This window comes from Pseudomonas frigoris (genome assembly GCF_047758635.1).
GTDB lineage: Bacteria > Pseudomonadota > Gammaproteobacteria > Pseudomonadales > Pseudomonadaceae > Aquipseudomonas > Aquipseudomonas frigoris.
This window is the reverse complement of record NZ_CP180479.1, coordinates 4,628,812-4,857,622: the sequence shown is the minus strand read 5'-3', so window position 1 is coordinate 4,857,622 and position 228,811 is coordinate 4,628,812. Positions and strand designations below refer to the sequence as shown.

Genomic DNA, 228,811 nt, shown 5'->3' with positions numbered 1-228,811 from the left:
TACGCGATACTTGCCAGCGACCCACTGTGCCGTATTACAGTCACGGTCAATTCGCCGCAGTTCTTCCGACTCGAGTGCCCATGAACGAACAGTTGCAACCCCTAAAGAAACAACCGCGAGCAGGCAAAGCCGGCCGCAGCGGTACCCAGGACGATATTGTCTATGCGCATATCTTCGAGGCCATCCTCGAACAGCGTCTGGCGCCCGGTACCAAGTTGAGCGAAGAAGCGCTGGGGGAAATTTTCGGGGTCAGTCGCACCATCATTCGCCGCGCGCTGTCGCGCCTGGCCCATGAAGGCGTCGTGCTGCTGCGGCCGAACCGTGGCGCTGTCGTCGCCAGCCCGAGTGTCGAAGAGGCTCGCCAGGTGTTCATGGCCCGGCGTCTGGTGGAGCGAGCGATCACTGAATTGGCGGTGCAGCACGCCACTGCCGAGCAGATTGCCGAGTTGCGCCAGATGGTCAACGACGAGCGCGACAGCTTCTCCCGTGGCGATCGCGGCGCCGGTATTCGTCTGTCGGGCGAGTTCCACTTGAAGTTGGCCGAAGCGGCGAAAAATGCGCCGCTGATCAGCTTCCAGCGCAGCCTGGTGTCCCAGACTTCGTTGATCATTGCCCAGTATGAAAGCGGCAATCGCTCCCACTGTTCCTACGACGAGCACACCCAGCTGATCGACGCCATCGAAGCGCGTAACGCTGAACTGGCGGTGGACCTGATGATGCATCACATGGATCACATCGACAGCAAACTCAACCTCGACGAGGAAAGCGCGTCGGATGATTTGCATGCGGTGTTCTCGCATTTGTTGCAGACCAAGAAGCCAGGGCGGCCAGCGGTCAAGCTCTGATTGTTGGTTGTTGGTTGTTGGTTGTTGAAAAGTTCGCAGCCTCGTTTCACTCGACAGCTCCTACAGGGGTGCGTTTTCCAATGTAGGAGCTGTCGAGTGAAACGAGGCTGCGATCTTTTGATCTTCTGACAGGCAACAAAAATCCCCCGGGGCTGTAGAGCTGCGGGGGATTTTTTTGTGCCCGGAAGAACCTAGCGCTGATGCACCTGATTCCCCGCCGCATACGTCTGCAACACCGTCCGGTCATCCCCCAGCGTCATCAATACAAACAACGTCTCGGCAATGTTATTGGCCTGCTTCAAGCGATAGCTGAGCAGCGGTGTGGCGTTGTAGTCCAGCACCAGGAAGTCCGCATCTGTGCCCGGTTGCAGGGTGCCGATCTTGTCTTCCAGACGCAGCGCGCGAGCGCCACCGAGGGTGGCCAGGTACAGCGATTTGAACGGGCTCAACCGTGCGCCTTGCATCTGCATGACCTTGTACGCTTCGTTCAAGGTTTGCAGCAGTGAGAAACTGGTGCCGCCACCAACGTCCGTACCGAGGCCGACATTCAACTTGTGCTTCTCGGCCATCGGCAGGTTGAACAAACCGCTGCCGAGGAAGAAGTTCGACGTCGGGCAGAAGGCGATCGCCGAGCCGGTTTCTGCCAGTCGCGCGCATTCGTCATCGCACAGGTGCACGCCGTGGGCGAATACCGAGCGCTCGCCGAGCAGCTTGTAATGGTCGTAGACGTCCAGGTAACCCTTGCGCTCCGGGAACAGCGCCTTGACCCACTCGACTTCCTTGAGGTTTTCGCTGATGTGGGTCTGCATGTACACGTCAGGAAATTCGCTGAGCAACTGACCCGCGAGAGTCAGCTGTTCCGGGGTGCTGGTCGGGGCAAAGCGCGGGGTGACCGCGTAGTGCAGGCGACCCTTGCCGTGCCAGCGCTCGATCAGCGCCTTGCTTTCGACGTAGCTGGATTCGGCGGTGTCGGTCAGGTAGTCCGGCGCGTTGCGGTCCATCATCACCTTGCCGGCGATCATCCGCAGGTCCAGCTGCTCGGCGGCTTCGAAGAACGAGTTCACCGATTGCGGATGCACGCTACCGAACACCAGCGCGGTGGTGGTGCCGTTGCGCAGCAGTTCCTTGATGAAAATGCCCGCGACTTCGTCCGCGTGAGCCTTGTCGGCAAACTGGCTTTCGCACGGAAAAGTGTAAGTGTTGAGCCAGTCCAGCAGCTGCTCGCCGTAGGCGCCGACCATGCCGGTTTGCGGCAAGTGAATGTGGGTGTCGATGAAGCCCGGAGTGATCAGCGCGTCCTGGTAATGGGTGATCTCGATGTCGGCCGGCAGTGTCGGCAGCAAGTCGCTGGCGTGACCAAGGGCGCTGATCTGGCCGTTATCGACCACCAGCAGGCCATCTTCGAAATACTCGTAAGAGGCTTCGATACCGACTTCGGCAGGGTCGGCGATGCTGTGCAGAATGGCGGCGCGGTAGGCTTTGCGAGTCAGAGGCATAAAATTTCTCAATTCGTGGCTTGGCTGCGGCGTGAGGCAGGCAGCAGTTTGGCGATCGATGATCCGGCGCTGGCGGTGTGCTGGCCGAAATTGGCGTTATAGGTGGCGATGATTTCGCCGGCGATGGAGATGGCGATTTCCACAGGCAACTTGCCTTTGACTTCGCCGATGCCCATCGGGCAGCGCATGCGTTGCAGCACGGCGCTGTCGAAACCACGGTCGCGCAAGCGGTGTTCGAACTTCACTCGTTTGGTCTTCGAACCGATCAGGCCGAAGTAGGCGAAGTCGTTGCGCTTGAGGATCGCGGCGGTGAGTTCGAGGTCGAGCTGGTGATTGTGGGTCATGACGATGCAGTAGCTGCCGGCGGGCAGGTCATCGATTTCGTCCACCGGTTCTTCGGCGACGATTTTGCGTACGCCATGGGGGATTTGTTCGGGGAATTCTGCTTCCCGCGAATCGATCCAGCGCACCCGGCAGGGCAGGCTGGCGAGCAGCGGCACCAGCGCCCGACCGACATGGCCGGCACCGAACACGGCAATCTGCGCCTGGACCTGGCCCATCGGTTCGAACAGCAACACCGTCACGCCGCCGCAGCACTGGCCCAGGCTGGCGCCGAGGCTGAAGCGCTCCAGGTGCGTGTCCTGCTTGCCGCTGGCAAGCATCTCGCGGCCGATTTGCATGGCCTTGTATTCCAGATGCCCGCCACCGATGGTGTCGAAGGTCTGGCTGGCGCTGATGACCATCTTCGAGCCGGCGTTACGCGGCGTCGAGCCGAGCTCTTCGATGATGGTGACCAACACGCAGGGTTCACCCTGGGATTGCAGGTCGGCGAGGGCGTCGATCCAGTTGTACATGTTTCACCTCGACATCTGTGTTGTCTGTTCGGCCGCCTTCGCGAGCAAGCCCGCTCCCACATTTTGAATGCATTTCAATGTGGGAGCGGGCTTGCTCGCGAAGGCCGCGCCTCGGTCTAAAGCGAAGCCAGCTCGGTTTCAGCTTCCACGGCTTTCGCCACCTTCAACTGGCGCATCTGCTCACAGCCCCACAACACCCGCTCCGGGGTCGCCGGTGCGTCGATTTTCGGTTGATGCTTGTAGTCGCCAAGGCTCGCCACGGCGTCCTTGATCGCACACCACGACGCGATGCCGAGCATGAACGGCGGCTCGCCCACGGCCTTGGAGTGGAACACCGTGTCTTCCGGATTTTTACGGTTTTCCACCAGCTTCACCCGCAGGTCCAGCGGCATGTCCGCCACCGCCGGGATCTTGTAGCTGGCCGGGCCGTTGGTCATCAGTTTGCCCTTGTTGTTCCACACCAGTTCTTCCATGGTCAGCCACCCCATGCCCTGGATGAAACCGCCCTCGACCTGGCCGATGTCGATCGCCGGGTTCAGTGAGTCGCCGACGTCGTGGAGGATGTCGGTGCGCAGCATTTTGTACTCGCCGGTGAGGGTGTCGATGATCACCTCGCAGCACGCTGCGCCGAAGGCGTAGTAATAGAACGGCCGGCCCCGTGCCTGGCTACGGTCGTAGAAGATTTTCGGGGTCTTGTAGAACCCGGTGCTCGACAGCGAAACCTGAGCGAAATACGCCTGCTGGATCAGCGATTCGAAGGTCAGGATATGATCGCGAACCCGCACGTGCCCGTTGTGGAATTCCACGTCTTCTTCGCTGACTTTGTACTGCCGCGCGGCAAATTCAACCAAGCGTTTCTTGATGATTTCCGCTGCGTTCTGTGCGGCTTTACCGTTCAGGTCGGCACCGCTGGAAGCGGCGGTCGGCGAGGTGTTCGGCACCTTGTCAGTGTTGGTCGCGGTGATCTGCACGCGGTCCATTTCCACCTGGAACACTTCGGCCACGACCTGCGCGACTTTGGTGTTCAGGCCCTGGCCCATTTCGGTGCCGCCATGGTTCAGGTGGATGCTGCCATCGGTGTAGATATGGATCAGCGCACCGGCCTGGTTGAGGAAGCTGGCAGTGAAGGAAATCCCGAATTTCACCGGGGTCAGCGCCAGGCCTTTTTTCAGGATCGGGCTGTTGGCGTTGTAGCGACGAATCGCTTCGCGGCGCTCGGCGTACTGGCTGCTTTCTTCGAGTTCGGCGGTCATTTCCTCGAGCATGTTGTGCTCGACGGTCTGGTAGTAATGGGTGACGTTGCGCTCGGTCTTGCCGTAGTAGTTGGCCTTGCGCACCGCCAGCGGATCGAGGGCCAGATGGCGGGCGATCGCGTCCATCACTTCTTCGATAGCGACCATGCCTTGCGGGCCACCGAAACCACGGTAAGCAGTGTTCGATGCGGTGTTGGTTTTGCAGCGGTGACCATTGATGGTCGCATCGCCGAGGTAGTACGAGTTGTCGGCGTGGAACATCGCACGGTCGACAATCGACGCCGAGAGGTCCGGCGAGCAGCCGCAGTTACCGGCCAGTTCCAGGGCGATGCCGTGCAGCCGACCGGTGCTGTCGAAGCCCACGTCGTATTCGACGTAGAACGGGTGACGCTTGCCGGTCATCAGCATGTCTTCGACGCGCGGCAGGCGCATTTTGGTCGGCTGGCCGGTGAGGTGCGCGATCACTGCGCACAGGCACGCCGGGCTCGCGGCCTGGGTTTCCTTGCCGCCGAAACCACCGCCCATGCGGCGCATGTCGACCACGATTTTGTTCATCGACACATCGAGCACTTCGGCGACGAGCTTCTGCACTTCGGTGGGGTTCTGCGTCGAGCAGTAGACGATCATCCCGCCATCTTCAGTCGGCATCACCGAAGAGATTTGGGTTTCTAGATAGAAGTGTTCCTGGCCGCCGATGTGCAACGTGCCCTGGATACGATGCTCGGCGGTTGCCAAGGCGCCGGCCGAATCGCCGCGTTGGTGAGTGTGGCTGTCGAGCACAAAGTGGCGTTTGCGAAGGGCTTCGACCACGTCCAGCACCGGCTCCAGATCTTCGTATTCGATGATCGCGGCCATGGCGGCTTTGCGTGCGGTTTCCAGATCTTTCGCAGCGACGGCGAGCACCGGTTGGCCGACGAATTGCACGTCGTCGATGGCCAGCAGCGGGTCACCCGGCAGCAATGGGCCGATGTCTTTCAGACCCGGCACGTCTTCGTGCGTAATGGCGATGCGTACGCCTTCGAAGGCGTAACAAGGTTTGGTGTCGATGCTGATGATTTTCGCGTGGGCGCGGTCCGACAGCCGGGCGTAAACGTGCAACTGGTTCGGAAATTCCAGCCGGTCATCGATGTACTGCGCTTCACCGGACACGTGCTTGGTGGCGCTGTCGTGCTTGACGCTGCGGCCGACACCGGTGGTCAGGTCCTTGGCGAACAGTTCAGCCAATTCGGCCTGGGTCTTCTCTACGGCGTGATGATTAGACATAAGCGGTCACCCGAGTCTCGATGTGCGGTGTTTGCAGTTCGATGAAGTATTTACGCAGCAGGTTTTGCGCGCTGAGCAGGCGGTATTCCTTGCTGGCGCGGAAGTCCGAGAGCGGCGTGAAATCTTCGGCCAGCGCAGCGCAGGCGCGTTCGACGGTGTCGTTGTTCCAGGTGGCGCCGAGCAATACGGCTTCGCAGCTTTTGGCGCGTTTTGGTGTAGCAGCCATGCCGCCGAAGGCAACGCGGGCGTCGGCGATCACGCCGTTGTCGATGCGCAGGTTGAACGCGGCGCAGACGGCGGAAATGTCATCGTCCAGACGTTTGGAAACCTTGTACGCGCGGAACAGTTGTTCGGCGCTGGCACGCGGCACGATGATCTTTTCGATGAACTCGCTTTCCTGACGCGCGGTAACCCGGTAATCGATGAAGTAGTCTTCCAGGGCCATGGTGCGGCGGGTTTCGCCTTTGCACAAAACGATCTGCGCACCCAACGCAATCAGCAGGGGAGGTGAGTCACCGATCGGCGAAGCGTTGCCGATGTTGCCGCCGAGGGTGCCCTGGTTGCGGATCTGCAGCGAAGCAAAGCGTTGCAGCAATTCGCCGAAGTCCGGGTACTCGGCTTTCAAGGCCTCGTAGCAATCGGAGAGGGCGGTTGCGGCGCCGATTTCCAGGCGATCGTCGAAGCGCTCGATGCGCTTCATCTCGGCGACGTTGCCGACGTAGATCATCACCGGCAGGGTGCGGTGGAACTGCGTGACTTCCAGCGCCAGATCCGTGCCGCCGGCCAACAGGCGAGCCTGTGGATAAGCGTCATAGAGGTCAGCCAGATCGGCGACGGTCAGCGGCACCAGGCAGCGCTTGTCGCCACTGTTGAGTTCGCCGATGTCGGTAGGGGCGATGGACTTCAGGCGAGCGATGGTGTCGGCTTCACGGGCGTCGAACTGGTCCGTTTGCTTGCCGCAGCAGGATTGTTCGGCGGCAGCCAGAATCGGCCGATAGCCGGTGCAGCGGCAGAGATTGCCGGCCAGCGCTTCGTGAGCTTTGTGAGCATCCGGTTGATCGCTGTTCTTTTGCAGCGCAAACAGCGACATCACGAAGCCCGGTGTGCAAAAACCGCATTGCGACCCGTGGCACTCAACCATGGCTTTCTGCACGCTGTGCAGCTCGCCTTGGTGCTTGAGGTCTTCGACACTGATCAGTTGTTTGCCATGCAGTGACGAAACGAACGTCAGGCACGAGTTGAGGCTGCGATAGCGAATGTGTTCGCGGCCATCGTCATCCGTTTGCAGCTCGCCGACCACCACGGTGCAGGCGCCGCAGTCACCGCTGGCGCAGCCTTCTTTGGTGCCGGGTTTGCCCACATGGTCGCGCAGATAATTGAGCACGGTCAGGTTTGGGTCCAGGGCGTGCTCGCTACGGAGTTCCTGGTTAAGTAAAAACTGGATCACGGAAGGCCTCGCAGACTCATTATTGTTGTTAACCGACTTGAACCGAATTTATCAGGTCTGACTTTGCGGTCAATGATTTTCTGACTTAAAGGTCAGGAAATGGCATTTTGTCGATCAACGACCCGTTCCTTCATTATTGACCCTCACGGGATAGCCTGCTTTTTGCTTGAATCGTGCCAAAAACCGCCGAGTGGGCACTCCGCCATGACCCTTCATGTGCGCTACACTGCGCCGCTTGTGCAAATCGAAGAGTTTGAAGGACAACCATGACGTTCAAGGCGCCGGACAGCCTCGCCGAGCAAATTGCTCACCACCTCGCCGAGCGCATCATTCGTGGCGAAATGAAGCCCGGGGAGCGCATCCAGGAACAGAAGGTCACGCTGGCCCTCAATGTCAGCCGCGGTTCGGTCCGTGAAGCCTTGCTGATCCTCGAGCGCCGCCACTTGATCGCGATCCTGCCGCGACGCGGCGCCCACGTGACCGAGCTCACGGTTCACAAGGTCCAGAGCCTGTGCACGCTGATGAGCGAGCTTTACATCCTGCTGGGCAATGCAGTGGCCAGCGGCTGGCAAGTCCAGGCCGACATGGCGCCGTTCGTGCAAATCCAGCAGCGTCTGACCGCCAGCTACGAGCGTCAGGACATTCGCACCTTTGTCGACGACAGCTTCAGTGTGATGCGCGCCGCGTATCCGTTCGCCCACAACCCGTACTTGCAGGAAACCGTCGAGAATCTGCAGCCGGCCATGAGCCGCGCGTATTTCCTCGCCCTGGAACAGCGCAAGGCCTCGATGAGCGAGTTCCTCGAACTGTTCGAACGCTTGCTCGCCGCCGTGCTGGCCCGTGATTTACCGCAGATCCGCATTGTGCTGACGGCGTATGCCCAGCGCAGCTGCGATCTGGTGGTTTCTGCCCTGACGGACGCTTAAGCGTGCGGCTAAAGTGCATCAAGCTGGCGGGGTTCAAATCCTTCGTCGACCCGACCACGGTGAACTTCCCCAGTAACATGGCGGCGGTGGTCGGGCCCAATGGTTGCGGCAAGTCGAACATCATCGACGCCGTGCGCTGGGTGATGGGCGAAAGTTCGGCCAAGAACCTGCGCGGCGAGTCGATGACCGACGTCATCTTCAACGGTTCTACCAGCCGTAAACCGGTGAGCCAGGCCAGCATCGAGCTGGTGTTCGATAACTCCGACGGCACCCTGCTCGGCGAATACGCGGCCTACGCGGAAATTTCCATTCGCCGCAAAGTGACCCGCGACAGCCAGACCACCTACTACCTCAACGGCACCAAATGCCGCCGCCGCGATATCACCGACATCTTTCTGGGTACAGGCCTGGGCCCGCGCAGCTATTCGATTATCGAGCAGGGGATGATCTCCAAGCTGATCGAGTCAAAGCCCGAAGACCTGCGCAACTTTATTGAAGAAGCGGCGGGCATCTCCAAGTACAAGGAGCGCCGGCGCGAGACCGAAAACCGCATCCGCCGCACCCACGAAAACCTTGCCCGCCTGACCGACCTGCGCGAAGAGCTCGAGCGTCAGCTTGAACGCTTGTACCGCCAGGCCGAGGCCGCCAAGAAGTATCAGGAATACAAGGGCGAGGAGCGTCAACTCAAGGCTCAGCTGTCGGCTCTGCGCTGGCAGGCGTTGAACGAACAGGTCGGTCAGCGCGAAGCGATCATCGGCAATCAGGAAGTCACCTTCGCAGCGTTGGTGGCCGAGCAGCGCAATGCCGATGCGGCTATCGAACGCTTGCGTGACGGGCACCACGACCTGTCCGAACGCTTCAATCTGGTGCAGGGGCGCTTCTATTCGGTCGGCGGCGACATCGCCCGGGTCGAGCAGAGTATCCAGCACGGTCAGCAGCGTTTGCGCCAATTGCAGGACGACCTGAAAGAAGCCGAGCGCGCGCGACTGGAAACCGAGTCTCACCTGGGCCACGACCGCACCTTGCTGCTGACCCTGGGCGAAGAGCTGGACATGCTCACCCCCGAGCAGGAAGTCACCAGCGCCGCCGCCGAAGAAGCTGCCGCCGCGCTGGAAGAATCCGAAACCACCATGCACGCCTGGCAAGAGCAATGGGACACCTTCAACCTGACGGCCGCCGAGCCGCGTCGCCAATCCGAAGTTCAGCAGTCACGGATCCAGCAGCTGGAAACCAGCATGGAGCGCCTGGCCGATCGCCAGAAGCGTCTCGGTGAAGAGCGCGCCTTGCTCTCGGCGGACCCGGAAGACGCGGCGATCATGGAACTCAGTGAGCAATTGGCTGCGAGTGAAGCGACGCTGGAAGATTTGCAGGCCAGCGAAGAAGCCCAGGTCGAACGCCTCGAGCAACTGCGTCAGGAACTGCAATTGGCGCTGCAAAATCAGCAGCAGGCTCAGGGCGATTTGCAGCGTCTGAACGGTCGCCTCGCCTCCCTTGAAGCCTTGCAGCAAGCCGCACTCGATCCGGGCACCGGCACCGCTGAATGGCTGCGCGAACAGCATTTGGCGGACCGTCCGCGTCTGGCTGAAGGCTTGAAAGTTGAAGCCGGTTGGGAGCTGGCGGTAGAAACCGTGCTTGGTGCCGACCTGCAAGCGGTGCTGGTGGATGACTTCGGCGATTTCGATCTGGCCGGTTTTGCCCAAGGCGATTTGCGTTTGCTCAGCCCGGCCACTGATGGCGTGCGCGTGCCCGGAAGCTTGCTCGATAAAGTTGAAGCGCAGATCGATCTGGCGCCATGGTTGGGGCAGGTTAAACCGGTCGACAGCCTCGAACAGGCGTTGGCCCTGCGCAACCAATTGACCGCCGGCCAGAGCCTGATCAGCCGCGATGGTTACTGGGTCGGTCGACACTTTCTGCGTGTGCGCCGGGCCAGCGAAGCGGAGAGCGGTGTGCTCGCCCGTGGTCAGGAAATCCAGCGTCTGGGCCTTGAGCGCGAAGAGCGCGAAGCCACGGTCGAAACCCTGGAAACCCAGCTTCAGAATCTCAGGGCGCAACAGCGTCAGCAGGAAAACGGTCGCGAACATCTGCGCCGTCTGCTGCAAGACGAAGCCCGTCAGCAAGGTGAGTTGAAAGCCCAGTTGTCTGCCGGCAAAGCCAAGGCCGAACAACTGACCTTGCGCCGTACACGCCTGGACGAAGAACTCACCGAGTTGGCTGAGCAGCGCGCTCTGGAACACGAAAACATCGGCGAAGCGCGCCTGCAATTGCAGGAAGCCCTCGACAGCATGGCGCTGGACACCGAGCAGCGCGAGTTGCTGCTGGCTCAGCGCGACAGCTTGCGCGAGCGACTTGATCGGGTGCGGCAGGAAGCCCGGCAGCACAAGGATCACGCGCATCAACTGGCGGTGCGTCTGGGTTCGCTCAAGGCACAACACGACTCGACGCGTCAGGCGCTGGAACGTCTGGAAATGCAGTCCGAACGCCTGACCGAGAAGCGCGAACAGCTCAGCCTCAATCTGGAGGAGGGCGAGGCGCCACTTGAAGAGTTGCGCCTCAAACTCGAAGAGTTGCTCGACAAGCGCATGACCGTCGACGAAGAACTCAAGACTGCGCAGATCGCTCTGGAAGACGCTGACCGTGAATTGCGTGATGCGGAAAAACGTCGTAGTCAGGCCGAGCAGCAATCGCAATTGATTCGCGGCCAGATGGAAACCCAGCGCATGGAATGGCAAGCCCTGACCGTGCGCCGCAAGGCGCTCGAAGATCAGTTGCTGGAAGACGGCTACGATCTCCACGGCGTACTCGCCACGCTGGTGGCCGAGGCCAACGAGAAGGACGCCGAAGAAGAACTCGAACGCATTGCTGCGCGCATTCAGCGTCTCGGTGCGATCAACCTGGCGGCCATCGACGAATACCAGCAACAATCCGAGCGTAAACGTTATCTGGATGCGCAGAACGACGATCTGGTGGAAGCGCTGGATACGCTCGAAAACGTGATTCGCAAGATTGACAAGGAAACCCGAAACCGCTTCAAAGATACCTTTGATCAGATCAATGGTGGTTTACAGGCCCTTTTCCCAAAAGTTTTCGGTGGAGGACGGGCCTATTTGGAACTGACGGGCGAAGATCTACTCGATACAGGGGTAACGATCATGGCGCAGCCGCCAGGAAAGAAGAACAGCACCATCCATTTGCTCTCCGGTGGCGAAAAAGCCCTGACCGCCTTGGCTCTGGTTTTTGCCATCTTCAAGTTGAATCCGGCGCCGTTCTGCATGCTCGATGAAGTTGACGCGCCATTGGATGACGCTAACGTTGGACGCTACGCACGGCTGGTCAAAGAGATGTCGCAGACGGTGCAGTTCATCTATATCACCCACAACAAGATCGCCATGGAAATGGCCGAGCAACTGATGGGGGTGACGATGCACGAGCCGGGTTGTTCGCGTCTGGTGGCAGTGGATGTCGAGGAGGCGATGGCGATGGTGGATGCCTGAGTCGGCGCTTGTAGGAGAGGTATTTTTGAGTTGTAGGACTTATTTACCTGTCCTGACTTGCTGGCCAATCGACATATTCGCGCAAGCCGTTGTGACAGACGGTGTAAAGTTGCCTTTGGTCGTGCTAGTTTAATGTCAATTTTTCGTATACGTGGGCAAAACGCCTGTCAGAACATAGAGTTGGCGCCACGTTTTAAAGCGGTTTACGAGTTGTAAACCTCTTATTTTTCAGCATTTTTTATAGAGGCACGGGATTACATGGAAATCGGTCTGCGCGAGTGGCTGATCGTCATCGGCATTATTGTCATTGCCGGTATTCTTTTCGATGGCTGGCGTCGCATGCGCGGCGGCAAGGGGAAACTGAAATTCCGTCTCGACCGAAGTTTGTCCAACTTGCCGGACGAGGACACCAGCGCCGAGCTGTTGGGCCCGCCCCGCGTGCTGGATACGCATAAAGAACCGCAACTGGACGAGCACGATCTGCCGTCGGTGAGCATGCCTGCCCGTGAACCGCGTGAGTCGGGTTCCAAGCGCGGCAAGCGTGGCCATGGCGAGCCTTCCCAGGGCGACATGAACCTCAGCCTGGACCTAGACGGTGGCCCGAGCTTCAGCAGCCGTGACGACGATTTCCCGGATGACACCAAGGCTTCGAGTTCGGCCAGCGACAAGGAACAACCGCAAGCCGAAGAAGTGCTGGTGATCAGCGTGATCTGCCGCGACGTCGCCGGCTTCAAAGGCCCGGCGCTGTTGCAGAACATTCTGGAAAGCGGTCTGCGTTTCGGCGAGATGGACATCTTCCACCGCCACGAAAGCATGGCCGGCAACGGCGAAGTCCTGTTCTCGATGGCCAATGCGGTCAAGCCAGGTGTCTTCGATCTGGACGACATCGACCACTTCAGCACACCGGCAGTGAGCTTCTTCCTCGGCCTGCCAGGCCCGCGTCATCCGAAGCAAGCCTTCGATGTGATGGTGGCCGCGGCGCGCAAACTGTCCCAGGAACTGAACGGCGAACTGAAAGACGACCAGCGCAGCGTGCTGACTGCCCAGACGATTGAGCATTACCGTCAGCGCATCGTTGAATTCGAACGTCGCGCCCTGACCCAGAAGCGCTAAGGTCAAAAGATCGCAGCCTCGTTTCACTCGACAGCTCCTACAGGGGTCGCGATTTTCTGTAGGAGCTGTCGAGTGAAACGAGGCTGCGATCTCTTGACCCTGATGATATGAGATTGAGCAGCCTCGGCTGCTCTTTTGCTTTATGAGAGAACACCCATGACCGCCGTCAAAAACCGCATTCTAGAGCTGCGCGCTGAGCTGGATCAGCACAACTATCGCTACCACGTGCTGGACGAGCCGAGCATTCCGGACGCCGAATACGATCGGTTGTTCCACGAACTCAAGGCCCTCGAAGCGGCCCATCCCGAACTGATCACCAGCGACTCGCCAACCCAGCGTGTCGGCAGCGCGGCGCTGTCGGCGTTCACTCAGGTGCGTCACGAAGTACCGATGCTCAGCCTCGGCAACGCCTTCGAAGAAACCGACATGCGCGAGTTCGATCGCCGGGTAACTGAAGGCCTCGACTTGCCGGCTGGCGACTTGTTTGGCGGCGGTGCGGCGGTGGAATACAGCTGCGAACCCAAACTCGATGGCCTGGCGGTCAGCTTGCTGTATCAGGACGGCGTGCTGGTGCGCGGCGCGACTCGCGGCGACGGCACCACCGGCGAAGACATCAGCGTCAACGTCCGTACCGTGCGCAACATTCCGCTCAAGCTGCACGGTACCGGCTGGCCGGCGACCCTGGAAGTGCGCGGCGAAGTGTTCATGTCCAAAGCCGGTTTCGAACGCCTCAACGCCACGCAGCTGGAAGTCGGCGGCAAGACCTTCGCTAACCCGCGCAACGCGGCGGCAGGCAGTTTGCGCCAGCTCGATTCGAAGATCACCGCCAACCGTCCGTTGGAATTTTGCTGCTACGGCATCGGCCAGATTTCGGCCGATATTGCTGATACGCACATTGGCAATCTCAAGCAGCTCAAGGCTTGGGGCATGCCGATCAGTCATGAGTTGAAACTGGCTCACGGCATCGTTGAATGCCTGGATTACTACCGCGACATCGGTGAGCGCCGCAATGCGCTGCCCTACGAAATCGACGGCGTGGTGTTCAAGGTCAACAGCATCGCCTCTCAGCGTGAGCTGGGCTTCCGCGCCCGCGAACCGCGCTGGGCGATCGCGCACAAATTCCCGGCGATGGAAGAACTCACTGAATTGCTTGATGTGGAATTCCAGGTCGGTCGTACCGGTGCGGTGACGCCGGTGGCGCGCTTGAAGCCGGTCAAGGTGGCCGGCGTGACCGTGGCCAACGCGACGTTGCACAACATGGACGAAGTGGCGCGTCTGGGCCTGATGATCGGCGACACGGTGATCATCCGTCGCGCCGGCGATGTCATTCCGCAGGTGGTGCAAGTGGTCATCGAGCGCCGTCCGGACAGCGCACGGCCAGTACAGATTCCTGAGAAGTGCCCGGTCTGTGGCTCTCATGTGGAGCGCACGCAACTGGTCAAACGCAGCAAAGGTCGCGAGACCGTCAGCGAAGGCGCGGTGTACCGCTGCGTCGGTCGACTGGCCTGCGGTGCGCAACTCAAGCAGGCGATCATTCACTTCGTCTCCCGTCGCGCCATGGACATCGAAGGCCTGGGCGAGAAGAGCGTCGAGCAATTGGTGGATGAAGGCCTGGTGAATTCGCCGGCCGATCTGTACGCCCTGACGTTTGAGCAAATCGTCGATCTGGAAGGCTTTGCCGAGCTGTCGAGCAAGAACCTGCTCGGCGCCATCGAAGACAGCAAGCAGCCGAGCCTGGCACGCTTCATCTACGCCCTCGGGATTCCCGATGTCGGCGAAGAGACGGCCAAAGTGCTGGCGCGTTCTCTCGGCTCGCTGGAGCGGGTTCAGCAGGCGTTGCCGCAAGTGCTCACGTACTTGCCGGATGTCGGCCTGGAAGTGGCTCACGAGATTCACAGCTTCTTTGAAGATGCGCATAACCAGCAGGTGATCAAGGATCTGCTCAAGCACGGTATGCAGATTCAGGATCAGGGCGAGCTGGGTGCCGAGTTTGCTGCCAGCACCACGTTGGGTGGTTTCCTCGACAAGTTGCACATCCCTTCGGTGGGGCCGGGAGGGGCGCAGAAACTGGCGGACAAGTTTGGTTCGCTTGAAGGGGTTTTCAGCGCCGACTGGCTGGATATGCGCCAGGCGCTGCCGGAGAAACAGGCCACTTCAGTTCGCGAGTTCTTTGCGGTTGCGCAGCATCGTCAAATTGCTGAAGCCGCCGAGAAACAGCTGCGTGAATTCGGCATGCACTGGCAGAGCGAAAAGAAAGTCGTTGAAGGCCTGCCGCTGGCTGGGCAGACCTGGGTGCTGACCGGTTCTCTGGAGTTGATGAGCCGCGACATCGCCAAGGACAAACTTGAAAGCCTCGGTGCCAAGGTGGCGGGCTCGGTATCGGCCAAGACCCATTGTGTGGTCGCTGGACCGGGTGCAGGTTCCAAGTTGGCGAAGGCCAATGAGCTGGGGTTGAAGGTTCTGGATGAAGAGGCTTTTGTCGACTTCCTGAGTAAGCACGATATTTCGGTGTGATGCCATTCGCGAGCAAGCCCGCTCCCACATTCGACCGCATTCCCTTGGGAGAACCGGGTTAAATGTGGGAGCGGGCTTGCTCGCGAAGGCGATAGTTGCCGTTGCGCTAAAAGCAGGAACGATCTTCGCGCAGGGATGATCTAGTCTTGGCAAGCCCAGGGAGAGATCGCCATGTACCGCTTCTTCGAACAGCTCAGTTCACGCATCGCCGCGCCCTTCATTGGCGAAAGCTCGCGCAACAGCAAGGTCTGGCAGTGCCGCTGCGGGCAGTCGCTGTTTTTTCGCAACAGCCAGTGCCTGGCGTGTTCGGCGGCGTTGGGGTATCAGCCGGAGCAGAGTCGCCTATCGTCGCTGCAGCCCGGCATGCAGGCTGATACCTGGTTGCTCGACGCTGATCCCGAAGCCGGTGTCTTGCGCCGCTGCGCCAACCTCGATTCCCCGGCCGCGTGCAATTGGCTGCTGCCCGCCAATGACCATGATGCGTTATGCATCGCCTGTAGCCTGAACCACACCATCCCCGACCTGTCGATTGCCGAAAACCACGAACGCTGGCGCAAGGTCGAAATGGCCAAGCGGCGTCTGGCCGCACAGTTGGTCAGCCTGGGTTTGCAGGTGATTCCCAAAACCGTGGACGAAGAGACGGGGCTGGCTTTCGATTTCATTGGTGTCGACCTCGAAGGCAAACCGCCAACCACCGGTCACTCTAACGGTCTGATCACCCTCGATATCAAAGAAGCCGACGACGCCCATCGCGAGCAGATTCGGGTGCAAATGCACGAACCTTATCGCACGCTGCTCGGGCATTTTCGGCATGAAGTCGGGCATTACTACTGGGATCGGTTAATCGCCAACGGCCATTGGCTGGAACCGTTCCGCGGCCTGTTCGGCGACGAACGCGCCAACTACACCGACGCTCTCGAACGGCATTACCAGCAAGGCGCACCGCTTGACTGGCAGCGACATTACGTCAGCGCCTACGCGACCATGCATCCGTGGGAGGATTGGGCCGAAACCTGGGCTCACTACCTGCACATGATGGACGCGGTGGATACGGCGTTGGGGTTCGGAATGAGTGCCAGGGAGATGGACTTCGACTATCAGCCGTTTCCCCCAAGCAGCCTCTACGATCCACAGCATCCCGGTGGCGCGGCCTTCCTGTCGTTCGTCAATGCGTGGATCGAACTGGCCGGCATGCTGAATGAACTGTCACGCAGCATGGGGCAGCCGGATTTCTATCCGTTCGTCCTGCCGCCGGCAGTGATCGCCAAGCTGCACTTCATCCACCTGGTGATCCAGCAGGAGGGTGGCCGGGCGGATGAGGTGCTGCAGGGGTAGGAGCTGCCGCAGGCTGCGATCTTTTCAGGGGCTGTGCATGTCCTTGAAGCAGCACATATTTTTTAATCCCCCCGAACGGTTGTAACTTCGTCTCAGATAGGTACAATGGCGCGGCTCGCCGTCAGGCGGGCGTCGTTATGGTGACCCCATCGGTCCCCCCGCAACGATTACCCGTGAACCTGGTCAGATCCGGAAGGAAGCAGCCACAGCGGGAACATTGTGTGCCGGGGTGTGGCTGGTGGGGTTGCCTCCATAACGCCACGTCCTCAGAGTCGAGGACTTGAGCGCGCAACATCCTCCGATACCTCTCGTTTTTAAAAACCTTATTTTTGTTCGTCTGCTGCGCTGTCCTGTAGCGGGTTTGTCATGCCTGCAGATCCTGCGCTGCCAGCGTCACCCGGCAGCACGGAAGGGCCAGAACCTTAAGGTTTTCGGCTGAACAGCTTGCGGACAAAGCCTGCTATCACCACCAGCCCCACAATCAAGAACTTCTTCGCGGCCAGCAGGAAAATGCCGATCTTGGCAAATAACCCCGCCTTGGCAGCCAGACCGCCACCCACCAGTGCCGCCAGGCCATAAGACGCCAGTTTGTCGGTTCCAGGGTTGTAGTCGGTGTACAGGTTGCCCTCAGTGAAGTTGGTGAAGGCGATGACTTTGGGTAATTCCTGCTTGATCATCGGCATGTCTGCCATTGAAGCGACAGCGTTCAATTCCAGGACACCTTTGCGGCCCAGCACTCGAATGCTGTAGTTCAGCGTGCTGTCCTCGGCGTCGTCGGCTTTTAGTTCGCGGGCCCAGTACATTTTGTGGCTGGTTTCGTCGTAGTGCGGTTGCTCGGCCCAGCCCAGCAGGTGCAGGCCGGCATAGCCCTGCTTCTGCCGCTCCTTATTGTCTTCCTCATCCTCTTCCTGCATTTGTTTGAGCAGGTCGGCATAGTCGATTTTTGCCGCATCTTCGTCGGAGATATGCCCGTCATCCTTGTAGCTGACAATCACGCCCCAGCCGCTGGCAGTCAGTGGGTTCACGGCTTTTGGAATGATCATGCCCAGGGTCTTGTGGCCGGGTGGGTTGCCCCAACCGTCGGTCAGCAAGCGCTCAGTGTCATTCGGGTCCAGGTAATAAAACTCTTCATTGAGTTTCAGCGTTGCAATACCGGAGGGTAGGGTGATGGTGCCGTGCTGCTGCTTCAGGGTGGCGAGAAATTGTTCGGGCGTTTGCTGCGCCTGGGCAACTTCGGGGGATGTCGGTGGAGGGGTACTGGCCGCTTGCGCGGGCGCGTGAAGTGCGCACAGCAGCGCTGCCATGAGGATCGGGCGGAGGTGTTTCATCGTAGTCCCTTACATTTTGAATTAATTTCATACGAAGAGTATCGGATGGCCACTATCGATGCACGATCTTCAATACCGGATGGGGCGGTTTTCAGACACCTGAATGAGCAAAAGGCAGATGTGTCGATTCGACAAATCTGCCTTTTTTATTTCTGGCACTAAGGCTTGGACAAGGCCTGGTCAACCGCTGCAATCAGCTTTCCCAGATCCTTCGGGGTGGCTTTATGTATGACACCGAACAGATACGCCCGCTGTTCATCTTCATCGCCTAAATCTGCGAAAAAGGCTTTCAGCTTCACACCCAGCACATCGGCAAACAGGAACAAGGCTTCCACGCTGGGGGTGTAGGTGCCGGTTTCGAAGCGGCTGATGGTTTTGGGGTCAAAACCGGTTTTTTCACCGAGTTCAGCCTGAGTAAGCCCAGCGACCTTCCGGTAGCGCCGAATGGCCGCACCCAAACTTGAAATTTGCATCGCTTAATTCCCATTTAGAGTCAAGAACTTAACGATAGATTTTTGCATTAGACAACTGCATGATCCATCACCTTGCTTTGCAAAATGTGATGCGTTTCGTAGAATTGCCGCTCAAAATGGGTATTTTGGGCCTTTAAGGTTAGTTGATCTCTGCTGTCAGGAGGCCATCAAACACTGTTCATGGAGTGATATCGTGTTGCTGCGCATTACCTATAAAAACATCTCTTCCGGGCATCCTGCACGGGTCGAGCGGTACCACCGCTAGCCACAGCGAGCCTGACTCATGGATGAGAAATACCGCAGGGCCGTGGATGCTGCCGCGATTTTTTCCGAGACCGATCTGAGCGGCCGGATCACCCACGTCAACGATCAGTTCTGTGCTGTCTCCGGCTATAGCCGCGAAGAACTGCTCGGACAGAACCATCGTCTCCTCAACTCCGGTCTGCATTCCCCCGATTTCTTCGCGGCTATGTGGCGCACCATCGCCTTGGGCAAGGTCTGGAAAGGCGAAATTTGTAATCGCGCCAAGGATGGCAGCCTGTATTGGGTCGACAGCACCATGGTGCCGGTGCTCGATAACACCACCGGACGGGTTGACCGTTATCTTTCGATTCGTTTCGACATCAGCGAAAAACACCAATTGCTGCATTCATTGCAATGGCGGGTGGGGCATGACGTGCTGACCGGGCTGCCGAATCGCGCGTTCCTCTCGGATTTGCTGGATCAGGCGCTGGAGTTCTCCCGTCACGAAAACATCCCGCTGGCGGTGTGCATGCTCGACCTCGACGGCTTCAAAGCGGTCAACGATGGTTACGGACATGCCAGTGGCGATCTGCTGTTGATCGAGGTGGCCAAGCGTTTGCGCACTATTGTGCGCGGCGAAGATGTGGTGGCACGGTTGGCCGGCGACGAATTTGTGCTGGTGTTGCGATACGTGCGCGATCTGCCGGAACTGCGTGCAGCGTTGAACCGGGTGCTCGGCGCCATTTCGGCGCCGTACTCGCTGCATGGCAAGGGCGTCAATGTGTTTGCCAGTATCGGCGTCACACTGTTCCCCGACGACAATCAAGATGCCGAAACCTTGTTGCGTCATGCCGATCAGGCCATGTACGTGGCGAAACAACGCGGTCGCAATCGCTTTCATTTGTTCGACGTGTCCCGGGACCAGGAGGTCAAGGCCACTCACCAGACGGTCGAGCGCGTGCGCCAGGCGCTGGCTGCCGGTGAGTTGCGTGTGCATTTCCAGCCCAAGGTGAACATGCGTCGTGGCGAGGTTGTCGGCTTCGAGGCGTTGTTACGTTGGGAGCATCCGCAACACGGCATGATGCCGGCCCGGGAGTTTTTGCCGCTGGTGGAAGAAACGGACCTGATCATCGACATTGGTGAATGGGTGATGGATCAGGTCCTGTCGCAGTTGCACCATTGGCAGCAAGCGGGGCAGGGCTGGCCCGTCAGCATTAATATCGCGGCACGACATTTCCAGCGCGCGGATTTCGTCGACCGGCTCAAGCACGTGCTCGCCCGGCATGCCCAGGTGGCCCCGCAGATGCTCGATCTGGAAATCGTCGAGTCGGTGGCAATCGAGAACATTCAGCATGTCAGTGCCTGTTTACAGGCCTGTCAGGCGTTGGGGGTGCAGTTTTCACTGGGGGACTTTGGCACCGGCTATTCGTCCCTGAGCTACCTCAAGCGTTTACAAACCCAAACCATCAAGATCGACAAATCGTTCGTGCGCGACATCCTTAATGATCGGGATGATCTGGCCCTGACCATGGCCGTCATTGGCCTGGCCCGGGCCTTTGGCCGGCAGGTGATCGCCGAAGGGCTGGAAAGTATCGAGCACGGTGAATTGCTGCTGCGCCTGGGCTGCGAAGTTGCTCAAGGCTATTTCATTGCCCGGCCGATGCCGCCCGCAGAAGTGCCGGGCTGGGTCGCGGGGTTTGTCGCGCCGCCGCAATGGCAGGCGCTGGATAAGACGGCCTGACCTCGTTTGTCAGGCCAATGAAGATCAAATGTGGGAGCGGGCTTGCTCCGGGCTCGCCACCAATATAGAGCCGGATAATGTCGTCGATTTCCCCGGACATTTTCATCCGCACCAAGGTGCGCAAAATGCGCTGCACGGGCACCTTGGGATCGTTGCGCACATAACAACCGACACTCTGCTCCTGCAAAACCGCCACGCCTTGCAGTTGCCGGCCAGGCAGCAGGCGCTGATTGAACCAGTCCAGCGTCCATTGATTGCTCACGGCGTAGTGATAGCGTCCGGCCAGGAGTTTTTCCAGCACCTGTTCCTGGTTGCGCGCGTCTTCGCGATGCAGTCGGTCGGCGTCGAACAGCGGTTGCAGGGTCGGGTAGGTGTAGCCGAGTACCGTGCCGATGGATTGTCGCGACAAGTCCGCGGGCGTCACTGAGGTCAGCGGATCTGGCCGGCTGATCAGCATGTCGCGCTGAAACCAAAGTGGAATGCTCCAGATGTAGTCCCCGGACTGATTCGGCTGCCAGGACTGCGCCGCATATCAGCGGATATCGACTTCGCCGTGCTCCATGGCGTTTTGCACTCGCGTGCGAGGCAGCACGTGAAATTCGGCCGGCACGCCGACCTGGGTCGCGAGGCTGACCATCACGTCGTGCAGGATGCCTTGGGTGGGGTGGCCGCGGTCCAGTTGCACCATTGGCATCGCCCAACTGTCGGGCACCACGAAGCGCAGCGGCAGCTAGGCGCCAGCGACATTCAGGCTGATCAACAGCAGTGCCCCCAAGGCCAGCCGCATAAACGCTCCGGTGCTGATAAAACCCGAGCCAAAGCCCCCCAAAGACCATCTTAGCCAGATTAGACGAGCGCACCGGATGCAATTTTGGCCTTGCTCCGCTAGCATTAGCCGCTTCTGTTCCTTCGTTGCGACGGTTTTCGATGAGTTATCAGGTTCTTGCACGTAAATGGCGTCCGCGCTCGTTCCGCGAAATGGTCGGCCAGACCCATGTGCTCAAGGCTCTGATCAATGCCTTGGACAGCCAGCGGCTGCACCACGCCTATCTGTTTACCGGTACCCGCGGGGTCGGCAAGACCACCATCGCGCGGATCATCGCCAAATGTCTGAACTGTGAAACAGGTATCACTTCAACGCCTTGCGGCGAGTGCTCGGTGTGCCGCGAGATCGATGAAGGCCGCTTCGTCGACCTGATCGAGATCGACGCCGCGAGCCGGACCAAGGTCGAAGACACCCGCGAACTGCTCGACAACGTTCAGTACGCACCGAGCCGTGGGCGCTTCAAGGTCTACCTGATCGACGAAGTGCACATGCTCTCCAGCCATTCCTTCAATGCGCTGTTGAAAACCCTTGAAGAGCCGCCGCCCTACGTCAAGTTCATCCTGGCGACGACCGATCCGCAGAAACTTCCTGCAACCATTCTTTCGCGGTGCCTGCAGTTCTCTCTGAAGAACATGACGCCGGAGCGTGTGGTCGAGCATTTGACCCACGTGCTGGGTGTCGAGAACGTGCCGTTCGAAGACGACGCGCTGTGGCTGCTGGGGCGTGCTGCCGACGGTTCGATGCGCGACGCCATGAGCCTGACCGACCAGGCGATTGCCTTCGGTGAAGGCAAAGTCATGGCCGCCGACGTACGGGCGATGCTCGGCACGCTCGATCACGGTCAGGTCTACGACGTTCTGCATGCGCTGATCGAAGGCGACGCCAAGGCTTTGCTCGAAGCCGTTCGTCATCTGGCTGAACAAGGCCCGGACTGGAACGGCGTGCTCTCGGAAATTCTCAACGTGCTGCACCGTGTCGCCATCGCCCAGGCCTTGCCTGAAGGCGTCGACAACGGTCATGGCGACCGTGACCGAGTGCTGGCACTGGCTCAGGCTCTGCCAGCCGAAGACGTACAGTTTTATTACCAGATGGGCCTGATCGGCCGTCGCGACTTGCCGCTGGCGCCAGACCCGCGCGGTGGCTTCGAAATGGTCCTGCTGCGGATGCTCGCATTCCGACCGGCAGACACCACGGACGCTCCGAGGCAACCGCTAAAGCCAGTGGGGATCAGCCAAGCCACAGTTGATTCCGCAAATTCAGTGGCTGCCGCGCCCGTTGTTGCGCCGGTAGTCACTGCGGCAGTTGCCCCCGTCGCGCCTGCGCCGGTTGCGGCGGTGGTTGCTCCAGTGCAAGCGCCCGAGCCTGAGCCGGTTGCGCCCGTCGTTGCGCCAGAGCCTGTCGTTGAGGCAGTACCGGTCGAAGCCGTCGTCGATCTGCCCTGGAACGACCCGATCGAACCCGAAGTCGTTCAGCAACCCGCCGTCGAGCCGGTGCTGGAAACTGCCAGCGAACAACCCGAATTGGCGCCGATGCCGTTGCCGACCCCCGACAGCGTGGTGCCGGACGCACCCGAGTGGACCGCTACGCCGATGCCGGAGCCGTCGGTGGCCGAAGTCGATGCCGCGACGCCGGGCATGGACCTGGACGATGAGCCGCCGCTGGACGAGGACTACATCGAGCCGGACATGGAATCGGCCTACAGCTACCTCGATGAACTGGCCAGCGAACACACCGCCGAGCCAGCGCCGGAAGCCGAACCTGAGCCGGCCGCCATGCCGGCCACCGGTCTGGCGTTGCAATGGCTGGAGTTGTTCCCGAAACTGCCGATCTCCGGCATGACCGGCAGCATTGCCGCCAACTGCACGCTGATCGCCGTCGAGGGTGACCACTGGCTGATGCACCTGGACCCGGCCCACAGCGCGCTGTTCAACGCGACTCAACAGCGTCGCTTGAACGATGCGTTGAACCAGTTTCACGGGCGTACGCTGACCCTGAGCATGGAACTGATCAAGCCCGAGCAGGAAACCCCGGCCCAGGCCGCGTCCCGGCGCCGTGCGAACCGTCAGCGCGAGGCCGAAGAGTCGATCCACGGTGATCCGTTCATCCAGCAAATGATGCAGCAGTTCGGTGCGGTGGTCCGTAACGATACTATTGAACCTGTCGAGACCCTGGTCACTCAGGGCTAATAACTGAAGGCGTTCGGCCAAAAGGGCCGGGCGCTGTTTTTATCCAAGTACTTTTGAGGTGATTCCCATGATGAAAGGTGGCATGGCCGGCCTGATGAAGCAGGCACAGCAGATGCAGGAAAAAATGGCCAAGATGCAGGAAGAGTTGGCCAACGCCGAAGTCACCGGTAAAGCCGGCGGCGATATGGTCACCGTGGTGATGACCGGTCGTCACGACGTCAAGCGCGTGACCATCGATCCAAGCCTGGTCGAAGGCTTGAGCGAAGACGACAAAGAGATGCTGGAGGCTGTGTTCGCCGCCGCCGTCAACGATGCCGTGCGCAAGATCGAAGCCAACAGCCAGGACAAAATGTCCGGCATGACCGCTGGCATGCAACTGCCACCGGGTATGAAACTGCCATTCTGATTCGCCAAAGCGCGTCGGATGGGCTACAAAAAAATGCCAGGCATCGCGCCTGGCATTTTTGTTTCTGGCTGTTGAAGATTTAGCGCCTATCAGGCCGCTTTCGCGAGCAGGCTCGCTCCCACAGGTGACCGAGTTCTAATGTGGGAGCGGGCTTGCTCGCGAAGAAGTCGACTCGGTCCCACTGAATAAACATCGAACGCGAAACCTGCACAACGGTCTGCTCCCTATACCGCCGAATTCATCGATCAAAAGGAGAAGCTCACATGCCACAAGCATTGACCCTCAACCAACGTATCGTCCTGGCGTCCCGCCCGGTAGGCGCGCCGACGCCGGAGAATTTCCGCCTGGAGCGCGTTGCGCTGCCGGACCTGGCCGACGGTCAGGTGCTGCTCAAGACCCTTTACCTGTCACTCGATCCCTATATGCGCGGACGCATGAGCGACGCGCCGTCCTACGCCGCACCGGTTGAAATCGGCGAGGTGATGACCGGTGGCGCTGTCAGTCGGGTCGAGCGCTCGCTGAATCCGAAATTCCAAGAAGGTGATCTGGTGGTCGGTTCTACCGGTTGGCAGAGCCACAGCCTCAGCGACGGTCGCGACATCATTCCGGTGCCGTCCGGGCTGCCGAGCCCGTCAATGGCGCTGGGCGTGTTGGGTATGCCCGGCATGACCGCGTATATGGGCCTGATGGACATCGGCCAGCCCAAGGTCGGCGAAACCCTGGTGGTTGCGGCCGCATCCGGCGCCGTGGGTTCGGTGGTCGGTCAGGTCGCGAAGATCAAGGGCTTGCGCGTGGTCGGCGTGGCCGGTGGCGCGGACAAGTGCCGTTATGTGGTCGAGGAGCTGGGTTTTGATGCCTGCATCGATCACAAGAGCCCGAACTTCGCCGAAGAATTGGCCAAGGCGTGCTCCGAGGGCATCGACATCTATTACGAAAACGTCGGCGGCAAGGTGTTCGATGCCGTGCTGCCGCTGCTCAAGCCCAAGGCGCGAATTCCACTCTGCGGCCTGATCGCGTCCTACAACGCTCACGAAGCACCGACCGGCCCGGATCGTCTGCCGCAATTGCAGCGTACGCTGCTGACCAAACGCTTGCGAATCCAGGGCTTCATCGTGTTCGACGACTACGGCGATCGTCAGCCGGAATTCGTCAGCGCCATGGCGCCGTGGGTGCGCGACGGCAAGGTGAAGTTCCGCGAAGACGTGGTCGACGGCCTGGAGCAGGCACCTGAAGCGTTCATCGGTCTGCTGGAAGGACGCAACTTCGGCAAACTGGTTGTGCGGGTCGCCCAGGACTGAGTAATTGACGCTAAACAGAGGCGCGGGTATAAACCGCGTCTCGTTGTTTTGTCGGACTTTTCCCCATGAGCTTCAGCCCTTTGATTCGCCAACTGATCGACGCCCTGCGAATTTTGCCAGGTGTGGGTCAGAAAACCGCCCAGCGCATGGCGTTGCAGTTGCTCGAACGTGATCGCAGCGGCGGCTCGCGATTGGCCCTGGCACTGAGCCAGGCCATGGAAGGGGTGGGCCATTGCCGGTTGTGCCGCACGCTGACCGAAGATGACCTCTGCCCGCAATGCGCCGATACCCGTCGCGACGACACCTTGCTCTGCGTGGTGGAAGGGCCGATGGACGTCTACGCGGTGGAGCAGACCGGTTTCCGTGGTCGCTACTTCGTGCTCAAGGGTCATCTGTCGCCACTCGATGGGCTAGGGCCGGAAGCCATCGGCATTCCGCAACTGCTGGCGCGGATCGAAGAGGCGGGCACGTTCACTGAAGTTATTCTGGCGACCAACCCGACCGTGGAAGGTGAGGCGACAGCGCATTACATTGCTCAGTTGCTCAGCAACAAAGGCCTGATCGCCTCGCGCATCGCCCACGGCGTGCCATTGGGTGGCGAGCTGGAATTGGTGGATGGCGGGACGTTGGCGCATTCGTTTGCCGGGCGTAAGCCGATTACCTTGTAGTGTTTGGACTGACGTCATCGCGAGCAAGCTCGCTCCCACAGGGGTTTTGTAAACACCACAAATCCAATGTGGGAGCGAGCTTGCTCGCGATGGGCGCGCCTCGGTCTATCTGAATCACAAAACTCTATTGAAAACCAAGCAAGCGCTCGGTAAGTTCGCTGAACCTTCAGTGGAGTTCGCCGATGCCTGCCTTTCAGGAATACTTCGACCCCAGCCACCAATTGGTCCGCGACAGCGTCAAACGTTTCGTCGAGCGCGAGATCTTGCCGGACATCGACCAGTGGGAAGAAGCCGAAAGCTTTCCCCGCGAGCTCTACCTCAAGGCCGGCGCGGCGGGGATTCTGGGGATCGGTTATCCCGAAGCCTTGGGTGGCAGTCACGAAGGTGATCTGTTCGCCAAGGTCGCCGTCAGCGAAGAGTTGATGCGCTGTGGCTCCGGCGGTCTGGTGGCGGGGCTCGGCTCGTTGGACATCGGCCTGCCGCCGATCCTCAAGTGGGCCAGGCCTGAAGTCCGCGATCGCGTTGTGCCGCAGGTGCTCGCCGGCGAGAAGATCAGCGCCCTGGCCGTGACCGAGCCCAGTGGTGGATCCGACGTCGCCAACCTGCAAACCCGCGCCGTGCGCGACGGCGAGTGCTACCGGGTAAGCGGCAGCAAAACCTTTATCACCAGTGGCGTCCGCGCGGATTTCTACACCGTCGCGGTGCGCACCGGTGCGCCGGGTTTTGGTGGCATCAGCCTGCTATTGATCGAGAAGGGTACGCCCGGTTTTACCGTAGGCCGTCAGTTGAAGAAAATGGGTTGGTGGGCGTCGGACACTGCCGAACTGTTCTTCGACGATTGCCGGGTGCCGGTAGGAAATCTGATTGGCGCCGAAAACATGGGCTTCGCCTGCATCATGGGTAACTTCCAGAGCGAGCGCCTGGCGCTGGCGCTAATGGCCAACATGACCGCGCAACTGGCGCTGGAAGAGAGCCTTAAATGGGCTCGCCAGCGTGAAGCATTCGGTAAACCCATCGGCAAGTTTCAGGTGCTCAAGCATCGCCTTGCCGAAATGGCGACGGCGCTGGAGGTGTCACGGGAATTCACCTACCGCCAGGCAGCGAAAATGGCGGCGGGGCAGAGTGTGATCAAGGAGATTTCCATGGCCAAGAATTTTGCGACTGACACGGCTGACCGGATTACTACGGATGCGGTGCAGATTTTGGGTGGCCTCGGTTATATGCGCGAGAGCCTGGTGGAGCGGCTGTACCGCGATAACCGGATCTTGTCGATCGGCGGCGGTACGCGGGAAGTGATGAACGAGATCATCAGTAAGCAGATGGGGCTTTAATCGGCGGTGTAGCGGCTGACGCTATCGCGAGCAAGCTCGCTTGTATGTTTAGACTTGAAGGGGTGGGCGGGACTAAAAGCTCGATTCTGACTCTGACCAGTACAGACCGTGGGAGACTTCTCGTCCCGCCCTTTCTACCCAAAGCGCCGATAAGGAATTCATCGGTAAAACCGACGATAGAGGCAAGCCAGCGCAACGGTAGACCCCGACAAGCTCTTAAACCCTAGCTCCGAGGATTCGTCATGACAATCCTTACTTCGCAGACGGTTGTTGGCATCGATATCGCCAAGGCTGAAATAGTTATCTATCGCTCCGACCTGCAAACCACTGACGCCATCAAGAACGATCGAACAGCCCTTAAACGCTGGCTTAAAACATTGCCCGCCCAAAGCGCTATCGCCGTTGAAGCCACCAACATCTACCACCTGGACACTGTCGAGTTGGCCCATGCGATGGGTCACCAGGTCTATGTCGTGGATGCTTATCGGGTGAGCAACTATCGCCGCGGCATCGGCCAGCGAGCCAAGAACGATCCCTGCGATGCCCGTCTGCTGGCGCGTTATTTGACGAACGAACAAGACGGACTGCGGATCTGGAGCCCGCCACCCAAGGCCTACACCTCGCTGAAAAGCCTGCTCCACAGGCGTGCAACGCTAATCCAGAACCATGCCGGTCTGATGCTGAGCTGGGCCAATGAACCCTTGTTGAAGAAAGTGCAGACCGCCCAGCAAAAGGCCTTCAAGCAAGCGGATCAGGCCATTCAGAAACTGCTGCGCAAGGTCTGCAAAGAGGCGGGTATTGAAGAGAATATCGACCGCTGCAAAGCCATCGAAGGGGTTGGCGAACTGACTGCAACCGGGTTGGCGACGACCTTTATGCGCGGTGATTTTGCCAATAGTGATGCGTTCATCGCGTTTCTAGGGATGGACCTTACGGTCGATGACTCCGGGAAGAAGAACGGCCCCCGGCACTTGACCAAAAAAGGGGATCCGGAAGTACGCCGGTTGGCTTACAACGCCGCAATGGCAGCCTGTCGCTCAGCTAAATGGAAACCGTTTTACGAGTCATATTTGGCAAGAGGCTTCTCGAAAACCCAGGCATTGGTGGCCCTTGCCCGGAAACTCTGCCGGGTGGCATTTGCCCTGATGAAAAATCAGAGCAAATACCAGCCGGCCTGAAGTTGCGGGGTTGCCCTGCAACATAGAATCTCCCACAGTGGATTTTCGGCGATCACAAAACCCCTGTGGGAGCGGGCTTGCTCGCGATGGCGCCCGTACAGACGCCGCCTTACTGCTCGCTCAACGCAAATTGCGTCAGGCAAAACGTCGGAATCCCCATATCTTCCAGCCGCTGCGATCCGCCCAACTCCGGCAAATCAATGATCGCCGCCGCTTCATGAACCCGCGCGCCCATGCGTCGAACCAGGTTCGCCGCCGCAATCAGCGTCCCGCCCGTGGCGATCAGGTCATCGAACATCACCACCGAATCGCCCTCGCACAGGCTGTCGGCGTGGACTTCGAGGAAGGCTTCGCCGTATTCGGTCGCATAACCCTCGGCCAGCACGTCGGCCGGCAGTTTGCCTTGCTTGCGGAACAGCACCAGCGGCTTGTTCAGCTGATAGGCCAGGACCGAACCGATCAGAAAACCACGCGCGTCCATCGCACCGATGTGGGTGAAGTCGGCCTCGACATAACGGTGGGCGAAGCTGTCCATCACCAGGCGCAGGGCCGTGGGCGACTGGAACAATGGGGTAATGTCGCGAAAGATCACGCCCGGCTTGGGAAAGTCGATCACAGGGCGGATGAGGGATTTGATGTCGAAGGAGTCGAAGGCCATAGTCGAAGAATCCTGGCAGGCTGCAAACGACGCAGTATAACGGCGGCTGAACCGTTTCGCTCAGCCACAATCGCCGAAATCAGCCGTCTAGCGAGCCGCCGGCCAGGGCGCAGAGCTGGATCGGGTCGAGGATATGGATTTCCTTGCCTTCAGCCGCAATCAGTTCGTTTTGCTGGAAGCGCGTGAACACCCGGGACACGGTTTCCACCGCCAGGCCTAAGTAATTGCCGATTTCGTTGCGCGACATGCTCAGGCGGAACTGGTTGGCCGAGAAACCCCGGGCGCGGAAACGGGCCGACAGGTTGACCAGGAACGTGGCGATGCGCTCGTCGGCGGTTTTCTTCGACAGCAGCAACATCATTTGCTGATCGTCACGAATTTCGCGACTCATCACGCGCATCAACTGACGACGCAGTTGCGGCAGTTGCAGCGCCAGTTCGTCGAGGCGTTCGAAAGGGATTTCACACACCGATGTGGTTTCCATGGCTTGCGCCGAGACCGGGTGTTTTTCGGTGTCCATGCCTGACAGGCCGACCAGTTCACTCGGCAGGTGGAAACCGGTGAGTTGTTCTTCGCCGCCATCGCTCAGGCTGAAGGTCTTCAGGGCGCCCGAGCGTACTGCATAAACGGAATCGAAGGTGTCGCCCTGGCGGAACAGGAATTCGCCCTTTTTCAGCGGGCGGCCACGTTTAACTATTTCGTCCAGCGCATCCATGTCTTCCAGATTCAAAGAAAGTGGCAAGCAGAGGGGGGCCAGGCTGCAATCCTTGCAATGGGCCTGGCTATGAGCGCGCAGCTTTACTGGCTCGGACATTTCTTCAATCCTTGTGGGAAAACACACATAAGCCGTAAGGGTAACTCACGGGAGGACATTCAGGCACGCGGCGATTTTGTCGCAGGGTCGTAAAGTCAGCGTTTCGTAGAGCGGCCAGTGAGGTGATGGCTAGATAACCCGCGAGAACCGCTGGCGATTGTGCTGTTCCAGGTACGCGTCGAACACCATGCACACCGAGCGCACCAGCAATCGTCCGGCGGGCAATACGGTGATCCGTTCGTTATCCAGTTCGATCAGGCCGTCGTCGGCCATTCCCTGCAACTGTGGCCAGAGTTCGCCGAAGTAACCCTGAAAGTCGATGTTGAAGGCGTGTTCGATCGCGGCGAACTCCAGGCTGAAAGTGCAGATCAGTTGCTGGATGACCGCACGTCGCAGGCGGTCATCGGCGTTGCACAGCAGACCACGGCTGGTGGCCAGCTGCGCGCTGGCCAGCGTGTTCTGGTACTGATTCAGGTCGCTGCTGTTCTGGCAATACAAGTCGCCGATCTGGCTGATGGCCGACACGCCCAGGCCAATCAGGTCGCAGTGACCGTGGGTGGTGTAGCCCTGGAAGTTACGTTGCAGGGTCGATTCTTCCTGAGCAATCGCCAGTTCATCGTCGGGCAGGGCGAAGTGGTCCATGCCGATGTAGCGGTAACCGGCCTTGGTCAGCTGCTCGATGGTGCCCTGGAGTATTTCCAGTTTTTGCGCCGGTGTCGGCAGTTCGTCGCTGTTGATTCGCCGTTGCGGCATGAAGCGTTCTGGCAGGTGCGCGTAGTTGAACACTGAGAGGCGGTCCGGTTGCAGGTTGATCACTTCATCGACGGTGCGGGCGAAATTCTCGGGTGTCTGCCTCGGTAAGCCATAGATCAGGTCAATGTTGATCGAGCGAAACTGAAGCGTGCGGGCAGCGTCGATCACCGCACGGGTTTGTTCCAGGCTTTGCAGGCGATTGACTGCCCGTTGCACCGCCGGGTCGAGGTCTTGCAGGCCGATACTGACCCGATTGAAACCCAGTTCACGGAGCAGGCCCATGGTCGACCAGTCGGCTTCGCGAGGGTCGATTTCGATGCCGTAGTCGCCGGAATCGTCGTCCAGCAAGTTGAAGCTTTTACGCAACTGGGCCATCAACTGGCGCAGTTCATCGTGACTGAGAAAGGTCGGGGTGCCGCCGCCAAAGTGCAGTTGCTCGACTTTCTGCGCGGGGTCGAGGTGGCAGGCGATCAGCTGGATTTCCTGCTCAAGGCGTTGCAAATAGGGCTGGGCCCGGCCGCGGTCCTTGGTGATGACTTTGTTGCAGGCGCAGTAGTAACAAATGTTCGCGCAGAACGGCACGTGCACATACAGCGATAACGGGCGCAGGGCTTTACGGCTGTCGCGCAGGGCGTGGAACAGGTCGAACGTGCCGACCTGACCGTCGAATTGCACCGCGGTCGGGTAGGAGGTGTAGCGCGGTCCCGCCAGGTCGTAACGGCGGATCAGATCGGTGTCCCAACGAATGGCGTCGAGCATCATGCGGGCATTCCCCCGGATAGGCTGGCAGTGTCAGCGAGTCTAGGGGGAGGCGCGGAGGGGCATCTTGATTTGCATCAACGGGCTTCAAGATCAAAAGATCGCAGCCTTCGGCAGCTCCTACAGGTGGACGCGATCCCATGTAGGAGCTGCCGAAGGCTGCGATCTTTTGACTTTGTTTCTAGTGGCCCATGAGCCAATGCTGATGCGGCCCCGGCAAGGTCCAGATGCCGAACAGGATCACCAGTAATCCGCCCGTCATCCGCACGCTACGTTTGCGCAACAACGCCGTGACCCGCTCAGCCGCCAACCCCGTGGCGAGTAACACCGGCCAGGTGCCGAGCCCGAACGCGAGCATCAAAAGCGCACTGTCCAGCGCATTGCCCTGGCTCGCCGACCACAGCAACGTGCTGTAAACCAACCCGCACGGCAGCCAGCCCCAGAGCGCCCCCAGCAGTAACGCGCGCGGGACGCTCGACACCGGCAACAGTTTGTTGGCAACCGGCTGGATGTGCCGCCACAGGCCGCGACCGAGGCTTTCGATGCGGGTCAGGCCGCTCCACCAGCCAGCGAGGTACAGGCCCATGGCGACCAACAGCAATCCGGCAATGACGCGCATGAACATCGCCGCCGGGCTGTTGGCCACCGCCCAACCGGCCAGACCGATCAGCAGGCCGGCCGTTGCATAGCTAAGAATTCGCCCAAGGTTGTAGGCCAGCAGCAGTCGAAAACGACGGCTGCGTTGTTCCTTGGGAATCGCCAGGGTCAACGCGCCCATCAAGCCGCCGCACATGCCCAGGCAATGCCCGCCACCGAGCAGGCCGAGGATCACCGCAGACACCAGCAGCGGCGCCAACTCAAGCATGGGGTGGCGTCTTGTCGTCCGGTTTGGCCGGATGACCGCTGGCTTCATCGACCGCGGCCTTGTGGTTCGGGTCCTGATCGTCGAACAGGATGCTGTGGGCCGGGCCGTCGAGGTCGTCGTACTGACCGCTGTCGACTGCCCAGAAGAAGATGTAAATGGCGATGGCCACGATCAGCAGCGCGGCCGGGATCATCACGTAGAGAGCTGGCATCTGGACTCCATGCCCGCGCGGCTCAGGCCGGCAGCGGACGGGTTTCTGGCGTGGCGCTGACCGCAGGCGTGTTTGGCATGCGAGTCAGGCGCAGGGCGTTCAGCACCACGGTCAACGAACTGATGGACATGCCGACCGCGGCCCATACCGGAGTGATCCAGCCGAGGGCGGCGAACGGCAACATGAGGCCATTGTACAGCCCGGCCCACAGCAGGTTCTCGATGATTACCCGGCGGGTGCGTCGAGCCAGGCTGAAGGCTTGGACCAATGCATCGAGGCGGTTCGACAGCAGTACCGCGTCGGCACTGGTTTTTGCCAGATCGGTGGCCGACCCCATGGCCACGCTGATGTCGGCGGCGGCCAGCACGGGCACGTCGTTGACCCCGTCACCGAGCATCAACACCTTGCGGCCTTCCTTGTGCAGCTGTTGCAGGACTTGCAATTTGTCGTCCGGGCGCAAGCCGCCGCGGGCTTCATCGATGCCCAGTTCCGCGGCGACACTGGCGACCATCGGCGAACTGTCGCCGGACAGCAGCAGCGTGCGCCAACCGCGAGACTTGCAGGCGGCGAGGAGGGCAGGTGCATCGGCACGCAGGCGATCGTCGAGAACAAACCATGCCAACGGTCCCTGGCTGTCGCCGAGCAACAGCCATTGGCCGGCTTCGTCCGGCATTAACGGCACGACAGCGTCACTGAGTCCACAGACAAAACCCGGTTGGCCGATGCGCAAGCGTTGCTCACCGACCAAGCCTTCGAGGCCAAGCCCCGGCGTGCTGTGGACTTCTTCGGCGGCCAGCGGCGCCCGGCCAAACGCGCGGGCGATTGGGTGTTCAGAGCGGTTTTCCAGGGCGGCGGCCAGGCTCAGGCATTGATCGCTGTTGAGCGCGCCGAGCGGGCGAATCGATCGCAAGGCCAGGCGACCTTCCGTCAGCGTGCCGGTCTTGTCGAAAATAACCGTGTCGATCTGGTTCAGACCTTCCAGCACATGGCCGCGAGTCAGCAGCAAACCCAGTTTGTGCAATGTTCCGGTGGCGGCGGTGAGGGCGGTCGGCGTGGCCAGGGACAAGGCGCACGGGCATGTCGCAACGAGCATCGCCAAAACAATCCAGAAGGCTCGCGACGAATCCAGTTCCCACCAGATCAGGCCGATGACGGCAGCGGCAATCAGCGAAAGCAGCAGGAACCACTGCGCGGCGCGGTCGGCAATTTCCGCCAGTCGCGGCTTCTCGGCCTGAGCGCGGTCCAGCAGGCGGACGATGGCGGACAATCGGGTGTCTTGACCCAGCGCCAGGACTTCCACGGTCAGCGCACCTTCGACGTTCAGGGTGCCAGCGGTGACGGCATCGCCCGGCGTGCGCGGTTGCGGCAGGTATTCGCCGGTGAGCAGGGATTCGTCGATGCTCGACTGGCCTTCGAGGATCTTGCCGTCGGCCGGGAGGATCGCGCCGGGGTGCACCAGCACCTGATCGCCGACGCGCAGTTCGCTGAGCAGGATCCGCTCGCTCTGGCCGTCGGCACTCAGGCGCAGGCACGAGGCGGGTAACAGATTGACCAATTGCGCCGTGGCGGCGGCGGTGCGTTCGCGGGCGCGACGTTCCAGATAACGCCCGGCCAGCAGGAACAGCGCGAACATGCCGACTGCATCGAAATACAGTTCACCGACGCCGGTGATCGAGGTCCATATCCCGGCGATGTAGGCGCTGCCAATTGCCAGCGACACCGAAACATCCATGGTCAGGTGGCGGGTGCGCAAGTCGCGCATGGCGCCTTTGAAGAATGGCGCGCAGCTATAGAAGACGATCGGTGTGGTGAGGAACAGCGCGACCCAACGCAGGATGGTGTGCAGCTCGGGACTGAGGTCGATGTTGAATTCCGGCCAGGTGGCCATGGTCGCCATCATCGCCTGGAACCACAGCAGCCCGGCCACGCCGAGTTGGCGCAGGGCCAGGCGGTTTTCGCTGGCCAGTTGTTCGCTGGCGCGGTCGGCCTGATAGGGGTGCGCGGCGTAACCGATGTGGCGCAATTCGTTGAGTACCTGGCTCAGCGGCAGTTGTGCATCGGCCCAGCGTACGTGCAGGCGATGGTTGGACAGGTTCAGGCGCGCTTCGGCCACCGCCGGCAAGCCACGCAGGTGTTTCTCGATCAGCCAGCCGCAGGCGGCGCAACTGATGCCTTCCATCAACAGGGTGGTTTCGGCGAGTTCGCCGTCGTGACGAACGAAGGGGGCTTGCACGTCGGCGCGGTCGTACAGCGCCAGTTCGTCCACCAACTGCACCGGCAGCGCTTCGGGGTTGGCCGATGACTCGCTGCGATGCTGGTAATAGGTTTCCAGTCCACCGGCCACAATGGCTTCGGCCACGGCCTGACAACCCGGGCAGCAGAACTCGCGGGTTTCACCGAGGACGGCAGCGGTGAAGCGGCTGCCGGCCGGGACGGGCAGGGCGCAGTGGTAGCAGGGGAGTGGAGTGGTCATGAGGAGAAGTCTATATCGTCCGGGAAAGGCTCATGCCTGTAGGAGCTGACGAGTGAAACGAGGCTGCGATCTTTTGATGTTGTTTTGAAAGAGCAAGATCAAAAGATCGCAGCCTCGTTTCACTCGACAGCTCCTACAAGTGTTCGGCGCCTTGCAGCGGTTCATCACCCAGCAGCAAATCCTTGTCATGGCTGACCTGTTCTTCTTCGAACATGCGCCAGGTCTTGTCGTCCTGTACTCCCAGCAGTTCTACAAAGCGGCGACCGTCGACCTTGTCGTTCAACTGGCCAATGTAGCGGCCCTGTTCGGTTTCGCTGCGCGCCAGGGTGATTTTGCGATCTTTCTCTGGCTGGGTCGGCGAGATCAGGTTCAGCTCCAGGGTTTTCGGCTGGCTGTTGCCGCTCAGGCGCAGGTCGACTTCACCGGTCACGTCGTCCAGATGAACGCTGGCGCGCAGCAGCAGGGTCTGCGCCAGCAACTCACGGTCGAGGGAGCGGTTGATGCCTTTGCCGGCCTCGTAATAGTTGTCGTTGACCAGGTTGTCCGGGTTGTTCACCGCAATCGTCACCATGGACAAGGTCAGGGTCACGGAACACGCCAGGATGGCGATGATGATCCACGGCCAAAGGTGCTTGTACCAGGGACTTGCGGCAGTTGCTGTGGGCATGATCACTTCTCTCAACGAACTTGTGGGCCGATGAACCGGCTCTTGGCTTCAATGTGGACGCTGTTGTCATCGGCATCCGTGAGGATGAATTTCACCTCGTTGGTGCTCGATGGCAGTTTCTCCGGCGCGCTGGACAGTTCGACCGGCTGGCTGAAAATCTCCCCGGCGGCGACCTTGATCTCGCGCTTGCCTTGCAGCTTGAGGTCCGGCAAGCCAGCGGCTTCGAGCACGTAGGTGTGGTCGCGCTGATCCTTGTTCATGATCTTCAGGCTGTAGACGTTTTCGATCCGGCCTTCGGCGTTCTCGCGGTACAGCACGCGGTCTTTGCTGACGTCGAAACCGACCAGCGAACGCATGAAGAATGCGGTCATCAGCAAGGCGATCATCGCCAGCAGCACCGTGGCATAGCCGATCAGGCGCGGGCGCAGTTTATTGGTTTTTTGCCCGGACAGGTTGTGCTCGGTGGTGTAGCTGATCAGGCCGCGCGGGTAATCCATCTTGTCCATGATGCTGTCGCAGGCATCGATGCAGGCCGCACAGCCGATGCATTCGACTTGCAGGCCGTCGCGGATGTCGATACCGGTCGGGCAGACCTGGACGCACATGGTGCAGTCGATGCAGTCGCCCAGGCCCATGGCCTTGTAGTCGGCGCCTTTCTTGCGCGGGCCGCGGCCTTCACCACGACGCGGGTCGTAGGAAACGATCAGGGTGTCTTTGTCGAACATCACGCTCTGGAAGCGCGCGTACGGGCACATGTAAATGCACACCTGCTCGCGCAACCAGCCGGCATTGCCGTAGGTGGCGAGGGTGAAGAAGCCGACCCAGAAATACGACCAGCCGTCGGCTTCGCCGGTGAAGAAGTCGATGGTCAGTTCGCGGATCGGCGAGAAGTAACCCACGAAGGTCATGCCGGTCACGAAGCCTATCAACAGCCACATCGCGTGTTTGCTGAATTTGCGCAGGAATTTGTTGGCGCTCATGGGCGCTTTGTCGAGCTTGATGCGCTGGTTGCGGTCGCCTTCGGTGACCTTCTCGCACCACATGAAAATCCAGGTCCAGACACTCTGTGGGCAGGTATAGCCGCACCAGACCCGCCCGGCGTACACGGTAATGAAGAACAGGCCGAAGGCGCTGACGATCAGGATCCCCGAGAGCAGGATGAAGTCCTGAGGCCAGAAGGTTGCGCCAAAGATGAAGAATTTACGCTCCGGCAGATTCCACCAGACCGCCTGATGGCCACCCCAGCTCAGCCAGACCGTACCGAAATACAGCAGAAACAGCCCGGCACCACCCATCATCCGCAGGTTGCGGAACAGTCCGGTGAAAGCGCGGGTGTAGATCTTTTCTCGAGAGGCGTAGAGGTCGACGCTGTTGTTCGCGTTCTTGGCAGGTGTGACGTCGTGTACCGGAATCTGGTTGCTCATCATTGCATCCCACGGCAGTGGAAAAATGCCTCGGTCAGTACGTGCCGACCGCGGTCAAAAAGAGGTGTTGCAGTGGCGCAATGATACGCCTGTAGCTCTAACTCAAGGGTGCGACCTTTGGTCACGTTGGTGGAATTCAACTGACGGTGTAATGACTTGAATCAATTGACTTGTGAATTATGGACGAGTTTTCCAGCGCAGGCTCGGCAGCTGCTACGGGTTGAGCACAGATCGAACACAGGTCATAAACAAAACGGCCCCGCCAATTCACATTGGCGGGGCCGTTTTTTATTGCATCAAGCGTTTGCCTTACTGGGCATCCGCTACCGGCGCTTTCTCACCGTGAGAGAGGCTGTAGACGTAAGCGGCCAGCAGGTGAACCTTGTCGTTGCCTTGCAGCTGTTCTTGCGCAGGCATCTGGCCCTGACGGCCGTAACGGATGGTCTGCTGCAGTTGAGCGAAGCTCGAACCGTAGATGAACGCGGCCGGGTGGGTCAGGTTAGGTGCGCCCATTGCTGGCGTACCTTTGCCTTCCGGACCGTGGCACACCGCGCAGTTGGCAGCGAACAGCTTTTGGCCGGCAACCGGGTCAGCCTTGGTGCCTTCCGGTAGTTTGCGGCCATCGAGGTTGGTCAGTACGAACGCGGCAACGTTCGCAACGCCTTGCTCGCCGATCACTTCTGCCCAAGCCGGCATCACAGCGTGACGACCGCCCATGATGGTGGTCTTGATGGTTTCCGCTTCGCCGCCCCAGCGCCAGTCGGCGTCGGTCAGGTTAGGAAAGCCATAAGCGCCCTTGGCATCGGAACCGTGGCAGACCGAGCAGTTGGAGGCGAACAGACGGCCACCCATCTTCAGGGCTTGCGGGTCCTTGGCGACTTCTTCGATTGGCATGGAAGCGAACTTGGCGAAGATCGGGCCGAACTTGGCGTCCGACTTGGCCATTTCCTTTTCCCACTCGTGAACGCCGGTCCAGCCGGTCTGGCCGTTGGCGAACGCGGTCTGCTTCTCGTTATCGAGGTAGTTGTAACCCGGCAGCAGGCCTTTCCAGTTACCCAGGCCCGGGTACAGAACCAGGTAGCCCAGGGCGAAGATGATGGTGCCCACGAAGAGCATGAACCACCATTTCGGCAGTGGGTTGTCGTACTCCTCGATCCCGTCGAAGGAGTGGCCAACCGTTTCTTCGGTGGCTTCGCTGCGCTGGCCCTTACGGGTGGACAGCAGCAGCCAGGTCAGGGCGAAGATCGTGCCGAGACTGAGGACTGTGACGTACAGACTCCAGAACGTAGTCATTCTTTGTTACTCCTAGAAGCTTGCTCGACGTGCTTGATGGCTTCGGGATCATCCGCGAAAGGCAGCAAGGTCGCGTCTTCAAACTCCGACTTGCGCTTGGGGCTGAATACCCACAACGCCAGACCGATGAAGGCCACCATCACAACAACGGTGCCCAGGCCACGAATCATCCCGATATCCATCTAAATCACCGTTTGCTTTTGATGATGGTGCCCAGGCCTTGCAGATAGGCCACCAGCGCGTCCATTTCGGTTTTGCCCTTCACAGCATCCTTGGCGCCGGCGATGTCTTCGTCGGTGTAAGGGACGCCGAGCGTGCGCAAGACTTCCATTTTCTTGGCGGTGTCTTTGCCGTCGAGCTTGTTTTCCACGAGGAACGGGTAGGCCGGCATTTTCGACTCAGGCACCACGTTGCGCGGGTTGTACAAGTGCGCACGCTGCCAGTCATCGGAGTAACGACCGCCAACACGGGCCAAGTCCGGACCGGTACGCTTGGAACCCCACAGGAACGGGTGGTCCCAGACGCTTTCACCGGCGACCGAGTAGTGGCCATAACGTTCGGTTTCAGCACGGAACGGGCGGATCATCTGCGAGTGGCAGCCGACACAACCGTTGGCGATGAAAATGTCACGGCCTTCAAGTTCCAGCGCCGGGCGCGGCTTCATGCCTTCGACCGGTTTGTTGGTCACGTCCTGAAAAAACAAGGGGACGATCTGGGTCAGGCCGCCGATGCTGACGGCGATAACCATGAAGAAGGCCAGCAGGCCAATGTTCTTCTCGACTGCTTCATGCTTCATCAGTGAGCTCCAACTACAGCAATCTGTTCAGCGGCTTTGGCTTCAGCCGGGTTCGAGGCACGTACGGTACGCCATACGTTGTAGGCCATGAACAGCATGCCGCTGGCAAAGAACGCACCGCCCAGGGCGCGAACGATGAAACCAGGATGGCTGGCTTGCAGCGCTTCAACGAACGAGTAGGTGAGGGTGCCGTCGTCGTTGATTGCACGCCACATCAGACCCTGGGTGATGCCGTTGACCCACATCGAAGCGATGTACAGAACGGTACCGATGGTCGCGAGCCAGAAGTGCGTGTTGATCAGGCCGATGCTGTGCATCTGCACACGACCGAACAGTTTCGGGATCATGTGGTAGATGGCGCCGATCGAGATCATCGCCACCCAGCCCAAAGCACCGGCGTGTACGTGGCCGATGGTCCAGTCTGTGTAGTGAGACAGCGAGTTGACGGTCTTGATGGCCATCATCGGGCCTTCGAAGGTCGACATGCCGTAGAAGGCCAGCGACACAACGAGGAAGCGCAGGATCGGGTCGGTGCGCAGCTTATGCCAGGCGCCCGACAGGGTCATCATGCCATTGATCATGCCGCCCCAGCTTGGTGCCAGCAGGATGATCGACATCGCCATGCCCAGCGACTGAGCCCAGTCCGGCAGCGCGGTGTAGTGCAGGTGGTGCGGACCGGCCCAGATGTACAGGGTGATCAGCGCCCAGAAGTGCACGATCGACAGGCGATAGGAGTAGATCGGACGCTCGGCCTGCTTCGGCACGAAGTAGTACATCATCCCAAGGAAACCGGTGGTCAGGAAGAAACCCACGGCGTTGTGGCCGTACCACCACTGGATCATTGCGTCAGTCGCACCCGAATAGGCGGAGTAGGACTTGAACAGGCTGACTGGTAGCGACATGTGGTTGACGATGTGCAGCATCGCCGTCACGACGATGAAGGCACCGTAGAACCAGTTACCCACATAGATGTGCTTGGTCTTGCGCTTGACGATGGTTCCGAAGAACACCGCACCGTAGGTGACCCAGACGATAGCCAGCAGGATAGCCAGGGGCCATTCCAGTTCCGCGTATTCCTTGGTGGTGGTGTAACCCAGCGGCAAGGTAACGATCGCGCCGACGATTACAGCCTGCCATCCCCAGAAGTGGAAGGCCGCCATGCGGTCGGAAATCAGTCGCGTTTGGCAGGTTCGCTGCACGACGTAATAAGAAGTGGCAAACAGTGCACAACCACCGAAGGCGAAAATCACCAGGTTGGTGTGCAACGGGCGTAAGCGTCCAAAAGTCGTCCACGGCAGACCGAAGTTCAATTCCGGCCATACAAGCTGTGAGGCGATGAAGACACCAAGCCCCATGCCAAGGATCCCCCAGACCACCGTCATGATGGCGAACTGGCGGACTACCTTATAGTTATAAGCAGTCGGACTGATTGCTGTGCTCATTCTAAGGTTCCACGGTTTGGGTGTTTTATTAGGAGTAAAAATCGGCCGCAAGTATGGAGAAAGCGGGGGGTCATTGCAACGCGCCATGACCTGGGTCAATGCTTTCAAAAGCTGATTCTGCGGCCTTTCCATGCGCCGCGTAGGGACAAAATTGCCCAAGGGCAAAATGTCGCAGCAGACGAAAATGGTGAGGGGGTCAGGTCGGATGTAACGGGGTGTGTTCAAACACAACGATCGGGTGACAGATGGCAATTGGCACGACAGCCGGTATCTACCAGCCTTTGCGGCTTGTCATCGAGCAGATTCGTCGAACACATCGGGTTGGGTCGACCTGGAACCGGCTCATGCCAGTCCGCATCGGGGGAAGCTTAGACCCGAATCTGGTGAACCGAAAGGAGGACCAACGGAGGGGTGCGACACTTGGTCGCAAAGGGGCAGGGAACTGCCGCATCCGGGAGAATGCGGCAGCAGAGCGGTCGAGATTTATTCGTGTTTGCCTTCAGCCTGCAAACGCTCGGTGCTCAGACCGTGAGACAGGCTGTAAACGTAAGCGGCCAGCAATTGCACCTTGTCGTTGCCGAGCAGTTCGTTCTGCGCCGGCATATGGCCCTGGCGGCCATGACGAATGGTCTGTTGCAGTTGCGCCAGGCTTGTTCCGTAGATAAAACCGGCCGGTTGCGTCAGATTCGGCGCGCCCATGGCTTCAGTGCCCTGGCCGTTTGCCCCATGACAGGCTACGCACATGGTGCTGAACGCTTGCTGTCCGGCGTGCAGGTCAGCACCGCTTTCGGCAGGCAACGGCAGGCCGGCCAGGTCATGGCGCACATAAGCCGCGACGTTCTTCACGCCGGCATCACCAAGGATTTCACCCCAGGCCGGCATCGCGGCCATGCGACCGCCCATGATCGTCGTTTTGATCATCTCGGCGTCGCCACCCCAGCGCCAGCTGGTGTCCGCCAGGTTCGGAAAGCCAAAGGCGCCCTTGGCATCCGAGCCGTGGCAGACCGCGCAATTGGAGGCAAACAGGCGACCGCCCATTTTCAACGCTAGCGGGTCCGTGGCCACTTCTTCCACAGGCATCGCCGCGAATTTGGCGAAGATCGGCCCGAACTTCGCATCGGCCTTGTTCATCTCCTTTTCCCACTCGTGGACGCCGGTCCAACCGTCCTCATAACCCGGCAGGATGCCTTTCCAGTTGCCCAGGCCGGGGTAAAGCACCAGATAACCCACGGCGAACACCAGCGTGCCGGCGAACAGCATGAACCACCACTGCGGCAGCGGGTTGTCGTACTCCTCGATGCCGTCGAAGCTGTGGCCCATGGTCTGGTCGACGCTGCCCTTGGTTTCGCCCTTGCGGGTGCCGATCAGCAGCCAGGTCAGGCCGATCAGGCTGCCGATGGTCAGTACGCAGATCCACGTACTCCAGAAGGTGGTCATGGCCGGGTACTCCTTGTTTCAGGTTCTTGGGTGGCGTCATCGGGTAGCGGTTCATCGGCGAACGGCAGCAAACGCGCTTCGGCGAATTCCGGATTGCGCTTGCTGTTGAACACCCACAGCGTCAGGCCGACGAAGGCTACGAACACCACGACCGTGCCCAGGCCGCGGATCATTCCACTGCTCATTTCGCTTACGATTTCAAAGGGCATGGCCATGGCTCACCTCTTGCTCTTGATGGATGTGCCCAACACTTGCAGGTAAGCGACCAGCGCGTCCATTTCGGTCTTGCCCTGGAGCGAAGCGACTGAGCCTGCGATGTCATCGTCGGTGTATGGCACGCCGAGGGTGCGCATCGCCTTGATCTTGCCTTCGGTGTGGCTGCTGTCGAGTTGATTGGCCACCAGCCACGGATAGCCGGGCATTTTCGATTCCGGCACCACGTTGCGCGGGTTGTACAAATGCGCACGGTGCCAGTCTTCGGAGTAGCGACCACCGACCCGGGCCAGGTCCGGACCGGTACGTTTCGAGCCCCACAGGAACGGATGATCCCAGACGCTTTCACCGGCCACCGAGTAGTGGCCGTAGCGTTCGGTCTCGGCGCGAAACGGCCGGATCATCTGCGAGTGGCAACCGACGCAGCCTTCGCGGATGTAGATGTCGCGACCTTCCAGTTGCAGCGCGGTGTAGGGCTTCATGCCTTCCACCGGTTTATTGGTCACGTCCTGGAAGAACAGCGGGACGATCTGGGTCAGACCGCCAATGCTCACGGCCAACACCATCAGCAACATCAGCAGGCCGACGTTTTTCTCGATTGTTTCGTGTTTCATGGCGGCCTCCTCAGGCGATCTGCGCGGCAGCGGCGACTTCGGCAGGCTGCGAGGCCCGCACGGTGCACCAGGTGTTGTAGGCCATCAGCAACATGCCGCAGAAGAAGATCGCACCGCCCACCAGTCGCACGACGAAGCCTGGGTGGCTGGCCACCAGGGTTTCGACGAAGGAGTAGGTCAGCGTGCCGTCTTCATTGACGGCGCGCCACATGAGGCCTTGGGCGATGCCGTTGACCCACATCGAAGCGATGTACAGCACTGTGCCGATGGTGGCGAGCCAGAAGTGCGCGTTGATCAGGCCGATGCTGTGCATCTGCGTGCGGCCAAAGATTTTCGGGATCATGTGGTACAGCGCGCCGATCGAGATCATCGCTACCCAACCAAGGGCGCCGGCGTGAACGTGGCCGATGGTCCAGTCGGTGTAGTGGGAGAGGGCGTTGACCGTTTTGATGGCCATCATCGGCCCTTCGAAGGTCGACATGCCGTAGAACGCCAGCGAGACCACGAGGAAGCGCAGGATCGGGTCGCTACGCAACTTATGCCAGGCGCCCGAGAGCGTCATCATGCCGTTGATCATCCCGCCCCAGCTCGGCGCCAGCAGGATCAGCGACATCACCATGCCCAGCGACTGTGCCCAGTCCGGCAGCGCGGTGTAGTGCAAGTGGTGCGGACCGGCCCAGATGTACAGGGTGATCAGCGCCCAGAAGTGCACGATCGACAAGCGATAGGAATACACCGGACGCTCGGCTTGTTTCGGCACGAAGTAGTACATCATCCCGAGGAAACCGGCGGTGAGGAAAAAGCCTACGGCGTTGTGCCCGTACCACCACTGAACCATGGCATCGGTCGCACCCGCGTACACCGAGTAGGACTTGGTGAAACTCACCGGCAGCTCAAGGTTGTTGACGATGTGCAGAATCGCCACGGTGATGATGAACGCGCCGAAGAACCAGTTGCCGACGTAGATGTGCTTGGTCTTGCGCTTGGCCAGCGTGCCGAAGAACACCACGGCGTAGGCGACCCAGACGATGGTGATCAGGATGTCGATCGGCCATTCCAGCTCCGCGTATTCCTTGGAGCTGGTGTAACCCAACGGCAAGCTGATGGCCGCCAGCAGGATTACCACTTGCCAACCCCAGAAGCAGAACGCGGCGATTTTCGGCGCAAACAGTTGGGTCTGGCAGGTGCGTTGCACCGAATAGAACGAACTGGCGAACAGGGCGCAACCGCCGAAAGCGAAGATCACTGCGTTGGTGTGCAACGGGCGCAAACGCCCGAAGCTGGTCCACGGCAGATTGAAGTTGAGTTCAGGCCAAACCAATTGAGCCGCGAGAAAAACCCCGAGCCCCATGCCGACGATGCCCCACACCACCGTCATAATGGCGAATTGGCGGACCACCTTGTAGTTGTAGGCGGTACTGATAGAAGTGTTCATGGTTCCCCATCCACGGTTCAGCCGAAGTGAAGGCGTCTGCGCACGGCAGACGCTCCCTTCGCCTGGAGTTATAGGCAGACTAAAAGCGAGGCAAGCATGGACAAAGAGCACAAGGCCAGTATTGACGGGGATCAATGGGCGCAGTGTGTGCGGGATCATGGATGGTTGTGGAATGCCGCCTCAGCGCCGGCATCGGCGACGTTGATCCTCGCCCATGGCGCCGGTGCGCCAATGGACAGCGCCTGGATGAACGACATGGCTGCGCGCCTTGCTGCATCTGGGGTCAACGTGCTGCGCTTCGAGTTTCCGTACATGGCGCAACGGCGTGTTGATGGGGGTAAGCGTCCTCCGAACCCGGCACCGAAACTGCTCGAGTGTTGGCGTGAGGTCTATGCGGTGGTGCGACGCCATGTCGCTGGGCGTCTGGCCATTGGGGGCAAGTCCATGGGCGGGCGGATGGCCAGTTTGCTGGCGGATGAATTGAGGGCGGATGCGTTGGTTTGTCTCGGGTATCCGTTTTATGCGGTGGGGAAACCGGAGAAACCTCGGGTTGAGCATTTGGCCGGGTTAAAGACGCGCACGTTGATTGTTCAGGGCGAACGGGATGCGTTGGGCAATCGCGAGGCCGTTGAGGCTTACACGTTGGCACCGAGTATCGAGGTGTTCTGGCTGGTGGCGGGGGATCATGATTTGAAGCCGTTGAAGTCTTCCGGGTTTATCCATGAGCAACATCTGGCGGCTGCGGCGCAGAAGGTTGCCGAATTTCTTCAGTGAAATTTGCGGTGTCGATCAGGGCCCCATCGCGAGCAAGCTCGCTCCCACATTTTGATTTGTGATGTGAATCAGATCTTCATCCACCGCAAATCCCCTGTGGGAGCGAGCTTGCTCGCGATAGCTGTCTGCCAGGCGACATCACTTTCGGGTTGGCAATAAAAACCCGGAAGCTTTCACTGTCCGGGTTTTTATCTTTCCAGCGACTGTTAGCGGTTAAACCGCTCCACCAACGAATACTGGGTATTCGCAGTCTTTGTCAGCTCTTCACTCAACAACGCCGAGTGTTGCGCCTGTTCCGAGGTCTGATCCGCCAGGTGCGAGATGTTGCTGATGTTGCGGCTGATTTCTTCGGCCACTGCACTTTGCTCTTCGGTAGCCGCAGCGATCTGGGTGGTCATGTCGGTGATGTTGGCCACCGCTTCGCTGATCCCCACCAGTGCCTGATCCGCTTCCAATACCCGCGCCACACCTTCTTCGGCCTGGCGATGCCCGGCTTCCATGGTTTGCACCGCGGTGCTGGCGGTCTGTTGCAGCTTGGCGATCAGGGCGTGGATCTGCCCGGTGGATTCGCTGGTGCGTTGCGCCAGTTGACGGACTTCGTCAGCCACCACCGCAAAGCCACGACCCATCTCGCCGGCACGGGCCGCTTCGATGGCTGCGTTCAACGCCAGCAGGTTGGTCTGGTCGGCGATGCCTTTGATTACATCGACCACGCCGCCGATTTCGTCGCTGTCCTTGGCCAGTTGGGTCACGGTCAGGCCGGTTTCACCGACCACCACCGACAGGCGCTGGATGGCTTCGCGGGTTTCCCCGGCGATGTCGCGGCCGCGACCGGTCAGGCGATTGGCTTCCTGAGTCGCATCGGCCGTGCGCTGCACGTGGCTGGCGACTTCCTGAGTGGTGGCGGCCATCTGATTGACGGCGGTGGCCACTTGCTCGGTTTCGACGCGTTGGCGTTCCAGGCCGTTGGAGCTGTTATGCGCCAGGGTATCGGACTGTTTCGCTTGGTCGCTCAAGTGCTCGGCGGTGTCCTGCAGACGGGTCAGGCAGGTTTTCAGGCGGGCTTCCTGGCTGAGAATCGACATCTCCAGACGCGCCTGGGCACCGCGGCTGTCGGTGTACATCTGCGCGATCAGCGGGTCGGAGGTCGTCTGCCCGGCCAGGTGCAGCAGACGCTTGAGGCCGCGCTGTTGCCAGCTCAACCCCAACAGACCCAATGGCACTGACAGGCCGGCGGCCAACGCAAAACCCCATTGGGAATTGAGCGACGCACCGATCATGAAGCTCAGCTGGCTGACCAGAATGAACGGCAGCCAGTCCTGCAGCACCGGCAGCCATTTGTCTGTTGAAGGAATCGCCGACTTGCCCTGGTTGATGCGTTGGTAGAGCGCTTCGGCACGGCGGATCTGCTCGGCGGTGGGTTTGACCCGCACCGATTCGTAACCGACCACCTGATTGCCTTCGAAAACCGGCGTGACATAGGCGTTAACCCAGTAGTGATCACCGGCCTTGCAGCGATTCTTGACAATGCCCATCCATGGCAAGCCTTGTTTCAGTGTGCCCCACATGTGCGCGAATACCGCGGCCGGGACGTCAGGGTGACGGACCAGGTTATGCGGCGCACGGATCAGCTCTTCACGAGAATACCCACTGATCTCGACGAAGGCGTCGTTGCAATAGGTGATCACGCCCTTGGCATCGGTGGTAGAAATCAACCGTTGCTGAGCCGGGAAGGTCCGTTCGCGTTGTGTAATGGGCTGGTTGTTACGCATGGCTTTTTCAATCCGCAAGGCTTTGACGGGTTGTCGGCATCGTCAGCCATTTATTGAGATTATTTTTCAGTAATCAGTGGCGCGTCGCAAAACGACCCTTGCGTCAGCCGGCGAGCATCGGATAGGTGAACAGCCCGAAGTGCAGCAGGTTCAGGCCGAAATGGGTGGCGATGGCCGCACCCAAGCCACCAAAACGGTAGGCCAGACCATAGCCGACACCCGCCAGACTCGCCAGCAACACCCATTGCCAGCCGGCGCCCACATGCACCAGGCCGAACAGCAACGAGGCTAGGAGCAGGGCGAGGTTTTCACCGTAGGGCAGGTTTTTGAAGTGCCGGGTCAGACCGCCCTGGATGTAGCCGCGAAACAGCGCCTCCTCCACCAGCGTCACCAGCAGCAAATTGTTAAGCGCCCACAGCCAGGCTTGATCCGGCCACTTCGGTGCCCAGCTGATCACGCCCAGCAACAGCGCGCCACCCAAGGCCAGCGCGGCGCTCAACGTCAGCCCCAGCGCGGTGGCATAGATGGAAAGGCGCAGCGAACGTCGACCGACAATCCACGGGCAAGCCAGCAAAAGCCAGAACCCGATCAGGGGTTTGTCCTGATTCAGGTACATGAAAAACGGCACGGCATCGTCGGTGAATCGCTGAGAGGCGAAACCACGACCGTTGTAGAAACCGGGAAGCCAGTGCATCGCCAGTGCCAGGACCAGGACGAAGAACACCCCATGACCGAGGTAGCGGCCGGCTTGAACCTTTTGCTGGCGCACGGCGAAACCTGTGAACAGCAACAATGCGACGGAGATTAGGGCCAGCCAGCCGAGTTGGCCGTAGATCAGTGCCAGACCATAGCCGAGGGAGAGGAGGGCCAGGTAGTTCCATGGCAGGGCAATCATTGAAAATCCTTGTGTCCGAAGTGTTGCGGGTTGACTCGGTCCATGTGGGAGCGAGCTTGCTCGCGATGGGGCCTTCATATCAAACATCCATGTTGCATGACACTCCGCTATCGCGAGCAAGCTCGCTCCCACAGTGGTTTTGTGTGGGGCACATACTTGTGAACAATGCCAAATAGGGGCGCGATTATAAGGACGTTCGCGGCCCAAACAAAAACACCGCCCGAAGGCGGTGTTTATATCAGCAGCCGGTTACGACGCAATCAACTGCCGCAACACGTAATGCAAAATCCCTCCCGATTTGAAGTACTCCACCTCATTGAGGGTATCGATCCGGCACAACACCTCGACTTTCTCGTGGCTGCCGTCTTCACGGGTGATCACTAGCGTCAAGTTCATCCGCGGCGTCAGCTCGACGCCGGTCAAACCCAGAATATCCAGTGTCTCCTTACCGGTCAGGTTCAGGCTCTTGCGGTTCTGATCCAGCTTGAACTGCAATGGCAACACGCCCATGCCCACCAGATTGGAGCGGTGAATCCGTTCGAAACTTTCCGCAATGACCGCTTTGACCCCCAGCAGATTGGTGCCCTTGGCCGCCCAGTCACGACTCGATCCGGTGCCATATTCTTGCCCGGCAATCACCACCAGCGGCGTGCCCGAGGCTTGATAACGCATCGCCGCATCGTAAATCGGCATCCTCTCCCCGGTGGGAATGTAAATCGTATTGCCGCCTTCTTCGCCGCCGAGCATCTCGTTACGAATGCGGATGTTGGCAAAGGTGCCGCGCATCATCACTTGGTGGTTGCCGCGACGCGAGCCATAGGAGTTGAAGTCCCGTGGTTCCACGCCTTTCTCGCGCAAGTAATGGCCTGCGGGGCTGTCGGCCTTGATGTTGCCGGCCGGGGAGATGTGGTCGGTGGTTACCGAATCGCCGAGCAATGCGAGGACTCTGGCACCGGCGACGTCCTTGACCACCGGCGGTGGCCCACCGATGTCATCGAAGAACGGTGGATGCTGGATGTAAGTCGAATCGTCCTGCCAGACATAGGTCGCTGCTTGCGGCACTTCAATCGCCTGCCATTGCTCGTCGCCGGCAAACACTTCGGCGTATTCCTTGTGGAACATCGCGGTGTTGACCTGGTTCACCGCGTCGGCGATCTCTTTGGTGCTCGGCCAGATATCCCGCAGATACACCAGATTGCCCTCTTTGTCGGTACCCAAAGGCTCGCTGCTGATGTCGATGCGCACCGTCCCGGCCAGCGCATAGGCGACGACCAGCGGTGGGGAGGCCAGCCAGTTGGTTTTCACCAGCGGATGCACGCGACCTTCGAAGTTGCGGTTGCCCGACAGCACCGAGGCGACGGTCAGGTCGGCGGCCTGAATGGCTTTTTCGATCGGCTCCGCCAATGGCCCGGAGTTGCCGATGCACGTGGTGCAGCCGTAGCCGACCAGGGCAAAACCCAGTTCATCAAGGTATTGAGTCAGGCCGGCAGCCTTGTAGTAGTCGGTGACCACTTTCGAGCCTGGGGCCAGCGAACTCTTGACCCACGGTTTGCGCTTGAGGCCTTTCTCCACGGCTTTCTTCGCCACCAGGCCGGCGGCCATCATCACGCTCGGGTTGGAGGTGTTGGTGCAGGAGGTAATCGCCGCGATCACCACCGCGCCGTTTTTCAATCGATAAATCTGACCGTCGTATTCGTAGTCGGCTTCACCGGCCAGATCGGCATTGCCCACCGCGACGCCACCGCCGCCTTCACTTTCGAGACGACCGACTTCCTTGCTGGTGGGTTTGAATTGCAGGTCGACGAAGTCACTGAACGCTTGCGCGACATTCGGTAGCGATACCCGATCCTGTGGGCGTTTCGGCCCGGCAAGGCTGGCTTCGACGCTGCCCATGTCCAGAGCCAGGCTGTCGGTGAACGCCGGCTCTTGGCCCGGCAGGCGCCACAGGCCCTGGGCTTTGCTGTACGCCTCGACCAGTTTCACGGTAGCGCTGGGGCGACCGGATAAACGCAGGTATTCCAGGGTGATGTCATCCACCGGGAAGAAGCCGCAGGTGGCGCCGTATTCCGGGGCCATGTTGGCGATGGTCGCGCGGTCGGCCAGTGGCAGGTCGGCGAGGCCGTCACCGTAGAACTCGACGAACTTTCCGACCACACCTTTCTTGCGCAGCATCTGGGTGACAGTCAGCACCAGGTCGGTGGCGGTGATGCCTTCCTTGAGCTTGCCGGTGAGTTTGAAGCCGATCACTTCCGGGATCAGCATCGACACCGGTTGGCCAAGCATTGCCGCTTCCGCCTCGATCCCGCCGACGCCCCAGCCGAGCACGCCGAGGCCGTTGATCATGGTGGTGTGGGAGTCGGTGCCGACCAGGGTGTCGGGGAAGGCATAGGTGCGGCCGTCCTCGTCCTTGGTCCAGACCGTACGCCCCAGGTATTCCAGATTGACCTGGTGACAGATGCCGGTGCCCGGCGGCACCACGCTGAAGTTGTCGAAGGCGCTTTGGCCCCAGCGCAGGAACGCATAACGTTCACCGTTGCGCTGCATTTCGATGTCGACGTTCTGTTCGAAGGCGCTTGAACTGCCGAATTTGTCGACCATCACCGAATGGTCGATCACCAAATCCACGGGGGAGAGCGGATTGATTCGCTGCGGGTTGCCGCCGGCCTTGGCCATCGCGGCGCGCATGGCGGCCAGGTCGACCACGGCGGGAACACCGGTAAAGTCCTGCATTAATACCCGCGCGGGACGGTACTGAATTTCACGGTCGGAGCGACGTTCCTTGAGCCAGGCGGCAATCGCCCTGAGGTCGGCGCCGGTGACGGTTTTTTCATCTTCCCAGCGCAGCAGGTTTTCCAGCAGCACTTTCAACGACATCGGCAGTTTGTCGAGATCTCCCAGGCTTTTGGCAGCCTCCGGCAAGCTGAAATAGTGATAGGTCTTGTCGTCGATTTGTAAGGTTTTAAGCGTTTTCAGGCTATCGAGGGACGGCATTGAAATGACTCCTTTGGGTCCGCACGGCTACGGACTGACGGGACGGACAGAGGTTTAAACCTAGTCCTCTTTGGGGCTTAAGGCTAATAACTGGACTCTATGGTCGAGTCCAAGGTTCCGAACTCGGCTATCATGCGCCGGTTTTCGTGACAGGCTTTGCTTCAACGCAAGTCTGGGCATCGCGCAGTGGTTGAATTTCTCGCCATCTGCCCAGGAGTAAGAATGAACACCCTCTTTATGCATTGCCGGCCGGGCTTCGAAAGCGAAGTCTGTTCCGAGATTTCCGAACACGCCGCGCGGCTGAACGTGGCCGGTTATGCCAAGGCCAAGACTGCCAGCGCCTGTGCCGAATTTATCTGCACCGAGGAAGACGGTGCCGAGCGCCTGATGCGTGGCCAGCGTTTCGCCGATCTGATCTTCCCGCGCCAGTGGGCTCGCGGGATCTTCATCGATCTGCCGGAAACCGACCGCATCAGCGTGATCCTCGCGCACATGGCGGACTTCCCGCTGTGCGGCAGCCTGTGGCTGGAAATGGTCGACACCAACGATGGCAAGGAACTGTCGAACTTCTGCAAGAAGTTCGAAGGCCACCTGCGCAAGGCGCTGATGGCCGCTGGCAAACTGGTTGAAGATGCCCACAAGCCGCGTCTGCTGCTGACCTTCAAAAGTGGCCGCGAAGTGTTCATGGGCCTGGCCGAGTCGAACAACTCGGCGATGTGGCCGATGGGCATTCCGCGCCTGAAGTTTCCGCGTGAAGCGCCGAGCCGTTCGACCCTGAAGCTGGAAGAGGCCTGGCACCACTTCATCCCGCGCGATCAATGGGATGAGCGCCTGCACAGCGACATGACCGGCGTCGACCTCGGCGCCGCACCCGGCGGCTGGACCTGGCAACTGGTCAACCGCGGCATGCTGGTGACCGCGATCGACAACGGCCCGATGGCCGAAAGCCTGATGGACACCGGTCTGGTGCAACACTTGATGGCTGACGGTTTCACCTTCAAGCCCAAGCAACCGGTGGACTGGATGGTCTGCGACATCGTCGAGAAACCGGCGCGCAACGCCGCGATGCTGGAAGAATGGATTGGCGAGGGGCATTGCCGCGAAGCGGTGGTCAACCTCAAACTGCCGATGAAACAGCGTTACGCCGAAGTGAAACGTTTGCTGGAACGCATCGCCGACGGGTTCAAGGAACGCGGCATTCGGGTCGAGATCGGCTGCAAGCAGCTGTACCACGACCGTGAAGAAGTGACCTGCCATTTGCGTCGACTCGACGTAAAGAAACCCAAGTCCCGCTGATACACCCGGACCCTTGTGGGAGCGGGCTTGCTCGCGAATACGGACGGACATTCAATATTGATGTCGACTGACCCACCGCTTTCGCGAGCAAGTCGAATCGTCGCACCGCCGCTCCCACAGGGACGGCGTTATGACACAGATGACCGAACACCCGGCAATGCGCGACAATGCCGGCAAGTTTCAGGAGTGAATCATGAGTGAAATGATTGATACGCCGGTTGACGGCACCCTCGACGCCACTGGCCTCAACTGCCCGGAACCGGTGATGATGCTGCACCAGCATATCCGTGACCTGGTGCCCGGCGGCCTGCTGAAGGTGATCGCCACCGACCCGTCGACCCGTCGCGACATTCCCAAGTTCTGCGTGTTTCTCGACCACGAACTGGTGGCGCAGCACGAAGAGGCAGGCACCTACCTCTACTGGATCCGCAAGAAACTCGCTTAACCCGCCGAATGACTGATGCGAATCCGCTTGCGTGCACTGCGCGTCAGGCGGATCGACAGCATCAGCGCCGCGCAACTCAAGCCCACGATCAAACCCTGCCACAGCCCGCTCGGGCCGCTCGGCGTGCCGAACCAATCGGTCAGGCCCAGTGCGTAACCCACCGGCAAACCAATCCCCCAGTAAGCGAACAGCGTCAGGATCATCGTCACCCGAGTGTCCTGATAGCCGCGCAAGGCGCCGGCTGCGGTGACCTGGATCGCATCGGAAAACTGGAACAGCGCCGAATACACAATCAGCATCGTCGCGACCTGAATCACCGTCGGGTCGGCCGTGTAGATCGTTGCGATGTGTTCACGCAGCAACAGCATCATGCTCGCGGAAATGCACGCATAGGCCAGCGCCGTGCCCATGCCGACACCGGCGGCGAAGCGGGCTTCACGCGGTTCCTGCCGGCCGAGTGCCTGGCCGACGCGTACGGTGACGGCTATGCCCAGGGAGTAGGGGATCATGAACACCAGCGAGCTGAAGTTCAGCGCGATCTGGTGCCCGGCCACGACCGTCGCGCCGAGGCTGCCGATCAGCAGCGCAATGACAGCGAAGATGCTCGACTCGGCGAACACCGCGATGCCGATCGGCAGGCCGATGCCCAGCAGGCGTTTGATCACCGACCACTGCGGCCAGTCGAAACGGCTGAACAACTCACTCGACTGATACGCCGGTGCCCAGCGCTCCCACCCGGCCATGCCCAGGGCCATCACCCACATCACGATCGCCGTGGCCCAGCCGCAACCGACACCCCCCATGGCCGGCACACCGAAGTGGCCATAGATGAAGACGTAGTTCAGCGGAATGTTCAGCGCCAGCCCGCACAGACCCAACACCATGGCCGGACGCGTACGCCCCAGGCCGTCACTGAAGCAGCGCAGCACATGGTAGAACGCGACGGCGGGCAAACCGCTGGCGATGCCATGCAGGTACTGCATGCACGGGCCGATCAATTCGGGATCGACCTTCATGATGTGCAGAATCGGTTCGGCGCTGAACAACATGCCGGTCGCCATCAAGCCCACCACCAATGCCAGCCACAGTGCCTGGCGCACGATCGGGCCAATCTCGCTGTGGCTGCCGGCGCCGAAACGCTGCGCGACTTTCGGGGTAGTAGCCAGCAGCGTGCCGGTCATCAACAGAAACACCGGCACCCAGATCGAGTTACCCAGCGCCACGGCCGCCAGATCCCTTGGGCCGACCCGACCCGCCATCACCGCATCGACGAAGCCCATGGCGGTGGTCGCCAGTTGCGCGATCATGATCGGCAGGGCCAGGCCGAGCAGGTTTTTCAGCTCCAGGCGAACCCGGGCCGGGCGGGTGAGGGAAATGGCGGCGGGGCGGTCAGTCACGGAATTCAAGGGCGAGACGTCCAAAGATGTTGATGCGCAAGGCGGCGCATTCTACGCCCTGACGCAGTGGTCAGGAAAAGTCCTGTGTTGGGGATTTGTAATCCTTTTCCCCCCACGCACGGTCCCTTGTAGGCGCTGTCGAGTGAAACGAGGCTGCGATCTTTTGATTTTGTCTTTAAAAAACAAAGTCAAAAGATCGCAGCCTCGTTTCACTCGACAGCTCCTACAGGGGATGCGTGCTAGGCGTGACGTGTCATCTCCGCCTACACTGCCGATCCGCCAAAGGAGCCTGCCATGCTGATTGTTGCCGACGAAAATATCCCGCTGCTCGATGCCTTCTTCGAAGGTTTCGGTGAAATTCGCCGGGTGCCGGGACGTTCCATTGACCGCGCCACCGTCGAACAGGCCGATGTGCTGCTGGTGCGCTCGGTGACCAATGTTAACCGTGCGTTGCTCGAAGGCAGCAAGGTACGCTTTGTCGGCACCTGCACCATCGGCACCGATCACCTGGATCTGGATTACTTTCAGCGGGCTGGCATCACCTGGTCCAGCGCGCCCGGCTGCAACGCCCGGGGCGTGGTCGACTACGTGCTCGGCAGTCTGCTGACTCTGGCCGAAATCGAAGGCGTCGACCTGACTCAACGCACCTATGGCGTCGTCGGTGCCGGTGAAGTGGGCGGTCGCTTGGTCAAGGTTCTGCAAGGTCTGGGCTGGAACGTACTGGTCTGCGATCCGCCAAGACAGGCCGCTGAAGGTGGCGATTACGTCAGTCTCGAACAGATCATCGAGCAGTGCGATGTCATCAGCCTGCACACGCCGTTGAAGAAACACGGCGCCCAGTCGACCTGGCATCTGTTAGATAAAAACCGCTTGAACCAGCTCAAGTCCGGCACCTGGCTGATCAACGCCAGTCGTGGCCCGGTGGTGGACAACGCCGCGCTGCGACAGGTGCTGCTGCAACGCGAAGACCTGCAAGCAGTGCTGGATGTCTGGGAAGGTGAGCCCGAGGTCGATATGGCACTGGCCGAACTCTGCGTGCTGGCGACGCCGCACATTGCCGGTTACAGCCTCGACGGCAGACAGCGTGGCACCGCGCAGATTTATCAGGCGTATTGCGATTTTCTCGGGCAGGCGGCCCGGATCAGCTTGAGCGATTTGCTGCCCGCACCCTGGTTGTCGCAAGTGACCTTGAACGCTAACAGCGATCCGGCCTGGTCGCTGGCCATGTTGTGCCGTGGCGTGTACGACCCGCGCCGTGATGATGCGGATTTCCGTCGCAGCCTTGTAGGCGATGTGAACGAGCAGCGTGCGGCGTTCGATTCACTGCGCAAACATTATCCGTTGCGGCGTGAGATTGATGGGTTGCAGGTGCGGATCGAAGGGGATTCGCCTGAGCTGCAGAAGATTGTGGCGGCGTTGGGTGCTTCGGCTGTCTGAACCCCGAGTTGGCCCAATCGCGAGCAAGCTCGCTCCCACAATTGATCTGTGTCGTACATAAAGTTTGTATGCACTGAAAATCTACTGTGCGAGCGAGCTTGCTCGCGATTGGGTGCGCAGCACCCTCAAAAGGCAGCCATAAAAAACCCGGCCATCAGAGGCCGGGTCAAGAAGACGGTGGCTATATCACTTTTGTTCGGCAGGCTTGACCAATCGCTTTTCCAGTTCGCGGCAAGCGTCCTGGATCATGCCTTCAGTGATCGGTACTTCGCGCCCGTCCTTATCGATAATTGAGCAACCCAGAGACTGATCTGGCTGTGTGCGGATCACTTCAATCTTGTCATCGCTGCTGTTTTGCAAGGACATGGCCTGTCTCCTCATCAGGTTGTGTGCTTACTGTAGAACCGCCAGGTGACCGGACTGTGACAGCTCCCTGCGATCTTCCCAGGGCGGCGACATCAGTCCACCAGAAATACAGCGGTGTTGCCACCCGGACTTTAGACCAATACCGTCTAGGGGCTAGGCTTTGCGGTCATAATTAACCTGACTCATTATGATTTACAGCGTTCAAGCCCATCGACCGGTGTAGGCTTGATCGCGTCAAACCCTACTGGTTGCGCCATCGAATGATCTCCATCCTCTCTTCCCGTCAACGGCGCGCCATGCGCCTGGCCCTGCGTTTCATCGCGCCTTATCGCTGGCCGGCAGTCGGTGCCTTGCTCGCATTGATCGTCACGGCGGGCATCACCTTGTCCATGGGGCAGGGGATTCGCCTGCTGGTGGATCAGGGTTTCATGACCCAGTCGCCGCAGTTGCTCAACCAGTCCATCGGCTTGTTTATGTTGCTGGTGGTCGGGCTGGCGATTGGCACCTTCGCGCGTTTTTACCTGGTCTCATGGATCGGCGAACGCGTTGTCGCGGACATCCGTCGTCAGGTGTTCAATCATCTGATTTATCTGCACCCAGGATTCTACGAAGACAACCGCAGCTCTGAGATCCAGTCGCGGTTAACCGCTGACACTACGCTGCTGCAATCGGTGATCGGCTCTTCGCTGTCGCTGTTTTTGCGCAATCTGTTGATGGTGATCGGCGGGATCGTCCTGCTGTTCATCACCAACCCCAAGCTCACCAGCATCGTGGTGGTCGCGTTGCCGTTGGTGATCGCGCCGATCCTGATCTTCGGCCGTCGGGTGCGTAGCCTGTCACGCCTGAGCCAGGACCGGATTGCCGATATCGGCAGCTATGTTTCCGAAACCCTGGGCCAGATCAAAACCGTGCAGGCCTACAACCATCAGGTCCAGGATGAGCAGCGCTTTGCCGCCACGGTGGAGGAGGCCTTCAACACCGCTCGCAAGCGGATCTTCCAGCGAGCCTGGCTGATAACTCTGGTGATCGTACTGGTGCTTGGCGCCGTCGGGGTGATGCTCTGGGTTGGCGGAATGGATGTCATCGCCGGGCGGATTTCCGCGGGCGAGCTGGCGGCGTTTGTGTTTTACAGCCTGATCGTCGGCAGCGCATTCGGCACGTTGAGCGAAGTGATTGGCGAACTGCAGCGTGCCGCCGGCGCCGCCGAGCGGATTGCCGAGTTGCTGCGCTCAGAAAACATTATCCAGTCACCGACTACTGGCCTGGTGACCTTGCCTGAACGGGTGAAGGGTGACCTGGTGCTGCAAGACGTGCGCTTTTCCTACCCGTCGCGTCCCGAAAGCTATGCGGTCGATGGTTTGAATCTGACGATCAATGCCGGTGAAACCCTCGCGTTGGTCGGGCCCTCTGGTGCCGGTAAGTCGACCGTGTATGACTTGCTGCTGCGCTTTTACGACCCGGCCGAAGGACGCATCTTGCTCGATGGCGTGCCGCTGACTCAACTCGATCCGTTGGACCTGCGCCGCTGCTTCGCCCTGGTCTCGCAATCCCCGGCGCTGTTCTTTGGCAGCATCGAAGAGAACATCCGCTACGGCAACCCGACGGCCACCCTGGCCCAGGTTCAGGAAGCGGCGAAAATCGCTTACGCCCACGACTTCATCGAACAAATGCCCAACGGCTACCAGACCCACCTTGGCGACGGTGGCCTCGGTTTGTCCGGTGGCCAACGCCAACGCCTGGCCATCTCCCGAGCATTGCTGGTGGACGCGCCGATTCTGCTACTGGACGAAGCCACCAGCGCCCTTGACGCCCAGAGTGAACACCTGATCCAGCAAGCCTTGCCGAGCCTGATGAAAAACCGCACCACGCTGGTCATCGCCCACCGGCTGGCCACGGTGAAAAACGCTGACCGGATCGCGGTGATGGACCAAGGGAAACTGGTAGCGGTGGGGACGCATCAGGAATTGATCGCGAGCAACGCGCTGTATGCGCGGTTGGCGGCGTTGCAGTTCAGTGATGGCAAGACTGAGCTCGGTGTACACCCGTAGGAGCTGGCGGAGCCTGCGATCTTTTGATCTTGTTCTAATAAAAAATGCCCGCATCAATCGATGCGGGCATTTGTTTATGGCCTCAAAGCAAGATCAAAAGATCGCAGGCTCCACCAGCTCCTACATAACCGGGATTAGCGGGATTAGCGGTTATTGATCGTCAAAGTAGCGCTCATGCCAATCCACCAGCGGTTGCGGTGAGTTGAGCTTCTGGCCGTAGATCACCGAGTACGACAGCACGTTTTGCACGTACTGGCGGGTTTCGTCGAACGGGATGCTTTCCACCCACACGTCGAAGCTCAGGTGGTCCGCCCCGCGCAGCCACTGACGCACTCGGCCGGGGCCTGCGTTGTAGGCGGCGGAAGCGAGGACGCGGTTGCCGTTGAACTGGCTGTGGACCTGGCTCAGGTAAGCGGCACCGAGCTGGATGTTTTTGTCCGGATCCAGCACTTGCTGCGGCGAGGCCAGTGGAATGCTGAATTTGCGCGCAGTTTCCTTGGCGGTGCCGGGCATCAGTTGCATCAGGCCGCTGGCGCCGACGCCGGAACGGGCGTCGTCCATGAAAGCACTTTCCTGGCGGGTGATGGCGAACACCCAGCTCGAATGCAAGCCACGAACCTTGGCTTCGCGCACCAGGGTTTCGCGGTGGGCCATCGGGAAGCGGATGTCCAGGTCGTCCCAGTACTGCGCCTGACTGATGGTGCGGATCGCCGGGAAATACCATTTCAGGTCGTAGGCCAGTTTCGCCTGGGCGACCATTTCGTCGCGGCTGAAGTGGCGGCTGACGTGGTACCACTCGCGGCGACCATCGACGATCTGTCCGCGAGCGTGAAACTCAAGCGCCCGACGCACGCCAGGGGTATTGCGGACCTTGTTGATCAGCGCCTGGCTCAATACCAAGGGTTTGTTGACCAGCGAATAAGGTGATTGCGAACGATCAGCGGCGAGGAAGCCATAGAAATCTCGCTCACGAGCCAGGTTCTTGTAGAGCGCTTGCGCTTCCGGGTTCTGAGGCTGCGCCAGTTCCAGGCTGCGGGCCTGCCAGTAGCGCCAGCGGTTGGTGGTCGCCAGATCCTGCGGCAAGCGGCGAGTCAGCTGATAGGCATCGTCCCAGCGGGCCAGGCGCAGCAACAGACGCAAGCGCCATTCGGAAACCGTGTTGTCACGCAGTTCCGGGTCGTACTTGGTCATCACGTCCAGCGCGCGAGGGTCGAAGCGGCGGGCGAGGGTCAAGCCGATTTCACGGGCGATGGCCACTTTCTCATCACGGGAGAAGTGCATGCTGCTGGCGTAACCGTCGAGCAGCTCCATGGCCTTGTCCGGGTCTTGCTTGGCCAAGCGGCGCAGGCCGAGGCTGACGATGTCAGACATCGGTTCATCGGCCGGGGTGAAGCGCGAAGGCTGGTTGAGCAGCTCGGGTTTCTGCGCCACATCAATCAGCAAACGACCGCGAGGGGCGAGGGTAGTCAGGCCGTTGACCAGGCTGTTGGCCAGCGGATAGTTGCGCGCCTGAGCGGCAAGTTTGGTGCGCTCCCAGCGTTTCTGCTCGTTCAACTGGCCTTCGGCAGCCCATTGCCCGAACAGCGCATCGCACGCGGCGGGCTGGGATTTGCCAGTCAGCCAGAGTTTATTGGCGTTGGCGTAACCTTCGGCTTTCTGGTTATGCCCGATCTGATACTGCGCGTTCAGGCAATCCAGTTCGGTGAAATTGAGCTTGGGGTCGTAGTACTTGACGAAGGTCGCCCAGTCGCCGCGTTCCGCCAGCCAACGCAGCCAGCGCAACTTCATCCAGTTGGCCTGGGGCAGGTCTCCGTGCTCGGCGAGGAATTTCTCGATTTCGGCATTGCTCGCGGTTTTAAGGCGAGCGGTCAGTTCGTCATACGCCAGGTACGGCTCCAGCGGGTAATCGCTGAGGGCCTGGCTGTAACGGAAATAAGGACCGGTATCCCCCTTGGCGAGGGCACGCTTGGCTTCATCGTAATACTGGCGCTGGGTGGACAGGTCCACCGCCTGGGCGGTTTGAACGGCAGTGGCAGAAAGAAGAAAACAGGATAAAAGACTGAAAAGGCGACTGCGCATGAGACGTCCGGGCAGAGAAATCATGACAAGTGTGGGCATGGCCCGCACTGAATTGTCTGTAGCTTAGCCTTTTGCCAGCAGCGGGCGAAAGCTTTGCCGGCCTGTCAGCATCAGTTCGCAACATTTGTCATGCAGAGTGTCGCGAAGGTGAAATTGCCGGCCTTCTGAAGCCTCAAGTCAGGTAGAATGCGCGCCCGGTTTTTGGAGAAGCTCATGACCCTGCTCAAATTCAGCGATGTGTCCCTTGCTTTCGGCGCTATGCCGTTGTTGGACAAGGTGTCCTGGCAGATCGCCCGTGGTGAGCGGGTGTGCATCATCGGCCGCAATGGCACTGGCAAGTCCAGCATGATGAAGCTCGTCAAGGGCGACCAAAAGCCTGATGAGGGCTCCGTTTGGCGCGCACCTGGCCTCAAAATTGGCGAATTGCCGCAAGAATTGCCGGTAGCCGACGAGCGGACCGTGTTCGACGTGGTGGCCGAAGGCCTGGACGGTGTCGGCGAGCTGCTCGCGCAGTATCACCACCTCAGCCAGAACATCGTCACCGACGCCGACCTGGACAAACTGATGCACGTCCAGCACGACCTCGAAGCCCGTGACGGCTGGCGTTTGCAGCAATTGGTCGACAGCACGTTGAGCCGTCTGCAGTTGCCGGCCGACAAGACCCTCGCCGAATTGTCCGGCGGCTGGCGTCGTCGCGTCCTGCTGGCTCAGGCTCTGGTTTCCGAACCCGATCTGCTGCTGCTCGACGAACCGACCAACCACCTGGACATCGGTGCAATTGCCTGGCTCGAAGAAGCGCTGAAGGATTTCCAGGGCGCCGTGCTGTTCATCACGCACGACCGTTCATTCCTGCAGAACCTTGCGACCCGCATTCTCGAATTGGATCGCGGTGGCCTGATCGACTGGAACGGCGACTACGCCAGCTTCCTCGTGCACAAAGAGGCCTCGCTGGCCGCTGAAGACACCGCCAACGCGCTGTTCGACAAAAAACTGGCCCAGGAAGAAGTCTGGATCCGCCAGGGCATCAAGGCTCGTCGGACCCGTAACGAAGGCCGCGTCCGCGCCCTCAAAGCCCTGCGCAACGAGCGTAGCGAGCGTCGTGAACGCACCGGCAAGGCCAACATCCAGCTGGATACCGCTGACAAATCTGGCAAGCAGGTAATGGTCCTCGATAACGTGAGCTTCGCTCACCCGGGCGGCCCGTTCCTGATCAAGGATTTCTCGATGGTCCTGCAGCGCGGCGACCGTATCGGTCTGCTCGGCGCCAACGGTACCGGCAAGACGACCTTGCTGAAACTGATGCTCAGCGGTCTGCAACCAACCAGCGGCACAGTGGAAGAGGGGGCGCGCATCGACGTGGCCTACTTCGACCAGTTGCGCCATCAGCTGGACCTGGAAAAGACCGTGATCGACAACGTCGCAGAAGGTCGCGACTTCATCGATATCGATGGTCAGAGCCGCCACGTGCTGAGCTACCTCGGCGATTTCCTGTTCAGCCCGCAGCGTGCCCGCACGCCGGTGAAGGCGCTGTCAGGTGGTGAACGTGCGCGTCTGTTGCTGGCGAAACTGTTCAGCAAACCAGCGAACCTGCTGGTCCTCGACGAACCGACCAACGACCTCGACGTCGAAACCCTTGAGTTGCTGGAAGAGGTCTTGCTGACCTTCAACGGCACCGTGCTGATGGTCAGCCACGACCGGGCATTCCTCGACAACGTGGTCACCAGCACCCTGGTCTTCGAAGGTGAAGGCAAGGTTCGCGAATACGTCGGTGGTTATCAGGACTGGCTCCGTCAGGGCGGCTCGCCGCGCCTGCTGGGCGTGACCGAGAGCAAGTCCGGCAAAGCCGACCTGACCTCCGCGGTCGTGACGGCCGAAGCTGCGCCAGTCGCTGCTGTAGTCGAAGCGCCGGTGGCGAAGAAGAAACTCAGCTACAAGTTGCAGCGTGAGCTGGAAATGTTGCCGGGTCAGATCGAAGCCATGGAGCAGCAGATCGCTACCGTTGAGGCGCAAATGGCCGATGCCGGTTTCTATCAGCGTCCAGCTGCCGAGACCGCTGCAGTGATCGCTCAGTTGGAGCAGTTGCAGGCTGAGCACGACGTAATGGTCGAGCGCTGGGCCGAGCTGGATGCCTGATTGATCCTGCTATAAAAAAAGCCCGGCGTTCAGTGATGAGCGCCGGGCTTTTGGTATGGGATGCGATCTACAGAGCTGGCGTAGATCCAATGTGGGAGCGGGCTTGCTCGCGAAAGCTGCTTAACATTCAACAAATATGCTGACTGTTACACCGCTTTCGCGAGCAAGCCCGCTCCCACAGGGGATATGCGTTTCAGCTTTTGATCAGGCGCACAGCAAGCACATCACAGGGCGCACCGTGCAGCACGTCATTGGCGGTTGAACCCAGCAGCAATGCCAGGCCGTGTCGGCCATGGCTGCCCACCACGATCAGGTCGCAGGTTTGTTCCTTGGCCAGGTGGTGGATCTCCTGGCGTGGCTGGCCGTAGGTCAGGTGGCTGTATTCTTTGGAGAGTTCCGGATACTTCACGATCAGTCGGTCCAGGCGTTCCTTGGCCTGATCGAACTGCTGTTGTTGCAGTTGTGACAGGTCCATGGGGACGTCGCCGCCAAAGGCCATGGCCATTGGCTCGACAATGTGCACCAAGGACAGCTTAGCCCCGTTGCTCACCGACAGTTCGCGAGCGCGGTGGATTACAGGATCGCACTCTTCGGTTAGATCTACAGCGACCAGAATGTGGTTGTAGGGCATGAGGTGCTCCTCCTGAGGGTTGCAATATTGGTAAGTATGGCTGGTTTCAAGCGCATTGTTTTCAAAGTGACTCAATGCGCTCATCAAGAATCGGGAGTACAGATATGACGGTCTGGATAGTGGTGTCAATCATGTTGGTGGTACTGAGTCCGCTGGCATGGTTGCGGCCGTCGCGCCACCAGAGCGGCCGCATGGCCCTGCGCATGGAGGCGCGACGCATCGGATTGGCGATGCAACTGGCGCCTCAGGACTGGCCGCACTGGCTGAGCCAGGAGCCGCCGAGCCCTTGCGCCCAGTACCATCGACCGCGGCGTGGCAATCGGCCGGCGTGCTGGAGTTACTGGCAAAAAGCGCCGGGTGTATGGGTCAACCAGTGGCAGGAGGTCTGCGAGGAGCCTGCGTTGCTGATTCATTTCGAAAAGTTGCCAGACAACGTTTACAAGGTCGAAGCAGACAAGCAGATGATCACGTTGTATTGGGGCGAGAAGGGCGAAGCGACGGTTTTGCAGGATATTGATGCGGTGCTGAAAGCGCTGGCATAAATCGCGGAAATTTCGCGCCGCAATGGCGCGAAACGTCTGGCAGACAGGCAATAAAAAGCCCGACATCATCATCGGGCTGGGGTTGGCCAGGCAGGCCGGTAATTCGGTGTGGCGCTGATCTTACGCTGGGCATTCGCCAAAAGCGTTCATGTTTTTTCCTCAAGGTCCCGCCAGCGTAGCTTGTTAAACAAAGGCTGCAGCGAATTAGGGCGACTTTTCTAACTATTGATCCTATGAATGGCCTCACATGCAGCCGCGTGTTGCAGGTCTTCGTGTTACGGAAATGACCGGAAAGTCGCATTTCAACCCGTATTTTGGGCGATTGACAATTGTCGGAAATTCCGTGAAGGTGACGTACCCAAATCAAACGGGCGTATGAATTGAGCGTTTGTATTACAGACCGCTCCTACAGAATCCCGACTATCGCGTTGGCGGGTGTGCCGGGTGGATGGGCGTAGCATTGACGATAAGCGTCCCTGCCGAGCCATTCGCCTGCGTCCGACGTGTACTGTTCAGCTTCCATATCGTGGAGATCAGTTGATGATTTACGAAGGTAAAGCCATCACGGTTAAGGCTCTTGAAAGTGGCATCGTCGAATTGAAATTCGACCTCAAGGGTGAGTCCGTCAACAAGTTCAACCGTCTAACCCTGAACGAACTGCGTCAGGCTGTAGACACCATCAAGGCAGATGCTTCGATCAAGGGTGTGATCGTCAGCAGTGGCAAGGACGTGTTCATCGTCGGCGCCGACATCACCGAATTTGTCGAGAACTTCAAGCTGCCTGATGCAGAGCTTGTTGCTGGCAACCTGGAAGCCAACAAGATTTTCAGCGATTTCGAAGACCTCAACGTCCCGACTGTCGCCGCGATCAACGGCATCGCCTTGGGTGGCGGTCTGGAAATGTGCCTGGCGGCGGACTACCGCGTCATGTCCACCAAGGCCAAGATCGGTCTGCCGGAAGTCAAGCTGGGCATCTACCCGGGCTTCGGCGGTACCGTGCGTCTGCCGCGCATCATCGGTGCCGACAACGCCATCGAATGGATTGCCGCCGGCAAGGAAAACCGTCCTGACGACGCGCTGAAAGTTGGCGCAGTCGACGCAGTGGTTGCTCCCGAGAAGCTGCAGGAAGCGGCCCTGGAGCTGATCAAGCGCGCCATCTCCGGCGAATTCGACTACAAGGCCAAGCGTCAGCCGAAGCTCGAAAAGCTCAAGCTCAACGCCATCGAACAAATGATGTCGTTCGAAACCGCCAAGGGTTTCGTGGCCGGTCAAGCGGGCCCGAACTACCCGGCACCCGTCGAAGCGATCAAAACTATCCAGAAAGCCGCGAACTTCGGTCGCGACAAGGCGCTGGAAGTCGAAGCCAACGGTTTCGTCAAACTGGCCAAGACCTCTGCCGCGCAGAGCTTGATCGGTCTGTTCCTGAACGATCAGGAACTGAAGAAAAAGGCCAAGGCCTACGACGAAATCGCCAAAGACGTGAAGCAGGCTGCCGTATTGGGCGCTGGCATCATGGGTGGCGGTATCGCTTATCAGTCGGCCTCCAAAGGTACGCCGATCCTGATGAAGGACATCAACGAGCACGGCATCGAGCAAGGTCTGGCCGAAGCCGCCAAATTGCTGGTGGGCCGCGTTGATAAAGGTCGCATGACCCCGGCGAAAATGGCTGAAGTGCTTAACGGCATTCGCCCTACCTTGTCCTACGGTGATTTCGGTCACGTTGATCTGGTGGTTGAAGCGGTCGTCGAGAACCCTAAGGTCAAGCAAGCCGTTCTGGCTGAAGTGGAAGGCAAGGTCAAAGAGGACACCATCCTCGCGTCCAACACCTCGACCATTTCCATTACCTTGCTGGCCAAAGCCCTCAAGCGTCCGGAAAACTTCGTCGGCATGCACTTCTTCAACCCGGTGCACATGATGCCGTTGGTAGAAGTGATCCGTGGTGAGAAGTCCAGCGAGCTGGCGGTTGCCACCACCGTTGCCTACGCCAAGAAAATGGGCAAGAACCCGATCGTCGTCAACGACTGCCCGGGCTTCCTGGTCAACCGCGTGTTGTTCCCGTACTTCGGCGGTTTCGCCAAGCTGGTCAGCGCCGGTGTGGACTTCGTCCGTATCGACAAGGTCATGGAAAAATTCGGCTGGCCAATGGGCCCGGCATACCTGATGGACGTGGTCGGCATCGACACCGGTCACCACGGTCGTGACGTGATGGCTGAAGGCTTCCCGGACCGCATGAAAGACGACCGTCGTTCGGCCATCGACGTGCTGTACGAAGCCAAGCGCCTGGGCCAGAAGAACGGCAAGGGCTTCTATGCCTACGAGACCGACAAGCGCGGCAAGCAGAAGAAAGTTGCCGATCCGTCGGTACTGGAAGTGCTCAAGCCGATCGTCTTTGAACAGCGTGAAGTCACCGACGAAGACATCATCAACTGGATGATGATCCCGCTGTGCCTGGAAACCGTGCGTTGCCTGGAAGACGGCATTGTCGAAACCGCTGCCGAAGCCGACATGGGTCTGGTCTACGGTATTGGTTTCCCTCCATTCCGTGGCGGTGCGCTGCGCTACATCGATTCGATCGGTGTTGCAGAGTTCGTTGCCCTGGCTGACCAGTACGCTGATTTGGGCGCGCTGTACCACCCGACCGCAAAACTGCGTGAAATGGCCAAAACCGGCCAGCGGTTCTTCGGTTAAGCGCCCCCAACTAGAGTGAGAGTGAATATATGAGCTTGAATCCTAGAGACGTCGTGATTGTCGACTTCGGTCGTACTCCGATGGGTCGCTCCAAGGGCGGCATGCACCGCAATACCCGCGCTGAAGACATGTCGGCGCACCTGATCAGTAAACTGCTGGAACGCAACGTCAAGGTTGATCCGAGCGAAGTCGAAGACGTGATCTGGGGCTGTGTGAACCAGACCCTGGAGCAGGGCTGGAACATCGCCCGCATGGCGTCCCTGATGACTCAAATCCCGCACACCGCTGCCGGCCAGACCGTCAGCCGTCTGTGTGGTTCGTCGATGAGCGCTCTGCACACTGCTGCGCAAGCGATCATGACCGGCAACGGTGACGTGTTCGTTGTGGGCGGCGTCGAGCATATGGGTCACGTGAGCATGATGCATGGTGTCGATCCGAACCCGCACATGTCGCTGTACGCGGCGAAAGCCTCGGGCATGATGGGTTTGACCGCTGAAATGCTGGGTAAAATGCACGGCATTACTCGCGAACAACAGGACGCTTTCGGCGTGCGCTCCCACCAGCTCGCTCACAAGGCGACACTGGAAGGCAAGTTCAAAGACGAAATCATCCCGATGCAGGGCTACGACGAGAACGGTTTCCTGAAGCTGTTCGACTACGACGAAACCATTCGTCCGGAAACTACCCTGGAAAGCCTGGCGGCTCTGAAGCCAGCGTTCAACCCTAAGGGCGGCACCGTGACAGCCGGTACTTCGTCGCAAATCACCGATGGTGCTTCGTGCATGATCGTGATGTCGGCGCAGCGTGCACAGGACCTGGGCATTCAGCCTATGGCGGTGATACGTTCGATGGCGGTGGCAGGTGTAGACCCGGCAATCATGGGCTATGGTCCAGTACCGGCCACACAAAAAGCACTGAAGCGCGCGGGTCTTGGCATTAACGATATCGACTTCTTCGAGCTCAACGAAGCTTTCGCTGCACAGGCCCTGCCAGTGCTGAAAGATTTGAAAGTACTCGACAAGATGAACGAGAAGGTTAACCTGCACGGCGGCGCGATTGCCCTGGGTCACCCATTTGGTTGCTCCGGTGCGCGTATCTCCGGCACTCTGTTGAACGTGATGAAGCAAAATGGCGGCACCTTCGGGGTAGCCACCATGTGCATTGGTCTCGGCCAAGGCATCTCCACCGTCTTCGAACGCGTTTAAGCGTTCCGTTGACGGAAGCCGGGGCCAAGTGCCCCGGTTTTTGTTTTTCTGAATTTATTTTTTGTTTTTATTTTTAAAAGATTTGAGCGAGGGCCAAACCATGCCGATACAACCTGGGCTCTACCAACATTACAAAGGTCCGCAGTACCGCGTATTCAGTATTGCGCGGCATTCGGAAACCGAAGAAGAAGTGGTCTTCTACCAAGCCCTGTATGGCGATTACGGCTTTTGGGTACGTCCCTTGAGCATGTTCCTGGAGTCGGTCGAGGTTGACGGCGAACAGGTGCCACGCTTTGCTTTGGTGCAAGCTGAACCAAGCCTTTTTTCCAAGCCATAAGCTGAGTGCGCGCAAGACCCTGCGCTTGACCTCACCTTGTAGCCACTATATATAGCGGTGCCGCGTCAGGCGCCAACCGCCTTTCACTTCTAGAATTCAGGAATTTTCTGATCCATGGGCAAATCGCTGGTCATTGTGGAATCCCCGGCTAAGGCCAAGACCATCAACAAGTATCTGGGTAACCAATACGTGGTGAAGTCGAGTATCGGCCATATCCGAGACCTGCCCACCAGCGGTTCGGCTAGCGCCAGCAAAGAGCCAGCCGCCAAGCGCGGCAAGGCCGCCGCGGGTGAAGGTCCGGTGCTCACGCCGAAAGAGAAAGCGCGCAAGCAGCTCGTCTCGCGCATGGGTGTCGATCCCGATCATGGCTGGAAAGCCAAGTACGAGATCCTCCCGGGCAAGGAAAAGGTCATCGAAGAGCTGCGCCGGCTCGCCAAAGATGCTGACACCATCTATCTCGCAACCGACTTGGATCGCGAGGGGGAAGCCATTGCCTGGCACCTGCGCGAAGCCATCGGTGGTGATGACAGCCGCTACAAGCGCGTGGTGTTCAACGAAATCACCAAGAAGGCGATTCAGGAAGCCTTCTCCAAGCCGGGCGAGCTGGACATTGATCGTGTAAACGCACAACAAGCGCGTCGTTTCCTCGACCGCGTGGTGGGTTACATGGTTTCGCCGCTCCTGTGGGCCAAGGTCGCTCGTGGCCTGTCCGCCGGTCGCGTGCAATCGGTTGCCGTGAAGCTGGTCGTCGAGCGTGAGCGTGAAATCCGCGCGTTCAACCCGGAAGAGTACTGGGAAGTTCACGCCGATCTCGGCACCGCCAAGGGCGCAACCGTGCGCTTTGACGTCGCTCGCGAGAAAGGTGAAGCCTTCAAGCCGCTTAACGAAGCCCAGGCCATGGCCGCGCTGGAGAAGCTCAAGGCTTCCAGCTACAGCATCGTCAAGCGCGAAGACAAACCGACCAGCAGCAAGCCGTCGGCACCGTTCATCACGTCCACTCTGCAACAGGCCGCCAGTAACCGCCTGGGCTTCGGCGTGAAGAAAACCATGATGATGGCCCAGCGTTTGTACGAAGCCGGCTACATCACTTACATGCGTACCGACTCCACCAACCTCTCGGCCGATGCCGTGACGATGGCGCGCATTTATATTGAAGGCGAATTCGGCAAGAAGTACCTGCCGGAAACCCCGAATGTCTACAGCAGCAAGGAAGGCGCACAAGAGGCTCACGAAGCGATTCGTCCGTCCGACGCCAACACCGAGCCAAGCAAGCTGTCGGGCATGGAGCGCGATGCAGAGCGGCTTTACGAGCTGATCTGGCGCCAGTTCCTCGCTTGCCAGATGCTGCCGGCCCAATACCTGTCGACCACGGTCACCGTCGGTGCCGGTGACTTCGAGTTGCGCGCCAAAGGCCGCATCCTGAAATTCGACGGTTACACCCGCGTCATGCCGCAAATCGCCAAGCCTGGTGATGACGACGTGCTGCCGGACATGGCTCAGGGCGACGCGATGAAGCTGATCAAGCTTGATCCGACCCAGCACTTCACCAAGCCGCCGGCGCGTTACTCGGAAGCGAGTCTGGTTAAAGAAATGGAAAAGCGCGGCATCGGTCGTCCTTCGACCTACGCGGCGATCATTTCGACCATCCAGGATCGTGGCTACGTAGCGTTGCACAACCGTCGTTTCTACTCGGAAAAGATGGGCGACATCGTTACCGAACGTCTGGCCGAGAGCTTCTCCAATCTCATGGACTACGGCTTCACCGCCGGCATGGAAGAGAACCTCGATGACGTGGCTCAGGGCGAACGCGACTGGAAGAACGTGCTCGATGAGTTCTACGGCGATTTCAAGAAGAAACTCGAAGTAGCCGAAAGCGCCGAAGGCGGCATGCGCGCCAACCAACCGGTGATGACTGACATTCCGTGCGTGTTGTGCGGTCGTCCGATGCAGATTCGTACAGCATCGACTGGCGTGTTCCTCGGTTGCTCGGGCTACAGCCTGCCGCCGAAAGAGCGCTGCAAGGCCACGGTCAACCTGGTGCCGGGCGACGAAATTGCGGCGGACGACGAGGGTGAATCGGAATCGCTGGTGCTGCGTGGCAAGCACCGCTGCCCAATCTGCAGTACGGCGATGGACGCTTACCTGCTGGATGAGAAGCGCAAGCTGCACATCTGCGGTAACAACCCGGATTGCTCTGGCTACGAAATCGAAGAGGGCACTTATCGCATCAAAGGCTACGAAGGTCCGAGCCTGGAATGTGACAAGTGCGGCAGCGAGATGCAGCTCAAGACCGGCCGTTTCGGCAAGTTCTTCGGTTGTACCAATGCGACGTGCAAGAACACCCGCAAACTGCTGAAAAGCGGTGATGCAGCACCACCGAAGATGGATCCGGTGAAGATGCCTGAGCTGAAATGCGAAAAGGTCAACGACACCTACATCCTGCGCGACGGTGCTTCCGGTCTGTTCCTGGCGGCCAGTCAATTCCCGAAAAACCGCGAGACGCGTGCTCCGCTGGTCATGGAAATTGTGCCGCACAAGGATGAGATCGATCCGAAGTACCACTTCCTCTGCGAAGCGCCGAAGAAAGATCCGGACGGCCTGCCTGCTGTGATCCGTTACAGCCGTAAAACCAAAGAGCAGTACGTACAGACTGAAGTCGACGGTAAGCCGACTGGCTGGAAGGCGTACTACGACGGCGGCAAGTGGACGGTTGAAGACAAGCGCCCGGCGAAGACCGCCAAGGCTTAACAGGTGCTGTACTGAAAAGGCCGCATGACAACCCTCAGGTTTTCATGCGGCCTTTTTGTTTTGTGCTTGCGGTGAACTCGGCTGATCCACGACACTGTCTGACCTGCGTGAAGCAATTATTTCGTTGTGGAGGCTGCCGTCATGGCCCACGAACTCTATACCCGTACCAACCAGAAGATTTACTTCGCCGGCCTGTCGCTGGAAGCGCTCGCCAGAGCCGAAGAGGGGCGGGCGATGAACTCCCTGGCGCTGATCCAGGCCGGACGCGAGTCAGCCCTGTTTCACCTGTACGGTGCGTTGCTGGGACTGTGCCATGAAATCGCCGGTTTCTATCGCTTGCCTCAGGCCAATGCGCCTCGGGCCGAGTTATTGCTGACGCGCGAAGTGCTTGAAGCCATCGCGATTCCGGAAATGGCCGAGATGGTCGAGTTGGCCAATAATTCGGAAACCTGGCTGGCCAAACTGCTGGCAGCCCATGCTGCACTGTTTCAGCCGCCACGGGCGCCGCACAAGCCTAAGGGTGACGTGACGCAACCACTGATCCTGGCCGTTAACCTGGATGAAGAAGAGGCTCCACAAGAGCTGAGCCGGGAAGAGCTGGAGAGCTGGCGTCAGAACCTCAAGGGACTGGCGATTCGGTTTCGCGAAGGCCTGAACGAATGCTGAAGGATTGAGCGGAATAATGGATGGCCCGCTGGGTTGTCCGTTCAGGGATGAGAACTGTCGGACCTTTCTCTTTGTAGTGGCATCTGGTCAAGATCCCGAGCGAAGCCTGGCCGATGCCTATATAATCCCCGCCTTTCGTGGAGAACAGACCTTTATGCCAACGTCCTTTCTAGAAATTGTCGAGTTACCAGACGGCCGTATTGAGCTGCGCAGGGCTGAGGACGAGGGTTCTCTGGTTACTTTGGATTTCTCCGAGGATGCCAAAGCGTTCCTGCAGGGCCAGCACGTGGAAGTCGCCAAGGCGATGTTGAGCGTCGGCGTTCAGATGGCCGGACGCTTGGTTGAAGGCGATTTCAATACGGACGAGGGGTCTCGGGTTCTTCATTGATCCCGCCCGTCGGTTTTTTGCTGATATCGCTACAGGTCGGCTTCTCTATCCTTGGAGAAGCCCCGCGCTGTTCAACGCGCGCATTGTTTGTCAGTTAACCCAATCGAATATTCAGGCTTTGTGCGTCCCCGATCCGGGCGGCGCTGATCAACTGTTGCCGTGAAGTTGTGCTCAATGGGTTGAGCCAGCTGACCACCGTGTGGCTGCGGCCCAGGCGCAAGGCCTCGCAGGTCAACTGCTGAGCGCTCTGAGTGCCGCGCGGTTGCAGCAGCAGGATGCGTTCGCGGTTAAGGCCGGCGTCCCGCAACCAGGTCTGGGTCAGGCTGGCGGGCGGAGCGATCAGCGTCAGCCAGCGCGCGTCCTGGTCCTGACTCAGCTCCCTGAGAATCGGCGCAAGAAGGTTCAGGCAGTTCCCGGCTGCACCACGCAGCGACAGCTCACTGAAGACTTCGGGCTCGGCGCTCCAGGGTGACTCGACCACGTCTTTCAGGATCGGCGCCAATGGCTGCACCATGAAAGCCTCGAACAACGGCAGTTGGGCTTGCTGTGATGTGTGTGGGAACTGCATAAAGCCTCCTTTAGCGGCGAATGACGCCGACACTCAAGCCTTCGATCACCAGTTCCTGATCTTTCAGGTTCACTTCGATAGGGGCGAATTCAGGGTTTTCGGCAATCAACCAGACCTTGCTACCATCGCGCTTGAAACGCTTGACGGTCACTTCGTCGCCGATCCGCGCTACTACGATCTGGCCGTTGCGGGCTTCGCGGGTGGTGTGCACTGCCAGCAGGTCACCGTCGAAAATGCCCACATCCTTCATGCTCATGCCATGAACCCGAAGTAGATAGTCGGCGCGAGGATGGAAGAACGACGGGTTGATGTTGCAGGACTCTTCGATGTGCTGCTGGGCGAGGATCGGAGCACCGGCAGCCACTCGGCCTATGATCGGCAGGGTGGACTCGTCGGCCTTGGCTTCGAAGCCGGGGATGCGAATACCACGGGAAGCACCGGGCGTCATCTCGATCGCGCCCTTGCGGGCCAGCGCCTTGAGGTGTTCTTCCGCCGCATTGGGCGACTTGAAACCCAGTTCCTGAGCGATTTCCGCGCGGGTGGGCGGGTAGCCGTTGTCTTCGAGGCAGCGTTTGATGAAGGCCAGAATCTCTGCTTGGCGTGGCGTCAGCTTTAGCATATTGATCGCTCTGTCTTTTTATACAGTGACTGGGATTATATACAGTGGAACGGTCTTGGCAATGCTCCTTTTTTTGCTGACCGCCAGACGGTCGATAAGCCTGCTGACTCACGCTTGCGAGTTGTATGGTTAAATAGCTGACCGACCATTCTCAAAACGAACTGCCAGGCTTGACAAGGCACAGGCTGAAACGTATGTTTCAAACAAGTGTTTGTCAGGCGGAGTAGCCATGGCCCAGTCGGAAACCGTTGAACGCATTCTTGATGCTGCCGAGCAATTGTTCGCGGAAAAAGGTTTCGCTGAAACCTCATTGCGTCTGATCACCAGTAAGGCCGGTGTCAATCTGGCGGCAGTGAACTATCACTTCGGTTCGAAGAAGGCGCTGATCCAGGCAGTTTTCTCGCGCTTTCTCGGGCCGTTCTGCTTAAGCCTTGATAAAGAGCTGGAGCGGCGTCAGGCCAAGCCAGAGAACAGGCCGACGCTTGAAGAGCTGCTGGAAATCCTCGTCGAGCAAGCCCTGGTGGTGCAACCACGCAGCGGTAACGATCTGTCGATTTTCATGCGCTTGCTGGGTCTGGCTTTCAGTCAGAGCCAAGGGCACTTGCGGCGTTATCTGGAAGACATGTACGGCAAGGTATTCCGCCGCTACATGATGTTGGTCAACGAAGCTGCACCGCGGATTCCGCCGATTGAGCTGTTCTGGCGTGTGCACTTCATGCTCGGCGCCGCCGCGTTCAGCATGTCCGGTATCAAAGCCCTGCGCGCAATTGCCGAGACCGACTTCGGTGTGAACACCTCCATTGAGCAAGTCATGCGTCTGATGGTGCCGTTCCTGGCAGCGGGTATGCGCGCCGAAACCGGCGTGACCGATTCGGCCATGGCCACCGCACAGTTGCGTCCACGCAGCAAATCAACCCCGGTTGCCGCCAAGGTTTAACCGCGCACGGGTGGGCGCGGCAGCTGACATCCGCTAAGCTAGCCGCCCATGCCGACTCTCGTTCTGAACCCGCTCCCCATTTGTATCGCCGACCTGCCGGGCATAGCCCATGGCGGCGATTTTGTGCGAGCCGGGTTTATCGTTATCAAGGAATCTCTATGACTGCTGGCCTGCAAGGCTCGTTGATGGTGGACGTCGCCGGTACCTGGCTGACGGCTGAAGATCGCCAATTGTTGCGCCAACCCGAAGTGGGCGGCCTGATCATTTTCGCCCGCAACATCGAACACCCGCGCCAGGTGCGCGAGTTGAGCGCCGCAATCCGCGCTATTCGCCCCGATCTGCTGCTGGCAGTCGACCAGGAGGGAGGCCGGGTTCAGCGTTTGCGTCAGGGCTTCGTACGCCTGCCAGCCATGCGCGCCATCGCTGACAACCCGAATGCCGAGTACCTCGCCGAGCAGTGCGGCTGGCTCATGGCGACTGAAGTGCTGGCTGTCGGCCTCGATCTGAGTTTCGCTCCGGTGCTGGACCTCGACTTCCAGCGCAGCGCCGTAGTCGGCACTCGTTCATTTGAAGGTGATCCCGAGCGTGCAGCGTTGCTGGCGGGTGCCTTCATTCGCGGCATGAACAGCGCCGGCATGGCCGCCACCGGCAAGCACTTTCCCGGTCACGGCTGGGCCGAGGCCGATTCCCACGTTGCGATCCCTGTTGATGAGCGCAGCCTTGACGAAATCCGCGTCAATGACCTGGTGCCGTTCACCCGACTGAGCAAGCAACTGGCTGCGGTCATGCCGGCCCACGTTATCTATCCGCAAGTCGATTCCCAACCCGCCGGCTTCTCCCGCCGCTGGTTGCAGGACATCCTGCGTGGCGAGCTGCAATTCGACGGTGTGATCTTCAGCGATGACCTGTCCATGGCCGGCGCCCACGTGGTCGGCGATGCTGCCAGCCGTATCGAAGCGGCGCTGACGGCCGGTTGCGATATGGGCCTGGTGTGCAACGATCGCGCGGCCGCTGAATTGGCTCTGAGCGCCGCCCAGCGTCTGAAGGTCAAACCGTCCGAGCGCATCGCGCGGATGCGCGGCCAGTCGTACGCCAGCACTGAATACCGTCAAGACCCGCGCTGGCTGATAGCCGTCGGCGCGCTCAAAGAAGCTCAACTGATTGATTGAGGACTTTTCGTTATGACGGTTTACGCGATTATCGGCGGCACCGGCCTGACTCAACTCGAAGGCCTGAGCATTCGTCAGTCACTGGCGGTGGACACGCCGTACGGCGCGCCTTCGGCTGAAGTGCAGATTGGCGAGTACGCCGGCAAGGAAGTGCTGTTTCTTGCGCGCCACGGTCATCCTCACCGTTTTCCGCCGCATCAGGTGAACTACCGCGCCAACCTCTGGGCGCTGAAACAGGCTGGCGCCGAAGCGATTCTCGCGGTCAACGCCGTGGGTGGGATTCATTCCGCGATGGGGGCCGGACATTTCTGCGTGCCGCATCAGATGATCGACTACACCAGTGGTCGCGAACACACCTATTTCGCCGATGATCTGGAACAGGTCACACACATCGACTTCAGCTATCCCTACAGCGAGCCACTGCGTCAGCAATTGATCGCGGCGCTGGCGGCCGAAGGTGCCGGCTATAGCAGTTATGGCGTATACGCCTGCACTCAGGGGCCACGGCTGGAAACTGTCGCTGAAATCGCGAGACTGGAGCGCGACGGATGCGACATCGTCGGCATGACCGGGATGCCGGAGGCGGCACTGGCTCGTGAGCTGGAATTGGATTACGCCTGTCTGGCGCTGGTAGTAAACCCGGCGGCGGGCAAGTCGACGGCGGTGATCACCATGGCCGAGATCGAGCAAGCGCTGCATGACGGAATGGGCAAGGTGAAGTCGACGTTGGCCCGGGTGCTCAAAGGCTGAGTCTTGATACCTGCAAACTACAGTCACTTTCAGAAGCGTTGATTTTATGCCAGCAATTATTGAGCAACTTCATGAGCTGCCGTGGGCGGAGGAGTTCAGTCATCGCGCTCTGGATAAGGCTCGCAGATACGCTGTAGAAAGCCGGGTACAAATCCGCGAAATCGAGGACGCTCTCGTTCTCGCAATTTGCAAAGGTTCCCAAGGGAATATCTACGAACAATCCATTGAACTCATTGAGGACCCTAATGGTGAGTTTGAACTGGTTTGCTCCTGTTCGTGTCCAGTGGTGATCAATTGCAAACACTGCGCAACCGTGCTTTACAACCTGCAAGAACTCCCCGTGGACTCGTTCAAAAGCACTGCCTCCGTCCAACTGAATCGTGACTTGGAGCGTTGGCTCAATGATATTCCTCGCGACGCTCCGGATCGCAATGGGACTGCGCAGAGCACCGGCACGTGCTGGGTATACAAACTCAAAGCAACGTCCACTACAGGCAAGTGGTTGCTGGAGATTTGCAAGGCTCGTCAGCTCAAGGATGGCCGCTTGCAGGACATCAAATCTGTGTTCTCGCCGTCAGACGCACTGATGCGAGAGCCTGGCTATCTGTCGGAGCTTGATCTGCGAATCGCAAGATTGCTGGTCGCCGTCCACTCCCATCATTCGTTTTACAGCGGTTATCCCCTGCAAGGCAGCAGTGGTGCCGAAGTTCTTCAATTGGCATTGAAAACTTCACGCCTGTATCTCGACTTCGAACAATTGCAGCCGCTGGTACCTGGAAAGAGCAGGTCTGCGCAGTTTGCCTGGACCGAGCAAGCCAGCGGCAGCTTCCGTCCTCAATGGCGTAGTGACGAAGCGCCAGAAGAAACGATTCTGGCGCTGGAACCTTTGTACTACCTAGACCGCGAACGGATGGAGGTTGGGCCGCTGCTAAGCGAGCTAGACGAAAAGCTGGCCTGCCATTTGTCATTGGCCCCTGACATTCCCGCACGCCAGGCGATGCAGTTCAGCCATCGGATGGGCGCTGTGACTCGAGTTGTGCCTCCACCGCATGCATTGACCGAGCGGGTCGTCGATGACGTCGAACCCCAAGCCTTCCTGACACTTGCAAGCACCAACCGTTACAGGAACTGGAAGTACGAACCTGAGCACCGCGCTGCGTTGGCGTTTACGTACAACGGCCACATGGCGGCGGATAAAAAATCTTCAGAAGTACTGATACTGTCCGGCACCGAAACCCAGCGCATTCAACGTAAACCCGTGATTGAAAAAGCCTTGCGCCAGGCCTTACAAAAACAAGGCTTCAAAAAGGCTACTCGTAAAAGTGATGCATTACCTGATAGTGCAGGCGAAATGTTCGATTTGCCGGACGACTCGGCTTGGCTGGCTTTTGTGCAATCCGGGGTCCCAGCGCTCAGAGAGGCAAATTGGCAGATCCGTATCAACGAGGGCTTTCATTTCAATTTGCAGCCTATAGATGAATGGTATGCCGATGTCGAGGAATCTCCGGGACGCGAGTGGTTCGATTTGCAGTTGGGTATCGTGGTCAATGGCGAGCGCCACAGTTTGCTGCCCATCCTGCTGCAATTGTTGCGCAGGCAACCGCAACTGTTGAGGCCGGCAGAACTGGCCTTGCGTGATGATGACGATCACGTGCTGATCGATCTCGGCAGTGGGCAGTTGGGTGCCAAGCCAGGCATAAAAGTTGCGCTGTCTTTGGGGCGGATCAAGCCATTAATGGCAACGCTCGGCGAGTTGTATTTGGGTGTGAGCAGCAGTGCCTCGTTACGCTTGAGCGCCCCTGATGCAGCGCGATTGAGTGAGTTGGAGGGGCTGCCGCTGGTCTGGCAGGGCGGCGAGCGCTTGCGCAGTTTCGCGAAACGCTTGCGTGAATCGACTCATAAGAACGTTGCTGTTCCGCAAGGCCTCAACGCCACACTGCGGCCTTATCAGCATGAAGGTCTGAACTGGATGCAAACCCTTCGTGAGCTTGAGGTCGGCGGTATCCTTGGCGACGACATGGGCCTGGGCAAGACCTTGCAAGCCCTGGCTCATTTGCTAGTGGAAAAGCAGGCAGGTCGACTCGATCTTCCGGCACTCGCGGTGATGCCGACCAGCCTCATTCCCAATTGGCTCGACGAAGCGGCACGCTTCACCCCGCAGCTGAAAGTCTTGGCGCTTCATGGCGCCACTCGGCAAAAGGACTTCATCAACCTTGCCGAATACGATCTGGTGTTGACCACGTATGCGTTGTTGCCGCGTGATCTTGAGGTTTTGCAGCCACAGGTCTGGAGTGTGCTGATTCTCGATGAAGCACAGAACATCAAAAATCCGCTCAGCAAGGCCGCTCAGGCTGCCCGTGATTTGGAGGCCCGGCAGCGTTTGTGCCTGTCCGGTACGCCGTTGGAAAATCACCTCGGCGAGCTATGGTCACTGTTTCACTTCCTGTTGCCCGGCTGGCTTGGCGACAGTAAAACCTTCAATCGCGACTACCGCACCCCGATCGAGAAACACGGCAACAGCGAGCGGATGCAGCACCTGACCGCCCGGATAAAGCCCTTTCTGCTACGCCGCAAGAAAGAACAGGTCGCCACCGAGTTGCCGCCAAAAACCGAGATCGTGCATTGGATCGAACTCAGCGATGGGCAGCGAGATGTTTATGAAACCGTGCGCGTAGCGATGGACAAGAAGGTGCGTGACGAAATTGCCCGTAGCGGCGTTGCGCGTAGCCAGATCATCATCCTCGACGCCTTGCTCAAGTTGCGTCAGGTGTGCTGCGATCTGAGGCTGGTCAAAATGTCTCTGACGGCGAAAGCACTTCGTGCGGGCAGCGGCAAGTTGATTGGCTTGATGGAGATGCTGGAGGAGTTACTCGGTGAAGGGCGCAAGATTTTGCTGTTTTCGCAGTTCACTTCGATGCTTGCATTGATTGAGGAAGAATTGCTGCATCGTGGTGTTGGCTATGCGTTATTGACTGGCGATACAACTGATCGGCGCACGCCAGTCAAAGACTTCCAGAGCGGCAAGGTGCCGTTGTTCCTGATCAGTCTGAAGGCGGGTGGCACGGGGCTTAATCTGACAGCGGCCGACACGGTGATTCACTTCGATCCGTGGTGGAACCCTGCTGTTGAAAATCAGGCCACCGATCGTGCTTACAGGATCGGTCAGGACAAACCGGTATTCGTTTACAAGATGATTGCCCGGGGCGCGGTGGAGGAGAAAATACAGGCACTGCAACAGGAGAAGGCAGCGCTGGCCGGAGCGGTACTTGAAGGCGGAACAACCGGGGGATGGAAGCTTGATCAGAGTGACATTGAAGCGCTGTTTGCGCCGTTGCCTGATCCCAGGTCCTGATAAAGCGTGACTGCAGTGAGTCCGAGCTGACGCCATCGCGGGCAAGCCACGCTCCCACAGGATTGATGTTAACTCTGTGGGAGCGGCGGTGCGGCGGTCCGACTTGCCCGCGATAGCAATCTTTCTGGCGCCGCCGATCTCAGCGTTTTTCAAGTTTATCCGGCAACGGCGCAAACAACGCTTCAATATCGTCACTCTGCAACTTCCAGTCCCCGGTCTTGCGCCCATCCAGCACGCCAGCCGCCAAGTCGGATTTTTCCTTCTGCAGATGCTGAATCTTCTCTTCTACCGTGCCCCTGGCAATCATCTTGTAGACGAACACCGGTTTCTCCTGACCAATGCGATACGCCCGGTCCGTCGCCTGATTTTCCGTCGCCGGATTCCACCACGGATCATAGTGAATCACCGTGTCGGCTTCGGTCAGGTTCAAGCCGACGCCACCCGCCTTCAGGCTGATCAGAAAAATCTGACGCTTGCCGCTCTGGAAGTCTTTGACCGGGGCGCGCCGGTCGCGGGTCTGCCCGGTCAGCAGCGCATAATCGACTCCGCGTTTTTTCAGCTCGTCTTCAATCAACGACAGCATTGAAGTGAACTGCGAGAACAGCAGGATCCGCCGACCTTCATCGAACAATTCCTCAAGCATTTCCATCAGGCTGTCGAGCTTGCCCGACGTGCTGCCGCGAGTGGGCAGGGTGGCATCGTTGACCAGACGCAAATCGCAGCAGACCTGACGCAGCTTCAGCAGCGCCTCAAGAATGATGATCTGGCTGCGCGCCACGCCCTTGCGAGTGATCTCGTCGCGGACTTTCTTGTCCATCGCCAGACGCATGGCTTCGTACACGTCGCGCTGGGCTTCGTTCAGCTCGACCCAATGGATGATTTCCGTTTTCGGCGGCAACTCGGTCGCCACTTGTTCCTTGGTTCGACGCAGCAGGAACGGTTTTATCCGGCCGTTGAGGTGCTGAAGTCGCACTTCGCTGGCGCGCTTTTCGATCGGCACGCGGTAATCGCGGTTGAAGCTTTTTACATCACCCAGCCAGCCGGGCAGCAGGAAGTGAAACAGCGACCACAGTTCACCCAGATGGTTTTCCAGCGGCGTGCCGCTCAGGCACAGACGCTGACGGGCATTCAACTCGCGGGCGGCGTGGGCGGCCTTGCTGTTGGGGTTCTTGATGTACTGCGCCTCGTCCAGAACCAGCACGTGCAAAGGCTGCGCGGCGAGACGTTCGACGTCCTTGGGCAGCAGCGCATAGGTGGTCAGGATCAGGTCGTAATCGGCCAGCGTGTCGAAATGCTTTTTGCGACTGGCACCGTACAGCGCCAGCACGTTGAGTTGCGGCGTGAAGTGCGCTGCTTCATCCAGCCAGTTGGGGATCAGGCTGGTGGGCATCACCACCATGCACGGCCGATCGAGGCGTCCGGCGTTCTTCTCACTGAGAATGTGCGCCAGGGTCTGTAGGGTTTTGCCCAGACCCATGTCGTCCGCGAGAATCCCGCCGACTTCCAGTTGCCGCAGCGACTGCATCCAGCTCAAGCCTTCCAGCTGATAGGGGCGCAAGGTCGCGTTCAAGCCTTCCGGTGCGGTCGTGGTGAAGTCCTTGATGTCCCGCAGTCGCTGGGCAAAGGTGCGAATTTTCTCGCCGCCCTCCCAGAGCAACGGCAAGTCTTCCAGCGGATTCAGTCGCGTGGCATCGGCTTTGCTCAGGCGCAGCGTCGTTTCGCCGGGCCCTTGCAGGTAGAACTCGCCGAGGGTCGCCAGTACCGGTTTCAATCGGCCGAAGGGCAGGGCGACTTGCAACGGGCCGTATTCGGAGTTCGGGCGATTGGGAATGTTCACCAGGATCAACTCGTCGTCGCGACGTCGTGCAAGGCGTTCCGGGTTGAGGATCTCGGTGTGAGAGCGCATCAGGTTCAGCAGGATCGGCAGCAGACTCAGCCGTTCTCCGTTGACGATGATTCCCAGTTCCAGATCGAACCAGTCGCGCTCCGGTGCCTGTTCTACGGTGGCGTACCAATCGTCCACGACAGTCAGGTCGAAACCGAAGTCTTCGTCGATCTGCAACTCCCAACCCTGGGTGCGCAGCTTCGGCAGTTCATTGAGGGTGAAGGTCAGCCAGGCGCTGTCGTTGACCATCTCGAAAAGTTCGCCGGCACTTTCCGGCAAGGCTTTGCTTTGCCGGGTGGCGACCTTGAAACCGAGGATTCGTAGTTGCTCCCTGTAGGTCTGTTCGACTTCCGGGTGGCGTTTTATCCGTAACGTTTGCGTCTCCTGACGTATCAGGATGTCAGCATTCTTCTGCCCGGAAACGTATTCATCCAGATAGCTGAAAGACAACGCCGCGCGATGCTGAATATAACGCTGCATCTTGCCGTTGCGCGGTTCGAAGGCGCTGAACTCGATGCTCGCCAGCCACAAGCGCGGCACCGGTTGCACGTTATCCACCAGCACTTGCGGCGGCGCCTTCGGGCTACGGTTTTCCAGTACGGCTTGAAGTTTCTCGAGTAGCTCGGCGTCTTGCGCGGCGGCGGGGTAAGCCAGGGTTTCCTGCACTTTCAGCAGCACCGCCGCGCAATGCTTGCAGTTGCTGTGGACCGGGCAGGTGCAGGTGGCGTCAATCATCAGCAACGTGGCTTTGGCTGACTCGCGCAGGTGAATGGTCTGACGGTAAACGTTACCGCCAGAGCCCTCGCAGGCGGCAATGATCGTGGCGTCGCCGGCCTCGACGATCCTGACGCGGTTCTCCAAAGCGTAGCGACGGCCACGCTCCAGGCTCTGTTCCTTGAATCGGCTGACCCAGGAAGGTGCCAGGGGTTTGCTCAGGGTCGCTGACATAAGGACTCAATCAGTCCGGAATTTCATCGGGGACTGGCCGAGGCGCAGGGGCAGTCAGCGAGGTGATCTTGATCAACATGCCCAAGTGGCCGTTGTCGAGGAAGTTCAGCTGGCCGTTCTTGGTATGGCTTTCCTGCTTCATACGTTCGCTGGCGGTGACCATGCCGTTGGCGTCGATCTGGTTGACCCAGAAGTCTGCATCCACGTCGGTGAATCGTCCCAGTTTCATGCTCAGCGTGCCCTCGATCGGGAACTGGCCGAACTGTTCTTTGCCCTCGCTGATCGCAACTTTGCTGTCCTCTTCGCCAAGGTTCTGTTGCCACGCCTTGTGCAGCAACACCGTGTATTCATTGCTGGCGGTGAGTTTTTCCACTTCAGCATTGAGGCTCGGTGTGCGCAGGCTGTCGGGGTTGATTGGCTGAGCTCCAGCAGCCCAGTCTTCCGGCGCGGCGCGGCTGACGATAGCGGGCACGGCGTTTTGGCGGACCAGAATCATTTCAATCTGATACAAGTCATCGGCAAATGCCGTAGGGGTGACCAGTGCTGTTATTAACATTGTCAACAAGGTCAGTAAGCGAAACAGGCGCATGCGGCGTCCTTCAAGCAGTTTTCGGAATGAGGTGCTCAAACAGCGCCTCTACAGTATTAAAGCGCTCTTCCGAGCGCTCCATCGGCACCTGGAATTTAAACATCGTGGCGCCTTCGAATTTGTAACGTTTTGGCTGGCTCTGAATCAGCTTGATCAGCGTCAGCGGGTCAACCGGGGTTTGCGCCGCGAACTCGATTCGACCCCCTTGCGGGCCGCCGTCGACTTTCTTGATGCCCAGTAGCTCGGCCTGTAATTTCAGCGCGGTAATGCGCATCAGGTTCTTGGTTGGTTCCGGCAACAGACCGAAACGATCGATCATCTCCACCTGCAAGTCCTTGAGGCCTTCCTCGTCGGTGGCCGAGGCGATGCGTTTGTAGAGAATCAGTCGGGCGTGCACGTCCGGCAGATAGTCCTCGGGAATCAACGCCGGTACTCGCAGATTGACTTCCGGACCACCGCCGAGCGGTTGATCGAGGTTCGGTTGTTCGCCCTTGCGGATCGACTTCACCGCGCGCTCGAGCATTTCCATGTAAAGGGTGAAACCGACGGCCTGGATCTGCCCGCTCTGCCCGTCGCCGAGCAATTCGCCGGCGCCACGGATTTCCAGGTCGTTGGTGGCGAGCACGAAACCCGCGCCGAGGTCCTGGGTATTGGCGATCGCTTCCAGACGTTTTTCGGCGTCAGGCGTAATTTGCTGACGCGGCGGCGTCAGCAAATAAGCGTAAGCCTGGTGGTGGCTGCGACCGACCCGGCCGCGCAACTGGTGCAACTGAGCCAGGCCGAACTTGTCGGCACGCTCGATGATGATGGTGTTGGCGCTCGGCACGTCAATGCCGGTCTCGATGATGGTCGAGGCGATCAGCACGTTGAACCGCTTGTGGTAGAAGTCGCTCATCACTTGTTCGAGATCGCGTTCGCGCATCTGCCCGTGGCCGATGCCGATCCGTGCTTCCGGCACCAGTTCGGCGAGGTCGGCGGCGCATTTCTCGATGGTCTTCACGTCGTTGTGCAGGTAATAGACCTGACCGCCACGCAACAGCTCACGGAGCAAGGCCTCTTTGACCGTGCTCTTGTTCTGCTCCATGACGAAAGTCCGTACCGACAGGCGACGGGCCGGCGGCGTGGCGATGATCGACAGGTCACGCATGCCCGACACCGCCATGTTCAGCGTGCGCGGAATCGGCGTGGCGGTCAGGGTGAGGATGTCGACTTCACTGCGCAGGGCCTTGAGCTGTTCCTTCTGACGGACACCGAAACGGTGCTCTTCGTCGATGATCACCAGCCCCAGGTTTTTGATTTTCACGTCGTCCTGCAGCAGCTTGTGCGTGCCGATGACGATGTCGATCTTACCTTCGGCCAGATCCGCGACCGCGGCGTTTACTTCCTTGGTCGACTTGAAGCGGCTCATCACTTCCACGCTCACCGGCCAGTCGGCGAAGCGGTCGCGGAAGCTGTTGTAATGCTGCTGGGCGAGCAGGGTGGTCGGCACCAGAATCGCCACTTGACGACCGCCGTGTACCGCGATGAACGCTGCGCGCATCGCCACTTCGGTCTTGCCGAAACCGACGTCGCCGCAGACCAGGCGGTCCATCGGTTTTGGCGCGAGCATGTCGGTGCGCACGGCTTCGATGGTGGTTTGCTGGTCCGGGGTTTCTTCGAACGGGAAGCCGGCGCTGAAGGTCGCGTAATCGGCTTTCGGGTCGGCGAACGCATAACCTTCGCGAGCGGCGCGGCGGGCATAGATGTCGAGCAACTCGGCGGCTACATCGCGTACTTGTTCGGCAGCTTTGCGTTTGGCTTTCTGCCAGGTCTCGGAGCCGAGACGGTGCAGCGGGGCCAGGGCATCGTCGCTGCCGGTGTAACGGGCGATCAGATGCAGGTTGGCCACCGGCACGTAAAGCTTGGCGTTTTCGGCGTATTCGAGGGTCAGGAATTCGGCGGCCTGACTATCAATTTCCAGAATCGTCAGCCCGAGATAGCGACCGACGCCGTGATCGATGTGCACCACCGGCGCGCCTTCGCGCAGCTCGGTGAGGTTTTTGATCACGGCATCGTTGTTGGCATCGGCGCGTTTCTCGCGGCGACGGCGCTGCATCACGCGCTGACCGAACAACGGGCTCTCGGCGACCAGGGCCAAGGCCGGATCGTCGAGTACCAGGCCTTCGTCGAGCGGCGCGATGGTGATCGCCAGGCGCTCTTTGCTCGCGACGAAGTCCGGCCAGCTGTCGACGGTTTTCGGTCGCAGTTTCAGGCGTTCCAGCAATTCCAATAGCACTTCACGACGGCCCGCGGACTCGGCGGTAAACAGCACGCGACCGGGAAACTCGTCGAGGAAACCCGCCAGCGCCGCCAACGGTTGAGTCGCCTTGGCTTCGATGGCCAGGTTCGGCAGCTCCCGAGCGGGGAAGCGCTCGCGACCGACGCCGGTTTCCACGTCCTGTTGACTGGCGACCACGCGCGGCCAATTCTTCAGGCGTGCGAAGCAGTCTTCCACTGGCAGGAACAACTCGGCCGGTGGTAATAAAGGACGGGCCGGGTCGACGCGACGCTCTTCATAGCGATTGCGCACATCGTTCCAGAAGTTTTCCGCCGCTTGCTCGATGCCGGGCAGGGAAAACACTTGCGTGTCCTGCGGCAGGTAATCGAACAGCGTGGAAGTTTCGTCGAAGAACAGCGGCAGGTAGTACTCGATACCCGCCGGTGTAATCCCGCTGCTCAAGTCCTGGAAGATCGGGCAGCGACGGAAGTCGACATCGAAACGCTCACGGAAGCGCGCCTTGAAGCGGGTGACCGCATCCTTTTGCAGCGGAAACTCTCTCGCTGGCAGGAGGCGAACCGTTTCAACCTTGTCGATGGAGCGCTGGTTTTCCGGATCGAAGGTACGAAGAGTCTCGATTTCGTCGTCGAACAGGTCGATGCGGAAAGGCAGTTTGCTACCCATCGGGAACAGATCGATCAGCGAGCCGCGCACGGTGAACTCGCCATGCTCGTAGACGGTATCGACGTAGCGATAGCCGCTGGCTTCAAGCCGGGTGCGCATTTGCTCGACATCGAGCTTCTGGCCGATGTCCAGCACCAGGCTGCTGCCGAGCAGGAATTTGGTCGGCGCCAGGCGATGCAGGGCCGTGGTGATCGGCACGACCAAAACGCCATGACTCAGCTCCGGCAATCGATACAACGCGGAGATTCGCTGGGAAATAATGTCCTGGTGCGGCGAAAACAGATCGTAGGGCAGGGTTTCCCAGTCCGGGAAATGCAGCACCGGCAAATCCGGGGCGAAGAAACTCAGCTCCTGTTCCAGCCGTTCGGCACTTTGGCTGTCGGCGGTCAGCAGCAGGGTGAAGCGCTTGGCAGCGCTGGCGGCCTCGGCAATGGCCAGGCTCAGGGCGGCACCGGGCAGGTTGCCCCAGTGCTGTTTACCTGCCGCGGCAGGGAGAAGCGGTAGACGCAGAACGGGCACGGAAGGTTGAGCTCCAAGCGTTGCGACAAAGTCGGTAATTGTAACGGTCCCGGGTGCCGCCTGTCAGTTGCAGACTGTGTCTATTACGCAGGTTGGGCGAAATGTAGTGGTAAAGACAAAATCGGCCCGTTTTTTAGTAAAAAAGACTGAATATGTAGTGTCAAAACGACCGAGTGTTACGGAGGGTTACAGACAAGACAGCGGTGTCTCCCAAAAAATGACTGCGCTGCAGGCCACGTTTTCATTGGGCTTGAGCCGTGCGTCATTTTTTTTAAGAGGATTTTGTTACTGGCCGCGCGACAGGCGCGCATTGCTACGGGAGGCACTCGGCGGCATAATGTAGCCCCTTTTTTCTGCCCCTACATGTGGAAGGTTCCCGTGACTCAGAAGCCCGACCAGTGTCTTGGTGAATGGATCGACCGTGAAGCACTCGCAGAAGCGATGATTCCGCTTATCGGTCAGCTCTACCGCAATAACAACGTGGTGAGCTCGATCTATGGCCGCAGCCTGATCAATCGTTCAGTCATTGCGATTCTCAAAGCTCACCGCTTTGCTCGTCATCGTCAGTCCGATGACAGCGAATTGTCCGTCCACGAAACATTCCCGCTGCTCAAGGCAATGAGCGAGCTCAAGCTCGGCGCTGCTTCGGTAGACCTGGGCAAGCTTGCAGTCAAGTTCAAGGCTGAAGGCAATGGCCGCACTGCCGAGCAGTTCGTCCGTGAAGAACTGGCTGACGTCGTTGGTCAGCAAAATGTTTCCGCCCGCAAAGGCACCGACGTTGTTCTGTACGGCTTCGGTCGTATCGGCCGTCTGCTGGCGCGCATCCTGATCGAGAAAACCGGTGGCGGCGACGGCCTGCGTCTGCGCGCCATCGTTGTCCGCAAGGGCGCCGAGAACGATCTGGTCAAACGTGCCAGCCTGCTGCGTCGTGACTCGGTCCATGGTCCGTTCGATGGCACCATCACCATTGATGAAGCCAATAACACCATCACCGCTAACGGCAACCTGATCCAGGTTATCTACGCGAAAAACCCGACTGAAGTGGACTACACCCAGTACGGCATCAAAGACGCGCTGCTGGTGGACAACACCGGTGTATGGCGTGACGCCGACGGTCTGGGCCAGCACTTGGCTTGCCCGGGTATCGATCGCGTTGTTCTGACCGCGCCTGGCAAAGGCAAGCTGAAGAACATCGTTCACGGCATCAACCACGGTGAAATCACCGCTGATGACAAGATCGTTTCCGCAGCTTCCTGCACCACCAACGCCATCGTGCCGGTGCTCAAAGCAGTCAACGACAAGTTCGGCATCATCAACGGTCACGTTGAAACGGTTCACTCGTACACCAACGACCAGAACCTGATCGACAACTTCCACAAAGGCGATCGCCGTGGCCGTAGCGCCGCGTTGAACATGGTGATCACCGAGACCGGTGCTGCCACCGCTGCTGCCAAGGCTTTGCCTGAGCTGGCTGGCAAGCTCACCGGTAACGCGATCCGTGTTCCGACGCCTAACGTGTCGATGGCCATTCTCAACCTGAACCTTGAGAAAGCCGCCACCCGTGAAGAGATGAACGAGTACCTGCGCTACATGGCGCTGCACTCCGATCTGCATAAGCAAATCGACTACGTCAATTCGCAGGAAGTGGTTTCCACCGACTTCGTTGGCTCGCGCCACGCAGGCGTGGTGGACGCTGAAGCAACCATCAGCCAAGACAACCGTGTTGTTCTGTACGTTTGGTACGACAACGAATTCGGTTACAGCTGCCAGGTGGTTCGCGTGATGGAAGACATGGCCGGTGTAAACCCGCCAACATTCCCGCGCTAAGCGTTAGCTGCACATGAAAACGCCCCGACTTTGGTCAGGGCGTTTTTGTTTGTGTGCGATAGGCCGGTTGGAGTTGTGTTGTTTGGGCCGGCCTCTTCGCGAGCAAGCCCGCTCCCACATTGGATTTGTGTGCGCCGCAGATCAAATGTGGGGCTTGCTCGCGAAAGCGATCTCTCAGGCACCGCCAACCACTGCTGCCTGCGCAGTCCGCAGTTCATGCCGATTGCCTTTGAACAACACTAGCGTCGCAATCAACCCCAATACCGCCGCACCACTGAGCCATATCCCTGGAGCAGCCTTGTTGTCCAGCACATGAATCAGGTACGTACACGCCGCCGGCGTAAAACCCCCGAAGGTCGCGGTTGCCAGGCTGTAGGCCAAAGAGAATCCAGTCGTACGAACTTCCACCGGCATGATCTCGGTCAGCGCCACCACCATGGCGCCGTTATACGAGCCATACAGGAACGACAGCCACAATTCGACGATCAGCAAGTGGCTGAAGCTCGGATTTGCTACCAGCCATGACAGCGAAGGATAGGCGGTTAGAATCGCCAGAATCGTCGCCGCCAGCAGCAAGGGTTTGCGTCCGATCCTGTCGGAAAACGCCCCCATCACCGGCAGCCAGAAGAAGTTCGACAGACCAATGCACACCGTCACCAGCAGCGCGTCCAGGTCCGACAAATGCAGTTCGGCTTTGCCGAAGGTCGGGGTGTAAGCGGTGATCAGGTAGAACGACACCGTGGTCATTACCACCAACGCCATGCCGGCGATGACGATGCCAAAGTTCTGCCCAATCGAACGAACGATGTCCCGCAGGGTAGGGCGATGTTTGCGCGCCTGGAATTCCGGGGTTTCTACCAGCGAACGACGAATCACGAAGATCACCGGTACGATCATGCAGCCGATCAGAAACGGCATACGCCAGCCCCAATCACCCATTTGTTCCGGGCTCAGCCAGTGGTTCAAACCAACACCCAGCAGGCCGGCGAATACCACCGCGGCTTGCTGACTGGCGGACTGCCAACTGACGAAAAAACCTTTGCGACCCGGTGTGGAAATCTCGGCGAGGTACACCGACACACCGCCCAGTTCCACACCGGCCGAGAAGCCTTGTAGCAAACGGCCGAACAGCACGATCAGCGGCGCTGCAACGCCCAATGTGGCGTAACCCGGCACACAAGCAATCAATACCGTACCGGCAGCCATCATCGCGAGGGTGATGATCAGCCCTTTGCGTCGACCATGGCGGTCGATATAGGCACCGAGGAAAATCGCCCCCAATGGGCGCATCAGGAAGCCGGCCCCGAAGGTGGCCAGCGATAACATCAGGGAGGCGAACGCGCTATCGGCAGGGAAGAAGGTTTTGGCAATGGCCGTGGCGTAAAAGCCGTAGACCATAAAGTCGAACATCTCGAGAAAGTTGCCGCTGACAACGCGAAAAATCGCTTTGCCTTTGCTCGTGCTGGAGGACATTTGTAGATACTCACTCTGGTAAATCTTGTTTGAAAGCGCTGCACCTGTGCGAGCCTGTGTGGCGAAGTGAGGCTCCCACAGGTTTTGCGTCTGACAGACAGATGAGGCAGACCTGGCTCCCATGCGCTCTGAAGCCCATAATGGCGGGCACGGTTTTGAGGGGGGATGAAGATTTGTTAACTGGACGGTGGACTGGGGTTGTGATGCTGGTCGGCGTTTTGTCCGGTTGTGGCAACGGCGACAGTCTGGAACGCTTCGACGGCCCGACCATGGGCAGTCGTTATTCCATTCAATACGTAAGACATTCCTCCACGCCCGGGCCGAAAGCGGTGCAGGCCGAAGTAGAAAATATCCTCGCCGAAGTGGATCGACAATTCTCGACCTATCGCAGCGACTCGGACATCGAGCGCTTCAACGCACTGCCGGCCGGCCGCTGTCAGGTCATGCCTGGCCCGGTGCTCGAATTGATCCGTGTGGGCGAGCAACTGTCTTCGCAAAGCGAAGGCTCCTACGACCTGACCGTTGAACCTCTGCTCAATCTCTGGGGATTCGGCCCGCAGGCTCGTAATGAGAAAGTCCCCTCGGCCCAGGTGTTGGCCGAAGTCAGGCAGCGAGTCGGTTACCAGCACCTGCGTATCGACGGCGATCAGCTGTGCAAGGACGCTGCGGTCGAGGTCGACTTCAACAGCATCGCCGCCGGCTACGCAGTCGACACGATTGCCGCAAAACTCGAAGCAATGGGCATCCACAACTACCTCGCCGAAGCCACCGGCGAACTCAAGGCTGCCGGCAAAAAACTCGACGGTTCACCGTGGCGCGTCGCCCTGGAAGAGCCCCGCGACGACCAACAAGTGGCCGAGCGCATCATCGCCGTCGACGGCTATGGCGTTTCCACTTCCGGCGACTACCGCAACTATTTCGAGCAGGACGGTCGGCGTTATTCCCACACCTTCGATGCCCGCACCGGGGTGCCGGTCCTACACACCCTGGCGTCAGTCACGGTGATTCATCCTTCAGCGTTGATGGCCGATGGCTTATCGACGCTGTTGCTGATTCTGGGTCCCGAAAGGGGTTGGGACTATGCCCAAACGCATGACATCGGTGCATTCTTTGTGATTCGTGCCGATACAGGATTCGTCACACGAACCACGCAGGCTTTTGAACGCCTGAGTGGCGGAAAAACCGAGTGATCGCAGCGATTCAAGCAGCAAAGACTGGCGTTGTAGTGCAGGCAAAAGTAGCCTACGACGCGACCAAGGGTTAATGTGCGCGGCGTTGACGCTTATATAGACTGTGTCCGGGTTCTGCACTGGCCCCAAATTGTTCCTTCACGCCGCAGATCGGCGTGATTTAGCCGCAGGTGCCGAGGGCGCCGCGGCCTGTTCTGAGGAGTATGCATGGCTGTCTACAACTACGACGTGGTGGTGCTGGGTTCCGGCCCGGCGGGAGAAGGCGCGGCAATGAACGCCGCCAAAGCAGGGCGCAAGGTGGCGATGGTCGATAGCCGTCGCCAGGTCGGCGGCAACTGCACCCACCTGGGCACCATCCCGTCCAAGGCACTGCGTCACTCGGTCCGGCAGATCATGCAGTTCAACACCAACCCGATGTTCCGGGCCATTGGTGAGCCACGGTGGTTCTCGTTCCCGGACGTGTTGAAAAGCGCCGAAAAAGTCATCTCCAAACAAGTCGCTTCGCGCACCGGCTACTACGCCCGTAACCGCGTCGACGTGTTCTTCGGCACCGGCAGCTTCGCTGACGAGCAAACCATTGAAGTGGTCTGCGCCAACGGTGTTGTGGAGAAGCTTGTTGCCAAGCACATCATCATCGCCACCGGTTCGCGTCCTTATCGTCCGGCGGACATCGATTTCCACCACCCGCGTATCTACGATAGCGACACCATCCTCAGCCTCGGCCACACCCCGCGCAAACTCATCGTTTACGGCGCCGGCGTGATCGGTTGTGAGTACGCGTCGATCTTCAGCGGTCTGGGTGTACTGGTTGAACTGGTGGACAACCGCGGTCAGTTGCTGAGCTTCCTCGACTCGGAAATTTCCCAGGCCCTGAGCTATCACTTCAGCAACAACAACATCACGGTTCGCCATAACGAAGACTACGACCGCGTCGAAGGCGTGGACAACGGCGTGATCCTGCACCTCAAGTCCGGCAAGAAGATCAAGGCCGACGCTTTGCTCTGGTGCAACGGCCGTACCGGCAACACTGATCAGTTGGGTCTGGAAAACATCGGCGTGAAGGTCAACAGCCGTGGTCAGATCGAAGTGGACGAGGCCTACCGTACCTGCAAGCCGAACATCTACGGCGCCGGTGACGTGATTGGTTGGCCGAGCCTGGCCAGTGCTGCTCACGACCAGGGTCGTTCGGCCGCTGGCAGCATCGTTGACAACCATAGCTGGCGCTTCGTCAACGACGTGCCAACCGGCATCTACACCATTCCGGAGATCAGCTCGATCGGCAAGAACGAGCAGGAGCTGACTCAGGCCAAGGTGCCGTACGAAGTGGGCAAGGCGTTCTTCAAGGGCATGGCGCGTGCACAGATCGCCGGCGAGCCTCAGGGCATGCTGAAGATTCTGTTCCACCGCGAAACCCTGGAAGTGCTGGGTGTTCACTGCTTCGGTTATCAGGCGTCGGAGATCGTTCACATCGGTCAGGCGATCATGAACCAGCCGGGCGAACTGAACACGCTGAAGTACTTCGTCAACACGACGTTCAACTACCCGACCATGGCCGAAGCCTATCGGGTAGCGGCGTACGATGGCCTCAACCGGCTTTTTTGAGCGGCTCCGGCCGGTGGCCTGAGCCGGCCGGGGAGACCGATTTCAGCAATTCTCGAGCGTGGCGCTGGCCAAACCGGGAAAGTCTGTAATCAGGCTGTCAACGCCGAAGTCGGCGAGTCTGCGCATTAGCGCGGGCTCGTTGACTGTCCATACCGACACATGCAGCCCCTGGCGCTGCGCCTTCTGCAGGCGTTCCGGCGTACACAGGGTCCAGTTCAGCGCCAGAATCTCACAGCCATAGCTTTGCGCGACCTTTAGCGGGTCGAGCCAGGCGTACTCGGCCACCAGTCCGCGGGACACATCCGGCACGAAGTCCAGCGCAGCTTTCAATACTTCCCGCGAACTCGAGGTGATCGTGACCTTGTCGAGCAGGCCGAAACGCTGAGCCATTTCGCGAATCGCCAGCACGGTAGTCGCAGCGCGGGTGCGCGAAGCGCTTTTGACTTCCAGTTGCCAGTGCTCGAAATCGCATTTCTCGAATAGTTCTTCCAGTGTTGGAATCGGGCACGGTTTGATCCAGCCTGGTCCGCCAGTGCGCGCGTCGTAGGTCACCAGCTCGGCCGCCGTGTGCTCGACGACTTTGCCGCGACGGTCGGTGGTGCGCTTGAGCGTCGGGTCGTGGATGACCATCAACTCGCCGTCCATGGAGAGGTGCAGGTCCAGTTCGCAGCGGCGCACGCCGTGCTTGAGGCATTGCTGAAAACTGGTCAGCGTATTTTCCGGTGCTTCGCCCTTGGCGCCGCGATGGCCGTAGATGAGAGTCACGGTTCTTCCTTAAATTAAATGCCTGATTCGTTTTGTTCGCGGGCCAGGCGTCGTTCCTGGGCCTGCTTCTGCAAAATGTAGCGGGCCAGCAATTGGCGCTGGGCATCGGTCGGGTATTCGAACTCGGTGCCGACGTCGTAGCCGTCGCCTTTGCGATCGCAATGGGTGACCCGGGCTCGCAGCAAAAGGCCGAGGGCTTGCGGCATCAGCACCAGTTTGACCGACAGGTGCGCGTCCTCGGCAATGGGCGTCGGATGCTGAAATTCGATCCCGCCTTCGGAAATGATCACCGGCTGCGGCTCGCCGATCTGCCCGAGTACGGTGATTGCGATCACCTGGCTCAGCAAATCGATGCGTTTATTCTGGGATTTCAGGAATGCGGCGAGATTCCGGTCGCGCTCACTGATCTGGCGCAACAGGTGCTGTGACTCGAATTCGCTCAGGTGCAGCTCGCTGAGCAAGTTGAACAGTGGGGAAGCATCCTGCAACACATCCTGGCCTGCGGCTTCGGGTGCGGACAGGGGCCGAATTTCCAGTGCGATCGTGTCCTCGATACGGTAGTATTCGCGGCGATCTTCTTCATCTAATGTCGACATGGCGAACCCATGGTAGCGGCGGTGGTCTGAGTGTAAAGCTGGTTATCGACCCCCGCCACAAGGACGTTCCTTTTCCCTCCGAACAAGCCCCGACATGTTCAGACCTCTCTTCGTATTTATTGGCACGCGTTATACCCGTGCAAAGCGTCGCAATCATTTTGTGTCATTCATTTCCCTGACCTCGATGATCGGACTCGCCCTTGGCGTGGTCGTGATGATCGTGGTGCTGTCGGTCATGAACGGCTTCGATCATGAGATGCGCACCCGCGTGCTGGGCATGGTGCCCCACGCGACCATCGAGTCCGGTGAACCGATCAGCGACTGGCAAAGCCTGGCCGCCAAGGTCAAGCAGAACCCGCAGGTGACGGCCGTGGCGCCGTTTACGCAGATGCAGGGTTTGCTGACCAACAACGGCAAGGTGTCCAAAGTCCTGCTCAATGCCATCGACCCTGCGCTGGAACGGCAGGTCTCGATCATTGATAACTTCATGCAGCAGGGCAAACTCGACGACCTGGCGCCGGGCAGTTTCGGCATCGTCATCGGTGACAAGGCCGCGGCCAAGCTGGGTGCGGCGATCGGCGACAAACTGACGTTTGTGGCGCCGGAAGTCACCGTGACCCCGGCCGGGATGTTCCCGCGCATGAAACGCTTTACCGTGGTCGGCATCTTCCATGTCGGCGCCGGTGAGTTGGACGGCTATCTGGGCATCACCAATCTTCAGGATCTGGCCAAGCTGCATCGCTGGAAACCGGATCAGGTCCAGGGCATCCGCCTGAAGTTCGACGACTTGTTCCAGGCGCCACGCGTCGCCTGGACCATCGCCCAGCAACTCGGCGAAGACCATTTCTATGCCCGCGACTGGACACGCACCCACGGCAATCTGTATCAGGCGATCCGCATGGAAAAAGCCATGATCGGTTTGCTGTTGCTGCTGATCGTCGCCGTTGCTGCATTCAATATCATTTCCACGCTGGTGATGGTGGTGAACGACAAGAAGGGCGACATCGCGATTCTGCGTACCCTTGGCGCCACACCGGGTTCGATCATGGCGATCTTCATGGTGCAGGGCACCGTCATTGGTGTGGTCGGGACGCTGATCGGCGCCGTGGTCGGGATCTTCGCCGCGCTGAACGTCAGCGCCGCGATATCGGCCCTCGAAGGTCTGATCGGGCACAAATTCCTCAACGCCGACGTGTACTTCATCGATTACCTGCCGTCGCAAGTGCAGAGCCAGGATGTGTTGATGGTCTGCGCCGCCGCGTTGGTCCTGAGTTTCCTCGCCACCCTGTATCCAGCCTGGCGTGCCGCGCGCACCCAGCCTGCGGAGGCGCTACGTTATGAGTGAGTTGGGCATGAGTGATAAAGCAATCTTGAGCTGCCGCGACCTGGGCAAATCCTACGAGGAAGGCCCGGAATCGGTAGAGGTTCTGGCCGGTCTGCAGCTGGAGCTGCATCCGGGTGAGCGCGTGGCGATTGTCGGTACGTCGGGCTCGGGCAAAAGTACCTTGCTCAACCTGCTGGGCGGCCTCGATACGCCGACCAAGGGCAGCGTCTGGCTGGCCGGTGAAGAGCTGTCGGCGCTGAACGAAAAGGCTCGCGGTTTGCTGCGCAATCGGTCGCTGGGTTTCGTTTACCAGTTCCACCACTTGCTGCCTGAGTTCACCGCGCTGGAAAACGTCTGCATGCCGCTGTTGATCGGCAAGACGGCTATCCCGCAAGCGCGTCAGCGTGCGACGGCATTGCTGGAGCGGGTAGGGCTGGGGCATCGCCTGGAACACAAACCGGCCGAATTGTCCGGTGGTGAACGTCAGCGTGTGGCCATCGCCCGCGCCCTGGTGAACAACCCAGGCCTGGTGATGCTCGACGAGCCGACCGGTAACCTCGACTCCCACACCGCCCAGGGCATTCAGGATTTGATGCTGGAACTCAGCACTTCGATGCGCACGGCGTTCCTGGTGGTGACTCACGACATGAACCTGGCTCGCCAGATGGATCGCGTCCTGCATTTGCAGGAAGGTTACCTGACGCCCATCTGATTGGCCGAAACCCGGCGTACTGAACAGTACGTCGGGTCTTTTATTTTTATACGGTGCCCAGCGAATGTTCAGACCGTTATCGATCTTTATCGGCGCGCGCTATACCCGCGCCAAGCGCCGCAATCGCTTTGTTTCCTTCATCTCGATGACCTCGATGATCGGCCTCGCCCTGGGCGTGCTGGCGATGATCGTGGTGTTGTCGGTCATGAACGGTTTCCAGCGTGAAATGAGCTCGCGCATCCTCGGCATGGTGCCTCACGCGACAATCGTCGGCGTCAATCCGATCGACGATTGGCAGCCCGTCGCTGCGGCGGCCATGAAGAATCCTGAAGTGACGGCCGCCGTGCCGTTCACCGAGATGGAAGGCATGCTGTCCTACAAGGGGACGATGCAGCCGATCCAGGTCAGCGGCGTTGATCCGGCGCTGGAAGGCAAGGTGTCGATCGTCGCCCAGCACATTGTTCAGGGGCGTCTCGATGCCTTGAAGCCGGGTGAGTTCGGCGTGGTGATCGGCGAGATCACGGCACGTCGCTTCCGCTTGAACGTCGGCGACAAGATCACCCTGATCGTGCCGGAAGTCAGCACTGCACCGGGCGGCATCACCCCGCGCATGCAGCGGTTGAACGTGGTCGGCGTGTTCAAGGTCGGCGCCGAACTGGACGGCTCCATGGCGCTGATCCACGTGGCCGATGCCGCGCAGATGCAGCACTGGGCGCCGAATCAGGTGCAAAGCGTGCGCCTGGCGGTGAAGGATTTGTACGCTGCGCCGCAGGTTTCCAGTGATATTGCTGGCGGGCTGGGCACCGCTTACAAGGCTGATGACTGGACCCACACGCAGGGCAGTCTGTTCAGTGCGATGAAGATGGAAAAAACCATGATTGGCCTGCTGCTGTTGATGATCGTCGCCGTGGCGGCGTTCAACATCATCGCAACCCTGATCATGGTGGTGAACGACAAGGGCGCGGACATCGCGATCCTGCGCACCATCGGCGCCACGCCGCGGCAGATCATGGCGATCTTCATGGTGCAGGGCACCGTGATCGGGGTTGTCGGTACGTTGATTGGTGGTGTGCTCGGCGTGATTGCGGCGCTGAACGTCAGTGAACTGGTGGGCTGGATGGAGCGGGTCAGCGGGCAGCACATCTTCAGTTCCGACGTGTACTTCGTCAGTAACCTGCCGTCCGAACTGCAGGGTGCGGATGTGGTGTTGATCTGCTCCGCCGGGTTCATTCTGAGCTTCCTCGCCACCGTTTACCCGGCATGGCGTGCGGCGAAAGTCGAGCCGGCTACCGCGTTGCGGTATTCGTAGTCTGATAGGCCGCTTTCGCGAGCAAGCCCGCTCCCACATTTGACCGAGTTAAGCCACACATTCGTGAACGACTCAAATCCAATGTGGGAGCGGGCTTGCTCGCGAAGGGGCCAGTCCTGCTGGCCTCAATCTCCCTTGGGCAACTCAATCACAAACCGCGTCCACCCGTTATCCGATTCAGAGCGAATCTGCCCGCCATGGGCGCGGATGATCGATTGAGTGATCGCCAATCCCAGCCCCGCATGTTCACTACTGCCTTCCTGGCGTGCCGGATCAGCCCGGTAGAAGCGATCAAATAAACGCGGCAGCAACGCCCCATCAATTCCGTCGCCGCTGTTCTCGACCGTCAGACTCAATCCCTTAGGCTGATCAATAATCCGCACCCGAACCTCGCCTTCGACCGGCGTAAACCGCAACGCATTGTCCAGCAAATTGGAAAGCGCCCTACGCAACATGCTGCGATCGCCCTCCATGCGCGCACTGCCTTCACGACTCAACCTGACCTGAGCGTCCTCCGCCAACGGCGCAAAAAACTCCAGCAATAAATCCGCTTCTTCAGCCAGCTCCAGCGGTTCGCGCTTGGGCATCAACAACCCGTGGTCAGCCTTGGCCAGGTACAACATGTCGTTGACCAGTTGCGCCATCCATTGCAGTTCTTCGAGATTGCTGTGCAGTGCTTCGCGGTAATCCTCGATGGGACGTGGGCGGGTGAGGGTGACCTGGGTGTGGGTCAGCAAGTTCGACAACGGCGTGCGCAATTCATGGGCGATGTCGGCGGAGAAGGCCGAGAGTCGCTGAAAAGAGTCGTCGAGGCGTCCGAGCATGGCGTTGAAGTTGTGGGCCATTTCCGCGAGTTCTGGCGGCATATTTTCTTCGGGCAAACGGGCATTGAGCGACTGCGCTGAAACGCCACTGGCAACCGCACTCATGCGCCGCAACGGCCGCAACCCACTGCGCGCGGCCCAGGCACCGAGCAGGGCGGTGGCCAGTGCCGACAAGCCGACTGTCAGCCAGATAAGGTGCTGCATGCGTTGCAGAAAGTGCTGGTGATGGGTGATGTCCAGCAGCAAGGTCAACTGCGGCGAGTCAGGTTTGTCGAGGTACAACGGAGCGTTGAGGACGCGGTAGTCCGTACCTTCGCTGCTCACCGTGGACAAGCCAGGTTGGGTCGGCAATGCCTGAGGCAGGTGCGTTGAGCTGTCATACCAGCGCTTGCCGTCGCTACCGGTGATCCGCAGCGACAGATCGGCCTGTCGGCTCAATTCATCGGCCAGTTTGACTTCGCTTTCACTCGACTGAATGTCATGAAGTGCCCGACGCAAACCAATCAACTTGCCGTCCAGCAACTGCTGATCGAGTTCAACGAAATGCGCTTCACTGGCCCGGCTGAACAACACCCCGGCAAACAGCGACACCACGGCGGTGCACGCCGCAAACAACAGCGCCAAGCGACTGCTTAACGAAAGTCGACGCATCAGGCGGGGCGCTCTTCAAGGACGTAACCCATGCCACGCACGGTGTGAATCAACTTGTTGGGGAATTCATCGTCGATCTTCAGGCGCAAGCGACGGATCGCCACTTCGATGACGTTGGTGTCGCTGTCGAAATTCATGTCCCAGACCTGGGAAGCGATCAACGACTTGGGCAGGACTTCGCCTTGCCTGCGCAGGAGCATTTCCAGCAGGGCGAATTCCTTGGCCGTCAGGTCGATGCGCTGCCCGCTGCGTTCGACCCGGCGGCGGATCAGGTCCAGACGCAAGTCCGCCAGTTGCAGGCTGGTTTCCTGAGGTGTGGCGTTACCACGGCGCAACAGGCTCCGGACCCGGGCCAGCAGTTCGGAGAAGGCGAAAGGTTTGACCAGGTAATCGTCGGCGCCCAGTTCGAGGCCGTGGACCCTGTCCTCCACCGCGTCGCGTGCTGTCAGAAACAGTACCGGCGTGTCGAGACCGGCACCGCGCACCGCTTGCAGAATCTGCCAGCCATCGCGACCGGGCAACATCACATCGAGGATCAACAGGGCGTAATCGCCGGTCAGCGCCAGTTGCTGGCCGGTGCTGCCGTCCGCCACCAGTTCAGTATTGAAACCAGCTTCGGTCAGGCCCTGGCGCAGGTAGTGGCCAGTTTTCGGTTGGTCTTCGACGATCAGCAGTTTCATGGGCGACTCGAGGCAAATGGAACGAACGCTTTATACCGTGGGCAGCGTTAATACAGGTCAACCTGACAAAGTTGTAATCTGGCTGTCAGGTTGCGGGCAGTCGCAGCAGTTTAGAGTTTTCCACAGGCTGAACCTTATCTTGTTGGAGTACGACTATGTTTTTGCGCAATTCACTGGTGCGCGTCGCGTGTTTGCTGGCGCTGAGCTCGCCAGCGTGGGCTGCCCCGGCACATACCTACGACTTCGGCCAACCGGCCCCGGCGGCAAAGGCGACTCGCAGCGTTGAAGTCGTCATGGGCGACATGTCGTTCACGCCCAAGGCGATTGATATCAAGGCCGGTGAGACGGTTCGTTTTGTGTTGGTGAATAAAGGGCAGTTGTTGCACGAATTCAACCTCGGTGATGCGGCAATGCACGCCAAACATCAGCAGGAAATGATGAAGATGCAGCAGAACGGCATGCTGACGCCTACAGGTATGAAGGAAATGGACCACGGCGCAATGGCCGGTATGGATCACGGCATGAAGCACGACGACCCTAACAGCGTGCTCGTCGAACCGGGCAAAACCGCCGAGCTGACCTGGACCTTCACCAAGGCCAGCAACCTGGAATTTGCCTGCAACATCCCCGCTCATTACCAGGCCGGCATGGTCGGCAAGTTGACTGTCAGTCAGTAAGCACTCAAAGGCGGGAGCAAAGGCTGGTAGAATCCGCTGATTCTTCAGTCAGGTTTCCGCCATGCATCCCGCAGCCGAACATTCGCCGCTGGGCAAATCCAGCGAATACATCGCCACCTATACACCGTCCTTGCTGTTCCCGATCCCGCGCACCGCGAAATGGGCCGAGCTGGGCCTGACGGCTGAAACCCTGCCATACAAAGGCGTGGATTTCTGGAACTGCTTCGAGCTGTCGTGGCTGTTGCCGTCCGGCAAGCCAGTCGTGGCGATTGGCGAGTTCACTATCCCGGCGGATTCGCCGAATATCATCGAATCGAAGTCGTTCAAGCTGTATTTGAACTCCCTGAACCAGACACCGTTTGCCGACACCGCGAGCCTTGAGGCGACGTTGGCGAAAGACCTGTCGGCTGCTGCCGGTAAACCGGTCGGCGTGCGGATTCGCAGCCTGAAGGACGTCGAGGCCGAAGGCGTCGTGGCGTTGCCGGGCGTGTGCATTGATGATCTGGACATCAGCGTCAGCAACTATGAGCATCCGCGTCCGGAACTGCTGCGTTGCGATGAATCACGCATCGTGGAGGAGAGCGTGCACAGCCATTTGCTCAAATCCAACTGCCCGGTCACCAGTCAGCCGGACTGGGGCAGCGTGGCGGTGGAATACCGTGGCGCGGCACTGGATCACGCGAGTTTGCTGGAATACATCGTGAGCTTCCGTCAGCACTCGGACTTTCATGAACAGTGCGTGGAGCGGATTTTCCTCGACCTGCAACGGTTGTTGAAACCGGAGAAATTGACGGTGTATGCGCGGTATGTGCGGCGCGGTGGGTTGGACATCAACCCGTATCGCAGTACTGAAACCGTTCAACTGCCAAACCACCGTCTAGTCCGCCAATAAAGTTCTCATGTGGGAGCGGCGGTGCGGCGATCCGACTTGCTCGCGAAAGCGGTGTATCAGTCAGCATTAATGGTGCCTGACACTCCGCCTTCGCGAGCAAGTCGGATCGCCGCACCGCCGCTCCCACAGGGGATCGCATTTCAAATTGCAGATATGAAAAAGCCCCGCTATCACTAGCGGGGCTTTTTTGTATTCAGCGGGTTCAGATCCCCATGTTGGCCAGGGCTTGCACGATGTTGCGCAAGGTGCCAGCAAGGGTTGGATGTTCGATTTCGAAACGCTCGACGGCCAGGTTCACATTGTCGGAGAGGCTGGAGTCCTGGGTTTTGGTTTCCAGCTCAATTTCCAGTTCGATTTGTTGCATCAGCGCGTGCAGGTCTTCGCGCTCGGCTTCGGTCAGCGGTGGATTCTGTTCCAATTGCTCGCGCAGAGTATTGAGCTGTTGTTGCAGTTCGCGGGCAGGCATGGCGTTCTTCCTTTTATCGATAGGCACTGGCATAGACCGCAGCAGCACGCCAAAGGTCTATGGCTTGACCTTTAGATTAATCCACTCGCGCGTAACCTGCATGATCTCGATCAGGGCTTTTCGCCCTTGAGCCGGCGCAGGCTGATGTCGGCCAGGCAGGTGTCGAGTTCACCGAGGTGATCGATCACCGAATGCACACCCAGACCGAACAGTTGCATCGTTGCCTTGCCGCGTTTGAATTCCCGTTCCTGCTGAGTCAGCGCCTGCCATTCGTTGGGCGCCAGGCCGCAGAGTGAGCCGCAGGACGCCAGCCCAATCGTCCACAAACCGGCATTGAGCCCCGCTTGCAGCAATCGCGGTTCGCCGCTGACCAGAACGCAACCCTCCAGTCGTTCAACATTCAACGTCATCAAGGCTTGCCAGCAGGCGTGCGGTGCCGGCCATGGATTGTTTGTTTCGGGGTGTTGCGAGGGTTTGATCCATGAAGGCAAGGCAGCGGCCAGGGAATGGCTGAGGGCAGAGGGGAGTTCATCGAGCCAGGCACAGGGAATCTGCTGATGCTGCAAGCTGCGCAGGCTATCCAGCGCGCCGGGCGTGGCCTCGGCGTGCATGGCAGAGGGGATGCCGTGTGCACGTGTGCGGGCACCGAAATCCACCAGGCAACCACTGAGGCCGAACAGTACGGCGGTCAGGCTGGGCGCAATGTGGGGCAAGGTTTCGGCGTGCGGCATATCAACGTCCCTGAAATAGCCTCAAGGCTAGGGGGCGACGGTGACAGTTGAGTGACACTGATGTGAATCGCTCACAATCATCACGAATGATCCGCAAGCTGCCTAAAGCGGCTTTTCCGTCTTATACTAGCCCGCTTAACGCTTGGGCCAAGCGCCCGCGCCAGTACAATCCAAGGAGTTTTTCTATGCGCTGGAGCAATCATCTAGCTCAGTTTTGTGTGTTTACCAGCGTATTGCTGGTTCCGTTCGTTGCCCAGGCAGCCTCGGAAGACGACCCTTGGGAAAGCATCAACCGCCCGATCTACAAGTTCAACGATGTGCTCGACACGTATGCGCTGAAGCCTTTGGCCCAGGGCTATCAGTTCGTGACGCCGCAGTTCCTTGAAGACGGCATCCACAACATGTTCCGCAACGTCGGTGAAGTCACCAACCTTGCCAACGATATTTTGCAGGCCAAACCGGCCGCCGCTGGCGTCGACACCGCACGCTTGATTTTCAACACCACTTTCGGCCTGCTGGGCTTCTTTGATGTGGGCACCAAGATGGGCCTGCAACGCAATGACGAAGACTTCGGCCAGACCCTCGGCTACTGGGGCGTAGGCAGCGGCCCTTACGTGATGCTGCCGCTTCTGGGCCCAAGCACCTTGCGTGACGCGCCGTCCAAGTATGTCGACGGCTACACCGGCCCGTACCCTTACATCAACGACGTGCCCGTGCGTAACTCGATCTTCGGCCTGAACATCATCGACACCCGCGCCAACCTGCTGTCGAGCGAGAAGCTGATCACCGGCGACAAGTACACCTTCATCCGCAATGCGTACTTGCAGAACCGCGAATTCAAAGTCAAAGACGGCCAGGTCGAAGACGATTTTTGATCTCGACCGGTAAAACGAAGAAGGCGGCCAGTGGGCCGCCTTCTTTCGTTTGGCTTGCGGGGCCGGTTTGACTGATGGAATCGAACCTTCCATTACGTTACGGTTTTGCCGGTTCTTATAACTCCGGGTGATTTGAAATGGAAAGACGTCAAGCGACCATCGGCGTGAGCTTGAAACGCCCCGCGGATGGGAGTACCGTCTGCGCCTTAGAAGGGCACCTCTGGTGTACCTGTGTGTAGGGCAAATGCTCGAAAACAGTGCAGTAGAGAGGCTAGAAAGCGAATCCAGTAGTGTGAGCCGGGACAAAGCCCCTGCCTGCTACGCCAACCTAATTCTGGCGCCGTTTGCCCACATGCCAAAAACCAGTGCCACGCTGCTGATAATCGATGATGACGAAGTAGTGCGCGCGAGCCTCGCCGCCTATTTGGAAGACAGTGGTTTCAGCGTCTTGCAGGCCAGCAATGGCCAGCAGGGTCTTCAGGTATTCGAGCAAGACAAGCCCGACTTGGTCATCTGCGATCTGCGCATGCCACAGATGGGCGGACTCGAACTCATTCGCCAGGTCACCGAGCTGTCGCCACAAACCCCGGTGATCGTGGTTTCGGGCGCCGGCGTGATGAACGACGCGGTCGAGGCCCTGCGCCTGGGCGCAGCGGACTACCTGATCAAGCCTCTCGAAGATCTGGCTGTGCTCGAGCACTCTGTGCGCCGGGCCCTGGATCGTGCGCGCCTGCTGCTGGAAAACCAGCGCTACCGCGAGAAGCTGGAAAAGGCCAACCGCGAGCTCGCCGCCAGCCTGAACCTGCTCCAGGAAGACCAGAACGCCGGTCGCCAGGTGCAGATGAACATGCTGCCGGTCAGTCCCTGGACCATCAACGAGTTCCAGTTTGCTCACCAGATCATTCCGTCGCTGTACCTGTCGGGTGATTTCGTCGACTACTTTCGGGTCGACGAGCGTCGGGTAGCCTTCTACCTGGCGGACGTTTCCGGTCATGGCGCCTCTTCAGCCTTCGTTACCGTGTTGCTGAAGTTCATGACCACGCGCTTGCTGTTCGAGTCCAAGCGCAGCGGTACATTGCCGGAATTCAAGCCTTCAGAGGTCCTTGGTCATATCAACCGAGGCCTGATCAGTTGTAAGCTGGGTAAACACGTCACAATGGTCGGTGGAGTCATCGACGAGGAGACAGGTTTGTTGACCTATAGCATCGGCGGTCATTTGCCGTTGCCTGTGTTGTACACGCCAGACAGTGTTTGTTATCTGGAAGGGCGTGGTCTGCCGGTGGGCCTCTTCAATGAAGCCACCTACGAAGACCACGTACTGGAGCTGCCGCCGACGTTCAGCCTGACGCTGATGTCCGATGGCATTCTGGACCTTTTGCCAGAACCTACACTCAAAGAAAAAGAAGCGGCTTTGCCCCAACGGGTCAAGGCAGCGGGCGGCAGCCTGGATGGTCTGCGGCAGGTTTTTGGATTGGCCACGCTAGGGGAGATGCCGGATGATATCGCCCTGTTGGTGTTGAGCAGGAATCTTTAATGAGTACCGGTAGAATCCAGTTCGCCGAGCAGGATGGCACCTTCGTCCTGAAGTTCGTCGGTGAAGTTCGCCTGACCCTGTGCTCGGCGTTGGATGCGACTATTGAGCGGATCTTCACGGCGTTGAACTTCAACGCGATCGTGATCGACCTGACCGAAACCCGCAGCATCGACAGCACCACCCTTGGCCTTTTGGCCAAGCTGTCGATCCTGTCGCGGCAAAAGGTCGGCTTGCTGCCGACCGTCGTCACCACCCACGAAGACATCACCCGTCTGCTGCAGTCCATGGGCTTCGAGCAAGTGTTCAACATCGTTGACCGCCCGATCCCGTGCCCTGAGTGCCTGACCGACCTGCCAGACCAGGATCAGTCCGAAGAAGTGGTGCGGATCAAAGTGCTTGAAGCGCACAAGATCCTCATGGGTCTCAACGACTCCAATCGTGAGGCGTTCCATGATCTGGTGAATGCGCTCGAGCGTCACTGATCACCTGAAAGTGATGTGGGCCTTTACAGGCCCTATCGCAGGCAAGCCAGCTCCCACATAACCTCAGTCGTAAACACTATCGCGATCCATCACAAATCCCCTGTGGGAGCGGGCTTGCCCGCGATGGCGCCATAACAAGCACCACATCCTTCAGTGCGAAGCCCATCCAATACCCAAATTCAACGCATAAAAAAGGGCGAACCCATTAAGGTTCGCCCTTTTTGCATTGCCTTGAACTAGATCACAGCTTGGCTTGCAACAGCGCCTCAAGCTTTTCCTGGTCGCGAGCGAACTGACGAATACCTTCAGCCAGTTTCTCGGTCGCCATCGCATCCTCGTTGGACAACCAACGGAACTGCGCTTCATTCAAGTTCAAACGAGCTTCACCGGCATGACCCGGGGCTAATTTGCGCTCCAGCTTGCCAGTGTCCGCCGCCAGCTTATCAATCAGATCCGGGCTGATGGTCAGGCGATCGCAACCGGCCAGCTGCTCGATCTGATTCAGGTTACGAAAGCTCGCGCCCATGACCACAGTCTTGTAGTCATTGGCCTTGTAGTAGTTGTAGATGCGCGTCACCGACTGCACGCCCGGATCATCCGCGCCGGTGTAGTCGTTGCCGTTGGCCTTCTTGTACCAGTCGTAGATACGACCCACGAACGGCGAAATCAGGAACACCCCTGCATCAGCACACGCCGCAGCCTGGGCGAACGAGAACAGCAACGTCAGGTTGGTCTGAATGCCTTCTTTTTCCAGAATTTCGGCAGCGCGGATGCCTTCCCAGGTGGAAGCGATCTTGATCAGCACGCGGTCACGGCCAATGCCGGCCTTGTCGTACAACTCGATCAGACGGTGCGCACGCTTCAATACGGCGTCAGTGTCGAACGACAGGCGCGCATCCACTTCGGTGGAAATACGGCCAGGGATCACTTTCAGAATTTCTTGCCCTACCGCGACGCCAAAACGGTCGCTGGCCAGGCCAACATCGCCCTTGCAGTCGCTGACGCAAGCGTTCAGCAACTCGGCATAACCGGGAATGGCCGCCGCTTTGAGCAGCAGGGAAGGGTTGGTGGTAGCGTCCACGGGTTTAACGCGAGCGATAGCTTCGAAGTCGCCGGTATCGGCAACAACGGTGGTCATTTGTTTGAGTTGTTCCAGCTTGGAAGTCATGGGCGTGCTCTGTCCTATGGGTCTAATGACATTACCCGAGCGCTGACAGCCACTCAAGGGTGTGTGTACGTATCGAGGGCCCGAGCGGCAACATCCGGAAAACGGCTGTTTGAAAGGCGGGGCGCGGTATCGGTAAATACGATGCCAAATCCGGGCGCAGGTTCAACCCAAGCGACCGTTAACGCCCCTCAAGCAACTCCGCCGCCTGATCCAGCAACGCCAAAGGCTCTTTAGCCTTGTGAATATCCACCGACAACAACTGCCGAAACTTGCGCGCCCCGGGAAACCCGGTGCCCAGCCCCAGCACATGCCGAGTGATGTGGTGCATCGAGCCGCCCGCATCAATATGCGCCGCTATATAAGGCCGCAGCTGCGCCAGCGCCTCCGCCCGGCTGATCACCGGTGCCGTGCTGCCGAACAGTTGCTGATCCACCTCAGCCATCACATAAGGGTTGTGATAAGCCTCACGGCCCAACATCACGCCGTCGAACGTCTGCAAATGCTCGTGACAGGCTTCCAGCGTCTTGATCCCGCCGTTGAGAATAATCTCCAACTCCGGAAAATCCGTCTTCAACCGCGCCGCCACGTCATAGCGCAAGGGCGGAATGTCGCGGTTCTCCTTCGGCGACAACCCTTCCAGAATCGCAATCCGCGCATGCACCGTAAAACTCGTGCACCCGGCATCCCGAACCGTACCGACGAAATCACATAACTCCTCGTAACTGTCCCGCCCATTAATCCCGATCCGATGCTTCACCGTCACCGGAATCGACACCGCATCCCGCATCGCCTTCACACAATCCGCCACCAACTGCGGATGCCCCATCAGGCACGCGCCGATCATATTGTTCTGCACCCGATCACTCGGGCAGCCAACATTCAGATTCACCTCGTCGTAACCGTGCTCCTGCGCCATGCGTGCACACATCGCCAGGTCCAGCGGCACACTGCCGCCGAGTTGCAGGGCGAGCGGGTGCTCGGCTTCGTTGTGACGCAGGAAACGGTCGTGATCGCCGTTGAGGAGCGCGCCGGTGGTGACCATTTCGGTGTAGAGGAGCGCGTGCTTGGAGAGTAGGCGCAGGAAAAACCTGCAATGCCTATCAGTCCAATCCATCATAGGCGCAACGGAAAACCGCCGAGATAGCGCAAGGCTTGAGTTTACTGGGCTGGAGTGGGTGTTTGGTACCATTTGGCTCAACGTATTTATAGCGTGTTTTTAGGCGTTTTCAGGCGTTTTTTCGATGGCGCTGGTACAATGTACCAATCACTTTCGGAATTGTACCAGTCGACTATGGCAACGATCAGAGCACGAAAACGCACCGATGGCTCAGTCAGTTACACGGCACAGATACGCCTGTTTCGCGATGGAGCGCAAGTCTACCAAGAGAGCCAGACCTTCGCCCGGAAACAGGCGGCACAAGCGTGGGTGCGGCGACGTGAGGCAGAGCTAGATCAGCCTGGTGCGATTGAGCGGGCGAACCGCAAGGGCGTCACCGTACAGGACATGATCAAGCAGTACCTGGATGAAATGGAGAAAGTCCGGCCGTTGGGTAAAACCAAGGAAGCCACTCTAAATGCTATCGCGGCGACGGAGTTTGGCCAGACCGTTGATTCCGCCATCAACAGTCAGCGATTGGTGGATTTTGCACTATGGCGTATGAGCAAAGAGGGCGGCGGTGTCCAGCCGCAGACGGCAGGCAACGATCTGGCGCACCTCGGGGCTGTCCTATCGATTGCACGGCCAGCTTGGGGGTATGAGGTCGATATCCACGCGATGGCAGATGCTCGAAAGGTGTTGAGAAAGCTGGGTTACAACATGAAAAGCCGCGAGCGGGATCGGCGGCCGACCAAGGACGAGCTGGATAAGCTGCTGGAGCACTTTGTAGGTATTCAGCAGCGTCGCCCTAGTTCGATCAACATGCTCAAAGTCTCCGGCTTCGCGTTGTTCTCCACCCGTAGGCAAGACGAGATCGGCCGAATGCTTTGGGAGGACGTCGATGAAGAGCGTCAGCGGGTGATGGTGCGGGACATGAAGAACCCAGGCCAGAAGATTGGCAACGATGTTTGGTGTCACCTCCCTGATGAAGCTTGGCGCATTCTGAAGAGCATGCCAAAGGAGCGTGCAGAGATCTTCCCCTACAACTCGTCATCGATCGCCACTGCCTGGGCAAAGGCGTGCAAGTTTCTGATGATTGAAGATCTGCACTTCCACGATCTGCGGCACGATGGCGTGAGCCGGTTATTTGAGATGGACTGGGATATCCCTCGAGTGGCCAGTGTTTCCGGGCATCGGGATTGGAATTCATTGCGTAGATACACCCATCTGCGCGGGCGAGGCGACCACTATGCCGAATGGCCGTGGTTAGAGAGGATCATTCAGGCGCCTGTGAAGCTAGGCGCCTGGGGAAAGCAGTAAGTTAACTGGCTCGGCGGAACCCGTTGAGCTGATTGCATTCTTTCACTGCCGCCTCCCGTTGCAGGTCAAGGTAGGCTGCTAAGTCAGTGATGTGGATACCCTTGGCGCTTTTTTGGCTTGGCTCTATCCGGGTAATCGGAATCTTGATCTGACCAGCCATGACCTTCCGCTGGAACATCTCGGTGGTCAGGTGCGTGAAGTAGTCCTTGCATACCTGCTCCAGCGGGATAATGGCCCGGCTGTTGTACTGAGCCATCAAGATGAAGGCTGTGTTCATGCTGCCTCCAGAACTGCGGATTGATCTTGATTCGAGTTGCAGAGCCCGTAAGTGCAGGAGCAGACGGAGCGGTATAGATAAACGGTGGTCATGTTGCTGCTACCCCATGGATCTTATAAGGAAGATGGGGCAATCTCGCGCCGCCATTGAAGGCAAGGAGATGAGCATGCTGCCTGAAAGAGTTACCGTAACTATTCCCGTCATTACACTGGTGAAAGCTTTGACGTTGTCGCCTTTGGCCGTATTGGTTGGCTGGTGGGTTTTTACGTGGTCCTGGGACAGTCAGAATGCGCCTGCGTGGGTGCAAGCGGTTGGTTCTATTGCAGCAATCTTGGCTGCGTGGTTTATTCCACAACTTCATGAGTTGAACAAAGAAAAACGCAAGAGAGCGGACGCCCACGAGAATCTGCGATGGGTGGCAATTCGGCTCGGAGTTCAGTGTGATCGTATGCTGAACGTGCTGGAGGATCCTGCTACTCATCTTCCTTTCTTTCGTACGATCAACGACCTTGAGCTTTGGAGAGTGCACCACAAGCTCATTAATGACGTCCCTATCACCGATCTTGCAGAAATGGATATGGTTTTGATAGCAAACCTGCGGACTGTCGCCGCAATGGGCCTTGCTCTCGCAATTGAGGTTCATGGATGGGGAGAAGTACCACCCGAGCCGATCCATCAGAGAGACAAGCGGTGGAAGCAGGCTTCGGACATCTCTCATACCACCGATTGGGTCCTTCAAAAGCTCAAAGGGGATGCCGGTGGTGCTCAGTGAGGTGACGGCTGGACAATGTTTCCGGTTCTTTTCGAAAGGTCGTATTCGATCTGGAGTGGTAACAGAGGCTCGGGATGTTTTAGAACACCACTTATACCCCTCAGCAGGCTGCGCGGGCGGGCAATTGTGAGCGATTAGCGTTGCATTAGGTTTGTCTGCCTCGCGCAGCTTTTCGTGGGGTATAAGTACCTCTGCAGTGGCGCTGAGCGGGGCAATAATGCCTGCTGCTGTGCAGCAGAGACTATTTGTTTCTAGTGTGTCGACGCCACTGGCGTTGCGGAGCAAAGCGGTCGACGTTTGGGTGGTGTGCTTTTCCATTTTCATGCCGCTTTCCTCCGGTGTTCGATAGCGAGTTGGTCCATCAGGCGCGAGTGATGCGTGAGCCGTGTTTCGGTGGTGGCGAGAATCGGGCTCATGCAGCCTCCTTGACCAATTCTGCCAGTAGCATGGGGATAGGGTGATTCATGCCGCATCCTCCTGAGTTACCGGCTCTAACAGGGCTGCCATGGAGAGCGCTTGATCGCGGAGGGCGAGTGAGTCGCGTTCGAGTTTTTTGCCGGTGCGGAATGCGCTGAATGTCTCGGCGGCGATCCTGAGTTTTTCAGCAATGGCCAGTAGAGATTGACGCTCCTGGTCTCCCAGTTTTGAGGCTGCCAATGCGCGCTCGTAGTGGGCGTACAGTTGCATGCGGTCTGCACGTACATGGAGTAGTGAGTGCTCCAGGTTACGAGTGGCTTCCGAGTTGTCGGATTGTTGGATGGCTTTACCTTCGTCGATTCCCTCAATGCGGCCATCGATCAGTCCACCTCGGTAGCCGGTCCAATAGAGAAGGGCAGCGCCGACGATGAGGCCGATCAATGCGCAGATTTGAATTGCAGTCATGTGGTGTGCTCCTGGTGTTGTCGTAGGCTGGTGGTGGCAGCCGTCGGGTCGGGTGTCTTACTCGGTTGAGTCGTCCTGCGGTCGAAGCATCTCTTCATCTGCCTTGTAGGCGCGGATATCGATCAGCGAAGCGACATGGCGGATGTGCGCGTACTTCGGTGCCTTGCGGCTGGTATCCAACTTTGTGATGGGAAGCTGAATCCGACCGCTGTTGATCTCGGCCACAAACGATTGCTCGTTGAGGTTACGGAAGTACTGTTCGCGCACTTTTTCCAGCGGGATAAGTACGTCGCCGAAGGTGCGGTAAAGCAGCTCCACGGTGGCTGACTCGGGTGCGGGTTGCAGTCGTAGCGGTGTCTGGCTGGTGTTAATCATTGACTTGCTGAGCCTCCTTGCGTTGTGTTCTTGCCGGGTGGTTCCAGGCATTCAGGCAGTGTGTTTTGGTCAGCTCCCGCAGATGTACCGGCACTTCGAGGAGCGCAGCGTTGCGCTCCTCGCGTGTGCGCATGGCGACGATCTGGCGGGCGTATTCCCTAGGCCACGTCACGGTTGTCTACCGGGATTTCTGGTAGCTCCAGCCCCAGTTGTTCGACCAGCCAGCGGATGCCGGGTTGTTTGACACGGGTTGATTGGCTGTACTGCATGCCGAGCTGGTGGTGGAACCAATTGCTGTCCTTGACTCGCAGGTACTCGCGGTCACGGTTTGGGTAGGCGGGCAGGTTCCGCTCATTGAGCAAGGTCTTTTCCCGCATGAGGCTGATGAGCTTGGGTCGAGTTAGCCCCAGTTGGTTGGCGGCTTGGGCGAGTGTGCGTTCCATAACATCCCCTTAAGCTGCGTGCGCGGCGGGTGTTGCTGCCGCAGCCAGGTGGTTGATGGACTCGGCCACTTTCTCGTAGATCTCGACATCGCTGCCGTACACGGTGAAGCATTTGGTGCGCGGCCTTTTTTCGCCAATGCTCATGATGGTGGTGACACCAGAGCGGGTTTTAGTGCGATGCAAGGCGACGTGTAGGGGCAGCTCAAAACCCATGTCGAGGCTCACTGCACCACCAGTACGCACAAGGTCGAACACCTGTTGCTTATGCTCGATATCGAAGCGGGCGTATTTGCGGCTGGTGTGCGGGATGTTCGTCAGGTCGGCTGTGTTGTTGGCATCGAAAGGGCCGTTGACGATCTCTTCAATGAAGTCGGCCAGCTTGAGGTGCATCTTCTTTTCATTCGGTAAGGTCAGCGTGTGGCGCTCGCTGCCCGGCTCAACGACGAAAAGGGTGTCCGATGCGTTGCGTTCTACCTTCAGGCGAAACGCCACGGCGTCGCGCTTAGGGGCTGACCTGAGTACGTGGTTGAAGGTGCCGCTTAGGTTGACCTGGGCGTTGAGCAATTGCAGTGCGCGATTGTCGAGTTTGAATTTGCTCACGCTACAAACCCTCCGCCGTTCGGATCGAACGGAGTGGGAGTGGTGCGAGCTTTTTGCTTGGGTTTTGTGGGGGTAAATGTGCAGCCGGAATCGCGGGCCAGTCGGCGAATCTCGAAGATGCGGGAAGGTTCAGCAGCGGCCGGGTGGACGTGCAGGGTGGCTGTGGTGTGCATGGTGTTTTCTCGCTCTGTGGTGGAAGAGTGAGATAAATGTCAATCATTGGTTGTGCAATGTCAACTGTTGGTTGATATTTTCATGCAAGGAAGATCTACTCTGGTAGGAGGGGATAATGGACTGCGTAGTGGCTTTTGGATAGCATGTCTTCCTTTTCTATTGGCGGCTTTTTATCGCTTGCTTAATGTTAATTACAGGAGTTCATGATGCTACTCGAAAAAAGATTAGCCGCCGAATACAGAAAGCAACTTCGAAACGAAAGGATATCTATGTTCTTTCGTAAAGCTGGGATGACTATCTACGAAAAGTGTTCTTGGATGAGGTTTGGGCCTGTATTTTTAGCTGTTAGCTTGTTTTTGATTTTTTTTGTTGCGTTTGTTCTTTGGTTGAAGATATCTATTAATGTCGATTTTCCGTTTCTGAAGTTCACGAATGTGAAACAGTTGGAATATATGGGGCAGATAGGGGATTTCTTCGGTGGGGTTCTAAATCCACTCCTCAGTTTTATGGCGTTGATCGCAGTTTTATTTACAATCAAAATGCAGAGTAAAGAGCTTAAGGAGGCTAAGGAAGAAACTCGAATTGCAAATCGAATTCAAGATAAACAAACGGCAGTATTTGAAAGACAGAATTTTGAATCGGTTCTTTTTCGATTGTTAGATGTGCACAGTCGGCTGGCTGAAAGAATACGGACTCCTAATAAATTAGGTGATGGCGATCGGTTCAAGTCTTTAGTGGATAATGTTCTCGATCTGGTTAATGAAAATGATAGTGTGCTTAAGCTCCAGCATTCCAACTTTGATAATATTGATAGCTGGTTTGAGCGGAAGGCCCAGCAAGAAAGATTAAATGCCGAAGGCCTTGGTAAGCTGATCGAAGCAGTAAGGTTGGTAATCAATCAGGAACATAAAATACTTCTGTCTCAATACTTTCGAAATATGTACCAAATCCTAAAGCTAATTGATAATTTTAAGCTTGAGGTATATGAGGAGGGTTCTGAGAAAGGTAAGAAGTCTAAACGGCAGCTTCGAATGGAGTATTTTCAGCGACGGCAGTATTGTAATATTCTAAGAGCGCAAATTTCGGATGATGAGTTAAAGGTTTTGTACTTCAATTGTCTCATGCATACAGGGTATGGTTTGAAGTACTATGTGGAAAAATACTCTCTATTGAAGCATATGGATCAAAATGATTTTTTACAAGTTTCCTGGGAGTGGTCTGCTATGTACTTGAAAACAGCTTATGCTGATTATGAGCTCATCACCGATTTTCAAATTAAGGAGTTTCAAAAGGCTCGAAGCTCGTCAAGTTTTATCCATATATTTCCACATCATTCACACCAATAATTTGGTGCGCCGGAATAAGGATAAAACAACTGTTCTTTGATGAAGGAATCTGTTTGTTTTTTGCAAATATAAGTCTCCTCCGTGATGTACAATGGATGTTGCGTTGGTTTCAGAGGCTGACGCCCATGATCCCACTAAAATCTTAAATATCATCTCGGTAGGATTGATATGGCGAAAAGATTTTCAGGCTGGAAAAACCTAAAGTAAGGTGTTATGGGCGGCAAAATCTAACTCTATAGTGTGCTTGTGGCACTTTGTTTGTAAGGAAGTTAATTTGTCGGACTTTAAGGAAAAATGTTTAAATAAAGAGTTGGATTCTTACGGTACTTCAAGAGTTTTTAAGAAGCGTTCGGATGAGTTATTCTCTAAAAGGAATATAATTACTTACTTGGGTTTGGCCGTTCCGGCGCTCGTTGGTGCGAGTGTCTTGGCGGTTGGTACTGGGATTTATAATTACATAGTCTATCCTGCAGGAGCGTTGGTCGTCGCGCAGTTGGCGTTGTCCTTATGGGCAATTGTTGCTCAATGGGACAGTAAATACGCTTATGCAGTAAATGCAATGCAAGCGAATTTGAGAATTTGCGAATCTTGGAAGAGGTTGGGAGCCAATCCGCCTGGCAACTTTCAGGCTGCATTTGATGATCTGGCGGACGAAGATCTTCGACAGGCACAGATTGATCTAACTCAAAATATTAAAGATTCCGAAATACGGTTTGGGATGAGAATGTCGCTTTATCAGTACCGTATTGCTTGCGTTGTTTGCAAAGTAAAACCTATAAATATGATTCCAAGTAAGTGTCATACCTGCGGTAATTTCTAGGAGAAAACTGATGAGTTTAAATAGCAAGATGGTGTTGAATAGATATATTGGTTTGTCTCCAGAGGAGAAAAATGAATTCATTCGAGATTTATTAAAGCATCATGGCCAGTCTTTGGATGAAAGTATTTCATTGGAAGCTTTGGGTAGCACTATAAACGAAACCATGATTACTCTTGGGCCGCGTGAAAGTCGTTGTGGCGTTTGTGGTAGGGGGTAAAGAGTAAGAGAGTGATCGGTTTATTCAGGTATGAATGATCCGACCACTTTCCCACAAATATGGGTCTCTTCCGTAATATCAATGATTGGATATTGCGGGTTGATCGGCCTCAGAAACTGACGCCCAGCATCTTCTACCAAGATCTTGAACGTTGCCTCGTTTGTACGCGGAACTCTGGCAATCACTCGATCTCCCGTCTTAGTTTCCGCCTCAGGATCAACAAAAATTATACATCCAGTTGGATAGCTACGACCCGGCCCAGGATTCGTCATCGAATCGCCAAGCACCTTCAATGCGTACCCGTGGTTACTTATCGGAACGGGGCATGAGAGCCACGAGTCTGCATCGTAAGCCTCAAAGTTTGAGATCGTCTCGCACCAGGCACCAGCCTGTACCCAAGAAATCAGCGGAACTTTACCAAATCGTTGGTAGATTTCACTAACGTTGCTCCCATCACCGATGGCTAGTTGGCGCACATTATCCTTGCCGGGCTGTTCTTTCGGCAGCACACCGTATTCTAGCCATTCTCGGCGCACTTTCAGCCATGAACAAAGCGCAGCCATGCTGTCCGCTTCTGCCATGGCTTCGCCGTTCAGCCATTTACTGATGGCCTGTGTGGTCTTATCGACTCCCAAGCTTTTCAAATGACGATGAATGTCCACACCACGGCCCCGGCTGCGTACGCCGGCATCGTCGAGAGATTCGTGTAGTCGTGCGCTGAAAGCAGCGCGTAATTCATTTTTATCAACCATAGGTTGAGAGTGCCATGGAGCTTGCACAATAGTCAGTTGATCTTTAATATCAACTCTGAGTTGATAAATGGAGGTTGCCATGTTGGACCCCGCAGATTTTCCGAACGCAATTGCGTTTGCTTTTGAGTCAGTCGGCGGCATTGGGGCCGCTGCTAAGGTTTGCGACAGGAGTTATCAGGCGTTGAACAAGTGGCGCCAGGCAGCAAGCCTGCCGCGAACCGACTACACCGGTGAAACCCAATACGCTGTGCTTTTGGCGGCAGCCGCAAAGCAGAAGGGCAACTTGTTCGAGTCCACCTGGTTGCTCAATGCATCTGCACCACAAAAGGCTGCTGCATAGCATAGTCAGAAAAAAGGCGGCCCGATGGCCGCCCAGTTCCTCCCGGCACGCACCACCACAGCGCTGCCGAGTCGCGATAAAGATAGGCGGGCACACCACATGCGAACCGTCGATCTTTACCGCGCTTTCCAAGGCACGGATGCCTTGGTGTTGCTGCCTTTTCCACCACAGATTGTGCAGCTGTTGCGCCAGAGGTGAACGAAGGATCGTTCTCCTCGGCACGGGGCCGGTGTCGATCCTGAAGATCTAACCGGCGTTTGGGCCCTTTCAAGCCACGCGGCAAATGTATCACCACTACATGTCGCGAGGCACTGGCAACCTTAAGGATTAATGCCATGAGCCGAATCGCTCTGAGTTCTGTAGAACGGGCGCAGCGGGAGATCCTGCCGCTCGATCTAGCGCTTTACCATGCTGCTCGGGACTATCCCGGCGGCGCCGCTGCAATCGCCGCCACCACCGGCAGAAACGCCACCACGCTGCAGCACAAGCTGTCTCCAACTCACCCTAGTCACACAGTGAACATTCAAGAGTTCGGCGAGATTCTGGAGCTGACCAAGGACCGCCGCATTCTGGATGCGGTTCACGCGTTGGTGGGGGATACGACTTGGCAGGAACTGGCTGAGGCGTACACCAACGACATGCCTGAAACTTTGACCACCGGCATTGCTGAGTATTTTCGGCAGGTGGCGGATTTGGCTGAGACATGGGCCAAGAGCATTGGCGACGGTGTGGTGACTGACCACGAATTGGCCGCGATTCGCCTGCAGGTGTTTCGCGGTATTCAAGGGCTGTTGGGGATGTTCAACCGCGCCACGTATGTCAACCAGACAACGCGGGGGGCCGACCATGGCTGACATCGCCGACTTTGCTAATGACTTGGTGCAGGAGCGACTTGATCAGGCGCTGGCTGCTCGAAATGCAGTCAAACCTGTGACGGCCGCTCATTCTTTCATGTATTGCGAAAACTGCGAGGAGCCTATTCCTGAAGCTCGTCGTCTAGCCGTGCAAGGGTGCATTTACTGCGTGTCCTGTCAGGCGGTTGATGAAGTGTTGGAGGCTCGACATGCTCGATGAAGTTCTCGGTCAATTCGCAGACTACGGTCTTGAGCCTGAGCAGCCGTTGATCTTCGGCAAGCTGACTCGATGCAAGACCTCCCAAGACAAGGGGAAGGAAAAAAACGGTTGGTACGTTATCCACGAGCATCGCACCGAGAAGAATGAAACGCTGATCTTCGGCAGCTTCGGTGATTGGCGTTCGGGCGAGACGCAGAAGATTAAGGTCAAGGCCGGACGGATGTCACCCGAAGAGCGCGAGGTCATGCGTGCTCGACAAGAAGACGCTAAGCGCCGCGCTGCTGAGATCGCGGCCAATGCGGCACGTCGAGCGGCGAACCGAGCTGCGGGGCTGTTCAAACGCATGTCGGAGAAGGGCCGTAGCGACTATCTGGATCGAAAGCAGATCGTCGGTTTTGGCGTTCGTTACGCACCGCGCTCCGGCGCGTTTTTGGTGCCTATGTGCAATGTGCGGGACCAGATCGTCGGCCTGCAGGTGGTGTTTCCAGCCAAGCAGGAAGACACCGGACGGGATAAATCCTACTGGCCCTATGGCATGTCGAAAGAGGGCGCCTTTCACTTGGTCGGTCCACACCCGGAGCCGGGCGAGCCGGTGCTGGTGTGTGAAGGCTATGCCACGGGCGCAAGCCTGCACATGGCGACGTCGCTGACAGTGGCTATCGCATTCGACGCGGGCAACTTGTTGGTGGTCTGCAAGGCCATGCGTGAGCGTTTTCCGGGCTGTCCGCTGATTGTCTGTCGCGACGATGACTGGAAGACCAAGCGCCCGAATGGCGATGCCTGGAACCCGGGTGAAGAGAAGGCCAACAACGCGGCGTTAATCGTTGGTGGCCAGGTGGTCGCGCCGATCTTTTCCGGTGAGCGAGAAGACAAGTGGACGGACTTCAATGACTTGCATGTTGCCGAAGGCTTGGAGGCTGTTCGCCGTCAAGTGTTGTCGGTGGTCAAGCCACCGGCAGCAGGTGGTTGGAAAGATCAATTGGCCCGAACCGAAAGCGGCGCCCTGATCGCGCACATGCAGAACGTCGAGCTGATTCTCGGTAACGACGAACGCTGGGCCGGTGTGATCACTTATAGCGCCTTCAGCTCGAAGATCGTCAAGTTACGTGCTGCCCCTTATGGCGGCGGTACGGGCGACTGGGCCGACATCGATGACGTTCGGGTGATGAAGTGGCTCGCACAGCAATACAACCTGCGGGTTAAGTCGACTCAAGTGATTGAGGCGGTGAGCGTTGTGGCTCATGACCATGCGTTTCATCCGGTGCGGGAGTATCTGAACAAGCTCGAATGGGATCGTGTGCCTAGGCTGGATAGTTGGCTCACGGATGTCATGGGCGTTCAGGCCAGCGACTACTCGGCCAAGGTCGGTAAGCGTTGGATGTTGTCGGCGGTGGGACGGGTGATGAAGCCCGGCTGCAAGGCTGACTCGGTGATGATTCTTGAGGGCGCGCAGGGGGCTGGTAAGTCGACAGCGATGAGCATCCTTGGCGGTGAGTGGTTTATGGATACGCCTTTCGCTTTGGGTGACAAGGACGGGTTTCAGGCGATTCGCGGCAAATGGATTGTCGAGCTGGGGGAGCTGGACAGCTTCAACAAGGCTGAAAGCACCAAGGCCAAGCAGTTCTTCTCGGCGTCGACCGATACGTACCGCGAGAGCTACGGCCGCAGAACGAACGACGTGCCGCGCCAGTGTGTGTTCGTGGGTACGACCAACCAGGACGAGTACCTCAAGGACGCTACCGGCAACCGGCGTTATTGGCCGGTGGCCTGTACCAAGGTTGATCTGGAAAAACTGCGCGAGATTCGCGACCAGCTCTGGGCTGAAGCGATGTTCTGTTATGAGGCGGGCGACATCTGGTGGGTAACGCCAGGTGAAGCACCAATGTTCGCCGAGGCACAGGACGAGCGCTTTGTTGTGGACGAATGGGAAGGGCCAATCCTGACATGGTTGGAGGAGTCGCAGATCGGTGAAACCACCTCAGGCAGTGAAGTACTGACCAATGCGCTGAAACTCGACTTTGGTCACTGGGGCAAGCCAGAACAAATGCGCGTCGGGGCAATCATGCATCGTCTCGGTTGGCGGCGAACACGTATGCCGGCTTTGGCGAAGAGTGGGCAGCGTCCGTGGGCTTACAAGAAACCCGCAGGATGGGGCGGCGCTTCGGCGTTGAAGGTGGAACCGATTGAGGAGCCATGCTTCGGTGATTAAGCGAATTGATGAAATGCTCAAACTTTGGGCCGAGGATCTGCACTCGCCGATGACCACGTCCTTCGGTGGGGCGAGCGGCGGCAACATGATCGCCATGTTGATGGAGTGCAAAGGGGAGCTGATTCGGGGTACTCGCGGCAGCCGGGTGTTGCTGGATGAATCGGCAGACATTGAACTGATCGTAAACAAGCACCTGCCACCGCAGTTGTCGGTGGTGGTGTGGGAGCACTACTGCAATCACGAGAGCTTCCTGTCGCAGAAAATCACGCATTGCGGCTGCTGCCGTAAAACCTATTACGAGCGCTTGCATGAGGCTCATGAGTACATTGCCGGCATGTTGATGGGGAAAGCTGCGTGACCCCAGGCATGACTCCGGCAGTTGTTGTCCCACTGGCCCGCCTTGTCCCACTGCGTTTTAACGTAGTGGGACAAGCGCGGGCCGCATCGTTGCTGGGCTGTCCCACCGTCCCGCCTGTTGGAGTCTCCCGCCCATGTGAGCGAAGCGGGTACCAGCACGCGCCCGTGGCGCGCACGCGTGTTATTCAATTCCTTTCTTTACACGAGAAAGAAGATAGAAAAGTAGGACAGTGGGGCGACGCCCCGAATTTAGGCACTCTCAGGCGTCCCACTTCGATTATGAAAGGTGGGACAGATGGGACAACGCCACAGCAACTGATAGCCGAGGTGGTGTATTCACCGACATTGCCTAGGCGTTCACCCTGCGTTACCCACATATTCACCGGGTGGCATTAAAGTGGGGTTGCTGCCAGTAAATTCGACCTGTAAAAAGTAGTCATCTTCGATAGGTGCGACCGCAGAGAGCGGCAGGCACCACACACCAAACCCGGCCATTGCGCCGGGTTTTTGCGTTTATGGGGTAGGGCGATGACGAACGAGCAGCAAGCGCTGGCAGAGATGCCGATCTGGTTAGTGATCGTCCTGGCCTTGGTAGGCGGTGTATCGGGTGAGATGTGGCGAGCCGATAAGGACGGGGCGCGGGGCTGGGCATTGTTGCGGCGCCTGGCGCTTCGGTCCGGTGCCTGCATTGTCTGCGGAGTGTCAGCGATGATGCTGATGATCGGCGCTGGTATGACGATCTGGACGGCCGGCAGCTTGGGTTGCCTGACCGCAATGGCGGGTGCCGATGTTGCCATTGGGTTGTACGAACGCTGGGCCGCCAAGCGGTTGGGCGTTTGCGAAGTGCCACCTGCAGGTGGTGAGCAGGGGTGATGCACCGGTCTGGGGCGCAGAAAACTGCCGGGGACCCTGGGGTTATTCTGGGGGTACGGGGTCGGAAACCCGCGGGAAAGTGTTAGCGGGTAGTTCACCAGCTTAGTGAACTGGGGTGAACAGGTGAACCCCCCGTATCCATTAGGTGAACAGGACATTCCATCATGACAGTAATCAGCAAAACGGAGTTTGCAGCGCGGCGGGGCTGGGCGAAATCGTATGTTTCCAAGTTGGCGAATCAGGATCGGTTGGTACTGACTGACGATGGCAAGGTGGAGTTGGAAGCCACCGAGGCATTGCTGGCCGAGTCCGCCGATCCAAGCAAAGCCGCCGTCGCCGACCGACACGAGCGGCTTCGCCTTAAAAAGGAGGCTGAAATCGCCGTCGAAGAACCTGCGGTGCCGCAAGTCGGCCAGCCGGTGGATTTTCAAAGGTCTCGGGCTCTGCGCGAGCACTACATGGCGTTGCAGGAGCAAGCCAACTTTCACAAACAGCAGGGCACTTTGGTCGAGCGCATCGCAGTAGAAACCGGCGCTTACAACGCGGGCCGCTTGTTGCGGGATCAACTGCTGGGCATGCCTCCGCAACTGGCACCGGAACTGGCCGTCATGACCGACCCCTGGCAAATCGAAAAGCACCTGACGGCCGCTATCCGTCGCTCGCTTGAGGATGCAGAACGCTTGTCCTCAGCGGATCTTGAACATGCCCTGACCCCGAGCTAAGCCCATGCCCACGAAAATCCCTAACGGTGCAGAGGTGTACCGGGAGGCGTATTTTCGTGGGCTGCACCCTGATCCGGATGTCTGGGTCGATGAGTGGGCCGACGAATACATGCGCATCCCGCGTGACACCGGCGCCGCTGAGCCCGGCCAGTACCGCACATCCCGCACGCCATATGCGCGCGAACCCATGCGTTGTCTGTCGCCGGCTCACCCTTGCAAACGCGTGATCACCATGGTCGCGTCGCAGCTGATGAAAACGCAGATCGCCTTGAACTGGATCGGAGGTCTGATACACATGGCGCCGTCCAACATCCTGACGCTACTACCGAGTCTTGGCCTGGCCAAGCGGGTGTCGTCACGGATTGGCAAAACCATCAAAGCCACGCCGGTGCTGCGTGAGCGGGTGGCGTCCAGTCGTTCGCGGGATTCACGCAACACCATGGACACCAAGGAGTTCGAGGGCGGGTCGTTGTACGTCACTACCGCCGGCTCGGCCGCCAACCTGTCGGAGCTGTCGGCGCGCTACGTCTACGGCGACGAGATTGACCGATGGGAAGTGGACATCGGTGAGGAGGGCGACCCCATCGAGCTGGCGGAAACCCGGGGCAGTACCTTCGGCCGTAATGCCAAGTTCTACTTCTCTAGTTCGCCGACTATCAAGGGCGCCTCGCGGATCTCCGATCTGTTCGAGGGCAGCGACCAGCGTTATTACTACGTGCCATGCCCGACCTGTGGGCACAAGCAGACCCTGGAGTGGGAGCGCCTGCATTACTCGAAGGACTTCAGCGTTGTGCATTACCAGTGCGCCGGTCCTGAGTGTGACGTGCTGATCGAGGAGTATCACAAGGGCGAAATGCTCGCTAAAGGCGAATGGCGCGCCCATGCCGAGGGCGACGGCGAGACCGTTGGCTTCCACCTCAACGCGTTGTATTCGCCGCTGGGCTGGATGGACTGGAAGTCGCTGGCCAAGCAATTCGAGAAGGCGAAGAAAGCCCAGGCCAAAGGCGATCTTGAGCCCATGCAGGTGTTCTACAACACCCGTTTGGCGAAGGTTTGGGACAGCGCACAAGAGCAAACTAAAGCCGATGAGCTGAGAAAGCGGGCGCGGTTGGAAGACTTTAACCTCGGCTCGCTGTCGGCGGCGGTGCTGATGATCACCGGTTCCGTAGACGTTCAGGCCAACCGTCTGGAGTTCATGGCCATGGGCTGGGGCGTCGGCATGGAGCGCTGGGTCGTGGACTACCAAGTAGTCTCGGGCGATCCCGCAGATGAACGCACCTGGGCGGCGTTGGACGAATTGCTCAAGGGTAAATATCGCCATCCCTGCGGTGTCGGTCTTGGCATTCTCGCGGTGGCCGTTGACTCCGGTGGCCACCACACCGATGAGGTCTACCAGTTCTGCCGCGTTCGCCGCTGGCGCAATGTGTTCGCCATCAAGGGTGCGAGCAAACCCGGTAAGCCGGTGATTGCTCAGCGCCCGTCGATGGTTGATGTGACCTGGAAGGGCCAGACCGAACGCAACGGCGCCGAGCTGTGGTTCGTCGGTACCGACACGGCCAAGGACTGGATCTATAACCGTTATTCGTTCCCTTCCGGGCCAGGTGCGTTGCACTTCGCTAATGACTTGCCGGACGACTTCTTTGATCAGTGCGTCGCGGAGCGCAAGGTTGCGCGCTACATCCGGGGACACAAACGCATTGAGTGGGTCAAGGGCAAGGCCGAGCGTAACGAAGCACTCGACTTGATGGTGTATTGCCTGGCCATGGCGCATTACCTGGGTCTCAACCGTTACAAGGAACACGACTGGGAGCGAGTGCGTCAGTCCCTGGCGCAGTCTGGTCTGTTTGACGAAGCCTTGGGCGTCAAAACGGTTCAAGGCGAACGGCTCACTGCCGAACAAGCAACCCCCGCTGTCTCCCGGCAACCCGCTGCTGCGGTCGTGCATTCGCGGCCTGCGGCATTACCTCAACGCCGCAGCTCCAGCAGTGGCTACTTGAAGAGACGTTAAATGACTTATGTCGATGAGTGGGCCGCTGAGCATATGTGGATCCCGCGAGATTCCGGCCTTGAGCCGGGCCCGTACCGTGTAAAAAAAACACCATATGCCCAAGGGCCAATGCGGTGTCTTTCACTGACCCACCCTTGCAAGCGGGTGGTGGTCATGGCCGCTTCGCAGTTGATGAAAACTCAGGTTGCCATCAACTGGATCGGATCCCTGGTCCATACATCGCCATCGAACATATTGGTTTTGCTGCCTTCAGGTCGCCTTGCAGCGCGACTGGGCTACCGCATCAGTAAAAGCTTTAAGGCGAGTCCGGTCCTTCACAAATGTTTTTCGCCTCGCGGTGACACGTGCGCCAAGTCTTTTGAAGGCGGTTCGCTTCGTTTAGTTTGGGCAGGCTCGTTGGTCGGTCAATCGTTCCCTGTTGATTACATCTGTGGTGAACAAATAGACCATTGGCCTGAGGAAGGCGTCGACTTAATCGAGTTGGCTGAACGTTGCCACGGTACGTCAATCCGGGCGCCTAAGTTCTATTTCAGCGGTACCCCGACAATCAAAGGTGCCTCCAAGATTGATAGCTTGTTCTCAGCGAGCGATCAGCGCCACTACTACGTGCCGTGTCCCCATTGCGGCCACATGCAAACTTTGGAGTGGGAGCAAGTGGAGTATTCGTCTGACTTTCAGGCGGTGCATTACCAGTGTGTAAACGCCTCCTGTAGCTCTCCAATCGCAGAACACTACTTGGGCGAGATGCTTTGTCTGGGCGAGTGGCGGTCTCATTCGGAAGGCGATGGTGAAACGATTGGTTTCCATCTCAATGCACTGTATTCGCCGCCCGGTTGGCTGGGGTGGACACGTCTTGCTAAGCAGTATGAATGGGCCAAGGCCGAACAAATTAATGGCGATGCATCGCTTATGCGGATGTTCTACAACATCCGCCTGGCGAAGGTCTGGGACGATGTCGGCGATTAAACAGTTGGTTACTGACTGCGCACCCATAGTCATCTCGCTTCACTATCTCGCTATCTGAAGAGATCCAATATGTCATTTACCCAGAAGCACCTCGATGCAGTTGAGGCGGCCATCGCTCGCGGTGAAAAAGTCGTGCGTTACACCGACCGTACCGTGGAGTACCGCACGGTCGATGAGCTGCTCAAGGCTCGCGAAGAAATACGCTCGTCGCTGGTCAACGCTGCCGGACCGCGCTCGCGGGTGGTTCGGTTGTCCCACGGAGGCAAAGGACTCTAATGGCTCGCTATCCGACGCTGACCCGTAACGGATTCGTGTTGCCGTCGAACATCAAGGCCAGTTACGAAGGCGCCGGTGAAGGGCGCCGCTCCACTGGCTGGGATGCTCCCGACAACGGGATCAACAGCATCAACACCCCGGCACTGCGCAACCTGCGGTCACGTTCCCGGGCGGCGGTTCGCAATGATCCGTATGCCTTCAACGTGATCGACAAGCGCGTCAGCAACCTGATCGGCACGGGCATCACCCCTCGGCCGACAACCGACGATGATGCGTTACGCAAGTTGTTGCAGGAGCTGTGGGGGGATTGGGTCGATGAATCGGATGCGGATGAGCGTACCGACTTCTACGGCCAGCAGGCCTTGGTGGCGCGCACGGTTGAAACCTCGGGCGAGTGCTTTGTGCGGCTGCGACCGCGTAGCCTGGACGAGGGCTTGGCGGTTCCGCTGCAGCTTCAGATTCTGGCGCCGGAGTTTGTCCCGCATGACAAGTTCGAGAGCACCAAAACCGGCAACGTTATCCGCGCCGGGATCGAGTTCAACCCGGGGGGCAAGCGGGTGGCGTATTGGATGTATCTGTCACATCCACGCGATGCGTCGTCGCTGAACGCCGGCTACAACCAGCTGGTGCGGGTGCCGGCTGCTCAGGTGCTGCACATCTTTGAACCGGTCGAGCCGGGTCAGTTGCGTGGAGTGCCCCGATTGTCGCCGGTGCTCAAGCGTCTGCGCAGTCTCGACAACTACGACGACGCGGTGTTGTTTCGCCAGGAGGTGGCGAACCTGTTTGCCGGCTTCATCAGTCGTCCAGCGCCGGATTCGGGGCAGACGCCACGGGATCCGGTCACCGGCCAGCTGTTGGATCTCGACCGTGACGGCTTCACACCGATGGTCGCGCTGGAGCCCGGCACCATGCAGGAGCTGGGACCAGGTGAAGAGGTGGAGTTCTCCAAGCCACCGGACGCGGGCAACAACTACCCGGACTTCATGCGGCAGCAACTGATGGCTGCAGCAGCGGGCTCCGGTACGCCTTACGAGATCCTCACCGGCGACATGCGCGGGATAAACGACCGAGCGCTACGCGTGGTGCTCAACGAGTTTCGACGTCGCCTGGAACAACTGCAATTCGGTGTTTATGTCCACCAGCTCTGCCGCCCAGTGCGGGCGGCTTGGATGGACATGGCCGTGTTGTCCGGTGTCCTGGCGCTGGGCGATTACGCGCAGAAGCGCCGTGACTATTTGCGTACCCGTTGGGTGCCGCAAGGTTGGGCCTACATCCAGCCAGTACAGGACGTGCAGGCTCGGCGGATGGAAGTGCAGGCCGGCTTTGCCTCGCGCAGCGAGATGGTCCTGCGCACTGGCTACGACGCCGAAACGGTCGACCTGGAAAACGCCGCCGATCTGGCGCGGGCCACAGCACTGGGCCTCAACTACAACACCCTTGATGCCGTCGAAACCAACGACGACAAGGAGCAACCATGAGCAAGAAAGCGCGCCCGAGCATTTATAACCGCGCAGGCAAGCAGGTGCAGGTGCAGGACAAAACCTGGTACGCCGTGCAAGCCAGCGGGGAGGCTGTCGAGCGAGTGATCGAAGTCTTCGTCTACGGCGAGATCGGCGCCTGGGGGATCACCGCCAATCAATTTGTACAGGATCTGCGTGCCATGGACGACGGCGTCTCGGAGGTGATCGCCGCGTTCAACAGCGTTGGTGGGGACCTTTTCGACGGCTTGGCCATGCACAATGCGTTGAGGCGTTTGGGCGCGCGGTGTACCGGGCGAATTGATGCCTTGGCGGCCAGTGCGGCCAGCGTGGCGGTGTGCGGCGCGCACAAGGTCGTCATCGCCGAAAGCGCGATACTGATGATCCATAATCCCTGGACTTATGCGGCGGGTGACGCCGAAGACTTCCGTAAGGTGGCTGACGTCCTTGACCAGACGATGGAAGCCATCATTGCGGCGTACAAGGCCAAAGCGCCGAACATTGATGAGGCCGAGTTGCGGCGGATGGTCGCCGCTGAAACCTGGTTGACCGCCAATGAAGCTCTGGCTCTGGGGCTAGTCGATGAAATTGGCGACGGGATCAAGGTTAAGGCCTGTCTTGGCCACGGTGGCGTACTGCAGCGTTACCAGCACGCACCGGCTGAGTTGCTGGCCCAGCTTGACGAGCCACCCGAGCCGGATCCGGAGCTGGAGCCGATCGATCCGCCGTTGGTGCCGGTGGTGGTCGACTCGGCCAAGTTGGCACTGATGATCACCCAGCGATGCGCGGCGGCGGGCATCAGCAACTTGGTCGAGCCGCTGCTTAGCTCGACCCGGCTCGAAAGCGAGGAGATCGTCCTGGCTGGCTTAGCCCGTGCCAAGGCGGTGAATGACCTGTGCGTGGCGGCCCGTTTGCCGGAGTTCAGCGTCGAGTACGTGTCAGCGGGGCTGGATGCGGCGGCGGTCCGGGCGCGTCTGTTCGACAAGATTGTCACCAGTGGCAAGGGCTTTGAAATCGACAACAGTCTGCCGCTGGACAATGACCCGGCACCCAAGGTGCTGGCCAAACAACCTGATCCCAACTCTATCTGGGCTTCGCGACAAGCGGCTCAATCTGGAACTGCGCACGGCGCGAAAGGAGCAAGACAATGACCATCAAAAAAGAGCCGATCCACGCGGGTGAATTTCTCCTCGCCGAGGGCGCCGGGAACATTTCGCGGGAAACGATCAACGTTGCCGCTGGCCCTGCGCTGAATCCCGGCCAAGTCCTCGGTCTGGTGACGGCCACGGGCGAATTCGCACCGTATGACCCGGCCGCCGAAGACGGTACTCAAGCTGCCGTGGCGATCCTCTACGGGCAGTTGGGAGAGTCAGACATCGTGCGCCGTGGTCGTGCTGTGGTGCGCTTGGCTGAAGTCAGCGAGTTGCATCTGACCGGGCTTGATTCTGAGGCTAAAAAGGATTTGGCCACCCATTTTCTGATCGTCCGCTAAGACCATCAGCTGCGTTTACCCAGCCCGCCTTGAGCGGGTTTTTTCATTTCTGGAGAGTACCCATGGCCGAGATCGCCATTTTTGACGACGAAGCGTTCACCGTCACTGCGCTGACTGCTGCACTCAACGATCAACCCTATTTGCCGGGGCGCATCAGCGCTTTGGGCCTGTTCCGCGAGGAGGGCATCACCACCCTGACCGTACAGATCGAAAAGGACGGCGACACCCTGGCACTGGTGCCTGCCGGTGAGCGGGGTGGCTCTGGCCTGGTAGTCGCGGCCAGCAAGCGCAACCTGATCCCGTTCAACACCGTCCACCTGCCGGAGCGCTTCACCATCAAGGCCGACGAGATCCAGGGCATTCGTGCTTTCGGTACTCGCACCGAGCTGCAGGCGGTGCAAGACGTGGTCAATGCCCGGCTGGCCAAAGCGCGTCGGCAGTTGGATGCGACCCACGAGTTCCAGCGCATGGGCGCGCTCAACGGCCTGATCCTTGATGCCGACGGTTCGACGGTACTGCTGGACCTTTACGACCGCTTCGGTGTGCAGCGTCAGAAGCTGCCCATGGGCTTGGCGGACCCAGGCACTGAGTTGCGGGTTAAATGCGGTGAAGCACTGGATATGCAAGAAGACGCGCTGGGCAGTGTGACCAGCACTGGCTCTCGCGCCTTCTGCGGCAAGAACTTCTGGAACAAGTTGATTGTTCACAAGTCGGTCAAGGACACCTACCTCAACAGCCAGCAGGCAGCGGCCTTGCGTGGTGACGCTCGGGAGAGCTTCGAGTTCGGCGGCATTATCTGGGAGCGCTACCGAGGCAAAGTGGCAGGTGTGTCTTTCGTCCACGACGACAAGGCGCTGCTGGTCCCAGAGGGTGTGCCGGATCTGTACATCTCGGTGTTTGCTCCCGCGGACTACATGGAAACGGTCAACACGCAGGGCATTCCCTACTACAGCATGATCGAGCCGCTGCCGTTCAACAAAGGCATGGCCGGTGAAGCCCAGTCCAACCCGCTGCACCTGTGCACCCGACCTCGCGCCCAGATCCTCCTGGAGCTCTGACCATGGGCTTTCGCGATCTGATCGCCGAGGTCGACGCGGTGGTGTTCGAAACGCTGGGCGACACCGCGCGGATCGAGGGTCGCGAAGATCCGGTGTTCGGTATGTTTGCCGCCCCTTGGCTGCAACCGAAGTTCGGCAAGCTCAACACCGGATTGCGTGAGCCTCGCTTCGAGATCCGTGTCAGCGATTCGCAGGGCCTGGAGCCCGGCATGTTGGTCAGTATCGATTTGCCCGTGTTGGATGGCGGTGGTGACTACGACTTGTTTCAGCTGGAGCCGAGCGGCGACGGCCTGGTCGCCTTGATTCTGAGGATGCGCCCATGAGTGTCGGTAGCTATTTCAAACCTTCGGCCGGCGGCGGGATGATTTCTATCCAGTCCTCGGCTACGGACCTTCAGGCGTTTCAGGATTTTGCCAAGTTGGTACCCAAGGCTGCGGCAACGGCGCACCGACGCGCGATCAACAAGACGTTGGGTTGGTTGCGCACGCACATCGCCCGAGCCGTCAGCCGGCAGGAGCGCATCGCTGTTGCGGCGGTGCGCCAACGGTTGCGCAGTTACCCGGTTTCCGGCGGGGCTTCCAGCGGCAAGCTGTGGTTCGGTCTAAACGCCATCGAGTCCAGCCGGATCGGCCGCGCACGGCAGACCGGCAGCGGCGTGTCGGTAGCCGGGCGGCGGTACCAGGGCGCGTTCCTCAAGAAGGTCTACGGCAACAAGCCCGACATCTGGATTCGCACGGCGAGTAAGCACTTCAACGCGGACGACTACCCGGACAGCGCGGTGTCACCGAGTCGCGGGCCGAGTTCGGGGTGGGTGGCGGAAAATGGCAGTCGCTTTCCGTTGGCCAAGGCGAAAGTCTCGCTGGAGCAGGCGCGGCCACACTTCGATAGCTGGGTACAAAAGGCGGATGAGCGCCTGCTGGAGATCCTGAAACAGGAGCTTAACTTTGAGCTGCAGAAGTACCTCAAGAGGATAGGCAATGTCTGATGAACCCTTCAGCCTCGACCAGCTCTATCGGGCGGTTGAACAGCATCTGCGTACCCACCTGCCGGGCGTTCAGGCTGTCACAGCCTGGCCGAACGTTTCAGATCGCGTTGCGCTTCCAGCTGTGTTTCTGGAGCTGGCGGAGATGGAGCCAGGTACCGACCTCGGCACGGGCGAAACATCGTTGGTCTGCAAGTTCGAGGCGCGCATCATCGTCGACCCGATCAAGCCCCACCATCACCAGCAAGCGGTGCAATTGGCGGCCCAGTTGGCGATGCTGCTGCGCGCGCAGACGTGGGGGTTAGCAGTTGAACCCGCCGAGTTTGTGCAAGCGCTGCAGGACTGGACCCAGCCGCACTTGGATGGATACACCGTGTGGCTGGTGGAATGGACTCAGCAGATCTACATCGGCACTGAGGAGTGGCCTTGGCCGGATGAGCCGCCGGGCTCGCTGGTGTTCGATTCTGGTGACGGCCCGGTAAGCCCGGAGGACCTGTGAGCAGCTACGTAAGTGCCCAGCATGACCGCATGCTGGCGGGGGTGGTCAAGGATTGTTATGTGGTCGCCCTGGACCTGACCGCCTCCCCGCCGGCGTGTCGCGTCTCGGATGGTGAGTGGATCAGCGCGTGGGTGCGCTGGCACAGCATCGCCGCCGGCAAGGCCAGGCACTGGCGGGCGCCTACCATGGGCGAGCAGGGGGCGTTGATCAGTGCCAGCGGAGACGTGTCACAGGGCACGTTTATCCCGGGCCTGTATGGCAACGCTGGCGCACCACCGGATAACCGCGACCATGTGGAAGTTTGGCGCTTCGACGATGGTGGCTCGCTGGTCTACGACTGGCAGGCCAAGAACTACACCATCACCTTGCCCAGCGGTACGGTCACCATCAAGGTCGGCAGCACCGAGGTCGTCGTAACGGATAACGCCGTGATGGCCAAAGTCGGGGGCACCGAGGCGGCGCTAACGCCTGATTCGATCACGCTTAAATCGACGGCGATCAAGCTGACCGGTGCGGTGGTTGTCGACGGAACATTGCACGCTACAAAGGCTATTACCGGGGCGGCCACGATTATGGCTGCCGGACTCAGCGACAACCATCACACGCACTGATTTCTAATCCATCCAGCCCGCCGAGTGCGGGCTTTTTCATGCCTGGAGAAAAATAGACATGGCCAAGACCACCACAACGCTTGCCGGCGAGGAACAGGCGGCGCCTGAGCTGACCCCGGAGCGGCTGAAGTTTCGCGACAAGGTCTATACGTCGCGCACCCTAATCATTCCTGAAACCGACCGCACCCTGCCGGTGAGCAAGGCGCTGGTAGAGGTTCTGGTGTCCGATGCCGACGCCGTCAAGTTCCTGAAAGCCAACGCCGAATTTGAGCCCGCGAAGGAGTGATTTAGATGATCGGAATGGATCGCCACACCGGCCAACCCATTTCCGGCATCGCGCACTTGCGGCAATCCATTCCAGACATTTTGGGCACGCCGTTGGGCAGCCGCCGGCATCGGCCGGAGTACGGCAGCAAGCTCCGGCGGTTTATTGACTTGCCCGTTAACGAGGGCTGGAAAAGCGCCGTACAGGCTGAAGTCGCCCGCGCCCTGGGGCGCTGGGAGCCGCGTTTGAAACTGGATCAGGTGCGCGTCATTTCCGTTATTGGCGGGCAAATCAACCTGAAGATTGTCGGCGAGTACCTGGGCGACGGCGTCACGTTGGAGGTAGCCGTATGAGTATCGTGGATCTGTCGTCGCTGCCGGCGCCGACTGTGTTGGAGCCTCTGGACTTCGAAGAGGTTTATCAGGAGGGGTTGGGGGTTTTTCGCGGGTACATGGGCGGCAACTGGACCGCTGCCCTTGAAAGTGATCCGGTGACTAAGGTGCTGGAGGTCGGCGCGTACATCAAGGTCGGCAACCGCGCCCGGGTCAATGACGCCGGCAAGGCGGTATTGCTGGCACACGCGATAAAGGGCGACCTCGATCATCTGGGGGCCAACGTCAATCTGAAGCGCCTGGTCATTCAAACCGAGAATCTGCTGGCGGTGCCACCGGTGCCGGAGGTCAAGGAGGACGATGACCCGTTTCGCGAGCGTATCCAGTTGGCCTATGAAGGGTTGACCACGGCCGGCCCGCGTAACAGCTACATCCTGCACGCTCGCAACGCTTCGGGGTTGGTGGCGGATGCCACGGCCGAAAGCCCAGCACCGTGTTGCGTTACGGTAACGGTGCTGGGTCTGGAGGGGGAAGGCGAGGCGCCGCCGGAGCTGCTGGCCACGGTGGCCGCCGCGCTGAATGACGACGACGTGCGGCCGCTAGGGGACCGGGTGACGGTGCAGAGCGCACAGGTGATCCGCTACCAAATTAACGCGATTCTGCACATGGCCAGCGCCGGCCCCGAAGCGGATGCCGGTTTGGCTGAGGCGAACAGACGCCTGTCGGCCTGGATCAATCCGCGCAAACGGCTGGGCGTTGAGGTGGCGCGGTCCGCCGTCGATGCTCAGGTGCATGTTGCCGGCGTTTCCCGGGTTGAGCTGCCCGGCTGGCAGGATCTGGCCCCGACCAAGGCTCAGGCGGCGTTCTGTACGGGTTTCACCGTGACGCTGGCGGGCTGATATGAAAAGCCTACTGCCGCTCAACAGCACGCAACTGGAACGGGCCATGGAGGCCACGTTTTTCGAGAAAACGATTGTCCCGCTGCGCGACCTCTACAACGCCGATACCTGTCCGGTGCATCTGCTGCCGCATCTGGCGTGGGCGTGGTCGGTGGATCGCTGGGACTACCGATGGACCGAGGCGACCAAGCGCGCCGCCATTAAGGCCTCTTACTACATCCATGCCCACAAGGGGACCATCGGTGCGCTGCGCCGGGTGGTCGAGCCCTTGGGCTACCTGATCGAGATTATCGAGTGGTTCAACACCGTGCCGCCGGGCGTGCCGGGCACCTTTGCGCTGAAGGTCGGTGTTCTGGATACCGGGATCACCGAGGAAATGTATCAGGAGCTGGAACGCCTGATTGACGACGCCAAGCCCGTCACCCGGCACTTGGTGGGGTTGGACATTGTACTTGAAAGCCACGTCGATGCTTACGTGGGCGTCGCTGTTTACGACGGCGATGAAATTGATGTTTACCCCTGGAACAACCCGGATATCGACGTGGTGGTTCAGGGCTACACCGGCCTTAGCCATTACATTCTCGACGAAATGGATGTGTATCCCCATGGTTGATAAAAACACTATTTTTGGCGGCATGCTGACCTTGCTTGGCGCCGCCAAGAAAACCAATTGCGACGCCTTGGGGATTCCCTGGGAACCACGTTTCATGCTGATCGGCGATGCAAATGGAACTGATCCAGTTCCTGATCCCTCGCAGACGAAGCTAGTTAATCAGGTCTATCGCGCCCAGTTAAATCAGCTTTACGTGTCCCCAACCGACGACAAGGTACTGGTAGCCGAGTTGGTGTTGCCACCTGATGTCGGTGGTTGGTGGGTCCGGGAATTGGCGCTCGAGGACAAGGATGGCGTGTTTTCTGCGGTATCCAATGTGGCTCCGAGCTACAAGCCGCAACTGGCTCAGAACTCGGGGCGCAACCAGGTGGTGCGGATGCACATCATCACCAGCGGCACCTCGAACATTCAATTGAAAATCGATCCCTCGGTGGTGTTGGCGACGCGTGAGTACGTCGATCAAAAGGCGTTTGGGGTACGCGACTACGTCGATCAAAAGGTGTTGGAGGAGCTGGGCAAGCAGGACTTTAAGTACTCGGTGCGGGTGGCGACCACCGCCCCTGTGGTGTTAAGCGGCCTTCAGACCATTGATGGTGTGGCCTTGAGCGCTGACGTGCGGGTGTTGGTGAAGAATCAGCCCGTGCCCAAGGACAACGGCCTGTACAGCGTGTCGGCGGCGGGTGTGTGGACGCGTAGCGCGGATGCCGATAGCAGTCTGGAAGTAACGCCCGGGTTGTTGGTGCATGTCGAGCGCGGCACCACCAACGGCGACAGCATTTGGCAACTGGTGACGGACGCGCCGATTGTCCTGGGCGTGACGGATCTGCTGTTTGAAATGGCGGCCGGGCGCACCGGTATCAATGCCGGAACGTACCGCAGTGTGACCGTGGACAAATACGGTCGGGTGGTAGGCGGGACCAATCCGACCACGCTGGCCGGTTATGGGATCACGGACGCCTTCACCAAAACCGAAACAATCGACTTGATTAACGGCACTGGCCAAATCCCTTTAGTGGAGGTCAACACCTCAAGGTCCTTGGTGGCGGCCGAGTTGGGGGTTGTCCTGATTGATGCCAGCGCGGGGGCGTTGACGGTTGAGCTGCCCGACGCCAACTCAGCGCTGGGTGTTCGTGGTGTGGTGGTGCGCCGGGTCGATAACACCACCAACCGGTTGGTGATCAAGGCGGCCGCTGGCAACAAAATCAAGTTTCATACCCATCTGAATGCGGCTGGCTATCCATTTTTTTACCTGATGGGGGCCGGGGATTATTGGCATTTGCGCAGTGATGGCAAGGGTAACTGGATACCGATTGCGCGCTTAGACGGTACGGCCCTCGGGCGGCCCGTGTTTGAAACAACGACCGTATTAAATCCGGGTGGTCACGCTCCGTTAGGCAATGCCGTCTTTATTCGTGCCGATTGGCCATGGTTGTGGGACCACGCTCAGCAGTCGGGAATGCTGACTACGGAAGCCGCTCGTGCGGGTATGGAGGGCGGCTGGACCTCGGGCGATGGCGCGACCACGTTCCGCTGTCCAGATGCGCGCGGTAAATTCTTCCGACCCCTTGACGAGTCGGCCGGGATCGATCCGGGCCGCGTGGCGGGCAGCTATCGCCTCGATGATTTCAAGAGTCACGCCCACTATGCATCGTCCACAGGCTACGGCACGCAGGCGATGGGCGGCGGGAGCATCACCTATGCCACCCCGACTGGTGGCAGCACTGGCGCCGCTGGCGGCGCTGAGACGGTCCCGAAAAACATCGCCTATCCGGGCCGAATTAAAGTGATCTGAGGTGCTAATGAATATCTATTTGTTCGACCCGCTGGGCATCCTCGACGGGCCGTTTGAGTTGTCAGCGTTTCCCGAGGTTCCGGGATTTGGCCAGTATCTGCCGGGCAATACCGTCCAGCTGGAAAAGCCTCTGAGCCCGCCCGAGGCTGGCCACGTATGGGTGCTGGTCGAGGGGGAGCCGCAACTATTGGCCGACTATCGCGGCATGGTTTACCACAAGGATACCGGCGCCGAGGAAGAGTACTTCGAGCTTGGCGATCTGCCCGAAGGACTGACCGCCAAACCCCGACCGGGTCAGTTCTATGTGTGGGCCGGTGGGGATTGGGTTCTGGATGAGGCGGCGCAGATTGCAGCGGCGCAAGCGGGCGAACGAGCGTGGCGCAATGTACAGGTTGCCGCGACTGACTATCTGGCAATGCCGGATTACCCGATCACCGCTGAACAGCGATCCGGCCTGTATGCCTACCGCCAGGCGTTGCGTGATTGGCCGAATGTGACGCTGTTCCCTGATCAGTCGGGCCGCCCCCAGCCCCCGGCATGGATCGCTGACCAACCCCAATAAACGCCCCGCACTGACGGGGCGTTTTCTTTTCCGTTACGCGTAACACGAACATCCCTCACAGCCTCGCTTATGCGGGGCTTTTTCGTTTCTGGAGATTGAGCTTTATGAGTTTCTTTCACGGCGTTACGACCACCGATATCAAGACCGGGGCGCGCACTATTTCCTTGCCGTCGTCTTCCATTATCGGACTGTGCGACACCTTCACCCCGGGCATCCTCGGCGGCGGTACGGCCCTGGCCGGCGAGCTGAAGTTGATCACCACCGAGCGCGAAGCCATTGCCGCCTTCGGTCCCGATTCGGCGATCACCAAGGCCTGTCAGGCGATCTACACCAGGGCCAAGGCGGTGATTGTCGCCATCGGTGTGCCGAAGCTGGAAGACGCCGCGCTGCAAACCTCGGCGATCATTGGCGGGGTTCTGGCTTCCGGTAAGCGCACCGGCCTTCAGGCCTTGCTCGATGGCAAAAGCCTGTTTAACGCTCAGCCGCGGCTGTTGATCGCGCCGGGGCACACGGCCAAGCAGGCGGTGGCCACGGCGCTCGATGGCTTGGCGCAGAAGCTGCGCGCCATCGGCATTATCGACGGGCCTGGCACCACGGACGAGGCCGCCATGGCCTACGCCGACAACTTCGGCAGTCGCAACCTGTTCATGGTTGATCCGGGCGTGCAGTACTGGGACACCGGCCTGAGCCAGACGGTCGATGCCCCGGGCTCGGCCTGGGCGGCGGGCTTGTTTGCCTGGACCGATGCGGAATACGGCTTCTGGGCGTCGCCGTCGAACAAGGAGTTTGTCGGCATCACCGGCACGACTCGAGCGGTCGAGTACCTGGACGGCGACTTGACGTGCCGGGCCAACCTGCTGAACAACGCCAATATCGCGACGATCATCCGTGATGACGGTTATCGCCTGTGGGGCAACCGCACGCTGTCGAGCGATCCGAAATGGGCGTTCGTCACCCGCGTGCGCACACTGTTCATCCTCATGGATGCCGTGCAGGCCGGCCACAAATGGGCCGTTGACCGCTCGATCACCAAGACCTACGTCAAGGACGTGACCGACGGCCTGGAAGCGTTCATGCGCGACCTGAAAGCCCAGGGCGCAATCATCAACTTCGAGGTGTACCCGGACACCGAGTTGAACACCGCCAGCCAAATCGCCCAGGGCAAAGTCTATTGGCGCATTCGCTTTACCGACGTGCCGCCGGCTGAAAACCCGAATTTCCTTTTCGAAGTCACCGATCAATGGATGACCGAAGTTCTTGAAGCAGCCTAAGGGGCCTAGTCAATGATTCCTCAAACTTTGTTTAACACGAACCTGTTTGTTGACGGCGTGAGCTTTTCCGGCGACGTGCCGAACCTGACCCTGCCCAAGCTGACCACCAAGACCGACGAGTATCGCGGTGGCGGCATGGCCGGTGCCATCGAGATGGATCAGGGCTTGGAAAAAATGGAGGCGTCCTTTGTCACCAAGGGCGTGCGCCGTGAGTCGTTGAAGTACTTCGGTCTGGCCGATGGCACGGCCTTCAATGCGACGTTCCGTGGTGCCTTCAAGGGGCAAAAGGGCGCCGTGACGGCGGTGGTCGCCACCCTGCGCGGCCGGCTCAAAGAGGTCGACCTGGGCGACTGGAAAGCCGGTGATCCGGCCGAGATCAAACACGCCATCGCAGTCACTTACTACAAGCTCGAAATCGACGGGCGCCTGATGTACGAAATCGACATGGTCGCCGGTATTCAGGTGATCGACGGCAAAGACCAGCTCGCCGAAGTGCGCACCGCGCTCGGCATGTAAGGGAATAGATCCAGATGAAAGCAACTGATAAAGAACTGCCGAGCTGGCTGGCCGTCACCGCTGAGAGCGCCGTCGTGACGCTCTCGCGTCCCAGCGATGCCAACGGGATCAAGGTCGAGACGTTGACCTTGCGGGCCCCAGCCGTGCGCGAAGTGCGCGCGGCCGATCGCGCCTCTGGCGGGGACGAGGAGCAGCGCGAGCTGATGTTGTTCGCGGGTTTGGCCGAGGTCGGCCTAAAGGATATGGAAGGCCTGAAGCTGGTGGACTATCGCCGTGTACAGGCGGCCTATTCGCGCCTGGCGCCCGATACCGATTACTCGACGTCGGTGCCGGCGTGGTTGTCGGTCACCACCGACAACGTGCTGGTCACGTTGTCCTGTCCGAGCGAAATCAACGGGGTGTCGGTCGACAAGGTGGCCTTGCGCTCCCCGACCGTGCGCGACGTGCGTGCGGCGAATCGTGAGGCGGGCGGTGATGACGAGCAGCGCGAGCTGGTGTTGTTCGCCGCGTTGGCCGATGCGCCTGTTGCGGATCTGGAGGGCCTGAAGCTGGTGGATTTCAACCGCTTGCAGGCCGCCTATTTTCGTATGGACCAAGACAACGGGGTTTGACCCCGGCGTCATAAAAATGGCCGCGAAACGTCTGGCGGCGGAAACCGGATTTTCCGCCGCTGAGATTCAGTCGATGCCGTTTGCTGAGATGGTGTGGTGGCTCACGGATTGAGCCGCCTTCGGTAAGGCTGTGCAAATGGGGGCCATGACATGGCGAACAAACTCGCCCTCGGGCTGGTGATCGGCGGCGCCGTCAGTTCGACGGTCGGTGCCGCGTTCAAAGATGTAACGGGGCGCATCAAGCGCCTTGAGGCGGAAGGGGGCAAGGCACGCGTGCTGCAGCGTGCGATCGGCGACACCATTCGCTTGCGCGATGAGTGGAAAAAAGCCCACGACAGCGGTTCCGCTGGGGCGTCCAAGCTGCTGGGCCGGTTGAACTCCAATCTCGACAGCTTGAAAAAGCAGGGCGTCGAAGTCGGGCGTCTGGAGAAGTCCTATCGGGCCATGGGGCAGGTGGCCAATAAAGCCGAGCTGAGGGCCAAGGGGCATCAGCAGCTGGATGCCGGCAAGGCCGCCATGAAAAAAGCGGTCGGCGCCGCTGTCATCGGTGTGGGCTCTATGGCGGTGCCGACCAAGGTCAGCGCGGACTTTGGCGCCATTGTGCGTGACATCGCGATCAAGGCCGGCATTGCCAACAAGCCGCAAGAAAAGGAGATGTCGCAAAAGATCATCGCCACCTCGCGCGATACCGGGATGGCGCGCAACGACGTGGCCGACGTGGTCAACCAGTTGGTTGGCGCCGGTATGGAATTGAGCAAGGCCCTGGAATATGCGCCGGTCGCGGCCAAGTTTGTCGTGGGGCAGGGGTCCAGCGGTGTCGACACGGCGAAGATGATCAACGCCCTGGGGCAAAACGCCAAGATCACCGACCCCAAGCAGATGCAGCAAGCGCTGGAAGCGATCGCCTATCAAGGGCAGGCGGGCAGCTTTGAAGCGGCCGACATGGCGAAATGGTTTCCTGAGCTGTTGGCCAACATGGGCAGCCTGGGCATCACCGGCATGGATGCGGTGACGCAGTTGGGCGCCATGCTGCAAGTGCAGATGAAGTCGGCCGGCGGCGCCGATGAGGCGGCCAACAACCTCAAAAACTGGATGGGAAAAATCGGCTCCGGCGAGACCGTCAAGGCGTATGCAAAGGCCGGTATCGACTACAAGGGCTCGATGCAAACCGGTTTGCAAAACGGCATGTCCACGCTGGAAACCAGCATGGCGTTGGCGCAGAAATACATCCAGGCCACCGATCCGAAGCGCGCGGCGGCGATGGCCAAAGCGACCTCCGAAATCAGCCAGCAAGCCGACCCGGAGAAAGCCAAGGCCATGATGGCCTCGCTGGAAGAGTCCCTGAAAACTGGCGACCTGTTCGCTGACATGCAGGTCAAGGCCGCGCTGTCGGCGTTCATGCAGAACAAGGCGCTGTACAGCCAGCTTAAAAACGATTCGCGCGATGCCACCGGCATCCTCGACAAAAACCTCGGCGAGCGGCGTGAGGCGTCGTCGCAGAAGTGGGCCGAAATGGCGCAGTCGATGGATGACGCCATGCGTAGCGTGGGGGACGCCCTGCGCCCGGTCACGGACACGGTGGCCGAGGCGCTGACCAAGGTCACCAAAAGCATTACCTCGATGTCTGACAGCGCGCCCGGGGTGGTGACGGGGATCGCGTTGGTCGGTGGGGGATTGGTCACGCTCACGGGCCTGTTCAGTTCATTCAAGATGGGTAAAGGGCTGCTCAACCTGGCGCGCGGTTCGCTGGGCGGTGGCAAGGCCGGCGCGGTGCAAAAGGTCTTTGTCACCAACCCCGAGGACGGCGGTGACGGCGAAGGCGCCAAGGGCAAGACCGGCAAGGCGTTGTCGCTGGTGGAGACTGGGTTGAAGGCGGTGGCGGCGTTCAAGGGCGCGGCCGGGGGCGGTGACGACGACGCGGAGGGCGGCAAGAAATCCGGCAAGTTGGATGTGGTGTCGACCGGTCTGGAACTGGTGTCGCTGGTCAAGGACGCGGCCGGGGGCGGTGACGACGCCGCTGGCGGTGACGGCGTTAAAAAGGTCTTTGTAGTCAACGCCTCGGCGTTGGGCGGCGCGCAGGCCGGTGGTGCGGGTGGCCCGGGTGGTCGCCGGCGCCGGGGGCGCAGCTCTTCGCGGCGCCGTGGTCCGCCCGCGCCGCCTCGGCCGCCGATTCCGGTGCCGCCAGTGCCGCGTGCGGGCGCGCTGTCCCGACTGGGGGCGGTGGCGGGAACGGCCGGCAAATTCGGCAAGCTGATCCCGGGCGGTGCGTTGATGGACGCCGGCGCCATGGCGCTCGATACCTACCAGAACGCCAAGACGCAGGACGAAAAGGCCGAGGGCTACGGTGAGGCCGCCGGTTCGCTGGCGGGCACCATGGCCGGCGCGGCGGCGGGGGCGGCCATTGGTTCGGTGGTGCCGATTATTGGCACCGCGATCGGTGGCTTGATTGGTGCCTATCTCGGCAGTCAGGGCGGCCAGATGTTGGGCGGCGCCGTGGGCAAGTCGGTGTTTGGGGGTGGCGAGGAAAAGCCGGGCGCTCCGGCCACGCCGTTGCTGATGGCGCCACGCCCGGGGCCGGTGGTGCCGAGTCTGGCCAGCATGGGCCAATCGTTCAATGGAGCGAAGGGCTCCGGCGCGTTACTGATGGCCTCGGAGGCCACTCCGCAAGGGCCGGTGCTGGGTGATGTCGCGCGTTCGTTGGCGGTGTCGGCGGCGGCCAAGCCGGCGGCGGTGGCAATCCAGCCTAAAGAGCCGGAGAAGCCGGCACCGACCAAAGTGGAGCAGCAGTTTCAGTACTCGCTGAGCATGCCGGTCACGGTGAACGGTGACGTCAAAGATCCGCAACGTATGGCGCAGGACCTGATGCCGCACATGCAGCGGATGATGGCGGACGCGGCGAAACAGAACGCAGCCAAGCTGTATGACGAACCCCACCTGTAAGGAGGCCGCATGGCGTATATGGAACAGTTGCAATCGGGGCTCAAGTACTTGGTTGAAGCCGGGGAGGCGGGGCGGCGCAGTGCGGACGGCATGCTCGGCCCGGTCAACGGCGCGATCAGTGAAATCACTGGTGCGGCGTCCGAGCTGGAAAACATCCCGTTCGTGGGTCCGGCGATCGGCGCCAAGCTTCAGCGGGTGATGCGCGGCGTCGACGCGGCCCAGGCCAAGGTCGGGCAGGCGGTGGCGGTGTACGGCCGGGCGACCCGGGCGGCCGCCGAAGTACAGGAACGGTTGGGTACGCTGAAGGAACAGGCGGGCAAGGCGGCGACGATGATCAACAACATCGCCGGCAAGGTCAGTCCGTCGCTGGCCAACATCGTGCCCACCAGTTCCTTTGCCGTGGATGCCACGCCGGCACCCGAGGCGGTGAAGCCGTTCCCGCACCTGCTGATCATTCAGCCGCGTGACCCGAAGCTTCAGCCGTATTTCTTCAATCTGGACACGGCGGCCTTCGACGAGCTTAGTCGCTCGACCGAATTCCGCTGGGCCTCCCAGGAACGCCTGTCGCGCCGCCCGGCGCAGCAGGGCATTGGAATGGGAGAGGAAAAGCTCACGCTCAAAGGCACGATCTACCCGGGCTTCAAGGGTGGGCTTAAGCAGCTCGAAACGTTGCGCACCATCGGTGCCAGGCTTCAGCCGCTGACCCTGACCACGGGTTATGGCGAGGTGATTGGGACGTGGTGCCTGAAGACCATCGCCGAGGAGCAGGGCGCGTTTTTGCACGGCGGGATTCCGCGTAAACAAGGGTTCACTCTGGAGTTTGGGCGCTATGGCGACGACATGCAGAACGTCTGATGGGGACATGCTCGATGTCATTTGCCATAACGTTTATGGCCATCTGAGCGGCAGCACCGAAGCGGTGCTGGATGCCAATCAGGGGTTGGCGGATGAACCTCAGCCCTACCGCGACGGCGTGGTGATCTATCTGCCGGATCTGCCCAGCCCGATCGAGGAAGGGGTCAGTTTGTGGGATTGACCACGGGCGCTACCGCCGGCGGCCCGTTGCGATACGCGTAACGGCCCTGTGTTTTTTGACCCGCCTTGAGCGGGCTTTTTTTTGGACAAAATCCATGACCCCCATGTTTCGAATCGTGGCCGATGGCGCCGATGTGACGGCCAAGATCAATGATCGGTTGTTGTTGCTGCGCACCTCTGACAAGCCAGGGATGGAGTCCGACGAGTTCGAGTTGCGCATTGATGACCGCGACGGCCAAGTGCAGCTGCCACGGAAAGGCAGCTCGATCGAGATCTACCTGGGCTATGCCGAAACCTCCTTGGCGCGCCTGGGGCGTTACGCGGTGGACACGATCGAGGTGTCGGGTCCGCCGGACACCATCGTGATCAAGGGCAAGGCCAGCGACATGCGCGGCAGTGGCAAGACCATTCGTAGCGGTAGCTGGGAAGACGTGCCGCTGTCGACGATCGTGGCCGACATCGCCGCGCGCAATGGCTGGCAGCCGGTGTGCCCGGTGACCACGAAAGTCGCCCGGGTCGATCAACTCAACGAGTCGGATTTTAATTTCATCACGCGCCTGGCCAAACAGTACGACTGCACGGCCAAGGTCGCCGACGGCAAACTGTTGGTGATGCCGCGTCAAGGCGGCCAGACGGCCAGCGGCAAGGCGTTCGGCGCGATCACCCTGACGAAGAGCGACCTCAGTCGCTGGCAGTTCAGTCTGGGCGATCGCAACTCGCACAAGGCCGTGGCCACCAAGCACCAAGACAAGAAGACCGGCAAGCTCTCGGTCGTCACCGTGGATAACGACGACGCCCCGGAGGGCTTGCCGGCGGTGCATTCCGATCGGCATATCTACCCGAACAAGACCGCCGCCGAGTCGGCCGCCAAGGCGCGTCTGGCGGCGTTCAATCGCTCGACCGCTGACGTGCGGTTCGAGATGCCCGGCCGGACCGACATCTTTGCCGAGCGGCCGATTAACGCCCAGGGCTTCAAGGTCGGCCTTGATGGCGAGTACTTGGCGGATTCGGTCGAGCAGGTGTTTACCCAGTCCGGCTGGTCGACCGCCGTCGAGTGCAATGCCGGCAAGAAAGGAAAGTCACAAAGTAAGAAGAAAGCTAAACCGCCGCTCAAGGTTGTGAGCGTCAACGCGCCTTAACGCATCCCACCACCGCCTGAGTGCGGTTTTTTATGTCAGGAGTGTGTATGTCCATTACGGAGCAACAGCTACAACGCATCATGCCCAACGCCCGCCGCCAAGCGGGCGTTTTTGTATCCGCCCTAAACGCCGCCATGGCGCATCGGCAGATCAATACACCGAAGCGGCAGGCGGCGTTCCTGGCCCAGGTCGGGCACGAGTCTGGCCAGCTGCAGTACGTCCGCGAGTTGGGTGGCGATCAGTACCTGAGTAAGTACGACACCGGCAATCTGGCCGCGAAACTGGGCAACACCCCGGCAGCGGATGGCGATGGCCAGCGCTATCGTGGGCGTGGCCTGATCCAGGTGACCGGGCGCAACAATTACCTTCGCTGCAGCCTGGCCTTATTCGGCGATGAGCGATTGTTGCGCACCCCTGAGCTGCTCGAGCAGCCGCAATGGGCGGCCGAGTCGGCGGCGTGGTTCTGGTGGGTATGCGAGCTAAATGCCCTGGCAGATCGGGATGAGTTCGAGGCGATCACCCGCAAGATCAACGGTGGTCTCAACGGCCTGGCAGATCGGCTGCAACTCTGGACTCGGGCGAGGGCAGTGCTATGCGTGTCGTCGACCTGATCCCCGCGCCATACAGGTTGTTAGCCGTTGGCGTGCTGCTGACCGCATTGGTCGGCGGATCTGCCGCGTCGGCCTGGAAGGTTCAGGACTGGCGCTACGGCCAACAACTCGCCGAACAGGCCGGCCTGCACAAGGACGATCTGATCGCCATCAGCAACGCCGCCGCTGACCAGGTGCGCACGGCACAGGACAAACGTCTGGCCTTTGAGCAGCGGCTGTCGACCAGTGAACAAACCCACTACAAGGAACTCAGCGATGCTCAAACCAACCAGGCTCGCCTGCGTGATCGCCTTGCTACTGCTGATCTGCGGCTGTCAGTCCTACTCGACGCCACCGAATCCGCCAGTGGCTACACAGTGTCAGCCGCCACCTCAACCGGCGGCGTGGTTCATGGCGCCACAAGAGCCCAACTTGACCCTGCGCATGCTCAACGAATTATCGGCATCACCGATGCCGGCGACCAAGGACTGATCGCCCTGGCGGCCTGTCAGGCCTACGCCAAAGAAGTCTCAACACCGAAGTGAAAAAGAGCGACCGGGGTGGATGCGTCAACATCCAACCCGGTCGCCGTCCCTGCAGATCGTCCCTGCAAGTCCAGCCAAGGCTCTTACTCCGTGCACGAAGCGCGGCGAGCCTAGCACCTGTTTATCCATACAGTAAAGGTCTTGCTCTCAATGTCCACACCCATCATCCCTTGGATGGGCGGCAAACGCCGCCTGGCCGACCGCCTCATCCCGCTCTTCCCACCACACGAATGCTACGTCGAAGTCTTTGCCGGCGGTGCGGCGCTCTACTTCATGCGACCCCAGGCCGCGCCCGTTGAAGTCCTCAACGACATCAACGGCGACCTGGTCACGCTGTACCGCGTCGTGCAGAACCACCTGGAAGAATTCGTGCGTCAGTTCAAATGGGCGCTTAGTTCTCGCCAGGTGTTCGAGTGGCAGAAGATGACCCGCCCCGAAACCCTCACCGATATCCAGCGCGCCGCCCGATTCTTCTATCTGCAGCACCATGCCTTCGCCGGCAAGGTCACCGGGCAGACGTTCGGCACCGCGACCACCGGCCCTGCCATCAACCTGTTGCGGATCGAGGAAAACCTCTCGGCGGCCTGGCAGCGTCTGTCCGGCACCTACGTCGAAAATCTCCCATGGCTTGAATGTGCTGAACGTTACGACCGCGCCCATACCTTCCATTACATGGACCCGCCTTACTGGCAGACCACTGGTTATGGCGTGGACTTTCCGTTTGAGAATTACGAGCGCATGGCCGACTTCATGCGGCGCTGCAAGGGCAAGGTGATGGTCAGCATCAACGACCACCCAGATATCCGTCGTGTCTTTGCGGGCTTCCACTTTGAGACCTTGGACATCCGCTATTGCAATACCAATCAGCGACAAGGCAAAGCAGAGGTCAGCGGCGAGCTGGTGATCATGAATTGGGAGCCGGCGGCACTGGGAGCGCTGTTTTAGCGGTGCTTGTTTTGCGATGCGTTGGATCAGGGTGTCGCTTGGTGCGCGACTAGAGGCATGGGACTTTGTCGGGGGTGTGAATCGCTCAACAATAGCCATCACGGACGTCGGCGATAAACCGCAAGGTGTCAGCCTTGCGTTCGGCAGAACAGTCAGCTCGATTCACCAGCGTCACACAGTGATCATAATCTTCAGCAACAAGAGTGCGTAGCACGCTAACGCAGAACAGGACTTCATCGTCGTAGTTGTCCTGCAGCGTTTGATACTGCGCCTTCAGTTCGGCAATGCGCGCCTGCAGTTGTTGGTAGGTTTGTTCGGTCTGGCTCATGGCGGGGCCTATCGTTACTTGTACTTGAGTGGCCCACTTAGCCTAATCCAGCGGCCAGCGAGGCGGGGCTTTTTGTTCGAATCGTTACGGGCATGGGCGCCGATCTGACTTACCCCTGCCCGTATGCCATCCCTCGGTGCGTGGAGTTGTTTACTCGCCTTTGAAGCCCGGTAATCCCTGAGCAACACGCCACGCCTTCACAATCTGCGTCACCCCCTCGGGGGAGTTATCTGCTCCGGGCTCCGGATAGTAGATCAAGTCTGACCCCGCTGGGTGCTCGCTTACCTTCTCAAAGTGCAACAAAAGCAAGTCTGCACGATCATCGTTTTCGGCCTCTTTGTCTTCCTTGGCGAGTTCTTCAAGCAGTTCGATGAACTCGGCCTCGGTGTACTCTGAGAAACTGTTTTTCAGTAGTTTGTCTGTCATGTCTGGCCTATTCGTTCCGATGAAGATCGATGTGGTTTCTCGGTGTGTTTATTCGCAGGTTATCCACGTCGTACACGCCGCCACCCTCCGATACTTTTTCGAGGTGGTGCAGCTCATACGACAACCTGCCTCCGACTCTGTCTGCTTTTCGTACGCGTGGCGCCCGACCTGTGCGCATACGCCCAACATTCTGTTCGATGAACTGGTCCGCCGCCGCCGATCCCGAGACAGCTTTCCAGAGTGCGGCCCTGAATGTGTCAAAGCTATTGAAATCACGTCCCCTCAGTGCGTCCGCCACGTCTTTTGGAATTGGAACTCCTACTCCAGAATTCGCCCCAATAAGCCAGATACCAGCCACATCTTCGCCTTGTCCTGTGACGGTGCCGGGGGTCTTGCGAACATTCATCACGATATACAGCGGCTGCACACCAGAGCCAGCCGGGAACACAAGGATGAAGTCCTTGTACTCAGGCGGATAGATCGGGTTGACGATGATGTTATCAGCCTGTTCGGTAGGCGGATAAATCCAAATCTGGGGGGCTTGGGGTGCCCCCTCTAACGGCGGGATTCCTGAGGTGCTGGACGGATCAACGGCGGGCGTCCATATCAGTGTTACGCCATCGCCAAAATCAGCCACTTGCTTGGCGTCTTGAACAACAAACTCCACTATAGGAATCATTTCCCATTCGCCGTGTTTCTGGGTGTTGTACCCGTATCCCTTCAAGGTGCCATCGGCTTGCTGCTCAATGTGCAGACGGACACGTGTTCGGGCTTGCTTGAGTGACTGGAGCTGTTCCTCTGTGTACAAGGAGCTGTCACCCAAGCTCGAAGACCACAGCAACATAGCCAATCCGCCTAGGGTTCCAGCCGCAGCAGCAACACCAGCAGTACCTACCCCGGCACCACCAGCAGCACCCGCACCGGTTGCAGCAGTCCCGGTGGCAACAGCAGCTCCAGCAGTGCAGAGCCCACCACAGGACGCGCTTGCAGCAGTGGCCGCCCCGCCTAGTAGGAGTGTTCCCAGTGCAGTCGGTAAGACGCTACCACCGATCTTTTTGAGGGGAATATTGCCGTCTGCGTCTGTTTCACGACCACCAAGAATGGCGAACTCGCCGTAACTCGCCACCTTCTCGACAGGAATAAACCCGGCTGGTTTCTTGTAATCGATAACGCCATCAGGAAGATCGCAGCTCTTAGCGAACACGCAGCCCACGGTGTTGGGCTTGGTGTCTTTCTTCGATGGGAGGTCTTTGTATTCCGCCCAACGCTGGGCATGGGTATCAACAGGTTCCACGCCGCTATTGCGGTAGCCCTTCGGCGGGTTTGGTACGTATCCGCTCATTGAGCTTCCTTTTCGTCCTTGGGAATCCCGGCCTGAGGCTGGGGCAGAATGACGTTACCGGGAAGCTCAAGCGCTGGCTGTAGGACTTATCCCAATAGCTGGCTCCGCTTTCCCTGTGTTCCATGTCACTACTGGGGGTGAATCTTAACCGCTCTAACACGAGTGTTTGAATGGTGGCATTTTGAGTCTACGTCAGCCTCGGTGCGGGTCATGGAGGAACACTCGCCCGACTTGGCCTTACGCGTGCACAACGAATTATTGACATCACCGACGCCGGTGACCAATGACTGATAGCGATCACTGCCTGCCAGGCGCAGGGCCGCCGGCTTCGTTACAAACCCTCGGCCAGTGCAGGTCAGACAGTCTTCTCGCGAACTGAAGCAATCAAGGCAGGCGGGGCAGGTGTGGAACATGGCCAGATCGAGAAGCGGGCGCATTCTTTCGAATAGGCGCAAGTCGCGGCATTCTTGGGCAACTTGGGCGGCGTCCACCAGTGCGCGATAGATATCCGGATCCTCGATTGGCTTATAGGTGAAACCTTGGACTGTTCGCCCGGTTTCGATGAGGTCGTACTGCTGCCCATCCAGCAGTGTCAAGGTAAGCCCGGTGATCCTCGCCGCTTTTCCAGATGAGTTGAACACCAGGTTCGCCCCGGCTGCATCGCGGTAAATTTTCCCATCGTATGAGGATCGTGCGCTGTCGGCCAGCGTGCTTGTGGCATAGAAAATTGACTGTCCAATGCAGCCGAATAGCTCGCCATTGCCACGCTGCAAAACGTCGTAGGCAGAAGCGCTGCAGTACCGGGCCGGCGCGGTCTGCAATTCCTCCACGGCATGCCAGTAGGCGGCGTTCGCCATATCGTTCATGTCGAACTGCTGGAGTTCATCGATCAACCCCTCGGCGGCCAAAGTCGCGCTCATGGCGTGAAGGGTCTGGCGGTGGGCCTCGGGGTTCTGCATTCGAAAGTCGTGGTCGTCGAGGGTCGAGCGCCACCGCTGAAGTCTCAGTGCTTTAGCCTGGTCGAAATTCATGAAAGCGAGTTCGCTGTACAGATACTGGTTTTATGTACAGTAATGTAGGCGTGACGATCAGGCGAGGGGGAGCCGACGAGCAGTCGCTGTAAGTCAATCCGGGTCGTCGAAGCCCTGGACCAGGCGGCGCCATCCCTAGGCATCGAAGCGGCTTACAAAACCCTTGAGACCGAGGTGATCGGCGAACTTGCCGACGGCCGTCAGGCTAGTCCAGGTGCGCAAAGGTTCACGCTTGGAGCGCACCGGCACTCAGCGCGCGCCGCTGCCACCGAGGCGGATCGACAGCCCCAAAGCCGGGCCTCCGTCGACCTTGGCCACCAGATATTCGCGCACCGGGTTCTGCTGCACAGGGCGCGCAGCACGTCTTCCTGAATTGCCTCGCCAATCACAGCGGCACCATGGGCAGGGTGCGCAGCAGCTCGGCCAGGTCCTGCCATGGGGGCAGGTCCGCCGACTGGACGCATCCGGGGCGATGGGCCACCGGGTCGTAGGCATTGCTCGGCCACTGTGGCGCGTGGCACTGCCGGCAGCGCGCCTCTTCCCCGCTCATCGCCCAGCGGCGATTCCAGCGGGCGATCAGCTCGTCCAGGACCAATGACGGATGAATGCCCGTGGCTAGCATGGAATCCATTTTGCTGCGGTCATCGGCGTTCATTGCTGATACCACTTCGGGTGCAGCATATTCAATTGCAGTTTCAATCGCTCCAAATTGCCGGCCGAAAAGGCGCCGCCGTAGTGCAGCCCTTGCGCTAACCGCCAGAGTTCCCACACCGCCGCGTTATCTGCTCGGTCGATGCGGGTGCACAGCGTGCTGATCAGCAGGCCCAGCACGGCGTCGTAACCCGGGATTGAGGTCAGGCGCTCGACCAGACGTCGGCCGATTGTTTCGGCGTCGGGCAGCAGATCGGCGGCCAAGTTGTCAGAGGTAGTCATGGGCGGTGTTCCTTTGCGAGTGAGGGGCGGTCACTGCGTAAAATCAGGACCTGGGGAACTGGTCGCCCAGTGTAAGGAGGAGTGTGAAACAGCGTCCAGGAAAAGGTCGCCACACTCTGAGTGGCGGTCTAGGCGCCGCGCACGTTGGTGGCGACCTCGTCTGATCCGCGCCGCTCTACCCAGTTGGTGAGTTCCAGGATGGCAGCCTCGAGGGCAAGTTGGTTTTCATTGATATTGCAGAGCAGGGAAGGGAGCAGGTTTGAATTGGGCGTCGCGAATCGTTCGTGGACAGTTCAGCCTAGCAGTAAATAATCGACGCAGCGATGGTATGGGCAGATGGCGTTGCCGAGACTCAAGGTCCGCAATCTATAGCAGTCATGCTCCAACTGCGCTGGGCACACCGATGCCGACGGTGCCAATATTCCTGAGAAGGGTGGTGCAGCGTGCTGGGGATGTGATCGCGCATGAGTAGCGAGACAAATTATTGGATTAAGTTAATGTTCATTTGTTCGCCTTGCTAGTCACAGCCTGATCAGCTCGTCCCTGAGTGGCTGGTGAGGCGAACTTTTTCGGAATGTCCATAGCACCTTTGGGCCTGGTCGATTGCTTCCTTGCTTTATGCAACGGTAGCGATAGCGACAGTAGATAGCCAAAAGGAAAGCCTAGAAATAGTGACGTAACGCGCGCCGGTTCCTCGGTAAAGCCCTCTGAATTCTGTCCACCGTGAGTGAATCCTGCGCTCTGCTTTTAAAGCACTCGCTTTGTTCGAAAATGAGAGTGCAATGACGCAATCGGAGAGCTGCGTCATAGTTTCAAGCTTCAGCGCTTTCACGATGCTAGCGTCAGGTAACCCCACTCGTGGGATCAGGATTACCCATCCTTTCGTTCTGCCTTTCGCAACAACTGTTGTGTTGGATAAGTCTCTCGTTGAGCCCGTGAATACTACTTTGCGGATGTCTGTGGAGTGGAGAAAGGGCGCGCCATGGACGCTGCTTATGTTCAGGTGAACTGACAGGCTCCCACGTACGATTGTTGCCTGGATAACGGCATCGCCATGTCTGATTTCTTGTTGAGAAGGACAGTGACGACCTGGAGATATTTGAACTACCGACGCCTGTACGCTTGCACCACTGAATGTACATCGACTCAGATCAGCAATTTTTTGGAATTGATAATCTGATTCTAACGTCTGGCGGGCAACTTGGTCCGTTTCCGAATAAAGAAGAGATTCCGGAGCAATGATGATTGCACCTAACTTCGGTTGGAATAGTTCAAAGCTTCTCAGTAAATGGGCCATTGCGATGCTTCCCTTCATCGACTTGCCAGCAAAAACAATATCCACCGCTTTCTTGTTTCCATGGCTGAACGGTGGGTTCAGGACCAGCAAGTCGACACAGCTGCGTTTCGGCAGCACTTCAACCGTGTCGTTATGGAGCAAGTCTCCTACAGACAAGAACCAGTCGGGTCTTCTCAGGCGAAGGTGCGAAATCGCGTCCTCGTCGCGGTCTATTCCAATGGATCGGACAGACCCGAATACGGCATTCGCCGCATCTAATAATCTGCCTGACCCACAAGTCGAGTCCGCGCAGGTGATGGGGGAAAAAGGTAGATTCGCCCGCTCTAGAGCGCTTATAGCAACCCTTTCCGGCGTGTAATACCTATCCATATCAATAGGCATGGAAATCCTCAAAATCGTAAATATGCACGACCCCAATGCCAGAGGTACGTCCACTTTTCTTTACTGGGTAGTCGAACATTACCTCCGTCGTATCGGCGTATTTTATGGCAAATAAAATAGAGCCGATTGCGTGCGGCTTGGTACCCACGAGGGCCAAGTATATATAGTGGTCTGGGTAATCTCTACGAATCTTGTTCAAAGCGTTGAATGCCTCGAAAGGACAGCTTGCGCGAGCGTATCTGACTTCAGAGTGCGCGCGGTACTCGTCCAAAAACATTCGATTGCAGCCGACCGTGAAGGCAGGGTATTCAAGCTGAAAGCCTGGTGCTCCCACAACTGGGATTACTTTTGGTGTGGGATCTAGCGTGGACGCAAGATGTTCGGGTCGATTACCTTCAAAGCCCAGCATTGCAATGAATAAGCATTTTTCCTCGTCATCTGGCCCTGAAAGCTGCACGAAACCGGGCAACGGTGCTAATCCTTCAAACGTGACGCTTAAGTCGAAAGCGGCGGACGACGCAGGGCTAGGGTGGGGGGTATATGATTCGGGTTCAGCATACAAAACTCTGGTCCGAACCTTCTTTTCGTAAGCACATTTCAACAATGGAGCCCAGATGTTGTGCGTCAACCCGGTTACATCTATAAGCACATCCTCTGAAATAAAGAGCTTTGCTATCGCGTCTTCGTCTCTGAGAGATACTGTATTTTCGGTGCCGTCGTGGATAACTGTAATACTTTCTTTGTCTACGATCTTGATCCACATCACCCGCTTAGGGTCGGAGGTATAGATATCCTCCCACAGCGGCAGCCTTCCTCTGTTTTCCGCGGAATCTGCAGCCGATATGATGATTTCTTCCGGTTTGATATCAGCAACGGTGATATTTTTGAATCGTTTAGTATTCAGCGATGGGGGCGGCATTGTGATCATGTTGAAGTCCCACCATCATAAAAAGCAGAAAACAAGGCCAGTTGTTCGGGTAGCTCTTCCTCTGTAGTCTGTGGTCTATCATCCAAAAGCGTTGATATTGCCCGAGAAGGTCGATCCTCTATGACGCTAATCAAGGTGGAAGCATCAATCGTCATTCGTCTTTTCTTACGATGCGATATTTCAAAAAATGCACTGAAAATTCGATGGAGACGATATTCATCATCACGTAACTCAGCATTGCTTGTAGATTTAGTTCTTGGATCTGATTCAAAAGCTAAGTGCCCGACACCTTCCTGAAGAAGTTCATGAATTCGAGATGCTCCCGCTTGGCTTCCCGATAGCACAAATGATGTGACTTCAGGAGTTTTTCCGCTAGGTGCGCGCGCGAGTTCAAAAAAAACTTTGCCGATCGCGAGGACAATCCGCTTCAATTGCACTCCGTGATCTGCAAGCCCTTCAAGTTGATTAAGTCGTCGCTTCCCAACTTCTCTAGCTGCAAGTGTTTGAGATTTTGGAGATAAGGTTAGAAGCTGCTGCTTCGGCGTTTCCTCATTAAGTTGGTAGTCGATAGCAGTATCAATTAATTCAAGAAAATATCTAATGTTGCCTGCGGCTAAAGAAAGGAGAGTTCTTTCCCCACAATAGAATTTCCTGATTCTTGCTCCTTTACGACCTTTAGATAGCCAAAAAAGGCTCGCATAACCATGATTTCCAAGTCTGGTTTTCCACTCCGTTTCATTGTTGTACCAGTCGTGCGCAAGTTCGGTCAACGACCCTCCCTCGCTTTCTTGCCAGTATTTTAAGAAGTAGAGTTCGCCTTTGTGTTTCTCTTTAAAAAATTCAATGTTTTCAATTCCATTCAGCTCGGCAAGTATCGCATCAGCAACACGATCAGCGCCTAGAACCACAGCCTCTTCGGTCAGCGATAGCTCTTGCAAAAACTCACGGAGATTTCCTGAGACTGGCGCTCCTACGCTTTGGGCAAATCTCAATCTTAGCTCTGCAACAGCCTTTGCGAATAGTTCAAACCCCTCATCGGCGATTTCAATCTCAAGACAGTCATCGGGCACTCTAAGTACATCTTGGCCATCCAGTGTTTGCCTATTTCTAAGTCCGTTTTTTCGAACGCCAACTTTATACGATAGAGGTGGTTCAGCGTGTTTGATATAAGTATTAAGTATTGCCTGTTGATAATTTAACAGGTTTTCGTATTCATCAATGCAGCAGAATATAACCCTGTCACCCAGGAGACCCTGAGTTCTTAACACTTCAGCAAAAGTGCGAAGGGGGGCCTCAGCCATAGAAAGGGTGATGCCCATATCTTTAAGTGGGTTGTTGACTTGCAACTGAAGCGAGGAAATTGCTTTCTTTATGGTGCTTTTTAGCTTGTCAAGCGTTTCGCACTCTTCTATACCTAACTCGTTGGATACTGAGCTTAAGTTCTCTGCAGAAAGCTTTATGCCCATACGAAGTTCTAGCCACGATGCAAGGGTAACTATCTCGCTGCAAGCTATTAAATTAAAATAGTGCGCAAAAAGCTTTGACCAGCGCTCCTCGTCGATACCGCTTCCTGTAAAAGCTCGAACACGATTTTTGTTCATTCGAACGAGAATGCCGAGATAGTCTTGATCGGCAAACGATAGGCCTTCGCCCTCCATTCTCTCTAGCATCGAGTCGTAACGTAACGACTGAAGTGCAGTAGTCTTACCTGTTCCGCGACCGCCGATGAGAAAGCATGGCCGCATGACTTGCAGCTTCCCGAGGTAAGTAGGCGTCACAAACAAGTCTTTAAAGTTGGCGGACGGCCACTCAGCCCTGTTATCACCAAACAGCTGTCGCAAGACAGCATTCGCATTAGACTCGCTCAATTAATGGCTCCCAGTTATTGTTGCCTGGCGACCAAAAAATTGGTAGCGTCGCGTCAGGTATCGAGTGTTCAAAACCAAACATAAGTCCTCGCTCTTTATATCCAAACATTAGCCAGTTCTGGTTGTTAGCTATGTACTGTTCAGTGGGTGTCAATCTCGACGCGTACTTTGATAGCAACCTTAAAATTGGCGATCTCATGCTTGGTGTAGAATCGATGACACCTTGTAATGTTGATTTTTGTTCAATCACATGAGTGGCACAGACCGCGACCATCGGGGCTTTAATATTGATATTTTCCAAACCAAAATCAGTTGTCACCAACGTTACGTATAGTGGGGTAAACCCCGCAACGATGCTTGCATGTTCGAATGATCTTCCCGTTTTATCGGTTGCTTTCCACGTGGATAAGAATTGGTCACCAGAGCCCACGAAATCATCGATGAAAACGACGGTTTTTCCTTTGTAGGCGTGCTGCAGCGCTGCTTCTGTATCCAGAATAAAACTGTCGTTGAGGTGTAGTAGTTGGCGAGCCTTGCGGCAGAGGAGATAGCCGGAGTCGGTAGGGTTTGGATGTTCCCCTTTCACGGGAGTAAGGATTGCGGAGTTTAAGCTTGCGATCAGATGAGAGCCTGTTGGCGCTGATGGGCCTTTGGGCATGCCATCTCCGATCGAATTATACGAGGCCACCAACAACGCGTCAGTTAATGGTCGGTTGTAGTACGTAAATTTGTCTAAGAGAAAAGCGGCTACGTGTGCATCTTGCACCTCAAAATTGGCCAGCCAAGCACGAGGCCGCAGAATAGGCTCAGAGGGCCATAGTCCGGCACGCTTGAGAATGTCGCATTTGGCTAAGGTCTCTTGGACTTGGGTATCCGCACGCAAAGGTGATCTCCATTTCTCCTCGCTGCAGTTCGAGATGCATGGTTAGCGATTCTGGCGACTGCATCTCTGTCCAGAAGCGGAAAGTAATAATTGTAGGTCTGGGGGGATGGTGGTGGCGGTACTGTTCAATTTGCCCTAATTTGAGGCTAGCAAAACGCCACGCGGCCGTCCATCGGGTTCTGGGAGGCTACCCCCGTTTTCAATGACGGCATTATGCATGCACTCTCGATGAAAAGCGTTGGAGATCATAGAGGTTCCCGGGGTGACCCTGAATCGCGGTCACCGCACAGGCGCGCCTTGCTGCATTTCTAGCTAAGCTGTATCCCTGAGCCGGGCCAGACCCTGTCTGATATGGCCGGCGTTTTCGCCAATCGTTTGCAGCGCTCCCCGGAAATTTTTCGCCCGCCTCAGTTAAACCCTGTTGTTCAACCTGAAGCGTCAGCTCCATCACTGCCGCCTCCAGAGCTAACTGATTGTGGTAGATCCTCTCTAGCACATCCGACAGCGAATAATCACCTGACATGAATCGACTCCTTTCGAGAAAACCCAAGCATAGCAGCGACAGTGCCCGTAACAGGCACCACAACGAAGTCGCTTAAAATTTGCTACAGGCGGGAATGACAGCTGTCAGATTACAAATGGTCAGCGCATGTGCGGATCACTGGTATCAAATGGCAGATACGTATGTATGCGCTAAAGAGACGCGGATAATTAATTTGTACGGACAACAATTTAGAGAAGTGATCGGATAACGCTGGTACAAAACTGGTACGAGGAAAATCGTTGTCGGCTGCAGGCTGCGTAGATAAAGGGGGTTATCAGTAGTAGGTCCAATCCATCATCGGGGCGACGGAGAAGCGGCGGGAGAGCGGGGCGGGTGTGGCGGTGATTGGGGGCATTGGCGGTTCTGAGATGGGTGGGGCTGGGAGGTGGGGAGTTTATCAGGATTGGGGTTACAGGGCTCAGGCGAGCTTTTCTGCGATTGTTCTGTGTTGGTCTCGGTGCCCATGAGCGGAGGGGCGTCCGGGTGGGCGCCCCTTTGTGACGTCAGGACGGTTCAGCATCCATACGTCGCGCAACGACATCCAGCACATCGCATCCATCACGCAAAGGTATGCAGCAAAGCAATGCGAAGTCACTGAGTATTACCGAGTCCGTGGTGATGTCGCCGCGCATCGCGAGGTTTTCCAGGATCTGCGTTACCGCACCAATTCGGTAGCGTGCGGTGCTAAGCAGTGAATGCAGCGGTTGCGTGGTATTCACATATAGTGAGGGAAGATCGTCGGCGTTGCTGGTTAAAGCCATGTATTCGTTCATAAGTGAAGCTCCATTAACTTAAGGGATCTATCACTCCAATTGCATCGGGTCGCCAAACCCGACACGCCGTTTTGGCGCTGGATGGACTATAGGCTTCGTGACAATAGCGCAGCAATGGACATGAGCCCGGACAATTCCCAGAGTCGTGTAGGTCGTTGCTCTTTTGACAGTTTGTCTGGGGAACTCCCTTTTTTGCCTCAAGCAATCAGCACCTGAACCAATGCTGTCGCCCAGCAAAGTTTCATAATTCCCGGCGGGCTTGCGGCGTAGGATGACTACCTAAGGTCACCGCGCTTCCAGCCCACAGGAAACTGAAAAATGATCTCGAACCTCTTCAAAGTCGCTCTGATCGCCGGTGCATTGCTGTTGAGCGCCTGTTCGGGTGCAAGCACCCATAGCGAATATTCGGAAGCCACCCTGCCGTCTGCCGGTTTTGGTCCGGGGCCTACCAACAACCCCAATAAGATGAATTTCCATGGCAGTGCGCTCGGCAACAGCTTCGGCGAGTACAGTTCGGGGTTGTTGCACGACGATTAACGGCGGAAGTGTTTCCGCCGTTTTGCGTTTTGCCTGATGTGCCGTGTGCTTTGGGTTGGCGACTGCTGCGCAGTCGGACGCAGGCTTCGCCAGCTGCTACAGGGATTGTGTGTGGGTGCTATTTGGGCTCGGGTGTCGCTATCCACTGGCCCAATACTTTTTGGTAGTTGCCTGTGACTTTGGCCAGGTGCAGCCACTGATCGACGTACAACTTCCAAGTCATGTCATCACGTGGCAGCAAGTAAGCCTTCTCGCCATACTGCATGAATTGCTTCGGGTTCACCGCGCACAGACCGGGTTTGAGTTTCTGCTGATACAGCGCTTCCGAAGCATCGGTGATCATCACGTCAGCCTTCTTGTCCAGCAGTTCCTGGAAGATGGTCACGTTGTCGTGAAGGCGTAATTGCGCCTTGGGTAGAAAGGCGTGAACAAAGGCCTCGTTGGTGCCGCCGGCCGGTTCGACCAAACGAACCGAAGGCTGGTTGATTTGCTCGACGGTCTGGTACAGCGCCTGATCTTCGCAGCGCACCAGCGGGATTTTGCCGTCGACGTCCAGCGTGGTGCTGAAGAAAGCTTTTTTCTGGCGTTCCAGCGTGACCGAGATGCCGCCGACGCCGATGTCGCATTTGCCCGCGAGCATGTCGGGCATCAGGGTTTTCCAGGTGGTCTGCACCCACTCGACCTTGATGCCGAGGCTGTCGGCCAGCGAGCGGGCCATGGCGATGTCGATGCCCGAGTATTCGCCGTCTTCGGCTTTGACGGTGTAGGGTTTGTAGTCGCCTGTTGTGCACACGCGCAGTTGGCCTTGTTGGATGACGCTGTCCAAATGCGATTGTTCTGCCTGAGCGGCAAACGATAGAGCGAGCAGACCACCGAGCATCATTGTGCTTTTTAGGTTGTTCATTGTTATCCGGCTTCCATGATGGAGTGGGGGCTGAGAGTACTTACTTTCTGCTGCACCGCTCAACATCATCCTGGGTTTTCAAATCGGTCTCGATTCCCAATCGGTATTTGCAGTAGTCGATAATCCACGCGCGTTGCTCTTGCGTCAGGCGTTCCACTTTTCGAGTGTCGCCGTCATTGGCGTGGATGTTGTAGAACTCGATTTGCAGGGTTGGGTGTTTCTTGATGAAGGGGATTGTTTCGACGTCGCCGTCTTCAACGGCGTTGTAGTAACCAAGATTCAGCACGCCCAATAAGATCAGCGCGGTAACAGCGATCAGTTTTTTCATCCTTGAAACTCAGCGGGGGAATGGATAACACCGACGCTCATAAATACTCCCGAATTTCCTTCCAGACGTATCCGTAGCTGTAGCGCAGCCAAGCGATTTTCACTTTTGCGAAGGTGCGACGAACCGGACTCGACGCTCGTGCGCTCAATGTGTTTTCGATTTCACTCAGTAGCCAGTCATCCTTGAAACCCGTCCAGATGGGTGGAACGGTCGCTTCCAGGTTCCAGAAACAGACCGGTGCGACTTCTGTGTAAAGGATGTCTTTTGCGGCTTTTAAGTCGTATGGCCGAATTTGCTCGGCGATGTAAGCGTAGTCGACGGGGTTGTCTACGAACGCCTCAGCCAGTGCTATCCGGATGCTCGCTTTCTGTTCCGGGGTCAGAGTGGCGGTGATGGACATGCCTGTTCCTTCAGGGGGGTCGTTGGGGTGGTTTTACCACAGAGCGACCGATTACAGGCGTGCGCCATAACCCGAAGCCGCCCAGGAGCCCGCCCGCGGCCAGCCCCTTCACGAAGGTGCGTCTTGATGTGTTGGAGTGCATGCCGTTTTCCCGGTCCGTCAGCGTGGAGAGAGCTTGACGACGAGGCTAACGGGCGGTGCCTTTCAGCAGGTTGAGGCGGGGATTACAGTTTTGACAGTTTCATGCCGTATTTATTGGCGTGTATCGGGCGTTAATGCTGCGGCTACAGTGCCGCCACCGCAATTGATATACGAAGACGACTTCAACCAGCGTTGATCCGGATAGTAAGAAAACAACAACTGCCCATCTTTCATCGAATCAATCAACTTATGCGCAATCGCCGGCCGCACAGCCGGACAACCCAGGCTTCTACCAATCCGGCCATTCGCTCGGGCAAGAACCGGACTGACATAAGGCGCCCCGTGAATAACGATCGCCCGCTCAAATGCGTTGTCATTGAAACCCGGCTCCAGACCTTCCATGCGCAAGGAATAACCGTTCTGGCCGACATAGCTCGACTGGGTGCGGTACAAACCTAGGCTGGTGGCAAAGCTTTCATTCTGGTTGGAGAACTTGACCGCCATGTTCTCGCCGCTGTTGCGACCATGGGCAACCAGTTCGTGGAACAGTAATTTACGTTTCTTCAGATCGAACACCCACAACCGTTGTTCGGTCGAAGGCAGTGAATAGTCGATGACAGCAAGTCTTTGGACAGGTGCTTTACCTTGGGCCGAGCTGCATTGGGTAGCGCGTACGGCCAGCCCGATGACTTTGGCGTTGGCGCCTGGTGCTGCTTTGAGCAGCGCGGCTTCAAGCGAATCGGCGTAGGCTGCCGGTACCGAAACTAACGTCAGCAGCAAGGCCGTGAATAGGAAACCAAAGCGGTCTGGCGCCATATGTAAGTCTCACATTAATGTTTCGAGTCTAGCAGTGTGCAGGATGCTAGCCGTTGAATACGGGGCGATTAAGGATTATCCATGGGGCAGTTAACAAGGTTATTCGTCATAAGCCGCATCTTTTTTATGGGCTTTCTGATCAGCGGCGCAGCGATTGCAGAAACTTCGCCGATTGAGGCGGTATCTGCCGTCATCAGCAGAACTGGCGCAGCACCTGACGATTACGTCGCTCAAACGATTCAGGCGGCACTTGAGCCATTGAGTTCAGCGTTTCCACCCTTGCTCACTTCCCGTGGCCATCAACGGGTGGACCCGAGTCGCGTGGTCATGGATTTTTACATGCATCGGAGTTATCGCTCGGCCTGGGCGAACGACAGCGATGTCATTCAGTTATTGAAAAGCCTGAGCGAGACCCAGGCCGATGGGTTGGACCCTGCGGACTTTCATATCGATGAGTTGGCGAAGGCCCGAGCGTCGATGCAGGCAGCAGAGCCGACGGTGGCGCAACGAGCGGCGTTCGATATCGCGGCCACCCGGACCTTTATCACGGCGCTGCTACAATTGCGGCGCGGCAAGGTTGACCCTTCGCGTCTGGACATCCATTGGAATTTCGACCCTGTCGGCGCCGATCCTCGTGGAGACATGAATAACTTGTTCGCCGCGCTCGATGCTCATGACGTGGCGCGCGCTTTCGCCGAAGCGCCACCACAGGAGGCGGTTTACCGCAGCCTGCGCGTGGGCCTGGCGCAACTGCGCAAGGTTCGGGGTGCGGGTGGCTGGCCGAAGATTGCCGAAGGCCAATCGCTCAAGCCTGGCATGGATGACGCCGCGGTCGCGCAGTTGCGAGCACGTTTGGTGGTGGGTGGCTATCTGGCCCCATCAAAGAAGCAACGCACTGATTACGACGACAGCGTCGCCGCGGCGGTGAAAAAGTATCAGACCGAGCAATACCTCGGGGCGGATGGCGTGGCAGGGGCCGCGACACTGGCTGCGTTGAATGTGCCCGTAGAGGCACGGATAGACCAGGTTCGGGTGAACATGGAGCGCGCGCGTTGGTTGCTGTACAAACTTCAGGGCACTTTTGTCATCGTTGATATTGCGGGTTACAAAGTGGCGCTTTATCGCGACGGTAAGGCGATATGGCGTTCCCGGGTTCAAGTCGGCAAGCCGTTTCGCAGTACGCCAGTGTTTCAAGCCGAGATTACTTATGTAACGTTCAACCCCACCTGGACCGTGCCACCGACGATCCTCGTCCAAGACATGCTGCCGAAGATTCAACGAGATCCCGGCTACCTTGCCGCTAACCGTATAAGAGCCCTTGATCGAGAGGGCAATGTGCTCGATCCGTCGACCGTCGACTGGGATAACCCGCGTGGTATCACGCTGCGACAGGATGCCGGGCCGGATAATTCGCTGGGGCAGGTGGTCATTCGGTTTCCCAATGACTATTCGATTTATCTCCACGACACGCCGCATCGCGAGTTGTTTGCGCAATCACGCCGTGCCACCAGTTCAGGCTGCATACGAGTGGAGAACCCGCTGCAGTTGGTTGAGCTGCTGTTCAACGACCCTGTTCGTTGGAACAGTGCCGGAATACAGGCTCAGCTGGCTAACGGCAAGACCGAAAACATCAGACTGCCCATCAAGGTGCCGGTGCTGTTGGCTTACTGGACGGTGGACCTGAGTAACGATGGTCGAGTGATGTTTAAACCCGATGTGTACGGGTACGATTCCGCGGTACTGCGGGGGTTGAATCTGCCTTCGGAACTGCCCGTTCTGGATGTGCGACGAGCAGGAACTTCCGCTGTCGCGACGGGGCAAAACCAGCAGTAGCCATGAAGGAATTGGGACTTGTCACCCGTATGGAAAGGGCAGGTCATCGATGCGCCAACGATGCAAGCGCTCTGCGTCAACCTTTGCGCTCTGTCGCAGATTCCGGCGTTGGCGAAGCCAAAAGGTTGGCTCACCCGTTGATAACTATCACAATGCAAAATAGTCACCGATCATCGATGTAAAGGGATAGGGAATTGAAGATGGATGTTGCGCAAAGAAAACCGTCACTCCTCACAGGTATGCTTGATGTGCATGACCTCGATGAGTGCCGCAACATTCAAAAAGGAGCTGTGTTTATCATTGCCTCGGGGGCGTCCGCTAAAGATTTTCCGCTGGAAAAGTTTGCCGACATTCCGATGATTACGATGAATGGCGCCATCTCCATGTTCTCCGGGACAGGTACCAAGCCATTCTTTTATGCCTGTACAGATCAAGGCTTTTCCCGACAGCAACCCGAACTGTTTTCAGAGGCGATGCGCATCAGTCAGCGGGTTGCACTGTGGCAAGAGCACATCTGGCATACGACGGTAGCGCCTGAGGGCGAACTGTATTTACTCGGCCGAGCACCCAAGCTCTCCTGGACGGACCTGGTTTTCAGGGCCGATAAAGAACTGGTCAGAAGTCGCAAGCTCGGAAACGGCCGCAATAGAACCCTTGGTTTCAGCAAGAACCTTAAACGCGGTTTTTTTGATGCCCGTACGGTGGCTTATCTGGCGTTGCAGATTGCCTATCACGTGGGCTTTACCAAGGTGTTTTTGGTAGGCGTCGACTTGAATCAGTCTGTGAGCCGTTTTTACGAAGAGGCAGGCACGTTCGCCTCGCCATGCCTGCTCGATCAGCATTTTTATACGAGAATCCTGCCGTCGTTCGAGATCTTGTCGAAGTACGTCGTGGATGATGATTTTCAGGTCTACAACTTGTCCAGTTCCTCAAGGATTCCGGGTGAACTTATTCCCCGAGTGACGCTGGATGAGATCGACAAGATGATCTAAGGGTTGGTCGGGCTTTATTGAAATGGGCGCCCTCGGGGCGCCCATTTGTGTGTGTGTGATTTATCGACCGTCAACCGTTCGGCAATTGCGTCGGATCTGCAAATAAGCGTCGCCTAAGCTTTGATTTATCCGGACATTCTTCCGGTACTTACAAGGAAGGTGTGGCATGACTTTATTAAAGTTCGGCGCGTCGATCCTGATGGTCTGTCTGGCAGGCTGCGCAACCAGCAATAGTTATGAGCCTCCACCGGTTCCGGCATCTGCGATGACGCTAGACGATGGGCAAATTCATAGCACGTTAGTGGGTAAGAAGTTTTATGGAACCACCCGGCAGGGCGGTCACCCCTACTCGATCAGGTTTTTAGCCGATGGTATCGATGTGTTCGAGATGGCGCCTGACGCGCCGGAGAAAGAACGGTGGACTCTCAAAGACGGTGTTGTTTGCGTCATACCTAACAAGTACCCAACCGAATGCAGCCAAGTGAAGGTCGCCAATAATGAGTATTGGTTCGTCGACCCAAAGAACGGGAGAGTCAACGCACATCTGAAGCTCACGCCTTGATGGTGATTCTCGTGAAGGAATGGGCGTTCGTGGTACGCCCATTCTTTGTGATCATGCCTGGCCCAGTTCCTCGCGCAAAAACTCCCGATTCGGAGGCCGCCATCACCGCTCGCACGGAATTGGCGGCGTGCTTTCAATTGGCGGCGCTGCACGGTTTGGAAGAGGGCATCTGCAACCACTTTTCCGCCATGGTGCCGGGTCGGGATGACCTGTTTTTCGTGAACTCCTACGGCTACGCGTTCGAAGAAGTCACCGCTGACAACCTGCTGGTGCGATTTTCAGGGCAACGTCGTGGTGGACGAAGACTACAACGGTCTGGCGCTCGACGAGTCTGAAGGCGACCGGATTGCCAGCGTCATGGGCGATGCCGACATTCTGTTTTTGAAGAACCACGGGGTGATCGTCGCCGATGCGGCGACTCGCCAAAGGACATTTGCCCCATCCCCCCCCGTAGACTAAGCTCACAAAAAATAAGGGTTTTGGGGTGTTGCCCATGCCTTACCCTTACAGGACGCGCTTTTGCCTATCCCTCTTCACGATCTGCACAACGCCACCGGCGTCACGTTGAAACGGCTACCTCTGCGCAAAGCAGCGGTGCTGTTTATTGCGGTCGTGTGCCTGAGCCTGTGCGGTTTGCTTTACCTGCAACTGGAGCAGTCGCGCCGGCATGACTTGGCATTGGCGCAAGTGGCGTCATCAAACCTGACGCGGGCCATGGCGCAGCAGGCCGAAGACACCTTCATGCAAGCCGATCTGGTACTGACCAGTCTGGCGGACTGGATTCAGGCTGACGGTTTCGGCGCGCCCCAAAAGGCACGCTTGCAGAAAACGTTCGCCCGGCGGGTGCAGGCGCTGAATCAATTGCACGGGATATTTCTGTTCGACCAAAAGGGGCAGTGGATCGTTAGCTCCTTCGAAGACCTGCCACGCGGCCCGGGTGTGGCGGATCGCGAGTACTTCAAGTTTCATCAGCAGAACGTCTCCTCCCAGGCGCACATCGGGCCGGCGATTCGCAGTCGAAAAAATGGCGAGTGGATCATCCCGATATCCAAACGGGTGAACGACAAGAATGGCAACTTCCAGGGCGTCTTGTTGGCCGGTATCAAGATGGCGTACTTCGATCAGTTCTTCAAAAGCTTCAGCATTGATGACAACGGTTCGATGTTTTTGGGGCTGACCGACGGAACGTTGCTGGCGCGACGGCCGTTTGTGGAGTCGCAGATTGGTACGTCCCTGGCCAAGAGCGAGATCTTCGAGAAATTTCTGCCCAACGCGCCTTCCGGTAACGCGATGTTCAGCTCGCTGGTCGATGGTGTTGTGCGGTTGTATGGCTACCGTCAGCTCGACACTTATCCGCTGGTCGTGTCTGCCGCCTCGTCCAGGGATTCGATTCTCAAGGATTGGAACGACACGGCGTTTCGCTCCACGGTCATCGTTGCCCTGGTGGTGCTAGGCGTGGGGTTGTTTGGTTGGGTGTTCCTTTATCAGGTGCGTGTCGGCGAACAGGTCGAGGCGGATTTGCGCAAGGCAAAGGAAGCGCTGAAGCTGATCGCGACCCACGACAGCCTGACCGGCCTGGCCAATCGCCGGCTGTTCGAGGGAGCGCTGGACATCGAGTTCGGCCGAGGTGCCCGGCAGTCGAGTTCGCTGAGCCTGATCATGCTCGATATCGATTACTTCAAACGCTACAACGACGCTTACGGCCACGTGGCAGGGGACCATTGCCTGGCTGAAGTGGCGCGGGCGGTGAAGGGGTGCTGCCATCGAAAAGCCGATTTGGCCGTGCGGTACGGCGGTGAGGAATTTGCGGTATTGCTGCCCGACACCGACATTCACGGCGCGATGGTGATTGCCGAACAGATCCGCCGCAGCGTCATGGACAAGAACATCATCCACAGCGGTTCACCCACGGGCATCGTGACGGTCAGTCTAGGCTGTTATTCGTTTGTACCGACGGGGCGGGACAGCATGGAAGTGTTCATCGAGCGTGCGGACGCGGCGTTGTATCAAGCCAAGCATTCGGGGCGAAACCGCTCGGCGGTGCTGTCGATGGAGGGCGGTGTCGAGGCACTGCTGCGTTCGGATCGTTGAGGTGTCTCTCGATGTTGTTTCACCCGCGCAACACCCCGGCCAGCCGGCTGTCTGCCTGTCAGATCCCCTTCAATTGATCGTCTAGAGTTGCGGTAACGCTGCCGATCCCGGCAGGTCTCCCCACCGCACGGATGATCGTCAGAATGTTGATTACTCAAGCATTGACAGCCGTTGCTCTAACCGTTGCAGCCTGCGCCATCTTTCCGCTCACGAGCCACGCTCAATCGAAAGTCACAGCCGAAGAAGCACACGCCATCGGCGTGGATGCCTACCTTTATTTTTACCCGCTGTTGACCATGGACATCACCCGCAAGCAATTCACCAACATCGAACCGGGCAAGGAATTCGGTAAAGGTCCGATGAATACCTTTGTCAGCGTGCCGCAGTATCCACCTGCCGATTTCAAAGGGGTGGTGCGCTCGAACTTCGACACCTTGTATTCCATTGCCTGGCTGGATTTGACCGAAGAACCGCTGGTGATTGCAGCGCCCGATACGGCCGGGCGTTTCTACTTGCTGCCGATGCTCGACATGTGGACCGATGTATTCGCCTCACCGGGCTGGCGCACCACGGGCACCCAAGCGGGGCAGTTTCTGGTGACACCGCCGGGCTGGACCGGGACGGTGCCTGCCGGACTGAACCATCTGCCGGCGCCTACGCCCTTTGTCTGGGTCATTGGCCGCACCAAGACCGACGGCGCTGCGGACTACGCGGTGGTGCACAAGATTCAGGCCGGCTACACCGTGACACCGCTGTCCCGGCTGGGCAAAAGCCCTGAGCCGGTCAGCGTGAACGTCGACCCGGCCGTGGATATGAAGACCCCGCCGAAGATCCAGGTCGACACAATGTCGGCAGCCAACTACTTCGCCTACGCCGCCGAACTGCTCAAAGTGCACCCAGCGCACATCACCGATCAACCGATCCTGGGGCAGATGAAGCGTATCGGTATCGAACCCGGAAAATCCTTCGACATGGATGCGTTGGAACCTGAAATCAAAGAAGCACTTCAGACCGTGCCCGAGGACGCGCAGACGCTGATGACGTGGAAGGTTCCAACCCTCGCTCGTGTGGTCAACGGCTGGTCGATGAACACCGACACCATGGGCGTCTACGGCAACTACTAGCTCAAGCGCGCGATCGTCACGCAACTCAGGCTCGGCGCCAACTTGCCCGAGGATGCGATTTATCCGCTGAACATCGGCGATGTCGAAGGCAAGCCACTCGATGGAACGAACAAGTACGTGCTGCATTTCGACAAGGGTGAAACGCCGCCGGTAAACGCTTTCTGGTCGATCACCTTGTACGACCCCGAGGGTTTCCAGGTCGGCAATGCGCTCAACCGCTTTGCACTCAGTAGCTGGATGCCGTTCAAGACTAACGCCGACGGTTCGCTGGACATCTACTTCCAGCACGAAAACCCCGGCAAGGACCTTGAAGCCAATTGGCTGTCGGCACCGAAGGGCGGGTTCAATCTGACCATGCGTTTGTATGGGCCCAAGCCCGAGGTTTTGAACGGCAAGTGGAACCCGCCACCGGTCAAGCCAGCCTAGTCCCGCGTTTCAGGCCAAAAAGCAGCCGACGATCATCGGCTGCTTTTACGCGTCCAACTGCCCGTCCCGCCGCCGGCACCGCCCGTTCCACCGCCCGCCGCGCCCGTGCCACCCCCCGCGCCAGAGCCGCTGTTCCCGGCATTGCCACCATTTCCGTCACCCGACGAGCCCGATCCGCTATTCCCGCCGTTAGCGTTTTGGTCGCTCGAGGGTTGGCCAGGGTTATTGTTGGACGCCATTGTCGAGCCGCCGATTGAACCCGATTGGGTACCGGTCGCATCAGCGCCATCGCCTGAAGCTGAAAAAATGCCGACGGACATGGCGGACAGCACTCCAGCCAGCAACAGCGAAGTCATTTTGATGCTCATCATGGTGCGTCTCCAAAGATGAGTCGTTACCTGATGTTGGTGTGAAGGGCAGGGCGCTTGCGTCCGTCCGGCATGATCCGTTCGTGGCGCACGATGCCTTCCAGTATGTCCATCAGCAGGCATTCCCGGCATCAAAAGGTACGCGGGCGATCCGTGCAATTACAGGGCAGCGGCCGTCGATTGGCAATGGTTGTGTAATCGGTTCTTCATTAGCGGCAATGACTTGCGTTATCCAGGCGCCAAGGCCGAGCATGGCTGCTATGTTCAGTAAGCGTTCGGCGAGTGCCCTGGTAAAAAAGCATTGCGAGCGTCGCATCCCGATCAGGCAATCGATTGACAGGATCAAGTGCATGGATATGAACGCTGTTACCACTGTCGCCGCTCCCCGTCATACGCCGATAACCCGCAACCTGGTGTTTGTCATCGGCTTGCTGTTTGTCCTGGGTGTGCTGATCGCCCTGTTGGCCTTGTTCAACATTGCCGGGAGGCTGGACGCCCAGGACCTGGCCAAGACCACTTTCTACACCCAGCGTGCGCTGGAAAACCGCATCACCGCCTCGAAAAACTACATCGCCAGTTATGCAAACTGGACGACCGCCTACGACCATTTGAACGGCAAGGTCGATGTGCAATGGGCCTACGTTGAGCAGAACCTGGGCAAAACCTTGTTCAGCATCGATCACTACGATGGCGTCTTTGTGGTCGATCATCAGCAAACCAAATACGCAGTGGTGCGCGGGCTTCAGGTGCAGGAGGCGGCGACCACCTATCTTTCGGCATCGATGGCGACGCTGATACAGGCAGTCCAGAGTCAGGAAAGCCTCATTGAACCCGTCAGCCGGTTCACGCTGTTCGAGGGCAAACCGGCATTGCTGACGGCTGCCGCGATCGTCCCCAATGACGAAAGGCCGGCGGCCGATCCTCAAAGCACCTCGGTGATGGTGTTCGTCGACCAGTTAAGCCCTGACAAGCTCAGCGCCTTGAGCGCCGATTACGGTTTGCATGATTTGAACCTAGCGTCTGATACCGCCATCTCGCCCGGCAGGCCAGCCGTGGCACTGGCGGACACCGGCTACAGCCTGGTTTCCCGACTTGAGCAACCGGGTCACCAGTTACTCTGGTCGCTGCTGCCGCCATTGGGCGGCGCGCTGTTGGTCTTGGCGTTGTTGACCGCTTATTTTTTCCGGTATGTCTTACGCACGTCCGGGCACGTGGATGCCAGCTACACCAGCCTCGATTTATCGAACCAGGCGCTGGAGGCCAGTGAAGAACGTTTTCGTGCAGTGGCTGAGGCCGCTTCCGACTGGATCTGGGAAATCGACGACAAGCATTGCCTCTCTTATCTGTCAGGACGTTTCGCCACCGTCACCGGTTATTCCGATCAGCAATGGATCGGGCAGGACATCGGGCAACTGCTCAATTGCGATACGCTGCCCTTGTCGCTGTGGCTGCATAAGCTCAATGAAGAACAGCCCGTCAGCCATTTGCGCTGCTCCTATCGCGATCAGTCGGGGCAGCAGCGTATTTGCCGGGTTTCGGCACGGCCGATCCATCGCAAGGGCGCGGTGCTGGGCTATCGCGGGACGGCCAGCGATATCACCGATGAAGTCGCTGCCCATGCCCAGATCCAGCATCTGTCGTTGCACGATGCCCTGACGGGGCTGCCGAATCGCAACAAACTGGCGCGTTTCCTCGACGAGGCCCTGGCGCAGAAAGGGCATTCGGCGGCGCTGGCGCTGTTGATGATCGATCTGGATAACTTCAAGCCGATCAACGACTCCCTTGGGCACCCGGCTGGCGACGCCGTGCTGCTGGAAGTGGCCACCCGATTGCGCGAGTGCACGCGGGACATCGATCTGGTCGCCCGGCTCGGTGGTGATGAGTTTGTGCTGGTGCTCAACGGCATGGACAGCCACGCCGAAATCGACCGGTTCTGCGAGCGTTTGCTCGAGAGCCTGCAGCAGCCGATTCATTACGAGCATCACACGTTGCACATCGGCGCGAGCATCGGTGTCGCCTTGAGTCGGCGTCAGGGTCACATCCCCAATGAGCTGATCCGGTGTGCCGACATTGCGCTGTATCAGGCTAAATCCAACGGTAAGAAGACCTGGTGCTACTTTGCGCCGCACATGAACGATCAGATCCAGCACCGCCGACAATTGGAAAACGACTTGCGCCGGGCGATCAAGAACAACGAGTTCGTGATGCATTACCAGCCGCGCTACAACATGGGCGGCAAGCAGGTGGTCTCGGTGGAAGCGTTGCTGCGCTGGCAGCATCCGGAACAGGGGCTGTTGAGCCCCGACGAGTTTATCCCTTTGGCCGAGCAGACTGACCTGATCGTGCCTTTGGGGCGCTGGGTGTTGCGCGAAGCCTGTGAAACGGCCCTGACCTGGCCCGGTGCGTTGATGGTGTCGGTCAATTTGTCGCCTGTGCAATTTGCCCGCAGCGATGTGGTGGAGGACGTCAGGGAGGCATTGATCCAGACCCGTTTACCGGCCAGTCGGCTGGAGCTGGAGATCACCGAAAACGTGATGCTCATCGATGTGGATGGCGCGTTGGCGACCATGAATGCGCTCAAGGAACTGGGTGTGCGGTTGAACATGGACGACTTCGGTACCGGCTATTCGTCCCTGGGTTACTTGCGCACGTACCCGTTCGACGGGATCAAGATCGACAAGCGTTTCATCTCGTCCATGAGCGGCGGCGGCAATGATCGCGCCGTGGTGCAGGCGATCATCAACCTGGGCAAAGCCATGGGCTTGACCGTGACGGCAGAAGGCGTCGAGACCCTGGAGCAACTGGACTTCCTGGTCTCGGACCAGTGCAATGAAGTGCAGGGTTTCTACTTGAGTCGGCCTATGGAGAAACAGGCCTTGCTACCGTTGCTCAAGGCATCGCATGACGAGTTTCCAGTGTAGGGGCGTGCCTTTAGTCGCCTGACTCGCTCGTAGAGGCAACTGCCGGGGCGCCCCCCCGGTCACAACTGGATATCGACCCTGCGTTGCGAGCGTTGGAACATGAAGAACCTGAAAATCGCGACATTCAACGTCAACGGCATGCGCGCCCGACTACCCAACTTGCTGGTCTGGCTTGAGCGAGAGCAGCCAGACATCGCTTGTTTGCAGGAACTCAAGTCGATTGACAGTGCATTCCCGGCAGCCGAGCTTGAGGCCGCTGGCTACGGCGCGATCTGGCAAGGTCAGTCTTCGTGGAACGGGGTGGCGATTCTGGCGCGGGATGCGCAGCCGCTGGAGAGTCGTCGAGGCCTGCCGGGTGATGACAGCGACACCCACAGCCGGTATCTGGAGGCCGCCGTGCACGGGATTCTGGTGGGCTGCCTGTACCTGCCCAATGGCAACCCGCAGCCGGGGCCGAAGTTCGATTACAAGCTGGCGTGGTTCGAACGGCTGATCCACTACGCGCAGACGCTTCAGGCCAGTGATCATCCCGTGGTCCTGGCCGGTGACTACAACGTGGTGCCCACCGACCTCGACATCTACAACCCGCGATCCTGGCTGAAGGATGCGTTGCTGCAACCTGAAAGCCGCGAGTGTTATCAGCGCCTGCTGGCCCAGGGCTGGACCGATTCCTTGCGCCATCTGTATCCAGAGGATCGGCTCTATACCTTTTGGGATTATTTTCGCCAGCACTGGCAAAAGAACTCCGGGCTGCGCATTGATCATCTGTTGCTTAACCCGGCGCTGAGCCCTTATCTGCACGAGGCCGGAGTCGATGCCTGGGTTCGCAACGAGCCGCATGCGAGTGATCATGCGCCGACGTGGATTCGGTTGAGTTCGCGCAAGCGGCGTTGATCTTTACGTGTGCGCCGATTGGCTAAATCAATTGTCAGTTGAACCGCTTTTTCCCTTATACATGGCGCCCATCGGCGGAGAAATCCGCGGCCCCTGCATAAGGACTGAGCAATGAGCGAGCCACACCTGAGCAATCTTGCGTTGTACCTGCAACGCCTGGGCTTCGACGCGCCTCCGGCGCCGACCCTGGAAACCCTGCGCCAACTTCAACTGCGCCACACCGGCGTCTTCCCGTTCGAAAACCTCAGCACGTTGTCGGGTCAGCCGGTGCTTATTGACTTGCCGTCCATCGAACAAAAGGTCCTGCACGATGGCCGCGGCGGTTACTGCTACGAACTCAACAACCTGTTCCTGGCCTTGCTCCAGGCGCTGGGCTTTGAAGCTCGCGGCATCTCCGGCCGAGTGGTCATGGGCCAACCCGAAGGCGCATGGACCGCCCGTACACACCGCTTGAGCCTGGTAACCCTGGACGGCGTGCGCTACATCACCGACGTCGGCTTCGGCGGCATGGTGCCCACCGCACCGCTGATGCTCGATACCCCGGCTGAACAGTTCACACCTCACGAACCCTATCGCATCGAGCAGCACGAGGATGGCTACACCCTGCGCGCCAATGTCGGCGGCGAATGGCGGGCGATGTACATCTTCGATTTACAGCGCCAGGAAGACATCGATTACGCCGTCGGCAATTGGTATGTCTCGACTCATCCCGAATCGTCGTTCGCCAGGCAGCTGATGGTGGCGCGCACCGGGGAAGGGTGGCGCCGCACGCTGAACAACGGCAGTTTTGCGATTCATCGGATCGGCAGTGAGACTGAACGGCGGCAGGTGACGGATGTGGATGAATTGATGGGTTTGTTGCGCAGCGAATTCGACATTCGGGTGCCGCGGGAGGCGGCGTTGCGCCGGGTTATTGAAGGGCTGATTCAACAACCCTGAGTCACATTTCGCCCCCGAACCTCACAGCTGCAGTCCCTCCTGCACCACCGAAAGCAGATTGTCTTCGGTCATGGCAATCGCATCCGGCTGTTGCCCGGATTGATCGATCGCTTGCAGCCACCACTGTGTCTCGCCGTGTTCGCTCACGGTTCGCAGCATCGAGAGTGCTTTTCCTTTGGTGCGGATCTCGACCCGCCCGGCACCATCCTCAGTGAAACGAGCGACGGGGTCGAAGGTGATGCTGTGGTGGTTGCCTTCAATCAGTAACTGGTCGATGGCGTAGTCGTAGGTCGCCCCGTCGGGATGACGCTCGAAGACGTGCGTCGGCACTCGCCGAATGTTCAGCCCGGCTTCGCTGAGCGGCGCCAGCCAGGCTTCGATGAGGTGGTAGAGCTCGTAAACCTGCGCAGGCCAGCCGTCTATCTGCTGATCGGCGCAGAGTGTCGCGTCGACGCTGGACTGCTGGGTTTGCTTCAGTTTCGCGGCGAGTTGGTCAGCCTTGCTCATGTCGATTTCCTATCGTGGTCTCAGTGAGAGCGTACCTCTATCAAGGTAGTGCACGTCTTGCCTTGCGTCATGTTGCCGGGAGATTTTGGCTTCAAGGGGCTGCCGGTTAAGAGTCTCGCTGGCTCGCGTTTTAACGAATATCCCGCCGCCACGTTCCGCTCTTGGGATGAAAGCGCCTGCACGCCACACCCAGTCTCGGGTAAATCCAGGGAATGCCGAACTGGCGAATCGTGAAGTAAAACCGGTAATCGACCAGGCCGGCGAAGGTCGCGAAAAAGTGTACCTCGTCCAGCCATACCAGCTCTGCCAGATAGTACGAGCTGTACAGGAATCCGACGAGGTGTTCGCCCAATACGCTTTGAAGGTCTTTACTGATCAGCGAAAAGCACACGGCTTCTTCAAAGGGGCAATCGAAGTCGGTCACCAACAGATAGCCGGACGCGGTTTCGTATTGGCGCAGCAGCGTGCGACCAGAAATGACCAGCGCTGAGCGGTGGCCGTCGATGATCACCGGTGATGTGTCGGGGCTCGGGTCGTCGGGGTCTTCAGGCCGCCAAAGGGTAAATCGCTCCACGGTGTTCATGGTCGTGAGAGGGCCCGGGATGTTGCGTCACGCTGGATTTTCTGGACTCGGCGCCACGCCCAGTGGGTGATCAGCCCGACTGCCGCGCCATCGATTAGCCAGAACATCCACAGCAACCGCCATTTAGGGTGAAGACAGACCAGTCCGGCGATCGCCACCCCAGCCAACACGCCAGTCACCCAGTTGGCGTAACCCTTGGCGCTGAGCCAGGCGTACAGCGGCGTGAAACCCACGAGCACGGGCACCACGCCAAAGAACACGCCACCGACCAAAAAAGGCAAAAAGACGCCGACGCCAACCCAGAGGCCAATCTCCAGATCAGGGGAATCCATGGCATAGGGCAGGGCAATGGCCAGGGCTTGCACGGCGACCACGGTGCAAAACGCGCCAAAGGTCAGGGGCAGGATCTGGGTAAGGTGTTCGAGTGCTGAGCGATCATTCAAGGTGGCGGCTTCCATGTCCGTAATTGTCCGCCAGGGTGCGGAGCGGCAGAGTTTATCAGGGAAGGTGCGGCGCAAGTCTCCGGTGTGGAATGGCCATGTGTCCATAATCTGACTGATTAGTTGTATACAACTCTATAGACATTTGTCCTGAGTCTTGCATACAGTGTGCGCATAACAAAAACCAGGGAACCCCCCAACCATGAAAACGCCCCATGTTTCACACCAACGGCCTGAGGACGAAAATCTCGGGATCGGCGCGAATATGGCTTACGGCCTGCAACACGTTCTGACCATGTACGGCGGCATCGTCGCGGTGCCTTTGATCATCGGCCAGGCGGCCGGGCTCTCACCGGCGGACATCGGTTTGTTGATTGCTGCTTCCCTGTTTGCGGGGGGCTTGGCGACATTACTGCAAACGCTGGGTTTACCGTTTTTCGGCTGCCAATTGCCGCTGGTACAGGGCGTGTCGTTCTCTGGTGTCGCGACGATGGTGGCGATTGTCAGCAGTGGCGGGGAGGGCGGGTTTCAATCGATTCTCGGGGCGGTGATTGCCGCGTCGTTGATCGGCCTGCTGATCACGCCGGTGTTCTCGCGAATCACCAAGTTTTTCCCGCCGCTGGTCACGGGCATTGTGATCACCACCATCGGCCTGACGCTGATGCCAGTCGCTGCACGCTGGGCCATGGGCGGCAACAGCCATGCCCCGGACTTCGGCAGCATGGCGAACATCGGTCTGGCGGCGGTGACGCTGGTGCTGGTTTTGCTGTTGAGCAAGATTGGCAGCGCGACCATCTCTCGTTTGTCGATCCTGTTGGCGATGGTTATCGGCACGGTGATCGCGGTGTTCCTTGGCATGGCGGATTTCTCGTCTGTCACTCAAGGCCCGATGTTCGGCTTCCCGACGCCGTTCCACTTTGGCATGCCGACCTTCCACTTCGCCGCGATCCTGTCGATGTGCATCGTGGTCATGGTGACCCTGGTGGAAACCTCGGCTGACATCCTGGCGGTGGGTGAAATCATCGGCACCAAGGTCGACTCCAAACGACTGGGCAACGGCCTGCGCGCCGACATGCTGTCGAGCATGATCGCGCCGATCTTCGGCTCCTTCACCCAAAGTGCCTTCGCCCAGAACGTCGGGCTGGTGGCGGTGACCGGGATCAAGAGCCGCTTCGTGGTGGCCACCGGCGGTTTGTTTCTGGTAGTCCTCGGTTTGCTGCCGTTTATGGGGCGCGTCATCGCCGCTGTACCGACTTCTGTCCTCGGCGGCGCCGGTATCGTGCTGTTCGGCACCGTGGCGGCCAGTGGTATTCGTACGCTGTCCAAGGTCGACTACCGCAACAACGTCAACCTGATCATTGTCGCCACCTCCATCGGCTTCGGCATGATCCCCATCGCTGCGCCGAATTTCTACGACCACTTCCCCAGCTGGTTCGCGACAATCTTCCACTCGGGCATCAGCTCCTCGGCGATCATGGCCATCGTGCTGAACCTGACCTTCAACCACCTCACTGCCGGTAACTCGGATCAACAGTCGGTGTTCGCGGCCGGTACTGAGCGCGTTCTGCGTTATCAGGATCTGGCAGCGTTGCGCGAAGGGGATTATTTCAGCGAAGGCAAACTGCGTGACTGCGACGGGAATGAGATTCCAGTGGTGGAGGCGGGCCATGAGTCGAGCGAGCATCGAGCGGCTCATGCCAAAAGCAGTGAGCATGTCTGACAGTTGTATTCGCTTAAAAGGCTGGTAGATCAAAAGATCGCAGCCTCGTTTCACTCGACAGCTCCTACATCTATGGTTACCCCCTTTTCTGCAATACTGTTTTTGATGCGTGTTTGGCTTGCTTTCATCTATCCGGCGTCTGAGTGGGGGTTGTGGTCCCCGCGCCTCGATGAGAATCGATGCCCGACGATCCTAATTAGTGGAACGGCCTTTCAGCCGTGTAGGAGCTCAGGGTTGTCGTCAGGCCGGTTGGCCGTTCACGTCATCTGTTATCCAGCATCGCAAAACCAGGTGGGTGGTGCTCGGGTGACAGCAGGGTCAGGCGTTCATCTTGGCTGGCCCTGCATCGAATTCAGTGTGGTGTGCTGCGATTGCCCAGGCGATCCTCGCCAGCTTGTTGGCCAGCGCACAGACCACGAGATTGGAGTGATGGTGGGACGCTAATAACTGGCGGACCCAGTCCGCCAAAGCGCCTTTCTGTCGCTCCAGCTGGATCAGGTAGACACGGGCGCACTGGATGAGCAGGCGCCTCTGGTTTCGATCACCGCGCTTGCTGATGCCCAACAGGACGGTCTTGTCGCCCGTGGAATGCTGTTTGGGCACCAGCCCGATGGAGGCTGAATAGCCTCGGCCGCATTTGAATTGTTTGCCATCGCCCAACTCGGCAGCCAGGACGGTGGAGGTGATCGGGCCTAAGCACGGTATTGTCATCAAGCGCGATGCCAGATCATCTTCAGCGGCCTGGCATTGCACTCGCTTATCCAGTGTCTTGATCCGCTCAGTCAGGTAGTTGAAGTGCTCATGCAGCATCGTCAGATTTAGTTTGATGGCCTCAGAGAATGAACTCGTCTCAAGCAGCCCCGGCAGTTCATTGATCGACTTGAAGCCGGGGGCCAGGCTGACGCCAACCTCCAGAAGGGCGGCGTGAATCCGATTGACGGTTGCGGTGCGGTCTTTGATGAACGCATCGCGGGTGGAGTTGAGCATGGCCAGCGCCTGTTGGGCCTGGGTTTTGGGCGGCACAAAGCGCATGGTGGGGCGAGTCGCCGCCTCGCAGATCGCCTCGGCATCGGCGAAGTCGTTCTTGTTGCTTTTCACGTAAGGACGCACGAGATGAGGGGCGATGAGCTTGGGCGTATGGCCCAGCTTGGCGACCTGTTGTGCCATGAAGTGGGCGCCGCCACAGGCTTCCATCACGACGGTGCAGGGTTCGAGATTCGCCAGATGTTGGATGAGCGTCATTCGAGTGAATTTTTTGCGGTAGAGCTCATTCCCGCGCTCATCTTGTGCATGCAGATGGAAGGTACGTTTTCCTAAGTCGATGGCGGCAATAGCTACTTTCATGGCAACGGTCTCCGATGAGCCCCCTGTGAAAGCTTAGTGGGCGATCACGGGCGGCGGCGGGGGTAGCCATTTCATTAGGGGAACGCAATTCTCTGTAGGAGCTGTCGAGTGAAACGAGGCTGCGATCTTTTGGCCACAAAAAAGCCCCTGAACCTTTCGATTCAGGGGCTTTTCGATATTGCTGTCTGGCTCCACGACCTGGACTCGAACCAGGGACCCAGTGATTAACAGTCACTTGCTCTACCAACTGAGCTATCGCGGAATGACGTGTATGTTACTGATTCAAAAAGGGAAGTCAAGCACCTGTTAGCAATTTGGCGGGTTCATGGGGGCGGAAGGTGGTTTATCGACCGTGGGCGGTTACCAGAATCTCCTCAGAGGTCTACCATGGCGGCCCGGAAGTGGTTACACGCGCTGCCGGCCATTCGCCGAAAAGGTACGCGCCATGAATCACCCAACCATCACACCTCGTCACAACGGGGTGTTCGCATGAGCATCGCTCAGATCAGCCTGCCCAAAGGCGTCGGCCCTCACGCCGAAAAACTGTTCGACGCAATCACTCAGGCCAGCACCGCTGACGAATTGAACCGTGCCGGTGGCAAGGCGGAAGGTTTTGTATTGGGCCTGGAAAGCGCCAAGGCCATCAAAAGCCAGGTCGCCGAATCGCTCTACGTTGCCTATGACGACGCTGCCAGCCAGCGCGCAACCGAACTGGCCTAACCGCCGAAGGTGACGGTGGCGAGCATCAGTTTGGCGTACAGCATCGTTGCGGCCAGCTGCACCAGCCACAAGGCCAGGCCGCCGAGAAACACGCCGGCAGCGACTTGCATCACCAGGTTGTTACTGCGTTTGGCCGGGGTGCGAGGCACGAAGAGGTCCAGCTCATCTCGGTCGGCGCGTAGGTCATCGTTTTTCATGTCGGCTCTCAAAAATTCTCGGGTGTACATAAAACCTTGTGGGAGCGGGCTTGCTCGCGAAGGCGGCGGCACATTCAGCATCAATGTGACTGATCGGCCGCTTTCGCGAGCAAGCCCGCTCCCACATTTGATCTGCGTGCAGTCTAGAGCGGTCGTTCGCTGCGCTGGGAATTATCTGAGGCAAATAAAACGGGAAGCCCAAGGGCTTCCCGTTTTTTTACCGCTCGACGACTCAGATCACCGCAACGATGGCCTTGGTCACAACGTCGATGTTGCTCTGGTTCAACGCGGCGACGCAGATGCGGCCGGTGTCCAGGGCGTAGATACCGAACTCGCTGCGCAGGCGGGTCACTTGCTCAACCGTCAGGCCGGAGTAGGAGAACATGCCGCGCTGACGACCGACGAAGCTGAAATCACGCTGTGGAGCTTGCTTCGCCAACTGCTCAACCATCTGAATGCGCATGCCGCGAATCCGCAGACGCATTTCAGCCAGTTCTTCTTCCCACTGAGCGCGCAGTTCCGGGCTGTTCAGTACAGCGGCGACGATGCTTGCACCGTGGGTCGGCGGGTTGGAGTAGTTGGTGCGGATCACGCGTTTGACTTGCGACAGCACGCGCGCGCTTTCTTCTTTCGATTCGCTGACGATCGACAGGGCGCCCACGCGCTCGCCGTACAACGAGAAGGATTTGGAGAACGAGCTGGAGACAAAGAAGGTCAGGCCCGATTCAGCGAACAGACGCACGGCAGCGGCGTCTTCGTCGATACCATCGCCAAAGCCCTGGTAGGCCATGTCGAGGAACGGTACGTGACCTTTGGCTTTCACCACGTCCAGTACGTTATTCCAGTCCGCCGGGCTCAAGTCCACGCCGGTCGGGTTATGGCAGCAAGCGTGCAGGACAACGATGGAACCGGACGGCAGGGCGTTCAAGTCTTCCAGCAAGCCAACACGGTTCACGTCGTGGGTCGCGGCGTCGTAGTAGCGATAGTTCTGAACCGGGAAACCGGCCGTTTCGAACAGCGCGCGGTGGTTTTCCCAGCTCGGGTCGCTGATCGCCACGACGGCATTCGGCAGCAGTTGCTTGAGGAAGTCGGCACCGATTTTCAGCGCGCCAGTACCGCCAACGGCCTGGGTAGTGATGACGCGGCCAGCGGCGATCAGTGGCGAGTCATTGCCGAACAGCAGTTTCTGCACAGCCTGGTCGTAGGCGGCGATACCGTCGATTGGCAAGTAGCCACGGGAAGCGTGTTGAGCGACGCGAATCGTCTCGGCTTCGACAACGGCGCGCAGGAGTGGAATTCGCCCCTCCTCGTTGCAGTAAACACCGACCCCCAGGTTGACTTTGTTGGTACGGGTATCGGCGTTGAATGCTTCGTTGAGGCCCAGGATTGGATCGCGTGGTGCCATTTCGACAGCGGAGAACAGGCTCATTTTTGCGGCGGCTCTGAATGGAGAGTGGAGGGACGTGTCGCGCTCCAGCCGAATGCACTAGAGCGGTGCACAAACGGGGAGCTAGTATAGAGGCCATCGGCGACCGATGGCGACAGACGTTTCGGCTTTTCCGCCAAGTTTTTCCGATTATTTTTCGACCGTTAGTCGATTGGCGTCGTCAAAGGATTCACGGGATGTAGGACGTTTGCCTTGAAAGAGCAGGCAATCGACACCACATTGAGCACAATCCAGTTTTTTCCTCGGGCGACATCAGTCGTTTGCGGTCTTTCCCGTTGCTGCCCGGTTCGCCCGGACAGGCGCGAACCCAGAGGTTTTTCATGTCTGAATTCCAGCTAGTCACCCGCTTCGAGCCCGCCGGCGATCAGCCGGAAGCCATCCGCCTGATGGTCGAGGGCATCGAAGCCGGGCTGGCGCACCAGACGTTGCTCGGTGTGACCGGCTCGGGCAAGACCTTCAGCATCGCCAATGTGATCGCCCAGATTCAGCGTCCGACCCTGGTGCTGGCGCCGAACAAGACCCTGGCCGCGCAGTTGTACGGTGAGTTCAAGGCGTTCTTCCCGAACAACGCCGTCGAATACTTCGTTTCGTACTACGACTACTACCAGCCCGAAGCCTACGTGCCGTCATCGGATACGTTCATCGAGAAAGACGCCTCGATCAACGATCACATCGAGCAAATGCGGCTGTCCGCGACCAAGGCACTGCTGGAGCGCAAGGACGCGATCATTGTCACCACGGTGTCGTGCATCTACGGTCTGGGCAGTCCGGAAACCTATTTGAAGATGGTTCTGCATGTGGATCGCGGCGACAAGCTCGATCAGCGTGCGTTGCTGCGTCGCCTGGCGGACCTGCAATACACCCGCAACGACATGGAGTTTGCCCGTGCGACCTTCCGGGTTCGCGGCGATGTAATCGATATCCACCCGGCGGAATCCGATTTCGAAGCGATCCGCATCGAGCTGTTCGATGACGAAGTCGAGAGCCTGTCCGCCTTCGATCCGCTGACCGGCGAAGTGATCCGCAAATTGCCGCGGTTCACGTTCTATCCGAAAAGCCACTACGTGACCCCGCGAGAAACCCTGCTGGGTGCCGTCGAAGGGATCAAAGTCGAGTTGCAGGAGCGCCTGGACTACCTGCGCTCCAACAATAAACTCGTTGAGGCCCAGCGCCTGGAGCAGCGCACCCGTTTCGACCTGGAGATGATCCTCGAACTGGGTTACTGCAATGGTATCGAAAACTACTCGCGCTACCTGTCGGGCCGTGAATCCGGCCAGGCGCCGCCGACTTTGTTTGACTACCTGCCGGCTGACGCCCTGCTGGTGATCGACGAATCCCACGTCAGCGTGCCGCAGGTCGGCGCCATGTATAAGGGCGACCGTTCGCGTAAAGAGACGCTGGTGGAATACGGTTTCCGTCTGCCGTCCGCGCTGGATAACCGGCCGATGCGTTTCGATGAGTTCGAAAACATCAGCCCGCAGACAATCTTTGTCTCGGCCACGCCGGGCAATTACGAGGCAGAGCACGCCGGTCGCGTGGTCGAGCAGCTGGTGCGTCCGACTGGCCTTGTAGACCCGCAAATCGAAATCCGCCCGGCGTTGACCCAGGTTGACGATTTGCTCTCGGAAATCGGCAAGCGCGTGGCGTTGGAAGAGCGGGTGCTGGTCACCACGCTGACCAAGCGCATGTCCGAAGACTTGACCGATTACCTGGCCGACCACGGCGTACGGGTGCGTTATCTGCACTCGGACATCGACACGGTGGAGCGGGTCGAAATCATCCGCGACCTGCGTCTGGGCACCTTCGATGTGCTGGTGGGGATCAACCTGCTGCGTGAAGGCCTGGACATGCCGGAAGTCTCGCTGGTGGCGATCCTCGATGCGGACAAGGAAGGCTTCCTGCGTTCCGAACGCTCGCTGATCCAGACCATCGGCCGGGCGGCGCGCAACCTCAATGGTCGGGCAATTCTCTACGCGGATCGCATCACCGGTTCCATGGAGCGGGCGATCGGCGAAACCGAGCGTCGTCGCGACAAGCAGATCGCCTTCAACCTGGCCAATGGCATCACGCCCAAGGGCGTGTTCAAGGACGTTGCCGACATCATGGAAGGCGCCACCGTGCCGGGTTCGCGCAGCAAGAAGCGCAAAGGCATGGCCAAAGCTGCCGAGGAAAACGCCAAGTACGAAGCCGAACTGCGCTCACCGGGCGAGATCGCCAAGCGTATCAAGGCGCTGGAAGAGAAAATGTACCAACTCGCCCGCGACCTGGAGTTCGAAGCCGCGGCGCAGATGCGCGACGAGATTGGCAAGTTGCGTGAGCGGTTGATCACCGTCTGAGTCTTACGGTGGCTGTTATGGCCTCTTCGCGAGCAAGCCCGCTCCCACATTCGATCGAGTTGTCCGGCCGGACGCGGTCAAATGTGGGAGCGGGCTTGCTCGCGAAGGCGTCCGACGAAACACCACAATTTTCAGCTAGTGTGCTTCTCCAGCCTTCAATCCCGCCGGCAACGCCTTGGTCAGCAACACCGCCAACATGCTGACCCCCAGCGCAATCCCGACAAAGTGAAACGCATCGTTGTAAGCCATGATCGACGCCTGCTGATGCGCGATTTCACTGAGCTTGCCCAGCGCTGCCGTCTCACTGCCAAACCGATCCGTCAGCGACGCCATGCGCTCGGCCACCTGTGGGTTGGTCGGCACAATCGCTTCACGTAAATAATCAAAGTAAGTCTTGGTTCGCGCATCCAGCAGCGTGGCGAGGAGGGCGATGCCAATCGCACCGCCGAGGTTGCGCAGGATGTTGAACAGGCTCGACGCCGACCCCGCGTCCTGCGGCAGGATGTACGCCGTGGCGATCAACGAGATGGTCACCATGATCAGCGGCTGGCCCAGCGCGCGGATGATCTGGATTTGATTGAACTGCGGCCCGGCGAAGTCCGGGTTCAACACCCCCGATGAAAAACTCGCCAATCCAAATAGCCCGAAACCCAACGTGCACAGCCATTTCGGCGAGACGTACTTCATCAGCTTCGGCACCAGTGGAATCAGAAACAGCTGCGGTACGCCCATCCACATGATTACTTCGCCGATTTGCAGGGCGTTGTAGTTCTGGATCTGCGCCAGGTACAGCGGCAACAGGTAGATCGAGCCATACAATCCGACGCCCATCCCGACACTGGAAATACTCGATAAACCAAAGTTGCGATTGCGCAGGATGCCGAGGTTGATCAGCGGATTGGGTTTGGACGTCTGCACGAGCACAAAGGTGATCAGGCTGACTAGCGCGATACTGCCCAGGGTTACGATCAGGCTCGATTCCAGCCAGTCCTTGCGATGGCCTTCCTCCAGAAACACCTGCAAACAACCGAGGCCAACGCCGAGCGTGAGGATGCCCAGGTAGTCGGTGCTTTTCAGTAGCTCCCAGTGAGCTTCTTTCTTCTCCAGGCCGTACATCAGACCGGCGATCATGATCAGGCCCGGCGGAATGTTGATGTAGAAGATGTATTCCCAGCCCCAATTCTCGGTCAGCCAGCCACCGAGGGTCGGGCCGATGGAGGGTGCGAACGTTGCGGTCATGGCGAACATCGCCATGCCTTTGGCGCGGTGGTGTTCGGGGAGTTTGATCAGCGTCAGGGTGAACGCCAGAGGGATCAGCGCGCCGCCGGTAAAACCCTGCAAGGCACGGAAGACGATCATGCTCTCCAGGCTCCACGCCATGGAACAGAGCAGGGAAGCAGCGAGAAACCCGAGGGACACCCACACCGCCAGCCGCCGCGCCGAGAGCAACTGCACCAGCCACGCGGTCAGCGGGATCATGATGATTTCCGCCACCAGGTACGAGGTGGAAATCCATGAGCCTTCTTCCAGGGTCGCCGACAGCGCGCCCTGAATGTCCTTGAGTGACGAGTTGGTGATCTGGATGTCGAGCACCGCCATGAAGGCACCGAGCATCACGCTCATTACCGCGATCCAGTCCCGCCGGGTCGGTTCGCCGACCGGGCGGATCAGTTGATCACCGGCCATCGTCAGGGGCGTCGTTGATGTTCACTTTGGCGGTGACCGACATGCCCGGACGAATCTTGCCTTGCAGCGGATTGTCCGCGGCGAAGGTCAGTTTTACCGGAATCCGTTGTACGACTTTGGTGAAGTTGCCGGTGGCATTGTCCGGCGGCAACAGGCTGAACTGCGCGCCCGAAGCGGCAAACAGGCTGTCGACTCGTGCTTCGATGGGCGTGTTGCTGTAGGCGTCGAAAGTCAGCTCGGCGGTTTGGCCGGGCTGCATGCGGCCGATCTGGGTTTCCTTGAAGTTGGCCTGAATCCAGATGTCCTGATCCGGAACGATAGACATTAGGTAAGCGCCGGCCTGCACGTACTGGCCTTCGCGGGCGGCGCGCTGGCCGACCAGGCCGCTGATGGGCGCGTGGATTTCGCTGCGGGTCAGGTTCAGTTCGGCCTGGGCCAGATCGGTTTTGGCGTTGGCGATCATGGCGTCGAGGCGTTTGATCTCGGCGGCCAGGGAGTTGATTTGTTGGCGCTGACTTTGTGCGTCCGCCTGGGCCTTGGTCACTTGCGAGCGGGCGATGTGGTTGTCGGCGGAGAGGGTGGTCACCCGTTCTTCCGAGACATAGCCGGGTTTGCGCAGGGTTTGCGCGCGAGACAAGTCGATCTGCGAGCGACCGAGGCTGGCCTGGCTGGAGGCAACTTGCGCGTCGCTGGCGGCAATCAGGCTGGCTTGCTGAGTGAGTTTGCTCTGGGCTTGCAGGCGTTCGGCCTGGCGGGTAGCGAGGGTAGCGTTGGCGCGGTCGACGGCGAGGTGGAAGTCATCGCCTTCGAGCTTGATCAGCAACTGGCCTTTCTCGACGTGCTGGTTGTCCTGCACCAGCACCTGATCAATGCGCGCGCCCAATTGACTCGACACGCGGGTGATCTCGCCCTGGACATAAGCGTTGTCGGTGCTTTCATAGAATCGCCCCTTGAAGAACCACTGGGCGAAAAAGCCCCCGGCAATCAGCAGGACGAGCAGCAGGAAAATAAACAGGCGACGCTTGAGTTGGGCAGGCATGGGCAGACTGTAGTCGAGAAATTGTAAGGAAAGTTATCAGTGGTCAAATCTGGCATATAGCGAATGATGGGTAAATGCCATCGGCTGATAATCGGCCATTCACCAAGGCTGGAGCCCGTTGTAGACGCAACCTTGGCTTAAATGCCCTGCTCACTGGAGCCGGGCGGGCAACGCCTGTTACCATTCGCCCTTTGTTTTATCTTCATTTCGAGACTTGCCATGACCACCGTCCGCACTCGCATCGCGCCATCGCCTACCGGGGACCCCCACGTAGGTACCGCTTACATCGCTTTGTTCAACTACTGCTTTGCCAAGCAGCACGGCGGTGAGTTCATCCTGCGGATCGAAGACACTGACCAATTGCGTTCGACCCGCGAGTCCGAACAACAGATTTTCGACGCCCTGCGCTGGTTGGGTATCGACTGGAGCGAAGGCCCGGACGTTGGCGGCCCGCACGGTCCTTACCGTCAGAGCGAGCGTGGCGACATCTATCAGAAGTACTGCCAGCAATTGGTCGAAATGGGCCACGCTTTCCCGTGCTTCTGTACGGCCGAAGAACTCGACCAGATGCGCGCCGAGCAAATGGCCCGCGGCGAAACCCCGCGTTACGACGGCCGTGCGCTGTTGCTGTCCAAGGAAGAAGTCGCTTCCCGCCTGGCCGCTGGCGAGCCGCACGTGATCCGCATGAAAGTGCCGAGCGAAGGCGTTTGCGTGGTGCCGGACATGCTGCGTGGCGACGTCGAGATCCCGTGGGATCGCATGGACATGCAAGTGCTGATGAAGACCGACGGCCTGCCGACATACTTCCTGGCCAACGTGGTCGATGACCACCTGATGGGCATCACCCACGTTCTGCGCGGCGAAGAATGGCTGCCCTCGGCACCGAAACTGATTCTGCTGTACGAGTACTTCGGCTGGGAACAACCAGAGCTGTGCTACATGCCGCTGCTGCGTAACCCGGACAAGAGCAAGCTGTCCAAACGCAAGAACCCGACCTCGGTGACGTTCTACGAGCGCATGGGCTTCATGCCGGAAGCGATGCTCAACTACCTCGGTCGCATGGGCTGGTCGATGCCGGATGAGCGCGAGAAGTTCTCGCTGCAGGAAATGGTCGACAACTTCGACCTCAGCCGCGTCTCCCTCGGCGGGCCGATTTTTGACATCGAGAAGCTGTCGTGGCTCAACGGCCAATGGCTGCGTGACCTGCCGGTGGAAGAGTTCGCTTCGCGCCTGCAAACATGGGCGCTGAACCCGGAATACATGATGAAGATCGCGCCGCACGTGCAGGGTCGGGTTGAAACCTTCAGCCAGGTCGCGCCTCTGGCCGGCTTCTTCTTCGCCGGTGGCGTGAACCCGGACGCCAAACTGTTTGAATCCAAAAAGCTGTCGGGCGATCAGGTGCGTCAGTTGATGCAGTTGATCCTGTGGAAGCTGGAAAGCTTGCGTCAGTGGGAGAAGGACAGCATCACCGCAACGATTCATGCGGTGGTCGAATCCCTGGAACTGAAGCTGCGTGACGCCATGCCGCTGATGTTTGCCGCGATCACTGGCCAGGCCAGTTCGGTCTCGGTGCTCGATGCGATGGAAATCCTTGGCCCGGACCTGACCCGTTTCCGTCTGCGCCAGGCGATCGACTTGCTGGGCGGCGTGTCGAAGAAGGAAAACAAGGAGTGGGAAAAACTCTTGGGCAACATCGCCTGATTCCCACTGTTCTCTGTAGCAGCTGCCGAAGGCTGCGTTGGGCTGCGCAGCAGCCCCTTATGGCAGCAACACAATCTGTCTGAAAGGGCAGGGTGGCCGAATCGCGAGCGCTACGCACTCGAACGCAGCCTGCGGCAGCTGCTACAGGAACGGATACATCCCCGGATTTACGGGGGAGGGCGGTAAGTGATTGTTATGGCGACAAAAAATTTTGGAAATTGTTAAAAATAAGTTTGACAGCCTTCCGATGCGCCATTAAGATTCGCCCCGTCCTCAGCGATGAGGGGCTATAGCTCAGCTGGGAGAGCGCTTGCATGGCATGCAAGAGGTCGACGGTTCGATCCCGTCTAGCTCCACCAATTTACACTTCAAGGCCTGGCCACACCGGCCTTGAAGCGATCAACACTCAGCGTTGATCTGTTGTATAGAAGGGTTTGCGTCCCCTTCGTCTAGTGGCCTAGGACACCGCCCTTTCACGGCGGTAACAGGGGTTCGAGTCCCCTAGGGGACGCCAGTTTTACAGAAGCGATGTTGCAAGATGTCGCTCCGCCGCGAGGCGAAAAATCCGGGGCTATAGCTCAGCTGGGAGAGCGCCTGCATGGCATGCAGGAGGTCAGCGGTTCGATCCCGCTTAGCTCCACCAATTTTACAGTTCAAGGTCTGGCCACACCGGCCTTGAATCGATCAGCTCTCAGCACTGATCAGTTGTATAGAAGGTTTTGCGTCCCCTTCGTCTAGTGGCCTAGGACACCGCCCTTTCACGGCGGTAACAGGGGTTCGAGTCCCCTAGGGGACGCCACGATTACCCGCTCTGCGGGATTTTATAAGGGTCATTCAATTATTGAATGGCCCTTTTGTTTGTCTGGCGTTTGCCAAATCCCCTAATTCTTTCAAACTGTTCTTCAGACCAGCGGTCACATCCACGACTTGCGAAAAATTATTATGAGAATAATATTCTAGTCGTAATATTCGGAGGCAACGATGAACGATAAAAAAGCTCAAACCCGCGAACGCATCCTCAAGGCTGCCAGCGCTGCGCTGATTCAGCGCGGCCCGGCCGAACCGAGCGTGGGCGAAGTGATGGGCGCGGCCGGCCTGACCGTCGGCGGCTTCTACGCGCACTTCGAAAGCAAGGACGCGATGATGCTGGAAGCGTTCAAGCAACTGCTCGGTCATCGCCGTGGCTTGATCGCCGACATGGACGCCGAATTGACCGGCGAAGAGCGTCGCGCGTTGGTTGCTGCGTTTTATCTGTCGCGCAAACACCGTGATTCCTCTGAGTCAGCCTGCCCGATTCCGGCTTCTGTCGGTGAGTTGGGGCGCCTGCCGGACGCGTTTCGCGTGGCGTTGAATGAGCATGTGGAAATGATGGTCGCGCAGTTGGCGGCCAGCCCGGAAGACACCGACAAAGCTTTGGCCGACATGGCCTTGATGGTCGGTGGTTTGGCTTTGGCTCGCGCATTGGGGCCAGGAGAATTGTCCGATCGATTGCTGCGCGCCGCCAAATCGGCGGTGCTATAACCTGAAGGCCTTGGCCTGAGGAGTGAGAGCGATGAGCACGTTGAAGTGGGTTCGTGGCGTTAATGGCACCTTGGGCTGGGTCGCACCAAAACTGGTTGCGAACAAAATGCGACGGGCATTCATGACGCCGCGCGAGTTGCCGCCGCGTGATTGGGAATTGCCGCTGCTGGCGAAATCCGAGCGGATCACCTTGCGCTTCGGCCTCTCGGCACTGCGTTGGGGGCAGGGTCCGGCCGTGTTACTGATGCACGGTTGGGAGGGTCGGCCAACGCAGTTTGCGAGCCTCATCACCGCACTGGTCGATGCCGGTTACACCGTGGTTGCTTTGGACGGTCCGGCTCACGGTCGCTCGCCGGGCAGCGAAGCGAACGTCGTGCTGTTTGCTCGAGCCATGCTTGAAGCCGCTGCCGAGTTGCCGCCGCTGCAAGCGGTCATCGGTCACTCCATGGGTGGCGCCAGTGCCATGCTCGCCGTTCAGCTGGGCTTGCGCACCGAAACCCTGGTCACTATCGCCGCTCCGGCTCGGATTCTCGGCGTGTTGCGCGGTTTCGCACGTTACGTGCGTTTGCCACCGAAAGCCCGTTCAGCGTTCATTCGTCAGATCGAAAGAGACGTCGGCATGCGGGCTGCGGCGCTGGATGTCGCGCACTATCAACTCGACATGCCCGGCCTGATCGTTCATGCCGAAGACGACTGCTACGTTCCGGTCAAGGAATCGCAGCTGATCAACGAAGCCTGGTTTGATAGCCGTTTACTGCGCCTGGAAGCGGGTGGTCATCAACGGGTGCTGGCTGACCCTCGGGTGATCGAAGGCGTTCTTTCGCTGCTGGCCGGTCGCAGTCTGCAATCGCGCCAATCGGCTTGAGCATCCGTTACACTGCCCCGGTCAAAATTTTCTGACCAGGAGTGGGGCATGGGCTGGGATCGGGCAACGCCATTTATCATTGATCTGGAAGTCGTCGCAGAGGACATCGATGGGCTGGGTCACGCGAACAACGCGGTGTACGTGACCTGGCTCGAACGCTGTGCCTGGCGCCACTCCCAGCGGCTGGGCCTGGACCTGGTCGAGTATCGTCGTCTGGATCGGGCGATGGCGGTGGTGCGGCACGAGATCGATTACCTGGCGGCTGCCTATGAAGGCGATGAGTTGCAATTGGCGACCTGGATCGTCGATTGGGACCAGCGTCTGAAAATGACCCGACACTTCCAGTTGAAGCGCCCCAGCGACAACACCACGTTGCTGCGGGCCCAAACCACCTTTGTCTGCATCGAACTGTCGACCGGTAAGCCCAGGCGCATGCCAGCGGAATTCATCGAGGGCTACGGCCCTGCGTTGCAACTCCCGGCCTGACTGTCCCTTGTGGGAGCTGTCGAGTGAAACGAGGCTGCGATCTATTGATCTTGCACTTCAAAGACAACATCAAAAGATCGCAGCCTCGTTTCACTCGACAGCTCCTACATGAGCAAAACCTGTAAACTGCCGCACGTTTTTCGTTGAGTGTGTTTTTCATGCAAATTGCTTTGGCGCCCATGGAGGGGTTGGTCGACAACATCCTGCGAGACGTGCTGACCCGTGTGGGCGGTATCGATTGGTGCGTGACCGAGTTCATTCGGATCAACGATCAGCTGCTCACGCCTGCCTATTACCACAAGTTCGGCCCTGAACTGCTGACCGGTGCCCGCACCGCATCCGGCGTACCGCTGCGGGTGCAGCTGCTCGGTTCCGATCCGGTATGCCTGGCGGAAAACGCCGCGCTGGCCTGCGAACTGGGTTCCGAGGTCATCGACCTGAACTTCGGTTGCCCGGCCAAGACTGTGAACAAGTCTCGTGGCGGTGCGGTGCTGCTCAAAGAGCCTGAGCTGCTGAACCAGATCGTCGAACATGTCCGTCGCGCCGTTCCGGCGCACATTCCAGTGACTGCCAAGATGCGCCTCGGTTTCGACAGCCCCGACGGTGCGCTGGTTTGCGCAACGGCCCTGGCCGAAGGGGGCGCTGCGCACATCGTGGTTCACGCGCGGACCAAAACTGACGGCTACAAGCCGCCGGCCCATTGGGAATGGATCCCGCGGGTGCAGGATGTGGTCAAGGTTCCAGTGTTCGCCAATGGCGATATCTGGAGCGTCGAAGACTGGCGTCGTTGCCGCGAGATCAGCGGCGTCGAGGACATCATGCTCGGCCGCGGGCTGGTTTCGCGCCCGGACCTGGCACGGCAAATTGCAATGGCGCGGGCCGGTGAGGACGTCGTCGAGATGACCTGGGCCGAGCTGCTGCCGCTGATTCAGGACTTCTGGCTGCAAGCCAAGGCGCAGATGACGCCACGCCAATCGCCGGGTCGCTTGAAGCAGTGGCTGGCGATGCTGACCCGCAATTATCCCGAAGCGGTCGAGCTGTTCACTGTGCTGCGTCGTGAGACCGAACTGGATCAGGTCTCGCGTTTACTGGGTCTTCAGGTGTCCGCAGCAGCCTGAAAAAAATCTGTAAATAATCTCTTGAAAAGCAATCAGCGGTCCTTATTTAAGGATTACGCGATGCCGAATTCGGGTCGCGGAGACAAAAAAACTTGCTGATATGTTTCAGGAGATTTGAATCATGAGTACTGCATTTTCCATGGCACCACTGTTCCGTTCCTCGGTAGGTTTCGACCGTTTCAATGACCTGTTCGAAACCGCCCTGCGCAACGAGCCAGGCAGCACCTACCCACCTTACAACGTGGAAAAACACGGCGACGACCAATACCGCATCGTCGTTGCGGCCGCCGGCTTCCAGGAAGAAGACCTGGAGCTGCAAGTGGAAAAAGGTGTGCTGACCATCAGTGGCGGCAAACGTGACGCGAGCGAAGCCGTCACTTATCTGTACCAAGGCATCGCACAGCGTGCCTTCAAACTGTCCTTCCGTCTGGCGGACCATATCGAAATCAAGGCCGCCGGTCTGAGCAACGGTTTGTTGAGCATCGACCTGTTGCGGGTGATTCCGGAAGAGGCGAAAGCCAAACGCATCCCGATCAACGGGACGCAAAAGCCAGCTTTGCAGCACTAAGGCAGAGCAATGAAAAGGGCGCCACTGGCGCCCTTTTTTGTACCCGTCATCCAGATGATTTCAAGCATTGCGCATGCTGTGTAGCAGCTGCCGAGCCTGCGTTCGGCTGCGAAGCAGTCGTGAAATCATGCGATGCGGTGTTTCAGGGAGACCGCACATACAGTTTTACGACTGCTCCGCAGCCGAAAGGGGATAAATCCCCTCGCCACAAGGCAGCTGCAAAAATTGCAGGTGCGCCGCGCTCACTTGAGCAACTTCTGAAAATCCTCCACCGGCAGCGGCGGGCTGTGCAAATACCCCTGATAGAAATGACAGCCCAGCCCCTGCAAGAATTCCAGCTGCTCCGGTGTCTCTACCCCTTCGGCAATCACTTTCAATTCCAGGCTGCGGGCCATAGCAACGATGGCGCGGATGATCTCGGCGTCGTTGGGGTCGGTGGTGGCGTCGCGGATGAACGATTGGTCGATTTTCAGGGTGTCGACCGGCAGACGCTTGAGGTAGGTCAGCGAGGAATAACCGGTGCCGAAATCGTCCATGGCAAAACTCACGCCGAGTTTTTTCAGGCGACACATTTTGCTGATGGTGTCCTCCAGGTTCTGGATCACGATGCCTTCGGTGATTTCCAGTTTCAGCAACGAGCAGGGCAGACCGTGGCGGGCGAGGCTGTGTTCGATGCGTTCGACGAAGTCGTTCTGGCGAAATTGCCGCGGGCTGATGTTCACGCACAGGCTGAAGTCCAGCGGATCGACCAGGCCTTTGGCGATCAGCTGTTTGAAGGCGCTGCAGGCCTCGTCGACGATCCAGGTGCCAACTTCCAGAATCAGTCCGCTGTCCTCCAGCACCTTGATGAACTCGGTGGGTGATTGCGCGCCGAGTTCCGGATGGTTCCAGCGCACCAGCGCCTCGGCGCCGACGATGCGGTCGTTCCGGGCGTCGACCTGAGGCTGGTAATGCACGCGGAACTCACCCCGGGAAAGGGCCAGGCGCAGGTCGGTTTCCATGCGCAAGCGTTCGCTCGCCGCCTTCTGCATGGTGTTGTGGTACATCTGCGTGGTGTTGCGGCCCGAATCCTTGGCCCGGTAGAGGGCGATGTCGGCGCGTTTGAGCAGGTCGGTCGGGGTCGAACCGTGATCGGGAATCAGCGCGATGCCGATGCTCGGGGTTACTTGCAGGCGTTGTCCGTCGAGGAACATCGGCTCCGACAGCAGTTCACGCAAGGTGTCCGCCAGTTGCAGGACTTGCTCGCTGACCTCGTTGCGCGAGCCTTCGAGCCCGCTGAGCAGCACCACGAATTCATCACCGCCCAAACGCGCGACGGTGTCTTCCATGCGCACGCTGGCTTCAAGGCGCGCGGTGATGATTTTCAGCACGGTATCGCCCACCGGATGACCGAGCGAATCATTGATGTGCTTGAAGTGATCAAGGTCGAGAAACATCAGGGCGCCGCGCAGGTTGTGGCGCTTGAGCAGGGCAATCTGCTGACTCAGGCGATCCATCAGCAGGGCGCGGTTGGGCAGGTTGGTCAGCGGGTCGTGGTAGGCCAGGTGACGGATCTGCGCTTCGGCGTTTTTCAGCAGGCTGACGTCCCGCGCGGTCAGCAGTAGGCAGGCGGTTTCGTTGAGGGTGATCGGTTCTACCGAAACTTCGACGGTCAGTAACTCGCCGCGTTTATTGCGTCCGAGCATTTCCTGATGAAGTACCCGACCCTTGATCTGGAGTTCGGCGAGCAGCGCCGAACGTTGTTTTTCCTCGGCCCAGATGCCGACCTGATACACCGTGCGACCGACCACTTCATCGGCGCGGTAGCCGGTCAGGCGGCAGAAGCCATCGTTAACCTCCAGATAACGCCCGGTGTCGCGCTCGGTGATGGTGATGGCGTCGGGGCTGGAGTGGAAGGCCTTGGCGAACTTCTCTTCGCTGGCCTTGAGCGCGGCTTCCGAGCGTTGCTGCTGAGTGATATCGCGCAGGGTGGTGACGATGCACGGCTGGTCGCCGACGCTGATCTGGCGGCTGGAAATCACGCAGGTCAGGGCTTGCCCGTCTTTGTGCTGAACGAGGATCGCCACGTTGTTCAAACCCTGTTCGCGGATGACCTGCTCGATCCGTCGCAGGCTTTGCGCCGAGGCGTCCCATAGACCGATTTGATCGGCACCGCGGCCAATCACATCGGCGGCGCTCCAGCCAAAGATCTGGGTGAAGCTGGAGTTGATCTCGATAAATTGGCCGGTGTCCTGACGGGTCACGCAAATCGGGTCCGGGCTGACCTGGAACAGGGTGGCGAACTTCTCTTCGGACGCTACCAGCAGCTGCTCACGCTCCACCTGATCGGTGATGTCGAGCAGCGTACCGGCCATGCGCAGCGGGACACCGTTTTCATCGCGATAGAGTCGGGCGCGGCTTTCCAGGTAGCGTGAGCTACCGTCCGGCATTTGCACGCGGTAGGTCAGTTGATAATTGCCGGCAGGACCTTCTCGCAGGCTGCGATAGGCGTCGCGCATGGTGCCGCGCTCTTCGCCGGGTACGCCTTCGAAAAACTCGTCGAAGGATTCATGGAAAGGTATGGGGTCCAGTCCGTGCAGCTGGGCGGCGCGTGCCGAGCCGTACAGCATGCCACTGGGAATGTGCCAGTCCCAGGTACCGAGTTGCGCTGAATCCAGCGCCAGGTCGAGGCGCTCCTGGCTGTCTTTCAGGGCATGTTCGGCGGCTTTGCGTTCGGTGGTGTCAAGGAACGTACTCAGCAGATACGGCTGGCCCTCGAGCTCGACCTTTTGCGCGCTGAGGATGCCGTCGTGGACCTGGCCGTTGCTGGCACGAAATTGCACCTCCATGTTGATCAGTTCGCCCTTGGCCTTGGTGGCTTTGACGAGTTGCGCCCGTTGCTCCGGATTCACCCAGAGGCCCAGTTCCAGGGTGGTGCGACCGATGGCGTCCTGCACTGGCCAGCCAAACAGGCTTTCGAAATACTGGTTGGCTTCGCTGATCAGGCCGTCTTCCTGGCGGGTCAGCAGGACCATGTTCGGACACAGGTGGAACAGTGTGGCGAAGCGTTTTTCCGAGCTGCTCAACGCCTGTTCGCGCTGGCGCTGGTGGGTGATTTCACGGATGACGCCAATCATGCGCGGTCGACCGTGTTTGTCCGGCAGCAGACTGCCGTTGATCTCCAGCCAGTGCAGGCTGCCGTCGGGCCAGCGGATGCGGTGATGCATCGCCTGTTCCAGCGGGGCGCCAGCAATCACCGCATCGAAGGCGCGAATGGTTTTGGCCCGATCCTCTGGCGGCAGCAAGTCGAGGTATTCCAGATCCGCCGGCAGCGGTTGCCGGGGATCGAAGCCGAACAGCGCCTGGGTACCCCGCGACCAGCTGATCTGCCCACGTTCGATGTCCCAATACCAGGCGCCCAAACGTGCACCGTTTAGGGCGGCCAGCAATTGTGGGGCGCTTTCCCAGCTTTGCTCGGACCGTTTTGGGTCAAGCGCCTGTATACGCGGCATCGGCGGAATACGGTCAACAGATTTCGGCATGGGCAAGCCTTGGCTGAGTGGGGTGTCAGATTCAGTAACTCGAGGCCCTATAAGAAGTAGCACAGCTTAGCCGAGAGTCCCTGGCAGATCGATTTGTGCATCCAGCAAAGCCATGAAGGCTCGTGCCGCATTCGACAGCGTCCGCTCTGTGTGCAGGATATAGCCTAGCTGGCGAGTGAGTTGTATGCCCGGTAAAGGTATTCGCGCAACCTGATCATCAAGCATGGTGCGCGGCAACACGCTCCAGGCCAGGCCGATCGAGACCATCATCTTGATGGTTTCCAGATAATTCGTGCTCATGGCGATGTTCGGCGTCAGGCCTTGAGCTTCGAACAGGCGCCGGACGATGTGGTGAGTAAAGGTGTTGCCGCCGGGGAAAACCGCCGGGTGCAGGGCAATGTCCGCCAGGCTGACCGGGCCATGACTGATCAACGAGTGCTCCGGGGCGACCACGAAGTCCAGCGGGTCGTCCCACACCGGCGTGGCCTTGACCAGTGCGTGGGGCTCCGGCGCCAGGGTGATGACCGCCAGTTCGGCACGGCCATGGAGGATTTCTTCGTAGGCCACTTCCGAATCGAGGAACTGAATATCCAACGCCACTTGCGGGTAACGTCGGGTGAACTCCCTTAATAAGGGGGGCAAGCGGTGCAGGCCGATGTGGTGGCTGGTGGCCAGTGTCAGGCGGCCGGTCACTTCGCCGGTCAGATTGGTCAGGGCGCGGCGCGTGTCGTCCAGCACATTCAGAATCTGATAGGCCCGCGGCAGCAAGGCGCGTCCGGCTTCGGTCAGGCTCACTTCACGGCCCAGGCGATCGAACAGGCGCACCTTCAATTGCTGTTCCAGCCCGGCAATGCGCTTGCTGATGGCCGGTTGCGTCAGGTGCAGCCGTTCGCCAGCGCCGGAGAAGCTGCCGGTCTCGGCAATCGCGATAAAAGCATTGAGGTTGGCGAGGTCCATTGCGGTATTCCAGTTGGTTATCCAAAGCATGAAAAATATGAATTTGAGTTATTTAATGTAACCCCCTAGGATCGACCTCACAAGCCAAGGGGTTATTGAATCTCTCAAGATCCAGGGCATAGAAACACGCTGATGAGGACCGTCTGATGGCCGGCAAAACGCTTTACGACAAGCTGTGGGATTCCCATGAAGTGAAACGGCGCGACGATGGGTCGTCGCTGATCTATATCGACCGCCACATCATCCATGAAGTGACTTCGCCCCAAGCTTTCGAAGGCCTGCGTCTGGCCGGGCGCAAGCCTTGGCGCGTCGACTCGATCATCGCCACCCCGGACCACAACGTACCGACCACTCCGGATCGCAAGGGCGGCATTGAAGCGATCACCGATCAGGTCTCGCGTTTGCAGGTTCAGACCCTCGATGACTACTGCGATGAATATGGCATCACTGAATTCAAGATGAATGACGTGCGTCAGGGCATCGTTCACGTGATCGGTCCGGAGCAGGGTGCCACCTTGCCGGGCATGACCGTGGTCTGTGGCGACTCGCACACCTCGACCCACGGCGCGTTTGGCGCATTGGCCCACGGCATCGGGACTTCCGAGGTGGAGCACGTGTTCGCCACGCAGTGCCTGGTCGCCAAAAAAATGAAAAACATGCTGGTGTCGGTCGAGGGCAAGTTGCCGTTCGGCGTGACCGCCAAGGACATCGTGCTCGCCGTCATCGGCAAGATCGGCACCGCCGGCGGTAACGGCCACGCCATCGAGTTCGCCGGCAGCGCCATTCGCGATTTGTCCGTCGAAGGCCGCATGACCATCTGCAACATGTCCATTGAAGCCGGCGCTCGTGTTGGCCTGGTGGCTGCCGACGAAAAAACCGTGGCTTACGTCAAGGGTCGTCCATTTGCCCCGAAAGGCGCGGAATGGGATCTGGCGGTCGAAGCCTGGAAAGACCTGGTGTCCGACGCTGAGGCCGTGTTCGACACCGTGGTCGAGCTCGACGCCAATCAGATCAAGCCGCAAGTCAGCTGGGGCACTTCGCCCGAGATGGTCCTGGCGGTTGATCAGAACGTGCCGGACCCGGCGAAGGAAATGGACCTGGTCAAGCGCGGTTCCATCGAGCGCGCCTTGAAATACATGGGTTTGAGCGCCAATCAGGCGATCACCGACATTCAACTGGACCGCGTCTTCATTGGTTCCTGCACCAACTCGCGGATCGAAGACTTGCGCGCTGCGGCGGTGATCGCCAAGGGCCGTAAAGTCGCTTCGACCATCAAGCAAGCCATCGTGGTGCCGGGCTCGGGCCTGGTGAAGGCGCAAGCCGAGGCCGAAGGCCTGGACAAGATTTTCCTCGAAGCCGGTTTCGAGTGGCGTGAACCGGGTTGCTCGATGTGCCTGGCGATGAACCCGGACCGTTTGGAGTCGGGCGAGCATTGCGCCTCGACCTCCAACCGCAACTTCGAAGGGCGTCAGGGCGCCGGTGGCCGTACGCACCTGGTCAGCCCGGCCATGGCCGCGGCGGCTGCCGTCCACGGTCGTTTCATCGACGTTCGCGAACTGATCTGAGGAACCGCACATGAGAGCTTTTACCCAACACACCGGTTTGGTCGCGCCATTGGACCGTGCCAACGTCGACACTGACCAGATCATTCCGAAGCAGTTCTTGAAGTCGATCAAGCGCACCGGTTTTGGCCCGAACCTGTTTGACGAATGGCGCTACCTGGACGTGGGTTATGCCTACCAGGACAACTCCAAGCGTCCGCTGAACAAGGATTTCGTCCTCAACGCCGAGCGTTATCAAGGTGCCAGCGTGCTGCTGGCCCGCGAGAACTTCGGTTGCGGCTCCAGCCGTGAACACGCGCCGTGGGCGCTGGAAGAGTACGGTTTTCGCAGCATCATCGCGCCGAGCTACGCCGACATCTTCTACAACAACAGCTTCAAGAACGGCTTGTTGCCGATCATCTTGAGCGACGCTGAAGTGGATGAGCTGTTCCAGCAGGTTGAAGCCAATCCGGGTTACGAGTTGACGGTCGACCTGCAAGCCCAGACCGTCACCCGTCCGGATGGCAAGGTCTACAGCTTCGAACTTGACGAGTTCCGCAAGCATTGCCTGGTCAACGGCCTGGACGACATCGGCCTGACCTTGCAGGACCACGAAGCGATTGCGGCGTTTGAAGCCAAACACCGTGCGAGCCAGCCGTGGTTGTTTCGCGACGTTTGATGTTTTGAGGTGACCGTTAAAAAGATCGCAGCCTTCGGCAGCTCCTACGCCGATCTCTGTAGGAGCTGCCGAAGGCTGCGATCTTTTGATCTTCAAACCCGACAACACATATGGATATCACCATGACCAGCAACGCCCAGCACAGCCAAGTCGTACAAAAGCAATTCGGTGAACAAGCCTCGGCCTATCTGAGCAGCGCCGTACACGCTCAGGGCACCGAATTTGCGTTGCTACAGGCTGAACTGGCAGGGCAGGGCGATGCCCGGGTGCTGGACCTGGGCTGCGGCGCCGGTCACGTGAGTTTTCACGTAGCGTCGCGGGTCAAGGAAGTGGTGGCCTACGATTTGTCGCAGCAGATGCTCGACGTGGTGGCCGGTGCCGCCGTCGATCGCGGTCTGACCAACGTGTCCACCGTGCTGGGCGCCGCCGAGCGCCTGCCATTCGCCGATGGCGAATTCGATTTCGTCTTCAGCCGTTATTCGGCGCACCATTGGAGCGATCTCGGCCTGGCCCTGCGAGAGGTTCGCCGGGTGCTGAAGCCGGGCGGCGTGGCGGCGTTCATCGACGTGTTGTCACCGGGCAGTCCGTTGTTCGACACTTACCTGCAAAGCGTCGAAGTGCTGCGCGACACCAGCCATGTGCGTGATTACTCCGCCGGCGAGTGGTTGCGTCAGGTCAGCGAAGCAGGGTTGCATACCCGTAGCACCACCCGTCAACGGCTGCGACTGGAGTACACCTCCTGGGTCGAGCGCATGCGCACGCCGCAGGTAATGCGCGCGGCAATCCGCGAGTTGCAGCAGTCGATGGGCAATGAAGTACGCGAATATTTTGAAATTGAGGCCGATGGTTCGTTCAGTACCGATGTGCTGGTGCTGATGGCCGAGCGATAGACTTTTTCCGGGCGTGCCTCAGGGCGCACCGACTGATGACATGAGGAAAGCATGAGCAAGCAGATTCTGATTCTCCCAGGTGACGGTATTGGCCCGGAAATCATGGCCGAAGCGGTCAAGGTGCTGGAGCTGGCGAACGACAAGTACAGCCTGGGCTTCGAGCTGAGCCATGACGTGATCGGTGGCGCTGCCATCGACAAGCACGGCGTGCCGCTGGCTGACGAAACCCTGGACCGTGCACGCGCGGCCGACGCTGTACTGCTCGGCGCCGTGGGCGGCCCGAAATGGGACACCATCGAGCGTGACATTCGCCCTGAGCGCGGCCTGCTGAAGATTCGTGCGCAACTGGGCCTGTTCGGCAACCTGCGTCCGGCGATCCTGTACCCGCAACTGGCCGAGGCGTCTAGCCTGAAGCCAGAAATCGTGGCTGGCCTGGACATCCTGATCGTCCGTGAACTGACCGGCGGTATCTACTTCGGCGCGCCACGCGGTACCCGCACCCTGGAAAACGGCGAGCGTCAGGCTTACGACACCCTGCCGTACAGCGAAAGCGAAATCCGCCGCATCGCCCGCGTCGGTTTCGACATGGCCATGGTGCGCGGCAAGAAGCTGTGCTCGGTGGACAAGGCCAACGTACTGGCCTCCAGCCAGCTGTGGCGTGAAATCGTCGAGCAAGTGGCCAAGGATTACCCTGAAGTCGAACTGAGCCACATGTACGTCGACAACGCCGCCATGCAGCTGGTGCGCGCACCGAAGCAATTCGACGTGATCGTCACTGACAACCTGTTCGGCGACATTCTGTCCGACCAGGCGTCGATGCTCACCGGTTCCATCGGCATGCTGCCGTCGGCATCGTTGGATACCAACAATAAAGGCATGTACGAGCCGTGCCATGGTTCGGCGCCGGACATCGCTGGCAAAGGCATTGCCAACCCGTTGGCGACCATTCTGTCGGTGTCGATGATGCTGCGTTACAGCTTCAATCTGCAGGATGCGGCCGATGCCATCGAGAAGGCCGTCAGTCTGGTATTGGACCAAGGCCTGCGTACTGGCGACATCTGGTCGGCCGGTTGCACTAAAGTCGGTACGCAGGAAATGGGCGACGCAGTAGTCGCCGCGCTGCGGAATCTGTAATCTCTCGGGCCCGCTGCAACTTTCACTCTTGAAAGCAGCGGCCCACTTTTTAAAGAAGGTGTAGTTGCGATGAAACGTGTAGGTCTGATCGGTTGGCGCGGTATGGTCGGTTCCGTGCTCATGCAGCGGATGCTGGAAGAGCAGGATTTCGATCTTATTGAGCCGGTGTTTTTCACCACTTCCAATGTCGGTGGCCAAGGCCCGTCCGTGGGCAAGGACATTGCTCCGCTCAAGGACGCTTACAGCATTGATGAGCTGAAAACCCTCGACGTGATTCTGACCTGCCAAGGTGGCGACTACACCAGCGAAGTCTTCCCGAAGCTGCGCGAAGCCGGCTGGCAGGGTTACTGGATCGACGCCGCTTCCAGCCTGCGCATGCAGGATGACGCGGTGATCGTGCTGGACCCGGTGAACCGCAAGGTCATCGACCAGCAGCTCGACGCGGGCACCAAGAACTACATCGGCGGCAACTGCACCGTCAGCCTGATGCTGATGGGCCTGGGTGGTCTGTTTGACGCCGGTCTGGTGGAGTGGATGAGCGCCATGACCTATCAGGCGGCCTCCGGTGCCGGCGCGCAGAACATGCGCGAACTGATCAAGCAAATGGGCGCGACCCACGCCGCTGTCGCCGATCAACTGGCCGACCCGGCCAGCGCGATCCTCGACATCGACCGCCGTGTGGCCGAAGCCATGCGCAGCGACGCGTTCCCGACCGAAAACTTCGGCGTACCGCTGGCCGGCAGCCTGATCCCGTGGATCGACAAGGAACTGCCGAACGGTCAGAGCCGCGAAGAGTGGAAGGCCCAGGCCGAGACCAACAAGATCCTCGGTCGCTTCAAGAGCCCGATCCCGGTCGATGGCATCTGCGTGCGCATCGGCGCCATGCGCTGCCACAGCCAGGCGCTGACCATCAAACTGAACAAAGATGTGCCGATCGCCGATATCGAAGGGCTGATCAGCCAGCACAACCCTTGGGTCAAACTGGTGCCGAACAGTCGCGAAGCCAGCATTCAGGAACTGAGCCCGACGAAAGTCACCGGCACCCTGAACGTACCGGTTGGCCGTCTGCGCAAGCTGAACATGGGCACGCAGTACGTTGGCGCGTTCACCGTCGGCGACCAACTGCTGTGGGGCGCTGCCGAACCGCTGCGTCGCATGCTGCGGATCCTGCTTGAGCGTTGATCGATTGAAGCAATGAACGAACCCGTGCCTTGAAAGAGGTGCGGGTTTTTTCTTTTGGTATGTTCGTCGCCTGCAAAAAGATCGCAGCCTTCGGCAGCTCCTACATCGGCCGCGTGCAAACCCGATCCTGGAGCTGCCGAAGGCTGCGATCTTTTGCTCTAAATTGCCGAACTGCCAACCACCCGGTAAAGTGCCGCTCCCCCCGTTTCGCCAGAGGTAGAACCATGAGCCAGTCCTTTGATATTGCCGTGATCGGCGCCACCGGAACTGTCGGCGAAACGCTCGTGCAGATTCTCGAAGAGCGCGACTTCCCGGTCGGCAATCTGCACCTGCTCGCCAGCAGCGAATCGGCCGGGCATTCGGTGCCGTTTCGCGGCAAGAACGTGCGGGTGCGGGAAGTCGATGAGTTCGACTTCAGTAAAGTCCAGCTGGTGTTCTTCGCTGCCGGCCCGGCGGTAACCCTGAGTTTCGCTTCGCGTGCCACGGCCGCCGGTTGCTCGCTGATCGACTTGTCCGGCGCCTTGCCGGCTGATCAAGCGCCACAAGTCGTGCCTGAGGCCAATGCGCAGGTGCTGGCCGGTTTGAAGAAACCGTTCCAAGTCAGCAGTCCAAGCCCTTCGGCCACCACACTGGCGGTCGTGCTGGCGCCGTTGCTCGGTTTGCTCGACCTGCAACGCATCAATCTGACCGCCAGTCTGGCCGTCTCCGCCCAGGGTCGCGAAGCCGTCACCGAGCTGGCACGGCAAACGGCCGAGCTGCTCAATGTGCGTCCGTTGGAGCCGACCTTCTTTGATCGGCAGATGGCCTTCAACCTGCTGGCGCAAGTGGGCAAGCCAGATGATCAGGGTCACACGCTGCTGGAAAAACGCCTGGTACGCGAGCTGCGTCAGGTCATGGCGCTGCCTTTATTAAAGATTTCCGTCACTTGCATTCAAGCCCCGGTGTTTTTTGGCGATAGCTTTAACGTGACCTTGCAGTCATCGAGCGACATCGACCTGGCAAAAGTCAACGCCGCCCTGGAAGACGCGCCCGGTATCGAGCTGGTGGAAGCCGGCGATTACCCGACGCCGGTAGGCGATGCGGTAGGGCAGGACGTGGTCTACGTTGGTCGGGTTCGCAGCGGTATCGACGACCTGTCGGAACTAAATTTGTGGCTGACGTCAGATAACGTACGCAAAGGCGCAGCGCTCAATGCTGTGCAGGTGGCTGAATTGTTGATAAAAGACCTGCTGTAAAAGATACTTGGCAACAATTTGTCGAATGAATCCGGCCGGGCGCTATGCTTGGCCGGACTGCTGAAGGCGGGCTCCCTCCGGGGCTTTGCGTGGCATGAATGAAATGATCGCGTGCGACGACTCTTCGCCGCCGCGCGCAATGCCTTACGGCAGCGACTATCAACACCTTCTCGCTGGCCGAGGAATGTTCAAACAAAGGATGAGGCTATGGTTCAAGTTCGCAAACTGGTGTTAGCAATAGCGGCCGCCTCGGCGCTGTCCTCCGGTATGGCGCATGCCCTCGGGCTCGGGGAATTGACCCTGAAGTCGACGCTGAACCAGCCCCTGGTGGCGGAAATCGAGTTGCTCGACGTCAAGGACCTCACCGCTGCCGAAGTGGTGCCGAGCCTGGCTTCGCCCGCAGATTTCGCCAAAGCCGGTGTCGACCGCCAGGCGTTTCTCAATGACCTGACCTTTACCCCGGTGCTCAACGCCAGCGGCAAAAGCATCCTGCGTGTGACATCCAGCAAGCCACTCTCCGAACCCATGGTGAAATTCCTGGTTCAGGTGATGTGGCCCAACGGTCGTTTGCTGCGCGATTACAGCGTGCTGCTCGATCCGTCCAAATTCTCGCCGCAAACCGCTGATGCGGCTGCGCAGCCTGCACCGACGCAAACCGTCACCGCACCGGTGACCGGTGGCACCAAACCAACCCAATACACCACCGCGCCGCGCGATACCCTGTGGGAAATCGCTGCGAAGGCGCGCAATGGCGGCTCGGTCCAGCAAACCATGCTGGCCATCCAGGCGTTGAATCCGGATGCCTTTATCGATGGCAACATCAACCGGTTGAAAGCCGGTCAGGTGCTGCGTATGCCGGATCAGGCCCAGAGCGCCAGCCTGCCGCAACCGAATGCAGTTGCCGAAGTCTCCGCGCAGAACACCGCGTGGCGGCAGGGGCGTCGTTACGTGGCGAAGCCCGGGACCGGACAGCAGCAGCTCGATGCCACCAAACGCGCTCGCGGCGAAGGCCCGTCGTCGCAAACGGCGACAGACAAACTGAGCCTGGTCTCTGCCGAGTCCGGCAAGGCCGGTGGCAAAGGCGCCGCGGGCGACGCCAAGAACTTGAGCAACAAGCTGGCCGTGACCAAGGAAAACCTCGACACGAGCCGTCGTGACAACGCTGAACTGAAAAGCCGCATGACCGATCTGCAAAGTCAGATGGACAAGCTGCAACGCCTGATCGAACTGAAGAACAATCAACTGGCCAAGCTGCAGGCTGAAGGCGCGGCGGGTGCGCCGGCACCAGGTGCGACTGCTCCGGCAATGTCAGCCGAACTGGCGGCCAATCCTGCGGCAACAACGCCTGCGGACGCGGCTCCGACTGCACCTGAGGCTGCTGCGCCCGAGGCCACTCCGGCTCCGGTCGAGCAGCCTGTCGAGCCGACGTCGGCAGCATCCGACGATCAGCAATTCAAAGAACTGCTGACCAATCCGTGGCTACTGGGTCTGGCAGGTGGCGGTGCCGTGGTGGCGCTGTTCCTGCTGCTGTTGCTGGCGCGTCGCCGCAAAGCCCAGCAAGAAGCCGAGAAGCATTTGCGCATGGCCCGTGACTTGGCCGAGGAACAGGCGTTTTCCGCTGAACTCGACCTGCCAAAAGGCATCTTCGAAGACCTGGACGTGCCGCCGCCGAGCGTGAAGCTCGCTACCGCGCCAACCCCAACCCCAACGCCTGCACCAGTCCCTGCACCCGCGCCGGCGCCGGTAATTACTCCGGTTGTGGTAACGCCGCCGATCGCTGCGCCATTGATATCGCCTGCTGCCGAGCGCGATGACGACGTATTGAGCAAGGCGCAGTCGCACATCACTGCCGGTCGTCTGAATCAGGCGGCTGCCTTGCTGGAAGACGGGATCAAGCAACAGCCGCAACGCAGTGACCTGCGCCTCAAGCTGATGGAAGTCTACGGTCAGCAAGGCGACCGCGATGCATTCGTTGCCCAGGAACGCCAACTGGTTGCCAACGGTGACAACTTTGCTCAGGTCGAAAAACTCAAGAGCCGCTTCCCGGCCATGGTCATTGCGGCAGCCGGTGGTATCGCAGCCGCTGCGATCGCTGCCGAACTGGACGCGCAATACGTCAAGGATTTGCTGCTGGACGAGCCTGAAGCGCCGGCACCGGCAGTGCCCGATGACTTCGACAGTGCCTTCGATTTGAGCCTGGATGATCTGGAAGCTGCCTCTCCGGCGGTGGTTGCGCCAGAGCCAGAAGCAGAGGCAAAGCCCGATGACTTCGACAGTGCCTTCGATTTGAGCCTGGATGATCTGGAAGCTGCCTCTCCGGCGGTGGTTGCACCAGAACCAGAACCAAAACCAGAGCCAGAGGCCGATGACCTCGACAGTGCATTCGATTTGAGCCTGGATGATCTGGAAACTGCCTCTCCGGCAGTGGTTGCACCAGAACCAGAACCAGAACCAGAACCAGTGTCTGCGGCTGAGCTGGACGAGTTCCCGCTGGACGACGACCTGAGCTTCGAGTCGGTGTTGCAGCAGCAGACCGACATCAAGGAAAACCTCGATGACCTGTCGGACTTCGACCTGGATATGGATCTCGGTGGGGATGCCTCGCCGGCGACCCTGGCCGAAGACGACTTCCTGTTGAGTCTGGATGACGGCGTCAAGGACCTGGATTTACCTGCCGCTGAAACGCCGGCTGTTCCCGAGGTTGCGCTGGACGATCTGGAGCTGCCAGCCGATTTCGACCTGTCGCTGGCTGACGAAATGGACGCGCCAGACGCTCCGGACGCGTTTGCCGCCGAACTGGATGACGTCAACGCCGAGCTGGATCGTCTGTCCCAGAGTCTTGGCGAGCCGAGCTTCACGGCGGAAGACGCCATGGCCTCCGCGGCTGATGAGCCGGAATTCGATTTCCTTTCCGGCACTGACGAAGTCGCGACCAAACTCGATCTGGCCCAGGCCTACATCGACATGGGTGACGCCGACGGCGCCCGGGACATCCTCAATGAAGTGGTGACCGAGGGTGATGCAGGTCAGAAGAGCGAAGCCAAGGAGATGCTTTCGCGTCTGGCTTGATTGATCGGTAAGGCGTAAACAAAACGGCAGCCCATTGAGGCTGCCGTTTTTGTTTCAGCGGGGATGTGATGGGGTCTGTCGGGCCGCTATCGTCGGAACGCCGCCCGGAGCAAGCTCGCTCCCACATTGGATCAGCGTTGCTCAAACTATTTGTGTTCGACGCCAATCCCTGTGGGAGCGAGCTTGCTCCGGGCGGCGTTACGACGATGAGGCCATCACATTCAACGCTGTCTCGACTGTTGCACTGGTATCCCCGTCCGGCGGCCTTATAATGCCCGCCTTTGCGTACATCAGCAGGCTGTCACTCCTTGGCAAATATAGATAATCCGGCCGCAGAAATGGTGGCCGACGGCTTTTTCCGGATCGCGTTGGGCGTTGAATACAAAGGCTCGCGCTATCGCGGCTGGCAGCGCCAGGCTTCCGGCGTACTCACCGTGCAGGAAACGCTCGAAAAGGCCTTGTCCAAAGTCGCCGATTCACCGGTGTCGCTGCTCTGCGCCGGGCGTACGGATGCCGGTGTGCATGCGTGCGGTCAGGTGGTGCATTTCGATACCCAGGTCGAGCGTTCGATGAAAGCCTGGGTCATGGGCGCCAATATCAATTTGCCTCACGACGTCAGTGTCAGCTGGGCCAAGGTCATGCCGGCGCATTTTCATGCGCGGTTCAAGGCGATTGCCCGGCGCTATCGCTATGTGATCTACAACGATCAGATCCGCCCGGCGCACCTGAACGAAGAAATCACCTGGAACCACCGTCCACTGGACGTCGAGCGCATGGCCGAGGCGGCGCAGTACCTGGTTGGCACCCACGACTTCAGCGCTTTTCGTGCCGGCCAGTGTCAGGCCAAGTCGCCGATCAAGGAGCTGCATCACCTGCGCGTCACGCGCCACGGCAAGATGATCGTGCTGGACATCCGCGCCAGCGCCTTCCTGCACCACATGGTGCGCAACATTGCTGGCGTGCTGATGACCATCGGTGCCGGCGAGCGCCCGGTGGAGTGGATGAAAGAAGTGCTGGAGAGCCGCATTCGCCGGTCCGGCGGGGTGACGGCGCATCCGTACGGCCTGTACCTGGTGCAGGTCGAGTACCGCGACGAGTTCGAATTGCCCGAGCGTTACATCGGGCCGCACTTCCTGACCGGCTTCTCGGAACTTGACGGCTGACGCCCTCGAACGCTTTTGTTACCATCCGGGACTTTCTTGGATTTACCTTGGGGTTCTATCGACATGTCGGCCGTTCGCAGCAAGATTTGTGGGATTACCCGCATAGAAGATGCGTTGGCAGCGGTCAAGGCCGGGGCTGATGCGATCGGATTTGTGTTCTACGCCAAAAGCCCACGGGCCGTGTCGTTTCAGCAGGCGCGCTCGATCATCGAGGCGTTGCCGCCGTTCGTGACCACTGTAGGGTTGTTCGTCAACGCCAGCCGCTGCGAGCTGGGGGAAATCCTCGACGCCGTGCCGCTGGACCTGTTGCAGTTCCATGGCGACGAAACCGCAGCCGAGTGCGAAGGCTGGCACCGTCCGTACATCAAGGCGCTGCGGGTCAAGGCCGGTGACGATATCGCGGCTGCGTGCGATGCGTTTCCAAGTGCCAGCGGTATCCTGCTCGACGCCTACGTTGAAGGCGTACCCGGCGGAACCGGTGAAGCGTTTGACTGGTCTCTGATACCGCAAGGCTTGAGCAAACCGATCATCCTGGCGGGTGGCTTGACGCCGGACAACGTCGCCGAGGCGATTGCAAGGGTTCGGCCTTATGCCGTGGACGTCAGCGGTGGGGTAGAGGCGAGCAAGGGCATCAAGGATCACACAAAGATTCAGGCATTCATTAAAGCGGTACGCAATAGCTGATGTGACGGCTGGCACACTGCCGCCGTCCACAGGCATGGCTGAGGGTTTTTGGGGTGTACGCAGGTCACGTTTAGCTGATCCGGCAACCCATCGATCATCGCCACACACATGAATTTAGCTCAAGGGCATACGCGGGGCTGCGAACCAGAGCGTTCGGGCCGCCGGTACTGGAGAAAGAAAGCATGAGCAACTGGTTAGTAGACAAACTGATCCCTTCGATCATGCGTTCCGAGGTCAAGAAGAGCTCGGTGCCTGAAGGTCTGTGGCACAAATGCCCGTCTTGCGAGGCTGTGCTGTATCGTCCGGAGCTGGAAAAGACCCTGGACGTTTGCCCCAAGTGCAACCACCACATGCGTATCGGCGCACGCGCCCGTATCGACATCTTCCTCGACGCCGAAGGCCGTGCCGAACTGGGCGCGGACCTGGAGCCGGTTGACCGTCTGAAATTCCGCGACGGCAAGAAGTACAAGGATCGCCTGACCGCTGCGCAGAAGCAGACCGGCGAAAAAGACGCACTGATCTCCATGAGCGGCTCCCTGTTGGGCATGCCGGTAGTGGTGTCGGCCTTCGAATTCTCCTTTATGGGTGGTTCGATGGGCGCCATCGTTGGTGAGCGTTTTGTTCGCGCCGCCAACTACGCGCTGGAAAACCGTTGCCCGATGATCTGCTTCGCCGCTTCCGGCGGTGCACGGATGCAGGAAGCCCTGATCTCCCTGATGCAAATGGCCAAGACCTCTGCGGTGCTGGCGCGTCTGCGTGAAGAAGGCATTCCGTTCATCTCCGTGCTGACCGACCCGGTCTACGGCGGTGTTTCCGCTAGTCTGGCGATGCTTGGCGACGTGATTGTCGGTGAGCCGAAAGCCCTGATCGGCTTCGCTGGCCCGCGCGTCATTGAACAAACCGTGCGTGAAAAACTGCCGGAAGGCTTCCAGCGCAGCGAGTTCCTGCTGGAACACGGTGCGATCGACATGATCATTCACCGTCAGGAACTGCGTCCGCGTCTGGGCAATCTGCTGGCACAAATGATGGGCCTGCCGACGCCGAAATTCGTCGCCGCGCCAATCGAGCCAATCGTGGTTCCACCGGTGCCCGCCAACATATGATCGAACGTACCCTTGGCGAGTGGCTCGCCTACCTTGAGCAGTTGCACCCTTCGGCCATCGACATGGGCCTGGAGCGCTCGCAACAGGTAGCGTCCCGTATGGGACTGGGCAAACCGGCGCCTCGGGTGATCACGGTCACCGGCACCAACGGCAAAGGTTCTACCTGCGCATTCGTGGCTTCGTTGCTGCGAGCGCAGGGCCTGAACGTCGGTGTCTACAATTCTCCGCACCTGCTGCGTTACAACGAGCGGGTGCAGGTCAATGGCGTCGAAGCCACTGACGTCGAGCTGTGCGAAGCCTTTGCAGCGGTCGAGGCGGGCCGTGGCGACACATCCCTGACGTACTTCGAAATGGGCACCCTGGCGGCGTTCTGGCTGTTTCAGCACGCCAGTCTCGATGCGGTGGTGCTGGAAGTCGGGCTGGGCGGGCGTCTGGACACCGTCAATGTGGTCGATGCCGATATGGCGCTGGTCACCAGCATCGGTGTCGATCACGCGGATTATCTGGGTGATACCCGTGAATCCGTAGCGTTCGAGAAGGCCGGCATCTTCCGTCAGGGTGCGCCTGCGCTCTGTGGCGACCTGAATCCTCCACAACCTCTGCTGGATAAAGCGCGCGAGCTCAATTGCCCGTTTTTCCTGCGTGGGCGCGATTTTGACCTCGGCATCACCGATCAAAACTGGCAATGGCGCGGTCTTGACGCTCAAGGGCGAGTGGTCGAGCTGCACGATTTGCCGTTGCTCGATCTACCGATGGAAAACGCCGCGCTGGCGTTGCAGGCTTACCTGTTGCTCGGGTTGCCTTGGGTGGATGCACAAATTATTGCAGCGCTGAAAGCCACTCGGGTGGTCGGTCGCCTCGATCGCCGTCAGTTCGACTGGCAGGGCAAGAGCCTGAACCTGTTGCTGGACGTGGGGCATAACCCCCATGCGGCAGAGTATTTGGCTCGCCGCTTGGCCAGCCGTCCACCGGCCGGCAAGCGTCTGGCGGTGTTCGGACTGTTGGCGGACAAGGATCTGGATGGTGTTGTCGGTGAATTGAATGCTAGTGTCCAGCAATGGGCCGTTGCGCCGCTGGATTCACCGCGAGCACGCCCGGTTGCCGATTTGCACGCGGCGTTGCACAACCTTGGCGCCTCGGTAACGTCCTATGACAGCGTGGCCGCCGCCCTGGAAGGGCAGTGCGCGCTGGCGACGAGCGACGACGAGATTCTGTTGTTCGGATCATTTTATTGTGTCGCCGAGGCCCTTGAATGGCTGGCCCGGCGCTCCACGGAGGAAGCGGCAAATGGCATTGCTGGATAAGGCATACAAGCAGCGCATGGTTGGCGCCCTGGTTCTGGTGGCGCTGGCGGTGATTTTCCTGCCGATGCTGTTTTCCCGTCAGGATGAACAGCGTCAAGTGACGGTTGAAGCCCCGGCTGCGCCGCAAGCGTCTGCGGTGCCGCAAGTTCAGGTCGAACCGGTGGTGGTGCCTGAGCCGCAAGCGCTACCTCAGGAGCCCGTGCCGAGTGATGATGAAATCGCTCAGCAAGAAGCACCGATCACGCCGATTGCCCCAAGTGCCCCGGTTGCGCCTGCACCTGCCGCCAAACCGGTCGCGCCAGCACCTGCGCCGGTCAACAAACCAACGGTTGCACCTAGCCAGCCCATCACGGCTGCACCGGGCAAGCCGGACACGACTCAAAGCCGCGTCGATGCCAATGGCCTGTCGGTCAGCTGGTCGGTGCAACTGGCCAGCCTGTCGAGCCGTGCAAGTGCAGAAAGCCTGCAGAAATCCCTGCGCAGCCAGGGCTACAACGCCTACATTCGTACTGCCGACGGCAAGAATCGGGTGTTTGTCGGACCGCTGATCGAACGTGCAGAAGCCGATCGTCTGCGTGACTTGTTGGGTCGCCAGCAGAACCTCAAGGGTTTTGTGGTGCGTTTCCAGCCTGAGCGTGGTTAAAACTATCGACCCGATTTGAAATGCACTGACAATCGCAGCTTACCGATAGCCATGCGCTCTGCTAAAATGCGCCGCCTTATCCGTCTGTAGGCTGCACTGTGCCATTTACCTGGGTTGACTGGGCGATCGTTGCAATCGTCGCCATCTCCGCTTTGATCAGTCTGAGCCGCGGCTTCGTCAAAGAAGCACTGTCGCTGGTGACCTGGATCATCGCAGGAGTCGTCGCCTGGATGTTCGGTGGTTCATTGTCCGAGTACCTCGCCGGATACATCCAAACGCCGTCGGCCCGTGTGATCACGGGCTGTGCCATCATGTTTGTCGCCACGTTAATCGTAGGCGCAATGATCAATTATCTTATCGGCGAATTGGTTCGCGTCACCGGGCTATCCGGGACCGATCGATTCCTCGGCATGGCCTTCGGCGCCGCGCGTGGCGTGTTGCTGGTGGTCGTGGCGGTCGGGCTGTTGAGCCTGGGGCCGGTACAGCAGGACGGGTGGTGGCAAGAGTCACAGCTCGTGCCAAAATTTCTATTGGTCGCAGATTGGTCCAAAAACCTGATTCTCGGGTGGAGCAGTCAGTGGCTTGCCAGCGGTATCAGCGTACCCGCTGAGATACCGTTCAAGGAGCACCTCTTGCCGATGGTCAAAACGCCTCAGTGAGTTGTGTTCAGTTCAGATCCATTAAGTAGGGGTTGCGTCGCATGTGTGGCATCGTCGGTATCGTCGGTAAGTCGAACGTCAATCAGGCGCTGTATGACGCGCTAACCGTCCTCCAGCACCGCGGCCAGGACGCTGCCGGTATCGTGACCAGCCATGATGGCCGGTTATTCCTGCGCAAGGACAATGGCCTGGTGCGTGACGTGTTCCATCAACGTCACATGCAGCGCCTGGTCGGTCACATGGGTATTGGCCATGTGCGTTACCCGACCGCGGGCAGTTCGACCTCGGCCGAAGCCCAACCGTTTTACGTCAACTCGCCTTACGGCATCACCCTGGCGCACAACGGTAACCTGACCAACGTTGAACAGCTGGCCAAGGAGATTTACGAATCTGACCTGCGCCACGTCAACACCAATTCCGATTCGGAAGTGCTGCTCAACGTGTTCGCTCACGAACTGGCCCAGCGCGGCAAGTTGCAGCCCACCGAAGAAGACGTGTTCGCCGCTGTTACTGACGTGCACAACCGTTGCGTCGGTGGTTACGCGGTCGTGGCGATGGTGACCGGTTACGGCATCGTCGGTTTCCGTGATCCGCACGGCATCCGCCCGATCGTCTTCGGTCAGCGTCACACCGACGAAGGCGTCGAGTACATGATCGCTTCCGAAAGCGTCTCTCTGGACGTGCTCGGTTTCACCCTGATTCGCGATCTGGCACCGGGCGAAGCGGTCTACATCACTGAAGACGGCAAGCTGCACACCCGTCAGTGTGCGACCAACCCGTCCCTGACCCCGTGCATCTTCGAACACGTGTACCTGGCGCGTCCGGACTCGATCATCGACGGCGTGTCGGTCTATAAAGCACGCCTGCGCATGGGCGAAAAACTCGCCGAGAAGATTCTGCGCGAGCGTCCAGAACACGACATCGACGTGGTCATCCCGATTCCGGACACCAGCCGCACCGCGGCCCTGGAGCTGGCGAACCACTTGGGCGTCAAGTTCCGCGAAGGCTTCGTGAAGAACCGCTACATCGGCCGGACCTTCATCATGCCGGGCCAGGCTGCACGGAAAAAATCCGTACGCCAGAAGCTCAACGCCATCGAGCTGGAATTCTGCGGCAAGAACGTGATGCTGGTGGACGACTCCATCGTTCGCGGCACCACCTGCAAGCAGATCATCCAGATGGCCCGCGAAGCCGGCGCCAAAAACGTTTATTTCTGCTCCGCGGCACCGGCCGTTCGCTACCCGAACGTCTACGGCATCGACATGCCGAGCGCGCACGAGCTGATCGCGCACAACCGTTCGACCCAGGACGTGGCTGATCTGATCGGCGCCGACTGGTTGATCTATCAGGACCTGCCTGACTTGATCGAAGCGGTCGGTGGCGGCAAGATCAAGATCGAGAAGTTCGATTGCGCGGTGTTCGACGGCCAGTACGTCACCGGCGACGTCGACGAGGCTTACCTGAACAAGATCGAGCAGGCACGTAATGATGCCTCCAAGGTCAAGACGCAGGCAGTCAGTGCGATCATTGATCTGTATAACAACTGAGTAACTACCGGCCCCTTGGGGCCGGTTTTGTATCTACTAAAAGAATTCTTATTTATAAAAAACGGGGCAAGGAGTGACAGCATGAGTCAGGATTGGGATGCCGGTCGGCTGGACAGCGACCTCGAAGGCGTAGCGTTCGACACCCTGGCCGTACGCGCCGGTCAGCACCGCACGCCGGAAGGCGAACACGGTGATCCGATGTTCTTCACTTCCAGCTACGTCTTCCGTACCGCCGCCGATGCGGCGGCACGCTTTGCCGGTGAAGTGCCGGGCAACGTTTACTCGCGCTACACCAACCCGACCGTGCGCGCGTTCGAAGAGCGCATTGCCGCGCTGGAAAGCGCCGAGCAAGCCGTGGCCACGGCGACCGGCATGGCCGCGATCATGGCGGTGGTGATGAGCCTGTGCAGCGCCGGCGATCACGTGCTGGTGTCGCGCAGCGTATTCGGTTCGACCATCAGTCTGTTCGAGAAGTACTTCAAACGCTTTGGCATTGAAGTCGATTACGTGCCTTTGGCGGACTTGTCCGGCTGGGATGCGGCGATCAAGGCCAACACCAAGTTGCTGTTCGTCGAATCGCCGTCCAACCCGTTGGCCGAGCTGGTGGACATCGCCGAACTGTCGAAAATCGCTCACGCCAAAGGCGCGATGCTGGTGGTCGACAACTGCTTCTGCACTCCGGCGTTGCAGCAACCGCTGAAGATGGGCGCGGACATCGTCGTGCACTCGGCGACCAAGTTCATCGACGGCCAGGGCCGTTGCATGGGCGGTGTTGTGGCCGGTCGCAGCGAGCAGATGAAAGAAGTCGTCGGTTTCCTGCGGACTGCCGGGCCGACCCTGAGCCCGTTCAATGCCTGGATCTTCCTCAAGGGCCTGGAAACCTTGAGCCTGCGCATGAAGGCTCACTGCGCCAATGCCCAGCAACTGGCCGAATGGCTGGAGCAGCAGGAAGGCATCGAGAAAGTCCATTACGCCGGTCTCAAAAGCCATCCGCAGCACGAGTTGGCCCTGCGTCAGCAGAAAGGCTTTGGAGCGGTCGTGAGTTTCGAGGTCAAGGGCGGCAAAGAGGGCGCCTGGCGCTTTATCGACGCGACCCGTTTGATTTCCATCACCGCCAACCTCGGTGACAGCAAAACCACCATTACGCACCCGAGCACCACCTCTCACGGCCGTCTGGCGCCGCAAGAGCGTGAAGCAGCGGGCATTCGTGACAGTCTGATCCGCATCGCGGTCGGTCTGGAAGACGTGGCTGACCTGCAAGCCGATCTGGCGCGCGGGTTGGCTGCCTTGTGATCGAGTTGTCCGCGCCAGGCACTGGCACCAACGGCCGCGTTGCACTGGTCACGGGTGCTGCGCGGGGCATTGGTCTGGGGATCTCGGCCTGGCTGATCAGCGAAGGCTGGCAAGTGGTGCTGACTGATCTTGATCGGGTGCGCGGTTCGAAAGTGGCGAAGGTGCTCGGCGACAACGCCTGGTTCATCGCCATGGACGTCTCGAACGAAGGGCAGGTGGCGTTGGGCGTCGCCGAGGTGCTGGGGCAGTTCGGGCGTCTGGATGCGCTGGTGTGCAACGCGGCGGTTGCCGATCCGCACAACATCACCCTTGAAAGCCTTGATCTGGCGTACTGGAATCGGGTGCTGGCAGTGAATCTCAGCGGGCCGATGCTGTTGGCCAAGCACTGTGCGCCGTACCTGCGCGCTCACAGCGGCGCAATCGTCAACCTGGCCTCGACCCGCGCCGGGCAGTCGGAGCCCGACACCGAGGCTTATGCGGCGAGCAAGGGCGGCCTGTTGGCCCTGACTCATGCCTTGGCCATCAGCCTCGGGCCGGAAATTCGCGTCAATGCGGTCAGCCCCGGCTGGATCGATACGCGGGATCCTTCCGCACGTCGTGCCGAACCGTTGACCGATGCCGATCATGCCCAGCACCCGGCGGGCAGGGTAGGGACGGTCGAGGACGTGGCGGCGATGGTCGCCTGGCTGTTGTCGAAGAACGCCGGTTTTGTCACGGGCCAGGAGTTCGTGGTCGATGGCGGCATGACCAAGAAGATGATTTACAGCGAGTAATAGGGTGGGGCGCTGTCTCCAGCATTGATGTTGAATGTGCCGCCGTCTTCGCGAGCAAGTCGAATCGTCGCACCGCCGCTCCCACAGTTGATTTTCGTCGAGCACAGAACTGATGCTCACTGCAGAACCCTTGTGGGAGCGGGCTTGCTCGCGAAAGCGGTCTGACAGCGTAAGACACGATTTTGTTTTTTTCAGAAAAACTTCAAGCGGGGTATTGACTTAGCTTCGGTACCTGCGTAAATTTCGCGGCCTCGGAGATGCAAACGGGTGATTAGCTCAGCTGGGAGAGCGTCTGCCTTACAAGCAGAATGTCGGCGGTTCGATCCCGTCATCACCCACCACTTCCGAGAGTCTTGCGAAAGCAAGATGGAAGCTTTTAAAAGCCTCCACCGACGCGCAGCGGTAGTTCAGTCGGTTAGAATACCGGCCTGTCACGCCGGGGGTCGCGGGTTCGAGTCCCGTCCGCTGCGCCATATTTTCCGAGTCAGGTTTATTCTGGTTCGAGATTGAAAGCCTCGAAGCTTTCAGTCAGACGAGTTACTTGGACGCAAGTCCAAAGCGATACGCAGCGGTAGTTCAGTCGGTTAGAATACCGGCCTGTCACGCCGGGGGTCGCGGGTTCGAGTCCCGTCCGCTGCGCCATATCTGCCTCAAGGCCCACTGAACGCCTTGGAGCTACGAAGAAAGCTGCTGGTAAAGCCAGTGTCTACTTCGAGTCGATAGCAAAGACCCTGGTCGAAAGACCGGGGTTTTTTGTGTCTGCGATTTGGCTTTCTCTCCTGCTCCCCGCAACCATGGGTATTCGCATCTGCCGGCCAAATGCGGCCGTGTGTCGAATTCTTACTCCTCTCGACGATTTCCCTTAATAACGCTTAGCCCCGATTAACCGGTGGCTGCGTGGCAGAAACACCTGTCTTTCATTCGCGTATTCAAGGTTTTCCTGAGGGCAAAACGCACAAAGCGCTTGGTTTGAAGTCTCAACACTAATTAGAATGAGTCGCATTTAAAATATTTCTTCGCGCAGGGTTCCTTTAGATGAGTGATGCAGCGATGCCGGCGGCGCAAACTTTCCACGACCTGTACCGCGACCATCGTGGCTGGCTCGAAAGCTGGTTGAGGCGACGCATGAGCAATGGCCATGATGCGGCGGACTTGAGCCAGGATACGTTCGTGCGTTTACTCGCCAGCTCCCAGCACATCGCTGACCTGCAAGAACCCCGCGCCTATCTGGCGACAGTCGGCAAGCGGCTGCTGACCAACTTCTATAAGCGCCGCAGCCTGGAGCAGGCCTACCTCAGTGCGCTGGCGCTGCTGCCCGAGGACTGCGTGCCATCCCCCGAGCAACGTTGGTTGCTGCTGGAAACCCTGCAAGCCCTGGATGAATTGCTCGATGGATTGCCGACCGCGGTGCGACGGGCGTTTCTCTGGAGCCAGTTGGAAGGCTTGGGTTATCACGAAATTGCCGAACGCCTGCAAGTCTCGGAGCGCACGATCAAGCGCTACATGGCGCAAGCCTATGAGCATTGCTTGCTGGTGGATTTGTGATCGGTTCGGCGCCTTCGGCTGAAGCCCGGCAAGTCGTGCGGGCTGCCGCTCAATGGCTGGCGCTCATGGAATCAGGCGCCGCCAATGAACGCGATCGTGCCAATCTGCAGCACTGGCGTGACAGTCATCCCAGCCACGAACAGGCCTGGCAGAAAGCCCAACTCTTGCGCCAACGCTTTGCCGACCTGCCGTCAGCACTGGCTATGGCCAGCCTGGATCGGCCGCAGACGAGTCGGCGCACGGTGCTCAAGCGCGCCGTCGGGGCAGTGGCGCTGGTGCCAACCGCTTGGCTGATCAGTCGGCAGCTACCTCTGGATGTCTGGCGCGCTGCCCTGCGAACCGCGACCGGGGAGGGCAAAAAGGTCCAGTTGGCCGATGGCAGCTCGCTGCAATTGAACACCGCGAGTGCCGTCGATATCGACCTGAAGAACCGCCGGCTAAGACTCGTGGAAGGCGAATTAGCGCTGAATGTGCCCGGCACATCGCCACTGACGATCCAGACGCACTTCGGGCAAGTGGTCGTCAGTCAGAGCGAAGTGTGCGTTCGTCAGGGGCAGACGGGGTGCAAGGTGTCAGTGCTTAAAGGTGCGGTGCAGTTGCAGCCTTTGCGCGGGCCGGTCTTTTCATTGCGCGCGGGCCAGCAAGTCAGCCTTCAGGCGATGGGCGCGGGCGCCGTAGAGCCTTTCGATGTGCTTGCCCCAGGCTGGCGCGACGGCGTGTTGATGGCACAGAACCAGCCCCTGGGCGATTTTCTGCGCGAACTCAGCACCTATCGTCCAGGATTGTTGCGCTGGGAACCGCAACTCGAATCCCTGCGCGTCACCGGCAGTTTCCGTCTGGAAGACACCGATCGCATCCTGACGTTGCTGGCGGCCAGCCTGCCGCTGGAGGTGCATAGGCGAACCCGCTACTGGGTCACGTTACTGCCGCGCAAAAATAGTGTCTGAGGCCTGTCCCCTTTTTTCGCGTCGCTTGTCATTCAAGGCAAGTGAAACGAAATCAGAGAGATTCTCAATGCCCGTAGTGATGCCCTGCAGTACGCGTCTGGGTTCTTCCAGGCTGCGCCCGTTGTTGCACTTGAGTCTGTTGCTGAGTCTGAGTGCCTGTCCGTTGTTCATCACTGCCGGTTGGGCCGAAGACGCGCCTCGACGCAGTTACCAGGTGCCGGCAGGAAGCCTCAGCGCAGCGCTGACCCGTTTCGCCGGGCTGGCCGGGGTCAATCTGTCAGTGGACCCGGCACTGGTGGGCAGTCGCACCAGCCCTGGACTTTCCGGCGAGTACGCGGTGGAGGAGGGCTTTGCCCGACTGTTGCAGGGTTCAGGTCTGCAACTGCAGCCGGTAGGTGAAGAGGCGTACATCCTGACCCCGGCGCCAGAAGGCGGCAGCCTGCAACTGGGCGCCACCTCGATTCTCGGTGCCATTGACTCGGAGCACGGCGATCCGTATGCCGGCGGCCAGGTCGCGCGCCGTGGTTCACAGGGCCTGCTGGGCTCGAAAGACTTTATGGAAACGCCGTTCAGCATGACCACCTACACCAGCGAGGTGGTCAAAAACCAGCAGGCGCGTACCTTGGGTGACCTGATTGCCAACGATCCTTCGGTTCGCGCCACCAACCCGGCGGGTGGGCGCTATGAGCAGTTCACCATTCGAGGGTTGAGCCTGTTCAATAGTGATGTTGCCTACAACGGTCTCTACGGCGTCCTGCCGACCTATACGATCGACATGGAGATGGCCGACCGCGTCGACGTCCTCAAAGGCCCGAGCCAGCTCATCAACGGCATCTCGCCGCGGGGCAGCGTGGGTGGCGGGATCAACGTGGTGCCCAAGCGCGCGACCGACAAGCCCATCACTTCGTTCACCGGCAGCTACGCGTCCGACAACCAGGTCGGCGGTGCCGTGGATGTCGGCCGGCGCTTCGGTGAAGACAATAAGTTTGGCCTTCGTTTCAACGGCGTGAAGCAATCCGGCGACACCGAATGGGATCACCAGAATGTCGACCGTGAGATGGCCGTGCTAGGCCTGGATTTTCGCGGTGATCGTCTGCGGCTTTCGACGGACATCGGGCGCACCGAACGTGATACCGACGCCCCGCAGGAGCGCGTACAGGTTGGCCCTAACGCGCAGGTTCCGCATGCCAGCGATGTGCGCCACAACTATGCGCAGCCCTGGAGCAAGGCGAGTACCAACGACACTTTCGGCACGGTGAATGCTGAATACGATGTCAACGATTCCGTCATGCTGTACGGCGGTGTGGGCGCGCGCAAAAGTAACCATGACTTCCTCCGACATGCCGTTTCGGTTACCAACAACGCTGGAAATTTCAGTGTTCTACCCCGTGACTTCACCCGTGACGAAAATGTCCGGACGGCTACGGCGGGGGTGCGCAACTGGTTCCATACCGGCCCGGTGAGCCATGAAGTCAACCTGGCCGCCAGCTATTTCTACATGGACTTTGAAAACGGCGGCGCCCGTTATGCTGCAGCCAACAGCAACCTCTACAACCCCGTGGTAACACCAACGCCTGTCCGGCCCACGCGACAGGATTCGAAGGTCTACACCGAAAACCGCTCCACCGGTGTGGCGCTGTCCGACACCCTGGGTTTCTTCGATGACCGGCTGCTGCTGACCCTCGGCGCCCGCTGGCAGCGCGTGAAGGTTGACGACTGGACCGATAACGTCAGGGGCGACACCGCCTACGATGAGGAAAAGGTTTCTCCGTCGGGCGGCATCCTGTTCAAGGCCACCGATAAGTTGTCGCTGTATGCCAACTACATGGAAGGCCTGAGCCAGGGCAAGATCGCACCGTCGACCTCGGTGAACGAGGACGAGATCTTCCCGCCATTCATCAGCCGCCAGGTCGAGGTCGGTGCCAAGTATGACGCCGGTGCGTTCGCCGTCACCGCCGCCGTGTTCCGGATCAAGCAGCCGGCTTACGAGACCAATGCCACGACGCGTGTCTTCGGCCCGAACGGCAAGCGTGAGAACACGGGTGTGGAACTGAGCGTGTTCGGTGAACCGCTCGATGGTTTCCGTCTGCTCGGCGGTGTCATGTACATCGACAGCGAATTGAGTAACACCACCAATGGCACCTTCGACGGCAACCGGGCACCGGCCACGCCGAAATACAACGTCAACCTGGGCGCCGAGTGGGACGTGCCGACTGTACAGGGCCTGACCTTGACCAGCCGCGGCATTTATTCCAGCTCGCAGTACCTGGACCAGTCCAACAACAAGGAAATCGACTCCTGGGAGCGTTTCGATGTGGGCGCACGCTATGCGTTCAAGGTCGAGGAAAAGAACATCACCCTGCGTGCCAATGTCGAGAACGTGGCGGACAAGCGCTACTGGAGTTCGGCCGGGGCCTCGGATGACAGCGAGCCTGGCTTGACGCTGTCGACCCCGCGCACCTACCTCCTTTCGGCGACCGTTGACTTCTGATCCACCCGTGTCGTGCGCCTCAGGGATCGGGGCGCCATCGTTGAACCATGACCTGATTCGTATAGAGGAAGGACATATGCACCCCCTCAGTTAATGAACATTCAAGACACTTGCGTATAAGTCGCTATCTGTCGGTAGCCTATACCGAAGTTGTCAGTTGCGTTAAAAGATCATGGCTAGATCATGGTACTTCCGGAGTTCATACCAGGTTTATTAACTTGGTTTTTTGCGTGTCTGATGGTTTTTAAAGTAGTTCAATTCGCTATATGTAAATTTCCAAATCGATTGTAAGAATTAGTTGCAACAACTTGTTAATGAGAATAAGTTGCATATCGAATTTAACGAGGGTGAAGCGATGTTGAATGATGGCGTATTGCACTCTAATCCTTTGCAAAAAACCAATGCCGACTATTTGGCTCGACAAAGCAAGTTCGAATCTAATGTCCGTAGTTATCCACGCAAGTTGCCGCTGGCCATCGCCAAGGCGCACGGGCTCTGGGTGACCGATGTTGAGGGCAATAGTTACCTCGACTGCCTGGCTGGCGCCGGTACTTTGGCCCTGGGGCACAATCATCCGGCCGTCATGGCCAGCCTCGACAGCTTCCTCGCCTCAGGTCTGCCGATGCACACCCTGGACTTGACCACCGCGGTCAAGGACGCTTTCAGCGAAACCTTGCTCAGCCTGTTGCCGAACCAGGGCCGTGATTACTGCCTGCAATTTTGCGGGCCGTCCGGGGCGGATGCGGTGGAGGCCGCGCTGAAACTGGCCAAGACCTACACCGGGCGCAACAACATCATCAGTTTCTCCGGGGCCTACCATGGCATGACCCACGGCGCCCTGGCCCTGACCGGCAACACCGCGCCGAAAAATGCCATCGCCAGCCTGATGCCCGGGGTGCAGTTCATGCCGTACCCCCACGAATACCGTTGCCCGCTGGGCATTGGCGGTGAGGCCGGGGTCGAGGCCTTGACCCATTACTTCACCCAGTTCATCGAAGACGTCGAAAGCGGCGTGTCACTGCCGGCGGCGGTGATCCTTGAAGCGGTGCAGGGTGAGGGCGGGGTCAACTGTGCTCCGGCGAGCTGGCTGCGGGCGATCCGCGAGGTGACGCGCAAGCACGGCATTCTGCTGATCCTCGACGAAGTGCAGACCGGTTTCGCCCGCACCGGCAAGATGTTTGCCTTCGAACACGCCGACATCGAGCCGGACCTGATCGTCATGTCCAAGGCGGTCGGTGGCGGTTTGCCCATGGCAGTGCTGGGCATCCGTCGTGAATTCGACGCCTGGGAGCCAGGCAATCACGCCGGCACCTTCCGCGGCAACCAGATGGCCATGGCCGCCGGGCTGGCCACGTTGCAGGTGCTGCAGCAACAAAACCTCGCCGCCCAGGCCGAGCGCCAGGGCCAGTGGCTCAAGGACCGACTGGTCGAGTTGCAGGCGCATTATCCGGCCCTCGGCCAGGTGCGCGGTCGCGGCCTGATGCTGGGCATCGAGATCGTCGACGAGCGCCAGCCGGCGGATCGTCACGGACATTTCCCGATGGATCCGGCGTTGGCCGTGGCCATCCAGCAACAGTGCTTCAAACAAGGCCTGTTGCTGGAACGCGGCGGGCGTAAGGGCAATGTCATCCGCTTGTTGCCGCCATTGATTATCGACGATGAACAATGCCAGCAAGTGATCCAGCGTTTTGATAACGCGATGGCTGCCGCTTTATTGCAATTGCGCCCTTGAATGAATCAATTGAAGTTGCGTTAGCGGTTCGCCGGATTGCAGCACTGATGACAGTGCTGCAAGTAACTTTGATGGTCGTCTGATTGTTTAAGCAGGTTCAGTGAAGTGATGTCGTTACGTGGGGTTTCGTCGGCCGTTAAACAGGTCGATCAGCAACTAATTTATTCGCCATATAACGTGTCCAGTGGCCTCGCGGGCTACTGTGGAGCACCCATGAATCATCCAGATCGCAGTGTTTTATCGAATATGGTCAGTGAGTTGGCGACGACGCGTGCGTTGCTTAATTGTTTGATTAAAGAGTTCGCCTTACCGGAAAACTGCCTCAGTTACAGTTGGCCGACGCAGATGCAAGGTATCGCCCCGGGCAGTTACCTCGAGGGCCTGGAATGGAAGGGCATTCCGCTGACCATCAAGCTGCCCAACCAGCAGCAGTTCTTTGTAATGGTGGACCGCCGTGATGGTCTCGGCAGTCACCGTTACCTGTCGGACGTTTATGCCCGGCGTGGCGAAGGCGACTGGTCGTGCCTGAGGTTTACCGAGTTCGTCGAGCAGTTGCTCACGGCGTGCGAACACATGACCCGCGCCAGCAACGACGAGTTGCTGGATCAGGTGTTGCAAAGCCAGTTGCTGACCGCGGCCATCGTCGGCCACAACATGGACGGTCAGCACCCGGCACCGCTCAGCGGTTATCTCGCCAGCGAGCAGGGCTTGTGGTTCGGTCATCCGAACCACCCGGCACCCAAGGCGCGCCTGTGGCCAGCTCATCTGGCCCAGGAAACCTATGCCCCGGAATTCCAGGCCCGCACGCCGTTGCACTTGTTCGAGGTGCCGCTGGAAGGATTGAGCGTCGGGGCCAACGGCCTGAGCAAAGCCCAAGTGCTGGCCGGTTTTGCCGATCAAGCGCAGGCGCGGCCGGGGCACGCCGTTATCTGCATGCACCCGGTTCAGGCTCAGCTGTTCATGCAGGATGGCCGGGTTCAGCGTTTGTTGAAATCCGCGGCCATCGTCGATCTTGGCGCCACAGGGCTGATGGCCAACCCCACGGCGTCCATCCGAACCTGGTACATCGAGGGCCATGAGTTCTTCATCAAGGGCTCGCTGAACGTGCGCATCACCAACTGCGTCAGGAAAAACGCCTGGTACGAACTGGAAAGCGCACTGATGATCGACCGAGTCTTTCGTAACCTCCAACTGACCCGGCGCGAAACCCTTGGCGGGCTTTCGGTGGTGGCCGAGCCGGGCAATCTGAGCTGGGCGCCGCAACAGGCCAGCGAAGCCGATAACCACTGGTTCCGCGAACAGACCGGGGCGATCCTGCGGGAGAACTTCTGCCTCGACACCGGCACCGACTGCAGCATCATGGCCGGTACGTTGTTCGCTCGTGGTCTGCATTTACCGCCGTTGGTGCATGAGTTCCTGAGCCGGTTCAACGGCAATGACATCGATGATCAAACGCTGTTGAGCTGGTTCGACCACTATCAGGCGCTGCTGCTACGGCCGGTGCTGGCGCTGTTCTTCAATCACGGCATCGTGATGGAGCCGCACTTGCAGAACAGCGTGCTGGTGCATGACAACGGTCGTCCACAACGCTTGCTCCTGCGGGATTTCGAAGGGGTCAAACTGACCGACGAACTGGGTGCTTCCCGGATCGACGCAGATGTTCATCCACGGGTGCGTGAGTCGCTGCTTTATTCCCGCCTGCAAGGCTGGAACCGCATCGTCTATTGCCTGTTCGTCAACAACTTGTCCGAGGCTGTGCTGGCCCTGAGCTGGGAGCGTCCGCACCTGGCGCCGCTGATGTGGCAACGGGTGGAGCAGCAATTGATCAGCATCCGCGCCGAATTGACCCGTGCTGCGCCGGAGTTGGACGCACTGATTGCCGGTCAGCCGATTGCCTGCAAAACCAACCTGAAAGTCCGTCTGGCAGCCAAGGCTGATCGCCAGGCCAGCTACGTCAGTCTGGTGTCCCCGTGGGGCAAGGAGGCCAAACATGGATAAGCTGCCCGCAGCGGTCGTGGCCGCTATCGACGAAGCCCGCGCGCAACACGAAGACCCGCTGGCGCTGTTCATCTATGACCTGGACGCGCTGAAACAGCACGTGACACAGGTGATGGCGGCGCTTCCCGAAGGCGTAGAGCTTTACTACGCGATCAAGGCTAACAGCGAACCGCAAATCCTTGCCGCCGTGGCGCCGTTGGTGCACGGGTTCGAGATTTCCTCCGGCGGCGAGATCGATCGTCTCCAGGCCTGCCCGACGCGCAAGCCGTTCATCTTCTCCGGCCCCGGCAAACTGGACTCCGATCTGCGTTCGGCGCTGCAACATCAGGTCGAAGCGATTCATATCGAAAGCCTGAATGAAATCGTCCGCCTGCAACGGCTGGCACTGGAAGCGGGGCGTGTGCAAGACGTCTTGCTGCGGATCAACCCCGAACTGCCTTCGCCGCTCTCCAGCAAACTGGCGATGGCCGGCACGGCCACGCCGTTCGGGATCGATGAGTCGGAACTGGCTCAGGCGGTCAGTTGGGTCGATAACGCCAGCCACCTGCGGCTCAAGGGTTTCCATGTGCATGCGATGTCCCATCAGTCGCTGGTGGAGCGCCATGAACAATTGCTCGATCTGTACCTGCAGCGCTGGCCGCAATGGAAGGCGTTGTCGGCCGATCCTGCTGCGATCACTCACCTCAATGTGGGCGGTGGCATCGGCGTTAATTACCTTGGGCCGCAGCAATTCGATTGGCAGCGTTTGTGTACGCATTTGGGGCAAAGCCTGGCAGCCTGTGCCGATGCGCCCATCGTGCGTTTTGAGCCCGGTCGTTTCATCAGCGCCTTCTGCGGCTACTACGCCATTGAAGTGCTGGACAAGAAAACCAGTCACGGCAAGCACTTCCTGGTCTGTCGGGGCGGTACCCATCAGTTCCGTTTGCCGGTTGCCCAGGGACATGATCACCCGATCATTCATCTGCCCCGGCATCGCGTAACGCCAACGGTGACACAACAGAACTGGACCGTCGTGGGGCAGCTCTGCACGCCCAAGGATGTGCTGAGCCGCGATTGCCCGCTGACTGGCGTCGAAGTCGGCGACATGCTGGTGCTGCCCCTGGCCGGTGCCTATGGCTACAACATCTCCCATGCCGACTTCCTCTGTCATCCGCGACCACCGCAGGTGTTCCTGCACGATGCCGGAGTCGCCCCGTGGGATTGACGTTTGCCGTGCCGCGCTGGTTGGTGGTGGTCAATGTGTTGTTGGGCACGCTGACGGTCAGCCTGAACAACAGCTCGCTGAATCCGGCGTTGCCGGCATTCATGGAGGCCTTTCAGATCGGTCCGCTGTTGGCCACCTGGATTGTTGCTGCGTTCATGGTGAGCATGGGCATGACCATGCCACTCACCAGTTTTCTCAGCCAGCGGGTGGGGCGCAAATCCCTGTATTTGTGGGGCGTGGCGTTGTTTGTCTGCGGTTCGCTGCTGGGAGCGCTGGCCAACTCCATCGCGCTGGTGATTGCCGCGCGCGTGGTGCAAGGGATCGCCAGCGGGCTGATGATTCCGCTGTCGCTGGCGATCATTTTTTCGGTGTACGCCAAGGGCGAGCGGGGCAGGGTTACCGGCCTGTGGGGCGCGGCGGTCATGCTGGCGCCGGCATTGGGGCCCTTGTGCGGGAGCCTGATGCTGGAGTGGTTCAGTTGGCGCTCGCTGTTCCTGATGAATGTGCCGATTGGCCTGCTGGCGCTGATCCTGGGCGTCGGCGTTTTGCCGGCTTCTGAAGCATCGGAACGCAAACCTTTCGACCTGGCGGGTTACTTGCTGATCGCGACGGGCATCGGTCTGTTGATGATTGCCGTTGGCCGTCTGCGCCATGCCGAAGCCCTCACTGATCCGCTCAACCTTGGCATGCTGCTGGCGGCCATTCTGTGTCTGGTTGCGTTTGTACGACTGGAACTGAACCGAACCGCGCCGTTGCTCAACCTGCGCATCTTTGCCCTGCGCGGTTATCGCTTGAGCGTGATCATCGCGGTGGTGCAGTCGGTCGGCATGTTCGAATGCCTGGTGCTGCTGCCGCTGCTGGTGCAAGTGGTGATGGGCTACAGCGCTATCTGGACCGGCCTGTCCCTGCTGTGCACGGCGATGTTCGCCAGCCTGTTCGGGCATCTCGGCGGTAAGTGGCTGGACCGACACGGCCCTCGCGGGGTGGTGCTCTGGGGGCTGCTACTGACCGGGGGCGCCACCCTGGGATTGGGCATGCTGGGGGCTGGCGCTTCAATCGGTGTGGTGTTTTTTCTGATGATGGTCCGCGGCGCCGGGCTGGGCCTGTCCTATATCCCCATCACCACCGCCGGGCTTGATGCGCTGCCTGAACCGATGGTCACTCAAGGCGCGGCGATGAACAACATTTCCCGTCGTCTCGTCTCGTCGCTGGCCATCGTGATTGCCTCGCTCTGGCTGGAGTTTCGCCTGGCCGCCGATTCGGCGGGCGGCATTGTTTCGGTGGCGACCCCAGGGGCGATCAGCGAGGTCTTCTTGGCCACCGGCATCCTCATCCTGCTGGCATTGCCCTGTGCCTGGCGTTTTCCCGTTCACGCATCCAACGAGCCGGCCGAGGCACTGCCCTCAGCCCTCGAACACCGTTAATTCTTTCACGGACAAGGTTATGACTATGGCGACTTCTTCACAGGCAACACATCAGGCTGCGGATTCTGCGCCAGGCGTCTGGCTGGCGACGGCCGATCCGCGCCACTATCAGCAAGTGGAACAGCGCGTGGTGGGCCAACTGCTGCAAACGCTGCTGTATGAAAACGTCCTGCCGTATCACCATTCGCCGCTCGATGGCGGCCAGCACCGTTTTGTCGTCAGCGGCTTCGATGCGCAGCAACAACCGGTGGAGTACCACTGCAGCGGATTGCTCAGCGCCAGCTTCGAGCTGATTCGCCTCGACTATGCCAGTCTCGAACGCGTTGACGCGTTGGGCGCACGCAGTCGGCCGCATCTTCATCAAGCATTGGCGGAGCTGCTGAGCGAACTTCAGGACAGCCCGCACCTGCCACGCTTCACCCATGAACTGGAGCAAACCCTGCTCAAGGATCTGCAATCGCGCAGTCAGGGTTATCAAGCGGCCAAGCCAACCCATCAATTGGATGTGGATGCGCTGGAACAGCACTTCATGGACGCCCACAGCTATCACCCTTGCTACAAATCGCGCATCGGCTTCTCGCTCAAGAACAACGCCAGTTACGGACCGGAATTTGCCGCGCCCATCGCCATTGTCTGGTTGGCGGTTGCGAAAACTTGCGGGGCAATGAACATCTCGCAGCACCTGGATTACGACGGATTTATCCAGCAGGAATTCGGGCTTCAACGCTGGCAGCAACTCGCTGAGAACCTCACCGACCAAGGCAAGGCGATGGGCGATTACTGGCTGATGCCGGTGCACCCGTGGCAGTGGGAAAACATCATCGTTCCCGTGTTCTACCCAGAACTGGTCAGCGGTGAAGTGATCTATCTGGGCACTACGGATGACCGTTATCAGGCGCAACAGTCGATCCGCACCCTGGCCAACGTCACTGAGAAAAAGCGGCCTTACGTCAAGCTCGCACTGAGCATGACCAACACCTCCAGCACGCGAATTCTGGCCCGGCATACGGTGATGAACGGCCCGATCATCACCGACTGGTTGCAGCAGTTGATCGGCAGCGACAGCACTGCCCGTGACCTTGGCTTTGTGATTCTCGGCGAAGTCGTCGGCGTCAGCTTTGACTACGATCACCTGCCCGCCACGCGGATGTCCCAGGCCTACGGCACGATGGGCACCCTGTGGCGCGAGAGCATTCACCAGTACCTGCAAGATGATGAGCAGGCGGTGCCGTTCAATGGTCTGAGTTCCGTGGACAATCGCTACGGATCAGGTGAGCAGACCCCGTTCATCGACGCCTGGATCGCTCAATACGGCCTCCACGCCTGGACCCGTCAACTGTTGCAGGTGGCGGTGTCGCCGATCATTCACATGCTGTACGCCGAAGGCATCGGCATGGAATCCCATGGGCAGAACATCGTCCTGATCGTGAGGCAGGGCTGGCCGCAACGTATTGCCCTGAAAGACTTCCATGACGGCGTGCGCTATTCACCGCAGCACTTGGGGCGCCCCGAGCTGTGTCCGACGCTGGTGCCGCTGCCCGCCAGCCACGCCAAGCTCAACCGCAATTCGTTCATCCTCACCGACGACCTGGATGCGGTCCGGGATTTTTCCTGTGATTCGTTCTTTTTCATCGCCCTGGCCGAGATGGCGATCTTCCTGCATCAGCACTATCAGCTCGAAGAGGCCCTGGTTTGGAAAATGACCGCTGAGGTGATCACCGCCTACCAGGCCGAACATCCGCAACACCGTTCGCGTTATGCAGCGTTTGATGTTTTCGCGCCGTTCTATGAAGTGGAAGAGCTGACCAAGCGCCGCCTGCTGGGCGACGGCGAACGTCGTTTCAAATCGGTTCCCAATCCGCTGCACGCCTTCCGGCCGCAATCATGCTGAGGACCAATCTGCTCAAGCAGAAGCTCAGAACAGGTGAGCCGGTCTACGGCCTGATCAGCTCGATTCCGTCGCCAGCGGCCATCGAACTGATCGCCGAGGCCGGTTTCGATTTTGTGATCATCGATATGGAACACGTGCTGATCAACCCCGAGACCGTGGAGAACATGATTCGCACCGCCGAGAGTTACGCGCTGACCCCGCTGGTGCGGGTGGCGGACCTCAACCCGAAAACCCTGCTGCGCCTGCTCGATGGCGGCGCCCAGGGCATTGTCTTGCCGATGATCGAAGGCCCCGAGCCCTTGGCCGAAAGCATTCGAGCCTGCAAATACCACCCGCAGGGCACGCGCAGCCTGAATGCCGGTCGCCCCGGCGCTTTTGGCAAACACAGCCTGGCGGAGTACGTCGCGCTGGCCAACGAACAAATCATGGTCGTGGCGATGATCGAGAGTGCCGAAGGTGTGCGACGCGCGGCGGAAATTGCCAGCGTGCCCGGCCTCGACATGATCCTCGAAGGGGCCGCCGACTTATCGCAATCGATGGGCATGCCCTGGCAGATCGACCGGCCCGAGGTGCAGCAAGCGCTACTCTCCAGCTGGCAAACGGCGAGTGCCGCGGGTGTGCCGTATTGCGCGATTCCACGTCAGCCGGGCGACCACGAACGGTGGTTGAGCCGGGGCGTTAAAAGTTTTGTTTTGGGTGACGAGCGTGGCATCGCTTTTCGTGCCCTCCAGGCCAAATTGGCCGCCACTTCAGCAGAAGGAAAATAATCGGATGAACTTCACCACAATGGCCGCCGACAAGGTGATGCAGGATCTGGTCGATTGTTTGCTGGCCGAACATTTTTTCGGGACCGAGCCGCTGAATCTGGTGACGCCCTCGTCATCGGCCGATCAGCCGTTTACCGGGTTGAGCGCCGGGCAACGGATCTGGGAATGGTCCACTGAGCCGCAGGGTTGCATCGTCATTGCCCTGCGTCCCGGCATTACCCAGCAATGGGAGAAAGTACCGGGGACGCCGGTTTGGGCGCGACAGAATGACCAACTGTCCGCGCTGTCACCCGAGGCCTTCACGACCCAGGTGTTGGCAGGGATGACCGATCGCTACCCGGACAATGAAAAAGGCTTCGCCCTGTTTCTGGATGTGCTGCGCACCAGCGTCCGGCAAACCGAGTTGTCCCTGGCCCATCGGGTTGACAGCGAACGCTTGCTGGAAAAAAGCAACGCGGACTTTTTCCTGGCGATGGAGCAGTGGGCTTCGCTGCGTGATCGTCCCTACCACCCGCTGGCCAAAGCCAAGCAGGGTTTGAGCGAAACCGAATATCAGCAGTATCAGGCGGAATTTGCCCGTCCGGTGGCGCTCAATTGGGTCGCGGTCGATCGCACGTTGCTGCAATGCGGCGACGGTGTGACGGACCTGGCGCAGAGTTATCCCGCCCATTACCTGTTGCCGCCGCTGTTGCAGGCCAACTTGCAACAAGAGCTGCAGCAGCGGGGCATTGCCCAGAGCCACATTGCGCTGCCGGTGCATCCGTGGCAGTTCGAACACGTGCTGGAGGCGCAACTCGGCGACGCTTTCGCCAAGGGTGACTGCCATCGACTGGACTTCACCGACGGTGATTTTTTCGCCACCTCGTCGTTGCGCTCGATGACCCCGTGCTTCAACAGCGCCGATTACCTCAAGTTGCCGATGGCGATCTATTCGCTGGGTGCCTCGCGTTACCTGCCTGCGGTGAAAATGATCAACGGCGGCTTGAGCGAAGCGCTGCTGCGCCAGGCACTGGGCCAGGATGAAACGCTGCAACAATCCCTGCACCTGTGCGATGAAACCAAATGGTGGGCATTCATGCCGCCGGACGCGACACTGTTCGACGAAGCACCACGGCATCTGTCGGCCATGGTTCGCGGCTATCCACCCAAGTTGCTGGAAGATCCGGACACCCGACTGGTGCCCATGGCTGCCCTCGGCACGCCGTTGCCGGGCAGCAATCAGCACTTCTTCGATGACTGGATGGCCTACCGCGAACTGCCGACCAACGCTGCGTCGGTGATGACCCTGTTCCGCGAGCTGTGCCACAGTTTCTTCGATATCAACCTGCGGATGTTCCGCATCGGCATGCTCGGTGAAATTCACGGGCAGAACGCAGTGCTGGTGTGGAAGGCCGGTTACGCCCAGGGCCTGCTGTTGCGCGATCACGATTCGTTGCGCATCTTCGTGCCGTGGCTGGAACGCAACGGTCTGGCTGATCCGGCTTACCGGCTGAAGAAGGGGCACGCCAACACGCTGTACCACGAGCGCCCTGAAGACCTGCTGTTCTGGCTGCAGACCCTGGGTATTCAGGTCAACTTCCGCGCCATCATCGATACGCTGGCTGAGGTCTACGCATTGCCGGCGACCCAGTTGTGGACGGCGATGGGCGAAGTGCTCAACGAGTTGATCGACACCATCGAGTTTGACGCCGAGGCGCGGATCATGATCAAGCACCAGTTGTTCGAAGCGCCACATTGGCCGCAGAAATTGCTGCTCACCCCAATGATCGAACGCGCGGGTGGCCCTGGCAGCATGCCGTTTGGCAAAGGGCAGGTGGTCAATCCGTTTCACAGGCTCGATCGGAATGCCTGAACCGCGACGTCATCCCTCCAGGCGCACGCTGTTGCGTCTGTCCCTGGGCGCGCTCGCCCTCAGGTTGTCCACGCCGGCGTGGGCCGAGGCCGACGCCGCGCCGTTGCGGGTGATCACCCTGTTTCAGGGCGCCACCGACAGCGCCGTGGTGTTGGGCGTGACACCGTGTGGCGTGGTTGATTCCTGGAGCGAAAAACCGACCTACCGCTATTTGCGCACGGCACTGGACCAGGTGCCCCATGTCGGGCTGGAGACTCAGCCCAGCCTTGAAGACATCGCGCTGCTCAAGCCGGACTTGATTGTTGCCTCGCGCTTTCGCCACGAACGCATTGCACCGTTACTCAAGCAGATCGCCCCGGTGCTGATGCTGGAGGAAGTGTTTGAATTCAAAAAGACCCTGGCGCTGATGGGCGCCGCTTTACACCAGCAACAAAGGGCCGACGAGATTCTGAACCGATGGCAGCAGCGCGTGGCACATCTGTGTGAGCAACTGCAGCAGACATTTGCCGGACGCTGGCCACCCACGGTGTCGATTCTGGATATCCGCGAAGACCACATCCGCAGTTACCTGCCAGCGAGTTTTCCGGGCTCCGTGCTCACCGAACTGGGATTCAATTGGAGTGACAGCAGCCGGGAGGCAAGCGGGGTGTCGATCAAGCTCACCAGCAAGGAAAGCCTTGCCGTGGTGAATGCCGACATCTTTTTTGTGTTCCTGCGCGCGCAGAACGCGGCGGTGCAGCGCAACTACGAGAGCCTGGTGCAACACCCGCTGTGGAAGCAGATGCGTGCCCCGCAGCAAGGACAGGTGTGGCAAGTCGATGGTGTCGCCTGGAGTCTGTCGGGCGGGATGTTGGGGGCGAACCTGATGCTTGACGACGTGGCCCGCGTGGCCGCCGCGCAGGTGGCCTCATGAGCTCGGGAGTCAAGCTGTGCAGTGCGGGTGTCGTGTTGCTGCTGTGCTGCGTGTTGAGCCTGGCGGTCGGTGCGACCTGGATTCCACTGCCACAGATTGCCGCGGCGTTTGTCCATCCCGACCCGCTGAGTATGAGTCATGTGCTGGTGACCACCACGCGTCTGTCGCGCACCCTGATGGCGATTTCCGTAGGCGCCAGCCTGGCGGTCGCGGGCGCCCTGATGCAGGCACTGACCCGCAATCCGTTGGCGTCACCCGGGTTGTTCGGGATCAACGCCGGTGCGACCTTTTTTATCATCCTGTTTTCCTCGATCTTCTCGCTGTCATCCCCGGATGCCTGGTTATGGTCGGCGTTCATTGGCGCTGCCGTGGCGGGTTGTCTGGTATGGCTGATCGGCAACATGGGGCAAGGCAGTCTCAGCCCGCTGCGCATCGTGCTGGCGGGCGCGGCGATCGCCGCGTTGTTCTCTGCTTTCAGCCAGGCGCTGCTGGTGGTGAATCAGGATGGACTGGACACGGTGCTGTTCTGGATGGCCGGTTCGTTGACTGAACGCAACCTGTCGAGCGCCGCTCCCTTGTTGCTGACTGATGTGTTCGGGTTGTCGGGGGCGCTGTTGCTGGCCGGGCAGGTCAACGTGCTGAACGCCGGGGAAGAGATTGCCACGGGGCTGGGGCAGCGAACCGGCCTGATCCGGCTGCTGATGAGCGTGCTGGTGATCTGTCTCGCGGGAAGCGCGGTGGCGTTGGCCGGCAGCATTGGTTTTATCGGTCTTTTGGTGCCGCACATGGTGCGCAAGGGTTTGTCCATCGACCATCGCTGGTTGCTGCCCGGTTGTGCGCTGCTCGGCGCCATTCTCCTGCTGTTGGCGGATACGTTGTCGCGGGTTTTGATCCTGCCTCAGGAGGTGCCGGTGGGGGTGATGACGGCGCTGTTCGGCGCGCCGTTTTTCATCATGTTGGCCCGGCGTGGAGGTCGTTATGGATAGGGTGGTGACCTGGCGCCGAGGCGGGTATTCCCGGCGGGTCAACCTTTCCACGTGGTTGCGGTTGGCGGCGGCGCTGGTGCTGACGGTGCTGGTGATGCTCGGCTCGTTGTCGCTGGGGAAAGTCATCCTCTCGCCCCTCGAGGTGATGCGAATCCTGTTTTCCAGTCAGGACGCCAGCCTGACGTTGATCGTCGAGCAACTGCGTTTTCCACGCATTGTGTTGGCGGCGCTGGTTGGCGCTGCGTTGTCGGTGTCCGGGTTGATCCTGCAAAGCATCATCCGCAACCCGCTGGCATCGCCGGACCTGCTCGGCATCACCAGCGGTGCCAGCGCCGCCGCCGTGCTTTACCTGTCGTTCTT

Annotated in this window: 201 protein-coding genes, 8 tRNA genes, 1 other RNA gene and 6 pseudogenes (1 of these 216 cut by a window edge); 136 read left to right on the top strand and 80 right to left on the bottom strand. The window is 59.0% G+C overall.

What is annotated here, in order from left to right; translation table 11 throughout:
- The first annotated feature begins 80 nt into the window (after positions 1–80).
- Positions 81–845, top strand: a complete 765-nt coding sequence (locus tag ACMXYH_RS22320; protein WP_129442830.1) for a GntR family transcriptional regulator — start codon at positions 81–83, stop codon at positions 843–845.
- A gap of 191 nt (positions 846–1,036) precedes the next feature.
- Here ACMXYH_RS22320 and guaD read toward each other — a convergent pair whose 3' ends face one another.
- The 4 genes from guaD to xdhA form a co-directional block, all read right to left on the bottom strand.
- A complete protein-coding gene (gene guaD, locus ACMXYH_RS22315; protein ID WP_129442833.1) occupies positions 1,037–2,341 on the bottom strand; it encodes a guanine deaminase in 1,305 nt (434 codons plus the stop codon).
- A gap of 8 nt (positions 2,342–2,349) precedes the next feature.
- Positions 2,350–3,195 carry a xanthine dehydrogenase accessory protein XdhC gene (gene xdhC, locus ACMXYH_RS22310; RefSeq protein WP_129442835.1) on the bottom strand — a complete coding sequence of 282 codons (846 nt, stop codon included), beginning with the start codon at positions 3,193–3,195 and terminating at the stop codon, positions 2,350–2,352.
- 116 nt (positions 3,196–3,311) lie between these two features.
- Positions 3,312–5,711 carry a xanthine dehydrogenase molybdopterin binding subunit gene (gene xdhB, locus ACMXYH_RS22305; RefSeq protein WP_129442837.1) on the bottom strand — a complete coding sequence of 800 codons (2,400 nt, stop codon included), beginning with the start codon at positions 5,709–5,711 and terminating at the stop codon, positions 3,312–3,314.
- Positions 5,704–7,158: a xanthine dehydrogenase small subunit gene (gene xdhA, locus ACMXYH_RS22300; protein WP_415764959.1), complete on the bottom strand. Its 1,455-nt coding sequence runs from the start codon at positions 7,156–7,158 to the stop codon at positions 5,704–5,706. The genes xdhB and xdhA overlap by 8 nt, the downstream gene beginning before the upstream one ends.
- 266 nt (positions 7,159–7,424) lie before the next feature.
- On the opposite strand from xdhA, the gene ACMXYH_RS22295 reads away from it, so the two are divergent.
- The 6 genes from ACMXYH_RS22295 (at position 7,425) to ffs (ending at position 16,781) form a co-directional block, all read left to right on the top strand.
- Positions 7,425–8,084 (top strand): GntR family transcriptional regulator, encoded by a 660-nt coding sequence (locus tag ACMXYH_RS22295; protein WP_415764958.1) that lies wholly within the window; start codon positions 7,425–7,427, stop codon positions 8,082–8,084.
- 2 nt (positions 8,085–8,086) lie between these two features.
- Complete coding sequence (gene smc / locus ACMXYH_RS22290) at positions 8,087–11,575, top strand: chromosome segregation protein SMC (protein ID WP_415764957.1); 3,489 nt, start codon at positions 8,087–8,089, stop codon at positions 11,573–11,575.
- Positions 11,576–11,833: 258 nt separating this feature from the next.
- Positions 11,834–12,688 carry a cell division protein ZipA gene (zipA, locus tag ACMXYH_RS22285; RefSeq protein ID WP_129442845.1) on the top strand — a complete coding sequence of 285 codons (855 nt, stop codon included), beginning with the start codon at positions 11,834–11,836 and terminating at the stop codon, positions 12,686–12,688.
- Positions 12,689–12,844: 156 nt separating this feature from the next.
- Complete coding sequence (gene ligA / locus ACMXYH_RS22280) at positions 12,845–15,202, top strand: NAD-dependent DNA ligase LigA (RefSeq protein ID WP_415764956.1); 2,358 nt, start codon at positions 12,845–12,847, stop codon at positions 15,200–15,202.
- 171 nt (positions 15,203–15,373) lie between these two features.
- The gene (locus ACMXYH_RS22275) at positions 15,374–16,537 is read left to right on the top strand and encodes a zinc-binding metallopeptidase family protein (RefSeq protein ID WP_415764955.1); all 1,164 of its coding nucleotides are present in this window, start codon (positions 15,374–15,376) and stop codon (positions 16,535–16,537) included.
- 147 nt (positions 16,538–16,684) lie between these two features.
- Positions 16,685–16,781, top strand: an RNA gene (gene ffs / locus ACMXYH_RS22270) — signal recognition particle sRNA small type.
- A 178-nt stretch (positions 16,782–16,959) separates the two neighbouring features.
- On the opposite strand, the gene ACMXYH_RS22265 is transcribed toward ffs, so the two are convergent.
- On the bottom strand, positions 16,960–17,865 hold the full coding sequence (locus tag ACMXYH_RS22265; protein WP_415764954.1) for a DUF2167 domain-containing protein: 906 nt from the start codon (positions 17,863–17,865) through the stop codon (positions 16,960–16,962).
- Positions 17,866–18,023: 158 nt separating this feature from the next.
- A complete protein-coding gene (locus tag ACMXYH_RS22260; protein ID WP_008146799.1) occupies positions 18,024–18,338 on the bottom strand; it encodes a helix-turn-helix domain-containing protein in 315 nt (104 codons plus the stop codon).
- A gap of 283 nt (positions 18,339–18,621) precedes the next feature.
- Between ACMXYH_RS22260 and ACMXYH_RS22255 the strand changes: the two genes are divergently transcribed.
- The gene (locus ACMXYH_RS22255) at positions 18,622–20,322 is read left to right on the top strand and encodes a putative bifunctional diguanylate cyclase/phosphodiesterase (RefSeq protein WP_415764953.1); all 1,701 of its coding nucleotides are present in this window, start codon (positions 18,622–18,624) and stop codon (positions 20,320–20,322) included.
- Between the two features lie 58 nt (positions 20,323–20,380).
- On the opposite strand, the pseudogene ACMXYH_RS22250 reads toward ACMXYH_RS22255, so the two are convergent.
- Positions 20,381–21,052, bottom strand: a pseudogene (locus tag ACMXYH_RS22250) (substrate-binding periplasmic protein); the annotation flags it as partial.
- 197 nt (positions 21,053–21,249) lie between these two features.
- Here ACMXYH_RS22250 and dnaX point away from each other — a divergent pair.
- The 6 genes and pseudogenes from dnaX (at position 21,250) to ACMXYH_RS22220 (ending at position 28,241) form a co-directional block, all read left to right on the top strand.
- Positions 21,250–23,334, top strand: a complete 2,085-nt coding sequence (gene dnaX, locus ACMXYH_RS22245; protein ID WP_415764952.1) for a DNA polymerase III subunit gamma/tau — start codon at positions 21,250–21,252, stop codon at positions 23,332–23,334.
- A 67-nt stretch (positions 23,335–23,401) separates the two neighbouring features.
- On the top strand, positions 23,402–23,740 hold the full coding sequence (locus ACMXYH_RS22240; protein WP_008028561.1) for a YbaB/EbfC family nucleoid-associated protein: 339 nt from the start codon (positions 23,402–23,404) through the stop codon (positions 23,738–23,740).
- Between the two features lie 263 nt (positions 23,741–24,003).
- Positions 24,004–25,038, top strand: a complete 1,035-nt coding sequence (locus ACMXYH_RS22235) for an NADP-dependent oxidoreductase (RefSeq protein WP_415764951.1) — start codon at positions 24,004–24,006, stop codon at positions 25,036–25,038.
- Positions 25,039–25,103: 65 nt separating this feature from the next.
- Positions 25,104–25,706, top strand: a complete 603-nt coding sequence (recR, locus tag ACMXYH_RS22230; protein ID WP_064676559.1) for a recombination mediator RecR — start codon at positions 25,104–25,106, stop codon at positions 25,704–25,706.
- A gap of 182 nt (positions 25,707–25,888) precedes the next feature.
- Complete coding sequence (locus ACMXYH_RS22225; RefSeq protein ID WP_415764950.1) at positions 25,889–27,037, top strand: acyl-CoA dehydrogenase family protein; 1,149 nt, start codon at positions 25,889–25,891, stop codon at positions 27,035–27,037.
- Positions 27,038–27,279: 242 nt separating this feature from the next.
- Positions 27,280–28,241: pseudogene (locus ACMXYH_RS22220) on the top strand (IS110 family transposase).
- Between the two features lie 83 nt (positions 28,242–28,324).
- Here the strand turns inward: ACMXYH_RS22220 and ACMXYH_RS22215 are convergent.
- The 16 genes from ACMXYH_RS22215 to ccoN (ACMXYH_RS22140) all read right to left on the bottom strand — a co-directional run bounded on the left by ACMXYH_RS22215 (position 28,325) and on the right by ccoN (ACMXYH_RS22140) (position 44,069).
- Entirely contained in the window at positions 28,325–28,873 is a 549-nt protein-coding gene (locus tag ACMXYH_RS22215; RefSeq protein ID WP_134421759.1) for an adenine phosphoribosyltransferase, read from the bottom strand.
- Between the two features lie 79 nt (positions 28,874–28,952).
- Positions 28,953–29,687: a fumarate/nitrate reduction transcriptional regulator Fnr gene (gene fnr / locus ACMXYH_RS22210; protein WP_046047868.1), complete on the bottom strand. Its 735-nt coding sequence runs from the start codon at positions 29,685–29,687 to the stop codon at positions 28,953–28,955.
- Between the two features lie 129 nt (positions 29,688–29,816).
- Complete coding sequence (hemN, locus tag ACMXYH_RS22205; RefSeq protein ID WP_415767739.1) at positions 29,817–31,199, bottom strand: oxygen-independent coproporphyrinogen III oxidase; 1,383 nt, start codon at positions 31,197–31,199, stop codon at positions 29,817–29,819.
- A gap of 181 nt (positions 31,200–31,380) precedes the next feature.
- Complete coding sequence (locus ACMXYH_RS22200) at positions 31,381–32,064, bottom strand: sulfite exporter TauE/SafE family protein (protein ID WP_033055657.1); 684 nt, start codon at positions 32,062–32,064, stop codon at positions 31,381–31,383.
- Positions 32,057–32,275 carry a cbb3-type cytochrome oxidase assembly protein CcoS gene (ccoS, locus tag ACMXYH_RS22195; protein WP_129442864.1) on the bottom strand — a complete coding sequence of 73 codons (219 nt, stop codon included), beginning with the start codon at positions 32,273–32,275 and terminating at the stop codon, positions 32,057–32,059. The genes ACMXYH_RS22200 and ccoS overlap by 8 nt, the downstream gene beginning before the upstream one ends.
- A 22-nt stretch (positions 32,276–32,297) precedes the next feature.
- On the bottom strand, positions 32,298–34,748 hold the full coding sequence (locus tag ACMXYH_RS22190) for a heavy metal translocating P-type ATPase (RefSeq protein ID WP_415764949.1): 2,451 nt from the start codon (positions 34,746–34,748) through the stop codon (positions 32,298–32,300).
- A gap of 133 nt (positions 34,749–34,881) precedes the next feature.
- Entirely contained in the window at positions 34,882–35,415 is a 534-nt protein-coding gene (locus ACMXYH_RS22185; protein ID WP_129442868.1) for a FixH family protein, read from the bottom strand.
- 11 nt (positions 35,416–35,426) lie between these two features.
- Entirely contained in the window at positions 35,427–36,839 is a 1,413-nt protein-coding gene (gene ccoG, locus ACMXYH_RS22180; protein ID WP_415764947.1) for a cytochrome c oxidase accessory protein CcoG, read from the bottom strand.
- A 309-nt stretch (positions 36,840–37,148) separates the two neighbouring features.
- Complete coding sequence (gene ccoP / locus ACMXYH_RS22175) at positions 37,149–38,132, bottom strand: cytochrome-c oxidase, cbb3-type subunit III (protein ID WP_348123876.1); 984 nt, start codon at positions 38,130–38,132, stop codon at positions 37,149–37,151.
- Positions 38,129–38,314 carry a CcoQ/FixQ family Cbb3-type cytochrome c oxidase assembly chaperone gene (locus ACMXYH_RS22170; RefSeq protein ID WP_003175465.1) on the bottom strand — a complete coding sequence of 62 codons (186 nt, stop codon included), beginning with the start codon at positions 38,312–38,314 and terminating at the stop codon, positions 38,129–38,131. The genes ccoP (ACMXYH_RS22175) and ACMXYH_RS22170 overlap by 4 nt, the downstream gene beginning before the upstream one ends.
- Before the next feature lie 5 nt (positions 38,315–38,319).
- Positions 38,320–38,928 (bottom strand): cytochrome-c oxidase, cbb3-type subunit II, encoded by a 609-nt coding sequence (gene ccoO / locus ACMXYH_RS22165; protein WP_054593209.1) that lies wholly within the window; start codon positions 38,926–38,928, stop codon positions 38,320–38,322.
- Entirely contained in the window at positions 38,928–40,370 is a 1,443-nt protein-coding gene (gene ccoN / locus ACMXYH_RS22160; RefSeq protein WP_129442874.1) for a cytochrome-c oxidase, cbb3-type subunit I, read from the bottom strand. The genes ccoO (ACMXYH_RS22165) and ccoN (ACMXYH_RS22160) overlap by 1 nt, the downstream gene beginning before the upstream one ends.
- Positions 40,371–40,853: 483 nt before the next feature.
- Positions 40,854–41,807, bottom strand: a complete 954-nt coding sequence (ccoP, locus tag ACMXYH_RS22155) for a cytochrome-c oxidase, cbb3-type subunit III (RefSeq protein WP_415764946.1) — start codon at positions 41,805–41,807, stop codon at positions 40,854–40,856.
- Positions 41,804–42,004: a cbb3-type cytochrome oxidase subunit 3 gene (locus ACMXYH_RS22150; protein ID WP_283190897.1), complete on the bottom strand. Its 201-nt coding sequence runs from the start codon at positions 42,002–42,004 to the stop codon at positions 41,804–41,806. The genes ccoP (ACMXYH_RS22155) and ACMXYH_RS22150 overlap by 4 nt, the downstream gene beginning before the upstream one ends.
- A gap of 21 nt (positions 42,005–42,025) precedes the next feature.
- Complete coding sequence (ccoO, locus tag ACMXYH_RS22145) at positions 42,026–42,634, bottom strand: cytochrome-c oxidase, cbb3-type subunit II (RefSeq protein ID WP_129442880.1); 609 nt, start codon at positions 42,632–42,634, stop codon at positions 42,026–42,028.
- A 10-nt stretch (positions 42,635–42,644) separates the two neighbouring features.
- A complete protein-coding gene (gene ccoN, locus ACMXYH_RS22140; RefSeq protein WP_415764945.1) occupies positions 42,645–44,069 on the bottom strand; it encodes a cytochrome-c oxidase, cbb3-type subunit I in 1,425 nt (474 codons plus the stop codon).
- 96 nt (positions 44,070–44,165) lie between these two features.
- Here ccoN (ACMXYH_RS22140) and ACMXYH_RS22135 point away from each other — a divergent pair, with 96 nt between their 5' ends.
- Positions 44,166–44,843, top strand: a complete 678-nt coding sequence (locus ACMXYH_RS22135; protein WP_415764943.1) for an alpha/beta family hydrolase — start codon at positions 44,166–44,168, stop codon at positions 44,841–44,843.
- Between the two features lie 206 nt (positions 44,844–45,049).
- Here the strand turns inward: ACMXYH_RS22135 and ACMXYH_RS22130 are convergent, their stop codons facing one another.
- From ACMXYH_RS22130 to acnA, 3 genes are all read right to left on the bottom strand, one after another.
- Complete coding sequence (locus tag ACMXYH_RS22130) at positions 45,050–46,615, bottom strand: methyl-accepting chemotaxis protein (protein ID WP_415764942.1); 1,566 nt, start codon at positions 46,613–46,615, stop codon at positions 45,050–45,052.
- Positions 46,616–46,718: 103 nt separating this feature from the next.
- A complete protein-coding gene (locus ACMXYH_RS22125) occupies positions 46,719–47,510 on the bottom strand; it encodes a CPBP family intramembrane glutamic endopeptidase (protein ID WP_129442888.1) in 792 nt (263 codons plus the stop codon).
- A 249-nt stretch (positions 47,511–47,759) separates the two neighbouring features.
- On the bottom strand, positions 47,760–50,501 hold the full coding sequence (gene acnA, locus ACMXYH_RS22120) for an aconitate hydratase AcnA (RefSeq protein ID WP_415764941.1): 2,742 nt from the start codon (positions 50,499–50,501) through the stop codon (positions 47,760–47,762).
- Between the two features lie 222 nt (positions 50,502–50,723).
- On the opposite strand from acnA, the gene rlmM reads away from it, so the two are divergent.
- Positions 50,724–51,797, top strand: a complete 1,074-nt coding sequence (gene rlmM, locus ACMXYH_RS22115) for a 23S rRNA (cytidine(2498)-2'-O)-methyltransferase RlmM (RefSeq protein ID WP_129442892.1) — start codon at positions 50,724–50,726, stop codon at positions 51,795–51,797.
- A 193-nt stretch (positions 51,798–51,990) separates the two neighbouring features.
- Complete coding sequence (gene tusA / locus ACMXYH_RS22110; protein ID WP_007907805.1) at positions 51,991–52,242, top strand: sulfurtransferase TusA; 252 nt, start codon at positions 51,991–51,993, stop codon at positions 52,240–52,242.
- Here tusA and ACMXYH_RS22105 read toward each other — a convergent pair.
- Positions 52,239–53,648 (bottom strand): MATE family efflux transporter, encoded by a 1,410-nt coding sequence (locus ACMXYH_RS22105; RefSeq protein ID WP_415764940.1) that lies wholly within the window; start codon positions 53,646–53,648, stop codon positions 52,239–52,241. The genes tusA and ACMXYH_RS22105 overlap by 4 nt on opposite strands.
- Positions 53,649–53,933: 285 nt before the next feature.
- Here ACMXYH_RS22105 and pdxB point away from each other — a divergent pair, with 285 nt between their 5' ends.
- Positions 53,934–55,076 (top strand): 4-phosphoerythronate dehydrogenase PdxB, encoded by a 1,143-nt coding sequence (pdxB, locus tag ACMXYH_RS22100; RefSeq protein WP_415764939.1) that lies wholly within the window; start codon positions 53,934–53,936, stop codon positions 55,074–55,076.
- 186 nt (positions 55,077–55,262) lie between these two features.
- On the opposite strand, the gene ACMXYH_RS22095 is transcribed toward pdxB, so the two are convergent.
- The gene (locus ACMXYH_RS22095) at positions 55,263–55,442 is read right to left on the bottom strand and encodes a PA1571 family protein (protein WP_129442898.1); all 180 of its coding nucleotides are present in this window, start codon (positions 55,440–55,442) and stop codon (positions 55,263–55,265) included.
- 260 nt (positions 55,443–55,702) lie between these two features.
- Between ACMXYH_RS22095 and ACMXYH_RS22090 the strand changes: the two genes are divergently transcribed.
- Positions 55,703–57,490, top strand: a complete 1,788-nt coding sequence (locus tag ACMXYH_RS22090) for an ABC transporter transmembrane domain-containing protein (protein ID WP_415764938.1) — start codon at positions 55,703–55,705, stop codon at positions 57,488–57,490.
- 150 nt (positions 57,491–57,640) lie between these two features.
- Here ACMXYH_RS22090 and ACMXYH_RS22085 read toward each other — a convergent pair whose 3' ends face one another.
- Positions 57,641–59,569, bottom strand: coding sequence for a transglycosylase SLT domain-containing protein (locus tag ACMXYH_RS22085; RefSeq protein ID WP_129442900.1), 1,929 nt, complete (start codon positions 59,567–59,569; stop codon positions 57,641–57,643).
- A 213-nt stretch (positions 59,570–59,782) separates the two neighbouring features.
- On the opposite strand from ACMXYH_RS22085, the gene ACMXYH_RS22080 reads away from it, so the two are divergent.
- The gene (locus ACMXYH_RS22080; protein ID WP_415764937.1) at positions 59,783–61,702 is read left to right on the top strand and encodes an ATP-binding cassette domain-containing protein; all 1,920 of its coding nucleotides are present in this window, start codon (positions 59,783–59,785) and stop codon (positions 61,700–61,702) included.
- A gap of 193 nt (positions 61,703–61,895) precedes the next feature.
- On the opposite strand, the gene ACMXYH_RS22075 is transcribed toward ACMXYH_RS22080, so the two are convergent.
- Positions 61,896–62,333, bottom strand: a complete 438-nt coding sequence (locus tag ACMXYH_RS22075) for a universal stress protein (protein WP_008151425.1) — start codon at positions 62,331–62,333, stop codon at positions 61,896–61,898.
- 104 nt (positions 62,334–62,437) lie between these two features.
- On the opposite strand from ACMXYH_RS22075, the gene ACMXYH_RS22070 reads away from it, so the two are divergent.
- The 7 genes from ACMXYH_RS22070 to ACMXYH_RS22040 all read left to right on the top strand — a co-directional run bounded on the left by ACMXYH_RS22070 (position 62,438) and on the right by ACMXYH_RS22040 (position 70,907).
- Complete coding sequence (locus ACMXYH_RS22070; protein ID WP_134421747.1) at positions 62,438–62,875, top strand: hypothetical protein; 438 nt, start codon at positions 62,438–62,440, stop codon at positions 62,873–62,875.
- Positions 62,876–63,415: 540 nt separating this feature from the next.
- Positions 63,416–65,563 (top strand): fatty acid oxidation complex subunit alpha FadB, encoded by a 2,148-nt coding sequence (gene fadB / locus ACMXYH_RS22065; protein ID WP_129442906.1) that lies wholly within the window; start codon positions 63,416–63,418, stop codon positions 65,561–65,563.
- Positions 65,564–65,592: 29 nt separating this feature from the next.
- On the top strand, positions 65,593–66,768 hold the full coding sequence (gene fadA, locus ACMXYH_RS22060; protein ID WP_008007076.1) for an acetyl-CoA C-acyltransferase FadA: 1,176 nt from the start codon (positions 65,593–65,595) through the stop codon (positions 66,766–66,768).
- A 100-nt stretch (positions 66,769–66,868) separates the two neighbouring features.
- Positions 66,869–67,105 (top strand): DUF1653 domain-containing protein, encoded by a 237-nt coding sequence (locus ACMXYH_RS22055; RefSeq protein WP_046047845.1) that lies wholly within the window; start codon positions 66,869–66,871, stop codon positions 67,103–67,105.
- Positions 67,106–67,219: 114 nt separating this feature from the next.
- Positions 67,220–69,853 (top strand): type I DNA topoisomerase, encoded by a 2,634-nt coding sequence (gene topA / locus ACMXYH_RS22050; protein WP_415764936.1) that lies wholly within the window; start codon positions 67,220–67,222, stop codon positions 69,851–69,853.
- A gap of 141 nt (positions 69,854–69,994) precedes the next feature.
- Positions 69,995–70,519: a DUF6586 family protein gene (locus tag ACMXYH_RS22045; protein ID WP_046047843.1), complete on the top strand. Its 525-nt coding sequence runs from the start codon at positions 69,995–69,997 to the stop codon at positions 70,517–70,519.
- 154 nt (positions 70,520–70,673) lie between these two features.
- Positions 70,674–70,907, top strand: coding sequence for a hypothetical protein (locus tag ACMXYH_RS22040; RefSeq protein ID WP_046048057.1), 234 nt, complete (start codon positions 70,674–70,676; stop codon positions 70,905–70,907).
- A 94-nt stretch (positions 70,908–71,001) separates the two neighbouring features.
- Here ACMXYH_RS22040 and sulA read toward each other — a convergent pair whose 3' ends face one another.
- Together sulA and lexA are read right to left on the bottom strand one after the other, a co-directional pair.
- Positions 71,002–71,475 carry an SOS-induced cell division inhibitor SulA gene (gene sulA / locus ACMXYH_RS22035; RefSeq protein ID WP_046055276.1) on the bottom strand — a complete coding sequence of 158 codons (474 nt, stop codon included), beginning with the start codon at positions 71,473–71,475 and terminating at the stop codon, positions 71,002–71,004.
- A 10-nt stretch (positions 71,476–71,485) separates the two neighbouring features.
- Positions 71,486–72,094, bottom strand: coding sequence for a transcriptional repressor LexA (gene lexA, locus ACMXYH_RS22030; RefSeq protein ID WP_007933171.1), 609 nt, complete (start codon positions 72,092–72,094; stop codon positions 71,486–71,488).
- 229 nt (positions 72,095–72,323) lie between these two features.
- Here lexA and ACMXYH_RS22025 point away from each other — a divergent pair, with 229 nt between their 5' ends.
- The 4 genes from ACMXYH_RS22025 (at position 72,324) to ACMXYH_RS22010 (ending at position 78,302) form a co-directional block, all read left to right on the top strand.
- A complete protein-coding gene (locus ACMXYH_RS22025; protein WP_129442910.1) occupies positions 72,324–73,031 on the top strand; it encodes a TetR/AcrR family transcriptional regulator in 708 nt (235 codons plus the stop codon).
- A gap of 170 nt (positions 73,032–73,201) precedes the next feature.
- A complete protein-coding gene (nagZ, locus tag ACMXYH_RS22020) occupies positions 73,202–74,200 on the top strand; it encodes a beta-N-acetylhexosaminidase (RefSeq protein ID WP_415767738.1) in 999 nt (332 codons plus the stop codon).
- A gap of 12 nt (positions 74,201–74,212) precedes the next feature.
- Positions 74,213–74,950: an S-methyl-5'-thioinosine phosphorylase gene (locus tag ACMXYH_RS22015; protein ID WP_129442914.1), complete on the top strand. Its 738-nt coding sequence runs from the start codon at positions 74,213–74,215 to the stop codon at positions 74,948–74,950.
- A 46-nt stretch (positions 74,951–74,996) separates the two neighbouring features.
- Complete coding sequence (locus tag ACMXYH_RS22010) at positions 74,997–78,302, top strand: SNF2-related protein (protein WP_415764935.1); 3,306 nt, start codon at positions 74,997–74,999, stop codon at positions 78,300–78,302.
- Positions 78,303–78,441: 139 nt separating this feature from the next.
- Here the strand turns inward: ACMXYH_RS22010 and ACMXYH_RS22005 are convergent, their stop codons facing one another.
- The 3 genes from ACMXYH_RS22005 to mfd are packed head-to-tail and all read right to left on the bottom strand — an operon-like array spanning position 78,442 to position 85,184.
- Positions 78,442–81,135, bottom strand: coding sequence for a DEAD/DEAH box helicase (locus ACMXYH_RS22005; RefSeq protein WP_415764934.1), 2,694 nt, complete (start codon positions 81,133–81,135; stop codon positions 78,442–78,444).
- Between the two features lie 10 nt (positions 81,136–81,145).
- Positions 81,146–81,724, bottom strand: coding sequence for a CsiV family protein (locus tag ACMXYH_RS22000; protein ID WP_129442920.1), 579 nt, complete (start codon positions 81,722–81,724; stop codon positions 81,146–81,148).
- Positions 81,725–81,734: 10 nt separating this feature from the next.
- The gene (gene mfd, locus ACMXYH_RS21995; protein WP_129442922.1) at positions 81,735–85,184 is read right to left on the bottom strand and encodes a transcription-repair coupling factor; all 3,450 of its coding nucleotides are present in this window, start codon (positions 85,182–85,184) and stop codon (positions 81,735–81,737) included.
- Positions 85,185–85,547: 363 nt separating this feature from the next.
- On the opposite strand from mfd, the gene ACMXYH_RS21990 reads away from it, so the two are divergent.
- Positions 85,548–87,011: a glyceraldehyde-3-phosphate dehydrogenase gene (locus ACMXYH_RS21990; RefSeq protein WP_129442924.1), complete on the top strand. Its 1,464-nt coding sequence runs from the start codon at positions 85,548–85,550 to the stop codon at positions 87,009–87,011.
- A 174-nt stretch (positions 87,012–87,185) separates the two neighbouring features.
- Here ACMXYH_RS21990 and ACMXYH_RS21985 read toward each other — a convergent pair whose 3' ends face one another.
- The gene (locus tag ACMXYH_RS21985) at positions 87,186–88,484 is read right to left on the bottom strand and encodes an MFS transporter (RefSeq protein ID WP_415764932.1); all 1,299 of its coding nucleotides are present in this window, start codon (positions 88,482–88,484) and stop codon (positions 87,186–87,188) included.
- A 203-nt stretch (positions 88,485–88,687) separates the two neighbouring features.
- On the opposite strand from ACMXYH_RS21985, the gene ACMXYH_RS21980 reads away from it, so the two are divergent.
- Together ACMXYH_RS21980 and sthA are read left to right on the top strand one after the other, a co-directional pair.
- Entirely contained in the window at positions 88,688–89,674 is a 987-nt protein-coding gene (locus tag ACMXYH_RS21980) for an FAD:protein FMN transferase (RefSeq protein ID WP_415764931.1), read from the top strand.
- A 207-nt stretch (positions 89,675–89,881) separates the two neighbouring features.
- Positions 89,882–91,276, top strand: coding sequence for a Si-specific NAD(P)(+) transhydrogenase (sthA, locus tag ACMXYH_RS21975; RefSeq protein ID WP_129442932.1), 1,395 nt, complete (start codon positions 89,882–89,884; stop codon positions 91,274–91,276).
- 42 nt (positions 91,277–91,318) lie between these two features.
- Here the strand turns inward: sthA and ACMXYH_RS21970 are convergent, their stop codons facing one another.
- Together ACMXYH_RS21970 and ACMXYH_RS21965 are read right to left on the bottom strand one after the other, a co-directional pair.
- Positions 91,319–92,041, bottom strand: coding sequence for a glycerophosphodiester phosphodiesterase (locus ACMXYH_RS21970; RefSeq protein ID WP_056744312.1), 723 nt, complete (start codon positions 92,039–92,041; stop codon positions 91,319–91,321).
- Positions 92,042–92,055: 14 nt separating this feature from the next.
- Positions 92,056–92,637 (bottom strand): PilZ domain-containing protein, encoded by a 582-nt coding sequence (locus ACMXYH_RS21965; RefSeq protein ID WP_134421742.1) that lies wholly within the window; start codon positions 92,635–92,637, stop codon positions 92,056–92,058.
- A gap of 94 nt (positions 92,638–92,731) precedes the next feature.
- Here ACMXYH_RS21965 and ACMXYH_RS21960 point away from each other — a divergent pair, with 94 nt between their 5' ends.
- The 3 genes from ACMXYH_RS21960 to ACMXYH_RS21950 all read left to right on the top strand — a co-directional run bounded on the left by ACMXYH_RS21960 (position 92,732) and on the right by ACMXYH_RS21950 (position 95,982).
- Positions 92,732–93,982: a lipoprotein-releasing ABC transporter permease subunit gene (locus ACMXYH_RS21960; protein ID WP_008151382.1), complete on the top strand. Its 1,251-nt coding sequence runs from the start codon at positions 92,732–92,734 to the stop codon at positions 93,980–93,982.
- 7 nt (positions 93,983–93,989) lie between these two features.
- Positions 93,990–94,673: a lipoprotein-releasing ABC transporter ATP-binding protein LolD gene (gene lolD, locus ACMXYH_RS21955; protein WP_165353274.1), complete on the top strand. Its 684-nt coding sequence runs from the start codon at positions 93,990–93,992 to the stop codon at positions 94,671–94,673.
- A gap of 64 nt (positions 94,674–94,737) precedes the next feature.
- Complete coding sequence (locus ACMXYH_RS21950; RefSeq protein ID WP_415764930.1) at positions 94,738–95,982, top strand: lipoprotein-releasing ABC transporter permease subunit; 1,245 nt, start codon at positions 94,738–94,740, stop codon at positions 95,980–95,982.
- A gap of 125 nt (positions 95,983–96,107) precedes the next feature.
- Here the strand turns inward: ACMXYH_RS21950 and ACMXYH_RS21945 are convergent, their stop codons facing one another.
- Positions 96,108–97,457, bottom strand: a complete 1,350-nt coding sequence (locus ACMXYH_RS21945) for a heavy metal sensor histidine kinase (RefSeq protein WP_415764929.1) — start codon at positions 97,455–97,457, stop codon at positions 96,108–96,110.
- Positions 97,457–98,137: a heavy metal response regulator transcription factor gene (locus ACMXYH_RS21940; protein ID WP_008151374.1), complete on the bottom strand. Its 681-nt coding sequence runs from the start codon at positions 98,135–98,137 to the stop codon at positions 97,457–97,459. Before ACMXYH_RS21940 ends, ACMXYH_RS21945 begins: the two co-directional genes overlap by 1 nt.
- Before the next feature lie 155 nt (positions 98,138–98,292).
- Between ACMXYH_RS21940 and ACMXYH_RS21935 the strand changes: the two genes are divergently transcribed.
- Together ACMXYH_RS21935 and queF are read left to right on the top strand one after the other, a co-directional pair.
- Positions 98,293–98,814 carry a copper-resistant cuproprotein CopI gene (locus ACMXYH_RS21935; protein ID WP_415764928.1) on the top strand — a complete coding sequence of 174 codons (522 nt, stop codon included), beginning with the start codon at positions 98,293–98,295 and terminating at the stop codon, positions 98,812–98,814.
- 61 nt (positions 98,815–98,875) lie between these two features.
- Positions 98,876–99,706, top strand: coding sequence for an NADPH-dependent 7-cyano-7-deazaguanine reductase QueF (queF, locus tag ACMXYH_RS21930; RefSeq protein WP_046047822.1), 831 nt, complete (start codon positions 98,876–98,878; stop codon positions 99,704–99,706).
- Between the two features lie 202 nt (positions 99,707–99,908).
- Here the strand turns inward: queF and ACMXYH_RS21925 are convergent, their stop codons facing one another.
- Together ACMXYH_RS21925 and ACMXYH_RS21920 are read right to left on the bottom strand one after the other, a co-directional pair.
- Positions 99,909–100,172 (bottom strand): DUF4404 family protein, encoded by a 264-nt coding sequence (locus tag ACMXYH_RS21925; protein WP_129442940.1) that lies wholly within the window; start codon positions 100,170–100,172, stop codon positions 99,909–99,911.
- 110 nt (positions 100,173–100,282) lie between these two features.
- Positions 100,283–100,903, bottom strand: a complete 621-nt coding sequence (locus tag ACMXYH_RS21920) for an HAD family phosphatase (RefSeq protein WP_415764927.1) — start codon at positions 100,901–100,903, stop codon at positions 100,283–100,285.
- A 185-nt stretch (positions 100,904–101,088) separates the two neighbouring features.
- Here ACMXYH_RS21920 and ACMXYH_RS21915 point away from each other — a divergent pair, with 185 nt between their 5' ends.
- From ACMXYH_RS21915 to rssC, 3 genes are all read left to right on the top strand, one after another.
- Positions 101,089–101,778: an MlaA family lipoprotein gene (locus ACMXYH_RS21915; RefSeq protein ID WP_129442944.1), complete on the top strand. Its 690-nt coding sequence runs from the start codon at positions 101,089–101,091 to the stop codon at positions 101,776–101,778.
- A 352-nt stretch (positions 101,779–102,130) separates the two neighbouring features.
- Entirely contained in the window at positions 102,131–103,312 is a 1,182-nt protein-coding gene (gene rssB / locus ACMXYH_RS21910; protein ID WP_129442946.1) for a two-component system response regulator RssB, read from the top strand.
- Positions 103,312–103,794, top strand: coding sequence for an anti-sigma factor antagonist RssC (rssC, locus tag ACMXYH_RS21905; protein WP_007935262.1), 483 nt, complete (start codon positions 103,312–103,314; stop codon positions 103,792–103,794). The genes rssB and rssC overlap by 1 nt, the downstream gene beginning before the upstream one ends.
- 241 nt (positions 103,795–104,035) lie before the next feature.
- Here the strand turns inward: rssC and tal are convergent, their stop codons facing one another.
- Positions 104,036–104,962 carry a transaldolase gene (gene tal, locus ACMXYH_RS21900; RefSeq protein ID WP_415764926.1) on the bottom strand — a complete coding sequence of 309 codons (927 nt, stop codon included), beginning with the start codon at positions 104,960–104,962 and terminating at the stop codon, positions 104,036–104,038.
- Between the two features lie 178 nt (positions 104,963–105,140).
- Positions 105,141–106,151 carry a tRNA dihydrouridine(20/20a) synthase DusA gene (gene dusA / locus ACMXYH_RS21895; protein WP_415764925.1) on the bottom strand — a complete coding sequence of 337 codons (1,011 nt, stop codon included), beginning with the start codon at positions 106,149–106,151 and terminating at the stop codon, positions 105,141–105,143.
- A 102-nt stretch (positions 106,152–106,253) separates the two neighbouring features.
- Here dusA and ACMXYH_RS21890 point away from each other — a divergent pair, with 102 nt between their 5' ends.
- Positions 106,254–107,378 (top strand): site-specific integrase, encoded by a 1,125-nt coding sequence (locus ACMXYH_RS21890; RefSeq protein WP_415767737.1) that lies wholly within the window; start codon positions 106,254–106,256, stop codon positions 107,376–107,378.
- A gap of 1 nt (position 107,379) precedes the next feature.
- Here the strand turns inward: ACMXYH_RS21890 and ACMXYH_RS21885 are convergent, their stop codons facing one another.
- On the bottom strand, positions 107,380–107,655 hold the full coding sequence (locus ACMXYH_RS21885; RefSeq protein WP_415764924.1) for a pyocin activator PrtN family protein: 276 nt from the start codon (positions 107,653–107,655) through the stop codon (positions 107,380–107,382).
- A gap of 166 nt (positions 107,656–107,821) precedes the next feature.
- On the opposite strand from ACMXYH_RS21885, the gene ACMXYH_RS21880 reads away from it, so the two are divergent.
- Positions 107,822–108,427 carry a hypothetical protein gene (locus ACMXYH_RS21880; protein WP_415764922.1) on the top strand — a complete coding sequence of 202 codons (606 nt, stop codon included), beginning with the start codon at positions 107,822–107,824 and terminating at the stop codon, positions 108,425–108,427.
- Positions 108,428–108,889: 462 nt separating this feature from the next.
- On the opposite strand, the gene ACMXYH_RS21875 is transcribed toward ACMXYH_RS21880, so the two are convergent.
- From ACMXYH_RS21875 to ACMXYH_RS21860, 4 genes are all read right to left on the bottom strand, one after another.
- Positions 108,890–109,309, bottom strand: a complete 420-nt coding sequence (locus ACMXYH_RS21875; RefSeq protein WP_415764921.1) for a hypothetical protein — start codon at positions 109,307–109,309, stop codon at positions 108,890–108,892.
- Between the two features lie 57 nt (positions 109,310–109,366).
- A complete protein-coding gene (locus tag ACMXYH_RS21870; RefSeq protein ID WP_415764920.1) occupies positions 109,367–109,684 on the bottom strand; it encodes a pyocin activator PrtN family protein in 318 nt (105 codons plus the stop codon).
- Between the two features lie 158 nt (positions 109,685–109,842).
- Positions 109,843–110,127 carry a phage antirepressor KilAC domain-containing protein gene (locus ACMXYH_RS21865; RefSeq protein ID WP_415764919.1) on the bottom strand — a complete coding sequence of 95 codons (285 nt, stop codon included), beginning with the start codon at positions 110,125–110,127 and terminating at the stop codon, positions 109,843–109,845.
- A gap of 9 nt (positions 110,128–110,136) precedes the next feature.
- Positions 110,137–110,727: a hypothetical protein gene (locus tag ACMXYH_RS21860; RefSeq protein ID WP_415764917.1), complete on the bottom strand. Its 591-nt coding sequence runs from the start codon at positions 110,725–110,727 to the stop codon at positions 110,137–110,139.
- Between the two features lie 380 nt (positions 110,728–111,107).
- Here ACMXYH_RS21860 and ACMXYH_RS21855 point away from each other — a divergent pair, with 380 nt between their 5' ends.
- The 3 genes from ACMXYH_RS21855 (at position 111,108) to ACMXYH_RS21845 (ending at position 113,284) form a co-directional block, all read left to right on the top strand.
- Complete coding sequence (locus ACMXYH_RS21855) at positions 111,108–112,247, top strand: putative phage abortive infection protein (protein WP_415764916.1); 1,140 nt, start codon at positions 111,108–111,110, stop codon at positions 112,245–112,247.
- A gap of 274 nt (positions 112,248–112,521) precedes the next feature.
- Positions 112,522–113,067, top strand: coding sequence for a mobilome CxxCx(11)CxxC protein (locus ACMXYH_RS21850; RefSeq protein WP_415764915.1), 546 nt, complete (start codon positions 112,522–112,524; stop codon positions 113,065–113,067).
- 10 nt (positions 113,068–113,077) lie between these two features.
- Positions 113,078–113,284, top strand: a complete 207-nt coding sequence (locus ACMXYH_RS21845) for a hypothetical protein (RefSeq protein ID WP_415764914.1) — start codon at positions 113,078–113,080, stop codon at positions 113,282–113,284.
- A 20-nt stretch (positions 113,285–113,304) separates the two neighbouring features.
- Here ACMXYH_RS21845 and ACMXYH_RS21840 read toward each other — a convergent pair whose 3' ends face one another.
- The gene (locus ACMXYH_RS21840; RefSeq protein WP_415767736.1) at positions 113,305–114,036 is read right to left on the bottom strand and encodes a LexA family protein; all 732 of its coding nucleotides are present in this window, start codon (positions 114,034–114,036) and stop codon (positions 113,305–113,307) included.
- A gap of 79 nt (positions 114,037–114,115) precedes the next feature.
- Here ACMXYH_RS21840 and ACMXYH_RS21835 point away from each other — a divergent pair, with 79 nt between their 5' ends.
- From ACMXYH_RS21835 to ACMXYH_RS21670, 34 genes are all read left to right on the top strand, one after another.
- Complete coding sequence (locus ACMXYH_RS21835; RefSeq protein WP_415764913.1) at positions 114,116–114,376, top strand: hypothetical protein; 261 nt, start codon at positions 114,116–114,118, stop codon at positions 114,374–114,376.
- 335 nt (positions 114,377–114,711) lie between these two features.
- Positions 114,712–115,230 (top strand): phage regulatory CII family protein, encoded by a 519-nt coding sequence (locus ACMXYH_RS21830; RefSeq protein WP_415764912.1) that lies wholly within the window; start codon positions 114,712–114,714, stop codon positions 115,228–115,230.
- Positions 115,223–115,450, top strand: coding sequence for a TraR/DksA family transcriptional regulator (locus ACMXYH_RS21825; protein WP_415764911.1), 228 nt, complete (start codon positions 115,223–115,225; stop codon positions 115,448–115,450). Before ACMXYH_RS21830 ends, ACMXYH_RS21825 begins: the two co-directional genes overlap by 8 nt.
- Positions 115,440–117,659 carry a VapE domain-containing protein gene (locus ACMXYH_RS21820; RefSeq protein ID WP_415764910.1) on the top strand — a complete coding sequence of 740 codons (2,220 nt, stop codon included), beginning with the start codon at positions 115,440–115,442 and terminating at the stop codon, positions 117,657–117,659. The genes ACMXYH_RS21825 and ACMXYH_RS21820 overlap by 11 nt, the downstream gene beginning before the upstream one ends.
- Complete coding sequence (locus tag ACMXYH_RS21815; RefSeq protein ID WP_415764909.1) at positions 117,652–118,017, top strand: hypothetical protein; 366 nt, start codon at positions 117,652–117,654, stop codon at positions 118,015–118,017. Before ACMXYH_RS21820 ends, ACMXYH_RS21815 begins: the two co-directional genes overlap by 8 nt.
- Before the next feature lie 527 nt (positions 118,018–118,544).
- Positions 118,545–118,889: a phage holin family protein gene (locus tag ACMXYH_RS21810; protein WP_282482312.1), complete on the top strand. Its 345-nt coding sequence runs from the start codon at positions 118,545–118,547 to the stop codon at positions 118,887–118,889.
- Positions 118,890–119,053: 164 nt separating this feature from the next.
- Complete coding sequence (locus ACMXYH_RS21805) at positions 119,054–119,611, top strand: terminase small subunit (protein ID WP_415764908.1); 558 nt, start codon at positions 119,054–119,056, stop codon at positions 119,609–119,611.
- A gap of 4 nt (positions 119,612–119,615) precedes the next feature.
- On the top strand, positions 119,616–121,619 hold the full coding sequence (locus ACMXYH_RS21800; RefSeq protein ID WP_415764907.1) for a phage terminase large subunit family protein: 2,004 nt from the start codon (positions 119,616–119,618) through the stop codon (positions 121,617–121,619).
- The gene (locus ACMXYH_RS21795; RefSeq protein ID WP_415764906.1) at positions 121,620–122,585 is read left to right on the top strand and encodes a terminase gpA endonuclease subunit; all 966 of its coding nucleotides are present in this window, start codon (positions 121,620–121,622) and stop codon (positions 122,583–122,585) included.
- 69 nt (positions 122,586–122,654) lie between these two features.
- Positions 122,655–122,861: a phage head-tail joining protein gene (locus ACMXYH_RS21790; protein ID WP_415764905.1), complete on the top strand. Its 207-nt coding sequence runs from the start codon at positions 122,655–122,657 to the stop codon at positions 122,859–122,861.
- A complete protein-coding gene (locus tag ACMXYH_RS21785) occupies positions 122,861–124,339 on the top strand; it encodes a phage portal protein (protein WP_415764904.1) in 1,479 nt (492 codons plus the stop codon). Before ACMXYH_RS21790 ends, ACMXYH_RS21785 begins: the two co-directional genes overlap by 1 nt.
- Positions 124,336–125,490, top strand: coding sequence for a head maturation protease, ClpP-related (locus tag ACMXYH_RS21780; RefSeq protein WP_415764903.1), 1,155 nt, complete (start codon positions 124,336–124,338; stop codon positions 125,488–125,490). Before ACMXYH_RS21785 ends, ACMXYH_RS21780 begins: the two co-directional genes overlap by 4 nt.
- Entirely contained in the window at positions 125,487–125,831 is a 345-nt protein-coding gene (locus tag ACMXYH_RS21775) for a head decoration protein (RefSeq protein ID WP_415764902.1), read from the top strand. The genes ACMXYH_RS21780 and ACMXYH_RS21775 overlap by 4 nt, the downstream gene beginning before the upstream one ends.
- A 62-nt stretch (positions 125,832–125,893) precedes the next feature.
- Positions 125,894–126,889, top strand: coding sequence for a major capsid protein (locus ACMXYH_RS21770; protein ID WP_415764901.1), 996 nt, complete (start codon positions 125,894–125,896; stop codon positions 126,887–126,889).
- Positions 126,890–126,891: 2 nt separating this feature from the next.
- Positions 126,892–127,212 (top strand): head-tail joining protein, encoded by a 321-nt coding sequence (locus ACMXYH_RS21765; protein ID WP_415764900.1) that lies wholly within the window; start codon positions 126,892–126,894, stop codon positions 127,210–127,212.
- Positions 127,209–127,874 (top strand): hypothetical protein, encoded by a 666-nt coding sequence (locus tag ACMXYH_RS21760; protein ID WP_415764899.1) that lies wholly within the window; start codon positions 127,209–127,211, stop codon positions 127,872–127,874. The genes ACMXYH_RS21765 and ACMXYH_RS21760 overlap by 4 nt, the downstream gene beginning before the upstream one ends.
- Complete coding sequence (locus ACMXYH_RS21755; protein ID WP_415764898.1) at positions 127,867–128,370, top strand: hypothetical protein; 504 nt, start codon at positions 127,867–127,869, stop codon at positions 128,368–128,370. Before ACMXYH_RS21760 ends, ACMXYH_RS21755 begins: the two co-directional genes overlap by 8 nt.
- A 29-nt stretch (positions 128,371–128,399) precedes the next feature.
- Positions 128,400–128,981, top strand: a complete 582-nt coding sequence (locus ACMXYH_RS21750) for a phage baseplate assembly protein V (protein ID WP_415767734.1) — start codon at positions 128,400–128,402, stop codon at positions 128,979–128,981.
- 58 nt (positions 128,982–129,039) lie between these two features.
- A complete protein-coding gene (locus tag ACMXYH_RS21745; RefSeq protein ID WP_415764897.1) occupies positions 129,040–129,267 on the top strand; it encodes a hypothetical protein in 228 nt (75 codons plus the stop codon).
- 5 nt (positions 129,268–129,272) lie between these two features.
- On the top strand, positions 129,273–129,599 hold the full coding sequence (locus tag ACMXYH_RS21740; RefSeq protein WP_415764896.1) for a GPW/gp25 family protein: 327 nt from the start codon (positions 129,273–129,275) through the stop codon (positions 129,597–129,599).
- Positions 129,596–130,477 carry a baseplate assembly protein gene (locus ACMXYH_RS21735; RefSeq protein WP_415764895.1) on the top strand — a complete coding sequence of 294 codons (882 nt, stop codon included), beginning with the start codon at positions 129,596–129,598 and terminating at the stop codon, positions 130,475–130,477. The genes ACMXYH_RS21740 and ACMXYH_RS21735 overlap by 4 nt, the downstream gene beginning before the upstream one ends.
- 1 nt (position 130,478) lies before the next feature.
- Positions 130,479–131,090, top strand: a complete 612-nt coding sequence (locus ACMXYH_RS21730; protein WP_415764894.1) for a phage tail protein I — start codon at positions 130,479–130,481, stop codon at positions 131,088–131,090.
- Positions 131,083–132,882 (top strand): phage tail protein, encoded by a 1,800-nt coding sequence (locus ACMXYH_RS21725; protein WP_415764893.1) that lies wholly within the window; start codon positions 131,083–131,085, stop codon positions 132,880–132,882. Before ACMXYH_RS21730 ends, ACMXYH_RS21725 begins: the two co-directional genes overlap by 8 nt.
- 7 nt (positions 132,883–132,889) lie before the next feature.
- A complete protein-coding gene (locus ACMXYH_RS21720; RefSeq protein ID WP_415764892.1) occupies positions 132,890–133,444 on the top strand; it encodes a phage tail assembly chaperone in 555 nt (184 codons plus the stop codon).
- A 104-nt stretch (positions 133,445–133,548) separates the two neighbouring features.
- Positions 133,549–134,715: a phage tail sheath subtilisin-like domain-containing protein gene (locus ACMXYH_RS21715; RefSeq protein WP_415764891.1), complete on the top strand. Its 1,167-nt coding sequence runs from the start codon at positions 133,549–133,551 to the stop codon at positions 134,713–134,715.
- A 12-nt stretch (positions 134,716–134,727) separates the two neighbouring features.
- Positions 134,728–135,231, top strand: coding sequence for a phage major tail tube protein (locus tag ACMXYH_RS21710; protein ID WP_120265948.1), 504 nt, complete (start codon positions 134,728–134,730; stop codon positions 135,229–135,231).
- Between the two features lie 14 nt (positions 135,232–135,245).
- Positions 135,246–135,842: a phage tail assembly protein gene (locus tag ACMXYH_RS21705; RefSeq protein WP_415764890.1), complete on the top strand. Its 597-nt coding sequence runs from the start codon at positions 135,246–135,248 to the stop codon at positions 135,840–135,842.
- 150 nt (positions 135,843–135,992) lie between these two features.
- Entirely contained in the window at positions 135,993–138,782 is a 2,790-nt protein-coding gene (locus tag ACMXYH_RS21700; RefSeq protein ID WP_415764889.1) for a phage tail tape measure protein, read from the top strand.
- A 9-nt stretch (positions 138,783–138,791) separates the two neighbouring features.
- Positions 138,792–139,637 (top strand): phage tail protein, encoded by an 846-nt coding sequence (locus ACMXYH_RS21695; RefSeq protein WP_415764888.1) that lies wholly within the window; start codon positions 138,792–138,794, stop codon positions 139,635–139,637.
- Positions 139,612–139,818, top strand: coding sequence for a tail protein X (locus ACMXYH_RS21690; protein WP_415764887.1), 207 nt, complete (start codon positions 139,612–139,614; stop codon positions 139,816–139,818). Before ACMXYH_RS21695 ends, ACMXYH_RS21690 begins: the two co-directional genes overlap by 26 nt.
- A 94-nt stretch (positions 139,819–139,912) precedes the next feature.
- Positions 139,913–140,956 carry a phage late control D family protein gene (locus tag ACMXYH_RS21685; RefSeq protein WP_415764886.1) on the top strand — a complete coding sequence of 348 codons (1,044 nt, stop codon included), beginning with the start codon at positions 139,913–139,915 and terminating at the stop codon, positions 140,954–140,956.
- A gap of 47 nt (positions 140,957–141,003) precedes the next feature.
- The gene (locus ACMXYH_RS21680) at positions 141,004–141,567 is read left to right on the top strand and encodes a glycoside hydrolase family 19 protein (protein ID WP_415764885.1); all 564 of its coding nucleotides are present in this window, start codon (positions 141,004–141,006) and stop codon (positions 141,565–141,567) included.
- Positions 141,549–142,091, top strand: a complete 543-nt coding sequence (locus tag ACMXYH_RS21675) for a lysis protein (RefSeq protein WP_415764884.1) — start codon at positions 141,549–141,551, stop codon at positions 142,089–142,091. The genes ACMXYH_RS21680 and ACMXYH_RS21675 overlap by 19 nt, the downstream gene beginning before the upstream one ends.
- A gap of 150 nt (positions 142,092–142,241) precedes the next feature.
- Entirely contained in the window at positions 142,242–143,036 is a 795-nt protein-coding gene (locus ACMXYH_RS21670; protein ID WP_415764883.1) for a DNA adenine methylase, read from the top strand.
- 85 nt (positions 143,037–143,121) lie between these two features.
- Here the strand turns inward: ACMXYH_RS21670 and ACMXYH_RS21665 are convergent, their stop codons facing one another.
- From ACMXYH_RS21665 to ACMXYH_RS21610, 12 genes and pseudogenes are all read right to left on the bottom strand, one after another.
- Positions 143,122–143,364, bottom strand: a complete 243-nt coding sequence (locus ACMXYH_RS21665; protein WP_415764882.1) for a hypothetical protein — start codon at positions 143,362–143,364, stop codon at positions 143,122–143,124.
- A 150-nt stretch (positions 143,365–143,514) separates the two neighbouring features.
- Positions 143,515–143,790 (bottom strand): bacteriocin immunity protein, encoded by a 276-nt coding sequence (locus ACMXYH_RS21660; RefSeq protein WP_415764881.1) that lies wholly within the window; start codon positions 143,788–143,790, stop codon positions 143,515–143,517.
- Positions 143,791–143,797: 7 nt separating this feature from the next.
- Complete coding sequence (locus ACMXYH_RS21655) at positions 143,798–145,132, bottom strand: S-type pyocin domain-containing protein (protein ID WP_415764880.1); 1,335 nt, start codon at positions 145,130–145,132, stop codon at positions 143,798–143,800.
- A gap of 128 nt (positions 145,133–145,260) precedes the next feature.
- Positions 145,261–146,163: a hypothetical protein gene (locus tag ACMXYH_RS21650; protein WP_415764879.1), complete on the bottom strand. Its 903-nt coding sequence runs from the start codon at positions 146,161–146,163 to the stop codon at positions 145,261–145,263.
- Between the two features lie 385 nt (positions 146,164–146,548).
- Positions 146,549–146,794 (bottom strand): hypothetical protein, encoded by a 246-nt coding sequence (locus ACMXYH_RS21645; protein ID WP_415764878.1) that lies wholly within the window; start codon positions 146,792–146,794, stop codon positions 146,549–146,551.
- Positions 146,795–146,814: 20 nt separating this feature from the next.
- Positions 146,815–147,096 carry a hypothetical protein gene (locus ACMXYH_RS21640; RefSeq protein ID WP_415764877.1) on the bottom strand — a complete coding sequence of 94 codons (282 nt, stop codon included), beginning with the start codon at positions 147,094–147,096 and terminating at the stop codon, positions 146,815–146,817.
- Between the two features lie 616 nt (positions 147,097–147,712).
- Positions 147,713–148,774 (bottom strand): hypothetical protein, encoded by a 1,062-nt coding sequence (locus tag ACMXYH_RS21635; RefSeq protein WP_415764876.1) that lies wholly within the window; start codon positions 148,772–148,774, stop codon positions 147,713–147,715.
- Positions 148,764–149,702, bottom strand: a complete 939-nt coding sequence (locus ACMXYH_RS21630; RefSeq protein WP_415764875.1) for a hypothetical protein — start codon at positions 149,700–149,702, stop codon at positions 148,764–148,766. The genes ACMXYH_RS21635 and ACMXYH_RS21630 overlap by 11 nt, the downstream gene beginning before the upstream one ends.
- On the bottom strand, positions 149,699–151,570 hold the full coding sequence (locus tag ACMXYH_RS21625) for an ORC-CDC6 family AAA ATPase (protein WP_415764874.1): 1,872 nt from the start codon (positions 151,568–151,570) through the stop codon (positions 149,699–149,701). The genes ACMXYH_RS21630 and ACMXYH_RS21625 overlap by 4 nt, the downstream gene beginning before the upstream one ends.
- Positions 151,557–152,453, bottom strand: coding sequence for a phosphoribosyltransferase-like protein (locus ACMXYH_RS21620; RefSeq protein WP_415764873.1), 897 nt, complete (start codon positions 152,451–152,453; stop codon positions 151,557–151,559). Before ACMXYH_RS21620 ends, ACMXYH_RS21625 begins: the two co-directional genes overlap by 14 nt.
- A 312-nt stretch (positions 152,454–152,765) precedes the next feature.
- Positions 152,766–152,976 (bottom strand): annotated as a pseudogene (locus tag ACMXYH_RS21615) (hypothetical protein).
- A 524-nt stretch (positions 152,977–153,500) separates the two neighbouring features.
- Positions 153,501–153,770, bottom strand: coding sequence for a short-chain dehydrogenase (locus tag ACMXYH_RS21610; protein ID WP_415764872.1), 270 nt, complete (start codon positions 153,768–153,770; stop codon positions 153,501–153,503).
- A gap of 318 nt (positions 153,771–154,088) precedes the next feature.
- Between ACMXYH_RS21610 and ACMXYH_RS21605 the strand changes: the two genes are divergently transcribed.
- Entirely contained in the window at positions 154,089–154,307 is a 219-nt protein-coding gene (locus ACMXYH_RS21605) for a hypothetical protein (protein WP_033061890.1), read from the top strand.
- A 118-nt stretch (positions 154,308–154,425) separates the two neighbouring features.
- Here the strand turns inward: ACMXYH_RS21605 and ACMXYH_RS21600 are convergent, their stop codons facing one another.
- The 5 genes and pseudogenes from ACMXYH_RS21600 to ACMXYH_RS21580 form a co-directional block, all read right to left on the bottom strand.
- Complete coding sequence (locus ACMXYH_RS21600; RefSeq protein ID WP_415764871.1) at positions 154,426–155,211, bottom strand: transporter substrate-binding domain-containing protein; 786 nt, start codon at positions 155,209–155,211, stop codon at positions 154,426–154,428.
- A 40-nt stretch (positions 155,212–155,251) separates the two neighbouring features.
- Positions 155,252–155,539: a hypothetical protein gene (locus tag ACMXYH_RS21595; protein WP_134421726.1), complete on the bottom strand. Its 288-nt coding sequence runs from the start codon at positions 155,537–155,539 to the stop codon at positions 155,252–155,254.
- Between the two features lie 37 nt (positions 155,540–155,576).
- Positions 155,577–155,939 (bottom strand): DUF7079 family protein, encoded by a 363-nt coding sequence (locus ACMXYH_RS21590; protein WP_129442961.1) that lies wholly within the window; start codon positions 155,937–155,939, stop codon positions 155,577–155,579.
- A gap of 55 nt (positions 155,940–155,994) precedes the next feature.
- Positions 155,995–156,081: pseudogene (locus ACMXYH_RS21585) on the bottom strand (twin-arginine translocation signal domain-containing protein); the annotation flags it as partial.
- 110 nt (positions 156,082–156,191) lie between these two features.
- Positions 156,192–156,896 carry a murein L,D-transpeptidase catalytic domain family protein gene (locus ACMXYH_RS21580; RefSeq protein WP_415764870.1) on the bottom strand — a complete coding sequence of 235 codons (705 nt, stop codon included), beginning with the start codon at positions 156,894–156,896 and terminating at the stop codon, positions 156,192–156,194.
- An 81-nt stretch (positions 156,897–156,977) separates the two neighbouring features.
- Here ACMXYH_RS21580 and ACMXYH_RS21575 point away from each other — a divergent pair, with 81 nt between their 5' ends.
- The 6 genes and pseudogenes from ACMXYH_RS21575 (at position 156,978) to ACMXYH_RS21550 (ending at position 163,924) form a co-directional block, all read left to right on the top strand.
- Positions 156,978–158,729, top strand: a complete 1,752-nt coding sequence (locus ACMXYH_RS21575; RefSeq protein ID WP_129442965.1) for a L,D-transpeptidase family protein — start codon at positions 156,978–156,980, stop codon at positions 158,727–158,729.
- Between the two features lie 200 nt (positions 158,730–158,929).
- Positions 158,930–159,721, top strand: a complete 792-nt coding sequence (locus tag ACMXYH_RS21570) for a lipopolysaccharide biosynthesis protein (protein WP_256657575.1) — start codon at positions 158,930–158,932, stop codon at positions 159,719–159,721.
- A gap of 166 nt (positions 159,722–159,887) precedes the next feature.
- Positions 159,888–160,283 carry a hypothetical protein gene (locus tag ACMXYH_RS21565; RefSeq protein ID WP_415764869.1) on the top strand — a complete coding sequence of 132 codons (396 nt, stop codon included), beginning with the start codon at positions 159,888–159,890 and terminating at the stop codon, positions 160,281–160,283.
- Between the two features lie 53 nt (positions 160,284–160,336).
- Positions 160,337–160,691: pseudogene (locus tag ACMXYH_RS21560) on the top strand (class II aldolase/adducin family protein); the annotation flags it as partial.
- 111 nt (positions 160,692–160,802) lie between these two features.
- Entirely contained in the window at positions 160,803–162,374 is a 1,572-nt protein-coding gene (locus ACMXYH_RS21555) for a sensor domain-containing diguanylate cyclase (RefSeq protein WP_415764868.1), read from the top strand.
- 143 nt (positions 162,375–162,517) lie between these two features.
- A pseudogene (locus ACMXYH_RS21550) lies at positions 162,518–163,924 on the top strand (DUF1254 domain-containing protein).
- A gap of 32 nt (positions 163,925–163,956) precedes the next feature.
- Here ACMXYH_RS21550 and ACMXYH_RS21545 read toward each other — a convergent pair.
- Positions 163,957–164,295, bottom strand: coding sequence for a hypothetical protein (locus ACMXYH_RS21545; RefSeq protein WP_415764867.1), 339 nt, complete (start codon positions 164,293–164,295; stop codon positions 163,957–163,959).
- 109 nt (positions 164,296–164,404) lie between these two features.
- Positions 164,405–164,644 carry a hypothetical protein gene (locus ACMXYH_RS21540; RefSeq protein WP_415764866.1) on the bottom strand — a complete coding sequence of 80 codons (240 nt, stop codon included), beginning with the start codon at positions 164,642–164,644 and terminating at the stop codon, positions 164,405–164,407.
- On the opposite strand from ACMXYH_RS21540, the gene ACMXYH_RS21535 reads away from it, so the two are divergent.
- The 3 genes from ACMXYH_RS21535 to ACMXYH_RS21525 all read left to right on the top strand — a co-directional run bounded on the left by ACMXYH_RS21535 (position 164,643) and on the right by ACMXYH_RS21525 (position 169,046).
- A complete protein-coding gene (locus ACMXYH_RS21535) occupies positions 164,643–167,213 on the top strand; it encodes a bifunctional diguanylate cyclase/phosphodiesterase (protein ID WP_415764864.1) in 2,571 nt (856 codons plus the stop codon). The genes ACMXYH_RS21540 and ACMXYH_RS21535 overlap by 2 nt on opposite strands.
- A 99-nt stretch (positions 167,214–167,312) precedes the next feature.
- Positions 167,313–168,107 carry an exodeoxyribonuclease III gene (locus tag ACMXYH_RS21530; RefSeq protein ID WP_415764863.1) on the top strand — a complete coding sequence of 265 codons (795 nt, stop codon included), beginning with the start codon at positions 167,313–167,315 and terminating at the stop codon, positions 168,105–168,107.
- Positions 168,108–168,218: 111 nt separating this feature from the next.
- Positions 168,219–169,046: an arylamine N-acetyltransferase family protein gene (locus ACMXYH_RS21525; protein WP_415764862.1), complete on the top strand. Its 828-nt coding sequence runs from the start codon at positions 168,219–168,221 to the stop codon at positions 169,044–169,046.
- Positions 169,047–169,067: 21 nt separating this feature from the next.
- Here ACMXYH_RS21525 and ACMXYH_RS21520 read toward each other — a convergent pair whose 3' ends face one another.
- The 3 genes from ACMXYH_RS21520 to ACMXYH_RS21510 all read right to left on the bottom strand — a co-directional run bounded on the left by ACMXYH_RS21520 (position 169,068) and on the right by ACMXYH_RS21510 (position 170,594).
- The gene (locus tag ACMXYH_RS21520; RefSeq protein WP_415764861.1) at positions 169,068–169,553 is read right to left on the bottom strand and encodes a hypothetical protein; all 486 of its coding nucleotides are present in this window, start codon (positions 169,551–169,553) and stop codon (positions 169,068–169,070) included.
- Positions 169,554–169,683: 130 nt separating this feature from the next.
- On the bottom strand, positions 169,684–170,136 hold the full coding sequence (locus tag ACMXYH_RS21515; RefSeq protein WP_415764860.1) for a hypothetical protein: 453 nt from the start codon (positions 170,134–170,136) through the stop codon (positions 169,684–169,686).
- A complete protein-coding gene (locus tag ACMXYH_RS21510; protein ID WP_129442983.1) occupies positions 170,133–170,594 on the bottom strand; it encodes a hypothetical protein in 462 nt (153 codons plus the stop codon). Before ACMXYH_RS21510 ends, ACMXYH_RS21515 begins: the two co-directional genes overlap by 4 nt.
- A gap of 184 nt (positions 170,595–170,778) precedes the next feature.
- Between ACMXYH_RS21510 and ACMXYH_RS21505 the strand changes: the two genes are divergently transcribed.
- Positions 170,779–172,296 carry a nucleobase:cation symporter-2 family protein gene (locus tag ACMXYH_RS21505; RefSeq protein ID WP_415764859.1) on the top strand — a complete coding sequence of 506 codons (1,518 nt, stop codon included), beginning with the start codon at positions 170,779–170,781 and terminating at the stop codon, positions 172,294–172,296.
- A gap of 318 nt (positions 172,297–172,614) precedes the next feature.
- Here ACMXYH_RS21505 and ACMXYH_RS21500 read toward each other — a convergent pair whose 3' ends face one another.
- Both ACMXYH_RS21500 and ACMXYH_RS21495 read right to left on the bottom strand, forming a co-directional pair.
- A complete protein-coding gene (locus ACMXYH_RS21500; RefSeq protein ID WP_415764593.1) occupies positions 172,615–173,640 on the bottom strand; it encodes an IS110 family transposase in 1,026 nt (341 codons plus the stop codon).
- A gap of 186 nt (positions 173,641–173,826) precedes the next feature.
- Positions 173,827–173,902 (bottom strand) — tRNA-Asn (locus ACMXYH_RS21495).
- 227 nt (positions 173,903–174,129) lie between these two features.
- Between ACMXYH_RS21495 and ACMXYH_RS21490 the strand changes: the two genes are divergently transcribed.
- On the top strand, positions 174,130–174,360 hold the full coding sequence (locus ACMXYH_RS21490; RefSeq protein WP_033061947.1) for a hypothetical protein: 231 nt from the start codon (positions 174,130–174,132) through the stop codon (positions 174,358–174,360).
- Here the strand turns inward: ACMXYH_RS21490 and ACMXYH_RS21485 are convergent.
- Both ACMXYH_RS21485 and ACMXYH_RS21480 read right to left on the bottom strand, forming a co-directional pair.
- Positions 174,357–174,557 carry a hypothetical protein gene (locus ACMXYH_RS21485; RefSeq protein ID WP_415764857.1) on the bottom strand — a complete coding sequence of 67 codons (201 nt, stop codon included), beginning with the start codon at positions 174,555–174,557 and terminating at the stop codon, positions 174,357–174,359. The two genes, ACMXYH_RS21490 and ACMXYH_RS21485, sit on opposite strands and share 4 nt — an antisense overlap.
- Positions 174,558–174,789: 232 nt before the next feature.
- Positions 174,790–175,986 (bottom strand): amino acid aminotransferase, encoded by a 1,197-nt coding sequence (locus ACMXYH_RS21480; RefSeq protein WP_046047749.1) that lies wholly within the window; start codon positions 175,984–175,986, stop codon positions 174,790–174,792.
- Between the two features lie 338 nt (positions 175,987–176,324).
- On the opposite strand from ACMXYH_RS21480, the gene uvrB reads away from it, so the two are divergent.
- Positions 176,325–178,340, top strand: a complete 2,016-nt coding sequence (gene uvrB, locus ACMXYH_RS21475) for an excinuclease ABC subunit UvrB (protein ID WP_149631826.1) — start codon at positions 176,325–176,327, stop codon at positions 178,338–178,340.
- A gap of 135 nt (positions 178,341–178,475) precedes the next feature.
- Here uvrB and ACMXYH_RS21470 read toward each other — a convergent pair whose 3' ends face one another.
- Positions 178,476–180,026, bottom strand: coding sequence for an MDR family MFS transporter (locus ACMXYH_RS21470; RefSeq protein WP_415764856.1), 1,551 nt, complete (start codon positions 180,024–180,026; stop codon positions 178,476–178,478).
- Positions 180,016–181,065, bottom strand: a complete 1,050-nt coding sequence (locus tag ACMXYH_RS21465) for an HlyD family secretion protein (RefSeq protein ID WP_415764855.1) — start codon at positions 181,063–181,065, stop codon at positions 180,016–180,018. Before ACMXYH_RS21465 ends, ACMXYH_RS21470 begins: the two co-directional genes overlap by 11 nt.
- A gap of 219 nt (positions 181,066–181,284) precedes the next feature.
- Here ACMXYH_RS21465 and gltX point away from each other — a divergent pair, with 219 nt between their 5' ends.
- The 10 genes from gltX (at position 181,285) to ACMXYH_RS21415 (ending at position 187,324) form a co-directional block, all read left to right on the top strand.
- Positions 181,285–182,766 (top strand): glutamate--tRNA ligase, encoded by a 1,482-nt coding sequence (gene gltX / locus ACMXYH_RS21460; RefSeq protein WP_415764854.1) that lies wholly within the window; start codon positions 181,285–181,287, stop codon positions 182,764–182,766.
- Between the two features lie 283 nt (positions 182,767–183,049).
- Positions 183,050–183,125 (top strand) — tRNA-Ala (locus tag ACMXYH_RS21455).
- 79 nt (positions 183,126–183,204) lie between these two features.
- Positions 183,205–183,280 (top strand) — tRNA-Glu (locus tag ACMXYH_RS21450).
- A gap of 53 nt (positions 183,281–183,333) precedes the next feature.
- Positions 183,334–183,409, top strand: a tRNA-Ala gene (locus tag ACMXYH_RS21445).
- Between the two features lie 80 nt (positions 183,410–183,489).
- A tRNA-Glu gene (locus ACMXYH_RS21440) sits at positions 183,490–183,565 on the top strand.
- Between the two features lie 182 nt (positions 183,566–183,747).
- Positions 183,748–184,287 (top strand): TetR/AcrR family transcriptional regulator, encoded by a 540-nt coding sequence (locus tag ACMXYH_RS21435; RefSeq protein WP_008028313.1) that lies wholly within the window; start codon positions 183,748–183,750, stop codon positions 184,285–184,287.
- 31 nt (positions 184,288–184,318) lie between these two features.
- Positions 184,319–185,152 carry an alpha/beta fold hydrolase gene (locus ACMXYH_RS21430; protein ID WP_415764852.1) on the top strand — a complete coding sequence of 278 codons (834 nt, stop codon included), beginning with the start codon at positions 184,319–184,321 and terminating at the stop codon, positions 185,150–185,152.
- Between the two features lie 48 nt (positions 185,153–185,200).
- Complete coding sequence (locus ACMXYH_RS21425; RefSeq protein ID WP_415764851.1) at positions 185,201–185,638, top strand: acyl-CoA thioesterase; 438 nt, start codon at positions 185,201–185,203, stop codon at positions 185,636–185,638.
- Between the two features lie 158 nt (positions 185,639–185,796).
- Positions 185,797–186,756, top strand: coding sequence for a tRNA dihydrouridine synthase (locus ACMXYH_RS21420; protein ID WP_129443001.1), 960 nt, complete (start codon positions 185,797–185,799; stop codon positions 186,754–186,756).
- Between the two features lie 121 nt (positions 186,757–186,877).
- Positions 186,878–187,324, top strand: coding sequence for an Hsp20 family protein (locus tag ACMXYH_RS21415; protein WP_046054224.1), 447 nt, complete (start codon positions 186,878–186,880; stop codon positions 187,322–187,324).
- 242 nt (positions 187,325–187,566) lie between these two features.
- Here ACMXYH_RS21415 and ACMXYH_RS21410 read toward each other — a convergent pair whose 3' ends face one another.
- Both ACMXYH_RS21410 and ACMXYH_RS21405 read right to left on the bottom strand, forming a co-directional pair.
- Positions 187,567–190,845, bottom strand: coding sequence for an EAL domain-containing protein (locus tag ACMXYH_RS21410; RefSeq protein WP_415764850.1), 3,279 nt, complete (start codon positions 190,843–190,845; stop codon positions 187,567–187,569).
- A 66-nt stretch (positions 190,846–190,911) separates the two neighbouring features.
- Entirely contained in the window at positions 190,912–191,802 is an 891-nt protein-coding gene (locus ACMXYH_RS21405; RefSeq protein ID WP_008151271.1) for a LysR family transcriptional regulator, read from the bottom strand.
- Between the two features lie 146 nt (positions 191,803–191,948).
- On the opposite strand from ACMXYH_RS21405, the gene leuC reads away from it, so the two are divergent.
- The 32 genes from leuC to ACMXYH_RS21245 all read left to right on the top strand — a co-directional run.
- Positions 191,949–193,367, top strand: a complete 1,419-nt coding sequence (gene leuC / locus ACMXYH_RS21400) for a 3-isopropylmalate dehydratase large subunit (protein WP_415764849.1) — start codon at positions 191,949–191,951, stop codon at positions 193,365–193,367.
- A gap of 10 nt (positions 193,368–193,377) precedes the next feature.
- On the top strand, positions 193,378–194,022 hold the full coding sequence (leuD, locus tag ACMXYH_RS21395) for a 3-isopropylmalate dehydratase small subunit (protein ID WP_046047740.1): 645 nt from the start codon (positions 193,378–193,380) through the stop codon (positions 194,020–194,022).
- Positions 194,023–194,144: 122 nt separating this feature from the next.
- Positions 194,145–194,912, top strand: a complete 768-nt coding sequence (locus ACMXYH_RS21390) for a class I SAM-dependent methyltransferase (RefSeq protein ID WP_415764847.1) — start codon at positions 194,145–194,147, stop codon at positions 194,910–194,912.
- Positions 194,913–194,963: 51 nt separating this feature from the next.
- Positions 194,964–196,046, top strand: a complete 1,083-nt coding sequence (leuB, locus tag ACMXYH_RS21385) for a 3-isopropylmalate dehydrogenase (RefSeq protein ID WP_046047738.1) — start codon at positions 194,964–194,966, stop codon at positions 196,044–196,046.
- Between the two features lie 69 nt (positions 196,047–196,115).
- Complete coding sequence (gene asd, locus ACMXYH_RS21380; protein WP_415764846.1) at positions 196,116–197,228, top strand: aspartate-semialdehyde dehydrogenase; 1,113 nt, start codon at positions 196,116–196,118, stop codon at positions 197,226–197,228.
- A 224-nt stretch (positions 197,229–197,452) separates the two neighbouring features.
- A complete protein-coding gene (locus ACMXYH_RS21375; protein WP_415764845.1) occupies positions 197,453–198,463 on the top strand; it encodes an aspartate-semialdehyde dehydrogenase in 1,011 nt (336 codons plus the stop codon).
- A 207-nt stretch (positions 198,464–198,670) separates the two neighbouring features.
- The gene (locus ACMXYH_RS21370) at positions 198,671–201,532 is read left to right on the top strand and encodes a FimV/HubP family polar landmark protein (protein ID WP_415764844.1); all 2,862 of its coding nucleotides are present in this window, start codon (positions 198,671–198,673) and stop codon (positions 201,530–201,532) included.
- A gap of 338 nt (positions 201,533–201,870) precedes the next feature.
- On the top strand, positions 201,871–202,695 hold the full coding sequence (gene truA / locus ACMXYH_RS21365) for a tRNA pseudouridine(38-40) synthase TruA (RefSeq protein ID WP_046047735.1): 825 nt from the start codon (positions 201,871–201,873) through the stop codon (positions 202,693–202,695).
- 63 nt (positions 202,696–202,758) lie between these two features.
- A complete protein-coding gene (locus ACMXYH_RS21360) occupies positions 202,759–203,379 on the top strand; it encodes a phosphoribosylanthranilate isomerase (RefSeq protein ID WP_415764843.1) in 621 nt (206 codons plus the stop codon).
- A 182-nt stretch (positions 203,380–203,561) separates the two neighbouring features.
- Positions 203,562–204,482: an acetyl-CoA carboxylase, carboxyltransferase subunit beta gene (accD, locus tag ACMXYH_RS21355; RefSeq protein WP_033061847.1), complete on the top strand. Its 921-nt coding sequence runs from the start codon at positions 203,562–203,564 to the stop codon at positions 204,480–204,482.
- Complete coding sequence (gene folC, locus ACMXYH_RS21350; RefSeq protein ID WP_415764842.1) at positions 204,479–205,786, top strand: bifunctional tetrahydrofolate synthase/dihydrofolate synthase; 1,308 nt, start codon at positions 204,479–204,481, stop codon at positions 205,784–205,786. Before accD ends, folC begins: the two co-directional genes overlap by 4 nt.
- Positions 205,770–206,429, top strand: a complete 660-nt coding sequence (locus tag ACMXYH_RS21345; RefSeq protein ID WP_415764841.1) for an SPOR domain-containing protein — start codon at positions 205,770–205,772, stop codon at positions 206,427–206,429. Before folC ends, ACMXYH_RS21345 begins: the two co-directional genes overlap by 17 nt.
- A 98-nt stretch (positions 206,430–206,527) precedes the next feature.
- A complete protein-coding gene (locus ACMXYH_RS21340) occupies positions 206,528–207,088 on the top strand; it encodes a CvpA family protein (protein ID WP_129443026.1) in 561 nt (186 codons plus the stop codon).
- A 41-nt stretch (positions 207,089–207,129) separates the two neighbouring features.
- Positions 207,130–208,635: an amidophosphoribosyltransferase gene (gene purF / locus ACMXYH_RS21335; RefSeq protein ID WP_415764840.1), complete on the top strand. Its 1,506-nt coding sequence runs from the start codon at positions 207,130–207,132 to the stop codon at positions 208,633–208,635.
- 81 nt (positions 208,636–208,716) lie between these two features.
- A complete protein-coding gene (locus ACMXYH_RS21330) occupies positions 208,717–209,928 on the top strand; it encodes an O-succinylhomoserine sulfhydrylase (protein ID WP_046047729.1) in 1,212 nt (403 codons plus the stop codon).
- Positions 209,925–210,701 (top strand): SDR family oxidoreductase, encoded by a 777-nt coding sequence (locus tag ACMXYH_RS21325; protein WP_415764839.1) that lies wholly within the window; start codon positions 209,925–209,927, stop codon positions 210,699–210,701. The genes ACMXYH_RS21330 and ACMXYH_RS21325 overlap by 4 nt, the downstream gene beginning before the upstream one ends.
- Positions 210,702–210,966: 265 nt before the next feature.
- Positions 210,967–211,042, top strand: a tRNA-Val gene (locus ACMXYH_RS21320).
- A 55-nt stretch (positions 211,043–211,097) separates the two neighbouring features.
- Positions 211,098–211,174 (top strand) — tRNA-Asp (locus tag ACMXYH_RS21315).
- 92 nt (positions 211,175–211,266) lie between these two features.
- Positions 211,267–211,343 (top strand) — tRNA-Asp (locus ACMXYH_RS21310).
- Between the two features lie 393 nt (positions 211,344–211,736).
- Positions 211,737–212,246: a sigma-70 family RNA polymerase sigma factor gene (locus tag ACMXYH_RS21305; protein WP_415759965.1), complete on the top strand. Its 510-nt coding sequence runs from the start codon at positions 211,737–211,739 to the stop codon at positions 212,244–212,246.
- Positions 212,243–213,193, top strand: a complete 951-nt coding sequence (locus ACMXYH_RS21300) for a FecR domain-containing protein (RefSeq protein ID WP_415764838.1) — start codon at positions 212,243–212,245, stop codon at positions 213,191–213,193. Before ACMXYH_RS21305 ends, ACMXYH_RS21300 begins: the two co-directional genes overlap by 4 nt.
- Positions 213,194–213,260: 67 nt before the next feature.
- Positions 213,261–215,684 (top strand): TonB-dependent siderophore receptor, encoded by a 2,424-nt coding sequence (locus ACMXYH_RS21295; protein WP_415764837.1) that lies wholly within the window; start codon positions 213,261–213,263, stop codon positions 215,682–215,684.
- A gap of 355 nt (positions 215,685–216,039) precedes the next feature.
- Positions 216,040–217,416 (top strand): diaminobutyrate--2-oxoglutarate transaminase, encoded by a 1,377-nt coding sequence (locus tag ACMXYH_RS21290; protein WP_415767733.1) that lies wholly within the window; start codon positions 216,040–216,042, stop codon positions 217,414–217,416.
- A gap of 213 nt (positions 217,417–217,629) precedes the next feature.
- Positions 217,630–219,414 carry an IucA/IucC family protein gene (locus tag ACMXYH_RS21285; RefSeq protein WP_415764836.1) on the top strand — a complete coding sequence of 595 codons (1,785 nt, stop codon included), beginning with the start codon at positions 217,630–217,632 and terminating at the stop codon, positions 219,412–219,414.
- On the top strand, positions 219,407–220,618 hold the full coding sequence (locus tag ACMXYH_RS21280) for a type III PLP-dependent enzyme (protein ID WP_415764835.1): 1,212 nt from the start codon (positions 219,407–219,409) through the stop codon (positions 220,616–220,618). The genes ACMXYH_RS21285 and ACMXYH_RS21280 overlap by 8 nt, the downstream gene beginning before the upstream one ends.
- Positions 220,615–222,042, top strand: a complete 1,428-nt coding sequence (locus tag ACMXYH_RS21275) for a DHA2 family efflux MFS transporter permease subunit (RefSeq protein ID WP_415767732.1) — start codon at positions 220,615–220,617, stop codon at positions 222,040–222,042. The genes ACMXYH_RS21280 and ACMXYH_RS21275 overlap by 4 nt, the downstream gene beginning before the upstream one ends.
- A 19-nt stretch (positions 222,043–222,061) precedes the next feature.
- On the top strand, positions 222,062–223,933 hold the full coding sequence (locus tag ACMXYH_RS21270) for an IucA/IucC family protein (RefSeq protein WP_415764834.1): 1,872 nt from the start codon (positions 222,062–222,064) through the stop codon (positions 223,931–223,933).
- Positions 223,927–224,700 (top strand): HpcH/HpaI aldolase family protein, encoded by a 774-nt coding sequence (locus ACMXYH_RS21265; protein WP_415764833.1) that lies wholly within the window; start codon positions 223,927–223,929, stop codon positions 224,698–224,700. Before ACMXYH_RS21270 ends, ACMXYH_RS21265 begins: the two co-directional genes overlap by 7 nt.
- A 4-nt stretch (positions 224,701–224,704) precedes the next feature.
- A complete protein-coding gene (locus ACMXYH_RS21260) occupies positions 224,705–226,552 on the top strand; it encodes an IucA/IucC family protein (protein ID WP_415764832.1) in 1,848 nt (615 codons plus the stop codon).
- Positions 226,545–227,465, top strand: a complete 921-nt coding sequence (locus tag ACMXYH_RS21255; RefSeq protein ID WP_415764830.1) for an ABC transporter substrate-binding protein — start codon at positions 226,545–226,547, stop codon at positions 227,463–227,465. Before ACMXYH_RS21260 ends, ACMXYH_RS21255 begins: the two co-directional genes overlap by 8 nt.
- Positions 227,462–228,451, top strand: a complete 990-nt coding sequence (locus ACMXYH_RS21250) for a FecCD family ABC transporter permease (RefSeq protein WP_415764829.1) — start codon at positions 227,462–227,464, stop codon at positions 228,449–228,451. Before ACMXYH_RS21255 ends, ACMXYH_RS21250 begins: the two co-directional genes overlap by 4 nt.
- On the top strand, positions 228,444–228,811 hold the 5' end (the start) of the coding sequence (locus ACMXYH_RS21245; RefSeq protein ID WP_415764828.1) for a FecCD family ABC transporter permease. The gene runs 664 nt beyond the window's last position; only the first 368 of its 1,032 coding nucleotides appear in the window; it begins with the start codon at positions 228,444–228,446; the stop codon falls past the right edge of the window. The genes ACMXYH_RS21250 and ACMXYH_RS21245 overlap by 8 nt, the downstream gene beginning before the upstream one ends.

Bases quoted from the DNA above. Each gene is read 5' to 3' on its own strand.
- ACMXYH_RS21640 (WP_415764877.1), bottom strand. From the start codon at position 147,096: ATGACTACCTCTGACAACTTGGCCGCCGATCTGCTGCCCGACGCCGAA.
- ACMXYH_RS21730 (WP_415764894.1), top strand. From the start codon at position 130,479: ATGAAAAGCCTACTGCCGCTCAACAGCACGCAACTGGAACGGGCCATG.
- asd (WP_415764846.1), top strand. From the start codon at position 196,116: ATGAAACGTGTAGGTCTGATCGGTTGGCGCGGTATGGTCGGTTCCGTG.
- pdxB (WP_415764939.1), top strand. From the start codon at position 53,934: ATGCTGATTGTTGCCGACGAAAATATCCCGCTGCTCGATGCCTTCTTC.
- ccoP (WP_415764946.1), bottom strand. From the start codon at position 41,807: ATGACCACCTTCTGGAGTACGTGGATCTGCGTACTGACCATCGGCAGC.
- purF (WP_415764840.1), top strand. From the start codon at position 207,130: ATGTGTGGCATCGTCGGTATCGTCGGTAAGTCGAACGTCAATCAGGCG.
- ACMXYH_RS22040 (WP_046048057.1), top strand. From the start codon at position 70,674: ATGCCAACGTCCTTTCTAGAAATTGTCGAGTTACCAGACGGCCGTATT.
- ACMXYH_RS22025 (WP_129442910.1), top strand. From the start codon at position 72,324: ATGGCCCAGTCGGAAACCGTTGAACGCATTCTTGATGCTGCCGAGCAA.
- folC (WP_415764842.1), top strand. From the start codon at position 204,479: ATGATCGAACGTACCCTTGGCGAGTGGCTCGCCTACCTTGAGCAGTTG.
- lolD (WP_165353274.1), top strand. From the start codon at position 93,990: ATGAGTGATAAAGCAATCTTGAGCTGCCGCGACCTGGGCAAATCCTAC.
- guaD (WP_129442833.1), bottom strand. From the start codon at position 2,341: ATGCCTCTGACTCGCAAAGCCTACCGCGCCGCCATTCTGCACAGCATC.
- ACMXYH_RS21690 (WP_415764887.1), top strand. From the start codon at position 139,612: ATGGCGACGACATGCAGAACGTCTGATGGGGACATGCTCGATGTCATT.
- ACMXYH_RS21885 (WP_415764924.1), bottom strand. From the start codon at position 107,655: ATGAACACAGCCTTCATCTTGATGGCTCAGTACAACAGCCGGGCCATT.
- ACMXYH_RS21420 (WP_129443001.1), top strand. From the start codon at position 185,797: ATGCAAATTGCTTTGGCGCCCATGGAGGGGTTGGTCGACAACATCCTG.
- ACMXYH_RS21695 (WP_415764888.1), top strand. From the start codon at position 138,792: ATGGCGTATATGGAACAGTTGCAATCGGGGCTCAAGTACTTGGTTGAA.
- ACMXYH_RS21725 (WP_415764893.1), top strand. From the start codon at position 131,083: ATGGTTGATAAAAACACTATTTTTGGCGGCATGCTGACCTTGCTTGGC.
- ACMXYH_RS21720 (WP_415764892.1), top strand. From the start codon at position 132,890: ATGAATATCTATTTGTTCGACCCGCTGGGCATCCTCGACGGGCCGTTT.
- ACMXYH_RS21255 (WP_415764830.1), top strand. From the start codon at position 226,545: ATGCCTGAACCGCGACGTCATCCCTCCAGGCGCACGCTGTTGCGTCTG.
- zipA (WP_129442845.1), top strand. From the start codon at position 11,834: ATGGAAATCGGTCTGCGCGAGTGGCTGATCGTCATCGGCATTATTGTC.
- ACMXYH_RS21810 (WP_282482312.1), top strand. From the start codon at position 118,545: ATGACGAACGAGCAGCAAGCGCTGGCAGAGATGCCGATCTGGTTAGTG.
- ACMXYH_RS21535 (WP_415764864.1), top strand. From the start codon at position 164,643: ATGGATATGAACGCTGTTACCACTGTCGCCGCTCCCCGTCATACGCCG.
- fadA (WP_008007076.1), top strand. From the start codon at position 65,593: ATGAGCTTGAATCCTAGAGACGTCGTGATTGTCGACTTCGGTCGTACT.
- ACMXYH_RS21890 (WP_415767737.1), top strand. From the start codon at position 106,254: ATGGCAACGATCAGAGCACGAAAACGCACCGATGGCTCAGTCAGTTAC.
- tusA (WP_007907805.1), top strand. From the start codon at position 51,991: ATGAGTGAAATGATTGATACGCCGGTTGACGGCACCCTCGACGCCACT.
- ACMXYH_RS21790 (WP_415764905.1), top strand. From the start codon at position 122,655: ATGTCATTTACCCAGAAGCACCTCGATGCAGTTGAGGCGGCCATCGCT.
- ccoN (WP_129442874.1), bottom strand. From the start codon at position 40,370: ATGAGCACAGCAATCAGTCCGACTGCTTATAACTATAAGGTAGTCCGC.
- ACMXYH_RS22055 (WP_046047845.1), top strand. From the start codon at position 66,869: ATGCCGATACAACCTGGGCTCTACCAACATTACAAAGGTCCGCAGTAC.
- ACMXYH_RS21830 (WP_415764912.1), top strand. From the start codon at position 114,712: ATGAGCCGAATCGCTCTGAGTTCTGTAGAACGGGCGCAGCGGGAGATC.
- ACMXYH_RS21500 (WP_415764593.1), bottom strand. From the start codon at position 173,640: ATGAAAGTAGCTATTGCCGCCATCGACTTAGGAAAACGTACCTTCCAT.
- ccoO (WP_129442880.1), bottom strand. From the start codon at position 42,634: ATGAAACACGAAACAATCGAGAAAAACGTCGGCCTGCTGATGTTGCTG.
- ACMXYH_RS21520 (WP_415764861.1), bottom strand. From the start codon at position 169,553: ATGAGCAAGGCTGACCAACTCGCCGCGAAACTGAAGCAAACCCAGCAG.
- ACMXYH_RS22295 (WP_415764958.1), top strand. From the start codon at position 7,425: ATGACGTTCAAGGCGCCGGACAGCCTCGCCGAGCAAATTGCTCACCAC.
- ACMXYH_RS21855 (WP_415764916.1), top strand. From the start codon at position 111,108: ATGCTACTCGAAAAAAGATTAGCCGCCGAATACAGAAAGCAACTTCGA.
- ACMXYH_RS21290 (WP_415767733.1), top strand. From the start codon at position 216,040: ATGTTGAATGATGGCGTATTGCACTCTAATCCTTTGCAAAAAACCAAT.
- fnr (WP_046047868.1), bottom strand. From the start codon at position 29,687: ATGTCCGAGCCAGTAAAGCTGCGCGCTCATAGCCAGGCCCATTGCAAG.
- ACMXYH_RS22260 (WP_008146799.1), bottom strand. From the start codon at position 18,338: ATGCAAATTTCAAGTTTGGGTGCGGCCATTCGGCGCTACCGGAAGGTC.
- lexA (WP_007933171.1), bottom strand. From the start codon at position 72,094: ATGCTAAAGCTGACGCCACGCCAAGCAGAGATTCTGGCCTTCATCAAA.
- ACMXYH_RS21295 (WP_415764837.1), top strand. From the start codon at position 213,261: ATGCCCGTAGTGATGCCCTGCAGTACGCGTCTGGGTTCTTCCAGGCTG.
- ACMXYH_RS22320 (WP_129442830.1), top strand. From the start codon at position 81: ATGAACGAACAGTTGCAACCCCTAAAGAAACAACCGCGAGCAGGCAAA.
- ACMXYH_RS21485 (WP_415764857.1), bottom strand. From the start codon at position 174,557: ATGAAAAACGATGACCTACGCGCCGACCGAGATGAGCTGGACCTCTTC.
- ACMXYH_RS21675 (WP_415764884.1), top strand. From the start codon at position 141,549: ATGCGTGTCGTCGACCTGATCCCCGCGCCATACAGGTTGTTAGCCGTT.
- ligA (WP_415764956.1), top strand. From the start codon at position 12,845: ATGACCGCCGTCAAAAACCGCATTCTAGAGCTGCGCGCTGAGCTGGAT.
- leuB (WP_046047738.1), top strand. From the start codon at position 194,964: ATGAGCAAGCAGATTCTGATTCTCCCAGGTGACGGTATTGGCCCGGAA.
- ACMXYH_RS22135 (WP_415764943.1), top strand. From the start codon at position 44,166: ATGGACAAAGAGCACAAGGCCAGTATTGACGGGGATCAATGGGCGCAG.
- ACMXYH_RS21470 (WP_415764856.1), bottom strand. From the start codon at position 180,026: ATGGCCGGTGATCAACTGATCCGCCCGGTCGGCGAACCGACCCGGCGG.
- ACMXYH_RS22125 (WP_129442888.1), bottom strand. From the start codon at position 47,510: ATGATTGCCCTGCCATGGAACTACCTGGCCCTCCTCTCCCTCGGCTAT.
- ACMXYH_RS22235 (WP_415764951.1), top strand. From the start codon at position 24,004: ATGCCACAAGCATTGACCCTCAACCAACGTATCGTCCTGGCGTCCCGC.
- ACMXYH_RS21870 (WP_415764920.1), bottom strand. From the start codon at position 109,684: ATGATTAACACCAGCCAGACACCGCTACGACTGCAACCCGCACCCGAG.
- ACMXYH_RS21425 (WP_415764851.1), top strand. From the start codon at position 185,201: ATGGGCTGGGATCGGGCAACGCCATTTATCATTGATCTGGAAGTCGTC.
- leuC (WP_415764849.1), top strand. From the start codon at position 191,949: ATGGCCGGCAAAACGCTTTACGACAAGCTGTGGGATTCCCATGAAGTG.
- ACMXYH_RS21715 (WP_415764891.1), top strand. From the start codon at position 133,549: ATGAGTTTCTTTCACGGCGTTACGACCACCGATATCAAGACCGGGGCG.
- ACMXYH_RS21775 (WP_415764902.1), top strand. From the start codon at position 125,487: ATGACCATCAAAAAAGAGCCGATCCACGCGGGTGAATTTCTCCTCGCC.
- ACMXYH_RS22225 (WP_415764950.1), top strand. From the start codon at position 25,889: ATGCCTGCCTTTCAGGAATACTTCGACCCCAGCCACCAATTGGTCCGC.
- ACMXYH_RS21915 (WP_129442944.1), top strand. From the start codon at position 101,089: ATGCGCTGGAGCAATCATCTAGCTCAGTTTTGTGTGTTTACCAGCGTA.
- gltX (WP_415764854.1), top strand. From the start codon at position 181,285: ATGACCACCGTCCGCACTCGCATCGCGCCATCGCCTACCGGGGACCCC.
- ACMXYH_RS21805 (WP_415764908.1), top strand. From the start codon at position 119,054: ATGACAGTAATCAGCAAAACGGAGTTTGCAGCGCGGCGGGGCTGGGCG.
- ACMXYH_RS21530 (WP_415764863.1), top strand. From the start codon at position 167,313: ATGAAGAACCTGAAAATCGCGACATTCAACGTCAACGGCATGCGCGCC.
- ACMXYH_RS21760 (WP_415764899.1), top strand. From the start codon at position 127,209: ATGAGTGTCGGTAGCTATTTCAAACCTTCGGCCGGCGGCGGGATGATT.
- ACMXYH_RS22075 (WP_008151425.1), bottom strand. From the start codon at position 62,333: ATGCCCTACAACCACATTCTGGTCGCTGTAGATCTAACCGAAGAGTGC.
- ACMXYH_RS22275 (WP_415764955.1), top strand. From the start codon at position 15,374: ATGTACCGCTTCTTCGAACAGCTCAGTTCACGCATCGCCGCGCCCTTC.
- ACMXYH_RS21480 (WP_046047749.1), bottom strand. From the start codon at position 175,986: ATGAGCCTGTTCTCCGCTGTCGAAATGGCACCACGCGATCCAATCCTG.
- ACMXYH_RS21780 (WP_415764903.1), top strand. From the start codon at position 124,336: ATGAGCAAGAAAGCGCGCCCGAGCATTTATAACCGCGCAGGCAAGCAG.
- ACMXYH_RS21510 (WP_129442983.1), bottom strand. From the start codon at position 170,594: ATGGAAGCCGCCACCTTGAATGATCGCTCAGCACTCGAACACCTTACC.
- ACMXYH_RS21260 (WP_415764832.1), top strand. From the start codon at position 224,705: ATGAACTTCACCACAATGGCCGCCGACAAGGTGATGCAGGATCTGGTC.
- ACMXYH_RS22000 (WP_129442920.1), bottom strand. From the start codon at position 81,724: ATGCGCCTGTTTCGCTTACTGACCTTGTTGACAATGTTAATAACAGCA.
- ACMXYH_RS21415 (WP_046054224.1), top strand. From the start codon at position 186,878: ATGAGTACTGCATTTTCCATGGCACCACTGTTCCGTTCCTCGGTAGGT.
- ACMXYH_RS21940 (WP_008151374.1), bottom strand. From the start codon at position 98,137: ATGAAACTGCTGATCGTCGAAGACCAACCGAAAACTGGCCACTACCTG.
- tal (WP_415764926.1), bottom strand. From the start codon at position 104,962: ATGACTTCCAAGCTGGAACAACTCAAACAAATGACCACCGTTGTTGCC.
- ACMXYH_RS22200 (WP_033055657.1), bottom strand. From the start codon at position 32,064: ATGCTTGAGTTGGCGCCGCTGCTGGTGTCTGCGGTGATCCTCGGCCTG.
- ACMXYH_RS21960 (WP_008151382.1), top strand. From the start codon at position 92,732: ATGTTCAGACCTCTCTTCGTATTTATTGGCACGCGTTATACCCGTGCA.
- ACMXYH_RS21330 (WP_046047729.1), top strand. From the start codon at position 208,717: ATGAGTCAGGATTGGGATGCCGGTCGGCTGGACAGCGACCTCGAAGGC.
- ACMXYH_RS21705 (WP_415764890.1), top strand. From the start codon at position 135,246: ATGAAAGCAACTGATAAAGAACTGCCGAGCTGGCTGGCCGTCACCGCT.
- ACMXYH_RS21580 (WP_415764870.1), bottom strand. From the start codon at position 156,896: ATGGCGCCAGACCGCTTTGGTTTCCTATTCACGGCCTTGCTGCTGACG.
- ACMXYH_RS22215 (WP_134421759.1), bottom strand. From the start codon at position 28,873: ATGGCCTTCGACTCCTTCGACATCAAATCCCTCATCCGCCCTGTGATC.
- ACMXYH_RS22185 (WP_129442868.1), bottom strand. From the start codon at position 35,415: ATGCCCACAGCAACTGCCGCAAGTCCCTGGTACAAGCACCTTTGGCCG.
- ACMXYH_RS21405 (WP_008151271.1), bottom strand. From the start codon at position 191,802: ATGGACCTCGCCAACCTCAATGCTTTTATCGCGATTGCCGAGACCGGC.
- ACMXYH_RS22090 (WP_415764938.1), top strand. From the start codon at position 55,703: ATGATCTCCATCCTCTCTTCCCGTCAACGGCGCGCCATGCGCCTGGCC.
- ACMXYH_RS21920 (WP_415764927.1), bottom strand. From the start codon at position 100,903: ATGCCGCACGCCGAAACCTTGCCCCACATTGCGCCCAGCCTGACCGCC.
- ACMXYH_RS22080 (WP_415764937.1), top strand. From the start codon at position 59,783: ATGACCCTGCTCAAATTCAGCGATGTGTCCCTTGCTTTCGGCGCTATG.
- ACMXYH_RS21505 (WP_415764859.1), top strand. From the start codon at position 170,779: ATGAAAACGCCCCATGTTTCACACCAACGGCCTGAGGACGAAAATCTC.
- ACMXYH_RS21800 (WP_415764907.1), top strand. From the start codon at position 119,616: ATGCCCACGAAAATCCCTAACGGTGCAGAGGTGTACCGGGAGGCGTAT.
- ACMXYH_RS21565 (WP_415764869.1), top strand. From the start codon at position 159,888: ATGACTTTATTAAAGTTCGGCGCGTCGATCCTGATGGTCTGTCTGGCA.
- ACMXYH_RS21645 (WP_415764878.1), bottom strand. From the start codon at position 146,794: ATGGATTCCATGCTAGCCACGGGCATTCATCCGTCATTGGTCCTGGAC.
- ACMXYH_RS21575 (WP_129442965.1), top strand. From the start codon at position 156,978: ATGGGGCAGTTAACAAGGTTATTCGTCATAAGCCGCATCTTTTTTATG.
- hemN (WP_415767739.1), bottom strand. From the start codon at position 31,199: ATGCTCGACGCCATTCGTTGGGACACCGATCTGATCCGCCGTTACGAC.
- accD (WP_033061847.1), top strand. From the start codon at position 203,562: ATGAGCAACTGGTTAGTAGACAAACTGATCCCTTCGATCATGCGTTCC.
- ACMXYH_RS21700 (WP_415764889.1), top strand. From the start codon at position 135,993: ATGGCGAACAAACTCGCCCTCGGGCTGGTGATCGGCGGCGCCGTCAGT.
- ACMXYH_RS21600 (WP_415764871.1), bottom strand. From the start codon at position 155,211: ATGAACAACCTAAAAAGCACAATGATGCTCGGTGGTCTGCTCGCTCTA.
- ACMXYH_RS21430 (WP_415764852.1), top strand. From the start codon at position 184,319: ATGAGCACGTTGAAGTGGGTTCGTGGCGTTAATGGCACCTTGGGCTGG.
- ACMXYH_RS21710 (WP_120265948.1), top strand. From the start codon at position 134,728: ATGATTCCTCAAACTTTGTTTAACACGAACCTGTTTGTTGACGGCGTG.
- leuD (WP_046047740.1), top strand. From the start codon at position 193,378: ATGAGAGCTTTTACCCAACACACCGGTTTGGTCGCGCCATTGGACCGT.
- ACMXYH_RS22085 (WP_129442900.1), bottom strand. From the start codon at position 59,569: ATGCGCAGTCGCCTTTTCAGTCTTTTATCCTGTTTTCTTCTTTCTGCC.
- ACMXYH_RS21740 (WP_415764896.1), top strand. From the start codon at position 129,273: ATGATCGGAATGGATCGCCACACCGGCCAACCCATTTCCGGCATCGCG.
- ACMXYH_RS21650 (WP_415764879.1), bottom strand. From the start codon at position 146,163: ATGAATTTCGACCAGGCTAAAGCACTGAGACTTCAGCGGTGGCGCTCG.
- ACMXYH_RS22190 (WP_415764949.1), bottom strand. From the start codon at position 34,748: ATGACCACTCCACTCCCCTGCTACCACTGCGCCCTGCCCGTCCCGGCC.
- sulA (WP_046055276.1), bottom strand. From the start codon at position 71,475: ATGCAGTTCCCACACACATCACAGCAAGCCCAACTGCCGTTGTTCGAG.
- ACMXYH_RS21670 (WP_415764883.1), top strand. From the start codon at position 142,242: ATGTCCACACCCATCATCCCTTGGATGGGCGGCAAACGCCGCCTGGCC.
- ACMXYH_RS21285 (WP_415764836.1), top strand. From the start codon at position 217,630: ATGAATCATCCAGATCGCAGTGTTTTATCGAATATGGTCAGTGAGTTG.
- ACMXYH_RS21390 (WP_415764847.1), top strand. From the start codon at position 194,145: ATGACCAGCAACGCCCAGCACAGCCAAGTCGTACAAAAGCAATTCGGT.
- ACMXYH_RS21865 (WP_415764919.1), bottom strand. From the start codon at position 110,127: ATGGAACGCACACTCGCCCAAGCCGCCAACCAACTGGGGCTAACTCGA.
- ACMXYH_RS21745 (WP_415764897.1), top strand. From the start codon at position 129,040: ATGGCCAAGACCACCACAACGCTTGCCGGCGAGGAACAGGCGGCGCCT.
- ACMXYH_RS21630 (WP_415764875.1), bottom strand. From the start codon at position 149,702: ATGATCACAATGCCGCCCCCATCGCTGAATACTAAACGATTCAAAAAT.
- ACMXYH_RS21655 (WP_415764880.1), bottom strand. From the start codon at position 145,132: ATGAGCGGATACGTACCAAACCCGCCGAAGGGCTACCGCAATAGCGGC.
- ACMXYH_RS21610 (WP_415764872.1), bottom strand. From the start codon at position 153,770: ATGAACGAATACATGGCTTTAACCAGCAACGCCGACGATCTTCCCTCA.
- ccoG (WP_415764947.1), bottom strand. From the start codon at position 36,839: ATGAGCAACCAGATTCCGGTACACGACGTCACACCTGCCAAGAACGCG.
- ACMXYH_RS22170 (WP_003175465.1), bottom strand. From the start codon at position 38,314: ATGGATATCGGGATGATTCGTGGCCTGGGCACCGTTGTTGTGATGGTG.
- ACMXYH_RS21370 (WP_415764844.1), top strand. From the start codon at position 198,671: ATGGTTCAAGTTCGCAAACTGGTGTTAGCAATAGCGGCCGCCTCGGCG.
- rssC (WP_007935262.1), top strand. From the start codon at position 103,312: ATGAGTACCGGTAGAATCCAGTTCGCCGAGCAGGATGGCACCTTCGTC.
- ACMXYH_RS21925 (WP_129442940.1), bottom strand. From the start codon at position 100,172: ATGCCTGCCCGCGAACTGCAACAACAGCTCAATACTCTGCGCGAGCAA.
- ACMXYH_RS21835 (WP_415764913.1), top strand. From the start codon at position 114,116: ATGTTGGACCCCGCAGATTTTCCGAACGCAATTGCGTTTGCTTTTGAG.
- rlmM (WP_129442892.1), top strand. From the start codon at position 50,724: ATGAACACCCTCTTTATGCATTGCCGGCCGGGCTTCGAAAGCGAAGTC.
- ACMXYH_RS21935 (WP_415764928.1), top strand. From the start codon at position 98,293: ATGTTTTTGCGCAATTCACTGGTGCGCGTCGCGTGTTTGCTGGCGCTG.
- ACMXYH_RS22265 (WP_415764954.1), bottom strand. From the start codon at position 17,865: ATGAAACACCTCCGCCCGATCCTCATGGCAGCGCTGCTGTGCGCACTT.
- ccoP (WP_348123876.1), bottom strand. From the start codon at position 38,132: ATGACTACGTTCTGGAGTCTGTACGTCACAGTCCTCAGTCTCGGCACG.
- ACMXYH_RS21545 (WP_415764867.1), bottom strand. From the start codon at position 164,295: ATGATGAGCATCAAAATGACTTCGCTGTTGCTGGCTGGAGTGCTGTCC.
- ACMXYH_RS21540 (WP_415764866.1), bottom strand. From the start codon at position 164,644: ATGCACTTGATCCTGTCAATCGATTGCCTGATCGGGATGCGACGCTCG.
- ACMXYH_RS21410 (WP_415764850.1), bottom strand. From the start codon at position 190,845: ATGCCGAAATCTGTTGACCGTATTCCGCCGATGCCGCGTATACAGGCG.
- recR (WP_064676559.1), top strand. From the start codon at position 25,104: ATGAGCTTCAGCCCTTTGATTCGCCAACTGATCGACGCCCTGCGAATT.
- ACMXYH_RS21875 (WP_415764921.1), bottom strand. From the start codon at position 109,309: ATGACTGCAATTCAAATCTGCGCATTGATCGGCCTCATCGTCGGCGCT.
- sthA (WP_129442932.1), top strand. From the start codon at position 89,882: ATGGCTGTCTACAACTACGACGTGGTGGTGCTGGGTTCCGGCCCGGCG.
- ACMXYH_RS21665 (WP_415764882.1), bottom strand. From the start codon at position 143,364: ATGAGCCAGACCGAACAAACCTACCAACAACTGCAGGCGCGCATTGCC.
- truA (WP_046047735.1), top strand. From the start codon at position 201,871: ATGGTGGCCGACGGCTTTTTCCGGATCGCGTTGGGCGTTGAATACAAA.
- ACMXYH_RS21735 (WP_415764895.1), top strand. From the start codon at position 129,596: ATGAGTATCGTGGATCTGTCGTCGCTGCCGGCGCCGACTGTGTTGGAG.
- ACMXYH_RS21770 (WP_415764901.1), top strand. From the start codon at position 125,894: ATGGCCGAGATCGCCATTTTTGACGACGAAGCGTTCACCGTCACTGCG.
- ACMXYH_RS21515 (WP_415764860.1), bottom strand. From the start codon at position 170,136: ATGAACACCGTGGAGCGATTTACCCTTTGGCGGCCTGAAGACCCCGAC.
- ACMXYH_RS22045 (WP_046047843.1), top strand. From the start codon at position 69,995: ATGGCCCACGAACTCTATACCCGTACCAACCAGAAGATTTACTTCGCC.
- ACMXYH_RS21375 (WP_415764845.1), top strand. From the start codon at position 197,453: ATGAGCCAGTCCTTTGATATTGCCGTGATCGGCGCCACCGGAACTGTC.
- ACMXYH_RS21305 (WP_415759965.1), top strand. From the start codon at position 211,737: ATGAGTGATGCAGCGATGCCGGCGGCGCAAACTTTCCACGACCTGTAC.
- ACMXYH_RS21360 (WP_415764843.1), top strand. From the start codon at position 202,759: ATGTCGGCCGTTCGCAGCAAGATTTGTGGGATTACCCGCATAGAAGAT.
- xdhC (WP_129442835.1), bottom strand. From the start codon at position 3,195: ATGTACAACTGGATCGACGCCCTCGCCGACCTGCAATCCCAGGGTGAA.
- dusA (WP_415764925.1), bottom strand. From the start codon at position 106,151: ATGGTACCAAACACCCACTCCAGCCCAGTAAACTCAAGCCTTGCGCTA.
- ACMXYH_RS21750 (WP_415767734.1), top strand. From the start codon at position 128,400: ATGCTGGCGGGGGTGGTCAAGGATTGTTATGTGGTCGCCCTGGACCTG.
- ACMXYH_RS22015 (WP_129442914.1), top strand. From the start codon at position 74,213: ATGACGGTTTACGCGATTATCGGCGGCACCGGCCTGACTCAACTCGAA.
- queF (WP_046047822.1), top strand. From the start codon at position 98,876: ATGCATCCCGCAGCCGAACATTCGCCGCTGGGCAAATCCAGCGAATAC.
- ccoN (WP_415764945.1), bottom strand. From the start codon at position 44,069: ATGAACACTTCTATCAGTACCGCCTACAACTACAAGGTGGTCCGCCAA.
- topA (WP_415764936.1), top strand. From the start codon at position 67,220: ATGGGCAAATCGCTGGTCATTGTGGAATCCCCGGCTAAGGCCAAGACC.
- ACMXYH_RS21595 (WP_134421726.1), bottom strand. From the start codon at position 155,539: ATGAAAAAACTGATCGCTGTTACCGCGCTGATCTTATTGGGCGTGCTG.
- ACMXYH_RS21825 (WP_415764911.1), top strand. From the start codon at position 115,223: ATGGCTGACATCGCCGACTTTGCTAATGACTTGGTGCAGGAGCGACTT.
- ACMXYH_RS21880 (WP_415764922.1), top strand. From the start codon at position 107,822: ATGCTGCCTGAAAGAGTTACCGTAACTATTCCCGTCATTACACTGGTG.
- ACMXYH_RS21945 (WP_415764929.1), bottom strand. From the start codon at position 97,457: ATGCGTCGACTTTCGTTAAGCAGTCGCTTGGCGCTGTTGTTTGCGGCG.
- uvrB (WP_149631826.1), top strand. From the start codon at position 176,325: ATGTCTGAATTCCAGCTAGTCACCCGCTTCGAGCCCGCCGGCGATCAG.
- ACMXYH_RS21590 (WP_129442961.1), bottom strand. From the start codon at position 155,939: ATGTCCATCACCGCCACTCTGACCCCGGAACAGAAAGCGAGCATCCGG.
- ACMXYH_RS21765 (WP_415764900.1), top strand. From the start codon at position 126,892: ATGGGCTTTCGCGATCTGATCGCCGAGGTCGACGCGGTGGTGTTCGAA.
- dnaX (WP_415764952.1), top strand. From the start codon at position 21,250: ATGAGTTATCAGGTTCTTGCACGTAAATGGCGTCCGCGCTCGTTCCGC.
- ccoS (WP_129442864.1), bottom strand. From the start codon at position 32,275: ATGCCAGCTCTCTACGTGATGATCCCGGCCGCGCTGCTGATCGTGGCC.
- ACMXYH_RS21525 (WP_415764862.1), top strand. From the start codon at position 168,219: ATGAGCGAGCCACACCTGAGCAATCTTGCGTTGTACCTGCAACGCCTG.
- ACMXYH_RS21840 (WP_415767736.1), bottom strand. From the start codon at position 114,036: ATGGTTGATAAAAATGAATTACGCGCTGCTTTCAGCGCACGACTACAC.
- ACMXYH_RS21985 (WP_415764932.1), bottom strand. From the start codon at position 88,484: ATGTCCTCCAGCACGAGCAAAGGCAAAGCGATTTTTCGCGTTGTCAGC.
- xdhB (WP_129442837.1), bottom strand. From the start codon at position 5,711: ATGTCTAATCATCACGCCGTAGAGAAGACCCAGGCCGAATTGGCTGAA.
- ACMXYH_RS21980 (WP_415764931.1), top strand. From the start codon at position 88,688: ATGCTGGTCGGCGTTTTGTCCGGTTGTGGCAACGGCGACAGTCTGGAA.
- rssB (WP_129442946.1), top strand. From the start codon at position 102,131: ATGCCAAAAACCAGTGCCACGCTGCTGATAATCGATGATGACGAAGTA.
- ACMXYH_RS21965 (WP_134421742.1), bottom strand. From the start codon at position 92,637: ATGTCGACATTAGATGAAGAAGATCGCCGCGAATACTACCGTATCGAG.
- ACMXYH_RS21635 (WP_415764876.1), bottom strand. From the start codon at position 148,774: ATGCCTATTGATATGGATAGGTATTACACGCCGGAAAGGGTTGCTATA.
- ACMXYH_RS21345 (WP_415764841.1), top strand. From the start codon at position 205,770: ATGGCATTGCTGGATAAGGCATACAAGCAGCGCATGGTTGGCGCCCTG.
- ACMXYH_RS21270 (WP_415764834.1), top strand. From the start codon at position 222,062: ATGACTATGGCGACTTCTTCACAGGCAACACATCAGGCTGCGGATTCT.
- ACMXYH_RS21680 (WP_415764885.1), top strand. From the start codon at position 141,004: ATGTCCATTACGGAGCAACAGCTACAACGCATCATGCCCAACGCCCGC.
- ACMXYH_RS22130 (WP_415764942.1), bottom strand. From the start codon at position 46,615: ATGCGTAACAACCAGCCCATTACACAACGCGAACGGACCTTCCCGGCT.
- ACMXYH_RS21490 (WP_033061947.1), top strand. From the start codon at position 174,130: ATGAGCATCGCTCAGATCAGCCTGCCCAAAGGCGTCGGCCCTCACGCC.
- ACMXYH_RS21570 (WP_256657575.1), top strand. From the start codon at position 158,930: ATGGATGTTGCGCAAAGAAAACCGTCACTCCTCACAGGTATGCTTGAT.
- ccoO (WP_054593209.1), bottom strand. From the start codon at position 38,928: ATGAAGCATGAAGCAGTCGAGAAGAACATTGGCCTGCTGGCCTTCTTC.
- ACMXYH_RS21950 (WP_415764930.1), top strand. From the start codon at position 94,738: ATGTTCAGACCGTTATCGATCTTTATCGGCGCGCGCTATACCCGCGCC.
- ACMXYH_RS21265 (WP_415764833.1), top strand. From the start codon at position 223,927: ATGCTGAGGACCAATCTGCTCAAGCAGAAGCTCAGAACAGGTGAGCCG.
- ACMXYH_RS21250 (WP_415764829.1), top strand. From the start codon at position 227,462: ATGAGCTCGGGAGTCAAGCTGTGCAGTGCGGGTGTCGTGTTGCTGCTG.
- ACMXYH_RS21795 (WP_415764906.1), top strand. From the start codon at position 121,620: ATGACTTATGTCGATGAGTGGGCCGCTGAGCATATGTGGATCCCGCGA.
- ACMXYH_RS21785 (WP_415764904.1), top strand. From the start codon at position 122,861: ATGGCTCGCTATCCGACGCTGACCCGTAACGGATTCGTGTTGCCGTCG.
- ACMXYH_RS21685 (WP_415764886.1), top strand. From the start codon at position 139,913: ATGACCCCCATGTTTCGAATCGTGGCCGATGGCGCCGATGTGACGGCC.
- fadB (WP_129442906.1), top strand. From the start codon at position 63,416: ATGATTTACGAAGGTAAAGCCATCACGGTTAAGGCTCTTGAAAGTGGC.
- ACMXYH_RS22095 (WP_129442898.1), bottom strand. From the start codon at position 55,442: ATGTCCTTGCAAAACAGCAGCGATGACAAGATTGAAGTGATCCGCACA.
- ACMXYH_RS21605 (WP_033061890.1), top strand. From the start codon at position 154,089: ATGATCTCGAACCTCTTCAAAGTCGCTCTGATCGCCGGTGCATTGCTG.
- ACMXYH_RS21755 (WP_415764898.1), top strand. From the start codon at position 127,867: ATGTCTGATGAACCCTTCAGCCTCGACCAGCTCTATCGGGCGGTTGAA.
- ACMXYH_RS22255 (WP_415764953.1), top strand. From the start codon at position 18,622: ATGGATGAGAAATACCGCAGGGCCGTGGATGCTGCCGCGATTTTTTCC.
- ACMXYH_RS22005 (WP_415764934.1), bottom strand. From the start codon at position 81,135: ATGTCAGCGACCCTGAGCAAACCCCTGGCACCTTCCTGGGTCAGCCGA.
- ACMXYH_RS22070 (WP_134421747.1), top strand. From the start codon at position 62,438: ATGACGGTCTGGATAGTGGTGTCAATCATGTTGGTGGTACTGAGTCCG.
- ACMXYH_RS21660 (WP_415764881.1), bottom strand. From the start codon at position 143,790: ATGACAGACAAACTACTGAAAAACAGTTTCTCAGAGTACACCGAGGCC.
- ACMXYH_RS22240 (WP_008028561.1), top strand. From the start codon at position 23,402: ATGATGAAAGGTGGCATGGCCGGCCTGATGAAGCAGGCACAGCAGATG.
- acnA (WP_415764941.1), bottom strand. From the start codon at position 50,501: ATGCCGTCCCTCGATAGCCTGAAAACGCTTAAAACCTTACAAATCGAC.
- ACMXYH_RS21845 (WP_415764914.1), top strand. From the start codon at position 113,078: ATGAGTTTAAATAGCAAGATGGTGTTGAATAGATATATTGGTTTGTCT.
- ACMXYH_RS21990 (WP_129442924.1), top strand. From the start codon at position 85,548: ATGTGGAAGGTTCCCGTGACTCAGAAGCCCGACCAGTGTCTTGGTGAA.
- ACMXYH_RS22010 (WP_415764935.1), top strand. From the start codon at position 74,997: ATGCCAGCAATTATTGAGCAACTTCATGAGCTGCCGTGGGCGGAGGAG.
- ACMXYH_RS21465 (WP_415764855.1), bottom strand. From the start codon at position 181,065: ATGCCTGCCCAACTCAAGCGTCGCCTGTTTATTTTCCTGCTGCTCGTC.
- ACMXYH_RS21820 (WP_415764910.1), top strand. From the start codon at position 115,440: ATGCTCGATGAAGTTCTCGGTCAATTCGCAGACTACGGTCTTGAGCCT.
- ACMXYH_RS21435 (WP_008028313.1), top strand. From the start codon at position 183,748: ATGAACGATAAAAAAGCTCAAACCCGCGAACGCATCCTCAAGGCTGCC.
- ACMXYH_RS21280 (WP_415764835.1), top strand. From the start codon at position 219,407: ATGGATAAGCTGCCCGCAGCGGTCGTGGCCGCTATCGACGAAGCCCGC.